Annotated in this window: 213 protein-coding genes and 8 pseudogenes (2 of these 221 only partly in view); 113 read left to right on the top strand and 108 right to left on the bottom strand. The window is 60.3% G+C overall.

Annotated features, from left to right (window positions below; translation table 11 throughout):
* The 3 genes from G7064_RS20330 to G7064_RS20340 all read right to left on the bottom strand — a co-directional run.
* Positions 1–141 carry the start of a DUF2231 domain-containing protein gene (locus tag G7064_RS20330; protein WP_133271123.1) on the bottom strand. Its footprint begins 978 nt before the window's first position, so only the first 141 of its 1,119 coding nucleotides appear in the window; its start codon is at positions 139–141; the stop codon falls past the left edge of the window.
* A 580-nt stretch (positions 142–721) separates the two neighbouring features.
* Positions 722–994, bottom strand: a complete 273-nt coding sequence (locus G7064_RS20335) for a glutaredoxin (RefSeq protein WP_133271125.1) — start codon at positions 992–994, stop codon at positions 722–724.
* A gap of 54 nt (positions 995–1,048) precedes the next feature.
* The gene (locus G7064_RS20340) at positions 1,049–1,441 is read right to left on the bottom strand and encodes a metal-sensing transcriptional repressor (RefSeq protein ID WP_133271126.1); all 393 of its coding nucleotides are present in this window, start codon (positions 1,439–1,441) and stop codon (positions 1,049–1,051) included.
* A 74-nt stretch (positions 1,442–1,515) separates the two neighbouring features.
* Between G7064_RS20340 and G7064_RS20345 the strand changes: the two genes are divergently transcribed.
* Positions 1,516–1,776, top strand: coding sequence for a hypothetical protein (locus tag G7064_RS20345; protein ID WP_133271127.1), 261 nt, complete (start codon positions 1,516–1,518; stop codon positions 1,774–1,776).
* Positions 1,777–1,856: 80 nt separating this feature from the next.
* Here the strand turns inward: G7064_RS20345 and G7064_RS20350 are convergent, their stop codons facing one another.
* From G7064_RS20350 to G7064_RS20410, 11 genes and pseudogenes are all read right to left on the bottom strand, one after another.
* Positions 1,857–2,063: a heavy-metal-associated domain-containing protein gene (locus tag G7064_RS20350; RefSeq protein WP_133271128.1), complete on the bottom strand. Its 207-nt coding sequence runs from the start codon at positions 2,061–2,063 to the stop codon at positions 1,857–1,859.
* A 191-nt stretch (positions 2,064–2,254) separates the two neighbouring features.
* The gene (locus G7064_RS20355; protein WP_261990499.1) at positions 2,255–2,953 is read right to left on the bottom strand and encodes a ceramidase; all 699 of its coding nucleotides are present in this window, start codon (positions 2,951–2,953) and stop codon (positions 2,255–2,257) included.
* Positions 2,954–3,009: 56 nt separating this feature from the next.
* Complete coding sequence (locus G7064_RS20360; RefSeq protein ID WP_166075250.1) at positions 3,010–4,023, bottom strand: efflux RND transporter periplasmic adaptor subunit; 1,014 nt, start codon at positions 4,021–4,023, stop codon at positions 3,010–3,012.
* 137 nt (positions 4,024–4,160) lie between these two features.
* Positions 4,161–5,417, bottom strand: a complete 1,257-nt coding sequence (locus tag G7064_RS20365; RefSeq protein ID WP_166075251.1) for an efflux RND transporter periplasmic adaptor subunit — start codon at positions 5,415–5,417, stop codon at positions 4,161–4,163.
* On the bottom strand, positions 5,401–6,672 hold the full coding sequence (locus tag G7064_RS20370; protein WP_166075253.1) for a TolC family protein: 1,272 nt from the start codon (positions 6,670–6,672) through the stop codon (positions 5,401–5,403). Before G7064_RS20370 ends, G7064_RS20365 begins: the two co-directional genes overlap by 17 nt.
* Positions 6,665–8,690: pseudogene (locus tag G7064_RS23360) on the bottom strand (efflux RND transporter permease subunit). The gene G7064_RS20370 and the pseudogene G7064_RS23360 overlap by 8 nt, the downstream one beginning before the upstream one ends.
* Entirely contained in the window at positions 8,690–9,979 is a 1,290-nt protein-coding gene (locus G7064_RS22825; RefSeq protein WP_133271136.1) for an efflux RND transporter permease subunit, read from the bottom strand. The pseudogene G7064_RS23360 and the gene G7064_RS22825 overlap by 1 nt, the downstream one beginning before the upstream one ends.
* A gap of 85 nt (positions 9,980–10,064) precedes the next feature.
* Entirely contained in the window at positions 10,065–10,655 is a 591-nt protein-coding gene (locus tag G7064_RS20395) for a hypothetical protein (protein ID WP_133271137.1), read from the bottom strand.
* 53 nt (positions 10,656–10,708) lie between these two features.
* On the bottom strand, positions 10,709–11,416 hold the full coding sequence (locus G7064_RS20400) for a class I SAM-dependent methyltransferase (protein WP_133271138.1): 708 nt from the start codon (positions 11,414–11,416) through the stop codon (positions 10,709–10,711).
* Positions 11,417–11,472: 56 nt separating this feature from the next.
* The gene (locus G7064_RS20405) at positions 11,473–11,811 is read right to left on the bottom strand and encodes a DUF6799 domain-containing protein (protein ID WP_133271139.1); all 339 of its coding nucleotides are present in this window, start codon (positions 11,809–11,811) and stop codon (positions 11,473–11,475) included.
* Positions 11,812–12,087: 276 nt separating this feature from the next.
* On the bottom strand, positions 12,088–12,732 hold the full coding sequence (locus tag G7064_RS20410) for a hypothetical protein (protein WP_222841501.1): 645 nt from the start codon (positions 12,730–12,732) through the stop codon (positions 12,088–12,090).
* Between the two features lie 23 nt (positions 12,733–12,755).
* Between G7064_RS20410 and G7064_RS20415 the strand changes: the two genes are divergently transcribed.
* Positions 12,756–12,896 carry a hypothetical protein gene (locus G7064_RS20415; protein WP_165963426.1) on the top strand — a complete coding sequence of 47 codons (141 nt, stop codon included), beginning with the start codon at positions 12,756–12,758 and terminating at the stop codon, positions 12,894–12,896.
* A 1-nt stretch (position 12,897) separates the two neighbouring features.
* Here G7064_RS20415 and G7064_RS20420 read toward each other — a convergent pair whose 3' ends face one another.
* The 10 genes from G7064_RS20420 to G7064_RS20460 all read right to left on the bottom strand — a co-directional run bounded on the left by G7064_RS20420 (position 12,898) and on the right by G7064_RS20460 (position 21,629).
* Positions 12,898–13,269 (bottom strand): four-helix bundle copper-binding protein, encoded by a 372-nt coding sequence (locus G7064_RS20420; RefSeq protein WP_394347193.1) that lies wholly within the window; start codon positions 13,267–13,269, stop codon positions 12,898–12,900.
* A 50-nt stretch (positions 13,270–13,319) separates the two neighbouring features.
* Entirely contained in the window at positions 13,320–13,913 is a 594-nt protein-coding gene (locus G7064_RS20425; protein ID WP_165963427.1) for a helix-turn-helix transcriptional regulator, read from the bottom strand.
* 48 nt (positions 13,914–13,961) lie between these two features.
* Positions 13,962–14,273 carry a DUF6122 family protein gene (locus G7064_RS20430; RefSeq protein WP_133271141.1) on the bottom strand — a complete coding sequence of 104 codons (312 nt, stop codon included), beginning with the start codon at positions 14,271–14,273 and terminating at the stop codon, positions 13,962–13,964.
* Between the two features lie 3 nt (positions 14,274–14,276).
* On the bottom strand, positions 14,277–17,498 hold the full coding sequence (locus tag G7064_RS20435; protein WP_166075256.1) for an efflux RND transporter permease subunit: 3,222 nt from the start codon (positions 17,496–17,498) through the stop codon (positions 14,277–14,279).
* Positions 17,499–17,600: 102 nt separating this feature from the next.
* The gene (locus G7064_RS20440) at positions 17,601–18,119 is read right to left on the bottom strand and encodes a YybH family protein (RefSeq protein WP_133271142.1); all 519 of its coding nucleotides are present in this window, start codon (positions 18,117–18,119) and stop codon (positions 17,601–17,603) included.
* Between the two features lie 38 nt (positions 18,120–18,157).
* Positions 18,158–19,150 (bottom strand): efflux RND transporter periplasmic adaptor subunit, encoded by a 993-nt coding sequence (locus G7064_RS20445; protein ID WP_166075257.1) that lies wholly within the window; start codon positions 19,148–19,150, stop codon positions 18,158–18,160.
* A gap of 135 nt (positions 19,151–19,285) precedes the next feature.
* On the bottom strand, positions 19,286–19,900 hold the full coding sequence (locus G7064_RS20450; RefSeq protein WP_133271144.1) for a hypothetical protein: 615 nt from the start codon (positions 19,898–19,900) through the stop codon (positions 19,286–19,288).
* Between the two features lies 1 nt (position 19,901).
* Positions 19,902–21,158 (bottom strand): TolC family protein, encoded by a 1,257-nt coding sequence (locus G7064_RS20455; protein ID WP_133271145.1) that lies wholly within the window; start codon positions 21,156–21,158, stop codon positions 19,902–19,904.
* Positions 21,159–21,258: 100 nt separating this feature from the next.
* On the bottom strand, positions 21,259–21,336 hold the full coding sequence (locus G7064_RS22590) for a heavy metal-binding domain-containing protein (protein ID WP_240935919.1): 78 nt from the start codon (positions 21,334–21,336) through the stop codon (positions 21,259–21,261).
* A 53-nt stretch (positions 21,337–21,389) separates the two neighbouring features.
* Positions 21,390–21,629, bottom strand: a complete 240-nt coding sequence (locus G7064_RS20460; RefSeq protein WP_166075258.1) for a hypothetical protein — start codon at positions 21,627–21,629, stop codon at positions 21,390–21,392.
* Between G7064_RS20460 and G7064_RS20465 the strand changes: the two genes are divergently transcribed.
* Positions 21,621–21,764: a hypothetical protein gene (locus G7064_RS20465; RefSeq protein ID WP_166075259.1), complete on the top strand. Its 144-nt coding sequence runs from the start codon at positions 21,621–21,623 to the stop codon at positions 21,762–21,764. The genes G7064_RS20460 and G7064_RS20465 overlap by 9 nt on opposite strands.
* Before the next feature lie 94 nt (positions 21,765–21,858).
* Here G7064_RS20465 and G7064_RS20470 read toward each other — a convergent pair whose 3' ends face one another.
* The 5 genes from G7064_RS20470 to G7064_RS20485 all read right to left on the bottom strand — a co-directional run bounded on the left by G7064_RS20470 (position 21,859) and on the right by G7064_RS20485 (position 25,679).
* The gene (locus tag G7064_RS20470) at positions 21,859–22,590 is read right to left on the bottom strand and encodes a DUF305 domain-containing protein (protein WP_166075260.1); all 732 of its coding nucleotides are present in this window, start codon (positions 22,588–22,590) and stop codon (positions 21,859–21,861) included.
* Between the two features lie 50 nt (positions 22,591–22,640).
* Entirely contained in the window at positions 22,641–23,600 is a 960-nt protein-coding gene (locus G7064_RS20475) for a heavy metal-binding domain-containing protein (protein WP_133271149.1), read from the bottom strand.
* 68 nt (positions 23,601–23,668) lie between these two features.
* Entirely contained in the window at positions 23,669–23,800 is a 132-nt protein-coding gene (locus G7064_RS22830) for a hypothetical protein (RefSeq protein ID WP_261990500.1), read from the bottom strand.
* 135 nt (positions 23,801–23,935) lie between these two features.
* Positions 23,936–24,418 carry a hypothetical protein gene (locus tag G7064_RS20480; protein ID WP_166075262.1) on the bottom strand — a complete coding sequence of 161 codons (483 nt, stop codon included), beginning with the start codon at positions 24,416–24,418 and terminating at the stop codon, positions 23,936–23,938.
* Positions 24,419–24,704: 286 nt separating this feature from the next.
* Complete coding sequence (locus tag G7064_RS20485; protein ID WP_240935915.1) at positions 24,705–25,679, bottom strand: DUF1259 domain-containing protein; 975 nt, start codon at positions 25,677–25,679, stop codon at positions 24,705–24,707.
* Positions 25,680–25,991: 312 nt separating this feature from the next.
* Between G7064_RS20485 and G7064_RS20490 the strand changes: the two genes are divergently transcribed.
* From G7064_RS20490 to G7064_RS20520, 7 genes are all read left to right on the top strand, one after another.
* Positions 25,992–28,265, top strand: a complete 2,274-nt coding sequence (locus G7064_RS20490) for a heavy metal translocating P-type ATPase (RefSeq protein WP_166075263.1) — start codon at positions 25,992–25,994, stop codon at positions 28,263–28,265.
* A gap of 40 nt (positions 28,266–28,305) precedes the next feature.
* On the top strand, positions 28,306–28,647 hold the full coding sequence (locus G7064_RS20495; protein WP_240935916.1) for a cupredoxin domain-containing protein: 342 nt from the start codon (positions 28,306–28,308) through the stop codon (positions 28,645–28,647).
* A gap of 27 nt (positions 28,648–28,674) precedes the next feature.
* A complete protein-coding gene (locus G7064_RS20500; protein ID WP_240935917.1) occupies positions 28,675–29,286 on the top strand; it encodes a helix-turn-helix domain-containing protein in 612 nt (203 codons plus the stop codon).
* Positions 29,287–29,386: 100 nt separating this feature from the next.
* The gene (locus G7064_RS20505) at positions 29,387–30,001 is read left to right on the top strand and encodes a DUF305 domain-containing protein (RefSeq protein WP_166075266.1); all 615 of its coding nucleotides are present in this window, start codon (positions 29,387–29,389) and stop codon (positions 29,999–30,001) included.
* 220 nt (positions 30,002–30,221) lie between these two features.
* Positions 30,222–30,857: a DUF305 domain-containing protein gene (locus G7064_RS20510; protein ID WP_166075268.1), complete on the top strand. Its 636-nt coding sequence runs from the start codon at positions 30,222–30,224 to the stop codon at positions 30,855–30,857.
* A gap of 73 nt (positions 30,858–30,930) precedes the next feature.
* Entirely contained in the window at positions 30,931–31,914 is a 984-nt protein-coding gene (locus G7064_RS20515) for a DUF4396 domain-containing protein (protein ID WP_133270988.1), read from the top strand.
* 501 nt (positions 31,915–32,415) lie between these two features.
* A complete protein-coding gene (locus tag G7064_RS20520; protein ID WP_165963409.1) occupies positions 32,416–34,626 on the top strand; it encodes a TonB-dependent receptor family protein in 2,211 nt (736 codons plus the stop codon).
* Positions 34,627–35,011: 385 nt separating this feature from the next.
* Here G7064_RS20520 and G7064_RS20525 read toward each other — a convergent pair whose 3' ends face one another.
* Complete coding sequence (locus G7064_RS20525) at positions 35,012–35,536, bottom strand: ferritin (protein WP_133270990.1); 525 nt, start codon at positions 35,534–35,536, stop codon at positions 35,012–35,014.
* A gap of 427 nt (positions 35,537–35,963) precedes the next feature.
* Between G7064_RS20525 and G7064_RS20530 the strand changes: the two genes are divergently transcribed.
* The 15 genes from G7064_RS20530 (at position 35,964) to G7064_RS20600 (ending at position 52,720) form a co-directional block, all read left to right on the top strand.
* Positions 35,964–37,163 carry a di-heme oxidoredictase family protein gene (locus tag G7064_RS20530; protein ID WP_166075269.1) on the top strand — a complete coding sequence of 400 codons (1,200 nt, stop codon included), beginning with the start codon at positions 35,964–35,966 and terminating at the stop codon, positions 37,161–37,163.
* A gap of 28 nt (positions 37,164–37,191) precedes the next feature.
* Positions 37,192–37,641, top strand: coding sequence for a Rieske (2Fe-2S) protein (locus tag G7064_RS20535; protein ID WP_133270991.1), 450 nt, complete (start codon positions 37,192–37,194; stop codon positions 37,639–37,641).
* On the top strand, positions 37,638–38,882 hold the full coding sequence (locus G7064_RS20540) for a hypothetical protein (protein WP_133270992.1): 1,245 nt from the start codon (positions 37,638–37,640) through the stop codon (positions 38,880–38,882). The genes G7064_RS20535 and G7064_RS20540 overlap by 4 nt, the downstream gene beginning before the upstream one ends.
* Positions 38,883–38,972: 90 nt before the next feature.
* Complete coding sequence (locus tag G7064_RS20545) at positions 38,973–39,560, top strand: hypothetical protein (RefSeq protein WP_133270993.1); 588 nt, start codon at positions 38,973–38,975, stop codon at positions 39,558–39,560.
* Positions 39,561–39,621: 61 nt separating this feature from the next.
* The gene (locus G7064_RS20550; RefSeq protein WP_133270994.1) at positions 39,622–39,948 is read left to right on the top strand and encodes a DUF6660 family protein; all 327 of its coding nucleotides are present in this window, start codon (positions 39,622–39,624) and stop codon (positions 39,946–39,948) included.
* A 161-nt stretch (positions 39,949–40,109) separates the two neighbouring features.
* Positions 40,110–44,513, top strand: coding sequence for a CusA/CzcA family heavy metal efflux RND transporter (locus tag G7064_RS20555; protein ID WP_133270995.1), 4,404 nt, complete (start codon positions 40,110–40,112; stop codon positions 44,511–44,513).
* Between the two features lie 22 nt (positions 44,514–44,535).
* On the top strand, positions 44,536–45,747 hold the full coding sequence (locus tag G7064_RS20560) for an efflux RND transporter periplasmic adaptor subunit (RefSeq protein WP_166075270.1): 1,212 nt from the start codon (positions 44,536–44,538) through the stop codon (positions 45,745–45,747).
* A gap of 45 nt (positions 45,748–45,792) precedes the next feature.
* The gene (locus G7064_RS20565; protein ID WP_133270997.1) at positions 45,793–46,122 is read left to right on the top strand and encodes a YnfA family protein; all 330 of its coding nucleotides are present in this window, start codon (positions 45,793–45,795) and stop codon (positions 46,120–46,122) included.
* Positions 46,123–46,214: 92 nt separating this feature from the next.
* Positions 46,215–46,649, top strand: a complete 435-nt coding sequence (locus G7064_RS20570; protein ID WP_133270998.1) for a Fur family transcriptional regulator — start codon at positions 46,215–46,217, stop codon at positions 46,647–46,649.
* Positions 46,650–46,730: 81 nt separating this feature from the next.
* Positions 46,731–47,345 (top strand): hypothetical protein, encoded by a 615-nt coding sequence (locus G7064_RS20575; RefSeq protein WP_166075271.1) that lies wholly within the window; start codon positions 46,731–46,733, stop codon positions 47,343–47,345.
* A gap of 49 nt (positions 47,346–47,394) precedes the next feature.
* A complete protein-coding gene (locus G7064_RS20580) occupies positions 47,395–49,641 on the top strand; it encodes a heavy metal translocating P-type ATPase (protein ID WP_133271000.1) in 2,247 nt (748 codons plus the stop codon).
* Positions 49,638–50,534, top strand: a complete 897-nt coding sequence (locus tag G7064_RS20585) for a cation diffusion facilitator family transporter (RefSeq protein WP_133271001.1) — start codon at positions 49,638–49,640, stop codon at positions 50,532–50,534. Before G7064_RS20580 ends, G7064_RS20585 begins: the two co-directional genes overlap by 4 nt.
* Before the next feature lie 53 nt (positions 50,535–50,587).
* A complete protein-coding gene (locus G7064_RS20590) occupies positions 50,588–51,487 on the top strand; it encodes a cation diffusion facilitator family transporter (protein ID WP_133271002.1) in 900 nt (299 codons plus the stop codon).
* A gap of 117 nt (positions 51,488–51,604) precedes the next feature.
* The gene (locus G7064_RS20595) at positions 51,605–52,339 is read left to right on the top strand and encodes a DUF305 domain-containing protein (protein WP_133271003.1); all 735 of its coding nucleotides are present in this window, start codon (positions 51,605–51,607) and stop codon (positions 52,337–52,339) included.
* A gap of 18 nt (positions 52,340–52,357) precedes the next feature.
* Positions 52,358–52,720 (top strand): DUF3703 domain-containing protein, encoded by a 363-nt coding sequence (locus G7064_RS20600; RefSeq protein WP_133271004.1) that lies wholly within the window; start codon positions 52,358–52,360, stop codon positions 52,718–52,720.
* A 15-nt stretch (positions 52,721–52,735) separates the two neighbouring features.
* Here G7064_RS20600 and G7064_RS20605 read toward each other — a convergent pair whose 3' ends face one another.
* The 10 genes from G7064_RS20605 to G7064_RS20650 form a co-directional block, all read right to left on the bottom strand.
* Positions 52,736–53,338, bottom strand: a complete 603-nt coding sequence (locus tag G7064_RS20605) for a cadmium resistance transporter (RefSeq protein WP_133271005.1) — start codon at positions 53,336–53,338, stop codon at positions 52,736–52,738.
* Positions 53,339–53,384: 46 nt separating this feature from the next.
* On the bottom strand, positions 53,385–53,633 hold the full coding sequence (locus tag G7064_RS20610) for a GDCCVxC domain-containing (seleno)protein (RefSeq protein WP_133271006.1): 249 nt from the start codon (positions 53,631–53,633) through the stop codon (positions 53,385–53,387).
* A gap of 11 nt (positions 53,634–53,644) precedes the next feature.
* A complete protein-coding gene (merTP, locus tag G7064_RS20615; RefSeq protein ID WP_133271007.1) occupies positions 53,645–54,274 on the bottom strand; it encodes a mercuric transport protein MerTP in 630 nt (209 codons plus the stop codon).
* On the bottom strand, positions 54,271–54,645 hold the full coding sequence (locus tag G7064_RS20620) for an ArsR/SmtB family transcription factor (protein WP_133271008.1): 375 nt from the start codon (positions 54,643–54,645) through the stop codon (positions 54,271–54,273). Before G7064_RS20620 ends, merTP begins: the two co-directional genes overlap by 4 nt.
* Positions 54,646–55,058: 413 nt before the next feature.
* Positions 55,059–56,453 (bottom strand): toprim domain-containing protein, encoded by a 1,395-nt coding sequence (locus G7064_RS20625; protein ID WP_166075272.1) that lies wholly within the window; start codon positions 56,451–56,453, stop codon positions 55,059–55,061.
* A gap of 139 nt (positions 56,454–56,592) precedes the next feature.
* The gene (locus G7064_RS20630) at positions 56,593–57,981 is read right to left on the bottom strand and encodes a DUF4099 domain-containing protein (protein WP_133271010.1); all 1,389 of its coding nucleotides are present in this window, start codon (positions 57,979–57,981) and stop codon (positions 56,593–56,595) included.
* Between the two features lie 146 nt (positions 57,982–58,127).
* Positions 58,128–58,493: a hypothetical protein gene (locus G7064_RS20635; RefSeq protein WP_166075273.1), complete on the bottom strand. Its 366-nt coding sequence runs from the start codon at positions 58,491–58,493 to the stop codon at positions 58,128–58,130.
* Entirely contained in the window at positions 58,490–60,508 is a 2,019-nt protein-coding gene (gene mobC / locus G7064_RS20640; protein WP_166075274.1) for a conjugal transfer protein MobC, read from the bottom strand. The genes G7064_RS20635 and mobC (G7064_RS20640) overlap by 4 nt, the downstream gene beginning before the upstream one ends.
* A 129-nt stretch (positions 60,509–60,637) precedes the next feature.
* Positions 60,638–61,594 (bottom strand): relaxase/mobilization nuclease domain-containing protein, encoded by a 957-nt coding sequence (locus tag G7064_RS20645; RefSeq protein ID WP_166075275.1) that lies wholly within the window; start codon positions 61,592–61,594, stop codon positions 60,638–60,640.
* Positions 61,591–61,923, bottom strand: coding sequence for a plasmid mobilization protein (locus G7064_RS20650; RefSeq protein ID WP_166075276.1), 333 nt, complete (start codon positions 61,921–61,923; stop codon positions 61,591–61,593). Before G7064_RS20650 ends, G7064_RS20645 begins: the two co-directional genes overlap by 4 nt.
* Before the next feature lie 603 nt (positions 61,924–62,526).
* On the opposite strand from G7064_RS20650, the gene G7064_RS20655 reads away from it, so the two are divergent.
* From G7064_RS20655 to G7064_RS22835, 15 genes are all read left to right on the top strand, one after another.
* Positions 62,527–63,294: a ParA family protein gene (locus G7064_RS20655; RefSeq protein WP_165963410.1), complete on the top strand. Its 768-nt coding sequence runs from the start codon at positions 62,527–62,529 to the stop codon at positions 63,292–63,294.
* 10 nt (positions 63,295–63,304) lie between these two features.
* Entirely contained in the window at positions 63,305–63,793 is a 489-nt protein-coding gene (locus G7064_RS20660) for a DUF3408 domain-containing protein (RefSeq protein WP_133271016.1), read from the top strand.
* Between the two features lie 100 nt (positions 63,794–63,893).
* Positions 63,894–64,628: a hypothetical protein gene (locus G7064_RS20665; protein WP_166075277.1), complete on the top strand. Its 735-nt coding sequence runs from the start codon at positions 63,894–63,896 to the stop codon at positions 64,626–64,628.
* A gap of 58 nt (positions 64,629–64,686) precedes the next feature.
* A complete protein-coding gene (locus G7064_RS20670) occupies positions 64,687–65,031 on the top strand; it encodes a DUF4134 domain-containing protein (protein WP_133271018.1) in 345 nt (114 codons plus the stop codon).
* 4 nt (positions 65,032–65,035) lie between these two features.
* Positions 65,036–65,353, top strand: coding sequence for a DUF4133 domain-containing protein (locus tag G7064_RS20675; RefSeq protein WP_133271019.1), 318 nt, complete (start codon positions 65,036–65,038; stop codon positions 65,351–65,353).
* Positions 65,350–67,818 carry a TraG family conjugative transposon ATPase gene (locus tag G7064_RS20680; RefSeq protein WP_133271020.1) on the top strand — a complete coding sequence of 823 codons (2,469 nt, stop codon included), beginning with the start codon at positions 65,350–65,352 and terminating at the stop codon, positions 67,816–67,818. Before G7064_RS20675 ends, G7064_RS20680 begins: the two co-directional genes overlap by 4 nt.
* A 45-nt stretch (positions 67,819–67,863) precedes the next feature.
* Positions 67,864–68,421, top strand: coding sequence for a hypothetical protein (locus G7064_RS20685; RefSeq protein WP_133271021.1), 558 nt, complete (start codon positions 67,864–67,866; stop codon positions 68,419–68,421).
* Positions 68,422–68,459: 38 nt separating this feature from the next.
* A complete protein-coding gene (locus G7064_RS20690) occupies positions 68,460–69,113 on the top strand; it encodes a hypothetical protein (protein ID WP_133271022.1) in 654 nt (217 codons plus the stop codon).
* Positions 69,114–69,115: 2 nt separating this feature from the next.
* Positions 69,116–69,766: a hypothetical protein gene (locus tag G7064_RS20695; protein ID WP_133271023.1), complete on the top strand. Its 651-nt coding sequence runs from the start codon at positions 69,116–69,118 to the stop codon at positions 69,764–69,766.
* 8 nt (positions 69,767–69,774) lie between these two features.
* Positions 69,775–70,851, top strand: a complete 1,077-nt coding sequence (gene traJ, locus G7064_RS20700; RefSeq protein WP_133271024.1) for a conjugative transposon protein TraJ — start codon at positions 69,775–69,777, stop codon at positions 70,849–70,851.
* A gap of 21 nt (positions 70,852–70,872) precedes the next feature.
* Positions 70,873–71,490 (top strand): conjugative transposon protein TraK, encoded by a 618-nt coding sequence (gene traK / locus G7064_RS20705; protein WP_133271025.1) that lies wholly within the window; start codon positions 70,873–70,875, stop codon positions 71,488–71,490.
* 12 nt (positions 71,491–71,502) lie between these two features.
* A complete protein-coding gene (gene traM / locus G7064_RS20710) occupies positions 71,503–72,708 on the top strand; it encodes a conjugative transposon protein TraM (RefSeq protein WP_133271026.1) in 1,206 nt (401 codons plus the stop codon).
* Entirely contained in the window at positions 72,708–73,601 is an 894-nt protein-coding gene (gene traN, locus G7064_RS20715; RefSeq protein WP_133271027.1) for a conjugative transposon protein TraN, read from the top strand. Before traM (G7064_RS20710) ends, traN (G7064_RS20715) begins: the two co-directional genes overlap by 1 nt.
* 75 nt (positions 73,602–73,676) lie before the next feature.
* Positions 73,677–73,847, top strand: a complete 171-nt coding sequence (locus G7064_RS20720; RefSeq protein WP_165963411.1) for a hypothetical protein — start codon at positions 73,677–73,679, stop codon at positions 73,845–73,847.
* A gap of 6 nt (positions 73,848–73,853) precedes the next feature.
* Positions 73,854–73,985, top strand: a complete 132-nt coding sequence (locus tag G7064_RS22835) for a hypothetical protein (protein ID WP_262712892.1) — start codon at positions 73,854–73,856, stop codon at positions 73,983–73,985.
* A gap of 90 nt (positions 73,986–74,075) precedes the next feature.
* On the opposite strand, the gene G7064_RS20725 is transcribed toward G7064_RS22835, so the two are convergent.
* The 5 genes from G7064_RS20725 to G7064_RS20745 all read right to left on the bottom strand — a co-directional run bounded on the left by G7064_RS20725 (position 74,076) and on the right by G7064_RS20745 (position 77,291).
* Positions 74,076–74,264: a hypothetical protein gene (locus G7064_RS20725; protein ID WP_133271028.1), complete on the bottom strand. Its 189-nt coding sequence runs from the start codon at positions 74,262–74,264 to the stop codon at positions 74,076–74,078.
* A gap of 415 nt (positions 74,265–74,679) precedes the next feature.
* Positions 74,680–75,207, bottom strand: coding sequence for a hypothetical protein (locus G7064_RS20730; protein WP_133271029.1), 528 nt, complete (start codon positions 75,205–75,207; stop codon positions 74,680–74,682).
* Positions 75,208–75,375: 168 nt separating this feature from the next.
* The gene (locus G7064_RS20735; protein ID WP_133271030.1) at positions 75,376–75,684 is read right to left on the bottom strand and encodes a hypothetical protein; all 309 of its coding nucleotides are present in this window, start codon (positions 75,682–75,684) and stop codon (positions 75,376–75,378) included.
* Between the two features lie 110 nt (positions 75,685–75,794).
* On the bottom strand, positions 75,795–76,649 hold the full coding sequence (locus G7064_RS20740; RefSeq protein ID WP_166075278.1) for a ParA family protein: 855 nt from the start codon (positions 76,647–76,649) through the stop codon (positions 75,795–75,797).
* A 276-nt stretch (positions 76,650–76,925) separates the two neighbouring features.
* On the bottom strand, positions 76,926–77,291 hold the full coding sequence (locus tag G7064_RS20745; RefSeq protein ID WP_133271033.1) for a hypothetical protein: 366 nt from the start codon (positions 77,289–77,291) through the stop codon (positions 76,926–76,928).
* A gap of 769 nt (positions 77,292–78,060) precedes the next feature.
* Between G7064_RS20745 and G7064_RS20750 the strand changes: the two genes are divergently transcribed.
* Positions 78,061–79,101: a replication initiation protein gene (locus G7064_RS20750; protein ID WP_166075279.1), complete on the top strand. Its 1,041-nt coding sequence runs from the start codon at positions 78,061–78,063 to the stop codon at positions 79,099–79,101.
* Between the two features lie 217 nt (positions 79,102–79,318).
* On the opposite strand, the gene G7064_RS20755 is transcribed toward G7064_RS20750, so the two are convergent.
* The 3 genes from G7064_RS20755 to G7064_RS20765 form a co-directional block, all read right to left on the bottom strand.
* The gene (locus tag G7064_RS20755; RefSeq protein WP_165963413.1) at positions 79,319–80,017 is read right to left on the bottom strand and encodes a DUF1016 N-terminal domain-containing protein; all 699 of its coding nucleotides are present in this window, start codon (positions 80,015–80,017) and stop codon (positions 79,319–79,321) included.
* Positions 80,002–80,826, bottom strand: a complete 825-nt coding sequence (locus G7064_RS20760; protein ID WP_133271036.1) for a YhcG family protein — start codon at positions 80,824–80,826, stop codon at positions 80,002–80,004. Before G7064_RS20760 ends, G7064_RS20755 begins: the two co-directional genes overlap by 16 nt.
* Before the next feature lie 229 nt (positions 80,827–81,055).
* The gene (locus G7064_RS20765; protein WP_166075280.1) at positions 81,056–81,316 is read right to left on the bottom strand and encodes a hypothetical protein; all 261 of its coding nucleotides are present in this window, start codon (positions 81,314–81,316) and stop codon (positions 81,056–81,058) included.
* A 118-nt stretch (positions 81,317–81,434) separates the two neighbouring features.
* On the opposite strand from G7064_RS20765, the gene G7064_RS20770 reads away from it, so the two are divergent.
* From G7064_RS20770 to G7064_RS20780, 3 genes are all read left to right on the top strand, one after another.
* Positions 81,435–84,275: a M16 family metallopeptidase gene (locus G7064_RS20770; protein ID WP_166075281.1), complete on the top strand. Its 2,841-nt coding sequence runs from the start codon at positions 81,435–81,437 to the stop codon at positions 84,273–84,275.
* Positions 84,276–84,548: 273 nt separating this feature from the next.
* Positions 84,549–84,896, top strand: coding sequence for a hypothetical protein (locus G7064_RS20775; RefSeq protein ID WP_133271037.1), 348 nt, complete (start codon positions 84,549–84,551; stop codon positions 84,894–84,896).
* A 335-nt stretch (positions 84,897–85,231) separates the two neighbouring features.
* Positions 85,232–86,392 (top strand): acyltransferase family protein, encoded by a 1,161-nt coding sequence (locus tag G7064_RS20780; protein WP_165963414.1) that lies wholly within the window; start codon positions 85,232–85,234, stop codon positions 86,390–86,392.
* Positions 86,393–86,696: 304 nt separating this feature from the next.
* Here G7064_RS20780 and G7064_RS20785 read toward each other — a convergent pair whose 3' ends face one another.
* The 5 genes from G7064_RS20785 to G7064_RS22840 form a co-directional block, all read right to left on the bottom strand.
* Entirely contained in the window at positions 86,697–87,566 is an 870-nt protein-coding gene (locus G7064_RS20785; RefSeq protein WP_133271039.1) for an NmrA family NAD(P)-binding protein, read from the bottom strand.
* A gap of 655 nt (positions 87,567–88,221) precedes the next feature.
* Complete coding sequence (locus G7064_RS20790) at positions 88,222–91,452, bottom strand: WD40/YVTN/BNR-like repeat-containing protein (protein ID WP_166075282.1); 3,231 nt, start codon at positions 91,450–91,452, stop codon at positions 88,222–88,224.
* 204 nt (positions 91,453–91,656) lie between these two features.
* Positions 91,657–92,829, bottom strand: a complete 1,173-nt coding sequence (locus G7064_RS20795) for an MFS transporter (RefSeq protein ID WP_166075283.1) — start codon at positions 92,827–92,829, stop codon at positions 91,657–91,659.
* A gap of 177 nt (positions 92,830–93,006) precedes the next feature.
* Positions 93,007–94,935 (bottom strand): TonB-dependent receptor plug domain-containing protein, encoded by a 1,929-nt coding sequence (locus tag G7064_RS20800; protein WP_165963415.1) that lies wholly within the window; start codon positions 94,933–94,935, stop codon positions 93,007–93,009.
* 1,030 nt (positions 94,936–95,965) lie between these two features.
* The gene (locus G7064_RS22840; protein ID WP_262888657.1) at positions 95,966–96,100 is read right to left on the bottom strand and encodes a hypothetical protein; all 135 of its coding nucleotides are present in this window, start codon (positions 96,098–96,100) and stop codon (positions 95,966–95,968) included.
* Between the two features lie 475 nt (positions 96,101–96,575).
* Here G7064_RS22840 and G7064_RS20810 point away from each other — a divergent pair, with 475 nt between their 5' ends.
* From G7064_RS20810 to ureG, 6 genes and pseudogenes are all read left to right on the top strand, one after another.
* On the top strand, positions 96,576–97,175 hold the full coding sequence (locus tag G7064_RS20810; protein WP_133271041.1) for an urease accessory protein: 600 nt from the start codon (positions 96,576–96,578) through the stop codon (positions 97,173–97,175).
* A gap of 52 nt (positions 97,176–97,227) precedes the next feature.
* Positions 97,228–97,965, top strand: a complete 738-nt coding sequence (locus G7064_RS20815) for an urease subunit beta (RefSeq protein ID WP_166075284.1) — start codon at positions 97,228–97,230, stop codon at positions 97,963–97,965.
* Between the two features lie 25 nt (positions 97,966–97,990).
* Positions 97,991–98,539: a hypothetical protein gene (locus tag G7064_RS20820; RefSeq protein ID WP_133271042.1), complete on the top strand. Its 549-nt coding sequence runs from the start codon at positions 97,991–97,993 to the stop codon at positions 98,537–98,539.
* A 15-nt stretch (positions 98,540–98,554) separates the two neighbouring features.
* Positions 98,555–100,268, top strand: a pseudogene (ureC, locus tag G7064_RS20825) (urease subunit alpha).
* 28 nt (positions 100,269–100,296) lie between these two features.
* Entirely contained in the window at positions 100,297–100,941 is a 645-nt protein-coding gene (locus G7064_RS20830; RefSeq protein ID WP_166075285.1) for an urease accessory protein UreF, read from the top strand.
* A gap of 15 nt (positions 100,942–100,956) precedes the next feature.
* Entirely contained in the window at positions 100,957–101,709 is a 753-nt protein-coding gene (gene ureG, locus G7064_RS20835; protein WP_133271044.1) for an urease accessory protein UreG, read from the top strand.
* Positions 101,710–101,719: 10 nt separating this feature from the next.
* Here the strand turns inward: ureG and G7064_RS20840 are convergent, their stop codons facing one another.
* Positions 101,720–102,535: an urease accessory protein UreD gene (locus G7064_RS20840; protein WP_317172865.1), complete on the bottom strand. Its 816-nt coding sequence runs from the start codon at positions 102,533–102,535 to the stop codon at positions 101,720–101,722.
* A 608-nt stretch (positions 102,536–103,143) separates the two neighbouring features.
* Between G7064_RS20840 and G7064_RS20845 the strand changes: the two genes are divergently transcribed.
* Positions 103,144–103,521: a GNAT family N-acetyltransferase gene (locus tag G7064_RS20845; protein WP_165963419.1), complete on the top strand. Its 378-nt coding sequence runs from the start codon at positions 103,144–103,146 to the stop codon at positions 103,519–103,521.
* Between the two features lie 107 nt (positions 103,522–103,628).
* Positions 103,629–105,473, top strand: coding sequence for a glycoside hydrolase family 13 protein (locus G7064_RS20850; protein ID WP_133271047.1), 1,845 nt, complete (start codon positions 103,629–103,631; stop codon positions 105,471–105,473).
* 412 nt (positions 105,474–105,885) lie between these two features.
* On the opposite strand, the gene G7064_RS20855 is transcribed toward G7064_RS20850, so the two are convergent.
* From G7064_RS20855 to G7064_RS20870, 5 genes and pseudogenes are all read right to left on the bottom strand, one after another.
* The gene (locus G7064_RS20855) at positions 105,886–106,767 is read right to left on the bottom strand and encodes a glycerophosphodiester phosphodiesterase family protein (protein ID WP_133271048.1); all 882 of its coding nucleotides are present in this window, start codon (positions 106,765–106,767) and stop codon (positions 105,886–105,888) included.
* A 122-nt stretch (positions 106,768–106,889) separates the two neighbouring features.
* Positions 106,890–108,392, bottom strand: coding sequence for a calcineurin-like phosphoesterase C-terminal domain-containing protein (locus G7064_RS20860; RefSeq protein WP_133271049.1), 1,503 nt, complete (start codon positions 108,390–108,392; stop codon positions 106,890–106,892).
* A 118-nt stretch (positions 108,393–108,510) separates the two neighbouring features.
* Positions 108,511–109,955 (bottom strand): annotated as a pseudogene (locus G7064_RS20865) (SusD/RagB family nutrient-binding outer membrane lipoprotein).
* Positions 109,956–109,998: 43 nt separating this feature from the next.
* Entirely contained in the window at positions 109,999–110,130 is a 132-nt protein-coding gene (locus G7064_RS22845) for a hypothetical protein (RefSeq protein ID WP_262888658.1), read from the bottom strand.
* 38 nt (positions 110,131–110,168) lie between these two features.
* The gene (locus G7064_RS20870; protein WP_240935906.1) at positions 110,169–113,186 is read right to left on the bottom strand and encodes a SusC/RagA family TonB-linked outer membrane protein; all 3,018 of its coding nucleotides are present in this window, start codon (positions 113,184–113,186) and stop codon (positions 110,169–110,171) included.
* 237 nt (positions 113,187–113,423) lie between these two features.
* Between G7064_RS20870 and G7064_RS20875 the strand changes: the two genes are divergently transcribed.
* From G7064_RS20875 to G7064_RS20890, 5 genes and pseudogenes are all read left to right on the top strand, one after another.
* Positions 113,424–113,624: a hypothetical protein gene (locus G7064_RS20875; protein ID WP_133271052.1), complete on the top strand. Its 201-nt coding sequence runs from the start codon at positions 113,424–113,426 to the stop codon at positions 113,622–113,624.
* Positions 113,621–113,809: a hypothetical protein gene (locus G7064_RS20880; protein WP_166075286.1), complete on the top strand. Its 189-nt coding sequence runs from the start codon at positions 113,621–113,623 to the stop codon at positions 113,807–113,809. The genes G7064_RS20875 and G7064_RS20880 overlap by 4 nt, the downstream gene beginning before the upstream one ends.
* A 230-nt stretch (positions 113,810–114,039) precedes the next feature.
* The gene (locus G7064_RS20885) at positions 114,040–114,465 is read left to right on the top strand and encodes a recombinase family protein (protein WP_317128354.1); all 426 of its coding nucleotides are present in this window, start codon (positions 114,040–114,042) and stop codon (positions 114,463–114,465) included.
* A 41-nt stretch (positions 114,466–114,506) separates the two neighbouring features.
* Positions 114,507–114,626: pseudogene (locus tag G7064_RS23165) on the top strand (hypothetical protein); the annotation flags it as partial.
* A gap of 121 nt (positions 114,627–114,747) precedes the next feature.
* On the top strand, positions 114,748–115,800 hold the full coding sequence (locus G7064_RS20890) for a YhcG family protein (protein ID WP_133271054.1): 1,053 nt from the start codon (positions 114,748–114,750) through the stop codon (positions 115,798–115,800).
* A 45-nt stretch (positions 115,801–115,845) separates the two neighbouring features.
* Here G7064_RS20890 and G7064_RS20895 read toward each other — a convergent pair whose 3' ends face one another.
* The 7 genes from G7064_RS20895 to G7064_RS20925 all read right to left on the bottom strand — a co-directional run bounded on the left by G7064_RS20895 (position 115,846) and on the right by G7064_RS20925 (position 125,472).
* On the bottom strand, positions 115,846–116,955 hold the full coding sequence (locus tag G7064_RS20895; RefSeq protein WP_166075378.1) for a VWA domain-containing protein: 1,110 nt from the start codon (positions 116,953–116,955) through the stop codon (positions 115,846–115,848).
* Positions 116,956–116,993: 38 nt separating this feature from the next.
* Entirely contained in the window at positions 116,994–119,288 is a 2,295-nt protein-coding gene (locus G7064_RS20900; protein WP_166075287.1) for a DUF5682 family protein, read from the bottom strand.
* 6 nt (positions 119,289–119,294) lie between these two features.
* Complete coding sequence (locus tag G7064_RS20905; RefSeq protein ID WP_133271059.1) at positions 119,295–119,906, bottom strand: hypothetical protein; 612 nt, start codon at positions 119,904–119,906, stop codon at positions 119,295–119,297.
* A gap of 43 nt (positions 119,907–119,949) precedes the next feature.
* Positions 119,950–121,047, bottom strand: coding sequence for an ATP-binding protein (locus G7064_RS20910; RefSeq protein ID WP_133271060.1), 1,098 nt, complete (start codon positions 121,045–121,047; stop codon positions 119,950–119,952).
* An 8-nt stretch (positions 121,048–121,055) separates the two neighbouring features.
* Positions 121,056–124,085: a DUF5691 domain-containing protein gene (locus G7064_RS20915; protein WP_166075288.1), complete on the bottom strand. Its 3,030-nt coding sequence runs from the start codon at positions 124,083–124,085 to the stop codon at positions 121,056–121,058.
* 430 nt (positions 124,086–124,515) lie between these two features.
* Positions 124,516–124,878 (bottom strand): DUF4406 domain-containing protein, encoded by a 363-nt coding sequence (locus G7064_RS20920; RefSeq protein ID WP_133271063.1) that lies wholly within the window; start codon positions 124,876–124,878, stop codon positions 124,516–124,518.
* A gap of 18 nt (positions 124,879–124,896) precedes the next feature.
* A complete protein-coding gene (locus G7064_RS20925; protein WP_133271064.1) occupies positions 124,897–125,472 on the bottom strand; it encodes an NUDIX domain-containing protein in 576 nt (191 codons plus the stop codon).
* A gap of 72 nt (positions 125,473–125,544) precedes the next feature.
* Between G7064_RS20925 and G7064_RS20930 the strand changes: the two genes are divergently transcribed.
* The 6 genes from G7064_RS20930 (at position 125,545) to G7064_RS20955 (ending at position 130,471) form a co-directional block, all read left to right on the top strand.
* Complete coding sequence (locus G7064_RS20930) at positions 125,545–126,297, top strand: DeoR/GlpR family DNA-binding transcription regulator (RefSeq protein ID WP_133271065.1); 753 nt, start codon at positions 125,545–125,547, stop codon at positions 126,295–126,297.
* 231 nt (positions 126,298–126,528) lie between these two features.
* On the top strand, positions 126,529–127,152 hold the full coding sequence (locus tag G7064_RS20935; protein WP_133271066.1) for a porin family protein: 624 nt from the start codon (positions 126,529–126,531) through the stop codon (positions 127,150–127,152).
* 599 nt (positions 127,153–127,751) lie between these two features.
* Complete coding sequence (locus G7064_RS20940; RefSeq protein WP_240731352.1) at positions 127,752–128,174, top strand: hypothetical protein; 423 nt, start codon at positions 127,752–127,754, stop codon at positions 128,172–128,174.
* 4 nt (positions 128,175–128,178) lie between these two features.
* The gene (locus tag G7064_RS20945; protein ID WP_133271068.1) at positions 128,179–128,709 is read left to right on the top strand and encodes a hypothetical protein; all 531 of its coding nucleotides are present in this window, start codon (positions 128,179–128,181) and stop codon (positions 128,707–128,709) included.
* Positions 128,687–129,409, top strand: a complete 723-nt coding sequence (locus G7064_RS20950) for a metallophosphoesterase (RefSeq protein ID WP_133271069.1) — start codon at positions 128,687–128,689, stop codon at positions 129,407–129,409. The genes G7064_RS20945 and G7064_RS20950 overlap by 23 nt, the downstream gene beginning before the upstream one ends.
* A gap of 21 nt (positions 129,410–129,430) precedes the next feature.
* A complete protein-coding gene (locus tag G7064_RS20955; RefSeq protein WP_205703386.1) occupies positions 129,431–130,471 on the top strand; it encodes a hypothetical protein in 1,041 nt (346 codons plus the stop codon).
* 53 nt (positions 130,472–130,524) lie between these two features.
* Here the strand turns inward: G7064_RS20955 and G7064_RS20960 are convergent, their stop codons facing one another.
* Entirely contained in the window at positions 130,525–131,553 is a 1,029-nt protein-coding gene (locus G7064_RS20960; RefSeq protein ID WP_133271070.1) for a hypothetical protein, read from the bottom strand.
* Positions 131,554–131,975: 422 nt separating this feature from the next.
* Here G7064_RS20960 and G7064_RS20965 point away from each other — a divergent pair, with 422 nt between their 5' ends.
* The 6 genes from G7064_RS20965 (at position 131,976) to G7064_RS20990 (ending at position 137,824) form a co-directional block, all read left to right on the top strand.
* Entirely contained in the window at positions 131,976–133,445 is a 1,470-nt protein-coding gene (locus G7064_RS20965) for a DUF2339 domain-containing protein (RefSeq protein WP_166075289.1), read from the top strand.
* A 265-nt stretch (positions 133,446–133,710) separates the two neighbouring features.
* A complete protein-coding gene (locus tag G7064_RS20970) occupies positions 133,711–135,372 on the top strand; it encodes a hypothetical protein (RefSeq protein WP_166075290.1) in 1,662 nt (553 codons plus the stop codon).
* Positions 135,354–136,034 carry a DUF2339 domain-containing protein gene (locus tag G7064_RS20975; RefSeq protein ID WP_166075291.1) on the top strand — a complete coding sequence of 227 codons (681 nt, stop codon included), beginning with the start codon at positions 135,354–135,356 and terminating at the stop codon, positions 136,032–136,034. The genes G7064_RS20970 and G7064_RS20975 overlap by 19 nt, the downstream gene beginning before the upstream one ends.
* A gap of 197 nt (positions 136,035–136,231) precedes the next feature.
* On the top strand, positions 136,232–136,546 hold the full coding sequence (locus G7064_RS20980) for a hypothetical protein (RefSeq protein ID WP_166075292.1): 315 nt from the start codon (positions 136,232–136,234) through the stop codon (positions 136,544–136,546).
* 50 nt (positions 136,547–136,596) lie between these two features.
* On the top strand, positions 136,597–137,046 hold the full coding sequence (locus G7064_RS20985; RefSeq protein ID WP_166075293.1) for a hypothetical protein: 450 nt from the start codon (positions 136,597–136,599) through the stop codon (positions 137,044–137,046).
* A gap of 214 nt (positions 137,047–137,260) precedes the next feature.
* Positions 137,261–137,824, top strand: coding sequence for a hypothetical protein (locus G7064_RS20990; protein ID WP_166075294.1), 564 nt, complete (start codon positions 137,261–137,263; stop codon positions 137,822–137,824).
* 526 nt (positions 137,825–138,350) lie between these two features.
* On the opposite strand, the gene G7064_RS20995 is transcribed toward G7064_RS20990, so the two are convergent.
* A complete protein-coding gene (locus G7064_RS20995; RefSeq protein WP_166075295.1) occupies positions 138,351–139,760 on the bottom strand; it encodes a hypothetical protein in 1,410 nt (469 codons plus the stop codon).
* A 591-nt stretch (positions 139,761–140,351) separates the two neighbouring features.
* Between G7064_RS20995 and G7064_RS21000 the strand changes: the two genes are divergently transcribed.
* On the top strand, positions 140,352–141,050 hold the full coding sequence (locus G7064_RS21000; protein WP_166075296.1) for a recombinase family protein: 699 nt from the start codon (positions 140,352–140,354) through the stop codon (positions 141,048–141,050).
* Between the two features lie 366 nt (positions 141,051–141,416).
* Here G7064_RS21000 and G7064_RS21005 read toward each other — a convergent pair whose 3' ends face one another.
* Together G7064_RS21005 and G7064_RS22850 are read right to left on the bottom strand one after the other, a co-directional pair.
* Complete coding sequence (locus G7064_RS21005; protein ID WP_166075297.1) at positions 141,417–144,578, bottom strand: SIR2 family protein; 3,162 nt, start codon at positions 144,576–144,578, stop codon at positions 141,417–141,419.
* A gap of 470 nt (positions 144,579–145,048) precedes the next feature.
* A complete protein-coding gene (locus G7064_RS22850) occupies positions 145,049–145,177 on the bottom strand; it encodes a hypothetical protein (protein WP_262888659.1) in 129 nt (42 codons plus the stop codon).
* 797 nt (positions 145,178–145,974) lie between these two features.
* Between G7064_RS22850 and G7064_RS21010 the strand changes: the two genes are divergently transcribed.
* Together G7064_RS21010 and G7064_RS22595 are read left to right on the top strand one after the other, a co-directional pair.
* Positions 145,975–150,804 carry a DUF3320 domain-containing protein gene (locus G7064_RS21010; RefSeq protein ID WP_166075298.1) on the top strand — a complete coding sequence of 1,610 codons (4,830 nt, stop codon included), beginning with the start codon at positions 145,975–145,977 and terminating at the stop codon, positions 150,802–150,804.
* 51 nt (positions 150,805–150,855) lie between these two features.
* Positions 150,856–151,308, top strand: coding sequence for a hypothetical protein (locus tag G7064_RS22595; RefSeq protein ID WP_240935908.1), 453 nt, complete (start codon positions 150,856–150,858; stop codon positions 151,306–151,308).
* Positions 151,309–151,421: 113 nt separating this feature from the next.
* Here G7064_RS22595 and G7064_RS21020 read toward each other — a convergent pair whose 3' ends face one another.
* A complete protein-coding gene (locus tag G7064_RS21020) occupies positions 151,422–151,583 on the bottom strand; it encodes a hypothetical protein (protein WP_166075299.1) in 162 nt (53 codons plus the stop codon).
* Here G7064_RS21020 and G7064_RS21025 point away from each other — a divergent pair.
* Together G7064_RS21025 and G7064_RS21030 are read left to right on the top strand one after the other, a co-directional pair.
* Positions 151,582–152,577, top strand: coding sequence for a DUF4236 domain-containing protein (locus G7064_RS21025; protein ID WP_166075300.1), 996 nt, complete (start codon positions 151,582–151,584; stop codon positions 152,575–152,577). The two genes, G7064_RS21020 and G7064_RS21025, sit on opposite strands and share 2 nt — an antisense overlap.
* Positions 152,578–152,685: 108 nt before the next feature.
* The gene (locus G7064_RS21030) at positions 152,686–153,477 is read left to right on the top strand and encodes an ion transporter (RefSeq protein WP_166075225.1); all 792 of its coding nucleotides are present in this window, start codon (positions 152,686–152,688) and stop codon (positions 153,475–153,477) included.
* 13 nt (positions 153,478–153,490) lie between these two features.
* Here G7064_RS21030 and G7064_RS21035 read toward each other — a convergent pair whose 3' ends face one another.
* Positions 153,491–154,324 carry an SH3 domain-containing protein gene (locus G7064_RS21035; RefSeq protein WP_166075226.1) on the bottom strand — a complete coding sequence of 278 codons (834 nt, stop codon included), beginning with the start codon at positions 154,322–154,324 and terminating at the stop codon, positions 153,491–153,493.
* Positions 154,325–154,494: 170 nt separating this feature from the next.
* On the opposite strand from G7064_RS21035, the gene G7064_RS21040 reads away from it, so the two are divergent.
* Complete coding sequence (locus G7064_RS21040; protein WP_166075301.1) at positions 154,495–154,872, top strand: hypothetical protein; 378 nt, start codon at positions 154,495–154,497, stop codon at positions 154,870–154,872.
* Positions 154,873–156,034: 1,162 nt separating this feature from the next.
* Here the strand turns inward: G7064_RS21040 and G7064_RS21045 are convergent.
* The 4 genes and pseudogenes from G7064_RS21045 to G7064_RS21060 form a co-directional block, all read right to left on the bottom strand.
* Complete coding sequence (locus tag G7064_RS21045) at positions 156,035–157,465, bottom strand: WGR domain-containing protein (RefSeq protein ID WP_166075302.1); 1,431 nt, start codon at positions 157,463–157,465, stop codon at positions 156,035–156,037.
* Between the two features lie 354 nt (positions 157,466–157,819).
* Positions 157,820–158,361: pseudogene (locus G7064_RS21050) on the bottom strand (recombinase family protein).
* 285 nt (positions 158,362–158,646) lie between these two features.
* Positions 158,647–166,203: an FG-GAP-like repeat-containing protein gene (locus G7064_RS21055; RefSeq protein WP_166075303.1), complete on the bottom strand. Its 7,557-nt coding sequence runs from the start codon at positions 166,201–166,203 to the stop codon at positions 158,647–158,649.
* 619 nt (positions 166,204–166,822) lie between these two features.
* Entirely contained in the window at positions 166,823–167,326 is a 504-nt protein-coding gene (locus tag G7064_RS21060) for a gliding motility-associated C-terminal domain-containing protein (protein WP_166075304.1), read from the bottom strand.
* Positions 167,327–167,468: 142 nt separating this feature from the next.
* Between G7064_RS21060 and G7064_RS21065 the strand changes: the two genes are divergently transcribed.
* Positions 167,469–168,206, top strand: coding sequence for a hypothetical protein (locus G7064_RS21065; protein WP_166075305.1), 738 nt, complete (start codon positions 167,469–167,471; stop codon positions 168,204–168,206).
* 266 nt (positions 168,207–168,472) lie between these two features.
* Here G7064_RS21065 and G7064_RS21070 read toward each other — a convergent pair whose 3' ends face one another.
* From G7064_RS21070 to G7064_RS21085, 4 genes are all read right to left on the bottom strand, one after another.
* Complete coding sequence (locus tag G7064_RS21070) at positions 168,473–168,697, bottom strand: hypothetical protein (RefSeq protein WP_166075234.1); 225 nt, start codon at positions 168,695–168,697, stop codon at positions 168,473–168,475.
* A 177-nt stretch (positions 168,698–168,874) separates the two neighbouring features.
* Positions 168,875–169,303: an IPT/TIG domain-containing protein gene (locus G7064_RS21075; protein ID WP_166075306.1), complete on the bottom strand. Its 429-nt coding sequence runs from the start codon at positions 169,301–169,303 to the stop codon at positions 168,875–168,877.
* Positions 169,297–169,821 (bottom strand): FG-GAP-like repeat-containing protein, encoded by a 525-nt coding sequence (locus G7064_RS21080; protein ID WP_166075308.1) that lies wholly within the window; start codon positions 169,819–169,821, stop codon positions 169,297–169,299. The genes G7064_RS21075 and G7064_RS21080 overlap by 7 nt, the downstream gene beginning before the upstream one ends.
* Complete coding sequence (locus G7064_RS21085; protein ID WP_166075309.1) at positions 169,761–172,400, bottom strand: FG-GAP-like repeat-containing protein; 2,640 nt, start codon at positions 172,398–172,400, stop codon at positions 169,761–169,763. Before G7064_RS21085 ends, G7064_RS21080 begins: the two co-directional genes overlap by 61 nt.
* 650 nt (positions 172,401–173,050) lie before the next feature.
* Here G7064_RS21085 and G7064_RS21090 point away from each other — a divergent pair.
* Positions 173,051–173,638 (top strand): annotated as a pseudogene (locus tag G7064_RS21090) (recombinase family protein); the annotation flags it as partial.
* On the opposite strand, the gene G7064_RS21095 reads toward G7064_RS21090, so the two are convergent.
* Positions 173,597–174,817, bottom strand: a complete 1,221-nt coding sequence (locus tag G7064_RS21095) for an FAD-dependent monooxygenase (RefSeq protein WP_166075311.1) — start codon at positions 174,815–174,817, stop codon at positions 173,597–173,599. The pseudogene G7064_RS21090 and the gene G7064_RS21095 overlap by 42 nt on opposite strands.
* A gap of 330 nt (positions 174,818–175,147) precedes the next feature.
* On the opposite strand from G7064_RS21095, the gene G7064_RS21100 reads away from it, so the two are divergent.
* The 6 genes and pseudogenes from G7064_RS21100 (at position 175,148) to G7064_RS21125 (ending at position 181,947) form a co-directional block, all read left to right on the top strand.
* Positions 175,148–175,504: a putative quinol monooxygenase gene (locus G7064_RS21100; RefSeq protein WP_240935909.1), complete on the top strand. Its 357-nt coding sequence runs from the start codon at positions 175,148–175,150 to the stop codon at positions 175,502–175,504.
* Between the two features lie 200 nt (positions 175,505–175,704).
* Positions 175,705–176,064: pseudogene (locus tag G7064_RS21105) on the top strand (restriction endonuclease); the annotation flags it as partial.
* Positions 176,065–176,729: 665 nt separating this feature from the next.
* Positions 176,730–177,479: a hypothetical protein gene (locus tag G7064_RS21110; protein ID WP_166075312.1), complete on the top strand. Its 750-nt coding sequence runs from the start codon at positions 176,730–176,732 to the stop codon at positions 177,477–177,479.
* A 276-nt stretch (positions 177,480–177,755) separates the two neighbouring features.
* Positions 177,756–178,250, top strand: coding sequence for a translesion error-prone DNA polymerase V autoproteolytic subunit (locus tag G7064_RS21115; RefSeq protein WP_317172867.1), 495 nt, complete (start codon positions 177,756–177,758; stop codon positions 178,248–178,250).
* 629 nt (positions 178,251–178,879) lie between these two features.
* Positions 178,880–180,595 (top strand): group II intron reverse transcriptase/maturase, encoded by a 1,716-nt coding sequence (gene ltrA, locus G7064_RS21120; protein ID WP_166075313.1) that lies wholly within the window; start codon positions 178,880–178,882, stop codon positions 180,593–180,595.
* A gap of 50 nt (positions 180,596–180,645) precedes the next feature.
* Positions 180,646–181,947 (top strand): Y-family DNA polymerase, encoded by a 1,302-nt coding sequence (locus tag G7064_RS21125; RefSeq protein WP_205711233.1) that lies wholly within the window; start codon positions 180,646–180,648, stop codon positions 181,945–181,947.
* 225 nt (positions 181,948–182,172) lie between these two features.
* Here the strand turns inward: G7064_RS21125 and G7064_RS21130 are convergent, their stop codons facing one another.
* The gene (locus tag G7064_RS21130; protein WP_166075315.1) at positions 182,173–183,327 is read right to left on the bottom strand and encodes a DUF3945 domain-containing protein; all 1,155 of its coding nucleotides are present in this window, start codon (positions 183,325–183,327) and stop codon (positions 182,173–182,175) included.
* On the opposite strand from G7064_RS21130, the gene G7064_RS21135 reads away from it, so the two are divergent.
* Entirely contained in the window at positions 183,319–183,588 is a 270-nt protein-coding gene (locus G7064_RS21135) for a hypothetical protein (protein ID WP_166075316.1), read from the top strand. The genes G7064_RS21130 and G7064_RS21135 overlap by 9 nt on opposite strands.
* Positions 183,589–183,632: 44 nt before the next feature.
* On the opposite strand, the gene G7064_RS21140 is transcribed toward G7064_RS21135, so the two are convergent.
* The 4 genes from G7064_RS21140 to G7064_RS21155 form a co-directional block, all read right to left on the bottom strand.
* Entirely contained in the window at positions 183,633–183,986 is a 354-nt protein-coding gene (locus G7064_RS21140) for a helix-turn-helix domain-containing protein (RefSeq protein ID WP_166075318.1), read from the bottom strand.
* Positions 183,983–186,016 carry a conjugal transfer protein MobC gene (gene mobC, locus G7064_RS21145; protein WP_166075319.1) on the bottom strand — a complete coding sequence of 678 codons (2,034 nt, stop codon included), beginning with the start codon at positions 186,014–186,016 and terminating at the stop codon, positions 183,983–183,985. The genes G7064_RS21140 and mobC (G7064_RS21145) overlap by 4 nt, the downstream gene beginning before the upstream one ends.
* A 140-nt stretch (positions 186,017–186,156) precedes the next feature.
* Positions 186,157–187,113, bottom strand: coding sequence for a relaxase/mobilization nuclease domain-containing protein (locus tag G7064_RS21150; RefSeq protein WP_166075320.1), 957 nt, complete (start codon positions 187,111–187,113; stop codon positions 186,157–186,159).
* Positions 187,110–187,430 (bottom strand): plasmid mobilization protein, encoded by a 321-nt coding sequence (locus G7064_RS21155; protein ID WP_166075321.1) that lies wholly within the window; start codon positions 187,428–187,430, stop codon positions 187,110–187,112. The genes G7064_RS21150 and G7064_RS21155 overlap by 4 nt, the downstream gene beginning before the upstream one ends.
* A 615-nt stretch (positions 187,431–188,045) precedes the next feature.
* Here G7064_RS21155 and G7064_RS21160 point away from each other — a divergent pair.
* The 17 genes from G7064_RS21160 to G7064_RS22855 all read left to right on the top strand — a co-directional run bounded on the left by G7064_RS21160 (position 188,046) and on the right by G7064_RS22855 (position 199,416).
* Positions 188,046–188,348, top strand: a complete 303-nt coding sequence (locus tag G7064_RS21160; RefSeq protein ID WP_166075322.1) for a ParA family protein — start codon at positions 188,046–188,048, stop codon at positions 188,346–188,348.
* Entirely contained in the window at positions 188,339–188,785 is a 447-nt protein-coding gene (locus G7064_RS21165; RefSeq protein ID WP_166075323.1) for a ParA family protein, read from the top strand. Before G7064_RS21160 ends, G7064_RS21165 begins: the two co-directional genes overlap by 10 nt.
* 33 nt (positions 188,786–188,818) lie before the next feature.
* Complete coding sequence (locus G7064_RS21170) at positions 188,819–189,313, top strand: DUF3408 domain-containing protein (protein ID WP_166075324.1); 495 nt, start codon at positions 188,819–188,821, stop codon at positions 189,311–189,313.
* A 103-nt stretch (positions 189,314–189,416) separates the two neighbouring features.
* Positions 189,417–189,992 (top strand): hypothetical protein, encoded by a 576-nt coding sequence (locus G7064_RS21175; RefSeq protein WP_166075325.1) that lies wholly within the window; start codon positions 189,417–189,419, stop codon positions 189,990–189,992.
* A gap of 44 nt (positions 189,993–190,036) precedes the next feature.
* Entirely contained in the window at positions 190,037–190,360 is a 324-nt protein-coding gene (locus tag G7064_RS21180) for a DUF4134 domain-containing protein (RefSeq protein WP_166075326.1), read from the top strand.
* A gap of 4 nt (positions 190,361–190,364) precedes the next feature.
* A complete protein-coding gene (locus tag G7064_RS21185; RefSeq protein WP_166075327.1) occupies positions 190,365–190,682 on the top strand; it encodes a DUF4133 domain-containing protein in 318 nt (105 codons plus the stop codon).
* Complete coding sequence (locus G7064_RS21190; RefSeq protein WP_166075328.1) at positions 190,679–193,150, top strand: TraG family conjugative transposon ATPase; 2,472 nt, start codon at positions 190,679–190,681, stop codon at positions 193,148–193,150. Before G7064_RS21185 ends, G7064_RS21190 begins: the two co-directional genes overlap by 4 nt.
* 84 nt (positions 193,151–193,234) lie before the next feature.
* Complete coding sequence (locus G7064_RS21195; RefSeq protein WP_166075329.1) at positions 193,235–193,792, top strand: hypothetical protein; 558 nt, start codon at positions 193,235–193,237, stop codon at positions 193,790–193,792.
* 36 nt (positions 193,793–193,828) lie between these two features.
* A complete protein-coding gene (locus tag G7064_RS21200; protein ID WP_166075330.1) occupies positions 193,829–194,482 on the top strand; it encodes a hypothetical protein in 654 nt (217 codons plus the stop codon).
* Positions 194,483–194,484: 2 nt separating this feature from the next.
* Positions 194,485–195,123, top strand: coding sequence for a hypothetical protein (locus G7064_RS21205; RefSeq protein ID WP_166075331.1), 639 nt, complete (start codon positions 194,485–194,487; stop codon positions 195,121–195,123).
* Positions 195,124–195,131: 8 nt separating this feature from the next.
* Positions 195,132–196,208: a conjugative transposon protein TraJ gene (gene traJ, locus G7064_RS21210; RefSeq protein ID WP_262888660.1), complete on the top strand. Its 1,077-nt coding sequence runs from the start codon at positions 195,132–195,134 to the stop codon at positions 196,206–196,208.
* A gap of 18 nt (positions 196,209–196,226) precedes the next feature.
* The gene (traK, locus tag G7064_RS21215; protein WP_166075333.1) at positions 196,227–196,844 is read left to right on the top strand and encodes a conjugative transposon protein TraK; all 618 of its coding nucleotides are present in this window, start codon (positions 196,227–196,229) and stop codon (positions 196,842–196,844) included.
* A 57-nt stretch (positions 196,845–196,901) separates the two neighbouring features.
* Positions 196,902–197,801 (top strand): hypothetical protein, encoded by a 900-nt coding sequence (locus tag G7064_RS22600; RefSeq protein ID WP_240935910.1) that lies wholly within the window; start codon positions 196,902–196,904, stop codon positions 197,799–197,801.
* Positions 197,701–198,105 (top strand): conjugative transposon protein TraM, encoded by a 405-nt coding sequence (traM, locus tag G7064_RS21220; protein ID WP_240935911.1) that lies wholly within the window; start codon positions 197,701–197,703, stop codon positions 198,103–198,105. Before G7064_RS22600 ends, traM (G7064_RS21220) begins: the two co-directional genes overlap by 101 nt.
* Position 198,106: 1 nt before the next feature.
* A complete protein-coding gene (gene traN / locus G7064_RS21225; protein ID WP_166075335.1) occupies positions 198,107–199,027 on the top strand; it encodes a conjugative transposon protein TraN in 921 nt (306 codons plus the stop codon).
* A gap of 77 nt (positions 199,028–199,104) precedes the next feature.
* Entirely contained in the window at positions 199,105–199,275 is a 171-nt protein-coding gene (locus G7064_RS21230; RefSeq protein ID WP_166075336.1) for a hypothetical protein, read from the top strand.
* 6 nt (positions 199,276–199,281) lie between these two features.
* The gene (locus tag G7064_RS22855; RefSeq protein WP_262888661.1) at positions 199,282–199,416 is read left to right on the top strand and encodes a hypothetical protein; all 135 of its coding nucleotides are present in this window, start codon (positions 199,282–199,284) and stop codon (positions 199,414–199,416) included.
* A 285-nt stretch (positions 199,417–199,701) separates the two neighbouring features.
* On the opposite strand, the gene G7064_RS21235 is transcribed toward G7064_RS22855, so the two are convergent.
* From G7064_RS21235 to G7064_RS21245, 3 genes are all read right to left on the bottom strand, one after another.
* Complete coding sequence (locus G7064_RS21235; protein WP_166075338.1) at positions 199,702–199,926, bottom strand: hypothetical protein; 225 nt, start codon at positions 199,924–199,926, stop codon at positions 199,702–199,704.
* Between the two features lie 237 nt (positions 199,927–200,163).
* On the bottom strand, positions 200,164–200,955 hold the full coding sequence (locus G7064_RS21240; protein WP_166075339.1) for a ParA family protein: 792 nt from the start codon (positions 200,953–200,955) through the stop codon (positions 200,164–200,166).
* A 771-nt stretch (positions 200,956–201,726) separates the two neighbouring features.
* Positions 201,727–202,956 (bottom strand): replication initiation protein, encoded by a 1,230-nt coding sequence (locus G7064_RS21245; protein ID WP_166075340.1) that lies wholly within the window; start codon positions 202,954–202,956, stop codon positions 201,727–201,729.
* Positions 202,957–204,347: 1,391 nt separating this feature from the next.
* On the opposite strand from G7064_RS21245, the gene G7064_RS21250 reads away from it, so the two are divergent.
* Positions 204,348–204,692 (top strand): hypothetical protein, encoded by a 345-nt coding sequence (locus tag G7064_RS21250; protein ID WP_205711234.1) that lies wholly within the window; start codon positions 204,348–204,350, stop codon positions 204,690–204,692.
* A 141-nt stretch (positions 204,693–204,833) separates the two neighbouring features.
* The gene (locus G7064_RS21255) at positions 204,834–205,169 is read left to right on the top strand and encodes a TfoX/Sxy family protein (protein ID WP_166075341.1); all 336 of its coding nucleotides are present in this window, start codon (positions 204,834–204,836) and stop codon (positions 205,167–205,169) included.
* Between the two features lie 120 nt (positions 205,170–205,289).
* Here the strand turns inward: G7064_RS21255 and G7064_RS21260 are convergent, their stop codons facing one another.
* Both G7064_RS21260 and G7064_RS21265 read right to left on the bottom strand, forming a co-directional pair.
* Complete coding sequence (locus G7064_RS21260) at positions 205,290–205,502, bottom strand: hypothetical protein (RefSeq protein WP_166075342.1); 213 nt, start codon at positions 205,500–205,502, stop codon at positions 205,290–205,292.
* A gap of 353 nt (positions 205,503–205,855) precedes the next feature.
* Positions 205,856–206,632, bottom strand: a complete 777-nt coding sequence (locus G7064_RS21265; RefSeq protein ID WP_166075343.1) for an HpcH/HpaI aldolase family protein — start codon at positions 206,630–206,632, stop codon at positions 205,856–205,858.
* A 410-nt stretch (positions 206,633–207,042) separates the two neighbouring features.
* Here G7064_RS21265 and bla point away from each other — a divergent pair.
* A pseudogene (bla, locus tag G7064_RS23365) lies at positions 207,043–207,764 on the top strand (subclass B1 metallo-beta-lactamase).
* A gap of 170 nt (positions 207,765–207,934) precedes the next feature.
* Here the strand turns inward: bla and G7064_RS21275 are convergent.
* From G7064_RS21275 to G7064_RS21295, 5 genes are all read right to left on the bottom strand, one after another.
* Positions 207,935–208,447, bottom strand: a complete 513-nt coding sequence (locus G7064_RS21275; protein ID WP_166075344.1) for a hypothetical protein — start codon at positions 208,445–208,447, stop codon at positions 207,935–207,937.
* Positions 208,448–208,572: 125 nt separating this feature from the next.
* The gene (locus G7064_RS21280; protein ID WP_166075345.1) at positions 208,573–209,058 is read right to left on the bottom strand and encodes a hypothetical protein; all 486 of its coding nucleotides are present in this window, start codon (positions 209,056–209,058) and stop codon (positions 208,573–208,575) included.
* A 178-nt stretch (positions 209,059–209,236) separates the two neighbouring features.
* On the bottom strand, positions 209,237–209,779 hold the full coding sequence (locus G7064_RS21285) for a hypothetical protein (protein ID WP_166075346.1): 543 nt from the start codon (positions 209,777–209,779) through the stop codon (positions 209,237–209,239).
* Between the two features lie 90 nt (positions 209,780–209,869).
* Complete coding sequence (locus tag G7064_RS21290; protein WP_166075347.1) at positions 209,870–210,139, bottom strand: hypothetical protein; 270 nt, start codon at positions 210,137–210,139, stop codon at positions 209,870–209,872.
* 170 nt (positions 210,140–210,309) lie between these two features.
* Complete coding sequence (locus G7064_RS21295; protein WP_166075348.1) at positions 210,310–210,990, bottom strand: hypothetical protein; 681 nt, start codon at positions 210,988–210,990, stop codon at positions 210,310–210,312.
* A gap of 668 nt (positions 210,991–211,658) precedes the next feature.
* Between G7064_RS21295 and G7064_RS21300 the strand changes: the two genes are divergently transcribed.
* From G7064_RS21300 to G7064_RS21315, 4 genes are all read left to right on the top strand, one after another.
* Positions 211,659–212,375 carry a hypothetical protein gene (locus G7064_RS21300; RefSeq protein WP_166075349.1) on the top strand — a complete coding sequence of 239 codons (717 nt, stop codon included), beginning with the start codon at positions 211,659–211,661 and terminating at the stop codon, positions 212,373–212,375.
* Positions 212,376–212,766: 391 nt separating this feature from the next.
* Positions 212,767–213,027 carry a hypothetical protein gene (locus G7064_RS21305; protein ID WP_166075350.1) on the top strand — a complete coding sequence of 87 codons (261 nt, stop codon included), beginning with the start codon at positions 212,767–212,769 and terminating at the stop codon, positions 213,025–213,027.
* A 152-nt stretch (positions 213,028–213,179) separates the two neighbouring features.
* The gene (locus tag G7064_RS21310; protein ID WP_166075351.1) at positions 213,180–213,635 is read left to right on the top strand and encodes a hypothetical protein; all 456 of its coding nucleotides are present in this window, start codon (positions 213,180–213,182) and stop codon (positions 213,633–213,635) included.
* Between the two features lie 515 nt (positions 213,636–214,150).
* Positions 214,151–214,627: a hypothetical protein gene (locus G7064_RS21315; protein ID WP_166075352.1), complete on the top strand. Its 477-nt coding sequence runs from the start codon at positions 214,151–214,153 to the stop codon at positions 214,625–214,627.
* A gap of 660 nt (positions 214,628–215,287) precedes the next feature.
* Here the strand turns inward: G7064_RS21315 and G7064_RS21320 are convergent.
* The 6 genes from G7064_RS21320 to G7064_RS21345 form a co-directional block, all read right to left on the bottom strand.
* Positions 215,288–215,629 carry a hypothetical protein gene (locus G7064_RS21320; RefSeq protein ID WP_166075353.1) on the bottom strand — a complete coding sequence of 114 codons (342 nt, stop codon included), beginning with the start codon at positions 215,627–215,629 and terminating at the stop codon, positions 215,288–215,290.
* A gap of 184 nt (positions 215,630–215,813) precedes the next feature.
* Positions 215,814–216,308 (bottom strand): hypothetical protein, encoded by a 495-nt coding sequence (locus G7064_RS21325; protein ID WP_166075354.1) that lies wholly within the window; start codon positions 216,306–216,308, stop codon positions 215,814–215,816.
* Positions 216,309–216,478: 170 nt separating this feature from the next.
* Positions 216,479–216,868, bottom strand: a complete 390-nt coding sequence (locus G7064_RS21330) for a hypothetical protein (RefSeq protein WP_166075355.1) — start codon at positions 216,866–216,868, stop codon at positions 216,479–216,481.
* A gap of 200 nt (positions 216,869–217,068) precedes the next feature.
* The gene (locus G7064_RS21335; RefSeq protein ID WP_166075356.1) at positions 217,069–217,383 is read right to left on the bottom strand and encodes a hypothetical protein; all 315 of its coding nucleotides are present in this window, start codon (positions 217,381–217,383) and stop codon (positions 217,069–217,071) included.
* A 415-nt stretch (positions 217,384–217,798) separates the two neighbouring features.
* The gene (locus G7064_RS21340) at positions 217,799–218,365 is read right to left on the bottom strand and encodes a hypothetical protein (protein ID WP_166075357.1); all 567 of its coding nucleotides are present in this window, start codon (positions 218,363–218,365) and stop codon (positions 217,799–217,801) included.
* Positions 218,366–218,483: 118 nt separating this feature from the next.
* Complete coding sequence (locus G7064_RS21345) at positions 218,484–219,185, bottom strand: hypothetical protein (protein ID WP_166075358.1); 702 nt, start codon at positions 219,183–219,185, stop codon at positions 218,484–218,486.
* 182 nt (positions 219,186–219,367) lie between these two features.
* On the opposite strand from G7064_RS21345, the gene G7064_RS21350 reads away from it, so the two are divergent.
* Complete coding sequence (locus G7064_RS21350; RefSeq protein WP_166075359.1) at positions 219,368–219,517, top strand: hypothetical protein; 150 nt, start codon at positions 219,368–219,370, stop codon at positions 219,515–219,517.
* A gap of 310 nt (positions 219,518–219,827) precedes the next feature.
* Here G7064_RS21350 and G7064_RS21355 read toward each other — a convergent pair whose 3' ends face one another.
* From G7064_RS21355 to G7064_RS21375, 5 genes are all read right to left on the bottom strand, one after another.
* On the bottom strand, positions 219,828–219,998 hold the full coding sequence (locus G7064_RS21355; protein ID WP_166075360.1) for a hypothetical protein: 171 nt from the start codon (positions 219,996–219,998) through the stop codon (positions 219,828–219,830).
* Positions 219,995–220,189: a hypothetical protein gene (locus G7064_RS21360; protein ID WP_166075361.1), complete on the bottom strand. Its 195-nt coding sequence runs from the start codon at positions 220,187–220,189 to the stop codon at positions 219,995–219,997. Before G7064_RS21360 ends, G7064_RS21355 begins: the two co-directional genes overlap by 4 nt.
* A gap of 176 nt (positions 220,190–220,365) precedes the next feature.
* Positions 220,366–221,088, bottom strand: coding sequence for a DUF4328 domain-containing protein (locus G7064_RS21365; protein ID WP_166075362.1), 723 nt, complete (start codon positions 221,086–221,088; stop codon positions 220,366–220,368).
* A gap of 115 nt (positions 221,089–221,203) precedes the next feature.
* A complete protein-coding gene (locus G7064_RS21370; protein WP_166075363.1) occupies positions 221,204–222,922 on the bottom strand; it encodes a T9SS type A sorting domain-containing protein in 1,719 nt (572 codons plus the stop codon).
* 87 nt (positions 222,923–223,009) lie between these two features.
* Positions 223,010–223,519, bottom strand: coding sequence for a hypothetical protein (locus tag G7064_RS21375; RefSeq protein WP_166075364.1), 510 nt, complete (start codon positions 223,517–223,519; stop codon positions 223,010–223,012).
* Positions 223,520–223,875: 356 nt separating this feature from the next.
* Here G7064_RS21375 and G7064_RS21380 point away from each other — a divergent pair, with 356 nt between their 5' ends.
* The gene (locus G7064_RS21380) at positions 223,876–224,349 is read left to right on the top strand and encodes a hypothetical protein (RefSeq protein WP_166075365.1); all 474 of its coding nucleotides are present in this window, start codon (positions 223,876–223,878) and stop codon (positions 224,347–224,349) included.
* 245 nt (positions 224,350–224,594) lie between these two features.
* Positions 224,595–225,086, top strand: a complete 492-nt coding sequence (locus G7064_RS21385; RefSeq protein WP_166075366.1) for a hypothetical protein — start codon at positions 224,595–224,597, stop codon at positions 225,084–225,086.
* A 474-nt stretch (positions 225,087–225,560) separates the two neighbouring features.
* Here the strand turns inward: G7064_RS21385 and G7064_RS21390 are convergent, their stop codons facing one another.
* Entirely contained in the window at positions 225,561–225,941 is a 381-nt protein-coding gene (locus G7064_RS21390; protein ID WP_166075367.1) for a DUF2750 domain-containing protein, read from the bottom strand.
* Between the two features lie 662 nt (positions 225,942–226,603).
* Between G7064_RS21390 and G7064_RS21395 the strand changes: the two genes are divergently transcribed.
* Positions 226,604–229,906, top strand: coding sequence for an RHS repeat domain-containing protein (locus G7064_RS21395; protein WP_166075368.1), 3,303 nt, complete (start codon positions 226,604–226,606; stop codon positions 229,904–229,906).
* Between the two features lie 47 nt (positions 229,907–229,953).
* Positions 229,954–230,686, top strand: the 5' end (the start) of a protein-coding gene (locus G7064_RS21400; RefSeq protein ID WP_166075369.1) for a DUF6443 domain-containing protein. Its footprint extends 5,216 nt past the window's final position; the window shows 733 of its 5,949 coding nt (coding positions 1–733); it begins with the start codon at positions 229,954–229,956; its stop codon lies off the right edge, out of view.

Below are 230,686 nucleotides of genomic sequence, written 5' to 3' on the forward strand. Positions count from 1 at the left end.
GGCCATGATACCCAGCGTTATCCAGCGCACCGGGGGCCAGTTGCGATACACCAGCAGGCCCTGCAGGGCGGCGGCCAGCATAATCAGAACGATGGGCACGTGCACCACCAAGGGGTGCAGATTGGGAAAATCTGAAAACATAGAGCCGAATGGGATAAGGCTGGTACACGAGAAAACCCCGGCTCACCGCAAGCAGCAGCGCGGGGGACCGTTCCCGGAGGGCGAGGGAGAGAAGCGCTGACCGCCAGTTCTAGCCAAGTGGTCGGTGCTTTTCCTTGTGCTTCCATACGTGGTCAGCTCGCCCCAATGTTTGCATACACAAGGTCGCCCGGTTGCATAATTTCAAGCGCGCCGGACTCGGCTTTGAGCGGCTTTGGTGGGCCGCTAAAAGAAAAACGCCCGGCACAGGGCCGGGCGTTTCATCCAAGCGTGGAGCCGCTTACTTGGCGGCACAGCAGGCGGGCACTCCAGCCAAGGTGCAAGCGGCTGTTCCTTTATCGGGACAGTTTTGCACCAGTGGGCACTCTGGGGTGCCTTTGAGCGGGCAGTCCGTCGTGTTGCTGGGGCTGGCAAAGCCGAACAGGGCCCGCCGGCCAGCAGAACCGCAGAGGTGAGCATCAACACTTTCTGTTTCATACAATAAAGGGTTTGAGTGAGCCGGCCGGATACGGCAGCCAGGCCGATGAGTAAACGCAGGCCGGGCCCTGCAAGGGTGAAGTGGCTAAGCCGCCTGGCCAATTCCAGCGGCCTCCAAGGCTTCCTTGGTGATGGCCCCGGTTTGGCAGCAGGCCAGCAGGGTACCGTTGACGGCCACGGCGGGCAGGCTTTGCACGCCCAGCAGGCGGGCGCGGCGCAGGGCCGGGTTGCCGGCTTCGGTCTCAGTCAGGTTGTGGGTGATGATGTCGCAGCTGCTGCAGGCGGTGCTTTTAACCAACTCGACCACGGGGCTGCACAAGGGGCACCCGGCGGTGAAAACTTCTATAATGCGTTTCATGGAAGGGCGTTGATAAGTAATAGTACAAAGCTCGGCCCGCTCCCCGGGTATCGGTCAAGCGTTACTTCCTGTTTTTTTCTCCCCCTTGGAATTGTGCTGCTCCAGCCGGCCGCCAATCTCGCGCAGCTCCTGCATTTTCTGCGTCAGCTCGGCATTCGTCAGGTTCGGGAACTGCTGCCGCAACTCCTCGATGCGCCCGGCGTCCTGGCAGTTGCCGGGGCAGGCGCTCACCACGTCCACGAGTTGCAGGGCTAAACTTTTGCGAAATACCTCGTCCAGCAGCAGGTGCTCGGCGCTGCCCAGCCCATTGGTCACGGCCTTAAACTGCACCAATATTTGCTCGGGCTCGGTGGCTTCCGCGTCCAGCATTTTGACAATGCCGTGCAGTTGGCCGGCCAGCATGTTCAGGCGGCTTTTCAGGTCGCGGGTGAGATCTTTAGGGAGCATAGTTCACGATTTTCAGCAATAACCACGCCCCTAGGGGTGTCCGTCAAGCAAAAAAAAGAATGCCCAATTCGTGTTTGGACATTCCTTCTCATTCATTAGCGCAGTCACGCTTTGGGTTCACTTACTTGGCGGCGCAACAGGCTGGGGCGCCCGCCATGCAGGCCGGGGTACCGGCCTGCACGCAGTTTTGTACCAGCGGGCAATCGGGGGTGCCCTTCAGTGGGCAGTCAGCCGCAGTGGATGCGGGGCTGGTGAAGCCAAATAGGGCTCCGCCGGAGAGCAGCGCCGCGGCGCCGACCAGCATCATCTTGCGTTTCATCGGTTCTAGTGGTTAAGATGGGCCCGCCGGTACGGCCGCGGGGTAGTTGAAGAAAAGCCACGGTCCGTACGTCGTGGGTAGCACTCAAAAGAGAGTTTAGGCCTTCTCGGCTTTAAAGCCGGCATCTTCCACCAGGGCCAGCACCTGCTCTTCGGTGATGTCGCCGGTCACGGTCAGCACCTTGTTGGGGTTGGCCGTATCGACCTGCCAGGAGGTGATGGCTTTCTCGCCGTTGAGGGTGGGCGTCACGGCTTTAATGCAGCCGCCGCAGTTGATGTTGGTGTTGAATTGGAGCGTTTTCATGGAAGGAATAAGGTAGCGCCCTAGGCGGGCGGGTTCGATATAAGAACACCCAAAACTAGCGCGGGGTGCGCCGGCAGGGGTACAGAATTAAGCTTGGGGCTTGCATGATTTGTAGCCCGCGTCGGACCACAGGTTAGGTTGAGGCTGTATTATGGTTGCTGTGCACCCCTGGCGCGGTTGGCAATTAACTCTTAAGGACGGCTGTCTTCAAATCGCAGGAGCTGGAATTGGGTGTACAACCGGTACACGCAGTACAGGGCCAGCGCGTCGAGCCAGTGCCAGAGGGCGTGGCCGGAAATCCAGTGGTTAGTGGGGTCGCACACCAGGTGCTGCACATCCAGCAGCCACAGCCCGTAGCCGAGCAGAAACGAGGCCCAAAAGGCTCCGAACCAGCGGTAGTCCGGCCGGACTTTCTGGGTGAAGAACAAGATGGCTTCCAGCACGACGCAGCAGGCAAAGCTCTGCAGGGCGTAGAACTGGCGGGACAGGTCCGGGTCGATGAGCAGCAGGGCAAAAGAGACCCCGAAAAAGAGCAGATACACGGCCCCGATGCGCCCTTTGCCCCAGCGCGTGAGCCGGCGGATGTTCATGGCAAACATGTAGGCCGAGCCCAGGTAGATGCCGGAAAAGTCGAGAATGGCCCCGAGCCGCGTTTCCGACGCGTGAAAAAAGGCCGAGGTCAGGCCCGTGACCACCGAAATGTAGGCCAGCAACACCAGGTGCGCGTGGCCGTGGCGCCGGGCGTGGCGGTAAATAAGCCAGCCCCCGAGTAGAAATCCCAGGTTGGAGACCGTGTTGCCGGGCTGCCGCACCCAACCGCACACCGACTCCTCGCAAAACGCAGCGGCGGTGAATTCGAGGCTGTGCCAGGGGCAGGCAGTGGAATCCATGGAGATAAGGGGGAGAATACTTACTAACGGTCAGGACTGCACGCCGGGCCGGTAGATTACATCTTCATACCGGCCATAGCCCCGCCGCCGCGCCGCAGCTCCCGCTCACTTTCCAGCAGGTACGCCCCGGAGGAAACGACCCGCTCGCCCGCCGTCACGCCACTCAAAATCTCGACGTTGCCGCCGGCCTGCAGGCCCGTGCGGACCATGCGCCGCTCGAAAACGGTGGGGGCCGTTTGCACCCACACCGTGGTCATGTTGCCGACGTTGAGGGCCGTCGCGGGAGCGGCGGTGGAGGAACGGGCCCGCTGGCCCACCAGTACCGTGGCCATCATGCCGGGGCGCAGTTGCCCGTCGGGGTTGGCCACCTGCAGCCGAACCAGGTTAATCTTGCGGTCTTCTTCCAGCACGGGCCGCTCGTCCACCAGCCGGGCCTCGAAGCGCTGGCCGGGGTAGGCCTCCACTTCCACCTGCAGGCGCCCCACCCGGCGCAGCACCTGCAGCTCCGAAGCGTAGAGCTGGGCCTCCACCCACACCGTGGCGGCGTTGGTAATGCGCAGCAGCGGCGTGCCGCGCGTCACGTACTGGCCCTCGCGCACCAGCAGCTCGCCCAGGTAGCCGCCGGCCGGGCTGTCGAAGCGCAGCGTGGCCGGCAGGGGGCCGGCGTTAAGGGCGGCAATCTGGGCGGCGCTGACCCCTTGCAGGCGGAGCTTGGCGGCGGCGGCTTTGCCTCCCGCCGAGGACGACGCACCGCCCATGCGCACGTATTCCTGCGCGTCACTCAGAAGCTGCTCGCTGTAGAGGCCGTAAAGGGGCTGGCCGCGCCGGATGAGCTGGCCCGGGGTATTGGCGTACAGGTGGTCGAGGCGGCCATCGACCCGGGCGCTGACCACCACGGTGCTGTTTTCGTCGGCCGCCACGGTGCCCAGTACCAGCAGCTCGGCGGGCAGGCTTGTCGTCGTTACCAAGCGGGTTTGCAGGCCCGCGCGCGCCTGCTGGCCCGCGTCGATGCCCAGCGTGTCCCGTGTCGTTTCAGATTTGCCGTGCTGCTGATGGGCATCCGTAGCCATCCCGGCGTGTTCCGGTGCTTGGGCATCCGGTGCTGTTTTGCGCGATCGGCAAGCCCCCAGCCCGCTGGTCAGGGCCAGGAGTAGCGCCAGCCACCGCAGGCCGCGTGGCATTCGAAAGTCGGCTTTTAGGTACGGGCTCATGGCGTTTGGGGGTCTAAAAAGCTTTCACTGTCGACCAGGTAGCCGGCTTCCCGCGCCACTTTTTCCTGGGGGCCGAGGCCCGCCAGAATGGCCACCATCGGCCCGCCCAACGGGCCGGTGGTGACGGTACGGGCCTCAAAAAGGCGGCGGCCGGCGGCGGTCGTGCCGCGGTGCACCCACACCAGGTGCCGCCGCCCGGTGTCGTATACGCTGGATGCTGGTAGCTGCAGCCCGCGCGGGGCCGGGGCTTCCAGCGTGCCGGTGAGCAGGGAGTTGACTTTGAGTTGGCCGGCGGCGTTGTCCAGGTACACGCGCACCTGCAGGAACTTCTGGTCCGGGGCGAAGGCGGGTTCAATGTAGGCTACCCGCGCTTCGATGAGCTGCCCGGGGTTCAGCTCGCTGCGGAGCCGGACCCGCTGGCCCGGCCGCACGCGGTCCACGTAGCGGGCTTCGACGGCCAGGATGCCCCACACCTGCCGCAGGTCGTTGATGGTAAAGAGCGGGTCGCCCACGGCTACGTAGCCGCCTTCGCGCAGCCCACTCCCCGCGGCGGGGGCGGTTGCGCCGGCGGCCGGCGCGGCCGGCGCGGAACCCATGCCATCGTCAGTGGCCGTAGCCCCCATGCCCCCGGCCGCCGCCGGCATGGCCGCCGCTGGGGCCACTTGGCTCGGCACGACGTAGCCGGCGTAGGGGCTGACAATGAGCAGCGTAGGAGTGGCGTTTTTAGAGTCACTGGCCAGTTGGCTGGCGGACACGCCCAGCAGCTGCAGTTTGGCGCGGCTGCGCTGCTGCAAATCCGCGTCCACGCCCTGGGCCACCAGGTACTGGTATTCGCGCAGGGCCGTGTTGAGTTCGGGGCTGTAGAGGTCGAGCAGCCGCTGGCCGGCCTGCACGCGCTGGTAGTTGTAGCGCACGTACAGGCGCTCCACGCGGCCGCCCGCGCGGGCGCTCACCTGCCGCTGCCGCCGGGGGTCGGGAGCCACGTAGCCGGTCAGGGCAATGGAGTCAGCCATGCCGGCCCCAACGGGTGCCACCAACGCTTGCGCGGATACCACTAGCCGGCTGGGTGACTGCAGCAGATGGTCAGCCGAGGCAGGCAGCCCCGACACCGTGACTGGTTCAGGCTTAGCACCGGAGGCAGCCAGTGGCTCATCCCGGCCGCAGCCAGCCAGGACGCTGACGCCCAGCACGAGGGCCGTGCGCCAGCCGGTGAGGTTGGCGGCCGAGAATAGCGAGTTATTGCTCGGTTTCATAGTCGTAGGCTGCTTGCAGGGCGAGGACCTGCCCGTAGGTGTCCCAATAGTCCATCTGCTTCATCAGCAGCATCTGCCAGGCATCGAGCAGCACGAACAGGTTGCCCGTGGTTTGGCCGTAGGCCAGGTTCTGCACCTCGAAAGCGCGGCGGTAGGCGGGCAGGATGGCGGTTTCGTAGTTGTGCAGCTGCTCGTGGCCGGCCCGGAGCTGGCTGCGCTTTTCGGCCACGGCCCGGTGGGCTTGTAGGCGCAGGGCCTGCTGCATGAGCTGTTGCTCGTCGAGCTGCAGGGCCACGGCCTGCTCTTCGGACCGGTACAGGCGGGCCGACCAGGGCGCGATGGGGACTGTGACCATACCCATCAGGGTGTAACGGTTGGCCATGCCCGGTGTCATCTGCATGTGCTCGAAGCGGACGCCAAAGTCGGGCTTGCGGCCTAGGCGGGCAATTTTCTGCTCTAGGCGCGTGGCTTCAATCATCCGCTCGCCGGCGGCCAGGTCGCTGCGGCGCGCCACCGTGGTGTCGGCGAAATCAGGGCGCAGCAGCTGGGCGGTGTCGAGGGCAAACGCCCGGTCGGTGGGCTGGCCCAGCAGGGTGTTGAGCACGATGCTGCCTTCGCGAATAAGCGAGAGCAGGGTGGCGTCGGTGTTGTCCAGCTCCTTGAGCTGGGCCTCGGCTTTGAACAGGGTACCCAGCGCGGCCTGGTTGTAGGTGTACCGGTCGCGGGTGAGGGCAACCACGCGCTGCAGGGTGCGCCGGCTTTGGCTTAGCACGCGCCGCTTGCGCTCGGCCACGAACCGCTGGTAATACGCCGCCTTGGCCCCGGCGCGCAGCTCGTTGAGCTGCCCGCGCTGCTCGGCCCGCACCACCTGCCCCTGCGCCCGCAGCAGGTCGCGCCGGGCGTTGAGCTTGGCGGGATTGGTCAGCATCTGCTCGACAGACACGACCATACCAGCCTGATTTTCGGGTGAGTCCATTTCCTTGAGGATGGCCGTGCGGTAGGGATATTGGGCTAGCCCGAAGCCCACCTGCGGCGGCATCTGGCTGCGGGCCCCCGCCGCCCGCGCATCCAGGGCCTGAATGCGGCGCTGGTAGGCCGTCAGCGAGGGGTAGCTGGCTTCCACCCCGGCCAGCACCTGAGCCAGGGAAAGCGTGGGCGCGGCGGGAGCTTGAACTTGGGCGCGGACCGGCGCGGGCCCGCTCAGGGCCGCCCCCAGCAGCAGGATACACAACAGACGAGGCATGGCGTTAATCATGGAGGGTGAGGTAAGTCAGCTGCCCGGTGCGGCGCCATTCCCATTCCTTCACCAGGGCAAAGAGGGCGGGCACCACCACGAGGGCGTACAGGGTGGCCGTGACCAGGCCGAACACGTAAGGCAGGGCCAGCGGCCGCATCAGGTCGCTGCCCACGCCGGTGGCAATGAGCACTGGAAACAGGCCCAGCATGTCCACCACTACCGTCATCAGCACCGGCCGAATGCGCAGCACGGCGCCGGCGTACACGGCCTTTTCAATGTCCTGCTGCGTGATCGGTGGCATTGGCGGCGCGGGGGCCACGACCCCCGCGGGCACTCCGGGCATTGCTGCATCGGGTGGTGGCGGGGCAGTGAGCGGCGGGGCCGCCCCATCTGGCAGAGCCGGTGGCTGGCGGGAGCGCACCAAGTCGCCCAGGGCCTGGTTGAGGTACACCACTACGAGCACCCCCGTTTCCATAGCCACGCCGAACAGAGCAATGAAGCCCACGGCCACGGACACCGAAAAGTTGACGTCGAACAGGTGCAGCGAGTACACGCCCCCAATCAAAGCCAGGGGATGCCCGAGAGGATGATAAGCACCTCCCGCATGGCCTTGAACGTAAAATAGAGAATGAAGCAGATGACGAGCAGCACCCCCGGAATGATGAGCTGGAGCCGCTTTTGGGCACTGACCTGGTTTTCGTACTGCCCGCTCCACTCGATATAGTAGCCCTGGGGCAGGCGGGGGAAGTGGGCCGCCACCCGTTCCTTGGCCTCGTTCACCACGCTGCCCATGTCGCGGCCGCGCACGTTGAAGAGTACCGTGCCCCGCAGCAGGGCGTTTTCCGAGTTGATCATGGCCGGCCCCTCGGTGATGCGCAGCTCGGCCACGGCCGAGAGCGGCACCGGGCCGTACTGGGCCGTTTGCACCGGCACGCGCCCCAGCTCCTGCAGGTTGTTGCGGAAGTCCTGGGCCAGGCGCACGTTGATGGTGAACCGCTCCCGCTTTTCCACCGTGGTGCCGATGCGGGCTCCGCCCAGGGCCGTTTCGATGAGCACGCCCACGTCGTCCACGTCCAGGCCGTAGCGGGCCAGCTCGTGGCGCCGCACGGCAATTTCCAGGTACTTGCCCCCGTGAGCGGCTCCACGTAGAGGTCGGCCAGGCCCTCAATGCCGCTGATGGCCTGCTTTACCTGCTGCGCCAGTACGTAGATGCTGTCCAGGTCGGCGCCGTAGATTTTCACGCCCACGTCGGTGCGGATGCCGGTAGAAAGCATGTTGATGCGGTTGATGATGGGCTGGGTCCAGCCCACGGCCACGCCCGGAATGCGCACCCGCTGATTCATTTCCGCAATCAGCTTTTCCGTGGTCATGCCGTCGCGCCACTGGTCGCGGGGCTTGAGCAGGATGATGGTTTCAATCATGCTCAGCGGGGCGTTGTCGGTGGCCGTGTTGGCCCGGCCGGCCTTGCCCAGCACGTTGGCCACCTCCGGGAAGCCCATCAGCAGCTTGTCCTGCACCTGCAAAATGCGCTTGGCCTCGGCGTAAGACACGTCGGGCAGCGTAGTGGGCATCATCAGCAGTGAGCCTTCGTCGAGCGGCGGCATGAACTCGGTGCCGGTGCTCAGCACCAGCGGAATGCTGCCCAGCACCAGGGCCAGCACCAGGGCCAGCACCGTCTTTTTCCAGCGCAGCGCCAGCCGCACCACCGGCCCGAACACCCCGGTGAAGAAGCGCGACACCGGGTTGCGGCTATTAGGAATCAGCTTGCCCTTGAGCAGCACCCGCAGGGCCATGGGCAGGATGAGCACGGCCACCAGGGCCGAGCCCACCAGACAAAAGCTCTTGGTGAGCACCAGGGGCGTAAACAGCTTTTTTTCCTGGCCCGTCAGCAGCAGGATGGGGGCAAATGAGACGAGCGTGATGAGAATGGACGACACCACGGCGCGGCCAATGGTGCGGGCCGACTGCTCGATGAGGCGGATGCGCTCGGCTTCGGGCAGCTCACGGGTGTGGCCAATGCGTTGTTTCTCCATCATCAGGTGGCGTCGTTGGGCTGGTCCGGCCCCACCACCCGGTCGGTGAGCTGGCGGTAGGCATTTTCCGCCATCACGATGCCCGAGTCCACCAGGTCGCCCACCGCCAGGGCCACGCCGCCGAGCGACATGAGGTTGGACGAGACCCCGAACAGCTTCATCAGGATGAAGCCGATAAGGATGGAGAGCGGAATGTTGACGATGGCCACCAGCCCCGAGCCGAAGTGAAACAGGAACACCAGCACCACAATGCACACCACAATCAGCTCCTCGGAAATGGTCTCCTTCAGCGTGCCGATGGCGGCCATAATCAGGTCGCTGCGGTCGTAGGCCACCTTGAATTTCACGCCGGGCGGCAGGCCCTTGGCCACGTCAGCGAGGCGGGTTTTCACCCGGTCAATGACCTCCTTAGCGTTTTCGCCGTAGCGCATCACCACGATGCCGCCTACCACCTCGCCCTCGCCGTTTTCGTCGGCGATTCCCAGGCGCAAGTCGGCGCTCATCTGCACCGTGGCCACGTCGCGGATACGCACGGGCACGGACTTGTACTGGCCCAGGGGAATGTTCTGGATGTCTTCGACGCTCTTGATGTAGCCCAGGCCCTTAACCAGGTAGCCGGCCCGGTTGCTCTCGAACAGGCTGCCGCCCACGTCGCGGTTGTTGCGGTTGATGGCGCTGATGACCTTGGTCAGGGGGATGTCGTAGTAGAGCAGCTTGTGGGGGTTGATGCTCACCTGGTACTGCTTCTGGAAGCCACCGAAGGAAGCCACTTCGCTTACGCCCTCCACGTTTTGCAGGGCAAACTTGACGTACCAGTCCTGCAGGGCGCGCAGCTCGCCCAGGTTGTAGTCGGGGGCCTGCAGCGTGTACCAGAACACGTGGCCTACGCCCGTGCCATCGGGCCCCAGGGAGGGCGTGATATTGGGCGGCAGGAACTTCTGCGCGTAGTTTAGCCGATCCAGCACCCGCGAGCGGGCCCAGTAGATGTCCACGTCGTCCTCAAATATCATAAAGACGAAGCTCATACCGAACATGGAAGCGGCGCGAATGGACTTAACCCGGGGCACGCCCTGCAGGTTGGACACCAGCGGGTAAGTCACCTGGTCCTCCATAATCTGCGGGTTGCGCCCCATCCACTCCGTGTAGATGATGACCTGGTTCTGCGACAAATCCGGTAGCGCGTCCACCGGCGTCGTGTAAATAGAATACACGCCGCCCGCCACCAGCAAGCCCGCAAGCAGACTGACCCAGAAGCGGTGGTTCACCGACCAGGAAATCAGGCGTTCTAACATGTAAGATTGAAGTGGTGATTCATAAAAAGTGGGCGCTGCGCTTTGCCAGCAGCAAGGGCCCGCCGCTGTGTCGTTGGATAGGCGCTCAGTGCGCCGCTCCCGTCCGGCTTTGCTGGAGCAGCCAGTTGATTTTGGTCATGCGGTGCATCTGGTCGTAGGCGGTGAGATTGCCGTGCGGAAGCTGCGCGTCGAGCAGGTCGTGAAAGCGGTGGTTGTTGGGGAAGGCCTTTTTGACAGCCAGCAGCGTCAGCGGCTGCAGGGGCGCTTCGGCGTTGGGGCTAAAAAACAGGCGCACAAAGCCGGGGCTCTTGCCCACGGTGGGCTGCTCCACCTTATAGAGTAGCAACTCCTCGCCGGGGTTTAGGATGGGATAGTGCTGATTATTGGAGGCAAACCGATAGTCGCGTCCGTCGCAGTCACGAAACCCAAATAGGCTGTCCTTGGCTACCTGATACGATCTGCCCCCGTGAATGACCGTCATGGTGGGCTTGCCGCTGAACTCATGTAGGCGCAGCTTGTGGGTTGCCGTTTTGCAGTCCACGCCCAGCGTGAGGCGGTGCTGGCGGAAGTCTTCGGCCGAGCGGTACAGTCCGCTGCCCAGCCGGGCGGTCTGCCCCCGGGCACTGGTGGCCACGGCCATCAGCAGGCTCAGCAGGGCAAAAAAGTAAGTTTGCATGACAGTGGACAAGAGGCTTGGAGGAGGAAAGGGCGGAAAGCAGCAGCCCCACCTTAGAGGCGGGCGACCACGACGTGGCCCCACCAGTTGAGGTAGCGGTACGGGCGGGGAAAGGCCTGAAAATCGAGCTGCCTAAAGCCCGCTTGCCGAAAGGCTTGGTGCAGCTCCGACTTGTCGTAGAGGTTGGCGTGCCACCACCGGCCGATAAACGGCACCATGTACGGGCTCTGCCGCGTGATAAACACCACGAGCGTGCCGGCCGGCCGCAGCCGGAGCCGCAGGCTCTCCAGCGCCGCCGCCAGATCGGCCTTGGGCAGGTATTCGAGCATGGCCGAGGAGATAATCAGGTCGTAGTCCCACCAGCCGGCCGGCAGCGTGCCTAAGTCCAGGGCATCGGCTACTTCCAGCTCAATGCCGACCACAGGGTGCTGGTCCAAGTGCCGGGCGAACCGGCGGAGCATGCGCGGCGTCACATCGAAGGCGTGAAACCGGGCCGGCAGCAAGTGGCGCCCCGCTAGGGCCGTGTGCAGGGCTATGGTGGCCGCCCCAGTGCCACAGCCCGCGTCGAGCACCTTCAGGTCGGGCCGCAGAAAGTCGGCCTGCGCAAAGTACCGGGTCAGCCCCTGCGGGTAGCGCAGCAGCCCGATCATGGTCTCGTAGAGACCGGGGCGGCTGGAATACAGGCGCCGGGTCGAGGTTGTGCGGGCCGAAGCGGTGGAAACGGACATCAGCAATAGCGTAGAAAGAGTGGTGGAACCCAACTACCCTACCGAAAACAGGCAGGGCAAGAGTCCGCAGGTGGCGGGCCGTGGAGGGCTCAGGCCCCGGCTTTCGCGCCTTTGCTCAAGAAGCGCGGGTTCTTCATGATTTTGCCATTCTTCATCATGTGCTCCCCTTCTTTCATCTGGATGACGGTGCCATCCTTGCGGGTGCAGCTACCATTAGTTCGGCAGACGGTGCCGTCGCGCATGGTCATGGGTTGGGTCATCGGCAGCAGCTGGCCGCCCTGAACGAACATCATCCGGCCGTCCTTCAGCACGCAGTAGTCGTGCAGCGGCAGGGCGGCCGCCGGGCCAGGGGGACTGGTCTGCGCGTGGGAGGCGCTGGCGAGCCCCAGCAGCAGGAAAACGAACAGCAGAAAGGGTAGCTTCTTCATAACGGGACGGCAGGGCGCACGCGGGAGAGCGTAATAAGAGCGAGCAAAATTCCGGCTTTGGGGAGGCCCTCCCCATGATCTTCGTGCCCGAAGCACATGACCTTTATCATAGTCTACCCAGCAGTGATGGCTTACCCCCTGCCGAAAGGCCCGGCACGAAAGCCCCGCCGGGCCGGTACTTTGAGGAGTGGAAATGGATATCTGGGAACCAGGGCAGTCGCCTAAGCGGCCCTGCTAGTGGCCCGCGCCACCCAGTCAGGCGTTAGCGGGCAGGCGCTAATGATGCCCCATGCCCCCACTTAACAGGTGTTTGAGGATAACCAACAGCAGGCCCGCCCCCAAAAGGATGAAGAGCACGTACCGCCCCCACGGCGTGGGCGCCGCCGAAGCGCGCCCAGCGGCTACCCGCTGGGTGTGTTCGCGTTGTTGCCGGCGCCACTGGCCGATCCGCCCCCAGGGCTTGTACACCGAAATAGCGGTGGCCGCCAGCAGCACCACCAGCGCGGCGGCGGCATCGGCCAGCAGTTGCAGGCGCAGTCCACGCAGATCGGTCGCGGAAAGATCCGTTTTAGCGGCCACTTCGGCCAGGTAGCTGATGGGCTGCATGTGGAGCAGCAGCAGCAGCGTAGCCCCCACCGTGAGCACCAGCTTCACCAGCACCCAATAGTGCTTGAAGAGCCCCCACGGCGTACCCAGGGCCTGCACCACGCCCGTGAGCAACGCCCCCAGGCTGGAGGGCACAATAATCAACCAGCCGCTGAGTCCCATGGCCAGGTACGCCGTGCGCACCAGCAAGGCATCCTCGCTGGTCAGCCCGGTGATGGCCAGGGCCAGGAACACGGCTACCGCCCCGAGCCAGCCCACGGAGAACGTGATATGGGCCGTGAGCATGAACTTGCGCAGGAGCGGGGATAAAGTCATCGACATGGAATTGAGAGACGGAGATGGCCCGCGAATTTACCGGCCCTGGGGTAGGCTACGCTACAGAAGTGCGCCAACCACCTGCCTGTTTTTTAGGCCCCGAAAAACAGCAGCAGCCAGCTGGTACGAATACCGGCTGGCTGCTGGAAAGTCAGGCGGGGTAAGCTAGGCGGCCATGCCCTGGCGGCAGGCTTGTTCGCAGCGGCGACAAGCCTCGGCGCACTCGCGGCAATGCGCGGAGTGGGCGCCGTGCTGCTCGCACTCATCGCCGCAGGCCTTGCAGATTTCGGCGCACTCTTTCAGCAAATGGGCGGCGTGCTCCGAGCCGCGGGCCACAAATCGGGCGGTGAGGGCACAGATGTCGGCGCAGTCGCGGTCGAGCAGGACGCAGCGGGCCATCATCTGCACGTTTTCTTCCTGCAGGCAGGCGGTGGCGCAGTGCTCGCAGGCGGCGATGCAGGCATTGAGGGCGTCGAGCAGAGATTGGTTTTGGGTATGCATAGGAAAGAGGGTTAGGTAAGGGAATAAGCAACCCAACCGGGCCGCTGTATAGGTATACCCCCCCCTTCTATCTGCGGTTTTACATATTATCCCCCTTCCCTTGCATCATTTAGGGCCTTTGTGGTCTTGGCCGGAAGCAACTCGGCGCCGAGCCGCCGGCGATACGTGGAAGGCGAACAGCGGGTCAGGCGCCGGAACTGGCCGGAGAAGTGCGCCAGGCTGCTGTACCCCAGCCGCCGGGCAATGAGGCCCACGCCGAGGGCTGAGGAGGCCAGCAGCTCCTGAGCATAAGCCAGGCGCTCACCGAGGAGGTAACCCGCCAGGGTTTGGCCGGTGCCCAGCCGGGCAAAGGCCGCGCTGAGCTGCGGATACGACAACCCCAGCTCCTGGGCAACCGCCTCCCCAAACGCTCGGTGCCGCAGCACCTCCCCCGGTTGACGCAGCCGCCGGTTTACCGCCTCGCTCACTCGCTCTACCAGCGTCTGGTGCCAGGTTTCGAGCAGCGCGAACCGGGCCGCGGCCAGCGTGGCCCGCACCCGGGGCCAGTCCACCGCTTCCGCCGGGCCGGCTACCGTAGCGGCGCCCAGCCGCACGTCGAGCACCTGCAGGCCCAGCCCTTCCAGCTCCCGGCGCACCACCCGAATACCGCGCGCGCAGACCATGTGCTTGATGAAGAGCACGGTGGTAGGCGAAGCAGCGTCGGGGTGAGGGGCCATCAGTACGCGGCGTTAAGGCAGGTAGATACCGCGTTGCCAGCACTCGGTGTAGTCCAGCACCATGTGCAGCAGAAAGCCCACGGCCCACACCCGGGTGCGGGCGGGCACGAGCAGCAGCCCGTAGGCGCCGATGGCCCAGTAGGTGTGGAAGGTGTGGAAGTTGATGCTGCACCGCTCCGCGTCGTAGAAGGGCGTGGCCCACAAATGATCCAGGTCGAGCAGCAACGCGGCGGCCAGCACCAGCCAGACCCGCCGCCAGTGGGGCCGGTAAAACCCCAGGGCGACGAGGCCGGGCACCGTGATATGGAGAAAAGCGTGCAGCATCCCTTAGCGCACGGGCAGCACCGGGTTGCGGTCCCCGGCCGGCGTCAGCGGCTGGGCATCCAGTTCCTGCGGGTGGTCGTCGAGGCCTACTTCCTGGTGGGAAGCGAAATACTGGGCCAGGGCTTTTTCGCCCACCAGCCAGAACACCACGGGCGTGACGATGATGTCCAGGAACGTGGAGGAGAGCAGGCCGCCCAGAATGACGGTAGCCACCGGGTACAGGATTTCCTTGCCCGGCGCGTCCTTGGCCAGCGTCAGCGGTACCAGGGCCAGGGCCGCCACCAGAGCGGTCATCAGCACGGGCACCAGGCGCTCCAGGGAGCCGCGCACAATCATGCGCCTACCGAATTTCTCCCCCTCGTGCTCCACCAGATGGATGTAGTGGGAAATCATCATGATGCCGTTGCGCGAGGCAATGCCCGTCAGGGTGATGAAGCCCACGAGCGAGGCGATGCTGAACGTGCCCCCGGTGAGCAGCACCGCCACCACCGAGCCAATCAGGGCCAGGGGAATGTTGAGCATGATCTGCCCGACCATGTAGGTGGACTTGAAGTGCGAGTAGAGCACCAGGAAAATGCCGGCCAGCGAAAACAAGCTCAGCCACAGAATCTTCTGGGAGGCCGACTGCTGGCTCTCGAACTGCCCCCCGTAGGTCAGGTAGTAGCCCGCGGGCAGCTTGACCTGCTGGCTGACTTTCTGCTGAATCTCCTTCACGGTGGAGCCCAGGTCACGCTCGGCCACGTTCAGGGAGATGGTGATGCGGCGCTGGGTATTTTCGTGGTTGACGGTGTTGGGGCCGGGCTCGTAGAGAATGTCGGCCACCTGGCTGACGGGGATTAGGGCCCCCGTGGGCGTTTCAATGCGGGTCTGGCCAATGGCGGTCAGGTCGTTGCGCTGGCTTTCGGGCAGCTTGACGATCAAGTCGAAGCGCTGCTGGCCGTTGAGCATCTGCGACACCACGGCGCCCTGAAAGAGGGTTTCCAGGTCCTGCACCACTTCGCCCCGCTCCATGCCGTAGGCGCGCAGGGCGTCCTCCCGGGGGCGGATGAGCAGCTGGGGGATCTGCACCTGCTTTTCCACCTGTAGGTCCACCACGCCCGGCACCGTGGCCGCGGCGGCGCGGACTTCGTTGGCGTAGCGGCGCAATTCGAGCAGGTCGTTGCCAAAAACCTTGATGGCGACCTGGGCCCGCACGCCCGAGAGCAGGTGGTCCAGGCGGTGGGAGATGGGCTGGCCAATGTTCACGTTCACGCCGGTGATCAGGCTGAGCTTGTCGCGCATGTCGGCCAGGATCTCATCCCGGCTGCGCATCTCGCGGCCCTCCTTTGCCAGCTCCTCTTCGGTTTTGAAGGCCACCTCGATTTCCGAGTTGTTGACGGACTCGGCGTGCTCGTCGAGCTCGGCGCGGCCCGTGCGGCGGGCGGTGTAGGCCACTTCCGGAATCTTGAGCATCTGCTCCTCGCCGATGGTGCCCAGGCGGTTGGACTCGGTGAGGGAGGTGCCGGCGGGGGCCGAGAAGTTCACCGTCAGCGAGCCCTCGTTAAAGGGCGGCAGAAACTCCGTGCCGAAGAAGGGCACCATGGCCGCCGCCATCACAAAGAGCAAGGCGGTGGAGGTGAGCACCAGCTTGGGATGCTGCAGCCCCCAGCCCAGCAGGCGGGTATCTTTTTTCTTGAGCCAGCGCACCAGGCCCCCGTCGGTTTCGGGGTGGTCCATCTGCTTCATCTTCGGCAGCAGGTAGTAGCACAGCACCGGCGTGATGGTGAGCGAGACAAACAGCGAGGCCACGATGCTGGTGATGTAGGCGATGCCCAGGGGCGCAAAAATGCGGCCTTCCATGCCCTCGAGCGCGAATAGAGGCAGGAACACGAGCACCACGATGATGGTGGCGTACACGATGGAGTTGCGCACCTCCGAGCTGGCGGCATAGATGACTTTCAGCACCGGCCGCGGCCTGGGCAGCTGCCGGTTTTCCCGTAGGCGCCGATACACGTTTTCCACGTCCACGATGGCATCATCCACGAGCTCGCCGATGGCAATGGCCAGCCCGCCCAGGGTCATGGTGTTGATGGAGATGCCCGCCGCGCGAAACACGAGCGCCGTCACCAGCAGCGAAAGCGGGATGGCCACCAGCGAGATGAAGGTGGTGCGCACGTTCAGCAGAAAGGCGAACAGCACGATGATCACCAGGATGGCGCCGTCGCGCAGGGCCTCCTCCACGTTGGTGATGGACGACTCAATAAACTCGGACTGCTTGAACAAGCGGGTGTTGACCTGCACGTCCTTGGGCAAAGAGGGCTTGAGCTCCACCAGCGCTTTTTCTACGGCCTCGGTGAGGCCCACGGTGGCCGCGCCCGGCTGCTTCTCGATGCTCAGAATTACGGCCGGCTTGCCGTTTACGCTGCCGTCCCCGCGCTTGAAGCGGGCGCCGAACTCCACGCGGGCGATGTCGACCACGCGCACGGGCGACTGCTCGCGGTAGCCCACGATGATGTTTTCGATGTCCGTGACCGAGCGCAGGCGGCCCAGGTTGCGGATGAGCACCTCCGAGCCGTTGCGGTCGAAGAAGTTGCCGGTGGTATTCAGGTTGGAGTTGCGCAGCGCGTCCTCCACCTGGTTAACGGTGATGCCCGTCGCGTTCAGGCGGGCCATATCCAGCAGCACCTGGTACTGCAGGTTGTCGCCGCCAATAGGGATGACCTGGGCCACACCCGGAATCGAGAGCAGGCGCTGGCGCACGGTGTAGTTGGCCAGGGTGCGCAAGTCGGCGGCGTTGGTTTCCTTGCCGCCCGACAGGCCTACGAGCATGATCTGGCCCATCACCGAGGAGATAGGACCCAGCACCGGGGTGATGCCCGTGGGCAGCTGCTCGCCCACGGTCTGCAGCTTTTCGCTGACGATCTGGCGGGCGGTGAAGATGTCCGTGCCGTAGTCGAACTCCACGAACACCATGCCCAGGCCGATGGCCGAGTTGGAGCGCACGGCCGACACGCCGGTGGCCCCGTTCAGGGCCGTCTCCACGGGCAGCGTCACCAGCGCCTCTACTTCCTCGGGGGCCATACCCGGGGATTCGAGGAAGACGGTCACGCGGGGGCGGTCCAGGTCAGGCAGCACGTCCACGGGCAGCTGCTGGGCCGTGTACGCCCCGGCCAAAAGCAGGCCTACGGCGAAGGCCAGCATGAGCAGGCGGTTCTGCAGGGCAAAGCGAATTATCTTATCAAGCATCGGTTGTTAGCGCAAAAGAGGAAGAAGTGAAGGCGGCCGGGTGGCACCTCCCCTCCCGAAATCGGCAGCGTCCTAGGCCGCAGTCCGGGCCCACCGGACAACTTATTTTTTGACGCGGGGCGTGCGGGCCGAGGAGTGGGTGGTCATGATTTGCCACTGGCCGGCGGCGTTTTTGCGCAGCACGGACGTGGCCACCCCGCGGCGGACGATGGGCGCCTTGGCTTCCTTCTCTTTGGGATCGGGTTTCAGGTTGATGGTATAGGTGTAGGTTTCCGTGGCGAAGGCGTAGGGGCCATCCACCTGCACCGCGGCTTGGTAGTCGCTGAAGGTGAAGGCCTTGAACTCCTTCAGCTCCGGCGCCAGGTGGTGGGCGGCGTAGTGCTGGTAGGTGCCTTCCACCCCCCCCGACTCGAACACCTGCGAGTTGGCCGTGAACAGGCGGTGGGTGCCCGTGGTGTCCAGCTTCTGCACGGCCTGTTGGTACTTGGTCAGCGTTGCTTTGACGGCGGCCTCGTCAGCCGCCGACCCGGGGGCAGCAGCCGGGGTGGTTTGGGCCTGCGCCGTGGGGGCGGCAACAGCAAGGGTAGCGGTCAGCGCCGCGAAGGCAAGAACATGTTTCATGGGAGGGGAAGAGAAGGCCCCCGGTGGGGGCGGGTGGGTTACTGGTTGAGGTAAATGGATTTGAGCTGGTAGGTGCCTGTGGTGACGACCCGGTCGTTTTCGTTGACCTCGCCCTGGGCTAGCACGGTCTGCTCGCCGTTGACGGCGCCGGGCTGCACGTACTGAATCTTAAAGCGCTCGGGCGCGGTGTGCACGAACACCACGGGCTTGCCGTTCAGGTCGGTGACGGCCGAGGTAGGCACCACCAGCTGGGGCTCGCTGCCGCCACTTTGGCCGACTACCTGCACGTTCACCGCCTGGCCCGCGCGGTAGGCACTGCCGGCCGCGCCGTCGAGTTCGAGCACCAGTTGCCGGGCTTGATTCACGGGGTTCACCACGTTGCTGAACACCACCAGGCGGGCCGCTACCCCGGCCTGGCCCTGCAGGCCTTCCACCCGGAACTTCGCCCCGGGCGACACCTTGGCCAGATCCTGGGCAAACACCTGGGCTTCGACGCGCAGCTTGCGGGGGTTGATGACGCGGAAGAGCTCATCCCCCTGGTTTACTTGCTGGCCTACGGCCAGCGAGAACACGTCCACCGTGCCGCTGATGGGCGAGAGGATGGACACGCGGCGGTTGCTGGCCTGGCCGTTATAGATGCTGGCGTTCTGCCGGGCCTGGCGCAGGCGCAGCTCGGCGGCCACTACGTCTTTGCGCGCGGCGATGTCGGCAATGCTTTGCAGGCGGGCGTACTCCTGCTGAGCCGCGCGCAGCTCGGCCTGGGCGTTGGCCCGCTCCGTGCTGAGCCCGATCTGCTCGGTCGCGGCCAAGGTTTGCTCGATGACGGCCAGCGTCTGCCCGGCCCGCACTTGCTGGCCTACCCGGGCGGGGAGGCTGACAATGCGGCCCGTTTGAGGCACCACAATCGGCCCTTCGCCGCCGGCGGCGGCCGAAACCGTGCCGTAGAGCGTGGCCCGGCTGTAGGTTTGGGAGTAGCTGGCCAGGCTGGTGCCCACCTTAAACAGGAACTGGCTTTCCTTGGGCAGCAGCACCTCATCGGTGAGGGCGACGCCGGGGCTCGCGGGGGCGGCGGCCCCGTGGTCTTCCCCCCGTGGCCGAGCACCGCAGCGGGTGGGGGCAGCAGCACGGTGAGCACCAGCGTAGTGGCGGCCGCGGCGGCGAGGAATTTATGCTTGGTTTTCATAGACTGCAGGGGTAGGCGTGGAAATGGACTCTTCCGCGCGGCGTGGGCGGCGGCGCAGCAGCAGGGCCGTCAGGCCAATGCCGAGGGCAAAGGCGCCCACCAGGGCCAGCACGGTCTTCCAGGAGGAAAACGGAGAGGCAGCTACCGGCGCGGCAGCGGCTACGGGCAGCTTTTGGCCGACCTTGATGCCTTCGAGCAGCAGCAGATCCGCTTGCTCCCCGGCCACGATGTTGGCCGTGAAGCTGTAGGTCTTGTTAGCCGGAAACTCCCCTTCCACCAGGTAAATGCCGGGTTCTTGCTCCGTCACGGCCCACTTTAGGTTCGCATCTTCCGGGTTGGTCAGGGTCAGCTTGGCGCCCTTGATGGGGGCGTTGGTGGCGTAGTCCGACAGGAACAGCCGCAGGTCGGCGGGCTGGCCGCCGTCCAGCGGCGCGTAGCGCAGCAGCACTTCGAACTGTTCGGACAGGGCCGCCACGGAAAAGGAGGTGGCCCCGGCGGGGGTGCCGGCTTGGGCTCCCTCGCCGTGGTCTTCGCCCCCGTGGGCGTGGGCGCGGCTCACGAGCAGCAAACCCAGCAGTAGCATCAGCAGTTGTTTCATCTTATTCGCCTCGCAGGTAGTTAAGCTCCACCAGCGCCTGCTGGTAGTCGCGGATGGTCGTCAGGTAAGTTTGTTGAATGGTGAAGGCCTGATTCAGACTTTGGATCAGGAACAGGTAGCTGATTTCGCCCGCCCGAAACAGGCGCTGGGACTGGCTGATGATGGCCTGGGCCTGGGGCACGCCGGTCTGCTCGTAGTACGCGAGGGAGGTCGAAAACTTGCGCGTGTCCGCCAGCGCCTGCTGGTACTGGCTGCCCAGCTCCAGGCGCTGGGTTTGCAGCTGGTAGTCGGCGGAGCGCGCGCGGGCCGTGGCCGCCTGCAGCTGGGAGCGGTAGGTCCAGAACCAGATCGGCACCGACACGCCAAATTGAAAGCGGTACTTGAGAGCCGAGTTTTCAAAGGCCTGATTCTGATAGCCTACCGTCAGCGCCGGCGTGCGCCGGGCCCGCACCAGGCTGATGCCGGACTGGCTCAGGGCCACGCCCTGGGTGGCGTAGGCCAGGGCCGGGCTGCGCAGCAGAGCGCTGCTGTCTTCCAGGGGCAAACTGCTAAGCAGGGCTGCTCCCGTTTGGGTGAGCGCCCGGCCCGTTTGGCGCAGGTCGGTGCTCGCCACCAGCGTCGCCGTGGGCTGGCCCAGCAGCAGCCCCAGGCGGCGCTGGGCGGCGCGCAGATCGTCGGTGGCCTGCTGCAGCTGCACGGTTATCTGCCGGGCCTCGGCGTCGGTGCTGATGCGCTGCAGGGAGGTGACTTCCCCGGCCGCGAACAGCCGGTCCGTGGCCAGGCGCAGGGCCCGATACAAGCTGTCCTGGGCCGTGAACTGCCGCACTTGCGCCGCGGCGAACTGCAGGTTCAGGTACGCCAGCCGGGTGTCGCGCAGCACGCTGGCGCGGCTGACCTCGCGGTTGCGCTCGGCCAGGGTGATGCCGGCCTGGGCCACTTGGCGCTGCCGCCGGTACACGTTGGGCAGGTCAATGGTTTGCACCACGCCCGGGGCCCACATCTCGCCCGTGGGCGCCGCCAACAGAAAGTCGGGGTTAGCGGGCGCGAAGGAGCCACGTTTGAGGGCGCGCTGCTCGGCGATTTCTTCGTCGGCCTGGCGCAGCCGCGGGTGGCGGCGCAGGGTCTGGGCCTCGGCGCTGTCCAGGCTAAGGACCGTTTGCGCCCGCGCTGGCCCGGTGCCGAAGCCCAGCAGCCCCAGCACGAGCCCGAGCAGGGGAAGCCTCCTCCAACCTATTCCTTTCATTTCAGGGTACTTCATACAATCAGGTTTTAACTCGCCTGCGCGCCGTCCCCTGCCAGCAGAGGACGGCGCGTGGCCCAAAGGCCGGGGTCAGGATGCTGTCCCCGGCCGACGTTGCTTAGCTCTTTTTAACCAGGGCCATGCCGCACTTGGGGCAGCTGCCGGGCTTGTCGCTGGCACTGCCTTCGCACTGCATGGGGCAGAGGTAGGCGGCCCCCACGGCCTTCGCCGGCGCGGCCGTGGTCGCGTTCAGCTTCTCAAACCGCGCCGACAGGGTCTTGCCCCCGCTTTCAGGTTGACGATGGCCGTGCGTAGGGCCGTGCCGGCGGGCAGCTTGGCCACCAGGTGGTCCCCGGTTGGGGTGAGCGCCACGGTGCTGGTTTTATTGGCCGTGGTCAGCAGCATAACCGAGCCGGTCGGCCGGGTGGTGGTAACCGTCGCCTCGTTGGCGTCGAGCAGGTACACGTGGAGCTCCGTGGGGTGCTGCACGAGTTCGATGTGCAGGGTGCCGGCCGTGCGTACGATGCCGCCGTGGGGGGACTTATGGGCGTGCGATTCGCCCGCGGCTTTGTGGCCGTGCGGCGCGGTGTTGGGCTTGTGGCTGTGCTGGGCCGACAGGGATAGGGGAGCGGCGAGCAGCGCGGCGGCTACCAGGAGGTGGGAGAATTTCATGGAGAGGGGGGTAAGAAAGGTAAAGAGAGGTGAGGGGCCGCAGGGCCTACATTTTGTCGCCGTTTTTGGCGTGCCAGTCCTTGAACTGCTGGATTTCTTTCTGCTGCGCGGCGATCATCTGCTGCGCCATTTCTTTGAGCTTGGTGTCCTTGCCGTGGGCCAGCTCGGCCTGGGCCATGTCCACGGCGCTCTGGTGGTGCACCGTCATCATCATGTTAAAGTTCATGTCCGGGTCAGCGACCGGCTTCTGCATGTTCTGCATCATGCCGTCCATCGACGCCTTCATCTTGCTGGTGAAGGGGTCCGTAGGATCAGTGGGCTTATAGTTGGTCGGGGCGTTATCGAGGCGGGTAGCTACGGCTTCGAGCTCAGCGATTTCCTTTTGCTGGTCAGCTTTAATTTTCTCCGCCATCTGGCGCATCGTCGCGTCTTTACCGTCGCGAAGCTCGATGTCGGCCATAGCCACGGCCCCACGGTGGTGCTCCAGCATATGGTGGGCAAAGTCGTGATCCGTGTTGCCCTTCATCGGAATGGCTTCCATCTTGCGCATCATCTCGTTCATGGACGCCATTAGGGGGGAAGTGCTGCCCGCGGCGGCGCTGCTATCATGCCCCATAGCTGAGTGGTCCATGCCGGCCATGTCCCCGGAAGCGGCGCCTTCCGTAGCCGTTGTTTCGGTCGTCGTGGCCGAAGAATCAGCCGCCTTGTCGCTGGTGCAGCTGGCGACCAGCAGGGTGCCTGAGCAGAGGGCGGCGAGGAAAAAGGTGGAGTGTTTCATACGGGTTGGTTGAGTGAGGTGAAAGGGAGCCCAGGACGAGCCGCGGCCCGTTAGCTGACGGCGGGGCCGCCGACGTTAATGGTGAAGTCGCCGGTGTGAATCTTGCCCCCGTGGTTGAACTGCAGGAAGACGCGGTAGAGGCCGGGCTTCTCGAAGTTGGTGTTGAAGCCGATGGTAGGGCCCTTGTCAGCCTGGTCGTTGGGGTGCACGTGCAGGTACTGCTCCGTGTCCTCGCTGATCACTACCACGTGGCCCAGGGCGCCGAGGTAGTTCTCCAGGTTCGTCACGGGCTGCCCGCCCCGGGTGATGTTGATTTTCATGCCCAGCAGCTGGCCCGTTTGCAGGGGCTTGTCAAAGGAGAGCGTGGCCTGGTAGCCGTCCTTGTCCCACTGCATGTCGTCGTTTTTAAACTTAACCGGCGTGTAGGCCGGGCCCTTGACCGTCAGGGGCTGACGACCCAGCTGGTGGCCAGCGCCCGTGGGCGTGTAGTCCTGAAACAGCACGTAGTCGCCGCCCTTGGGGAAGGTGTATTGTACCTTGTAGTCGCCCTCGGCGGTGTACTCGGGGTGCTCGTGGTAGAACTGGCCCAGGTCCTTGGAAACGATGATTAGGTGAATCTTCTTCTCGTGGACCACGGCCAGCGGCACGGGGGCCGACTCATTACCCGTTTCGCGGGGCGTGAACGCCAGCGTAGTGGGCTGCCCGGCGGTGACCTCCGTGGGGGTCGGCACGAGCTTCATCTCGTAGGCTTTACCATTGGCTACCTGATCGTTGTGCTCCAGGTTCATGCCGCACTTGGGGCACTTGTCCCCCTCCTTGGTGCTGGTCACCTCCGGGTGCATAGGGCAGGCGTAGGTGTGGCCGCCGCTGTGCTCGGCAGTACCTTCGGCCGGGCCGTTGGTGGGCGTAGTGACGGTGTTGGTGGCGCTGCTGGACGCGGATTCGGACGAGCAGCTGGCCGTGGTGAGCAGGCTGGCTACAGCCAGCAGGGAAAGCGGGTAGCGGTACATAAAGAGGGGATTGAGGGTTAAACAGGGGGCCACTTAGAAGGTAAGCAGCCCGGGGCTCCGCCGGGGCGTTAAGCCTGCCATTGCTGCCAGAGCACGAAGCCCAGCACGGCGGCCACCCCAGCGTAGAGCAGGTAGGAAAGTAGGCGGCGTACCGGCCCCCGGGGGGGAGGAGCGCCCGCTTCTTGGCAACAACTCTTCATTGTCGGGCGGGTAAACCAGGAAGAAAAGGGGAAGGTGGGGGAGCGCACGTAGGCGCTCGGAGGACACGCCAACGCAAAGGCTCGCCCCGGACATAGCATAGCTATCCCGGGGCGAGCCTTTGGCACGTCAAGGAATCAGACCGTCAGGGACTGAATGAAAATCCGGATATCGGGTATTTTGGGGGGCAGGTGCTCGCGGAGCACCAAAACGACCGCGTGGGTGCGGTCCCACTGGCCGGCGGCCGGCCGGAAAAAGAAGTCGGTGCTGGCCGGCAGCAGGGCCGGAGCGGACGATACTAGGTGCTTTTCACCGGGCGTCGCGAGCGCCTTGAGGATAGCGGCCGAGTTATCCTGGCAGCAGTCCTGCTGGTCGGAAGACTTGGTCGACTGGTGGTCGTGCGCGGGCTTGGCTTTCACCAGTACTTGCCCGGCCGCTGCCGGGTCGTGGCCGTGGCAGCCGGGGTGCGTGGGCTGCTTTGAAGCAGTAGCCTGGGTTTGTGGCGCGACGGGCCCCGGATTTATCGCTGCGCAGTAACACTGACCCACAAACACGTTGACGAAGACGAGCAGGAAGCTCGTCGCCAGCAAACGGCGGAACAGGAACAGGCTACGAAACATAACAGGTGCTAAGCAGCTGCAAAACTAGGCTTCTGCGCATAAAGTGCAGCACTACTCCTTTACTGTTATTTCCTGGGAAGAGTTCCAGCGCGGGCCGATCGCCCCCTGGATCCAAGGGTCAAATATGCTTTCTACAAGGCGTATGACAAGTTCCTGCCTATTGGATAATCCGCGAAGAGCGTGGGCGACCGCAAAATTATGCAAGCGTGAGACCCAATTATATAAATCGGTGTCGGCGAAGAAAGACCCCTTGCACCCCGTAACTCCCCGGCTGCAGCCCCTTTAATTAATGCTTCAGGGGCCCGCCGGCCGGTAGTTTCCCCTTGCCGAGTTGGTCCAGGGCGGCTCGGAACCCAGCCGCCAGTTGCGCCGCCGGGCCGCGACCGTAGTAGTGCAAAAACATCATCCGGGGCTGGTCGAAGAGCATGTGGTTGTGCACGGCCACCACTTCCAAGTTGTGGGCCCGCAGGACCTTAATGACGGGGTTCACCTCGTGCTCCAGCATAGCGATGTCGCCGGCAATGTGGCTATCGGCTTGCTTGCCGGCGAAGGCGGCCCAGGAGTTGAGCCCAATGGCGGCGGTCATCTCGGTGCCCATCATGATGGATTGCAGGTCGGCCCGGCCCACGGTGTACTTGTAGGTGGAACCGTTTACTACACCCGGGTAGCCCACGAGCTTATCGAGGGCCGGCAGCTCGAACAGCTCCTTGCCGGTGGGCGGACCGGCGCTGGGCGTGGCGTTGTTACCCGGCTGCGCGGGCGTGGCCGCCACGGTAGACTTCGGTTGATTGGCCGGCAGCAGCTTGGAGTCTTTCAGGGCCGCAGCAAACTTTCTGGCTAGCTCGGCGGGGCTGCCCATGCCGTGGATGTGCATGTAGAAGATGCGGGGCTCCTCGTAGAATAAGTGGTTGTGCACGGCCCCAATTTCCAGCCCCTGCGCCTGAGCCGCCGACATCAAGGGATTCACTTCCTCCTGCAGCAGCACCGTGTCGCTCATGAGCATGGCCGACTTGCCGTCGAGGGTGTGCTTAATGGCCACCCAGCCGCCAAAGCCAAACGAGATGGGCACGGGCTCGCCTTTGATGGTTACCTTCAAATCGTTACGCGGCAGTGGGGTGGTATGCGTGGCCTGGGCTTCCACGTAGGTGCCTTTCTTGCCCGGCGCGGCTTCAATGGCCGCTATTTCCGCGGCCGTGAGGGTCGGGGTTTTAGCGGCGACCGGGGCCGCTCCACTAGCCGGAGCTGGCAGGGAGCCCAGCAAGACCGGGGTGGTAGCCAGCGCGGCCGTCTTGAGCCAGGCACGGCGGGAAAAGCGGGAATCAGTTATATAGCAGGGCTAGAACAGCGTTACACGGCAGTTTATACTCAGCCTACGTAGAGCACCAGCAGACAGTACAGCGGATTGGCTTTAGCCCTACCCCTATCCACCGGAACAGCACTTCAAATTATGCAAGTTTGAGGAAGGATTTCGTACCAACTCCGGGCGTAACCCGCCGTTCCTTTGTAGGGTGTTTATGGGGCCCGTTCAGTTGCTACGTTGAACCTGTCCGGCACCCTTTGCCTCTACCCTCTTATGGAACCTACCACTAAAACCGAGACCCTCGACATTGAAGGCATGACCTGCGCCTCCTGCGCCTCCTTCGTCGAAAAGTCCCTGACCCGTACGCCCGGCGTGCAGCGGGCTGTAGTCAACTTTGCCACGGAGAAAGCCACCGTGGATTACGTGCCCACCCAGGCTACTCCCGCCACGCTGAAGGAAGCCGTCGTGAACGCCGGCTACGGCGTCACCGAGCGCGCCCCCGACACCTCGGCTGCTGACCGGCAGGCTGAAATCGACCAGCAGAAGGCGCTGGCCTACCAAAAGCTTAAGCGCCGCTTCTGGGTAGCGACCGCCTTGGCCGTCGTCATCATGCCCCTGAGTATGCTCATGCTGTGGCCGGCCCTGATGGCGCGCATCAACATGCAGTGGCTCAACTACGGCCTGCTCGTGCTCACCCTGCCCGTGCTCTTCTACAGCGGCCGCGAGTTCTTTACTTCGGCCTGGAACGGCTTCAAGCACCGGGCCGCCAATATGGATACCCTCATTGCCGTGGGTACGGGCGCGGCTTTTCTCTATAGCCTGGCGGCCACGGTAGCACCCGACTGGTTTATGCGCCGCGGGCTGATGCCCGAAGTGTACTACGACACCACCGCCACCATCATCGCCCTGATTCTGCTGGGCAAGGTGTTGGAGCTGCGCGCCAAAACCCAGACCTCGGCGGCCATCAAAGCCCTGATGGGGCTGCAGGCCAAAACCGCCCGCGTGGTGCGGCCTGGGGGCCAGGAAGTGGACGTGCCCATTGAGCAGGTTCAACTTGGCGACCTCGTCGTGGTGCGCCCGGGCGAGAAGGTGGCCACCGATGGCCTCATCGAGGAAGGCCACTCGGCCGTGGATGAGGCCATGCTCACCGGCGAGAGCCTGCCGGTGGAAAAGAAAACGGGGGACCCCGTCTTCGGGGCGACCCTCAACAAAACGGGTTCCTTCCGCTTCCGCGTCACCAAGGTGGGCGCCGACACCATGCTCGCGCAGATTGTGAAGCTGGTGGAGGATGCCCAGGGGAGCCGGGCGCCTATCCAGCGCCTGGCCGACAAGGTCAGCGCCATCTTCGTGCCCACGGTCGTGGTCATTGCCATCCTCACCTTTGTGCTCTGGTTTGATCTGGCGCCGGTAGAAGCCCGTCTGCCGCTGGCCCTGGTCAACTTCGTGGCCGTGCTCATCATTGCTTGTCCCTGCGCGCTGGGCCTGGCCACGCCCACAGCCATCATGGTCAGCACCGGCAAAGGGGCTGAACACGGCGTGCTGATTCGCAACGCTGAAGCACTGGAGAAGGCTTATAAAGTGAACACGGTGCTGCTCGATAAAACCGGCACCATCACCCGCGGGGAGCCGGCCGTCACGGACTTTGTGCCGGCGGATGGGCAGGACGCGGGCCAGCTCCTGCAGGTGGTAGCGGCCGTAGAGCGGCAGAGTGAGCACCCGCTGGCGGAAGCCGTGGTGCGCTACGCCGATGCCCAGCAGGCCACGGTGATTTCCGCCACGGGTTTCCAGGCCATCGAAGGCAAAGGGGCGCAGGCGTCCGTGAATGGGCAGGCGGTGCTCATCGGTAATGCGCGCCTACTCGCGGACGCTGACATTACCCTCTCTCCGGCCGTGCGTCGTCAGGCTGAGGAGTTGCTCACCCAGGCCAAGACTGTGTTATATGTCGCCATCAACAAGCAGGCCGTGGGTCTTATCGGCGTGGCCGACACCGTGCGCGAGTCGTCAGCGGTGGCCATCAAACGGCTGCAGGCGATGGGGATTGAGGTGGTGATGATGACGGGTGACAACCCCCAGACGGCGGCCCAGGTGGCCGGACAAGTCGGCATTAAGCGTTTCTTCGCCGAGGTGCTGCCCAGCGGCAAGGCCGGCAAAGTGAAAGAGTTGCAGGCCGAAGGGCGCACCGTGGCTATGGTCGGCGACGGCATCAACGACGCGCCCGCCCTGGCGCAGGCCGACATTGGCCTGGCCATGGGCGGGGGCACGGACGTGGCGATGGAAGCAGCCGGCATCACGCTCATGCGCTCCGACCTGAACGGCGTGGTCACGGCCATTGACCTGTCGCGGCAAACCATCCGTACCATCAAGCAGAACCTGTTTTTTGCCTTCATCTACAACACGCTGGGTATTCCCATCGCCGCCGGGCTGCTGTACCCCTTCTTTGGGCTGCTGCTCTCGCCTATGCTTGCCGCCGCCGCCATGGCGCTAAGCTCGGTGTCAGTGCTCACCAACTCGCTGCGCCTGCGCGGCTTCTCCCCCGTTAAAAACTAAGTTTATGGATATCGCCGAAATCATCGTGACCCTGACGGGCGTGGCCCTGTCCGGGTTTGTCATCTGGTACTTCTTCTTCTCTGCGCGCCAGACGGCCAGCGCCGTCTCTTCCTCCAGCGGGGTGCAGGAGGTGGACATCACCGTCAAGGGTGGCTACTCGCCCGACGTGATTGAAGTGGAGCGCGGCAAGCCCGTGCAGCTGAGCTTCTACCGGGATGAGGAAAACTCCTGCTCGGAGGAGCTGCTCATGCCCGACTTCAGCATCCGCCGCGACCTGCCCGCCTTCAAGACCACCCTGGTAGAACTGCTGCCCCAGCAGCCTGGCACCTTTCCCTTCACCTGCGGCATGGGCATGCTGCGCGGCAGTCTGGTCGTTAAATAAGTGCGTATTCCTGCCATGTCGCACCACGTGAACCCCTCGCACATGCTGCCAGCGCCCGGCACCCGGCGCTTGCTGATTAAAAACATGGTCTGCCCCCAGTGCATCCGCGTGGTGCGCGAGGACTTGAGTGCACTGGGTTTGCAGGTGCACCACGTGGCCCTGGGCGAGGCCGACGTGACCGTGCCCGGGGAGGCCGAGCCGGACTGGGACGCGATTCGCGCGACCCTGCTGGAAGCGGGCTTTGCCCTGCTGGAAGACCCCCGGGCGCAGCTGGTGGAACAAATTAAAACCCACCTGGTCACCCTCATTCACTACCCACCACCGGGCCCGCGCCTGCTCAACTACTCGGACTCCATCGTTGAGCAGCTGGGCCGCGACTACCACTACCTGTCCCACCTGTTTTCGGCGGAGGAAGGCCTCACTATTGAGAAGTTCATCATCCGCCAGAAGGTGGAGCGGGCCAAGGAGCTCATCGGCTACGGCGAGTTGACCATCGCCGAAGTGGCCCAGCAGCTGGGCTACAGCAGCCCGGCTCACCTCTCGCGGCAGTTTCGGCAGGTGACGGGCCTCACGCCCTCCGAATTTCAAAAGCTGGGACCGGCCAGCGCCGCCCGCCGCAGCCTGGACTCCTTGGTGTAGGTCGCTAAATTATGCAAGAGAAAAGGCCGATGGCATAAAAACCGGGGCAGTAAGCGGGGGGTTTGTATGGCTCACCCTTATCCCCCCCTTTCCCGTGAATATGTTCCGCCTTTTCCGATTGCCCTTGTTGTCACTGCTCGTTATTAGCGTCCTGTGCACGGCCTGTCAAAAGGGCCACGACATGGACGACATGGCTATGGACAGCGCCTACATGAACATCATGATGGACATGATGACGCAGATGGATGCGCAGGGTAAAACGCAGGACCCCGATCACGACTACGCTGCCCAGATGGTCCTGCACCACGAGGCCGCCATCTTGATGGCGGAAGAGCAGCTGCGGACGGGCACCAACCAGGAAATGAAAACCACGGCTCAAGCCATTATTACCAAGCAACGCGCCGAAATCGCACAGTTCAACGCCTTCCTGAACGGGCACCAGCCCATGCCGCCCTTAGTTTCGCAGTTCAACCAGCTGCAGAAAACCAACATGGACAAAATGATGGCCGCCAGCGACGCCCGCAGCATGACTGGTAAGCCCGACGTTGACTTTGCCCAGCTCATGGTCGACCACCACCAAGCAGCCATCGACAACTCCGAGGCCCTGCTGCAGTACGGGCGCAACTCCACCACTCGCGCCCTGGCCCAGGCCATTATTGCCGACCAGCGCCAGGAAATTGCGGCGCTCCAGAATTGGCTCACGCGCAATCGTTAGTCCCGGCTTACCCACCAACAAAGGCAGCTCCCAACGAGCTGCCTTTTTGCGTTTGGGGTGCTGGTAATGCCGCGAGCGTTGCGCCGCTCGGCCACAGCGACTGCGTAAGCGATTGATAGCCAGCGGGAAATTATGCAAGCAGAAGTGGGTAGAAAATAAATCCACGGCGCTGTAGGGCCGTTTTGGTAGGTATCTATGTCTCACTAATTTACTACCTGCTATGAATAAGTTTTTTCGCTTCCCCCTCCTCGCGCTGAGTTTACTGAGCGTCAGCCTCTCGATGGTCAGTTGCAGTAAAGATGAGGGGGGCTTGGTCCTCGTCACTCCCCACGATGCGAGCCCGTACATGCGTAACATGCACGAGGGGATGGCCCTGATGGAGTCAATGCAAAAAACCCAGGATCCGGACAACGATTATGCGAGCATGATGATTGTGCATCACCAGATCGCCATCAAAAACAGCCAGGAAGAGCTCCGCAGCGGCAAGGACAGCGAAATGAAGGCCATGGCGCAGATGATTATTGCCAAGCAGGAGGCGGAGATCGCCCAGTTTCAGGCTTTCCTGGCGGGCCACCCCGCGCACGCCCCGGCCGTGCCGGCGTTCAATATGCTGCAAATGATGAACATGACGCAGATGATGCAGGCCGTCGATCTGCGCCCGCTAACGGGTAATCCGGATTTTGACTTTGCCCAGCTCATGGTCGATCACCACCAGGCGGCCATTGAGAACTCGGATGCGCTGCTCAAATACGGCCGGGAAAATGCGACCAGGGCCCTGGCCGAGCAAATCATTGCCGACCAAAAAATGGAAATCAAGGAATTGCAGGAGTGGCTGCTGGCCAATAAGAAATATTAGGCCCACTTTCCTCCTTTTTCAACGGCAGCGGGCTTTATAGCTCGCTGCTTTTTTTCATGTTACCCTTCTGCCCATGAACACGCACAATACCCCGTGGGCCCCCGCCTGGGCGCTCTGGCTGTGGTTCGCGCTCACGCTGGTCTCCGTGCTGTATGTGGCCTGGGACCTGTTTACCCGGACCCCGGAGATGAAGGTGATGAAGTGGGGCTGGGTGCTGGTGACCCTTTATACGGGGCCGGTAGGCCTGCTTATCTATTGGTTTTCTTGCCGCGAGTCGTCGCCCGGCACGCACGAGGCGTTTGTGGCACCGCTCTGGAAGCAGGCCGTAGGCTCCACGATCCACTGTGCGGCGGGCGACGCGACGGGCATTATCGTGGCCGCCGCTATCACGGGCTACTTCGGCCTGAGCATGGGCGTGGACATTTGGATCGAGTATGCCGCCGGCTTTGCCTTCGGCTTGTTCATCTTCCAGGCGCTGTTTATGAAGGACATGATGGGCATGAGCTACGGGCAAGCCCTGCGCCACTCTTTTCTGCCGGAGTGGATGTCGATGAACGCCATGATGGCCGGCATGCTGCCTACCATGGTCATTCTGATGAGCCGCGACATGCGCGCCATGGAAGCTGCCTCGCCCTGGTTCTGGGCGGCCATGTCGGCGGCAACCCTGGTGGGCGTGGTGGTTTCTTACCCGGTCAACTACTGGCTCGTTAAAAATCAGCTCAAGCACGGCATGGGTACCGAGCGGGCGTTGGGCAAAGGCGGCACGGCGGAAGAAGAAGTCAGTTTGCCGGCGCATGCTGGCCATTCCATGGCCAGCATGTCGCCCGCCCTGCCCCCGGCCGCTGCGCACGCGGGGCACACCAGGGCCGCGCTGCCCATGGATATGGCGGGCGGCGCCCAGGTATCGGGCTTGCGCAAGGCGATTGTCACCTTGCTTACGCTGCTCATGCTCGCGGTCGGCTACTGGCTGGCGGCCCGCTACGGGGACCTGTCGATGCGCCCGGGGACGCCCATGGAGGCCATGCCGGGCATGGACATGCCGGGCCACCGAATGTAAATAGCCCGCGGCCTTCTTTCTGGATAGGCCCTCCCGATGTTGGGCGCCTCGGCCGAGCCGGCCGAAGGCTGGATGACGCCCCTGCGCTTACTAGTACCGAGCCTTACTGATCCCACCACACCTTGTCCCGCAGGCCATCCAACGAGCCCTGCTGGGTTACTTCCGGGCCGGTGGTGGCGCGTTCGGTTTTGGGGTAGAGCAACCACCGCCCGCCAAGTGCTGCTGATCAGGCTGGTCTTGATTTTCCTGTGTAGCCTGTACTACTTGTTTAACTGCGCCCTAAAGTGAGCCCTGCGCCATTCCACTACGCCTACGGCCTAAGCTGTTACAGTGAGCAGCTGGAAATTATGCAAGCCATAGTTAAACTTTCTTTATTTGTACAAATTCTAAATAAATCTACCTTTGTGCCATTATTACCCCTAAGGCACTCTAATGACCCGTTTCGCGTACCCTAACCCTGCCTTTATTCTCGGCAGTCTTGCGCTTTCCACCCTACTTTGTTTGCCGTCGGCCCTAGCGCAGCAAACCCCCGTCGCGGATACCACCCGCCACCAGACCCTCAGCGAAGTCACCGTGACTGGCGCGGCTACGCACTTTGCGCCCCCAGTCGATGGGACGACGCTGACCGCCGGCCGCCGCAACGAGCTCATCAAGCCCCGCGAGGTCAATGCCAACCTGGTGCAGAACAACATGCGTCAGGTGATGGCCCGCATTCCCGGGCTGATGGTGTGGGAAAACGACGGCTCGGGGCAGCAGATCAACGTCGCCACGCGGGGCCTGAGCCCCAACCGCAGCTGGGAGTTCAACACCCGCCAGAACGGCTACGACATGAGTGCTGACGCCTTTGGCTACCCCGAGGCCTACTACAACCCGCCCATGGAAGCGGTGGAGCGCATCCAGCTGCTGCGGGGCGGGGCGGGCCTGCAGTTCGGCCCCCAGTTCGGCGGCCTGCTCAACTATGAGCTCAAGCGCGGCGCCCGCGACAAAAAAGTCGAGTTGGAAAGTAGCAACACGGCCGGCGCCAACGGCTTGTTTAACTCCTACAACGCCGTGGGCGGCACCGTGGGGAAGGTGAACTATTATGCCTACTACCGCCACCGCCAGGGCGACGGCTGGCGCCCTCATAACCAGTTCACCGTGGACGATGTGCACGGCAACGTGCACGTGGCCCTCACCGAGCGCCTGACCCTGAACGCCGAGCTCACGTACCTGACCAACCGGCTGCAGCAGCCCGGGGGCTTGACCGACGCGCAGTTCGCCCAGGACAGCCGCCAGAGCACCCGCGCCCGCAACTGGCTCAGCACCCCCTGGCTGATTCCGGCCCTCACGCTGGATTACCAGGCCAGTGCGCGCACCCGCCTGAATTTGAAAACCTTTGGCCTGGTGGCCTCGCGCAACAGCGTCGGCTTCGTGGCCGGCCTGCCGGCCCCGGACAGCGTGAACCGCCGCACCCGGCAGGTGGCCGCCCGCCAAGTGGACCGCGACGACTACCGCAACCTGGGCGCGGAACTGCGCCTGCTCCAGGACGTGGACCTGCTGGGCCGTACCCACACGCTGGCCACGGGCCTGCGGGCCTACCGCGCTACCACCGGGCGCCGGCAGCGGGGTACCGGCACCACGGGCGCGGACTATGACCTGACGCTCACGGGCGACGGCCGCTTCACCAACGAATTTGACTTTACCACCACCAATGCCGCCGCCTTTGCTGAGCTGCTGCTACACGCCGGTTCCCGCCTGAGCTTCACGCCGGGCGTGCGCTACGACTACCTGCGCAACACCGGCACCGGCTACCTGGGGCGCGCTGCCAACGGCAGCGAAAACCGCATTGCTGATCAGTCCAGCCAGCGCAATGTGCTGCTTTACGGCCTGGGCAGCGAGTTTCAGGTGTCGCCCACGACCAACCTGTATGCCAACTATTCGCGCGCTTTCCGGCCCGTGCTCTTCGGCGATTTGGTGCCCCCGGCCACCGCGGACGTCATCGATCCCAACCTGAAGGATGCGCGCGGCTATACTGCCGAGATCGGCTACCGCGGCAACTATAAGAACTGGGTGCGCTTCGACGTAGGTTACTTCTTTCTCAACTACGAAGACCGCATTGGCACCGTGCGGCGGCCCGTGCCGGGCGGCACTGTGGGCCAGACCCAACAGTTCCGCACCAACCTGGGCCGCACCCAAACGCACGGCCTGGAAGCCTACGCCGAGCTGGACTTGATTCATTCGATTACGGGCAACTTCAACTTGCCCCACCTGGACCTGTTTGCCGCGCTCAGCCTGCTCGACGCCCGGTATGGTAACCTGCCCGTGACCACGCTCACCGGCACGGGCGCCAGCACCCAGATTGTGGAAAGCAATCTGGAAGGAAAGTACGTGGAAAATGCCCCCCGCCAGACCCTGCGCACGGGCCTCACCTTCGCCCACCAGGGCTTGTCGGTGACGGGGCAGTTCAGTTACGTGGGCAAAGTGTACGCCGATGCTAGTAACACGGAGGAGCCGACGGCCAATGCCCAGACCGGGGCCATCCCGGCTTACCAGGTCGCCGACTTCTCCGCTACCTGGAAGCTGGGTCAGGAGGGCCGCTACCGGCTCAGCGGTGGGGTCAACAACGTGTTCGATGCCCGCTACTTTACCCGCCGGGCCGGCGGCTACCCCGGCCCCGGCATCCTGCCCGCCGATGGCCGCACCTGGTTTGCCGGCCTCGGCCTGACGCTGTAGCCGTGCGGGCGAACAGCGCAATTAAGCCAGACGAGGTGGGGTGAGGCTGAATCCGCGGGGGGTAGGAAATGGCCTGGGATGGGACCGCACGGGAGAGCCTACCCAGAAGCTGCCAGATAGCGGTGATGCCCTTTTGTTGAACAACATTTATGGATGCCCTGCCTACTTACTTACCCAGAAAACGCTTATTCCTGTCTGGGAACCTTTGCCAGAGCAAGACAATCAAAGCGTTAGCCGCCGTCCTCTAGCGGTTTTTGGGACGACATAAGAACGAGGCTGCCTACCTCAGGAGCTAAACAGAACAGAGGACCAGCGCCCCCCGCTGGTCCTCTGTTCTGTTTAGTAGACCGGCAAGGAGTAAAATCGCCAACGAACGAATTTGCCCTTAGTTAGGGGCGTTGCCCTTGGCGGCGACATGCCCGCGAAAGAGCAGGATATCTTTGTCGAAGAGGTAAATGCCGCTTTTGTCGTCGCCCACCAGTTCGAGCTTGTCGTTTAGCGTGCGGGCCAGGGCTTCCTCCTCCAACTGCTCCGAGACGTACCACTGCAAGAAGTTATGGGTGGCGAAGTCGCGCTCCTGCAGCGTGAGGCCCACCAACTCGTTGATGCTGGCCGAGACGGCGATTTCGTGCTGTAAAAAGTCCTGAAAGACCCGCTGCAGGGATTGGAAGGTAATGACGGGTTGGGCCAGGGCGGGCACGATGGCAAAGCCACCCCGTTCATTGACGTAGCGGATGAGCTTGAGCATGTGCACCCGCTCCTCCTGGCTTTGCTGGTAAAAGAAGGTGGTCACCCCGTCCAGACCGGGCTGAATTTCGGCCCAGGAGGCCATGGCCAAGTAGGCCTGGGACGATTGCGCTTCCATGGCAATCTGTTGGTTGAGCGCGTCTTTGATAGGGGCAGGGAGCATGGTCAGGCGGAGGAAGAAGACGATGAAGGGGGTCCTACGGGCGGGTCACGAGCCGCCTTTTTATCCCTACGTAATTCGCGCTCAAAGGGCTTCGGGCCTGGTCCAGCGCAACTCCTACCCCACTATTAGGCCTGATCATATGTACGACGATGGTCGGGCGACGTCCTGCTGGATTTGGTTGCCCTAACCCATGAACTATACGTCCTTCGTCTGCCCATCCTTCTTAAACCACCCCCTTCCGCGTTTACTACCCCTTGTTCCACGCGGCCTTCGCCGAGCGTCGCGCATTCGAAAAATTACTCTGGCAGCAACTCCTCGGAAAGACACAGTTTAGCAAACCCGAAACAAATTTTTAGATTAGTCTAAAAATAATTGATAGCTTTGGGAGTATCTCGGCCGAACCCCTGCCTGATACCCTCTTTAGCGTATGCGCCAGACCCGTTCTCTCTTGATTTGGCTGGCCCCAGCCCTCGCGCTGCTGTCTTCCTGCGAAACCCTGATGACCGGCCCCCCACCCGAGGACTCCCTCCTCGACGGCCCGGTGGCGGGCCTCACCACCGAGCAGTCGGGGCAGTTTTTGCGCGGCGACGTAGCCTTCAACGATGAGGTGTTTACCAGTGCCAACGGCCTGGGGCCGCTGTTCGTGAGCAACAGCTGCGGCAGCTGCCACGCCGGCGACGGCAAGGGCCACCCTGCTACCACGCTCACCCGCTTCGGGCAGGTGGACAGCACGGGCAATCCCTTCGCCGGGCGCCAGGGCCCCCAGCTCCAGCACCGCGCCTTGCCCGGCTTAATGCCCGAGGTGCTGCCGGCCGGCGTGGTCCACAGCCGCTTTACCCCCCCGGCTAACACCGGCCTGGGCTTCCTCGACGCCGTGCCCGACGACGCCCTGCTGGCCCTGGCCGATCCCAACGACCGCGACGGCGACGGCATCAGCGGCCGGCCCAACTGGATAACCGTGCCCGACTACGCCACCCTGCGGCCGGACGCCCGGCCCCGGGCGGGCAAGTACATCGGCCGCTTCGGCAAAAAAGCCGCCGCCTACGATTTGCTGCACCAAACGGCCTCGGCCTACAACCAGGACATGGGGGTCATCTCCTTTTTTGAAGACCGCGACCCGAACACTCACAACGTGCTCGACCCGGAGGTGAGCAACCAGAAAGTGCAGGACGTAGTGGCCTACCTCAAGTTCCTGAAAGCCCCCCAGCCCCGAGAAACCGAGCAGGCAGCCGTGCTAGCCGGTGAGCAGCTGTTTGTGCAGGTGGGCTGCGGCAAGTGCCACACGCCCGAGCTGCGCACCGGCGACTCCCCGGTAGCGGCCCTGGCTAACCGGCCCGTGCGGGCCTACACCGATCTGTTGCTGCACGACATGGGTCCCGGCCTTAACGACGGCTATACCGAAGGCAGCGCCCAGCCGGCCGAGTGGCGCACCCCGCCGCTCTGGGGCCTGGGTCTCTCACCCAACTCGCAGGGAGGCAGCTATTTCCTCTTGCACGACGGCCGTGCCCGCAGCATCGAAGCCGCCATCGCGCAGCACGGCGGTGAGGCCACGGGCAGCCGCGACCGGCACGACCGGCTCAGCGCCGCCGAGCAGCGCCAGCTGGTAGACTTTCTGAAAAGCTTGTAATCGGGCTCCCTTAACTATCACCATCCTTATGAATCGTCGGCAATTTATTGGACGCGGCTGCGGGGCCTGCCTCGGGGCGGTGGCCCTGGGCACCGGGCTAAGCGGCTGCGCTACCACCCGCTACGCGGCCACCACGCTCACCGCGGACGGCGTCCGGGTGGCCCTGCGCGAGTTTGTCATTGAGGGCAGCTCGCCGGTGGCGTACCGCCCCTTCGTGGTGGTGCGCGATGAGGCCCTGCGCTTTCCTATCTGCGTGTTCCGCTTCGGCGAGACCGATTACTCGGCCCTGTGGATGCAGTGCGCCCACCAGGGAGCCGAGCTGCAGGCCAGCGGAACGGCCCTGCAGTGCCCGGCCCACGGCAGCGAGTTCGACAGCCGCGGCCAGGTCACCAACGGGCCGGCCGCCGCGCCGCTGCGCAGCTTTCCGGTCCGCGTGGCCGGCACTGACTTATTCCTGGACTTACGGGCCGCGTCATGAAGAAGCTCCTGACCCTGTTGCTGCTGGCCGTGACGGGCCCGGCCCTGGCGCAAATTGACCCTACGCTGCTGCGCGACCCCGGGCTGCTGCGCCGCGTGCCCACTGACACCACGGGTCGGCCCCAGCTCAATATGGACGCCGTCTACAACCGCCCGTTTCTGCAGGCCGGGCGCCTGCCCGTGGCCCTGGGCGGCTACGTGGAAGCAAACTATCAGAACGGCCGCACGGACGGCATCGGCGAGGGCCACCAGTTTCAGATGCGGCGCGTAACCCTGTTCGTGTCCTCGGCCATCAGCAAGCGGGTCAAGTTTCTGACTGAAATTGAGTTCGAGGACGGCACCAAGGAAATCAACATTGAGTTCGCCTCCGTCGACTTTGAGTTCAGCCCCCTGCTCAACGTGCGCGGCGGCATCGTGATGAACCCCATCGGGGCCTTCAACCAGAACCACGATGGCCCGAAGTGGGAGTTCGTGGATCGGCCGATTGCGGCCACCCAGCTGCTGCCCGCCACCTGGAGCAACGTGGGGGCCGGCTTCTTCGGCAAAAAGTACACTGACCGCTGGGTGTTTGCCTACGAAGCCTACCTGACCAACGGCTTCGACAACTCAGTCGTCGACAACGCCGAGAGCCGCACTTTTTTGCCGGCCAGCAAGGCCAACCCCGACCGCTTCGAGGAAAACTTCAACGGGCAGCTGCTGACCACCGCCAAGGTGGCTTTGCGGCGGCAGAAGGTGGGCGAGCTGGGGCTCTCGCACATGGGTCAGGTCTACAACAAGTTCGAGGATGACGGCCTGGTGCTGGATCAGAAGCGCCGGCTCGACGTGTGGGCCGTGGACGCCAACACCACCCTGCCCGGCTCCGGCACGGCCCTGACCGGGGAGTGGGCCTGGGTGCGGGTAAACGTGCCCGACAACTACGCCCCACAGTACGGGGGCCGCCAAATTGGCGGCTTCCTGGACCTGGTGCAGCCCGTGCGCAAGGGCCGGGTGTTCGGCTACGAACACGCGGTGCTCAATGCCGGCCTGCGCTTAGAATACGTGGACTGGAACCGGAACCGGTTCACGGAAACCGGCGGGGCCATCGGCGACGAGACCTGGGCCCTGGTGCCGGCCCTGAGTTGGCGGTCCTCCCCCTTGACGGTGGTGCGCCTGAACTACCGCCAGCAGTGGGCCCGCGACTTTCTGGGCAACCCCTCGGTTCGGTCGGCCACCGTGCAGTTGGGACTATCTTCTTATTTCTAATTCGGAACCGTCGCGGGGCCCGCGTCCATACAAGTACAATGTATGCATTAGTGTGAACGCTTACTTTACCATCCGTAAGTCTACCTGTCGTTGGCCACACGGTCTGGCCCAGACAATCTGGTGCGACTACTAACCAAACCTTATCGGGCTGGCACACGTGTTAATTACGACCAGCCGTTACTGATGCATGCCCTTTCCAACCTTTTTTTGCTAGCGGCCGCGCTGGTCTTGCCGGCGCTGGCGGTGCCCTTGTTGCTGGCCGGGGCGCCCGCGGGCGAACCAAGCCGGCCTTCCTCGGTTGAAGCTGACGTGCGGCAAACCCTGCTCGCGTATCGCCACGCTCGCCAAGTCGGCGACTCCGCGGCCGCCCTCGTGGCGTTTACCCTCTCAGCCTGGACGGTAGACCGGGCGGAACGCCCCGGGCACGCCCGCTTTGTGCGGCTGGCCGGCTGCCGCGGCTGGTGCCGCCCCGCCCTACCCCTGCAGGACTACCGGGTAAGGGTCCTGACCGATTCAACCCGCTCGCTGGCCGTGGAAACGTATTGCCTGTCCGAGCCTGTTTCTGCGGCAGCGCGGCGCCAGGTGCGGCGCTGCTACACGGCGGTCTCCGTGCTTACCTGCCAGCAAGGCCAGTGGCTGATTGATTCGCAAACCTTGTCCGGGCAGTTGCCAGATTAACCCCTGGTTGTATCCTTATTGGTGCGCATTTCGTAGGTTTGCACCATCCCGTCTTGCTTGCATGCGATTCCTCTCCATCTTTTTTGCCTGTTACCTAGCTGTGTTGGCTTGTCTGCCGTGCGTAGACCGGGAGCCAGTGCGCGCGGATAGCCTGCAGACGTTGGTCACCGCGGCCTCTCAGCAGGAGGCAGGTTCGCATGCGGGATTGGATTGGTGCACCCCCATGTGTCAGTGTCAGTGCTGCGCGAGTACCTCGCTGCCGCTTGCCCTGGGTGTTCCCTTGGTCGTGCAGCCCCGGACGTATTACGCGCCCAGTCGCTTTGCCCGGCTAGCGCCCCCCGGCCCCCGGCACCTGCCGGGCACCATCTGGCAGCCTCCGCAAGCCTAGTTTCCTCTTTCTTCCGGTCCCTTCTGGGAACGGGTGCCCTGTGGTGCCCGCTCCCCGTGACGCGTGCACCCGTTTCGCGGTGCTCGGACCCTGCCGTCGTTGAGCCTTCCGGTGCTCCGGCCGCCCTAAGTCAGGATTTCTAGCCTTTTTCCCCAGCCAGCATGTTTGACCGGCTCATTCATTTTTCCATCCACAATAAGCTCATCATTGGGATACTGACCCTGGCGCTCATCGCCTGGGGCGGCTACTCCCTGAGCCGGCTGCCGATTGATGCGGTGCCGGATATTACCACCAACCAGGTCGTCGTCTACACCGTGGCCCCTTCCCTGGCCGCTAGCGACATTGAGCGGCTGGTGTCCTTTCCCATCGAGCAAAGCCTGGCCACCATCCCGGACCGTGAGGAGGTGCGCTCCTTCTCCCGCTTTGGCCTCTCGGTGGTCACCATCGTCTTCGAGGACGGGGTCGACATCTACTGGGCCCGCCAGCAGGTGGCCGAGCGCCTGCGCGAAGCCGAAAGTCAGATCCCCGCAGGCATCGGCCGGCCCGAGCTGGCCCCGGTCACCACCGGCCTGGGCGAAATCTACCAATACCTGGTGCGGGCCAAGCCCGGCTACGAAAAGAAGTACGGTGCGCGCGAGCTGCGCACGATTCAGGACTGGATTGTGCGGCGCCAGCTGCTGGGCACGCCCGGCGTGGCCGACGTGGCCAGCTTCGGGGGGCTGCTCAAGCAGTACGAAATTGCCCTGGACCCCACGCGCCTGCGCTCCCTGAACGTGACCATCGAGCAGGTACACCAGGCCGTGGCCGCCAACAACCAGAACGCCGGCGGCGCCTACCTCGACCAGAAGCCCACGGCCTACTTTATCCGCACCGAAGGCCTGGCCGAGAACGCGGCCGACCTGGGTAACATCGTCGTGCGCAACACCCAGGGCGGCCTGCCCGTGCTGGTGCGCGACGTGGCCGACGTGCGCCTGGGCTCGGCCGTGCGCTACGGGGCCATGACCCGCAACGGGGAAGGCGAAGTCACCGGCGGCATTGTGCTCATGCTCAAGGGCGCCAACGCTAACGACGTCATTAAAGATGTGAAAGCGCGCATGGCCACGGTGGAGAAATCCTTGCCCGAGGGCGTGGCCATCGACGTGTATCTGGACCGCTCCGAGCTGGTGGGCCGGGCCATCGGCACCGTGAAAACCAATTTGATTGAGGGGGCCCTGATCGTGCTCTTCGTGCTCATCCTGTTCCTGGGCAACTGGCGGGCGGGCTTAGTCGTAGCCTCCGTCATTCCGCTGGCCATGCTCTTTGCCATTGCCATGATGCAGCTCTTCGGCGTGTCGGGCAACCTGCTCTCGCTCGGCGCCATCGACTTCGGGCTGGTCGTGGACGGGGCCGTCATCATCGTCGAAGCCATCGTGCACCGCCTGCACGGCGGGCAGCTGCAGGTGCCGGGTAACCGCCTGAGCAGCGACCAGATGAACGAGGAAACCTATACGGCCGCCGCCAAAATCCGCTCCTCGGCCGCCTTTGGCGAAATCATTATTCTCATCGTGTATTTGCCCCTGCTGGCGCTCGTCGGCATCGAGGGCAAGATGTTCCGGCCCATGGCCCAGACTGTGGCCTTCGCCATTATCGGCGCCTTTATCCTCTCGCTCACTTACGTGCCCATGATGGCGGCGCTGGCCCTTAGTCGCAACACCGCGCACCAACCGAACTTCTCGGACCGGATGATGCGCTGGCTCGAAGCCCGTTACCGCCCCCTGCTCGAGTGGGCCCTGCGCCGCAAGGCCGTGGTGCTCACGGCCGCCGTGGCTCTGTTTGCGGGATCCCTGCTGCTGTTCCGCACCCTGGGAGGCGAGTTTATTCCCCAGCTATCGGAAGGGGATTTTGCTGTGGAAATGCGTACGCTCACGGGCTCCTCGCTGAGCTACACCGTGGATAAAAGCCTGCAGGCGGGCGCCATTCTCAAAGAGCAGTTCCCCGAAGTCCAGGAGGTAGTCGCCAAAATTGGGGCCGCCGAGATTCCCACCGACCCCATGCCGGTGGAAGCGGCCGACGTGATGGTGATTCTGGAAAAAGACCCGGACAAGTGGACCTCCGCGGGCAACCGCGAGGAGCTGGCCGAAAAGATGGCCGAAGCGCTGAGCGTCATCCCGGGCGTCACCTTCGGCTTTCAGCAGCCCATTCAGATGCGTTTCAACGAATTGATTTCGGGGGCCAAGCAAGACGTGGTGCTCAAAATCTACGGCGAGGATCTGCAACAGCTGGCCTCCTACGCCGAGCAGGCTGCCCGCCTGGTGCGCCGGGTCGAAGGGGCCGAGGACGTGTACGTGGAGCAGGTCACGGGCCTGCCCCAGATTGTGGTCAAGCTGGACCGCAATCGCCTGGCCCGCTTCGGCCTGAATGCCGACGACGTGAACCGCACGGTGCAGACCGCCTTTGCCGGGCAGACCGCCGGCCTGCTCTTTGAGCAGGAACGCCGCTTCGACGTGGTGCTGCGCCTGGCTCCCGAGCTGCGTCAGAACATCAGCCAGGTGCGCCAATTGCTCATCGCCACCCCGGCGGGCGAGCAGGTTCCCCTGGAGCAGGTGGCCACGGTGGACCTGCAGGAGGGCCCCAACCAGATTCAGCGCGATGATGCCAAGCGCCGCATCTCCGTGGCCTTCAACGTGCGGGGCCGCGACGTGGAGAGTGTGGTCACGGAGTTACAGGGCCGGGTGGAGCAGCAAATCAAGTTCGCGCCCGGCTACTACACCACCTACGGCGGCCAGTTTGAGAACCTGCGCGAGGCCACCGAGCGGCTGAGCATCGCCGTGCCCGTGGCCCTGGGGCTCATTTTTACCCTGCTGTTCTTCACCTTTGGCTCCCTCAAGCAGTCAGTGCTCATCTTCACTGCCATTCCGCTCTCGGCCATCGGCGGGGTGCTAGCGTTGTGGCTGCGGGGCATGCCCTTTAGCATCTCGGCCGGCGTGGGATTCATTGCCCTGTTCGGCGTGGCCGTACTCAACGGCATCGTGCTCATTGGTTACTTTAATCAACTCAAGGACGAAGGCCACAGCGACCTTTACCAGCGCATTCTGGAAGGCACCCAGGTGCGTTTGCGGCCCGTGCTGATGACGGCTACTGTCGCCTCGCTGGGCTTCCTGCCCATGGCCCTGTCGCAGTCGGCGGGCGCGGAAGTGCAGCGCCCCCTAGCCACGGTAGTCATCGGGGGATTGGTTACGGCCACCCTGCTCACCCTGCTCGTGTTGCCCGTACTGTATGCTCTGTCCGAGCGCCAGTCGAAACCAAAGGGAGAAGAAAAGCGACACGCTACGGCCACTATCCCCGTGTCGGTGGTGCTGCTCGTGCTGGGTAGTTTGCTCACCGCGGCGCCCGCCCGGGCCCAAGGGCCGCTGACCGCCAACCAGGCGGTGGGCCAGGCCCTGCAGGCCAACGGCACGGTGCAGGCCGCCCAACGTTCCCTGGAAGCCCAGCAGGCCCTGCGCCGCACGGCTTTTGACGTGGGTCGCACCACCCTCCTGGGCAACTACGGGCAGGTGAACTCCCCGCTCGCCGACAACGTGCTCAGCATCGGTCAGTCGCTGGCCCTGCCGGGCTACTACAAGGCCCAGGCGGGCCTGAGCCAGGCGCAGATTGCCACCCGCGAGCAGCAGCTCCGGCAGGTACAGGCCCAGCTGCGCCGGCAAGTGCGGCTGACCTACGAGCAGGCCGTGCACGCCCGGCACCGCCTGCGCACCTTGCGCGGGCAGGACAGCATCTATACCGAGTTCTTGCGCGCCGCGAACCTGCGGTTTAAAACCGGGGAAGTAAACCGGCTGGAGCCGGCTAACGCCCTCATCCAGCAGGGGGAAACCCAAAACCTGCTGGCCCAAGTCCAGGCGGACCTGGTGGTGGCCCAGCGGCAGCTCCAGGCCCTGCTGCAAGCTCCCCAACCCGTGGCCGTGGCGGACAGCACGCTGCAGCGCCTCGCGGCCCCGGTAGCCTCGCCTGACTCCGCCCAGCTAACCGCCACGCCCCAGGCGCTGGCGCTGCGGCAGCAGCTGGCCGAGCGCCGGGCCGAAACCCGGGTGGAACGGGCCCAGGGCTTGCCCCAGGTAAACGTGGGCTACACCAACCAGACCTTGCGCGGCACCTACGAGGTGGACGGGCGCCCCCAGACCTACGGGACCGGCGACCGGTTCCAGAGCGTGCAGGCCGGCGTAGCCATCCCCCTGCTGCGCGGGGCCCAGAAGGCCCGGGTGCAGGCCGCCCAGCTGCAGGAGCAGGTGGCCACGGCCCAGTACCAGCGCTACCAAGCCGAGGCCGCGGCCCAGCTCGACGAGCTGCGCGTGCGCCTGCAGGAGCAGCAGCGGCGGGTGCAGTTTTACGAGCAGACGGGCTTGCCCCAGGCCACGACCATCGTGCGCCTGAGCCAGCTCTCTTACAAGGCCGGCGAAACCACCTACTCCGAACTACTCCTTAACCTGGAGCGCGCGCTGAGCGTGCGCACGGCCTATCTCGACGCCGTGCTTGAGCACAACCAAACTGTTATCGACCTGGACTACCTGCTCGGCACGGCGGTCCAGTAACCCTTCTCTCGACTTACTACTCATGAAGAACCTAGCATCCCTAGCGCTGTTGCTGGCCCTGACCTTGGTCGGCTGCAGCAAGGAAAACGAAACCGCCGACGCGGACCACGCCGAGGCCACCACCGCGGCCGGGGGTCATGCCGGGGAGGAAGGCGGGGAGGAAGCCCACGAGGGCGAGGAAGCCGCCGATGTGGTGACCCTTACCGCCGCCGAGCAACAGGCCGGCGGGCTGAAAACCGGCCCCCTGGCTTCCCGCCCTATGGGCACGGGCCTGGCCGTGACCGGCACGCTGGACGTGCCCCCGGAAAGCGCCGTGTCTATCACGGCTCCATTGGGCGGCTTCGTGGACCATACGGAACTACTGCAGGGCGCCCGGGTGCGCAAGGGCGAGGTGCTGGCCACCATCCGCAACCCCGAGTTTGTAACCCTGCAGCAGGACTACCTGGAAACCCGCGCCCGCCTGGAGTATGCCCGCACCGAGCTGGCCCGCCAGAAGGAGCTTTACGAGCAGGAAGTGGCCCCGCAGAAAAACTACCAGCGGGCCCAAGCCGACTACAACGCCCTGCAGGTCCAAACCAATGCCCAGGCGGCCCGGCTGCGGCTGGCTGGCCTGCCGGTAGGCGGAAAGATAGTCACCACGGCTAGCATCCGCGCCCCGCGGGCGGGCTTCGTGCGGGCCGTCAACGTGACGGTGGGCCAAGCCGTGACGGCCACCGATGCCCTGTTTGAAATTGTGGACCCCGAGCACCTGCACGTGGAGCTCACCGTGTTTGAGCGCGACGTAGCCCGGGTGCAGAACGGGCAGCTCATTCGCTTTACCCTGGCCAGCGACTCCACCGGTACCCGCCGCGAGCGCACGGCCCGGGTATACCTGGTGGGCAAAGCCATCGGCGCGGACCGCACCGTGCGCGTGCACGGCCACCTGGACGAGGAAAACGACCCGGCCCTGCTGCCCGGCCTCTACGTGCGGGCCCTGATTGAAACCGGCCGCAGCCAGGCCCCCACCCTGCCGGACGCGGCCCTGGTGCGCTTTGAGAGCCAGAACTACGTTTTTGCCGTGGAAGCCGCCGGGCGCTACCGCCTGGTGCCCGTGACGCTGAGCCGCAGCGAGGACGGCTATACCGAAGTTATCCTGCCCGAGACCGTGGCAGCCACCACCACTTTCGTCACGGACGGCGCCTACTCGCTGCTGGCCAAGCTGAAAAACGCCGAGGAGGAAGGCGAGGGCCATTGAGGCCTTCGCCCGCTTCCTCCAGCATTCCACCTTCTTCCCGGAACCATGCAGTACCTACAACCCTTGGCCGCCTTTATTCTGGCGGGACTCTGCGAAATCGGCGGGGGCTACCTGGTCTGGCAGTGGCTCAAGGCCGACCGACCCGGGTGGATGGGGCTCCTAGGCGCCATCCTGCTGGTGCTGTATGGCTGGGTGGCGACGTGGCAACCCACTGCCTTCGGCAAAACCTACGCCGTCTACGGGGGCATTTTCGTGGTTATGTCCATTGCCTGGGGGTGGTACTTCGATGGTTACCGGCCCGACCGATTCGACTTGCTGGGCGGGTCGATCGTGCTGCTCGGCATTGGCATCATGCTCTTCTGGCCCCGGTCCTAATTCCTTACTTGGCAATAGCTTAACCCCAGCGCTTTGCGGCTCGCTACAATGCAAAAGCGGTGGCTCCTCGCTACTCACATCCGTTCCATCGTATGGCTCATCCCCTCGAAGATACCCTGATCGCCAAGCAGATAACGCCCACGGCCATGCGCCTGCTGGTGCTCGACGTGCTGGTCCAGCACCCAGCGGCGCTAAGCCTAACCGACGTTGAGGCTTTGCTCCAGCCCGCCGACCGCATCACCGTGCACCGCACGCTGAAAACCTTCACCGACAAGGGCCTGGTGCACCGCATCGAGGACGGCAGCGGCGCCGTCAAGTTTGCGCTCTGCGAACCCAGCTGTACGCCTGAGCACCACCAGGACTTGCACGTGCATTTCTTCTGCACCCGCTGCCGGGAAACGGCCTGCCTGCCCACGGTGGCCGTGCCGGTCATTGCCCTGCCCGGCGCCTACCAGGTGCAGGAAACCAGCCTGGTGATGAAGGGCCTGTGCGCCCGCTGCGCGGACGCTACTTTACCCCCCGCCTAAACAATGCAATAGCATTGCATCGCCCCTAGCCCGAGGTTTGTCCTCGTAACCGGCGGTGCGCTTTTCCTGACCCCGCTTCCCATGTTTGAACTACTCACCGGTGCCTTTGTGCTGAGTCTACTCCACGCCGCCATTCCCAACCACTGGGCGCCCGTGCTGGCCGTAGCGCGGGCCGAAGGCTGGCCCCTGCGACGGGCGGTGGGGGTGACGCTGGTGGCCGGCCTCGCGCACGTGCTCAGCACCGTAGGCATCGGGCTGGCCCTGGGTTTGCTGGGTTGGCGCCTCTCGGCTCGCTTCGAGCAGTTTGCCGGCGGGGTAGCGCCGCTGCTGCTCATTGCCATTGGCCTGCTCTACGCCTTTTCCGGGCCCGGTCATACCCACCCTGACCTGCGGCCGCTCAGCCGGCGCCCGCCCCGCCGACGCGTGGTGCTAGGGCTGGCCGCGACGATGTTCCTGGCCCCGTGCCTGGAGATTCAGACCTTCTTTTTAGCTGCCGGCACCCACGGCCCGGCGGCCCTGGCCCTGCTTATGAGCGTGTACCTACTGGCTTCCGTGTCGGCTATGTGCGCCCTGGTGGCGCTGGCCCACCGCAGCCTGCAGGGCCTCAACGTCGACGGACTGGCCCGGCACGAACGGCAGCTGACGGGCGCGGTGCTCGTGCTGGTGGGCGTGGCCAGCTTTTTCGTGGACTGGTAGCCGCCGGCTGGCCGCTCCTGTATTTTTTTAACCAGACGCTTCTTTTCCTATGCCTGACCCAACCTCCTCCAACACCGACGAAGAGCTCAACACTGCCAAGCAGGTGCAGCTCGAAAACGTGGGCGCCCTCACCCGCGAGCAGCTCACGCCCGACGCGGCCGCCAATCCCGAAGGCCACGACGTGCCCGGTCACGACCACACGGGCCACAACCACCCCGTTGGTAAAAAGGTCGTCGACCTGGGTGGTCAGGCCACCGAGGCGCACGCCGGCCACGACCACGGCGATGGGGACCACGACCACGGCCCGGCCAGTGCCAACCCCTACCTGTGGCCCGGGGTGAGTTTGGCCCTGCTGCTGGGCGGCCTGGCCATGGACTATTTCGACGTGGCCTGGTTTGCTGACTACGTGCGCCTGGGCTGGTATGGCGTGGCCTTCCTGCTCGTGGGCTGGAAGGTTATCCGCTCGGCCCTGCAGAGCATCCCCTCGGGCAACATCTTCAACGAGTTTCTGCTCATGAGCCTGGCCACGCTCGGGGCCTTTGCCATCGGCGAGTACCCGGAAGGCGTGGCCGTGATGCTATTCTACACTGTGGGCGAGCTGTTTCAGGACGCGGCCGTGAACCGGGCCAAGCGCAGCATCCGAGCCCTGCTCGAAATCCAGGCCACCGAAGTCACCGTCATCCGCAACGGGCAAACGGTGGTCCTGGACCCCAAGCAGGTCGTGGTGGGGGATACCATCGAGGTCAAGCCCGGCGAGAAAGTAGCCCTGGACGGCACGCTGGCCAAAGGCCCGGCTTCGTTCAACACGGCGGCACTTACGGGGGAATCGGTGCCGCAGACCAAGCAGGCCGGCGAAGTGGTACTGGCCGGCATGGTCAACCTGGAGTCGCTGATTCAGGTGGCGGTTACGGCAAGTTATAAAGACACCAAGCTGGCCAAGATTCTGGCCATGGTGCAGGACGCGGTGGGGCGCAAGGCCAAAACCCAGCAGTTCATCACCAAGTTCGCCAAGGTCTACACGCCCATCGTGGTGGCCCTGGCCGTGCTGCTCATCGTGGTGCCCTACTTCGTGGTGGATGATTACGTGTTTCGCATCTGGCTCTACCGGGCCCTGGTGTTTCTGGTGATTTCCTGCCCCTGCGCGCTGGTCATCAGCATTCCGCTGGGCTACTTCGGCGGCATCGGGGCGGCGTCCAAAAACGGCATCCTGTTCAAGGGCTCCAACTTCCTGGATTTAATGCGCGAGCTCGACACGGTGGTCATGGACAAGACCGGCACGCTCACCCAGGGCGTGTTTGCCGTGCAGCAGGTGCAGCCAGCGGCCGGCCTCGACGCCCCGCAGCTGCTGCGCCTGGTGGGCGCGCTGGAAACCAAATCGACCCACCCCATCGCCAAGGCCGTGGTGCTCCACGTGGGCGCCGCCACGGCCGGGGTACCCGTCGAAAACGTGGAGGAAATCAGTGGCCACGGCATGCGCGGTCGGGTTGACGGGCGCGACGTGCTCGCGGGCAACACCAAGCTGCTCACCAAGTTTGGCGTGGCCTACCCGGCTGAAGTCGACCAAATCGTTGACAGCATCGTGGTAGCGGCCGTAGACGGGAAGTACGCCGGCTACCTGACCGTAGCCGACGCGCCCAAGGAAGATGCCGTCCGCACGGTGCAGGAGCTGCGGGCCGATGGCATCACCAAAATCGTGATGCTCTCCGGCGACAAGGACAGCATTACGCAGCGGGTGGCCAAGGAACTCGGCATTGACGAGGCCCACGGCGGGCTGCTGCCCGAAGACAAAGCCCACTACGTGCAGCAGTACAAGGATGCGGGCCGCAAGCTGGCCTTCGTGGGCGATGGGGTCAACGATGCGCCGGTGGTGGCCCTGGCCGACGTGGGCATTGCCATGGGGGGTCTGGGTTCGGACGCCACCATCGAAACGGCAGACGTCGTGATTCAAACCGACCACCCCAGCAAGATTGCCACCGCCCGGCGCATCGCCCGCGCCACCCACTCGGTGGTGTGGCAGAACATCTGGCTGGCCTTTGTTGTCAAGGGCATCGTGCTGGCCCTGGGCGCCGGGGGCCTGGCCACCATGTGGGAAGCGGTGTTTGCCGACGTGGGCGTGGCCCTGCTGGCTATTCTTAACGCCGTACGCATCCAGCGCATGGACTACGCCACGCCCGGGGTGGTAGCTAGTGGTCCGCCCGCGCTGGCTCCGCCCCCCGCCGCCGCGCCCTCGGTTATTGAGAAAATGCCCGCGGAGCTGCGGCAGGGCCCCCACCACCATAATGACTCGACTTTATGAGTGGCGCCCACGGGATGAGCGGCAGCGCCGCCGGGCGCAATAAGCGCCAGTTGACCATCGTCTTTTTTCTGACCCTGGCCTACCTGGTCGCCGAAGTCATCGGCGGCTACTTCACCGGCAGCCTAGCCCTGCTGGCTGACGCGGGCCACATGCTCACCGACGTGGCCGGCGTGGGCCTGGCCCTGCTAGCCATCCGCTTCGCCGAGAAGCCCGCCACCCCCGAGCGCACCTACGGCTACTACCGCTTTGAAATTTTGGCGGCCCTCACCAACGCGGTGGTGCTCATCCTGATTTCGCTCTACATCCTCTACGAGGCTTATTTCCGCTTTCTCAATCCGCCCAAGGTGGAGAGCACCACCATGCTGTGGGTCGCCAGCGTGGGGCTGATCATCAACCTGTACTGCATGTATTTGCTGCGCCAGGGCAAAAGTGAAAGTCTGAACATGAAAGGCGCCTACTTCGAGGTGCTCTCGGACATGCTCACCTCCATCGGTGTCATCGCGGCGGGCATCCTCATGCTCACCACCGGCTGGTACTATGCGGACCCGCTGCTCTCGGCCGGCATTGGCCTGTTCATCCTGCCCCGCACCTGGACCCTGCTCAAGGAAGCCGTGGCCGTGCTGCTGGAAGGCACCCCCACCGACGTGAACCTGGCAGCCCTACGCCAAGGCCTGCTGGCCGAGCCCGGGGTAGCCGGCGTGCACGACCTGCACGCCTGGGTGCTCACTTCCGGGGTCAACGCCTTTAGCGCCCACATCGTACTGGCCGAGGGCGCCCAGCACGACGAGGTGCTGGCCCGGGCCCACGCCTACGTGACGGGCCAGCACGCCGTGCAGCACGCTACCATTCAGGTGGAGCGCGGCGAGTTTGCCCAGCACGAAACCCACTTGTAAAGAGGCCTGCGCTACTTGCGGGCCGGCTGACCTACTCCTACGCGCCTAACCATATGACCCCAACTGCCTCTCCCACCAACCGTGAGCGCGCCGAGCGCGGCCAGGCCTCGACGCTGCTGGGCATTGGGGCCAACATGGCCCTGGTGCTGGGCAAGGGCACAGCCGGCGTGTTGGGCAACTCCTACGCCCTGATTGCCGATGCCATCGAGTCCGCCACCGATATTGTGAGCTCCGGCATTGTCTGGCTGGGGCTGCGCACGGCTGCCCGCGAGCCCGACGAAAATCACCCGTACGGGCACGGCAAAGCCGAGCCCCTGGCGGCCATTTTGGTCGCCACCGCCCTCGTGGGTGCGGCCGCTTTCATCGCCTACGAAAGCATTCAGCGCATTCAGACGCCCCACGCCCTGCCCGCGCGCTTTACGCTGGCCGTGCTGGCCGTCATCATTGCCCTCAAGGAAACCCTTTACCGCCGGGTAATGCGCGTGGGCCAGGAAGTAGACAGCGCCGCCGTCAAGGCTGATGCCTGGCACCACCGAGCCGACGCCATTACCTCGTGCACGGCCTTCGTGGGCATTAGCATTGCCCTGCTGGGTGGGGCGGGCTACGAGAGTGCCGACGACTGGGCCGCGCTGGTGGCCTGCGGCTTTATCGTCTACAACGCCTACCACATCTTCCGGCCTGCGTTCGGGGAAATTATGGACGAAGCCCCGGCCGGCCCCTGGGTCGCGGACGTACGCGCCCTGGCCGAAGCCGTGCCCGGGGTCGTGGGCACCGAGAAGTGCTTCGTGCGCAAGATGGGCTTTGAGTTTTTTGTGGACCTGCACGTGCTGGTGGACGGGGGCATCAGCGTGCGCCAAGGCCACGCCATTGCCGGGGCCGTGAAAGCGGCCATCAAGCAAGCCCGGCCGGCCGTGTACAACGTGCTGGTGCATATCGAGCCGGACCACAAGTAGGTCCACGTACCCCCTCAGGAATACCCTGTCTTTCCCCACCCCTTCTCTCCCTTTACCATGCCCCCCTACGACGTTCCCCTCATCGGATCCGGTATTAACCAATAACCGCGGCTTGCCATGCACCCCGACCTGCTTTCCACGCGCTGCACCCCGGCGCCCCGCCCCTACTTCCGTTCCGGCGGGGCGCTGCTGCTGGCGGCCCTACTCCTGGCCCTGGCCGTAAGCAGCTGTAGTTCCGAGACCGCTGATTCGGCGGCGCACGAAGCCAAAATACCCGGCGCGGCCAAGCCGGCTCCGGCCTCGGTGGCCGGGCTTCCGAATCTGGCCGACTCCCTGCAGCTGCTGGTGCGCCAATTGGACACGGTGCGCCGCATTGGCTGCTGGGACGAAGACTTTGCCCGCCTGATGGCCGTGCACCACGCCGGGGCCCAGCGCTTGGCGGCGGTCGAGATCTCCCATGGCTTGGACTCCACCCTACGCACCATGGCCCAGCACGTACTCAAGGGCCACCGACGGGACAAGCAGGTGCTGCTGCTGGCGCTGCGGCGGGATCCGCCCCAGGGCCAGGAGTACCGACCCGGCAACAACCGCGACCCGTTTGTGCGGCGGATAGCCGCGGCGCTGGCCCCGCTACGGCAGCTGCCGGTGTTACCCGGCACCGTTGACGCCGACTTTGCCACGCTCATGCAGGTGCACCACCGCAGTGGCGTGGCCCTGGCGCAGACTGAGCTGGCCTTTGGCCGGAACCCGGAGTTGAGGGCGGAGGCCCGCCGCATTGTGCAGGACCAACAGGTTGAAATCAACCAGTACCAGCGCTGGCTGCAGGCCCACACGGCACCTGCTATCGAGTAACCAATCCTTATCGAAACCATGCAAACCCTGTTACTTCCTCCCTCCCTGCGGCCCCATTTTCAGCAGGAGCTGCAAGCCGCCCGGGCCGCCTATGCCCGGCAGGATGCGGCCAGCGCGTTTCATCATCTGGAGCGGGCGCATGTGCTGGGGCAGCGCTGGGCCGTGTCCCACACGCACGTGCACCTGCTCATGCTGTGGCACGGCTGGCGTACCCGTAACGGGCGGGAAATTTTAGGTCAGCTTCCCCGTATTGTATTTGGGTTCCTCGGTTCGTTAGTCGGCCGGGTGCCGACGGGAAATACCGGGGGTGCCAACGTGAGAGCAGAGCAACCGATGCCCCTGCCGGCGGACCTGCAGCGTCTGCTCGACCAGCAAATGTAGCGCAACAGGCACCACCTAACGCAGCACCAAAGTGTAGGCTTGGGTCTCGAAAAGTATCCAGCCGCCCAGGGCGATGAGAAAGAAGGGTAAGATGATGTGGCCGTAGCGAGCCAGTACTTTGTGGACGCCCGGGTGCTGTACTAGGTAATAGCTTACCAGGCACCACAGGCCTACCAGTACGGCAAACACCCCGCAGTACAGCCCCACGGTCACCGCTGGCAGGGTGGCAAACAAGGGAATGTAAACGCTGAGGTTATCTGCCCCATTGGCAATGGTGATGGCGGCTACCTGCAGTAGAGTAGAGCCCACGTTTGGCTCCTTCAACTCTGCTATTTCAGCGGCCGCCGCTTTCCGCAGGCGCCACGCTGCCCGTAGCCCCAGCGCCAGGGGCACTAGGCCGAGCCAGCCCATCACCTGCGGATGGCCCCATTGGCCGAGCAGCAGCCCGAATAAGCTGACCCCCACCAGAAAACCAACCCCGAGGAACTGGCCAGCCACGACTGAGCGGGTCGGATAGCGGGGGTTGCTGAAAAATAAACCTAGTAAGAGCAAGTCATCGACGTTGGTAACGGCAAAGGTCAGCACGGCCAGGCCCACGTGGCCCACGAGTCCATCCATGGGGTTGAATTAACCAGCAAAAAGCAAAACGAAGCGGCGCGGGTAATTAGCAGCAGCCGCAGGCGCCTTTGCCCTGCTCCTGAATGGGCGGGCAGGGCACCGTACCATAGGAGCAAAACACGCAACAATCGCCGGCCAGCGGCTTGAGCACGGTATGGCAGCTGGGGCACTCGTAAAACCACTGGCAGGCATCAGTGGGCATCTGCTCGGCTTGCGCGTGCTGGCAGACCGGGCAGGTGAGCACCGAGGTCAGCGTGACGGCTGGCGTAGCAATAGCAGGCGTTAGGGGAATCATAACTTGGACACTTAACGGGAAGACGTGGGATTCAGTACCGAGTAGCCGGTACCATTGATGGCTTGCTCTACCTGGGCAGCAGGTGTCACGTTTGGGTTAAAGCGTACCTGGGCGGTGCCCTGGTCATAGGAGACCTGCACGCGCTGCACGCCCGGCAGCTGCTGCACGTCGTGCTCCACGTGGCGGGCACAGGCCTCGCAGGTCATGCCCCCGATGCGGTAGGAACTTGTCTGCCACACCGGCCCGGCGCTGGTGGCCACCACCGGTTTGGGTGCCGCCGACGGGTAGAAGCGGGCCCCGTAGTACGGAAAGGCTAGCAGCAGCGCGGCCCCCACCGTCACACTGGCCAGGAAGCCACGTGACTGCATCAGCGACGGCTTGGCCGGCACGGGGCAGCCGCAGTCATCGGCCGCTACGACTATGGGCCGGAGTTGCTGGTACCAGGCAAAGCCGAGCACCCCCACCGTCAAGGCCACCAAGTAGGGTCGCAGGGGCTCCAGCCACGAGAAGGTAGAGGCCACGCCACCCAGCCCACCGACCAGGGCCAGCAGGGGCGTGATACAGCACAGCGAAGCCGCCAGCGCCGCCAGCAGGCCCGTGCCGGCCAGGGACTTGGGTGAAGTGGTAGCAGGTTGGCTCATACAGCAGCGGTAGTGAGGGGGGTGGAAACGGACGCCAGCAGGGGCTGCACCAGGGGCCGCAGGGCGGGCGTCAGGGTGTAGAACACGGTCTGCCCGACCTTGCGCGCCTGCACCACGCCGCCGTCCTTGAGCTTGCGTAGGTGTTGGGAAATGGCCGACACATTCATCTGCAGCACGTCGGCCAGGTCGCACACGCAGAGTTGCTGCTGGTCTAGTAGCAGAAACAGCAGCTGCAGGCGCACTTCGTTGCCCGTCAGGGCTAGCACCGCGGCCAGCGTCTGCAACTGCGGTGCGGCGGCCTTCAGGCGCTGCTGGCTGGCCTCGATGTGGCCCGTATCGGCAAAGACCCGGATGCAGGAAGGGGAAGTCATAGGGCTATTTTCCCCAAAGCTACTGTTTTCGTATTTAAGCAACTACTTAAATAACTATTCGCCTTTACCTTGATTTCGTCCTTGCCTGGGTGAGCGGTCCGCATAGGTTGTGCAGGCTGCGTCTGACTGGACGATGTACCTAAAACTAGCTGGAACGGCAGGCTCAGAAAATCATCGGATTTGGGGCCTCCCTCCTCCCCTACCCCCTGACTACAAAAACGACTACCACAGGCCCCCAAGTCAGGCTCAGAAATCAAGCGGTGCTTTTCTTTCTGAGCCTGACTTGTTGACCCTTCTGCGCTGCTGCGATGACTACGCCCTCCGCTTCCCGGAGAGGAAAAAAGGTCGATGGGCGGTATACTGTTCGCAGTAATGCTATAGGCTGGCTACCCTTTCCTACCCCAACCTATGGCTTATCTACGCAAGCTTCGGCGGCGGTTCGCTTCCTCGGCCGCCAAGGCATCCGGTACCTGCGCGTTTGCTTTTTCCTTCAGGCTCTCTTTCAGCTGGTTGTTCCAGTCAGAAGCCCGCGACTTTTCCAAATCCATCTTCACGCTCATCGGGTAGCTTTGCAGCAGGGCCCGGTTGAAAAACGCGAGTGCCTCCACTCGTTTCGGGATGTGAAACTGATAGCGGTTGTCGGCTTCTTTGCCGGCCAGGATCAGCTCGCTTTGCAACGTGTGGGTGGGGGGCGCATGGCGGCCAGCCAACTGGAAATACCCTTCCGTTACCTGCTGATTATAGTTTTTCGTCTGCTCGTGTAGCTTCCGGAAATAAGACTCCTGATCCGAGTTGATGGTGACCGTTAGTTGGCCCGGCAAGCTGCGCTCGATATGCATCGGCGTGAGTACGTGCGCCAGGCCCGTAATCAGCTTAGTATCGAATACATGACCCGCCACCGTATGGTCGAAGGCGGGCTTCACCGTCTTCAGGTTCTGGTTGGTAATGAGCCGCCGGATTTCGACCACCTGGTTATCGGTCAGCGGGCCCGACGTGGAGGCGTACATCGTGTTGGTGGGTTGCTTGAGCTGATAGTGCGAGAGGGCGTCAATGGCGGTCTCCGTCACTAGGAGGGTGTTGGTCTTGGGCCCACTATTGGAGAGCCACAGGGCTGACGAATTCAGCGAATCAGCGGCCTGCCCTTGGAAGCCCTGGGCCTTGATTTCCAGCCCCACAATCTTGTCATTGTAGACCTGCGGAAAAGCCGTGTTCACAAACTTATACGGCTGGCCGGTCTTACTGACGCCCTCGTGCACTTGGTTTAGGATGCGCCCCTCAAAACAGCCGTTGCTTAGCGTCTCATTGCTCAACCCGCGCGCATTCAGGTGGCGCGTGTCCGTCAGGGGCATGGTCTGGCGCAGGAAGTCGGGCACGTACTGATCCCCCCGCTGTACCGGGATAATTAGCTGCTGCAACTGCGGGCTCGTCTTGCGCTGAGGCTCCGGCAGATTCAGAAAGCGCCGGGCATTATCCAGGACGCTGCCCCAGATACTTTTGCCCCTGCTGGCCTGAATTCCCGCAATGCGCGGGTTTTCCAGCCGGTTTTTCAGGAAGTCAATGACACTGCCCTTGTCGCGCTCGTCGGCCCGGTTGAAATACAGGTAGTCCCCAGAGGGGGCTTTGTAAATAATCACCTGATCCAACTTCGCCTTGCCGCGATAATTAAAGGTGTGGAACTTGCCCTGGTCGAGGGCGGGGCCGCTTTGCTGGCGGTTGTGCTCGTAGCCCAGCGTCAGGACTAAATCGACCAAGTTAATCGCCTGCTTGACCTGGTCGAACGTGAGTTCGGGCTCACGGGGCGTCTGCATGGACAACGAGAAAACGGGACTGCTGCATTATTGCGGTGTGTGTGTGCGTGGGTATTGGACTGGGGCGGGTACTCCTTACTGTAAGAAGAAAATCAGCTCCCGGAAGGCTCGGAAACTGATTTTCACAAAACTAGTAGATTTACCTTCGCATTTTGGGCCGGGGGGCTACCGCCTCATCCTTTTCCGTTAGCTGCTGCGCGACGTGCGGCTGGACGTCGCGGAAGCGGAGCGTTCGCTTGACGGGGTCGAGCACGACCGTCGCGTCGAACAACTGGCTTTTCTGGTTGGTCATCCCCGTTACTTTCGTCGGGTAGCCCCCCAGGAGCTGCTGGTTCTGCTGCGGGCTCAGCGGTACGCCCAGCAGCTCTTTGGGCACCGCGATACCCTCCCGGCGAACGGCGACCACCCGGTTCATTTCCTGATCGATGGCCACGTAGGCGGCAAACGTCTGGCCCTTGCCATCGCGGAAGCCTTCGCTCAGCGGTACTACCCCGTGCGTGGTCAGTTGCTCTTTCATGGCCGGCGTAATCTCCTTGCCTAGAATCTGCTCGGGAATGACTAGTTGCTGTTTGGGCAAATCAAACTGCAGGCTCGGCGCGCCCGCCGCGTCGCGCCGCAGCACCAGCTTGGCGGCAAAGGGGATTTCTTCCCCGTGCGCATTGCGTAGGGAGAAGGACGAGAGTAGATCGGTTTTCTGCCCACTCAGCAGCTTCTGCAACTGCCCGGACTGCTCCAGCTCGGCTACCTTCACCCCCATTTTCTCCAGCAGCGGCAGCGGCAAATCCTCCCTCGTGAAACCGGCCCTAATAGGAGCCATTCCTAGCTGGTTTTCCTGGTAGAGGGCCTTGGCTTTTTGCAGGACTTCCGGCGCGAGTAGCGAGGTAGGCTTTGCCGCCGCCGCAGGCGCTAGCGCCGGCGCGGCTGCCGGCTGCTCCCCGGCCGCGGGCTTAGCCGTTGGTGCCGGTATCTGAGCTGGGGCTGGCTGCTGCGCCCCAACTGCGGCAGTGAGAGAAGGCCGCACTAGGTTTACCTGGGGCCTCTCGCCGGGCTTCCCTACGGCTTTCTGGGCCTGGCTGAAGTTGTCGGCAAAGTTGCTGACGAAGCTCACGATTACGCCATCGCGAATGGTGATGTTGAGCAGCCCCGCCCCGTCCAGCGCCAGACCCGCCTTCCGCAGGTTCTGGGCCTGGGGCAGCTTCTGCAACGCAGGGTCTTTGTCAATAACGTCCCAGATATTCTGGAGTACCTGGCTTACTGATTCGCCCTTCAGGGCATCACCCGGGGTGGCCTGCCGCGGGGCCCCAACGGCTAGGGCAATCACGTGGGCGGCCTGCTCGAGTTGCGTGGCCTCGGCTTCTTTGCCCCGCTGGCGGAGGGCAGCGGCCACGGGCTGGGCGTTTTTGATGAATTCATCCCGCGTTTCCTCGACGTTGAGAACGGCGGGTTTCTTCGGGACCGCTGCTGGCCCTACGGCTTGGGGATTGGGCTGCTCTCCAGCACCGGACGTTGGTTCGGCTTGCTCAGTCATATCGCTGTTTGTTAATGAGTTACACCACCTGACGCCACCCTGGGGCCAGCCTTAGCAAATATAACAATTCACGCCTGCGATATTGGTATTTCAGGTATTCATTTCTAAAATAACTGATTATCTTACTAAAGCAAAGTTTCAGGCTGCTATGCCTCCAACGCTTTAAACGCCGTATCTATCTCTCTCTCAATCGCTTCTCGCATATACTGGAATTGATTTGCTACACTTCGCATATCAACGGTTTTAACATCCTCCTCCAAGCGCTTTTTGGAGACACTGGCATTATCGGGCAGGATGATCCAGTTGAGGTTATAGCCCCGTCGATAGAAGAAAAGCAGATACGAAATGAAGATTTCAATGCCGCCGGCCCCGCTACGCTCCATCTGGCCGACCATATTCTGGGTCAAACCGGTTTCCTCGGCCACCATCGCGATCGTCCACTTCCTTTCTCCTGGACCTGCGAGCTCGTCCCGCAGGGCCGCCAACCTTCTACCAATTAATTTTTTATTCATGCTTTTGCCTTCGCCTTTTTGGTGTGGAGTAAGTGCTGCAAGTTGGGTTCGCTGGCAATCCTTTCCAATTCCGTCTTCACAATGGCCGCAATATCGTCCTTGATGGCCTTATAATTCGCCCGGATAACCTGCTCCGTGGTATCCTCCCCCGTCGCCGGGTCGACGAAGCTAGTGATGTCGGGAATGTTGGCGTAGGCCGCTTCCTGTTGCTTCGTTTTCGCTACATCGACCAGAATTTTGGCGTGAAACACCTTCTGGTTTATCTCTTCGCCGAAATTGTCGGCCACGGCGCCCACGAAGGTGCCTTGGCTCAGGCCGGCAATCGTGCTGGCGGGAATCATGCTGTCGAGCTGGGTGGCCAGGGTGTAGCTCGTGTCTCGGCTGTTGCTGGTCAGCGACTGCCGCTGCTGCACGATACGGCCGAAACGCTTGCTCAGGGCCTCGGCACTCTCCCCCGTAACCTGGCCCGAGAGTACGTTCCCCATCGTGTTCTGAATCACGGTGGATTCGGCCTTGCCATAATCGCGGTCCAGCTGGCTCTTATCCTGAATGCCCAGGCAAGTAGAAACCTTGTTACTACGGGCCGTGGCGATCAGCTTATCCAATCCTTTGAAGTAGATGGTCGGCAGCTCGTCAATAATTAGGGAGGTTTTAAGCTTGCCCTTCTGGTTAACCAGCTTGACGAGGCGCGCATTATACAGCCCCAGGGCAGCGCCGTAAATGACTTCCCGGTTCGGGTTGTTGCCCACGCACAAGACCTTGGGCTCGGCGGGGTTGTTGATATCCAGGGTGAAATCGTTGCCGCTCATCACCCAGTAGAGCTGAGGCGAGGCTAGGCGCGAAAGCGGGATGCGCGCGGAGGCAATCTGGCCCTCCAACTGCTCCATCGCGTCGCCCTGGTAGGCACTGATAAACGGGCGCACGTAGTTTTCAATCTCGGGGTAGGAGGCCAGAATCGGGAACATTTCCTGGTACTCGCGGCCCAGAAACTCGATCACGTGGGGGAAGGTGCAGTACTTGCCATTTTCATAGAGCTTGAGAAACCAGATGATGGCCGCCACGAAGTTGATGGGTGACTCGACAAAGAACTCGCCCTGCTTCTCGATCCACTTTTTGTTTAGGTTGAGCATGATGGTGGCGGCACTCTCGTAGGCATCCACGATGTCGGTCATCATCGCGGGTAAGAGGGGATTGCAGCGGTGGCTTTTGCGCGGGTCATCGAAGTTGATCACGTAGAAGCGCACCGGGTTCTTGTACTTGTCCTGGTGCTTGAGCAGCTCGTTATACACGATGCGGCTCAGATCATCGAACTTAAAATCATACACGTACATGGTAAAGCCCTTGGCTAGGTGCTGCTTGATGAATTGGTTGATTATGGCGAAGGACTTCCCCGAGCCCGGCGTGCCATACACCACCGTCCCGCGAAACGGATTGACGATATTGACCCAGCCCTGGTGCTGCTTGCCCTTCAGTTGGTACGAGGTGGGCAGGTTCACGGAAAACTCGTTCTCCAGCTTCCTTTCTTCCTGGGGGAAGGTTTCGTTTTCCGAGTTGAAAATATCGCTCATCAGGTTCATCTTCAGTAGGCGACTAATCAAGTTGCCGGCACGAAGCAGCAGCAGAAAGCCGACGACCGTGGTGCTACTATACAGGGCCGTGAGCACGGCCGGTGAGTAGACCAGCTCCAAGAGCCGCCCACTCCCAAAGAATAGCGCCGCCCCCACCACCAGGCTACCCACAATGGGCGTCCAGGTTTGGCCCTCTTTGGGCCTGCCACGCGTACCCAGGCACGAAAGCGCTAAGAATACTGCGGCCGCCAGCTTCGTCACGTAGGGGGCGTGAAAAAGGGCCGTTTTCGTGCTGAACCGGGTCAGTAGCTGACCCGACCAGGTAGCCGTCAGGTGCTGCTCGGCAAAGAAGCCGTAGCAGTAGTAGTAGACGTGCAGCAGCACGAGCAGCACACTAATTAGGCGCATGAAGTCCATGATCTTCCGGAGTCCTTTTTCATCTTCCATGACCGGGGCTACTTAACTAGTGAGGGATGGGTTGCTTATGTGACGGCTAGGTAACTGGGGGCAACAAAGAATGGGCTGGGGCCCTGCTTTGGGCGCTTTCTTAGGTGACGGCTAGGTAACGGATGGGACTTAGAGCCTGGGCCGACGCCGGCGTCGGCGTCCCTCGTTCTCGTTGCGCTCGGCATCATCGAGGCCAGGGCTGAACCCAGCCGGCCTGCTCGCATCGCTCAGGCTAAGCAAGCTGCCTGGTGCCCCATCGTCGGCCCGGGCCAGTGCCGGCCCTGCGGCCCGGGTACTGCGGTGGCCGGGGGTGAGCTGATTGCTGGTGCGCAGGGCCTCGGGCCCAAAGGGGCGGAAGTGGTCGCGCAACTGCTGGGCCCGTACGCCCACGTCGGTGCCCTTCACGCTGGTTTGCTGATAGCGAAAGCTGGTGCCAACGAGTACCCCCTTGACGTCACGCTTGAGCACCACTTCTATCTGCTGCGCTTGGAGCCGGGCGATGAGCTGGTCGAGGAAGCGAATGCTGGCGTCCTGCAGGGCGGCCGTCAGCTGCTCGCGCACGTAGACGCGGGCTTCTTCCTTCCGTGGATCCACGTCTTTGGGAGTGACCCGGCGCTTGGGCAAGGGCTTCATACCCAGCTGCTCCCGGATCTGGCGGGTAGCCATCACATTGCGGGCGTAGTTTTGATCACTGCGCAGCGCGGGGCCCCCATCCAAGGGCACGCGGTTGAGGTAGATATGAATATGCGGATGGTCTTTATCCTTGTGCTCAAACACGGCCACTTGGTGGCGCTCCAGGCTGGCCCCCATCAGCTCGCAGTAGAGCTTGGCCGCCGCCACTTTCTGCGCCCGGCTTACCGTTTCGCCGGGGGCCCACGACAAGACGGTGTGCCACACGGGCAACTGAATCCGGCTGCTCATCTCGGCCACGGCCCGCATTTCCGCCGCCATGCCGGCCGCCTCCTGGCTACCCAGATTAGCCACGCTCAGTAGCTCGGCTTGCTTGTTGGTGCGGTCCGAACGCAAGCCCGCTCCGTACTCCAGGGCGCCGCTGAAGTCATTGCCGGTAACTGTTTTGGCGATCATTTCAGCGTTTCCAGTAACCGGGTGAGGAGTTCGTTCAACGTCTGGAGGCTGGCGCCACGGAGCTTACCCGCGTTGGCCAGGCGCGTGAGCTGATTCAGATTGCTGCCCGTCGCGGCCAGCATACGCCGAAATTCGGGCGGAATCTTGCCCGTAATCTGCCGGCCCAGCGCGGCGCGGCGCATGTACTCGCCGGTCTTCAAACCCGCCTGGGCCGCCTTTTCCTCGACTAGTTTCTTGTCCGTAGTGGAGATGCGCACGTTGATGTGCTGGTCCTTTTGGCTGTTATCGCTTCCCTCGGGAGCTAGCTCCGGTAGTGCTTCTACTTCCATTTCTGCTTCGGCTTAGGTGGGGTCTGGCAAGACAAGGGGAAATAGCTTGCGTCCATTTCGCCAGAGTCATTGGGGGCACTTACCCGCCGGGTTTGTGCGCACAAAGACATGGCTTGCTGACCAACATGAAACATATAGAAAAGCTAATTTTATAAGATAAGTCACTCTTGAAAAAACAATACTTTTCAACAAGCCTCACTCGTAGCCCACCCGCACTACTAAACCCAATTTCAACTGCCCGCCACCTTCCTTGATACTCTGATAGTCTGATAAATAGTTGGTTTGATAGGTTGATAAATAACTAGTCTGATAAGTCAATAGTCTGATAACTAACTAAGCTGATCATTAAACATTCATTCTGATAGCTATCCATCTACCTAGTGCTTTAACCCACTAGCAACCTATGCCTGTAGCTGCGCAACTATTGCCAACTCCAACAAATCGAATATACGATAAAATCGTTTTTTACAATTTTAAATTAATATTTGTTGGTTTATTCAACTACAATTATAAATTTGTAAACAGCGAAGGAGTTACATGCTTTCTTCGCTAAGTGCTGCCGGTTGTCGCGTCCCCTCTCGCCCCTACTCTTCCTTGTCTACCATGAGCACGACCAAGTTCATCTCGATCTCAGCCCAGAAGGGGGGCGTGGGCAAAACAACGGTCAACATCCTGGCCGCCTCCCTCTTTCACTTCTTGGGGAAGGAGAAAGTAGCCGTCATCGACTGCGACTATCCGCAGCATTCCCTGGAGGGGCTACGCGAGAAAGAGCTAGCCCAACTGCAGGCCGATCCAACGAAAGCTGCTGATTTTCAGGCCCTAGGTATTCAGGCCTACCCTATCGTGGGCTGTCAGGTACTTGAGGCCTTGGACGTGGCCAAAGAGATGGACGGACACTTCGACCTAGTGTTTATCGACACGCCAGGCACCATCAATGTCCCGGGCTTGCTGGCGCTGTGGCGGCAGCTGGACTACGTGTTCATGCCCTTGGAAGCCGACGTGTTGAGTGTCGAGGCTACCCTGCCTTTTGCCGCGGCCCTGGAGGTCTTCGCCAAAGGCCAGCCCGGCAGCCGGCTGAAGCAATACTATGCCTTCTGGAACAAGCATATCAAGAGCGAGCGGCAGGAATTCTACCGGCGCACGGAGGAGCTGTTTGCCCAGCAACAGATTCCCTTCCTGCAGAGTCGGTTAGAGCACAGCGTGAACTACAAGAAGGAGGCCATGCGCTCGACCATTTTTCCCTTATCTAGAGAGTTTATGCACCTGGGTATCAGTGGCCTGGTGCAGGAAATGGCGCAGATCATATTTGCCGACGAAGCATCGACTCCCGCGAAAGCCATCGTATCCACCGAGGCGGTCAAAGCCCGTTAATCCTTGACCTATGGCCGCCTTCAAGAATGCTCCCGACGTGAACGCCTTTATTAGCTCGTTTGCCCGCAACCGTCAACCCGCGTCCCCTGTGGTTGCCGCTGAAGCTGATTCCTCCTCTGAGTCCGAAACTGCTATGCAAGCACTACCCATCCTTGAAGCCGCTACTGAAACGGCTCCTGTCGCGCCTAGCCTGAAAGTAGAGCGCACGGAAGAGCCCGAACGAAAGGGAAGAAAAGAAACGGCCCCGGCGGAGCAAGGCGGCCGGGCTGACTACGCCGAAACCTTCCTCTATCGGGGGCGCGAGAAGAAGAATAAGGCAGTGTATATCACCGAGGATGCCCACCGTACCCTGAGCGCGATCATCCAGGCCAGCGATAATACCCCCCTGGCTGATTTGCTGGCCAATATCATCACCCACCACTTTGAAACCTTTGGTCCGGACATTCGCGCCTTCCTGGTCGAGCAGGAAAAGAAGAATAAGAAGCGCCTGCTGATCTAACCTCCCCCCTCGCCTATTGCTTAAGTTACTGATTTACAAACCCCTAAAACAGGGGTGCTAGCCACCGCTTTGCCCCTATTTATCCTATATCGCTACCGCTATGTTTAAAATGATCACGTGGCCCCAGTTCTTCGGGACAATGGCCGTCCTGCTCGTCATATACTACGCGTACGTGGCGCTGGTCTATTACCGGGCAGAAGTACTGGGCCTGCTGGCGGGCCAAAAGGGCAAAGCAGCTGGCGCCCAGGCCTCACCTACGCCCCCTACCTCGCTGCTCAACCGGGGGCCCTTGATTCCGAAAGCGCCCGTCGTGCTTCCCACTCCCGCTGACCTCGCTCCCGCCAACGAAGAGGCCCCACCAGCTACTGAAGCGGTCACCGATGAGCCAGGCGAAGTGTTGGGAGAAGAAACCGTGGAGAAGGTGTCGGCTCAGGCTCCCGACCAAGCCGATGATCAAGCTCAACGAGAGATCAACGAAGAACCCGACGAAGAACCCCAGCATAATCAAGGAAATGATTTTGGCAATAAAGAAAATTCTATTATTAGAAATTCCGTTAATCTTACGGAAGCTGAGTCTGGCGATTCAGCCCCTCCTGTGCCAGTAGGAGAGCAAGAGACGGTGGAAGAGTTTGAAGAGAATTTTACGGTCAGTGTGACCCAGCTCAACAACGTTTTTGAGCGCGCTGCGGCCGGCGAGATCACCCACCAGCAGCTGACGAAGGAAGTACCCGCGCTGGTGGGCACCCAGGTCCTCGAAGCTTTCTACCAACGGAGTAAAAAGAGCGCCCAGCAACTTACCGCTGCCACCTATCCCGAGGTGGCGGAGCCTGCTTAGAACTAACGTTTTTAGTAGCCTTTTTTCACTTTTTCTTTCACGCTATTCTCTTACCACTATGTTTACCAAACCCTCCCTCTTTCATTCTCGCCGTTCCCTCCTCACGAAAGTCCAGGCGCTCGGTACCGCGCTGCTTGTCCTGGCCACCGCTACCCGTTCGCTCGCCCAGGGCAACGGGGCCGCCGGCATTCAGGAGGCCACGGCCCAGGTGACCAGCTACTTCGAGCCCGCCACGACCCTGATCTACGCCATCGGCGCCGTCGTGGGCCTGGTGGGCGCCGTCAAGGTGTTCAGCAAGTGGAACTCGGGCGACCAGGATACGCAGAAGGTAGCTACCTCCTGGTTCGGCAGCTGCATCTTCCTGGTAGTGGTGGCCACCGTACTCCGCGCCTTCTTCCTCTAGGGCCATGAGCCACTACCCGCTGAACAAGGGCGTCAACAAGCCCGTCGAATTCCAGGGGCTGGTGGGCAGCCGCTACATTTTTCTGCTACTTGGCGGGCTCGGCGGCGTGTTTCTAAGCTTTATCGTCCTGCACGTGGCCGGCATTAATCCCTACTTCTTGGTATTCTTAGCGCTTGGCGCGGGCTTTCTCTGGGTAACCCGGGTGTTCGCCCTCAGCGCCAAGTTCGGGGAGCACGGGGCCATGAAGCAGCAGGCCAAAGGGCGACAGCCCAAGCGCCTGGTCAACCGATCTGCTCGCCTGTTTAGAGACCTAACCCGATGAGCCAACTACTACAATCAGCCGCGACACTGGAGGAAAAGCAGCCGATCTACCAGGTGGAACAGGGCTGCCTGATCAGCAAGAATGGCGACGTAACCGTCGCCTTCCGCCTGGAGCTGCCGGAAATCTACACCCTGGCCCAGCATGACTACGAGGCCCGGCATTCGGCAGTCGTAAAGGCGGTGCGCCTGCTGCTCAACCATACGGTGCTGCACAAGCAGGATTGGTTTGTGGAAGATAAGTATACGCCCTCCTTCGAGGAGGAGCGTTCCTTGCTCTCGCACGCCTATGAGCGGAACTTCTACGAGCGCCCCTTCCTGCATCACTCCTGCTACCTGTTTATCACAAAAACCGCCTCCAGCCGCGAGAACTGGACTAGTTTAAGCACGCTGCTTTCCCGTCCCAGGATCGTCCCCAAGGAGATGATGAATGAGGACCTACTGAGCGCCTTCTTCAACTCCGTCGGCCAATTCGTGCGCGTGCTCTCGGATGCTGGGATTGGGTTCAGCCAGCTGACGGATGAGGACCTATGCGGCACAGAAGTAAAGACGGGGCTACTGGAAAAGTACCTCTCGCTGAACCTAAGCGACACGGCCCCTATGACCGACCTGGATTTCACCCAGGGCCTGAAGGTGGGCAGCAAACTCTGCCAGTGCTTCTCGTTGGGCAACCTGGATGACTTGCCTGCGGCGCTGACAACCAGCGCCCGCCACGGTAACCTGAGCACGGACTACACGAACTTTTTTGTGGGCTTCACTGCCCCCGTCGGTCTTAGCCTCAACTGCAACCACATCTACAATCAGTACCTGTTTGTCGATGATCCGGCCAAGACGCTAAAGTCTTTCGAGAAGAAGCGCGACAACCTGAATGCCCTGGCGCTGTACTCGCGGCAGAATGCCATCAACAAGGAGTTCTACGACCGCTACTTGAATGAGGCACATTCCGAGCAGAAGCTGCCGGTGCGGGCCCACGCGAACGTGTTTGCCTGGACCGAACGCGAGGCGGACGTAAAGGAGCTCCGGGAGCAAACGGGGAGTGCCATTACGCAGATGGGCTGCAAAGTACGCCAGAACACGGTGGATATCGGAGCTTTGTTCTGGGCCGGCATTCCGGGCAACGCCGGCGACTTTCCCAGTGAGGAAACCTTCTATACCTTCGCCGAGCAGGCCTGCTGCCTGTGGAGCATGGAAACGAACTATCGCGACTCCTCTTCGCCCTTCGGCATCAAGCTCAGCGATCGCCTGACGGGCAAGCCCGTGCACGTAGACATCTCCGACGAGCCCCGCCAGAAAGGCATCATCGCCAACCGCAACAAGTTCGTGCTCGGTGGTTCGGGCTCGGGCAAGTCCTTCTTCACCAACGGGATGGTACGCCAGTACCACGAGCAAGGGTCGCACGTGCTGATTGTGGATACGGGCAACAGCTATAAGGGACTCTGTACGCTACGCAAAGGCGTGTACTTCACGTATGAGGAAAAGCAGCCCATCAGCTTCAACCCTTTTTTTGTCGTTGGTAGCCCGGACGTCGAGAAGCGCCTGAGTCTGCACAACCTGCTGGTGATGCTCTGGAAGCGGGAAAACGAAGCGGTTTCGCAGGCCGAGTACGTTTCTATTTCGACGGCGCTCACCCACTACTACCAGCATTTGGCGGCTGACTCCAGCATTCGGGCCAGCTTCAACACCTTCTACGAATTCCTGCAAGGGCCTTTCACAGCCTACCTGGCCACGGAGAAAGTGCGGGAGCAGGACTTCGATATGCACAATTTCCTCTACGTGCTCAAGCCCTACTATCGAGGCGGCGAGTACGACTACCTGCTCAACTCGGAAAAGCAGTTGGACCTCACGCGGGAAAGCTTCATTGTCTTTGAAATCGATAACATCAAGGATCATCCGATTCTGTTTCCGGTGGTGACGCTGGTCATCATGGATACCTTCCTGCAGAAGATGCGCCAGCTCAAGGGCGTGCGCAAGATGATCCTGATCGAGGAGGCCTGGAAAGCCATTGCCACCCCTGCGATGGCCGAGTACCTGAAGTACCTGTTCAAGACCGTACGCAAGTTTCAGGGCGAAGCTGTGGTCGTCACGCAGGAGGTGAAGGATATTCTGGATAATCCCGTGGTGAAGGATACCATTATCACCCAATCCGACTGCATGATCCTGCTGGATCTGCGCAAGTTCATGGGCCGCTTCAACGAAATTCAGGAAGTGTTAGCCCTGTCGGAAAAGCAAAAGGCGTTGGTGCTCAGTATCAACCAGGACCGGCGCCCGGGCGTGCGCTACAACGAGGTGTATATTGGCCTAGGCACCACCGTGGCCACGGTCTACGGGGTGGAAGTATCGGCGGAGGAGTACGTGACCTACACGACGGAGGAAGCCGAGAAGAAAGTTCTGTTCGACAAAATAGAGGTAGGTATGAGCATCGAAACGGCTATTCAGGCTTATGCTCGGGAGTTGCGCGAGGCCGGCTAACACCAGAGGAAAGACAAGACAATCACCACCCATTACCTCTCCACTATGAAAGCAACCTATCTGATCGCTCTATCCGGCTTACTGTTATTCCCCAGCTGCGGGCAAGACGCTGCTTCCAAGGAAGCGGAGGCCCGCGTCGTCGCCTCTATTCAGCAGACGCTGGGCACCACGAACGCTAGCTACGTGAACGAGGTGCATACCTGGTATAAGAGTGATGTGCCGAATCTGATCAAGCTCCATCCCAAGACGGAGACTATCTATCAGACGCATGCAGCCATTTTACAGGAAGTGGCCGCCAACGAACCCAAGCTAGTGAAGCATTCGATCCTGACGCCAGAGCAGGCGCAGGGGATCAGCGCCAAGTATCAGCAGCTGGTCGACGAAAGCGCAGCCCGGGTGCAGGAGCTCTCGGCGCTGGCCACCAGCAAAACTACGATGAGCGAGGCCGAGCAACTCAAGTTCGTATCGGACCTGGCCGACAAGCAAACCCACCATCTGGCCCTCGTGCGCTACTACACCAAGAAGACGGCTAACACACTGGCGCTGAAAGAGCAAGAGCAAAAAGGCCGGCAATATCGATTGGAAACCTTCGGCCACAATTAAGCGGCTCTAACCTACCTCTTACTAAACATTTTCAGGGTATGAAAAAGACACAGAAACTGCTGTGCGTGGCCGCGCTTTGCCTGTTGGGTACGCCCGCTGCCCAGGCCCAGGCCGTGATTTCCGCGCCCGTGTTGGAAGGCACCAACTTCATTCAGACGGGTTTGCAGGCCACGCTCAAAGCCTTGAGCACCCGAGCGAATACGCTGGTCAATAGCGGCGTGGTGGAGCAGGTGCTGACTAAGGGCTTCACCGAGAAGAATATGCTGCTGGCGAAGAACTGGTACGATGGCTTGATGCAGGTCAGTCAGACCGTGCGCACTTACCGCCGGGTCCAGCACATCTTCGAGCGGCAGACGGCCATCATCACTATCTACTCGAACTACATCGGGCGCTTCAAAGCGGATCAGAACCTGACGCCGGCCCAGGTAGCCGGCATGGTGCGGGGCTATACCACCTTGATTCAGGAGTCGGCCGGCTACCTGGATGAGCTGACGGCTATCGTCTCTCCTCTCGAGGCCAAGATGACGGATGCGGAGCGCCTAGAGCTGATTGATGCCCTTGATGACAAGGTGACCCATCAGTACGAGCTGGTCAGCTACTTCACGCGCCGCAATCTTGCCATTGCTCAACAGCAGGCCCAGGCGAAGCAGGACAGACAGACCATCAAGCAGCTCTACGGCCTAGCCAACTAGGGATGAAAAAACTACTTACTCTCCTCCTGCTCGGTCCGCTGCTCTTGGTGCCGGGCCTTACGCGGGCCCAGCTCGTGGCGACGCTTCCCATTGCCGAGGGGCAGGCTACAAAGCAGGCCAACCACCAAGGGTTTATCACCACGCTCCGGGGGATTGGCAATACCATTGTCGAAAAAGGCACCAGTACCCAGGCCGTCATCAAGCAGCTCACCGACCAGACAGCCGCGATGCACGAGGAATGGTACGACGGGTTATTCAAGATTAATTCCGTGGTGCGCGACTATCAGCGCGTGCAAACGATATGGTCCTATCAGAGTCGAATTCTGGACTTGTACACCCAGAACATGACCCAACTCCGGCAGAACCCTTACCTGACGCCCGTTCAACTTCAAGGGATTGCCAAGGGCTACACGGTGCTCATGACGGAGAACGTGGCGCTGCTCGATGATCTGACCGTCATTCTTACCCCCGACGCTGCGAAGATGACCGACGCGCAGCGCCTGAAGTTCATCAACAAGCTCTCGGATAAAGTAGTCCATCAGTACCAGCTCGTGGCCTACTTCACGGCCCGCAATCAGGCTATTGCTGCCCAGCAGAAACAAGCAGTTAATGACACGCAAGTACTTAAGAAGCTCTACGGGCTCCCCAACTAACAACGGCTATGCATTTACTTTCCCTCCCGCTTCAGGTATCGCTTCCGGTTGAATCGCTCAACCAGCTGCTCGACAACCTCTACAATGAAATGCTGCCCCTGTGTTCGGACCTCATCAACGTGGGCCGGGCCCTGGGGGGCTTGGGCGCCCTGGTCTTTATCGCCAGCAGGGTGTGGCGCAGCATGGCGGAGGCCGAGCCCATCGACGTGTTTCCCTTGCTGCGGCCCTTCGCCATCGGCCTCGTGATTACCTTTTTCCCCGCGATGCTGGGTGTACTCAACGGCGTGCTGGGCGGTATTTCGGGGGCTACCAGCGCGGTCGTGCGGGTGCAAAACCAAAGCATTATTCAGTTGCAGGAGCGCAAAGAAGCCCTGCTGGCCGCGCGGCCGGAGAATGCACCGTATGCCTCCGATGAGGCGTTCGAGAAAGAGCTGGGAGCCAAAGATATCCTTGACGTCGGCGGCAAGACGGCGCTGTATTTTAATCGAATCTCCTACGATGTGCAGAAGAACTTCCGCGAGTGGATGCGCAATGGTTTAGAGCTCCTGCATGACTCGGCGGCGCTGGTGATCAATACCATCCGCACCTTCTTTCTGATTATCCTCTCCATCATTGGGCCCATCAGCTTCGGCTTTTCGATCTGGCCCGGCTTTGAGGGCACCTTAACCAACTGGTTTTCCCGCTACATCAACACCTTTCTGTGGCTGCCGGTGGCCAACATCTTCGGGGCCATCACGGCCAAGATCCAGGTGATGATGCTCAACCTCGACATTACCCAAATTCAACAAGGCCGTGATCTGGAAGCGGCGGATGCCGGCTACATGATCTTTTTGGTGATCGCCATCTGTGGCTACCTCACGGTGCCCTCGGTAGCCAACTGGATTGTCGCCGCTAGTGGCATGGAGAGAATTACCCGTCTGGCAACCCGAGGGGGCAGCACGGCGGGCAGCATGGCCGCGAGTGTCGCTGGCGCAACGAGTGGGGCCGCCGTCGGTGGGGTGGTTGCTGTGGGGCGGGCCATGGGCACGGCGCCGGCAGGGCCTTCCATGAGTAACCCGACTGGCTACAAGAACACGACTGCCTAACCACCCTTAGCCTCTACGACTATGTTCCGTTCCCTGAAGAATATTGATTCCGCCTACCAGCAGGTCAAGACCCTGGCCCTGCTGTTCATGCTGCTCTGCTTTTCCGTGTCCGCTTATGCTATCTACGCCGCCCGGCAGACGGCCCGCGAAGCCCAGGGCCGCATCTACGTGCTCGACCAGGGCACCCTGCTGACCGCCGTTTCCCACAACGTCAAAGACAACCGCCCGGTCGAGGCGAAGGATCACGTCAAGCGTTTCCATGAGCTCTTTTTCACCCTTGACCCCGACCCCAAGGCCATCGAGTACAACGTCAAGCAAGCCCTGTTCCTGGCCGACGCGAGCGCCCAGCGCGCCTATGATAACCTGAAGGAGAACGGCTACTTCAATGACCTGATTCAGGCCAACATCAGCCAGGATATTCGGGTCGATAGTGTCGCCCTTAATACCGCCGTCTACCCCTACTATGCCCGCTGCTACGCCCAGCAGCGCATCATCCGAGCCTCCTCGGTCAGCACCCGCCGCATGGTATCGGAATGCTACCTGCGGGACGTCTCGCGCTCGGCCAATAATCCGCACGGCTTTCTGATGGAGCGCTGGCGGGCAATAGAAAATGTTGATCTGCGCACCGAGCGCCGCTAGCCTTTCTACCATATGGCTACCTCCCCCAATCTTTCGCCGGAACGCATCAAGCAGCGCCGCTTGCTGCTTTTCATTCCCCTGCCCAGCTTTATTTGCTTGACCGCGCTCTTTTACCTGAGCGGTGGGGGCCAAGGCGTGCCTACCGTAACAGCTGATACGGGGGCGAATGGCCTCAACCTCTCCCTGCCGGCGGCCGGCCCCAGCAGCCTGTATGAGGATAAGCTCGCGGCCGCGATGGCGCCCACGGACAGCAGTTACCGCCAGAGTCTGGCCTTCGCGCCGGGAGAGGAAGCAGCTGGTACCCCTGCCCCCGATGGCCTGAACTACGCCGTGCAGCCGGGCGACCCCGCGCAACGCTACGACCCAAACAATGACCCCAACGTAGCGGCCGTGCACAGTCGCCTGCAGCAGCTGCAACAGCAGACCACCCCGCCACCGCCTGCTACCGACAGGAACTACAGCCGTGGGGCGCCGGCTACCACGTATGCGCCCGGCCCCAGTTCCCAGGATGTGCAGATGGACCAGAGCTTACGCGAGCTAGCGCAGCTCAAACGCGAATACGAGCAGCGCTTACAGGCGATGAACACCCCCGCCACAACGGCACCCGCCGCGAAGGCTGCTCCAGCCAAAGCCAAACCCCAGCCGTCCGTTGTAGCGGCCGCCCCGGTCTCGGTAGTAAACCGGCTGGATAATAGCCAGCGGCCCGTCACACAAGGTAATAGCTTCCATAGCCTGGGGGGCAGCAGTGCTCGCTCTAGCACAGCAGCGGCGGTGAATACCGTGCCCGCCGTCGTGCATTCGGACCAGGTAGTTGTGCAGGGGCAAACGGTGAAGCTGCGGCTGCTCGCGGATGTACAGTTGGAGGGGCGCGTGATTCCCCAAAACACCGTGGTGTATGGCGTGTGCAATCTTAGTGGCCAGCGCCTGACGATCAAGGTGGCCTCCATCCAGGCGGAAAATAGTATTGTCCCCGTGAGCCTGTCGGCCTATGATCTGGACGGCGGGGAAGGGCTGAGCATTCCTGGCTCAGTCGAACGAGACGCGGCGCAGCAAGGCCTGGCAGCTGGTGCCAGCAGTGCCGACCTGCTGACCCTGTCGCCCAGCTTAGGGGCGCAGGCCGCGGGCATTGCCATTCAAACGGGTAAAGCCCTGACCAGCCGGAAACTCAAACAGGTCAAGATTACGCTAAAAGCGAACTATAAACTGCTCCTGCATTAATGAAAAAGCCCCTTGTTGCCCTCGCCCTGTTCGCTTCTCTTGGCTCATCTACCCTCACGCTGGCCCAGCTAAAACCGCTCACCTATCTGGCCATCGAATCCGAGCACCTGATTGCCTCTTATCATTTAGGGGTAGGTTTTCAGAAAACGACGCACCTGATCTTCCCGTCGGCCGTCACCTACGTGGATCTGGGTAGTGGCAGCATCATTGCCGAAAAGGCCCAGGGCGCGGAGAACATCGTGAAGGTGAAAGCCAATGCGGCCGGTTTCGCCCAGACCAACATGACCGTGCTCACCTCGGATGGCAAGCTCTACTCTTTCCTGGTGGACTACGAGAAAGACCCCAAGATTATCAATCTCAACCTCGCCGGCGTTGCGATCGGAGGTGGGGCGTCAGTCGTGCAAGCCAGTAAAGCGGTGCCGCGCAAAAACACCATCGAAGCCACCGCGGCCGAAGTGAGCAGCAAAAAGCGCACGCTGCGCCGCAAGGTCATGGCGAAGGATGATATGGTGCTCGGCTTGCACGGCTTGTATACAGTCGATGATCTGTTCTACTTCCAGCTAACGATGCGCAATAAGTCGAACATCGGCTACGACATTGACTTCCTCAAATTAACGGTGCGCGATAAGAAGCTGGTTAAGCGCACGGCCATCCAGGAATCGGAGCTAACCCCGCGCTACGTCTATAATGGTCAGAGCACGGCTATTGCCGGCACGAAGCAGTTGGAGCGCGTGTACGTGGTACCGAAGTTCACGATTCCGGATGATAAAGTACTGATCATGGAGCTATTTGAGAAAGGAGGCGGGCGGCACTTGTCGCTCAAGATCACCAATCAGGATATTCTGCGGGCGCGGGTGCTCCCCGCTTCGCCGGCAACCGTGGCCACGCAATAGCCCTACTCGGCATGGCGTTCTACTATTTGCCAAAAAACGCGTATGTTTAGTCAGACCTACTTCTCAGATGCAATCATGAGAAATTTTCTGTTCCTGCTGGCCCTGGCCATTTTTCTCTACAGCCCCTATGGCCCTAGCTGGGGACAGTTTGCGGTGAATATGAGCCTTATCGTCACCGTTGGCTCCTACCTCATGAAGAGTGTATCGAAGCGGCGCTACTACTACGATGACGAAGAGTATCGCTAAAAGCCTATGCTCTCTACCTTCGATCCGCTTGTTTTTGCCGGCATCACGGCCGGCTCCTTCGTGCTGAGCTACCTAGGGTGTACTATTCTGCAGCAGGTTTTTGGCTACCACATCGGCCGTCGTAAAGACAAAGAATAGCGCTGGTATTGTGCAGCTTGTTTACACAAAAGCCTCACTGCCTTGTGCGTTGGGGCTTTTTCGTTGCTTTACTACTCCCTCCAACCGGTGCTAGCTGCTTGTCAGCCACGTGCGGCAGCTCATGCACCGGGTGCACCACATCCGTAGCTCCGTGACGGTTTCCGATTTACGCAGCACTTCCTCGTGGGTGTGCAGGGTGGTATCGGCACAGCTTGCGCAGTCGAGCAGCTCGGCATTGTCCAGCATTTCTTCCCTAAAGGCGAGTTCGTCCGCATTCATGCCGGTACCGGGTTAGTTGTCATCTTGGGTGTCAAGATAAGAAGCGAGAGCTACGCCGCACTGTACGCGGCTATCTCCCCTATTCCGGGCTGTTCGACACCCCCCATCGATAAACGCAAATCCTGATGATGTAGCGCGGCCTTTTGCTCAGGGTCTACTTAACTACGCGTACGCCAGCGGTAAGCCCTGAGCGAAATTCATCCGTTGAGACTAGACAGCCCCACCCCAACATCACCCTTAAAACTATTCAATCCCAGTTATTGCCCAATTGGCACCCACACTTTTTGATGCTCTCCTAGGGTGGGGTTGCGTTAGTAACCGGACAAAGAATTACGGTAGAGCGGCCGTTTAACCTCTGTACCAAACCCGGTGGCTACTGAGTCGGAGGTCGTATCCTGGTTGGTTAAAAACCGGCCTATTTCAAGCGGACAATCGACTGTTGGAATTGCGCCCAGAGCTGGGCGTCTTGGTCTTTTGACAATGCCCTGCTGGGCGTATACTGAAACTCGTAGCTGACCTGGTGGAGCAGGACAATGCCCAGGTAGTGCGTGCCCTTGCCCGGCACATGGTAACGAGCACAGGCAGCCGTATAGGGGCCATGCAGGAGAATAGCTTCGGCCAGCAGCGTACCCCGCGTCTGGTGCATCGCGAGGTCGATCACGTCGCTGTAAAACGCATGATCGGCGTCTTTCGCGTAGCGCTTATCCCGGGGCTTCTCCAACCGCATCAGCGTGTACGTGCCGGCTAGGTCGGTATACCGGTACCCACGCGCCTGTTTGGGGGGTACATTCGGCGGCAGCGGGGTAACGGCTACCGGCTGCGGCTGGCCTAGCACGCGCAGCGTAACGGCCGCATCGACCGGAAAGCCCCCCCAGGGCAGAACCTGCGCCTGAGCGGCTACCAGGTAGAATAACGGGAATAGCATAGCGGCTAGTTTTTTCATGCCGGCCCCTTAGCAAAAGGCCCGCCAGGGCCGGGCCTAGCGTAATTTTACCCCCCGCTGCTACAAAAATGCCTGCATGAGCCAATCATCCGCTGCGTTTGCTACGGCGTATCTCCCTCCTATTGCCCAGTAAAAAAGCTATGAGGAGTGATACAGTTAGTAATCAGCTTAAAGCAGCTTCCGCCGCCGCTTCTCCTCGGCCGGCAGTTCGCGCTGGGACTCGGGATGTTGCGCAAAAAAGGCCAGGAGCGCCTGGTCAAATACCGTCGCCAGGTCTTTTCGCTCCCAGAAGGAATACTGGTGCAGCTGGCGCCACGTCTCCACCGGCAGCTGATTCGAGAACTTGATCTTAACCGCTTCCGCTTCGGGCGCTACGCTTGGGGCCGCGGCAGCCTTGGTCGCTTTGGGCTTCAACAAGAAATCGTCGGGGTTCGCGGGTAACAGCTGATCGAGGTCAAGTTTGGGTTTGGATGCCATGCTGGTTGGTCTTTATAATATTGACTTTCTTACTAACCATGATTATCTATCTTATCTTGACAGTCATGATTATCAAGATGAAATAGATAATCAGGCCAGGATTTCCTGCGTTAGGGCCTCATAATCCACGAGTGCATTCGAGTGGGGCGCGGTTTCGTGCAGGGACCGCCGTTGCACCTGCGCTTCGGGGATCGCCACGTTATCGCGGATGGTGGCTTGCATGACCAAGGCGCCAAACTGGTCCCGCATGCGCTTGACGAACTGGTGGTGGAGGCCCTTGCGGTAGGTGGCGGCATACTTGGTGAGAAAGATCCCCCGACTTCCAGCTCCGGGTTGTAGCTGTCCTGAATTTTCGCGACCAGCTCCAGCAAGCTATTCACCCCATCGAAGCTAAACAGCTCGGGCTGGGCCGGCACATACACTTTTGAGGAGGCCGTCAGGGCCGCCACCGTCAAGGGGGAATTGGGGCTGGGGGGACTATCGATCAGCACGTAATCGATATGCGCCGCCAGGTTTTTGAGGGCTTTCTTGAAGAGCAGTGGATAGGCCAGGTCCGCGCCGAGCCCCTTCTCGGCCACTACCAAGGATTCATCCGCCGCCACCAGCCACAGGTTGGGGCCCACGGGCTGCATCACGTCGAGCAGCGTGGCCTTGTGGTCGATGACCTGCGTTAGGTTCTTAGTGGGGGCCACGGCGGGCAGGCACCGCGTCAGATTCGCTTGGCTGTCGGCATCCACCAGGAGCACCCGATGGCCCGCCTGCGCCATGCAATGCCCCACGGCCCAGGCAGAAGTACTCTTGCCGGTTCCCCCCTTGCGTAGCGCGAACGTGTAAATTTCCATAGGATCTTGATTATATATTGGACAAAGAAGGTCTATATAAACTAGATTAACAAGAAATAGTTGACGTTCTGGTTTATCTTCTTTATCAAGATAATCAATATAAGCCCGAAGATCTGCGGCCATCCGGCCAGGCTTCCCAGCGTATAAAAGCGGGACTGGCCCCTTACCCCCAGCGGGAGCGCCCCGAGAAGAGGACCAGCTATACCAGGGGAGATGTTGGCTTGCCCTAGTTTTAGCACCTAAGCAATCAACCTTCGCTAGCCTGACTAGCTGGTATTGCTAAGCCTTTGCATAAAGAAAGCATTGTTTGTCAAGACAATCTTTCTTATAAATTTTATGTTGATTGTCTTGATAATCTTCACAAACAGGATAAGCTTACTGTGCTGGACTGCACTCCTACTACAAGGCGATGCGGTAAGCGGGGCTGCCCCCCGGCAGGGGAGGGGCCCCGGTACCGGTAAGCTGGTCGTCGAGGCTACGGGCGTTGCGCTCCTGCCCGTACGGCTCTCCTTGCTCCCGTCCGCGAGGAGCCTGGATTCGTTGAGTGCCAGCTGCGCGGCCCGGAACGCGAGCAGGAGCCCGGCCATGCGGCTCGGAGGTCTGCACCCGGGCGCCCGAGAGGGTAGGGCTGCCCTCTGCCCAGGGCAGAGCGTAGCGGCGGCGGTACGCTAACGCGCGCCGCCGAAGGGGGCAGGACATCAGGCGCCCCACGTCCCCGCTGCCTCCGGCTGGGGTGAGGACAACTTCTTCTGAGGGCGCAGGCAAGGCACCGCTGACAGGCTACCGGCAAGCCTAGCCGGGAAGCTGCTTACCCTTGTTAGCCTTGTCGGTAGCCTGTCAGCGGAGTTAGCGCTTCTAGGGAAGACAGGGCACCGCGCGGGGAGAAGGGAGGCCCCCGGGGCAGTGCCATTTTTCACGCAGATGATGCTCACCCCGCTTTCGGCACCCACCCCAGGCGGCGGGTGCCATTTTTCACGCAATTGCCCGGGGAGATAATACCCTCCGCGCCAACGGGTTCGCCCGCTTGGGCGGGGGCCGTTCCCGGGCGTCAGAACCGCCCTAAAAGCCTTCGTTGTCTCCTTTTAACCTTTTTCTGACCCTTACTGGAAAGTCACTTTCACTCAAAAAAAAGCCGAACCTCTTCTGTTTTCTAAAGCTATTCTTTACTATTCTATATTCAGGGCGCCCTAACCACTTGACAATCAGTAAGTAAGCCCCAATATCTGCGTGAAAAATGGCACTCTGCAGCGTGAAAAGTGGCACCCATGTGCGTGAAGGATGGCACCTTCTGCGCGAAAAACGGCACCTATTTGCGTGAAGAATGGCACCCCTACGTGAAAAATGGCACCTTCTGCGTGAAAAACGGCACTCGCGGCTCCGGCGAACCCCAATTACGTGAAAAATGGCACCTCTGGCGGTGCCCGCCGCTACCTGCGTGAAAAATGGCACCCGGGAGTCCGCTGCTGCGTGAACGGATTTTGCAGTCACGCATTTTCGCGTATCTTAGGGCTTTCCCGTTACTGCTGCGTTGCGTATGTTGCCCCCGCCCCCCCCGCCGCCTGCCCTCTACCCGCGTGCCTACCAGGCCAATGCCCTGGTGCGGGCCCCCCTGAAGCTCACCCACGTAGAGGCCCGCATCTTCGCCCTGGCCCTGGGCTGCATTCACCAGGACCAGACCGAGCTGCCCGGCATCTCCATCCCCCTGAGCCGGGTGATGACCCAAAAAAAGGGGGGCAGCGTGTACGAGACCATCCGCGACGCCTGCAAAAGCCTCATGTCCAAGGTGGTCAGCATTGAGTCCCAGACCGGCAACAAAAAGCGTTTTACGGCCTACTCCATCATCAGCTACATTGACCTGAACGAGGGCACGGGCTTTTTGACGGGCAACTTCGCCCCCGAGATCAAGCCCTTTCTGCTGCAGCTGGCCGAGCAGTACACCCACGTGGAGATTGAAACCCTGCTCACGCTTAAGTCCGCCCACGCCCACCGCCTGTACTGGCTGCTCAAGTCCTGGGACGACGTGGGCCTGTGGGAGGTGGACTTCGAGACCCTGCGCAAGCAGGTGCTGGGCGATGACAACGACGTGACCTACACCCTGTTCTACGACTTTAAGCGCTACGTGCTCGAGCCCGCCCTGCGCGAGCTCCACTCCCTGGGCTGGGTCGTGAGCTACCAGCCCCTGAAGGAAGGCAAAAAAGTGAAGGGCGTGCGCTTCACCATTCCGGGCCCCTTGGCTCAGCTGGGGGAGGACGCGCTGTCGGAGCCCGCCGCGCGGACCACCAACCGATCCCGGTCCGCGGACAAGCAGATGAGCTTGGCCCTGGCCGCCGAGCTGCCCACCCTGCAGCAGCGCATCGTCACCCGCCTGCAGAAGCTGAAAATGACGGCCGCCCAGATTCAGCATGTGCTCGAGTTCATGGGCGACGACGAGGCCCGCATTGCCCGGCTGATGAAAGCCACGCACCCCCTGCTGCGCGACTTTGAGGCCGGCAACAAGGTCTTCGATAACCTGGGCGGGGTAGCCACCAACCTGCTCAAGACCGAGTTCCCGGGCTTGTATCCCGTGCTCAAATAAGCGCCTGGTAAGCGCGGGCGGGTGGGGTATGATCCACCGGAGGACCCTCCCGGCTAGGAGGCGCTAGGTCTTGCTGGAGGGGATAGGGCTGCCCGGCCATAGCGAGGCCCTAGTATATAATTTTGCCAAGGAATAGACTACTTGAAAAAAGTAAAAAAATGCTGGTTCTCCGAGGAAATAAAGGTGTTCTTAAAAGTCTATTTTGGTATAAAAGGTGTTATAGTATTTGTGCTAAAATGTACTCTGATTGGCAACCGCGAATGTTTTTTGTGCTTTGATTCCGTAGAAAAAAGGGCTCAGCCCGACCAGCTTGGCCGCAGTAGATAGCGCGCGTACTTCGCAGGCTTCTGCAATAGAAGGAATAGTAGGTTTCCTCTCTTCCGCTTGAACCAGCGGAAAAGAGGGTAGCATAGGCCACCTGCAGGGGCTGGGCGCCCGAGTAGGCAGCTAGGACGGCGGCTTTGTCGGTGGAGAGGCCCGTGCGCTCGTACAAGGCCGAATCAATGGCGCGCTGGAGTGCGCGCACCGACCAGTAGTTTTTTATCGATTGCACCTCGTAGAAGGTGCGCTGAAGCGGGATGGTGAGTGCCAGCAGCTCAATGAAGTAGGAAAAGCTGAGACGGGTGAGTAGCAGGGGCAGGGCTACGCCGGGCCCGTCCGTAGCCAGATTAGATTGGTCAGACAGTGTCTGACCAATAGGAGGGAAAGCCAACCCGGCCGCTTGCAGGGTGGCTGCTTGGGCCACGAGCAGGGCGGGATAGGTCTGGTAAAACTGGCGACAGAGCTTGAGATTGGTCAGCGAGAGGCCGGTAACGCCCCGCGTGCGCAGGGTCTTAGCCAATTCGGCCAGTATGCGTTCCCCATAGTTTGCCCGGTCCTGACCGTGCTGCTCGTACTCAGTCAAGTAGAAACCCACCAGCCAGTTGCGGATAGGTAGAAGTTCATCTTGCCCGCGTATTCGGGCCGGAACTCGGTAATCTTGAGTTCGATGGCCACCAGGCATTGCAGGCCCCGGTGATAGAGCAGCAGGTCAATAAAGTACTCGTTGCCCGCCAGCTCCAGCCGGTACTGGTTGCCGATAAAGCTGAAGTCGCCGCCCATCTCCTGCAGAAAGCGGCGCACGTTGCCCAGCAGCGCCTGCTCTAACTCGTATTCGGAGTGTTCGCTGCTCAGTTCCAGGAAGCCGAAGGTGTACTCGTCCTTCAGGGCCAGGGCGGCCTGCTCCACGCGCGGGGTAGGCAGCGTCGTGGGAAAATTATGTTGAGCCAGGACCGTGCGCTGGTAGGTCTGCGCCTTCAGCTGCTGGGCCAGCACGGTTTTGGTCCAGCCGTGGCGCTGGGTCTGTACGGTATAGAAGTAGCGCTCCTGCGGGTCTTTGCAGCGGGCCATGATCAGCAGGTGCTTGGCCCAACTGATTTCTCCAACCAGCGGTTGGAGTAGTTCGCTAGCGCTGTACTCGAGATAGAACTGGCGCATGTACCACAGGTTCTGCACGGAAAAGCCACTCACGCCCGCAAACTCGCGCTGCAGGTCGCGGGCCAGGGTCTCGACCACGGCTTTGCCCCAGCCCTGCTGCTGCTGGCGCTCGGCAATGAGCTGGCCCAGGTCCCAGTAGAGCTGCATCTGTTCGCGGTTGACTTGTTGCAGGGCCCGGTACTGGGCCGCGCGCACCCGGTGGGTGAGGGCGGTGAGCAACTGGGCGTAGTCAGAGGGGAGCGAAGTCATACGCACAAGGGGGCAGGAGGAGGGAAGGCAAGGGGGCGCGGAGCCCGGGGGCAAAGAAAACGTAATCTGGGCAAAGGCCGACCGAGTACCCAGCTGGGGGGCGAAGAAGCAAGGCCGAACTCACCAGCGCACAGATCGCTTACTCTTTCCATTGCTGTCACATTTATTAAACGGTGCTTGACAAATGCTACAGGACTAATCGCTCAACCCTTTCGAAACCCACCTCAACTTACGTCCTCCTTCTGGGCGGCTTCGCTAGACCACTTCCGTAGGGGCGCCGGCTGAGGTGGTCGATGAGGTAGCGGATGGTGTCGGTGGGCGAGCCCGTACCCAGCCCGAGGCGGAAGCCGGCAACAGGTGGTGCTGCCCGCTGCTGGCACCGGCACAGCGCTGCCTCTGCGGGGCTTCGTGCCGGGCCTATGCCATGTGCGGATGCCGGCCGACGCCCCGCAGGTGGGCCAGCGACTGGTGATGGAGTAGGAGAGCGCAAACGGGCAGCACCACAGGGGGCAGACAACTTTTCTGCTCTATATTCGCTCGGAATACTAGGAATCTATTTCCTGAATTTGAAACGGCGCTGCTTTTTCTTCGCAGAACTTAACATAAGTATGAAAACCTCGAAATTTCATTTCGTTACCGTCGCTTGTCTTTTGTTTTCGGTGCTTTCCGTTTCGGCTCAGAAACCGACAGGTAAGCCCCTTTTCAAAGTCGAGTACGAGAAGTTCACGCTCCCAAATGGGTTGGAAGTGATTTTCCACGTCGACCGTTCCGACCCGGTCGTCGCCGTTAATCTTACTGCCCACGTTGGCTCGGCGCGCGAGAAAGCGGGACGAACCGGATTCGCGCATCTTTTCGAGCATCTTCTTTTTCTCGAATCAGAAAATTTAGGCAAAGGCGGACTTGATAAGATGACCGCCCGCATCGGCGGTTCGGGCGCGAACGGCTCGACGAGCCGCGACCGCACGAACTACTTGCAAACCGTGCCGAAAGACGCGCTCGAAAAAATGCTGTGGGCGGAAGCCGACAAGCTCGGCTGGTTTATCAACACGGTAACCGAGCCGGTGCTGGCCAAAGAAAAACAAGTTGTTAAAAACGAGAAGCGGCAGAGCGTCGACAATAATCCATACGGGCATACGTCTTACGTGATCGACAAGGCGCTGTATCCGGCCGACCATCCGTATAACTGGCAGGTCATCGGCTCGCTCGACGATTTGCAGAACGCGCAGCTGTTGGACGTTAAAGAATTTTTCCGCCGCTGGTATGTTCCGAATAACGTAACGCTCGTCGTCGCGGGCGATTTCGATACGGCGCAGGCGCGCAAATGGGTTGAAAAATATTTCGGCGAAATAAAACGCGGCGAAGTCGTAAAATCGCTGGCGAAGCGCCCGGGAACGCTAAAAGAAACCGTCAAATTTTATCACGAAGACAACTTTGCGAAATTGCCGGAATTGACCCTGACGCGTGTCGGCGTCGAGCAGCTTCATCCGGACTCCTACGCGCTGAATGTGTTAACGCAGTACCTCGCCGACGGCAAGAAAGCGCCGCTTTACCGCGTTCTGGTTGAAGATAAAAAATTGACTTCCGACATTTCGATGGTCAATTACAATTCGGAACTCGCCGGCCAAATAATGCTCGAAGTGCGCGCGTTCGCCGACAAAGATCTGGACGAAGTGATGATTGGCATCCAGGAGGCGTTCGCTCTTTTTGACCGAGAAGGCATTTCGGAAAAAGATTTGAGCCGCATCAAAGCCGGCCAGGAAACGAGATTTTACAATTCGTTGTCGAGCGTTCTCGGCAAAGGCACGCAGCTTGCGCAATACAATTATCTGACGGGCAATCCGGGATTTGTCGAAACGGATATAAAAAATATACTCGCCGTGACGGCCGCAGACGTGCGGCGCGTGTATCAGAAATACATCAAAAACAAGAAGTACGTAGCGACGAGTTTCGTGCCGAAAGGCAAATCGGCGCTCGCGCTTGACGGGTCAAAAAAGGCGGAAGTCACGGAAGAAAAAATCGTGCAAGGTGCCGAAGACGCCGTTGACCCGACCGCGGCCGCCACCTACGAAAAAACGCCTTCGACTTTTGACCGAAGCATGGAGCCGCCATACGGGGCGGTGCCCGAGGTCAACGTTCCGGCGATGTGGGAAGACAAGCTTACCAACGGCTTGCGCGTTCTGGGCATCGAAAACAGCGAAGTGCCACTCGCCCAGTTTGAAATCATCGTCGACGGTGGTTTGCTGCTCGAGGATATAAACCGAGTCGGCGTCGCCAATTTGATGGCGCGAATGATGACGCAGGGGACGCAAAAGAAAACCGCGCAGGAACTCGAAGAAGCAATTCAACAATTAGGGGCTTCCATAAATGTTGTAGCCGGAGCCGAAGACATCCGCATCTCGGTCAACACGCTCGCCAGAAATTACGAGCCGACGCTTCGGCTGGTCGAAGAAATTTTATTGGAGCCGCGTTGGGACGCCAAAGAATTCGACTTGATAAAACAATCCGTCGTCAGCCAAATTCGCCAGCAGGAGGCGAACCCGAACGCGGTCGCGCAACTAAATTTCAACCGTTTAATTTACGGTAAAGACAACATTCGTTCGCGCAATATTCTGGGAACGGCCGAATCGGTTGCGGCCATCACGCTCGACGATGTAAAGGCTTTTTACGGCAAAAGTATATCGCCGTCAGTCGCGCGAATGCACGTCGTCGGCGCGCTGAACAAAGCGGCGATTATGAAGCCTTTAAACGAAATCAATAAAAAATGGGCGAGCAGAACCGTTGCAATTCCCCCCTATACAACGCCGTCGGCACCGGCCAAATCGCAGATTTATTTCTACGACGTGCCGGACGCCAAACAATCGGTCATTCGTTTCGGCTATCCGGCTCTGGCACAAACCGACCAGGATTTTTATCCGGCGACCGTTATGAATTACATTCTCGGCGGCGGCGGTTTCGCCTCGCAGCTAACGCAGCAGCTGCGCGAAGGCAAAGGCTACACCTACGGCATCACTTCGGGTTTTTCCGGCACTAAAAGTCCGGGGGCCTTCGTCATCGGCAGCAGCGTTAGAACCAACGTAACGCTCGAATCGGCGAAGTTGATAAAAAGCATTTTGCAGGATTATCCGAAAAATTACTCGGAAAAAGAGTTGGAAACGACCAAAGGCTTTCTGATTAAGAGCAATGCCAGGGCGTTTGAAACGGCCGGCGCGAAACTGAATATGTTGGAGAACATCAGCAAATACGGCTGGAAATACGATTACGTCAAAGACAGAGAGCGAACGGTCAAAGCAATGACCGTCGCGCAGGTACAGGATTTGTCGCGTAAATATCTCGACACGGACAAAATGTTCTGGCTCGTCGTCGGCGACGCCAAAACGCAATTGCCGCGTCTGAAGGAACTCGGGTTCGGCGAGCCAGTATTAATCAACAACCGAACTTCCGAAAAGTAATCGGCAAGAACCAGCCGTTGCCCTTAGCCAGCTGCTCGCGGTTCGGTCTTTCTCCCGCAGGTGGCGCCGGGCGGCGCTGTCTTTTCTGCTTCCCTTCGGCGCGGCGGCGCATGCCCCGGCCTGGCAGGCGGCCCTGAGTTCTGACAGGCCCGGCGCCACTTACCGCAGCGCCACCTTGCCGGCGGCCGGCGGCGCAGGCACCGTGCTGAAGCTGACTGACACGGGCAGCGCCGCTCCGCTGGGCTAGGCGCCGCGCGGCGGCGAGGGCTGGCTATGGAGAAGAAACCGCGGCCTTCGCTGCCGCCCCCGGCAAGCACCGCATTTGCGGAGACCCCGGACGTAGTGCCCAGCCCGCGCCTTTCCTTTACGGTGTCGGTCGCCGTGAAGAAGGGAAGCTACTTCTATACGTTGACCGATATTGCCAACGAAGCCACGGACACGACTCATAGTCAATTGCCCGTTCGAGTGGAGGCCATCCTGCGCCTCACTAAGGCCATGCGGAAGTTGGACCCCACGAGTGAAAACCTACCCGACCTGTTGGCGTATTTGCCCGCGGTCCACGCCGAAATGCTGGCCGTCACGCAGCGCCTCGAAGCCGCTATGGTGGCGCCTACGAAATAGCCCGCCGCAGGAGCGAGTACGTGCCGGCTATGCTGTTTGCTAGCCCGTAGACCAGCCTGCTGAAGTTGTGTCCCCTTTCTTCAACGCTCCCTTGAGAAAAGTGACGAGTACCGGCTCTGGTTGAGGCTTACCTGGAATAAGCGGAGAACTGCGACTGCATGGGGTACAGGAGAAGACTGCAGGAGCGGGACCACATCGGGTGCTGGCGGGCGCGTCGGCAGTCGGCGCCCGCCTTCGCCCAGGGAAGTCGGGTAGCCAGGGCGGATTTTGTTATATTTAAGTATTGGAATATATTATTAAGTTTGGAGGATCGAACCCGCCCTCCTCCTCCTTGTATGCGCTACATTGCTCAACTCGATGCCCTGCGGGCCCTGGCTATCCTGTTTGTGTTGATCAATCATACGGTGCCGAAAAGCCACCCGCTCTTTACCCTTTCCGATAAAGTTTCCGGGCCCGATATCTTTTTTACCCTCAGCGGCTTCCTGATCACGGCCCTGCTGCTGAAGGACCGCGAGGCGGTGGCGCTCCAGCGCCTCACCAAGTTCCGCGTCTTCCTCCACTTCTTTGTCAAACGGGCCTTGCGCCTCTATCCTGCCTATGTGTTGCTGGTGGGGCTGGATTTTTTCTTGCGCGGCCTACCGGCCGCTAGTTATGGCCCCTATGTATCGTTCACCTCCAACCTGGTCATCTACCAGCAGCAGGACTGGGGGCCGCTGGCGCACCTGTGGACGATGGCGGTGGAACAACAGTTTTACCTGTTGTGGCCCTTTGTGCTGCTGCTGCTCCCGCGGCCGTGGTTGCCCTATGCGATAGCGTTCTTTGTCAGCGTGGGCCTCTACAGCCAGCACGCCGTCCCCGCCACCGACTTCAGTCATGTGCTGCCGCACACGTGTTTGGATGCCTTGGGTCTGGGCGCGTTGCTGGCCTGGGTAGTCCTCGAAAAACCCCAGTACCTGCCCCAACTATACCGCGGCCTGTGTGGGCTGGCCTTCGCCAGTATAGCCCTGATGGTGGCTCCGAGCGCGTTTGGGTTCGCGCCGCCGCTGCCGCAGCGCACGTTGGTGGCCGTGCTGGTCGTGTGGCTCATCAGCTACTTCGTAGTGCGGGGAGAGAAGGAAGGCGGGATGGTGAACGCCGTCTTGACGACGAAACCCTTACTGGTTATCGGCAAGCTGAGCTACGGCATTTACCTCTACCACCTGACGGTTCTGTCTTGCGCGTACCCCGTGCTCGACCGGCTGAACCGCTACCTGCCCTTTTATGAAAGTAGCGCGTATGGCTATTGGCTGGTCGAATCCCTGCTACTCATCGGGGCCGTGGCCTGGGGCTCGTGGAACTACGTGGAGCGGCCGCTTCAGGCCCGGAGTAAGCACTGGCTGAGGAAGAAGACAACCTCCCCCACGCGGTCCCCGCGGCGGCCTAACCGAGGGGAGGTGGTGGATTCACGGCGGGCCCTCTTCCCGTTCGCCGTTCCTGAAGGCGCTAGCGCGTCCTGACAGGATTGGGAAAACGGACCTACCACGGCGCCCACAAACCGCCCTTGTAGGAGCTACTGATAGCGACGTAAAGCCTCCCCTAAGGGTCCGTTTGACGGACCCTTTTACCCCCCCCGCCAAACCTCCGGTTAACGGACACTTTATCGATCCTTAAAATCTGCTCAGAAAGGCTGTTTCAGGCAGGTGTTTGCCTACCCATTTTCTGGACAGACTAAACCGACTAGGACGGGGACGTTTTTTGGGTCCAGATCAACGCCGCTTATCCTCCCTGTTGCTGGTTGACCAGACGCGAGGACGAAGGAGGCTAGCGCTCCGAGTGCTGATGAACGAGTTGGTGGAAGTAGGCGTGCAAGGTCGTGGTGCCCCGAATCGGGTGCGGGGGTAGCTCGTATTGCTGATCGAGCGTGATACCCGTCATGTGGGCCATCGATTCGGCCGCCGGCGCCGAGAAGCCCACCGCCTGCAAGGCCTGGGTCCACTCGGCCCGTGGGGTTACTTCCACCGTTACGGGCCGGTGCAGCACGTCCGTCAAGGCCGCGGCTACCTCCGCCGCGCAGTACCGCGCGGGGCCTTCCACGTAGTGCAACCCCGTCTGCGAGAGTGGTTCAGTCAACAAGCGGGCCGCGATGCGGGCGATGTCCACCGGAGCCACCATCGGCAGCTGAAAGTCGGCGGGATACAACGACGGCACTGTTCCTGCTTGCCGGGCGCTGGCCAGGGCCGGGTCCCAATTACTCATGTAATAGGCGGCGCGAATAATACTGGTGGGAATCGGCTGCGCGGCCAAGGCTTGCTCCATGGCGTAGAGCACCCCTAAATCCCCTGCCTGGGTGCCCGGCTGCGCCCCGTACGTGGATTCGGCCACTACCTTGTGCAGGCCCGAGTCGGGGAGGGCAGCGAGAATAGCGGCCAGGCTTTTCCGCTCTTCGGCGGCCGTGTCGGTGGCGGGTGGCGCCGGCGGGTTCAGCAGAAATAAGCGCTGACCCTGGCGAAATATAGCGTGGAGGGCGGACGTGTCGTGCACGTCCGCCACCACCGTCTGGGCGCCGTGCTGCTGCCAGTGCGGGGCGTGGTCCGGGGTGTGCAAGACGAGCGTAACGGGCTCGCCGCGCGCTAAGAGCAGGTGGGCGAGCGCCGACCCAATATGGCCCGTAGCACCCAAAATGATATGCATGGGAAAAAGACTAGGGTAGAAGAAATACCGGCAGCCCCCCGCTGCGCCGAAGCCAAGGGGAAGACCTGTAATTGTGTACGGAAAGAAACCAAGAGGTGGCTAGTCGTCTAGTTTTACCCAAGGGCTAGCATATGCGACAAGGCCTTATCCTAGCTGGTCAACGGGAAGAGGAGATGTTTGAAGTAGACCCTTTATTCGAACACGTTATGTACCCTCACGGCTGCCCGCGAAAGCACGGTTTTCGGGCGGCGTTTTTACCCCATAGAGGGATCCTTCCTTTTGAGCGGATTTACCCGCTAATTCCATGAGGACCTGTGTATGGCCCTCAACATGCAGAGATACCAAATGGAACAATAGGGGCCTTATAGGTCTTTAAATAAGGTCCGAAAAATCGGCGTTCCTAAACCTTGTTTTACCGCGCCCAACTAAGGATACGATGCAGTCTTTACCAGGCGAATCCATCCTCGCTGGAAGTGTCCGAGGATCTTCCTCACGACGGCAGGAAAGCAGGCGGCTATTCATTCGGGGGATAAAGTTTATCGCTTGACGAAGCTGTTAGCTGCCACATTAGCTTCTCCTCGGCAGCCACAAAAAGCCCAGACCGAACAGTCGATCTGGGCTTTTTACTACACACCTTGCTTTATAAACGTATTCCTTACAAGCTACTGGGAGCAGTGGGTGGGGCTGACGGAGGCAGCGTAATCGCATCCACACGCTTGTCGCGAATGAGCTTGTTCAGGGCCGGCAGATCCTGCTCCCGGATCATTTTGAACTGATTGAGCTGCTGATTAATCTGCTCCGTCACTTCCTTCTTGAAGGCCACGGCCTGCTCGGTGGGCCGGTAGTCGCCGGTGCTGGCCTGCCCGACCAGGGCCGCTAGTTTGTTGTTCAAGCGGATAGGAAAGTTCAGGGGGTCCTGGCCGCTCTTGTTCTTGGTTTGATAGAGCGCCTCCTCAATCTGGGTGATTTTCTTGTCAATGGCCGCGGCCGATTCCACGATATCCTTGGCATTGGCTTGATCCTTCAACGGGCCGGTAATGGCAGTAAGCTGCCCGCGCAGGGTACGGATATCGCGAATGGCATTGTGGGTTTCGGTGAGCTTCTGCTGCACTTCCTGCAGAAAGGTAAACTGCGCCTGCAGATCCTCCGGGGTGGCTTTACTGCGCGGGTCAGGCAATACTTTAAAGGTCGCTTCCTGCGTTTCCTGGTTGAGCGTCAGGCGGGCTGTGTAGGTGCCCGGCACGGCCCTAGGCCCCTGCGTGCCGCCCCCCCACAGAATAAGCCCTTCAAACTGGCTTGCATCGGGGTAGCTTAAATCCCAAACGTAGCGGTTCAGGCCCTTACGAGTAGGCAGCAGCTCCCGTTTTACCTTGGCTTTTTCGGCCTTCGTCAAATTTTTGCCCCCCAGCTCCCGCTCCGTGTTCGTGAACGTGCGAATACGCTTGCCGCTCGCATCCAGGATTTCCAGCTTCACCTGGCTGGTCGAATCCAGCTTTTGGGCGAAGTAATAGTGTAGCATGACCCCACCCGGATGGTTTTGGCCCGCAGTTTTAGGTATCGTGGGGGTGCCGCGTCCCTCCATCTTATAGCTCGCGGCCGGCGTGTAGAGATGAAACTTGCTGGCGGCCACCGGCGCACTCAGCTGGTGCAGGGGGGTAAGGTCGTCGAGCAGCCAGAACCCGCGGCCCTGCGTGGCGGCAATGAGGTTGTCGTTTTTAATCGTGAGGTCCGTGATGGAAACCGGGGGCAGATTGAGCTGCAACGGCTGCCACTGCTGCCCGTCAGTAAAGGAGACGTACAAGCCGTATTCGGTGCCCGCGTAAAGCAGCCCGGCGCGCTTGGGGTCGGCGCGCACCACGCGGGTGAAATGCGTGTCGGGAATGCCGGCGGTGATTTTTGTCCACGTCTTACCGTAGTCGGTGGTCTTGTACAGGTAAGGCCGAAAGTCGCCGGATTTGTACATAGTAGCCGCTACGTAGGCGGCGCCTTTCGTGGTGGGGTGGGCGTCGATGCTGTTAATCTGAATCCAATCGGGCATGCCTTTGGGCTGCACTTTCGTCCAGGTTTTGCCCTGGTCGCGAGTTATGTGCAACAGTCCGTCGTCGGAGCCTGTCCAAATTACGCCTTGCTCTATCGGCGATTCCGCGATGGCGAAGATGGTTCCGTAGTATTCCACGGCCGTATTGTCCTTGGTAATAGGTCCACCCGAGGGTCCCAGGGTTTTGGGGTCATTGCGGGTCAGATCCGGGCTGAGTATTTCCCACGACTGCCCTTGGTTGGTTGTGGCGTGCAAATGGTTGGAGCCCGCGTAAAGCTTTTTGGGGTCATGGGGGGAAAACAGCAGGGGAAAATTCCACTGGAACCGGTATTTCATGCCCTCCGCGCCGTGGCCCATGGGGTTATCGGGCCATACGTCAATGGTGCGTTCCTGCTGGGTGCTATGATCTACGCGGGAAAGAAAACCGTCGTAGCTGCCCCCGTACACGATATCAGGGTTGCGCGGGTCGACAGCGATGTGGGCGCTTTCGCCCCCGGCCGTCGGCTCCCAGTCGCGCTCCTCGATGCTGCGGCCCGCCGTGCGGTGCGGAATGCGTACGGTCGAGTTGTCCTGCTGGGCCCCGTAGATGCGGTAGGGGAAATGGTTGTCGGTAACCACGCGGTAAAACTGGCCCGTGGGCTGGTTGTGGTACGTGGTCCAGTTCAGGCCCCCGTCGGTGCTCACCTGGGCGCCGCCGTCGTCGGCCATGACCATGCGGTTAGGATTCTCGGGGGCAATCCACAGATCGTGGTGGTCGCCGTGGGGCGCATCCGCGGCCTGGAAGGTGCGCCCCCCGTCCTTGCTTTTGTGGTAGGACACGTTCAGCACGTACATCACGTCCGCGTCCTTGGGGTCGGCATAAATGCGGGTATAGTACCAGGCCCGCTGGCGCAGGTTGCGGTCATCGGAAAGCTTCTGCCAGTGCTTGCCCCCATCGTCGGAGCGAAATAAGCCCCCCTTTTCCGCTTCCACCAAGGCCCACACCCGGCTAGAGTTCACCGGCGACACGGCCACGCCGATGATGCCTAAGGTGCCCGTCGGCAAGCCTTCGCTGCGGGAGATATCCTGCCAGGTGTCGCCCCCATCGGTGCTTTTCCACAGGCCCGAGCCCGGCCCGCCCGAGGAGAAGCTGTAGGGGGTGCGCCGCACATTCCAGGTGCTGGCGTACAAAATGCGCGGGTTGCTAGGGTCCAGAATCAAGTCGACGGCGCCCGCGTCTGGGTTAGCAAACAGCACGCGCTCCCACTTCTTGCCGCCGTCTTGGGAGCGGTACACGCCGCGCATTTCGCTGGGCGCGTACAAATCGCCCATGGCTGCTACATACACCAGATCCGGGTTTTTGGGGTGAACGCGAATGCGGCCGATATGACGCGAATCCTTGAGGCCGACGTTCACCCAGGTCTGGCCCGCGTCCTGCGACTTCCACACCCCAAAGCCCGACGACACGTTGCCGCGCACCGTTTGCTCGCCCTCGCCGGCGTACAGCACGTTCGGGTCCGATTCGCTGACGGCTACGGCCCCGATGGAGCCGCCAAAGTAGCGGTCGGAGATGTTTTCCCAGGTGCCGCCGCCATCGGTGGTGCGCCACACGCCGCCCCCGGCCGTGCCCATGTAGTACAGGTTGGGGTTGCCGGGCACGCCCGTCGCCGTGCCCGCCCGTCCGCCGCGGTAGGGGCCAATGGAGCGCCACCGCAGTCCATTGTACAAGGTGGTGTCATAGACTGCGGTGGTGCCTTGGGGGGCTTTCTTTCGCTTGGCGCGCTGCTGGGCTTCGGCAGGGGCTGGGAGCAGCAGCAGACCAAACAACCCGCCAAGCAAAGCGGCATTCAGGGGTAGGGGAAGTTTCATAGGCAAAAGAAAAGAATAGCAAGGGGTGAGTACCGAGAGTCGACGCGCCAACCTGCCGGGGGAAGTTTCCATCCAGTCAACTGCCTCTAAGGTAATAAGCTTCGCTTCTAAATCAGCCGGGAAGGTGCCGGCCACTAGGACGCGCTGGTTCAAGGTCCGGGGGTACTCCTGCTTGCCCCCACGCCGGCGAACCGAGCGGAGGGGTTAGCTCCCTGCTTTTTCTACGCGAACCTGGGCTAGGTAAGCGGCCACGCCCACCGCCATGACCGCGGCCACGCCGAAAGGCAGCGCCACCCCGCCCCACTGCCAGAGCAGGCCCGCCCCGGCACTCGCGCCTAAGGCAGCCAGGCTGCTCAGCCCGCCCAACGTGCCCAGGGCCGCGCCGGTGTCCCGCGGGGCACACAGGGTGCTGACCCAGGCTTTACTCACCCCCTCGGTGGCGGCGGCGTACACGCCGTAGAGTACGAACAGGGCCCCAAACGTCCACCGGTCGTGGGCCAGCGCGACCCCGCCATACACCCCGGCAAACACCACGAAGCCCATCACCAGCAAGCGCCGCGGCCCCCACCGATCGGCCACATGGCCTAAGGGCCAGGCGCAGAGCGCGTAGGTGAGGTTGTAGAGAACATACAGCCCAATAACCGTGGGAGCGGGGAGGCCCCGCGCTTGCGCCACCAGCAATAAAAAGGCATCCGAGCTGTTGAATAGGGCAAATACCAGCAGCCCCCCGACGACGCGTCGATACGCGGGCGGGGCCTGCCGCCAGTAGCGGAACGCCACCCAAAAAGGCACGACCGGACGCCCCGAGGGCACGGCCCGTCCCTCGCGCAAGCCGAAAGCGAGAAGGACTGCCACTGCCCCCGGCAGGAGGGCCCACAGAAACAGCGACCGGTACTGCCCCGGATACGCCGCCAGCCACCCAAGGGCCGCCAGCGGCCCCAACACGGCGCCCACCGTATCCAGGGACCGGTGAAATCCGAACACCTTGCCCCGATTCGCGGGGGTGGCTTCGTGCGCGAGCAGGGCATCGCGGGCCCCGGTACGCAAGCCCTTCCCGAGCCGGTCCACGGTGCGGACCAGCAGCACCCCAGTCGGGGTAGTCAGCCACGCTAACAGGGGCTTTGACAGGGCGCTCAGGCCATAGCCCCACTGCACAAACGGCACCCGTCGGCCCAGGCGGTCGGACCACTGCCCGAAGTACCCTTTGCTCAGGCCGGCCACGGCTTCCGCCATGCCTTCGAGCAGCCCGATGTACAAGACCGAGAAGCCAATAGATTGCAAATACAAGGGCATCACGGGGTAGAGCATCTCACTGGCCAGGTCGGTGAACAGGCTGATAAGCGAGAGCAGCCAGACGGCGCGGGTCACGAATCGCATGGGGCAGCGGAGAAGGTCTAGATTAGAACCATAAGGTAAGCCGGATGGCAAGACTTTGGCTACCAGCGTTGGTAGCAGGAGTAGTGTTATCAGGGATTACCCACCCATAAACAACGCGCTAACCTTGAATAGGCGGCTAGCGCGCTTTCCAGGCGCAGGTTGGAAACCCTGACTAAACTACTGAGTGAAGCGCAGCGCCAGCACCAGGTTGCGGCCGGGAGCACTGATGCCGGAAGCGAACTGCCGGTAGCTCTGGTCCAGCAGATTCTCGACGGCCGCCTGCACCGTCCAGCGCGGGGTGAGGCGGTAGTCGGTGCGCACCGTTACCGTGTACCAGCCGAGCGCGCCCGCGGGCGTGGCCTGCTCCAGGTTGTCTTCGCCCGAGGGGCTAAACTCACTCGGGCGCTTGCGGCCATTACATAACACCGATGCTTCCCCCGTGAAAGCGCGGCGGCGGTAAATAATTGCCCCCCGGCCGTACAGGGGCGGAATGTGGTCGAGCGGAGCGCGCCGCGTGAGGTCGCGCCCTTTCGTGTACGTGAGGCTGCCTTGCATCGACCACCCGCCTAGCTGGGCCTGGGCACGGGCACTGAGTCCGTAGATACGCGCCCGACCCGTATTGGTCGTGGCGACGGTCGTGTAGGTCTGCCCGTTGAATTCCACGGTTGCGGCCCCGCTGGGGGTAGCGTAGGGCTGCACGGTCAGGGCGTCGTGCAGCTGGGTATAGAAACTCGTCAGGGCGACGTGCAATTGGTTCTCGAGCGTGTGCGACAGCTCTACTTCCGCCGTACGGACGCGCTCGGGCCGCAGGGCGGGGTTCGGCAGGAGCAAGGTGCCATTATTCTGCTCGAAGGTCTTCCCGGCGTCATCCACGTTGGGATTGCGAAAAGCGGTGCCGACCAGCCCGGTGGCGCGGAACCCTCCCCGCAACTGCGCCACCAGCCCTAGACTGCCATCAAGCGAGGCCGAGGACTGCCGGAGGTGGCGGACGGCGGTCTGAAAGAAGCGCGGATCGAACTCGCCGCGCAGCCGCACGGTGCTCACGCGCAGCCCCGTGGAAAGGCGGAAGATGGGCGTCAGCGGCCAGCGGTGCGTGGCATATACACCGGTGGTGGCGTAGGTAGCCCCGTGGGGGTAGCGCGTGACTATGGCCTGCCATTGCCCGGTGCTGACGTTCCGGCCGGTACCCGTGCTACGCACCCGGTTATGCGTAACCTCCGCCCCGTAACGCAACTGGTGGTGGCCCAGGGTTTTCTGCAGATCCCAGTTCGCTGACCATACCCGGACCTGCTCCCGGTTCTCCTGCCGCAGCTCCTGGCCAAAGTCGCGCACGAGGCGGCTTTCGGCCAGGAGTTGCAGGGCCGGCGTGAAAGTTAGCGCATCAAAAAAGCGCGTCGGGTGGCTGTATTGAACCTGATAGCTGGCCAGCAGCCGGCGCTGCGGGCCGTAGTTCCACTCCGCATAGCGTGGCAAGCCGTTGGCACGCACTACCTGGAGGCGGTCGTAGCGCGGCACAGTGGTGGTCGTCGAGTACTGCAGGTTCAGCAGATGCTGCTGCTGGGGGGTGGGCCGGAACACGACCTTCTGCAGCACGTCGAGTTGACTGTACCCCGAGTCGCGCTGCCGGTGAGGATCTGCGTTCACGAGTACACTATCCCGCTGGCCCAAGCGCCGCACGTAAAAAGGCTTGTCGCCAAAGCCCGGAAAGGAGGCGTAATCGCGGCGTCCCTTGCGCAGGTCGTCAAAGTCGGTGGCGGTCACGCTGGTCAGCAGCGCCAGGCGCTGCCAGCCCAGGCTTACATCCGCGTGCGCGGTCTTCTCCCGAGCGGCCGTAGCATATCGTAGTAGACTGGTGGTCCGCGCCACGGGCGCGGCGGCGCTGCTGTCCGCTAGCTGGGGCTGCTTGGTGTGCAGGCTGATGACCCCGCCCAAGGCATCGGACCCGTAGGGCACGGCCCCCGCGCCGCTGAGTATTTCCACCCGCTCGAGCACGTTGGCGTCAATGCCCAGCACATTTTGCAGGTGGCCGCCGCGAAAAATGGCATTGTTCAGCCGCACCCCATCGACGACCAGCAGCACCTTGTTGGCTTCAAAGCCTCGCAACACCGGGCTCCCCCCCCTAATTGGGATTTCTGTACATACACCCAGCCACTCTGCTGGAGCGCATCGGCCGTGGTGGGCGGGTTCAACAGCCGAATAGCCCGAGCGGACAATACGTCCACCTGCTGGGGCACGGTAACGCGCGATTCTGCCCCCGAGTGGCCGAGACAATGACGCCCTGTAAGCTGATAGGGCGGATACTATCCGGTACGGCTTGCTGGGCGCTGGCCGGCAGACAGCCAGTGACGAATAGTCCCGTGAACAGCCCACGTAAATAGAACACAACGATGGCAGGGTGAACGGGTGGCGAGTGAACGACTAATGTAGATAAAAAGCCTAAGTATGATAGCCGCAGGATGGAAAGTCGCTGCTATTCCTGAACGAAAATATTAGCTTGAACCAAACCGCGCCGCGCCCTTGCAACAGGCTCATTTGCAAACCGCTAGTCTCTAGGTATAGCGATGAATCGAGTTAAGGGCAAGGCCCAGCAAGTCATAGAATAAGGGCCCTACGGGGAGTGACCGGTGAAGTCGCCCCCTCCGCTCGCCCGCCTGGTCCCACAAGCCGGTTCAGAAATGAAAGCTCCCTGCGCTTTCGGGCCCTCGCTTGTTGACCCGCTTGCAGGAAAGACTCTTGCCTTCCTTCCCTCGTGCGCCGCGGTGCTCTAGTTGAGAGCACCAGCTTTACTTAGCGCACCTATCCAAGGGAGCCATGCACGGTCGGATGTGGTTACTAGCGGCAGGCGCTGCGGCAGGTTTGTCGCTCCGGATGGCCCGCCCGCCAGCAGGCCCCATTAATTAAAGTCCATTAGGCTAACGTATGGCCCCTACGTGATGCTCATCGTGACGGCCGCCATCTGAGCGCATCGGGTTGAAGGATCTTTGCACGCGCCGGGGCAACCGGTCGCAGGACTTCCTTCCTGCAACCGGTTGCCCCGGCCACGCTGCTTCCCTTGGCCCGACGAAGCCCCTCCGTTTCTACCCTCGCACCGCGGCGGCTTCGTGAGCAGGCCCTCCGGAACACGGCCCCACAGGGCTTATCTTATGGGCGCTGTTGCGGCCGACTGCGCCACGACTCGGCGCAGCTGCGCCTGGTGCTCATCGCCCCAGCGGCCCAGCGCCGTGAGCAGGGGCAGCAAGGATTCGCCCAAGCCCGTGAGGTGGTACTCCACCGTGAGGGGGCGCGGACACGGTTTGCTTGCGCAGGAGCTCGTGGGCCAGGAGCTGTCGCAGCTGCAGGTTGAGCATGCGGGGGCGGCGCCGGGCAGGCGCTGATGCAGTTGACTAGGCCGGCGCAGGCCCTGGCCAATGAAGTAGAGCAGGCTGATTTTCCACTTACCGGCCGTGACTTCCCGCAGCAGGTCGAGCCCTCCATCAGGACTGCTACCCCTTATTGCTTACGCTTAGCTCACGGGGTAGAAGATCTGACGGGACATGGCGTGGGGGGGCGCGCGCTCAGATTCGACCAAGGGCCCGTCGTTGCGGAGGAGCGACTTGGACTACCCCCGATGAAAAAAAACGCCTGAAACCAAAGCAGAACACAGGCGTTCCCTTAGCATGAGCAGAAATGAACATTTTGTGAGAAGCCTATCGAATGTATAGGCTAGTTATCTTACATTAGGGAATATTATGCTTAACCCCCTTTAAATGGAAGGCCTGTTGCCCTTAATTTTTGCTTCTGTAGCCGGAATGGGTCATGCGTTTGAACCCGACCATATTTTGGCTGTGGGCAACTTGATTTCGCGCCGGGATACCTTGGCGGAAGCCCTGCGCGAGGGGATTCTATGGGGGTTAGGTCACACCACTACCTTGGTCGTCGTGGGGGCCATCATCCTGCTGGGCAGGCTCACCATTCTTACGGGCGGCTACTTCGAGGCCACCGTAGGCCTGCTGCTGGTGCTCATGGGCCTCAGCCGGCTGCGGGAACAGCGCAAACCCGCGCCGCGGCCACCTACCGCAGCGGCGCCGGGCTGGGCCTTCGCCGTGGGCCTGCTCCACGGGCTGGCGGGCAGTGGGGCGCTGGTGCTGCTGGTGATGAGTGAGTTGCGGGATGTCAGCCTGAGCCTCCTGTATTTCCTGTTGTTTGGCGGGGGCTCCCTGGTGGGTATGTGCCTGGTGGCCGGCTTGTGTCACGTGCCCTTCACCCGGCGCATGCGCCTCAGCCGCCGCCTGCAGGCCGGCACCGTCACCTTGTCGTCCCTGCTTTGCGTGGGCTACGGCAGCTGGATGATGTATGTGAATCTGTGAGCATACCTTCCCCCATCCCTACCCGTTTCCCTACCGAAAACAAACGCCCGCCGTGCATCTCTCCCCCAAAGACCTTGATAAGCTCGTTCTCCACCAGGCCGGCTTCGTGGCCCAGAAGCGCTACGCCCGGGGCCTGCTCCTCAATTACCCCGAAGCCGTGGCCCTGCTGGCCACCCAACTGCTGGAATTTATTCGTGACGGCGAGCGGGTAGCCATCCTCATGGACAAAGGCAAGCAGCTGCTCGGCCTCGCTGACGTGCTGCCCGGCGTGGCCGAGCTGGTGGACGAAGTGCAGGTGGAAGGTACTTTCCCCGACGGCACCAAGCTCGTAACCGTGCATCACCCCATTTGCCGCGAGACCGGCAACCCAGACTTAGCACTTTACGGCTCCGGCCTCACCAAAAAAGCTCCCCAGTCCGCCCCGGACACCGACAGCGCCGCCCAACCCGGCGAGTACCTGCTGCTACCGACGGATCTGGTCCTCAACGAGGGCCGCGCAACGGTACAAATCGAGGTGGTGAACATGGGCGACCGGCCCGTGCAGGTCGGCTCGCACTATCCCTTCTTTGAAACCAATGCCGCGTTGCACTTCGACCGCGCCGCTGCCTACGGCTACCGCCTCAACATCCCGGCCGGCACCGCCGTCCGCTTCGAGCCCGGCGAGCGCAAGCGCGTGACGCTGGTGGCGCTGGGGGGGCAAAGAATCGTGTACGGCGGCAACGGGCTGATTGATGGGGAATTGGGAGAAGAGAATAAGCAGGCGGCACTAAATAAGCTTGCCAATAACTGACGAATGCTCTTGTCATCTGATTAATATGGTAACCCCAAAAAGCACTTGGTCTGACAGAATTCTGCGTGTAGTTGGAGTGATTATTCTGGCCTTTTTTGCCAAGTATTTAATTGGAATTGGCCTGCTATTAGGAGCCCTATTCGTTGCTATTGGAATTTTAGCGCTAATCGGTTTTCTAATCAGTTCATTTTTTTCAAACAAGAAATTTCAGGAGGAATACAAAGAGTTTTTGCACCGCGCAGATGGAAGTTGTTTTTTCTTCTACAACAGCCGGAAAAGTAGTGTTGAGTTCGCAAAACATGCTGTTGTTCCGCATCTTGATCCAACTACGAGAGTTGTTTTTGTGGATGGAGAAGAAATTGATTGTGGGCCTGATAGCAAATTTATTTCCCACATGCTTTATGGTGTAAAAGAGAAAAAAGGCTTTCCTTATTTAATTAAAGTAATTGATGAACAAGCGCTGGACTGCTCAGTCAATAATCTATTTTACAATACAATGACAGGTAAAAAGCCTTTGATTCCCTTACTGCAAAGAATCAATGCTTTTTATGAAGCACCTGCTACCTCTAAATGACTCTTGTGTCCTGATATGTCTTTTCCCCTCGACCGCCGCGCCTACGCTGAGATGTACGGCCCCACCACGGGCGACCGGGTGCGCCTGGGCGACACCGACCTGCTCATTCAAGTCGAGCACGACTTCGCCGTGTACGGGGAGGAGTGCAAGTTTGGCGGCGGCAAAGTCTTGCGCGACGGCATGGGCCAGGCGGCTGGCATAGCCGAAGCCGACGCGCTGGACTTGCTCATTACCAACGCCTTAATTATCGATTACACCGGCATCTACAAAGCTGACGTCGGCATCAAGCACGGGCGCATTGCCGCTATTGGCAAAGCCGGCAACCCGCATATCATGCCCGGCGTGACCGCGGGCATGATCGTGGGCGTGACCACCGAAGTCGTGGCCGGGGAAGGTCAGATTCTGACTGCCGGCGGTATCGACTGCCATATCCATTTCATCTGCCCCCAGCAGATTCCCGAGGCCCTGGCCTCCGGCGTGACTACCATGCTGGGGGCGGCACCGGTCCGGCCGCCGGCACCACGGCCACTACCTGCACGCCGGGGGCTTTTATCTGGCGATGATGCTCAAAGCCACCGAGGCCTATCCGCTGAACTTCGGCTTCCTGGCCAAGGGCAACTCCTCCAAGCCCGAGGGCCTGCGCGAGCAGGTGGAGGCGGGGGCGCTGGGCTTCAAGCTGCACGAGGACTGGGGCACCACCCCCGCCGCCATTGATATGTGCCTCAGCATCGCCGAGGAGTACGACGTGCAGGTGTGCATTCACACCGATACGCTGAATGAAAGCGGCTTTGTGGAAACCTCCACGGCCGCTTTTAAGGGGCGCACCATCCACGCCTACCACACCGAAGGCGCCGGCGGCGGCCACGCCCCCGACATCATCAAAATCTGCGGCTTGCCCAACGTCATTCCCTCCTCCACCAACCCCACCCGCCCCTTCACGGTCAACACCCTGGACGAGCACCTGGACATGCTCCTGGTCTGCCACCACCTGGATAAAAACATCCCCGAGGACGTGGCCTTCGCCGAAAGCCGCATTCGGGGCGAGACCATCGCGGCCGAGGACATCCTCCACGACATGGGCGCGCTCAGCATTATTTCCAGCGACTCCCAGGCCATGGGCCGGGTAGGGGAAGTCATTACCCGCACCTGGCAAACGGCCCACAAGATGAAAGCCCAGCGCGGGCCGCTGCCCGAGGATGCGGGCCGCGCGGCCGATAATTTCCGCGTGCGCCGCTACGTGGCCAAGTACACCATCAACCCGGCCCGCGCCCACGGCATTGCCCACGAAGTCGGCTCGGTGGAGGTGGGCAAGCTGGCCGATCTGGTCTTGTGGAAGCCCGCCTTTTTCGGGGTGCGGCCGGAGATGATTCTCAAGGGGGGCATACTTGTGCAGGCCCAGATGGGCGACGCCAACGCCTCCATTCCCACGCCCCAGCCGTCGTTCTCGCGCCCCATGTTCGGGGCCCTAGGCGGCGCCGTCGGGCCGGCCGCGGTGGCGTTCGTCTCGCAGGCGTCCCTGGCCCGGGTGCAGCAAACCTACGGCCTGCACAAGCGGGTGGTGGCGGTCCGGGGCTGCCGGGCGGTTTCCAAGCACGACATGGCGCTGAATGACTACCTGCCCAACATTGCGGTGGATCCGGAAACCTACCGGGTCACGGTGGACGGGGAGCACCTGACCTGCCCCCCGGCCGAGACCCTGCCCCTGGCCCAGCTCTATAACTTATTTTAATATGCACTTCGCCCGCCTCCTGCACCTGGTGGATTCGGCTATTCCGACCGGCTCGTTCGCGTACTCGTCCGGGCTGGAAAGCAGCATCGCGGGGGGACTCATTAGCTCGGCCGCCGACTTGCGCCAGTACCTGTACGCGTACCTGCAGCAGGCGGCAAGTGCCGAGTTGCCCTACCTCACCGCCAGCTTCCGGAGGGCGGACCTGGGGAAGGAGTTTGACCTGGTGGCCGCCGACTACCACGCCCAGCTGCTGGTGCCCAGCCTGGCAAAAGCCAGCGCCGGGCAGGGCCGCACCTGGCTGCGCCTGCTCACGTCTTTCTACCCCGAGGCGCCACTCCCCGAAATAGCCCTGTGGTTTGCCCACCGCCACCTGCCGACCCACTTCACGCTGGTATTTGCCCTGAGTTTGCAGCGCGTCGGGTTTGTCCTACTCGAGGTGCAGACCATGTTCTTGCACCTGCAGCTGCGCGACCAGCTCAGCGCCGCCATCCGCCTGGGGTTTTTGGGCCCGCTGGAAGGGCACCGCCTGCAGCACGACTTCTACGCCGTCTTCGACCAGCTGCTGGCCACCTCCACCGGCCTGGACTACCAGCAGGCCACGCGCACGGCCTTCTTGCTGGAGGCCGCCCAGGGCCTGCACGCCGACCTCTACTCGAAGCTATTCCAAAACTAACGCTATCGGTTTGCCATGGCCTTTGCCGAAAAACTTGCCCTGCTGCTCCACGGTCACCGCCACGAAGCGTACGAGTCGCCCGGCGACTTCACGGCCCGCGAAACGCGGCGCCTGCCGTCCTACCGCAACTTCCGCCGCCGCGCCTTCACCGTGGGCATCGGCGGGCCGGTGGGCACGGGCAAAACCGCCCTGCTCAAAGCCCTGTGTGAGCGGCTGCGCCACGAGTTTGCGCTGGGCGTCGTCACCAACGACATCTTTACCCGCGAAGACGCCGAGTTTCTCATCCGCCACAGCGCCCTGAGCGCCGACCGCATTGTGGGGGTGGAGACCGGCGGCTGCCCGCACGCGGCCATCCGCGAGGATATTTCCCTGAACATGGATGCCCTGGAAGGCCTGATGGCGCGCTTCGACTACGCCCTCGACTACCTGTTCGTGGAAAGCGGGGGCGACAACCTGGCCGCCCACTTCAGCCGCGAGCTGGTGGACTATTCCATCTACGTGATCGACGTGTCGGGGGGCGACAAAATCCCGCGCAAGGGCGGCCCCGGCATCACCCAGTCTGATTTGCTGGTCATCAACAAAATCGATTTGAAAGACCTGATCAAGGCCGACCTGGGGGTCATGGCCCGCGATTCGCAACAGATGCGCGGGGAGGGCCCCTTCCTGTTTGCCCGGGCCACCGACGGCCACGGCCTGGACGAGATCATCGCCCACATCCTCGCCGCAAAAGCCCGCGCATTGGCTGCCGTGCGGGAAGACCGGCGCTAATTTAGGAGGATTAATACTTTCGCTTGAGCGGATTATAGCCCAGCAGTTCCTCCGCTGCCAAGGCCGCTAGCAGTGCGTCGCACAGGGGCTGCAGCGCCGCCCGGCTGCGGGCAGCGGCGCGCAGCACATACACGTTATCCCGAGCCCGCACGACCGATACCAAGCACTCCACCGCGTCGACCCGGAAATGCGGCTGCTGGCTACCCGCCATTTTTTGATTTTCCAGCACGCGGCCTAGGTGGGCAAAGCGGCTATCGGCCGGGCTGCCGACCAGAAAGACCGACAAGAAGGTGTGATAGTCGGCGAAGTGGGCCGGCGACGGGGCGATGTGCTCCGCGGGGCGAAAGGAAAACCGATCCAGCACCACCAACTGCTGGTTGACGTGGACCCGCAGCTCCGTCTGCAGGGACGTGAAGGCAAACCGCTCCCCCTGCTCCAGGCGGCCGGCGTGAAACCAATCCAGCAGCAGCAGCAGGGAGTCCGGCTGCAGGTGCCAGTCCTGGGTTTGGCGGTAGCGGCTCTGGGCCTGCAACACCACCGGATCGGGAAACACCACGGCCAGCGCTCCCGCCCCCAACACCCCGGTGGTATGTTGCTCGGCCACGGCCCCGTCGGGGGACCGAAAGACGCGGGTGCTGGCCTGGGTGCTGAGAAAGAGCCGCGTGTGCACCTCCCCGGTGAGGTGGAGGCGCAGGCTGTCCCCGGCGACCAAGCCGCCCCCGTAGCTGGAGAGCACCACGTGGCAGGTCGGGGTAGGAGAGGCGGGGTTGAGCAGCTTGAGTGGTTGCTGGCTGAGGCTGACCACCAGGCGGCTTTGGCCGCGCACGACCCGGACCGTCAGCGCACTGACCCCCGGCTCCGGGAGGCGGGGAGCCGACGGAGCGCGGGCAAGGCGGGGGAGCGGAAAGGTTGCTGGTGGCTAGCATGTTGACTTGTATGTGCTTTTTGTTGACGGCAGTCCTATAGGTGAGCAGCTTCTTACCCCTTAGGAAAGCCTACCCTGCCGTTACCCCTCATATCGACAGGGGGGGAAGCAGCGGCACCACCGCAACCAGGATTGGGTAAGAGGATGAAGCCCCCGGGTGGGGTAGGAGGAAGGATGGCCCCTGAACTTAAGACGAAAATATAATTAAAGTCGAGTAGCGATTAAAAGTGAAGGGCAATCCTAGATTATTATGGTTTCATTGGTGTCAACGCCCTTGAAATATAGGCTATATTGTAGCAATTGTTGCTTTTTTTTGACATGCCGCCTTATATTTAACACTCGCTTACTAGTTGCTTTATGGCCTAGTCCCCCTGTGACCATCCTGCTGTGGTCGACGGATGAGAAAGGGTGGATATGTGTTTCTTCCCCGCATCCGTCCCGACCCGAACAGGCCGTGTAAACTGGTTGGGGAGATCTTTTTAAGCGGTAGAAATTCTTATCCTTCCTCCATGCAGCTCTATACCACGGATACGCACATCGATGGGGCACAAGCCGTGCGCTTTGTAGGTCTGCTCGATGACCACATTATTTCCTACGCTACCCTGGGCCTGACTCACTACCCCAACACGCCGCAGCAGGCCCTGTTAGCCGATGTTCATGTGCACCCGGCTTACCGCGGCCGGGGCTGGGGCAAGCTACTACTGCAGCGCGTGTTGCAAACGGCGTGGGAGCGCGAAAAAAAGGTGGTTGCCCTGCACGTGCGCTACAATAATTGGGTAGCCCGCGCCTTGTACCAGCGCCTGGGTTTTCACCGCTACGATGCCGTCACCCCGGATGGGCTGCTGAGCTATTACTATCAGCACCCAGCTCCTACGCCGGGTCGATGACCGCATCAGGTCTAGGCTCCGCGGTAGGTTGGGCGCTTTCGCGTATGTTTAGGGTACGGCCCCCGGGCGCCCTTTCCTTTTGCGGGCCTACCCCCCGCCTAGAAAATATGACAGTTCCAACGTTATTCCGCCGGCTGACCGCACCTTGTCTCGGGCTGCTGCTCGGCCTGGCGCTGAGCAGCCGGCCCCGGCCGGCGCAGGCCCAAGCCCAAGCCGATTTCACCCCCACCTGGAGCAAGGGCGTGGTCTGGTACCAGATTTTCCCCGAGCGCTTCCACAACGGCGACCCGAGCAACGATCCGCAGGCCGCCGACCAGAACGGGGCTTACCCCTTCGATGATTCGTCGGCCTTTCAGATTCACCCCTGGACGAGCGACTGGTACCGCCTGCAGCCCTACGAGCAGCAAAACGGCAAGGACATCTACTACAACCTGCAGCGCCGCCGCTACGGGGGCGACGTGCAGGGCATCCTCGACAAGCTCGACTACCTGCAGCAGCTCGGCGTGAACGCCCTGTACTTGACGCCCGTGTTTTGGTCGCCCTCCTCCCACAAGTACGACGCCTTGTGCTACCACCACGCGGACCCCACCTTCGGGCCCGACCCGGCGGGGGACAAAAAGCTGATGGCCACGGAAAACCCGCTGGACCCCCAGACCTGGGTCTGGACCAAAGCCGACTTGCTGGTGCTTAAACTTATTGACGAAGTGCACCGGCGGAACATGCACCTCATTTTCGACGGCGTCTTCAACCACCTGGGCGCCCAGAGCTTTGCCTTTCGGGACGTCGAAAAGAACCAGCAGGCCTCTCCCTACGCCGACTGGTTTATGGTCACCAGCTGGCGCAATGCGGCCACGGGCACCCCCTTTGCCTACAAGGGCTGGTTTGGGGTCAAGACCCTGCCCGAGCTAAAAGAAGACAGCACGGGCATTGTCGCCGGGCCCAAGCAGTACATTTTCCACGCCACCCAGCGCTGGATGAACCCCATGAATAAAGGCGCGGCCCATGGCATTGACGGCTGGCGCCTGGACGTGGCCTACGATGTGGGCCATCCCTTCTGGAAAAGCTGGCGGCAGTGGGTAAAGCGCCTGAACCCGCAGGCCTACCTGACGGCTGAGCTGGTGTTTCCGGTCGAGCAAACCCGGCCCTACCTGCGCGGGGATGAGTTTGATGCCACCATGAACTACAACTTCGCCTTCGCCGTGCACGACTTTTTCGTGCAGGAGGCCACCGCCTCCTCGGTCACCCAGCTGGACGCGCGCCTGCGGGCGCTGCGCGAGGCCTTCGGCCCCGGCGTGCCCCTGAATATGCAAAACCTGGTGGACAGCCACGACGCGACGCGCATCGGCAGCGCCGTGGCCAACCCCGACGGCAAGAAGTTCGGGGACTGGGGCGCCTATTTTTCGTGGAGCCAGAAGAGTAACAACAAAAGCTACAATGCCCGCAAGCCCACCCCGGCCCAGCGAAAAAAGCAACGGCTCATTGCCGCCTTCCAGCAGCTGTACGTGGGCTCCCCCATGCTTTTCTACGGGGACGAAGCGGGCATGTGGGGCGGCAACGACCCGGATTGCCGCAAGCCCATGGTCTGGGCTGACCAGCGCTACGAAGCCGAAACGTTTAATCCGGATCAGAGTACCCACGCCCCGGACCCCGTGGGGTTTGAGGCTGACCTGTTTGCCTGGTATCAGCGCTTCATTGCCCTGCGCCGCAGCTCGCCGGCCATTCAACGCGGCGCGTTTACCACCGTGGCCACCGACGATGCCCGGCAGCTGTACGCCTTCCGCCGCACGCTCGGGAAGGAAGACGTGCTGGTCGTGTTTAACCGTGGTCCCCGGCCGGCGGCCTTCACCCACGCCGTGCTCACCGAGCATACCTATCAGGATGCGTTCACGCGCCAACGGGTGACGCGTCTCACCGTACCGGCCATGGACGTGGTCGTGTTGCGCACCAAGTGAGGGCCTGGCCGCCGGCTGCTACATACCAATCCCTACGCCGCCCAATACCCTACCCGCTGCGGGCAGTCGCCGGCCGATAGAATTGTCCCAGGTGGGCAGCGACAAAGAACTAGGTAACCTTACTCGGAAGTTTAGGGAACGTGCCTAATCCTTACTTCTTACCAGCTAACCCTTCGCAATTGGCGGAGCGAGCTAGGATCGGTAGGGAGGTGGTAGCGGACCCTACACAGAGATTTTATTGTATCGTAGCGCAGGCTGGGCTTTCTGCTTAATCAAGGGCATGCAGAAGCTCATTCATCACCTCCGACACGATTAAGGAGAAGTAAGGGGGCTACTCTGGCTTCCAGCCATTGAACCCGGCCATCACATTTTTCTGTTGAAAGACGCTCCTAATCCATAGTAGGCAGGGTGTTCACCGCGCCGGGCGCAAATCCGGATAATCCGTAATAATGCCATCTACCTGCTGCTGGATGAGTTGCTCGATTGCCGCGGCCGCGTTCACCGTCCAGGGAATCACCTGGATCTGCTGGGCGTGGCAGGCCGCCACCAACTCAGCGGACACCAACCGGTAGGCGGGGCTATAGATGGTCGGGCGGAAGCTGAGCCGTTGCAGATTCTTGTCCACTCCCAGCAGATTATCCACGAGCAGGGCGGTCTGGATAGGAGGGGAGCGTTGGTGCACCTGCTCCAGGGCCCGTGGGTCGAAGGACTGAATCGTCGTCCGCTCCGCAATGCCTTTGGCCTGCACCACGGCCAGCAGCAGCTGCACGAACTCGGCGGGCGCGGGGTGCAGGGTGCCGTCGCCCGCCGGGGTCATTTTCGTTTCAATGTTGTAGCGCGGCGCGGGCCGCCCTTGCTGCTTGGCGTACGCTTCGGCCGAGTCGATGACTTCGGCCAGCAGGGGCTTGTAGGTGCGCAGCTTCTGCTGGCGCGCAAACTTGGGGTTACCCTGACTGCCTACGTCATAGCGCCGGATGTCGGCGTAGGGCATGGCGTACAGGCGCAGGCTTTTTTCTTGGGCTTTGCTGATGGGCTGCCCGTCCGGCGTGCGCACGAAATCGGCGTTCAAGTAAGGGTCGTGGGAGAGCAGCACCTGCCGGTCCTGGCTGATGGCGATATCCATTTCCAGGGTCGTCACGCCCAGATCCAGGGCCTTGCGCATGGCTGGAATCGTATTCTCGGGCATCAGGCCCCGGCAGCCCCGGTGGCCCTGCCAGTCCAGCGGGGGCCGCTGCGCCGCCGCGCTGAGCATAGTAAACGTAGTAGCCAGCAAGGCCAGGATAGGTCGTCGCATCAAGGTCAACATACGCAAATAAAAAAGCCCCCATGCCGTCGGCGGCGTTTACCCTGGGTGGACATAGCCAAAAAAGCCCCCCGCCCGCGGGTAGGCCCCAGCGAGCGGAGGGCCAAGCAATCTTACGCCGACAGCGTTTCCGAATATACCTGCCCAAACCGGTCAGTGACTTCCACCCGAATCTCCCGTGCCGACGCCGCGATGTTGGCGACAAACAGATGCTCGGTGAGGGTGGGGTCCACCCACTTGTGCTTGGCGGGCAGCGCCGGGCCGGCGTGCAGCTGCACCGACAGCGGATCGAGGCCGGTGTACTGCTCCATCTCGCCCCGGCGTACGCCGTCTTCCAGCCAGGTCACTTTCCAGGCGGGGTCCCAGTTCCAGACGTTCACGACCAGGGCGTCGGGGCGCTCGGGCAGGCTGCCTTTCGGGTACAGGCGAAACTGGTGGGTGCGCTCCTGCCCGATGGATTTGTAGTACCACCGGAGCTCACTGCCCCGCGCCTCGTACACGCCGTAGCCGGCGGGCGTGCCGTCGGTGCAGATGGGGCCCGTCCACCAGGCCCCGCAGATGGTGCCGTGCACGTGCTCCACCACGTTTTCCTCGGTCACGAGGGTTTCGTTGAAGTGGGTGTGGCCCGACATAATGTGGGCCTTGAAGGGCTTGAGCAAGCGGTACAGCTCGCGGCGGTTGGCCACCGTGCCGCCCATAGACTCCTCCTTTTCCTTGTTGCGCAGGTGCTGGCGGGTATAGGGCGGAATGTGTACACTCACCACCACGGTTGTGCCGGGCTTGACGTAGCTTAAGTCCTGCTCCAGCCAGGCCAGCTGCTGCTCGGTGAGGTAGCCGATGTACTTCTTGACGGCGCCGATGAAAAACACGTCATCCAGCACCACGTAGTGAATCTCGCCCCGGTTGAAGGAGTAATACGTGGGCCCGAACAGTTGGCGAAAAGTAGTGGCCGAGCCTTCGTCGGTGCGGGCCGTGAGGTCCATGTCGTGGTTGCCGATAACCTGAAAAAACGGGATGCCCGTAGCAGCTACGCCCTGCTGGTAGTCCTCGAACAGCTCGAAGTGGTCCCAGACCAGGTCGCCGCAGCCGATGCCGTGGAAGAGGGCGCCGGCGGGGTAGCTGGAAATGAGCTTCTGGGCGTCGGGCACGGCCGTGGCTTTGAACTCAGCAGCATCGGCCTTGGATATCATCTGCGGATCGGCCCACACCATAAAGTTGTGCTGGGTGTCATCCTGGCTGAGCTTGCGCAGCTCGAAGTCAGCCTTAAAGCGGCCGCGGACGGGCTCTTTGCGGCGGTAGAAGCGGGCCACGCCCTGCTCCTGCGGAAACTCGTAGCCGCGCGGCACGGAGATGTACACAAACTCGGTGGCGGCGCTGCTGTCCAGCTCATACTGCCCTTTGGCGTCGGTGAGCGTGACGGTGGTGCCATCCGTGACGGCGACGCCCGCCAAGCCTTGGCCGCCGGCGTGCACCTTGCCGCTAAGCGTGGTGACGCTTACCCCTTTGCTCGTGCGGGCGGGCGCTTTCGAGCGGGCCAAGCCCGTGCTTATGTCCAGGGTGGCACCCAGCCCAGCCAGGCCCACGGCTTTGAGAAACGTCCGGCGTTGTTGTGCCATAAAGCGAAAAGTTGAGGATTCTCGGTAAGGGTGATGCTAGGGTTTCAAGCTATCCGCTGGGGGGCTTTTTGGGGCAGGCGTGCTAGCTCCCGCCCCTGGTTTTCCGGAAGCCGGCAAGCTACTTTTCCCACCACACTTTGGTGTTCACGTCGTCGGGGCCCTGGGCCTGCACGGCGGCGCGGTAGTTGTCGCCGTTGTTGGTTTGCACGATAAGCGGGTACTTAAAGCGCACGGGCATCACGCCCCCGTTCTGCAGGTCCTGGCCGCGGGGTAGGCGGGGCAAGCCCGTGCGGCGGTACTCAAACCACTGCTGGTAGTCGTTGAAAAACAGGGCGTAGTACTTTTGCAGCAGGATGCGCTCGAGCGTGCCGTTGTAAGCGGCGGCCGCGTTCTGGAAGTAATCGGCGGGCAACACGGCCCCCACTGCTCCACGGCCGCCTTCACGCCCCGCTCGTAGTGCAGGCGAGCGTCGGCGGTGGTGTAGCCGCGCTGCGCGGCCTCCGCTTTGATAAACTCCACCTCCGCGTAGGTCATGATCACCAGGGGCATGGGCGCCGCCACGGTCGCCGTTACCAGAGCCACGTTGAAGTTGGATGGCTGGTAGGGAAACTGGGCGTCGCTGCCGGCGTAGGCGCTCGGAATGCCGCGGTAGCCAATCGTGGTGCGGCCGTCGCTGGACCGGGCCTGGGTATTGAGCCGGGCCAGGCGCGGGTCGTTGAGCATGTTCAGGTTATCGATAAAAAAGCCCCCCGCAGCCCGGAACGTGGTAAAATCGACGGCCCGGCCCCAGGGCGACACGCTGGGCGCGACGCCGGTGATCCGCAGAATAGCCGCTTCGCTGTTTTGGGTGAACACCGGATAGGTAGCGGGGTCATTAATCATGGCCGCCAGTTGGGCCGTAGCGTTAGTCTCAGTACGCTTGGAGATGCGCAGCAGCAGGCGCATCCGCAGGGAGTTGCAGAAGCGCCGCCAGGCGTCCACGTTGTTGTTGAAGAGAATGTCGCTGCCGTAGGGCATGGTGCGGGCTTTGTCGAACATCCCGTTGGCCGTTTCCAGGTCGGTGAGCAGCTGGGAATAAATCTCGGGCTGGGTGTCAAACTTGGGGTAGAGCACGCCTTCTTCGGCCCGCCCGGCGTCGGTCATGGGCACGTCGCCGAAGCAGTCGGTCAGATTGGCGTAGGCCCAGGCATTCAGGGTCATAGCAATGGCCTCGTAGTTGGGGTCCTGGGCGGCTTGGGCAGCGAGGCGCATCTCCCGGATGTTGGCCAGCAAGCGGTAATAAGTCGTCCAGGTGGAGTTGCCGGCGCTTTCGCTGACCACGTAGCGGTGCACGCCCCCCGACACGCTGGGAAACGGCAAGGCCACCTGCATGATATCGAAGGTAAACCCATCGGCCCGACTGGTATTAAACGCGGCCAACTCGTAGAGAATCGGGTTGAGTAGGGTGCCCGGGCTAATGCGCTCGATGCGGTTGGGGTCGAGGTTGAGCTCGTCAAAGTCCTTGGTACACGACACGAGGCTGCCACCCAACGTCAGCAACAGCAGGGTTAGATATTTTTTCATGGAAGACGGGAGGTCAGAAAGCGAAAGAAGGAGGGAGGCCGCGCTAGAACTGGAGGGTGAGGTTCACGCCCATGGTGCGGGTGCTGGGCAGCTGCCCGATTTCCACACCGGGCAGAATGGTGCCGCCGTTGAGGGCCGCCGTCTCGGGGTCGAACAGGGGGAACTTGGTCCACATGGCCAGGTCGCGGCCGTAGAGGCCGATGGTAGCGCCGGTCAACGCCTTGGTGCGGGCCAGCAGGGCGGGGGCAGGGTGTACTCGAGGCGCGTTTCGCGCAGCTTCAGAAAAGACGCATCGAAGGAGTTGGACTCGATGTTGGCGCGGCGGTAGTACTCGGCGTAGTAGGCGGCCGGAATCACGCTCACGGTGTTGGGTGAGTAGGTGCCGTCGGCGTTCAGCACCACGCCATCGCCCACGATTCCGTTCTCCGCGCGGCCCGGCAACGTGGATTTGAGCTTGCCCTGCTCCATCATTTTGTGGTGGGTTTGGGAGTAGATAATGCCCCCGTACTGTCCATCGACCAGCACACTCAGCCGGAAATTCTTGTAGCTGAACTCGTTTAAAAAGCCCCCCTTCCAGTCGGCAAAGGCCCGGCCGATGTATTTGATGTCGGCCGGCTGCACGGGCAACCCGTCCTTGTTGTAAATGATCTGCCCATCGGGGCTGCGGTCGAAGCCGAAGCCCCAGATGTCGCCGGTGGTGCCTCCCACGGTAGCCAGCAGCGTGGCCGTGCCGCCCGTCCCGATTACCTGCTGATCTTCCAGGCCGTCGGCCAAACTCAGCACGCGGTTGCGGTTGCGGGCCCAGGTAACGGTGTTGCGCCACTTAAAGGCGTTGTTGTCGATGGGCCGGGTGTTGAGCACCACTTCCACGCCCCGGTTGCGCACCTCGCCGGCGTTAAGCACGGCCCGGCCGTAGCCGGTGGTGGGGTCGAGGGGCACCTCCAGAATCTGATTGCGGGTGGTGTTCTGGTACACCGTCAGGTCGGCCCCAATGCGGCCCTGAAACATCAGATACTCCACGCCCGCCTCGAAGCTGGTCGTGATTTCGGGCTTGAAGTTGGTGTTGTAGAGGGTGGTGGGCAAGGAGCCGGCCCCGGCAAAGTCGCTGCGCCCGTAGTACTTGCGGGTGCGGTAGGGCTCGGTGTCGTTACCGACCTGGGCGGCCGAGAGGCGCAGCTTGGCCAGCGAAATCGAGTTAGGCATGGGCACCAGTTCGTTCAAAATAAAGCTGGTGCTGACCGCGGGGTAGAAAAACGAGTTGTTCTGGCTGGGCAGCGTGCTCGACCAGTCGTTGCGGCCGGTCAAATCCAGGAAGATCTTATCGTCGAAAGACCAGGAGGTGAGGGCGTACACGCTGTTGATGCGCCGATTGGTGGTGGTGGCCGTCAGCAGGGGGCTGCTCACGCCGTTGGTAAGCTTGTACACGCCCGGAATCACGAGGTCGCGCACCACCCCATCGATGCCTCGGAAGCGGCGGTCCATGCGGTTAGCCCCTATGGAGGCGCGCACGTTGAAGTGCTGGCCTAGGTCCTGGTGGTAGGTGAACAAAGCGTCGGTATTGACTTCGTAGTTGCTGATGTCCTGCTGCTTATAGTAGCCGCGCTGGAAGTTGGCCGTGCTGTAGGGGCGACGTTGCTCACGCTCCTCCTGGGTCATGGCAATACCCGAGCGCACCAGCAGATCGAACTTGGGCGAGAACTCATAAGTAGCCGACAGGTTGCCCACCGTGGTGCGCGTGTCCACTGAGTTAATCATCTCCTGGGCAATCAGATACGGATTGTCAATAAAGGAGCTGAACGGGTGCACCTGGTCGAGCTCCTCCTGGCCGTACTTCCAGATGGTGCGGTAGGCGTCGAGCGGCACGTTCGGGTTCTGGAAAATCATGAAGTAAGATACCGACTGGTTGTTGTAGCCGGTGGCGGGCAGGTTGTCACTGGTGCGGTTGGTGAAGTTCACTTTGCCCCCCAGCTTTAATTTCGGGGACACGGCGTGGTTTAAACTCAGGGCGGCGGTCAGGCGCTCGAAGCCCGTGTTGGGCATAATCCACTCGTTCTGGGAGTGGGTCACCGACGCCCGCGCCGAGGTCGTTTCGGTGCCGCCTTCCAGGGCCACACTGTTGGTGAGCGTGGAGCCAGTCCGAAAAAAGCCCGTCACGTTGTCCTTATAGGGCCGCCACGGCCGCCGCTCGGCCGATTGGGCCTGGGTAACCGGGTCGTACTGAAAGTACTCCTGCCCCTCGAAGCGGGGGCCGAAAGCACTGCTGGTGCCGCCCGTGCTGGCGCCGTCTTCGGAGGCCCCGTAGGAGTAATAAGGCTCGCCGGCCGCGTTGAAGGAGCGGCCCGTACCCTGGCCGTACTCGTACTGGAATTCAGGCCACTGAAGCACGGTGTTCACGCTGTAGTTGGAGTTGACCGTCACGCCCAGGCCTTTGGTTTTGCGGGCCCCGGTTTTGGTGGTGATAATGAGGGCGCCGTTGGCGGCCCGGCTACCGTAGAGGGCGGTGGCGCTGGCCCCCTTCAGCACCGTGATGCTGGCAATATCGTCGGGGTTGATGTCGGCGATGCCGTTGCCGAAGTCCACGGGCACGTCGTTGCCGGAGCCGGCCCCGTAGGCGCTGCTCACCCCCGAGCTGGTCAGGCCGCTGTTCATAGGCACGCCATCGAGCACGATGAGGGCGTTGTTGCCGTTGGGATTCAGGGAGTTGTCGCCCCGCAGGGAGATGCGGGTGGAGTTGACCGGTCCTGAGCCCGGCGAAATCAGATTGAGGCCCGCCACCTTGCCCGCTAAGGCCTGGGCGAAGTTGTTGGGCCGGGCTTCCAGCAACGCTTCCCCGCTAACGGTCTGGGTAGCGTAACCCAACGACTTTTGCTCGCGCTTGATGTTGAGCGCCGTCACGACTACCTCGTTTAGCTGCCGGCTGTCGGGCGCCAGGCGCATATTGAGCTCTGAGTTGCCGTCCACGCGCACTTCCTGGGCCAGAAAGCCGATGTAGGTGACTTGTAAAATGGCATCGGGCGCAACGCTGAGCGCAAATTTGCCCCCCACGTCGGTGGAGGTGCCGGTGGTGGTGCCTTTCACGACGACCGTGGCGCCGGGCAGCGCCCCGCCCTGGTCGTCGGTCACGGTGCCGGTAATGTTCTGACTCTGAGCGAAGACGCTACCGCCGTGCACCAGGATAAATGCCACGACAACGCTTAATTTAAGAAGCGAAGCCAAGTAGTTGTTTTTCATAGGTTTGCCTAATCGATTCGGCTGCAAAACTATGGGGGTGGCATTACCGGCAGGTTAAGCCAAGACTATGAAAATGTGTACAATAAAGAGCGTTATGCTGAGCCACAAAACCTGGGGGTAATAAATTCATTCTAAGAGAAATGCCCCTGCTTCAGGGAAATGGGTTTTGCTTTCTGCGGTGAATCGATTAATAAGCCCGAGCAAGTTGCCTTCGTAAATACTCCTGATCATTAACGCATGCACTACATTGTCAATCCCAGCAGGCTAAAAAATCTACTTCGACTCGACGCTCTGCTGGGCGGCACTACTGCCGTGGTGGGCTTAGCATTTTCCTCTGCTTTGGCTAAGCTGTTAGGCTTAAGTACCCTCGTGGTCATCATCGTAGCGGGCATCACGCTCCTCTACGCTGGGCTGGGTGGCTGGCCGTGCTACCCTTGACCTCTGTGCGGCTCACGCGCTGGCTCATTCAAGCCAATTGGCTGTGGACCTTCATCAGCTTGGGCTTATGGCTGGCGCACCTTCACACGGCCACAGGGTTGGGAGTGGTGTTTTTGCTGCTGCTGGTCATCGTTGTGGTTGGCCTAGCTTATCTGGAGGGACAGCAGTTATCGCGCGAGCCCTAATTGGCGTGGTGGCCACGTCACGGACGGCTCGGTCCGCGCAGGCTGGGCAAACCAGTTAGGACGTTCTTTTTTACGGAGCAAGCTATAATAACGACCGTATTGTGAGACGAGAAGCTGACCCATATGCGGCATGAGTTCTACCCAAAGAAGAGCGATAAAAGTCTAGAATTGTTGTCTCAGAAATCAATGCGTCAGTATCTTAAGACTTATTGACTTAGCGAGACGAACGGATGGTTTGGGGCTATGCGCAAGTATCGACTCAGCAACAACAGTTGCACCTACAGCTCGATGCCTTACGGGCCTACGGCTGCCAGGAAGTAATGAAAGAAAAGGCCTCCGCCCTGAAAGAGCGGCCGGCTTTGCGCGAATTGCTTGACCAAGTCCAGTCCGGCGATACGGTCGTCGTCTGGAAGCTGGACCGACTAGGCCGTTCCCTGAAACACCTAGTCGAATTAGTGCTTGGGTTTCAGGAGAAGCAGATCCAGTTTGTCAGTCTGCAGGACCATCTGGATACGACCACCGCCCAAGGTCGCTTGATGTTTAATCTGTTTGCTTCGTTGGCCGAGTTTGAGCGCGACCTGATCCGCGAACGCACCCAAGCGGGACTAGCGGCCGCGCGAGCCCGGGGCCGGCAGGGGGACGACCTCCGGGCCTAAGCAAAGAAGCCCAGCGGAAAGCCGAAGCGGTTAAAACCCTCTACTTGCAAAAGGACAAAACGGCGGAAGAGATTGGGCAGCTGCTCGGCATTGGCCGCTCCACTGTCTATCGCTCTTTGCGTTTGCTGGGGGTGCGCGGTAGTTCACGTGCTGCAACGTAAACTCCCCGTAACAGAGAAGCGCGATTAGCAGTAGGGGTGGGCAGCGTTGCTCGCTAGCTATTCCCCTAGGTTGTAGCTTCGCCGCCACCTTCTTGGCCGCTGCGACTTTCCCTCCCCGACTATGCCCCTTTCCGTTGATCCCGCTGCCTTCGGCTCCCTGCTCGACCACCTCAAGCGCGAAATCCACCGCGCCCAGCTGCGCGCTATCCGCGCCGCCAATGGGGAGCTGCTGGGCCTCTACTGGCGCCTGGGCCGGTTGATCCTGGACCAGCAAGCCCAACAGGGCTGGGGCGCCAAGGTCATCGACCAGCTGGCCAAGGCCCTGCAACAGGAGTTTCCCGCCATGAAAGGCTTGTCGGCGCGCAACCTCAAGTACATGCGCCGCTTTGCCCACACTTACCCCGACGCCGAATTCGTGCAAGCCACGCTTGCACAAATTCCCTGGTACCACCACCTGACCTTGCTCGAGAAGGTGCCGGACGCGGCCACCCGCCAGCTGTATGTGGGAGCCACCGCTCGCCACGGCTGGTCGCGCGACGTGCTGGTGCACCAAATTGAGAGTGGCTACCACCTGCGGCAAGGGCAGGCCGTCACCAATTTCGCCCGTACCCTGCCCGCCGCCCAGTCGGAGCTGGCCCAGCAGACCCTGAAAGATCCTTATTTATTCGACTTCCTCGGGCTCAGCGACGAGGTCAAAGAACGCGACCTGCAGCGGGGCCTGCTGGAGCACATCACCCAGTTCCTGCTCGAGTTGGGCCGCGGGTTTGCCTACGTCGGCCAGCAGGTACCCCTGGTCGTGGGCGGGCAGGACTACTACCTGGATCTGCTCTTTTATCACCTGCAGCTGCGCGCCTACGTGGTGGTGGAGCTCAAAATCACGGAGTTCAAGCCCGAGTACGCCGGTAAGCTCAACTTCTACCTGGCGGCCGTCGACGATTTGGTGCGCCACCCGCAGGATGGGCCCACCATCGGGCTGCTGCTCTGCAAGAGCCGCAACGACGTGGTGGCCGAGTACGCCTTGCGCGACGTGCACAAGCCCATTGGCATTGCTGAGTACCGGCTGACCGAAGCTTTGCCCGCCAGTTTACAGGCCGCACTGCCCAGCATCGAAGCGCTGGAAAACACCTTGCGCGCGCGCACGCCGCCCCCCAACAGCCCAGAGCAAGACGGGTAAGCTAGAGCGCAGCAGGGCCGCCTACAGGTTTTCCACCTCCTAGGGTTACGCCTCCAGCTTTTGCCCCTGAATCGCGGCGGCCATCAGGTCCGGAAACCGGGCCGGGGTACAGGCAAAACTAGGAATACTCAGGGCGGCCAGCTGCTCGGCTACCCGACGATCGAAGCTCGGAGCCCCGTCATCACTGAGGGCCAGCAGCACCACCAGGTTCACCCCCGAAGACTTGAGCGCCGCCGCCCGTTTGATCATCTCCCGCTCGTTCCCGCCTTCGTAGAGGTCGGTCACGAGCACCAGGATGGTATCCGTGGGCCGGGTGATGAGCTGCTGGCAGTAAGTGAGCGCCAAGTTAATGTCCGTGCCCCCGCCCAGCTGCACGCCGAAGAGCAAATCCACCGGGTCGCGCAGGTTGTCACTGAGGTTCACCACGGCGGTATCAAAAACGACCATGTGCGTTTTCACCGCTTTCAGCGAGGCCAGCACCGCCCCAAACACGCCGGCGTAGACCACCGAGGAGGCCATGGAGCCACTTTGGTCCACGCACAATACGATTTCCTTCAGGGCCTGCCCGCGTCGGCCGAAGCCCACCAGCCGCTCGGGAATCACGGTCTTGTGCGCCGCCTGATAGTGCCGCAGATTGGCCTTTATCGTGGCGCCCCAGTCGATCTCGTGGTAGCGGGGGCGGGGGTTGCGCACGGCCCGACTCAGCGCTCCCTGCACGGCCTGGCGCAAGGGGTTGGCCAGCTTCTTCTCCAAATCGCGCACCACTTTCGTCACCACTTCGCGAGCGGTGACTTTGGCCTTCTGCGGCATCACGCGGCTGAGGGAGAGCAGCGTGCCCACCAGGTGCACGTCGGCCTGCACCGTGCGCAGGATTTCGGGTTCAAGCAGCAGCTGGTTCAGGCCCAAGCGCGTCATGGCATCCTGCTGCATGACCGCCACCACGTCGGTGGGGAAGAACTCGCGGATGTCGCCCAGCCAGCGGCTCACCCGCGGGGCCGAGCCGCCCAGCCCCCCCGCCTTGCGCTCCGTCTTATCGCCATCATACAGGGCGGTGAGGACATCGTCCATGCGACCATAATCGGGCGGCAGAGGCACGGCATTATTCGCATCGGCGGCGCTGCCGAGGACAAGTTTCCAGCGGGCTTGGGTAGGCATAGTAGCTTGTGATTTAGTATTCAATCCGGCGCTGCTGGCTAGTTCGCAACGCCTAACAACGCGCGTAAACCCGGCAATACCCGCCGCCCGCGTTCCCAGTCAATGCCTAGTGTCTTCAAACTCCCCACCGGTGCCGCGGCGTCCCGTCCTGCCAGTTCCAACAGCTGCTGCCGCTCCGGCAGCGAAAAGTCAGTGAAGGCCCGGCGCAAGAGGGGCACGGTTTCGCGGAAAGTGTCTTCGTTCAAGCTGCCGAGCCAGGTATCGAGTAAGCCAAATAGCTCGCGGTGATGAATAAGCAGCAGGCCGCTGCCGCGCAGAAAGCCTTCTATCCAGGCCGTGGCGTAGTCCGTGGGCTGGGCGGGCGCCAGGGCCAGGCCGAGCACCGTGGCCGTATTGACTGCATCGGCCTGCTGGGCGTCGAAGAGCAGGCGGGCCGCCGCCCCGGCCAGCAGGCCGTTGCTGGCCCCGTTGCGCTGCACGGCCGCCAAGGCGGCGTACCAAGCAGCTTCGTGCTCGGGGTGTTGCAACAGCCGGATGGCCTGGTGGGTAGCTTCGATGCGGGTCAGCAGCGGACGTGCCGCGTCATAGTCGAGGCCCACGCCGGCCGCCGGTAGGCCAATGCAGAGGCGCGGCACGAGCTGGTTTACGACCTGCCCGACCTGGGCCGTATCGGTGCGGCGCACGTTGCCGTAGCGCAGCACCTGCACCAGCGGGGGCAGTGCGGCCAGCAGGTGGGTCACGTCGCGGGTAGCGGCTCCGATGGTCTCGAGCCGGCTGACCAGCGCCGGAATAGCCGGGCCGAGGTCGGCACGCAGGGCCTGTTCCAGCACCTGGCTGACGGCCTCTAGGCTCGTGGCTTCGGTGGCCCGGGCGGTGGCCCGCGCTGCGGCGGCCGTGAGCACCGTGTTGCCCCAGCGGCCAGCCTCGATGACCGAGAGCGCGAACTCCGGCTCCCAGCGCAGGCGCCAGAGTTCGTGGAAGGTGCCGCTCTTGCCCCCTACTTCCTCCGGTTCGCCCCAGGGAATGTCGAGCAGGCGCAGGCGGTGCAGCAGGTGGCTACGCTCGCGCTGGGCAGGCTGACGCAAATCCAGGTCCAGGGGCCTGAGCAGGGCCTCAGGCTTCAGGCGCAGCGATTTTTGCTGCTGGGTCAGGTCCTGCTGCAGGGGCGTGGCGGGCAGCCCGGCGGGCACTTCGCCCAGCTTCTCCCCAATCACGAGTTCTTGATGAATAAGAGCTAAAGGTTCGGCGTAGCCACCACCCAGGATGGCCACGGCGGCCTCCTGCAGCTCGTCGATGCCGGGCAGGGCCAGCCCGCGCACGGCCGCCAGGGCGGAGGCCAACCGCACCCCTTCGATGGCGTGGGCCGAGGAGGCATCCCCGTCCTGGCTGCGCAGCAGGCGCGTGGCCCGCACCATCCAGTGGGTGAGCACCTCGGCGCGGGGCTCAGCGAACAGCAGCTCGTACCAGGCTGGCGAGAGCACGCCCGCCCCGTAGCCCGAGCTAAAGGAGAGCCGCTCGTAAGTCCAGGGAATCCAAGTGGTTTCGGTGGGCACTTTTTTCAGGCCTTTGAGCCGGGCTTTATCTTCTTTTTTCAGCAGCTCGGCGCGCAGCACCGGCGCGTGCCAGGCCCCGCACACCACCGCCACCCGCTGGTAGCCCTGGGTGAGCGTAGCTCGTAGTGTTTCGCGCATGAAAGCCTCGCGCAACAGGGTCTCCTCGGTTTCGGGCCGGGCCAGCTCCTCGCGCAGGGCCGTCATCAGGTCCAGCACCACAGCAAACGTGTCGGCGTTGCCGGGTGCGTGCTCAAGGTGGGTTTCCCACCACTGCTCCGAATCAGTGTAGCCGGCCAGGCGGGCAATGTAGGCCACGGGGTCGGCGTCCATAGGGGGCGGGGCAGGTGGGGAATCAGCTAGCTCGCTCTCAGCAGGGGATTGGGTGTCAACTCCTTCCGGGCCGGGGTCGGGCTCATCTTCCCTGGCGACCGGTTCCACTTCTCCCATCTCCCGCATGCCAAACCGCAGGGCCATGGGGAGATCCATGCAGCGCACGTGGGCGTCGTTTCTGGCGCACCACTGCACCGCCTGCCACTCCGGCGAGAACGTGGCAAACGGGAGAAACGAAGCCTGGCCTTGCTGCTTGGGGTTATACACCAGCAGGGCCACCGGCGGCAGCAACTCCGGGTGCGTGGCCCTAGCTAGGGCCGCTTCGGCATCAGCGGGGCACTCCAGCAGCACGATGTCAGGCCGGAACGCCTCGAGCGCCGCCACGAGGCTGGCGGCGCTGCCGGGCCCATGGTGGCGAATGCCAAAAAGGCGCAGGTCAGGGGTGGGCATAAAGGGCTAAGAATTCTGGACGGCCAAATCGTTGCTATTTCGCTCCTGCAGGAGTTCACGGGCCGCGGTCACTGCCGCCGGAACCATCTTTTGCTCGGTCACGATCAGCCCGAGGGCCTCATCCGTTTTCCGGGCAAACGTCTGTTTGAATTGATCTACGCTCTCCCGCCAGCGAGCCGTGCGGTGAGCCGGCGACGGCTGAGGCAGGAGGGAGTGAAGATGCTTCCGGAGGAAGGAATCAGCCGCCGTCTTATGCAGGAAATAGTAGGCCAGCAGCACGACGAAGGATAGGGGGTCAAATCCGACGGTCGCTGACCCGAAGGTGAGCCCCACGCTCATCCTGAGCGGCATGAAATTCACTAGGTTGAATAAGCCTAGTAGAAGGGTTATAAGCAGGGCATACCAGAAGAAAGGCCGAAAGCAGAGATAGAGGACCACCGTTCCCAACAGGCAGGCAAACCCCAGATAGTGGGCAGCAGTCACACTAAAATAGGAGTACCGTCCCTCCGCCAGCAGTTGACTGATCAGGGGGCTGCTGATGGTGTAGGCGCTCAGGATCAGCAAGCCTACCACAGGAGCTAGATTGCGATGGGGGCGAAGGAGAGAGGGTGAAATCATAACGATATTTTTGGGCCGGTAGGACGTCCCCGTGAAGCGAACCTTAAGCTACGACCTCTCGACAAGCCCGGTATAAATCCTTCCACCCGTCGCGCTCCTTTACTACCGTTTCCAGGTACTCCAGCCACACCACTTGGTCCGGCCCTGGGTCCTTGATGACGGCCCCGGTTAGGCCCGCGGCCAGGTCGTGGGCGCGCAGGATGCCATCACCAAAGTAGGCGGCCAGGGCCAGGCCGGAGTTCATGACCGAAATGGCTTCGCCAGTGCTCAACGTGCCGGTGGGCGACTTGAGCTTGGTCTTGCCGTTTTCCGTTACGCCGGACCGCAACTCGCGGAAGATAGTGACCAGGCGGCTGATCTGCTCCAGCGCGGGCGCTTCCACGGGCAGCTGTAGCGCCTGGCCTTGCTTGGCCACGCGCGTTTGCACGATGTGTACTTCCTCGGCCAGCGTGGCCGGCAGAGGCAATACCACGGCGTTGAAGCGGCGGCGCAGGGCGCTGCTCAGCTCGTTTACGCCCCGGTCGCGGTCGTTGGCCGTGGCAATGACGTTGAAGCCCTGGGTGGCCTGGATTTCGGTGCTCAGCTCCGGAATGGGCAGCACCTTTTCCGAGAGCATGGTCAGCAGCGTGTCCTGCACGTCGGAGGGAATACGGGTGAGCTCCTCAATACGCACCAGCTGGCCCGTTTCCATGCCTTTGTAGAGGGGGCTGGGCACCAGGGCACCCAGGGAGGGGCCTTCGGCCAGCAGGCGGGCGTAGTTCCAGGAGTAGCGCAGGCTGTCCTCGGCGGTGCCAGCGGTACCCTGGACCAGCAGGTTGGTGTGCCCGCTGATGGCCGCCGTCAGGTGCTCCGACACCCAGCTCTTGGCCGTGCCGGGTACGCCCAGCAAGAGCAGGGCACGGTCCGTAGCCAAGGTAGCCACGGCAATTTCCATGAGCCGCCGCTGGCCAATGTACTTGGGCTCCACCGCGAAGCCACTGGCCAGCTGGCCGCCCAGCAGGTAGGTCACCACGGCCCAGGGCGAGAGCTGCCAGCCCGGCGGCTTGGGCCGATCGTCGGCGGCTTTCAGCGCCGCCAGCTCTTCGGCATATAGGTCTTCGGCATGGGGGCGGAGTAAATCAGTGGGTAGAGGAGCAGCCATACATTGGGTTAGGCAAGAGAAGCGGTGGAAGGTTCGGTGAGGCTGGCCGTGAGTTGCTGGCGGAACTGCAGCGAGTCCAGGAATTGCTCTAGGAGCGGAGCTACTAAGGGATATCTTTCGCCCACGGGGCGCAGCGCCGCAGTGCACTGCGGTGCCAAGGGCAGCGGCACGTAGCTCGCCAGGCGAGACAGCAGCGTGGAGAGGCGCTGGTACGGTTCCCCATAGGAGTTGGTCACCAGGGGCGCCAGCACCTTGGCACTGCACTCGAGGGCGGCGTTGACGATATCAGCGGGCCAGGGGAGGAAGATGCAGTTTAGAAAATCGGGCAGGATAAATGGTGAGCCCTTGTCCTTGAGCGGCAGCATTTCCCGGAGCAACGCGAGTTTTTCGTCCTCGCTCAGCACCCAGCTCAGGTGGGTGGTTAGTTGGTGAAACCAGCGGGTGGGTTGGGCGACATGACGCACTAGCAGGGGCGCCGCAAAGGCCTTGTCCTGGTGCAGATACGCCGCCCGGGACCAGGCCTGCAGCAGCAAGCGCGCCCACTCGGTGGCTTCGGCCAGCGTCAATAGCTCCTCGGCCGACACCTGCAGGTGCGCGGTCCACCGACTCGGCGGCAACAGCGTGAGCAGCTGGCCCAGCCAGCCGGCCCGCTCGCCGCCCTCAAACCGGTCGTCGCGCTGCTCGATGCCATCGGCCAGCCAGGTTTTGTCCCACCCTTCGGGCAGCGTCACTTCTAGCTTGTTGCGTCCGATCAGCGGGCGTTTCAGGGTAAGCAGGGACGCGGCCCGCTGCCAGAGCCGCTCCACTAGGACCGAGTGGGGCAGGCGCACGAGCAGCGGCACCACCGTTTGGCGCACCTCTTTGCTTTTGGCGGCGAGGTAGGTTTCCAGCAGCGGCTCGTCGGCCGCCGTTACGGTGTGTTCCAGCTCCCCGAGCAGCGCCGCTTGGGTAGCCGCCCGTTCCGTGGGCAGCGTGGCCGCCAGCAGCTCCCGGGCCTGTTCCGGGTCCGACTGGTGGAGCTGATGCAGGAAGAAACGGCGGTCGATCAGGGTGCCCGTTTCCCAGGTCGCTCGGTCCTGCAAGGGATGCACCTGGGCCAGCACTGGGTGCCACTCCGGGTTCTGCTGGGCCAGCCAGCGGCCCCGTTCTCCTAAAATAGCGGAGAGGGCACCCGGCAGGTGCCGCCGCAGGTCCGCGCTATTCAGTGCCGCCACCAGCAGGGCCGGGGGCACTAGGCGCTGGTGCTGCGCCATCTGCTCCCAGTAGGTGGTCCGGAAAGCCACGTAGCGGTTACTCGCCAGCAAGGCCCGAAAACACTCCGTGCCCCGGGGACCGAGGGGTTCACCGATTTCGGGGGGGGGCGGGGCCGGCGGGGCGACTGGTGTAGTCGGCGCCAGGAAGCCGGCTCTCTGCACCAGGGCCAGGGTGCCGGCCGCAAGCAGTAGTTGCTGTTCGGGGCCGTCGGCCGGGGTGAAGCCGGTAGGAATTGCCGGTACGGTTTCCCCACTTTGCCGCGTGCCCAGCAGCGCAATGCGCAGCAACTGGGCAGGGGACGGCAAGGGTACTTCTTGCGGATCGGCGGCTGGCGCTGTGCCCTGCGGCACCACCGCCGCTATTTCAGGATTGCGGAGGGCCGGCGCGGCGGCCGCCTCTTCCCCAGGCCAGTGGCTTAAGGGGCGGAACGCCCGGCCGTCCCACTCCCCGAACAGGGTAAGCGGGTGCCCGCCGGTGTCGGCCAGCAGTTGCCAGGGGGCATCATCAGTGGCAAAGCGCAGGGGCAGGGCCCCGTCCGTAGGGTGATGCAGCACCCAACGCCCATCGGGCTGCAGCATGGGCACGACCTGAGTCACAGCGGCGGGCCACTCGCGCAGCCAGGGTTGCCGGGCCAGGGCATCGGAGTAGTCGCTCAACAGCTCGCGGGACGGGCCGGCGGCCGGGGCGTCAGTAGCTGGAAAAGAGCCAGCATAGGTCAGCGCCACGGGCGCCGCGCGTAGGGGCAGGGGACCAGGGTAAAACAAGAGCGCGCCCTGGTAGCGCCCCTGCGGCACCAGGGGGGTGGCAAAGGGTTGGCTGCCAAAGGCGAACTCCAGCACCCGCGCGTACCGGCCCGTAGCCTCGCCTCGCAGCCAGCTGCGGCGGGCGCGCAGGCGGTCCTCGTCCCAGGTAAACTGGCCCAGCACCCGCCACACATCCGGCACCGGCGCGGCGTAAGCGGGCAATTCTTCCTGCTTGAGGGATACGCCGACCTGCTGCCATACTTCCTGGCGGGTGGCCAGGGGCAGCTGCTCCCGGTTCTGGAAGGCCCGCACCAGCCAGTACAGCTCGCCCAGCCGGGCCAGCAGGCGAGCGGGCCAGTCGGCATGGGCGTGGCGCAGGGTCGCCAACTCGCGCACCGTGCCCGCTAGGCCCGGCAGCTGGTTGTCCACCAGCCGGGCGGCCTGGCTTTCCCACAACTTGCTTGGCTGCTGGTCCAGGGTCGCCAGGCCATGGCGCACTAGGTCGAGCAGCCAGCGCTCCAGCTCGTCCACGCCCTGGGCCATGCGGGCCAATCGGGCAGCGGAAACCTCGCTGTTGGGGCCGCCAGCGGCAGTGGTTACCGCCGCCGATTCGGCTAACCCTTCGCCTAGGCTAACTGGCGTTGGTGTTCCAATCGCCGCTCCGGCCGCTTTCGCTACCGCCAGGACCACTTTATCCGTCTTTTTACCTTGGGTTTGCTGGCGCTTGGCTAGCCATTCTTCCAGCCAGGCCGGCGGAGTCGCCTGGGGAAATAGCGCCGGTTGACGCGCCAGCAGCAGGAGCAGACCGGCCCCATGCTTGCAGGGAAACACCCGACTAGGGCAGGAGCACTTGAAGGCCGGCTCAGTTAAGTCGATGCCCGTCAGGTAGGGCTTGGCCCCGCTGCCCGCGCACTCGCCCCAGGCCACCGTGTCGGTTTGGCCCAAGTTGCCCCACTTCGTCGGGGTGGCCAGTTCCTGGCCTCGTTTTAGGGTACCCGCATCCGTGACCAGCGCGCGGACCTGCTCTTCCGTCCAGGTCACGCGAGGATAATTTTAGCACTCAACTGTCTAGCTTATAATTTCCGGCAAAGTACAAGTTCAGCTAATAACGTGCTAATTTCCTCTCTCTCGTTTCCACTTTCCTTCAACTAGATGATCTTTCCCGATGGGAGGGTAAAAACGTAGTGCATACCCACCCGTTTAAGCCGAAAATCTTGCGTTAAGACCATAACTGCATACCAAGCTGGGAGCAGTCTCGCAAGGAGCCGTGGGAAGAGAGAATGTAGTCGACGGCTAGCTTATCGCCCCTGCTAATGGTCTATTATTACCGTCAGCAGGGGCATTTTAGCTAGGGGACGATTCCACGTAGCGAGAGTGAATAGCTGGGTTACATGCTTAGGAGGAACGTGCTCAAGACTTAATGTGCACTTGCGCCGGAAACGGTGAAAAGCTGCGCTCGCTCTGGGGAGGCTCACCCTGGCTCGCATCCCGGGATCTCCGCCACGTGGTAGTACACGGGTAAGCCCCGCTGCTGGGCCCGGCGCACCTCCTCATCGGCTCCTTGCGAGGCGCCGGGCAGCCGCAGCACCGCGTCGCACTTGGCCAGCAACCGGTGGGCGACGGGGTAGAGGATTTCCTCGTACGGGGCATCACCCGGCCGCGTGGAGCCGGCCCGCGCGAGCAAAGGCAAGGCGACCCATTCGCCAATCATGGGCAGGTGGCCAGCCCGGAACATGGGCAACGCGGCGGCTTCGAGCTGGTGTAGGTTGGCGGCCATGCGGGCCGGGTCGTCGTTGGTGCCGCTCCGGTAGGGGCCAGCAATGAGAATCATCATGAGAAGGGGAAAGGAGGGTTAAGCGGTCAGTTGTTGCAGGCGCAGGTGTTGGAGGAGCATGATGGTCTTACCGTCCTGAATCTCGCCCGTGGCCACCATCCCCAGGGCTTGGGAGAGCGGCAGCTCCAGCACCTCGATTTCTTCTTCGTCGATGCCCCCACCCCCGCGCCGCTCGGTGTCCGGGGAGTATTCGGCCAGATAGAAGAACAAGCGCTCAGTCACCGAGCCCGGGCTCATGTAGGCCTCCATGACTTTCTGCACCGTCGTCAGCCGGTAGCCCGTTTCCTCTTCCGTCTCGCGCCGGATGGCCGCATCGGGCTGCTCATCGTCCAGCAGCCCGGCACAGGTTTCAATCAGCATCCCGGTGGGATTGCCATTGATGAAGGTAGGCAGCCGAAACTGCCGGGTCAGAATAACGGTGTCGGCGGCCGGGCTGTGTAGCAAAATGGTGGCCCCGTTGCCCCGGTCGTAGGCTTCGCGCGACTGGGTTTCCCAGGTGCCATTGCGGCGCTGGTAAGCAAAGGTGAATTTGCGCAGCGTGTACCAGTTAGCGGACAGGATTTCGGGTACCTGCAGGCGGATACGTTCGTTCATACAAAAGTAATCGTTCGTTTGTGTTCGTTTCTGTTTCTTTGTGATTGGATAGCAGCAAGTAACACGAAACCCATGAATTCTCCTTTGCGCAAGCAGTATTTATTGTCGGCCCTGGCCCAGTACGGCAGCCTGGAAGTAACCGCTGCCGCCCAGCAGTTACGGACCACGCCCCTCACGATCCGGCGCGATTTAGCCCAGCTCGCGGCGGCGGGCTTGGTCGTGCGCACCCACGGCGGGGCCGTGCTGCCCGGCGCGGTGAAGAACCCGGTGGCCTTTGCCCGCAAATCCACGGCCCACGCGGCCGAGAAAGCGGCCCTCTGTCAGCTGGCCGCCACGCAGATCAGCGCCGGGGACACGATTTTCATCGACTGCGGCAGCACTACTTTCCCGCTCTGTCCGCTCATCCGCCACCTCCAGATTCGTGTGGTCACCAACTCGCTGCCCGTGCTCTTCGAATTAGTGGGCTCCGCCGTGCAAGTGGTGCTCGCCGGCGGAGAAGTAGACGCCGAGCGGCAAGCCTTGCACGGCACCGTGGCGGTCGAGCAGTTGAAGCGCTACCGCGTGGACAAAGCCTTTCTCGGCGTGGATGGACTTTCGCTACAGCGGGGCTTAAGCGCTAACAGCGAAGCCGAAGCCGCCATTAGCCTGGCGGTAGCCGGTGCCGCGAGCCACGTGTATCTACTGTGTGATGCGAGTAAACTCGAGCAGGACAAGTATTTCCAGTTCGCCCCCCTCTCCCTGCTTGATACCCTGATTACGGACGCCCGGGCATCGGCGGACCTGCTGGCGCAGTATCGGAAAGCGGGACTATCGATCCTGACCTAATCGGAGGGAAGTCTAGCAGTCAGTCCTCCTAGCTGACTGCAGGCAGCAAAACCACCGCTGCACGCTCCCGTCACATCTCTTAAACGGTGGCTAAGAAACGTGACACCGGTGTGGAGCGATGAGGAAGAACACGAGGCGCCAACACTCAAATTCGAAGAATAGGTACGATAAGTGTTCAGTGCGACCGCAGCTTGGAGGCTATAACTATCCTTCTATTTAGGTGAAGTGACGATGTATACGATTATAGGAAGTTGCCTGCTGCTCAGTGCCAGGCTTGCTTCGGCGGCCGCTGCTCAAGGGCTACCGCTGGGCCTAAAAGCCGGCATCGGCGAAGCCACGGTACACGGTCAGCGCCGCGCCGTGTTGCAGGAGCTTTACCAAACGGAGGTGACGGCTATTCACCAGGTGGTTGGGGGAGTCAGTCTCACCCTCCCTTTTCCGCACAGTCGCGCTTTCAGCTGGCAGCCGGAACTGCTCTATGTGCGCCGCGGCTTTCGCATTGCCCACCCGAGTCAACGCGCTACGCGGCGGGAGCGGTATGATTATCTCGAGGGGGCCTTCTTCGTCCGGTATACCCAGCAGGGCTTCTTCGCCGAAGCCGGACCCCAGCTTGGGTACTTACTGCACAACCGCACCGACGGGGCAGATGATTCGGGCTCGCGCCTCACGTCGCAGCGGCTGCGTTCGGAGTTTAGGTTCAGTCTGGGGGCCACCGCAGGCGTCGGCTACCAACTCGCGTCGGGTCCGCTGGTGGGAGCACGCTACACGGTCAGCTCGGCATATTCGGTCTGGAATGCGGTCACCCAACTCTATGTGGGCTATACCTTTGGCCAGCAGCACCGGCCACCAGGATAGGCCTGTCGCTGGGTGAGCCGACAGAGTAGTGTGTGACAAGCACCTGTACGATGCGTTGCTTACAGCCGCGAGCACTGGCTGGCGGTTTGCTGCTGGGCTTTGGCTGCGGCGGACGTCTATTTAAAATATAAGGTATGATAACCTTCACTCGTCATAACTTGACGCCGAAAGCTACCAGATCAGGTGGCTTTTTTCTATGCCCCGATAAGTAGCGATAAGATTTGCCTACCAGCGAGGTAAACATAGACGTCGTTATTTGTACATTAAAAGTACTTTGTATTGCAAAGCAAATAAAAGGAACCTACCTTGCACCCACTAAAATGTAGGTCGGCATCGGCAATAGGGTACTAGAAGCGCTAGTGGATGTCAACGTCGCCCACGATCAACTGTGAATTCGGATTACCTAGGGATTCAGCAGATTACGAGTGGGCTGTTGCAAGCCCTGGTAACATGTTCTCGCCTTGCGTTTTACCGATCATGTCCGTGTGTTTCGGCTGCTACCAGTATTTATCGATGATGCCTGCCCTACAGTCCTGCCGACCCTATGTTTCGTTGGTCCTGCTCTTTATTCCCCCTTATTATTCGGGGTCCTATTGCTCGTGTTTCGCGGCAGCGACCCCTTGCAACTGGCCGCTGAATGGCCCTACCTGCCGTGGCAGTTCCTGGTGATGGGCGTGGCGGGCAGTGTGGCCACCTTGGGCGGGGTACTGGATTGGCGCTACCACCGCAACCCCCTGAACATGAAGATTCCTAAAAAGGAGCGCGACGCGGAAGCCGCAGCGCTGGGGCTGGGGGGCGTACCCATGTTTGGGCTGATGTGGGGGGCCATGATGCATCCCCGGCCGACGGCGTGGTTAATTCCCATCCTGGTGGTGCTGATGTATACCGTGGTGGCCATCAGTTACGACGAGTTCGTGTTCCACCGCAAACGCTGCGGGCCCTTGGAAAACACGTATCATCGACTGCTGGTGGGGGGCAATGGCGTAGCCTGGCTGGCCTGGGTTCACTTTATTTACTGCTAAGCCCATGATAGTCCGGGCCTTGATCCGCCAAAGTGAACGGCAGTTTGACCAGCAGCCCCGCCAGGTGCAACCGGTCTTCTCTCCTCACCTTTTTACTTTGGGGGCGCGGTGGATGTTCAGCCAGCTGCCGGTAAAGGAGCCCACAACTGCATATAGGGTTGACGCTTCCCCTAACTTCGGCTGGTATGGCTGCTTCAAATATGGCCTGAGTTTGCTGGCCTTTGCCGCTTCAGGCTGGGCGCTGGGCCATATAAGCCTGCTGCTGACCCCGCTCGCGGTGCTGGGCTTCTACGTGATGGAGGTTCATTTCCTGTTTCTGTTTCCCCTGCTGCTGGATGGGGCGCAGAATCCGCTGCGCACCAGTATGAAAGCAACCTACCGAATCGGCCTGCTCAGCGCCCTGCTAGGGGTGCTGCCGATCGGCGGGTACATGCTTTCGGGGCTATTGAACCGGCAGCAGCCGTTTCGGCGCTGGCATATTGGCTGCTTGGCCGTACTCCTCTGGTATCAGGATGAAGTTAGAGATCGGCTATAATCACGCCTTCGAGGTGCGGCACGCCTGCTACGTCGCCCCCAGCGGGCTCGAGTTCACGGTGCTCTACCTCTCCGACTTGCACCTGAACCGGTTCAGTGGCCCTACCGTCCGACGGCTGGAGCAGACCATCGCGCGGTTGAACCCACGGGTGATCCTGCTAGGGGGCGACTACGTGGACAGCGCCCAGGGACTGCAGCACTTCACCCGCTTGGTGGAAGGTTTGGCGAAGCGCGAACATGTTTTCGCCATTGCGGGCAACCATGACTTGTTTTTTGGCGTGCAGAAAATACAGACGCTGATCGAAGCCCACCATCTGGTGTGGCTGGCGGACGAGCCCGTCGAGATTGGTATCGATGGCCGCCGGGTCCAGATCACGGGTAACATCGCCCGTGAGCGCGCCGCCGGCGTGGATTTCAGCATTTTATGCCTGCACCAGCCCGTAGACCTGACGGCGGTCCACCCCCATTTCGACCTCGCTTTTGCTGGCCATTTGCATGGCAGCCAAGTCGTGTTATGGCGTTCGGCCCAGGGCCTGTTCCCCGGCCGCCTATTCTACCGGTGGAATCGGCTCCAGGCCCGGGTGGGCCATTGTCTGTACCTGATCAGCAAAGGCCTGGGCGACACGCTGCCCCTGCGCTACAACTGCAAAAAAGACGTTGTGCTCGTCACCCTGACGGCGGCCCCTCATTCCCTTCGTTAAACTTACTTAGTTACCCACCCTATGAAGTCTCTATTGGCCATTGCGCTGGCCGCCGTGTACGGGTTACTCACTCGGCTCTTGTTTGGCTCCGCCAACGGCTTGCTGGAAATCATGAGTGTCACGTTCCTGTTTTTGGTGCCTGTACTCATTGGCTTTTTGACCATTATCCTGACGCCGGCCGCGAAAACCACCTCAGCTACCGCCGCCTTCTTCCGGCCTTGGCTGACCAGCTTGGTATTGCTGCTCGGCACGATCCTGTTCAAGATCGAGGGCACGATTTGTTGGGTCATGATTTTCCCGATTTTCGCGACCTGCGCCGGCATTGGCGGCCTGCTCGCCTTTGCGCTGCGCAAGGCCAGGACCGATGGACCAAACAGCGCGGACGCCCCTGGCTGGCAAAAGCCCACGGGCATGAAGGTGTCGCTGCTCGTGGTGGTGCCGCTGGCGCTGGGGCTACTCGAAGGCGAGAACGCGTTAGTCCGCCAGCAGCTGGTTATCCAACGGGCCGTGACGCTACCGGCGCCCCCCGCAGAAGTCTGGCAGGCGCTGATCGCCAGCAAGGTCGTACGCCCGCCCCAAAGCCCCACGTCGTTGTCCACCCTGCTGGGGTTTCCTAAACACGTGCGGACCACGCTAAATACCGCGGGGGTGGGCGGCAAACGAACGGCGTACTATGAAAAGGGCTTATCCTTTGAGGAAACGATTACCCAGTACCAGCCCGCGCGCTTGCTCGTGTTGCGCGTCGATGCAAATCCCGCTGCCATCCCGGCGGCGGTCATGGATGAGCATATTCTGATTGGGGGCAAACACCTCGATATTCTGGAGGACGTCTACGCCTTGCAAGCCTTGCCAGCGGGCGGCACGCGGCTCACCCTGTCGAGCCGGTTTACGATCAACACGCCCTTTAACTGGTATGCCCGTCTGTGGGCGCATTACCTGATGGCCGATATTCTGCAGGGCGAGCTAGACCTGCTGCAACAGGAGATACCCCACCGGGCGTCACGCCCGTGGGCGGTGATAAACGACGGGATGAAAGACGTGGAGGAAGGGAAAAGCTATTAAACAGCTGGACCACGTCTTCAGCGTGGTTAGTTTACCAGGCCACAGCACCCGCTTCAGGCGCTGCGCCGACGCGGCCAGCGCGAGCGCAACGGGTTGGGCAGGGGCTGGTTGCCCGTCCATTCCCTGCCCTCGGTGGACAGGTACTGCTGGTAACGCTCGGGCTCAATGCGGCGGCGGTCGACGAAGTACAGGCCACCGCGGAAGCCCCGCCGCCGCACCCAGCTGTTGATCAGGTAGGCGTGAAGGCGCTCGAGGGAATGAAAGTCGCGGGTCGGCACCCCGAAGTCCCCTTGGAAGTAGCTGCCGCCCATCACCGGCGGGCGCACAATGCCGGCCGCGTCGCCATGGCGCAGCCGGCTGATGTCCGCTACCCAGGCCCCATTGATAATGTTCACGGCCGGGTAGGGGGAGGGGTTGCCCCACATGACTTTGCGCCCCGCCCCGTTGACATTGGCAAACCAGGGGAGGTGGGACATAACAAAGGCGGAGAAATAAGCAAACTCCTGGGGGTCATAGTGCCGCTCGCGAAAGACGAGCGTGACCTCGCGGCGCTCGACGCGGATCAGGCGGCGCAGCTCCCGGCGAAAGCGCGGGTCCGCCAGGTACTGCATGGCTTCGGCAAAGGTGTTGAAGAGCAGCGTCAGGCCGTTATAGTGCACGGCGCCGTGCAGGTAGTTAATGGCATGGGGCATGCGGCGCTGCGGTCCATGGGGAATCTCGGGCGTCAGGATGGACTTACGCACCATGCTGGCCAGGAAACGGCCGACTTTGCCCACGATGGCCTCGTCTGGTTCGGGCACGTAGTCTGGCGTAGCCCAGAGGGTGCCCACCGGGGTTCGAAAGACGATGTTACGCGGCCATATCAATTCCTCTTCCTGCGGTATCAGGCCGGTCACCCAGGGGTGATCGGCGGTGAGCAGGCCGGCCGGCAGCTGGTGGATAGACAAGAGGCGGAGCACGTGAAAGGCCCCGCCCGTATTGTGAATCAGGTTGCCGCGCACGATGTTTTGCGTCATGAAAAAGGCTTCTTTCAGCCGGTCGCGCTTCCGGGCATTCACAGAAGAAGCTGTAATAGTCGGCATAGCGGGGGAAGAAATACGGGTAGCAGTTGACATGGCGGGGATGGGGGAGGAGGAGCAGACGGAGCTCAAGGTACGCATAACGGACAGGCGTGAGCAGCGGAAAAGCAACGAATGGCCACGCTGGCAATAAAGCTTCAAAAGTAACATTTATAATTTTTCATAATACTATATAAAGTTTTTTGTGTAAAATTATGGCATGGAAAACTTTTTCGTGCTGGTAGTACTCGTCGTAGCCGGTGTTGTTTACCAAAAATTCTCCGCTCGCTTGCTCGACCTCGAGCAACGCTTGCGCAGCCGGGAGGAGGAGTATACCCGCCTAAGAACGATGGTGGATAGCCTGCGCGAGCAACTCCAGAACCTACGCACGGCCGGGTCCTCTCGGGAGCCCGAACCGACTATTCCCACGCCACTTATACCCCCCGTTGCGCCACCTATCGTTTCCGTGGCTCCCCCCACCGCTCCGCGCGTGGTCCCCTCCGTGGAGCGGCCGCACCCAGCAGCAACCGCGCAACCAGCTTCCCCCGCCATTCCCGCGCCGACGCCAGCTCCGCGGCCAGTGGAGCCCCTGGCTTCCCCGCCGCCGCTCACATCTCCAACTTCCGTCCCGCCTCCGTCGCCCCGCGGCCCCTTACAGCACCCCAACCCAAACCACTACCTGTGCCCCAGCACCTCCCGCTGTACCACCCCCGCCCACGTGGTGGGACCGCACGGAGCAGCTGGTGCTCGACAACTGGACGGGAATTCTTGGGGCGATCGTGCTCGTCACCGGCGTGGGCTTTCTCGGGGTGTATACCGCCTTGCAGGTAGCTCCCCCCGTGCGCTTTGCGATGATTGGCAGCTTCGCCCTCGCTTTACTGGGGGTCCAGCACTACCTGCGTGCGAAACCCTTCGCCTACCGCCTCCACGTCTGGCTGCAGAGCAGCGCGGCAGCCATTTTCTTGTTTGCCTGCGTGGGCGCGGTGAGCGTCCCGGGCCTGCGCTGGGTGGAGCCGCCCTTTTCATACCTCGTGCTCCTGGTGGGCATTGCCGCTAACCTCTGGCTCGCCTGGGCTACCAGCCGCGAGGCGGTCGCTACCTTACATGGGGTGCTGAGCCTGGTGGCCCTGGCCGTGCTGCCTCCCACGCTGCTACCCCTGGGCGCCGCCGCCGGGGTCACGGCCTTTAGCATTGCCATTACGTACCGGCAGCGCTGGAAATTTCAACTGCTGCTCAGCATCCTGAGCTTTTTTGCCTTTCACCAGTTCTGGATCTTCCAGCAGCAGGCGCCGGTGCTGGGGGCCGCCCGCTGGGGCGCGATGGCGCTGGTACTACTCGTCGGCGCGGCCGCAGCGGTGGTGCAGTACCGCCGCGTGTACGCCCACCAGCAGTTTGATGCCCTGCTCTTCGCCGCCCACGTGCTGAACTGGACCGCCCTGGGCATCAACCTGTATAGCTACAGTACCGGCTCGCCCTGGAAGACAGTACCGCTGGGCCTGGGTGCCCTGCTTACCTTCTGGGTAGCGCGGCAGGCGCGGCAGCTAGGCATTCAGTGGCTGTTTCAGACCGACACCATCATCTCCCTGCTGCTGGCCTTAGCTACGGCCTTTTCCCTGCAGGGCTGGCACGCCACGGGCAGCATCATCCTGTTGTTTATGCTGCTGGAAACCCTGCTCGTGGCCTTTATCATGGCCCGGGAGGGGGAAACCCTGGTGTTTCAAGTAGCTTCCTGGGGGCGCTGGCCTGCGGGGCGCTGCTGCTGGGCCTCAACCTGTTCTACCTGCGCGACTACGCGGCGGCGGAGTTGCCCCGTAATGCGTGGCTGCTGGTGGGGGCGGGCCTGGCGGGAGCGGCCTATTTTCGGCTGGTTGCCCTGCCCGATAGGCTCACCGACGGGACCGAAGGAATGGGCGTGACAGGACAGGCGTTAGCCCGCCGCTTTGGCTGGATGGTCGGCGTCCTCTACGGGGGCGGGGCGCTCCTGCTCGCGCACGCCTTATTTGGCCGCGCGCACCCGCCGGTCGCGGGCTTACTAGGGGCCGCCGCCGCGGCCAGTGGGGCAATCTTTGGGGTGGCCTGGTGGCTGGGCCGCACCTGGCCCTGGTTTCGCCTCCTACACCTGCTGCTGGGGCAGACCATGCTGCTGGTCGTCCTGGTCGGGTTGCATAAAGCGGGCCTGAGTTGGCCGGCCACGGCCCTACTCGTGTACCTGGAAACGCTGCTGCTCACCGGGCTGCTGGCCCGCGGGCAGGAGCAGCCCGCCGCGTTGATCTACCTGAGTACTGCCCTGCTGACGGGCGGCTGGTTGATGCTGGTCAGCCTGCAGGACGTGGCCTTTTTACCTATCGAGTCTCTGGGCCGCAACGCCAGCCTGCTCGCGCTGGCCGGCGGCGTGACGACGCTCTTCGTGCCCTTCTGGAATCGCTTTTCCGGGGAACAGGAAGAGGAGGCCGTCCCCGGTGGTCCGTGGCCCCGCGGCTCTCGTACGCCACCGGCGGGCTGGCGGGGGGCCAATGGATCGGGTGTGCTGCCCTGTTGCTGCAAGGCTTGTTCGGCCTGGCTCACCCACCCGTAGCCGGGCTGATGGGGGGGGCAGCCCTGGCCGCGGGCTGCGTGTTTGGGTTGGCCTGGTGGTTGCGCACCACCACGGCCTGGCTGCGCGCCGAGCACCTGCTGGTGGGCCAACTACTGCTGACGGTCGCTCTTTTGGGCTTGCACGAGGCGGGCCTCAATTGGCCGTTGACGGTGACGCTGCTTTATGGAGAGGTACTGGGGATGTTGCTGCTGCTCGCCTGGCAGCGGGAATGGCTCGTGTACCGCGTGCTGCTCTACGGGTCGCTGGGGCTGGCTGGTCTGCTTCCCCTCCTCATTTACCGTGGCAGCCCGGGCCTGCTCAGCCCCGAACAGCGGGCGCTGCTCTTGGTGCTGGCGGCCGGCGCGACCACTGCGACCCAAGCACTGCTGCACCGGCAGGCGGCCCCGGCCTACGATGCGCTGCCCTTCTCGTATCTGCCGATTTACCGGCTGCGGCTGCTGGGCTTTGCTGGCGGCGGGCTGCTGCTGGCGGCGGGCGGCTTGGTCTACCAGCACACGTGGGCTAGTGGGCTGGCCGTGGCCCTGGGCGCGGGCGGGCTGCTGGTGCGGCGCAGCCGGCCGGTGCCGGGCTTATGGATGGGCCTGCTGGTGGCCGCCAGTGGCTATCATCTGCTGCAGTGGAGCTACGTGCTGGGGGGCGACGCCGCCGCGTGGCGCAGTGGGGCGCTGCTCGTTTACCTAGGGCCCCTCTTGGCCTTGCCCGGGGTGGGCCTAGCCTGTTCCTGGTGGGAGGCGCGCCAGCAGCACACTCGCTGGCCGTGGCTTTACCTGCTGGGCCTGCACGCCGCCGTCCTGGCGTGGGCTGCCCTCGCGCCTCACTCCCCGGCGCTGCCCGTGCTGGGCTGGCTGGGCCTCGCGGCCGGCGCGGCGGGAGCCGCCCACTGGCGGCGGCCGCGCGGGCTGGCGGCATCGCCGCTGCGGCCGGATGGTAGTCCCGATCGCTATTTACTGCACCTGACCTATGGCTTGATTGGCCTAGCGCTGGCCTATCACTTGGGGCGGCTGGTTCCCAGTCACGCCCTGCTGCTGCAGGTACCCGCGCGCCGCGTGACGGCCACCGCCCTGGTGGTCCTGCTCGCGGGCTTCGCGGCCCTGCGGCCGCCCGGCCCGGCCGCCCCTACCGGAGCTGGCGCCTGCTGCACCCCTTGCTGCCGGAGGTCACGCTGCTGCTGGCGTCTTTCACGTTCGGCTGGGAAGTGCGGGCGCCCTGGCAGCCGCTGCTGTGGAGTATGGCCGCGTTGCTCTTGACCCGCGGGGGGCGCCTGCTACCCCCGCGCCTGGCCCGGGTGCGGGTCTATGGGCTGCTGTTCTATGGAGCTGCGGTGCTGAGCAGTTGCTTTGTCTCCCTAACCTACCTGAGTCCCGGGCAATGGCTCCGGGTAGACTGGCTGGTGAGTGCGGCGGCCCAGATGGGGCTGTTTGCCTACGCGGCCCTGGCCCTGCTCGGCGCGAGCCCGCCCGCGGCCGCCGTGTGGTGGCCGGCGGGACTGCGGTCTCTGGAGCCCTTAGAGCAGCTGCAACGCCAGCCCCGGCGCTTAGTACCCGTGCTGCTCTACCCGGCCTTTGGCGCCCTCACCCTGCTGCTGGTGCAGTCCTTCGATCAGTCCATCCTGACCGTGTTGCTGATGCTAGAAGTGGTGGGCATCTTTGTCAGCAGCTTGCTGCTGCGCCGGCAGGACCTGCGTTACGTGGCTCTGGCTGGCATTGCCTTTTGCTTGGTGCGCTTGGTCTTCTTTGACCTGCGGCAGAGCGGCACGATCGCGCGGGCCGTCGTCTTTATCCTGATGGGCCTGTTGCTGCTGGGCATGAACGCGTTGTATGCCCGCTTTAAAGATCGCTTTGGGGCGGTCGCCCTCACGGCCGAGGTCGCCGCCGAGGAGCCTACCCTACCTCCAGAAGAAGAGGGATAAACTCCGTCACCACCGGCTCGTGGCGGCTGCCCTCCGCCCGCTGGTCATCGTCTACCTGCTTATCTTTCCCCATGCCTTTGCTTCCTAGTTCCGATTCCCCTCCGGCCGCCACCCTGGGCCTCCAACAACCAACTCCTGCCCCCGGGCACCCGGCTCATACCCCCTCGAGTCGGCGGGCCCAGGTGGGCGGAGCCGTCGTGGCGAAGCTCCTGCCGCTGCTGGCCCTGCTCGACACTATTCAGCCCGCCGTGGCCAGTGACTCGGTGTTCCGCGTGCGCCGTAAGAAGATCCAGGCCCACCTGGCGGAGGTCCGCGCCGAGCTGCACCAGCCCCGGCCCAAGCGCCAGGTGCTGAGCCATGCCGTGCAGGCCCTGACGGAGCTGGTGCGGGAGGAGGCGCGCGACATCAGTCCCGATGAAGTCAAGCAGGCGGCAAAGGAGGTGGTGCTGGCCACCCTGCTCAATGCCCCGACCCTGCTCAAGGCGGCCCACCAGGCCCGCCTGCTCTCCTAAGCAGGGTAAGCCTCGCGAACCTTAGGACGAACACGGCTTGCTACCTAAGCATGATCATTTTTTACCAAGCAGTATACTCCGTGTACCTGAACTTCCTCTTTTCCTTTCTGGCTGTCCTACTACTCAGCTGCGGGACGCGGTCGGTGGGTCCGGTCATCACGGCTCAGCAGATTGCTTGCCTGAATAAAGACAAAGCCTGGGTGCAGCAGTCGATTACCGCCCAGCAGCAAACCTTCGTGGGCAGGGAACAGGACGTGTATCTGTTTGCCACGCCGGAGGGGGCCGTGCTCGGCTACCTCTTCGAGCAGGGCGAGTGTTCAACCGTCATGACCCAGGTGCCGGCGGGCCGCTTGGCGCAGGCCGAAGCGTTTATCGCGGCCGAAGTCAAGAAAAACTTCGGACCCATGCTCATCAGCCCGGCCAACGTGCACTACAAGCTTTACACGGCCCCCATCTGGCAGGACACGGAAACTTACCTGGTCGCCCAAGCCCTCCATTAAGCCTATGACGCCACCCCAGCGTCCCACCAGCCCTTGCGAGATGGGCGGCTGGAACCAGCGCCACCCCAGTTCGGCTCCCCGCCCTTCACTGGGCCCACCTGCCCGCCTACGGGCCTGTATTACAAGAAAACATGTGCTCGGTTCACCTTGCCAAGATGCCTTTCGTTTCGCTGTTTCTTACGCCTCGGTTTCCGACGCCACACTACTCTCAGGCATGCATCCTTTCCTCCTGGAAGAGAATATGGTGTTTGTCTTTTGGGGCCACGTGGTGGCGGCTGGCGGGATCCTGCTCGGCATCCTGCTGCTGGTCCTCGCCATTAACCGGATCCAGCCCGACCCACCCGCCAAGGCCCTCGCGCTGGTGAGCACACTGGCGGAGGTGGCCGCGCGCCCGCACGGTCCCCGCACGCTACGAGCTTGGTTTCGCTACCAGTGTCAGTTGAATTTTCAGGCGGGTCTCACCCCTGCGAGCCTCGAAAAAGCGGGCGAACCGGGCAGCCACCGACTCGTGGAGATTACTCAAGCGCTGCAGCAGGCGGGCCACCAAGCCGTGCTGGTAGCCCTGCTGGGCGATGCGCTGTACTTCATCGATTTATGGGCCGCCCACCTGCTGCTCGCCCAGGCCCGGCCGAGCGAGCCCATCCGCGCGCAGTGCTTGGCCGTGATCCGGGCGTACGCAGCCTATCCGCAGCTCGCTGCGCTGGCCCGCGAACAGCAGGCGTGGCTAGCCCAGCAGGGGGAGGAGGTAGTAGCGAACTCCACGGTTCGAAGCGCCTAGCGGGGGGCGATCTTCCTGGTGGTGGGTACCAGTACCATTTACTTATCGGAACCTATCAACTCCCATCGCTAAGGACTGATAAAGCCCTATTATAATGCTGCTTTATCCTTTTCTTTAACGCATAAAAAAGCCCCAACCGCAAGGAAGGGGCTTTCTCTTTTAAATGTGACTTACTATGCCTCTTGCGGCCCTGGCTCCGCGTTTGTTTTCGCCTTAGTATTTTAGTTTCCGGCGTGGAAGCCTCAACAGAAGCGGTTTCTGGCGGATTCCCTGTAAAAAGGCCGCTATTGCGAACTGCGGCCTTTTTTTATGCTACTTCATGCATAGGGGCAGCCCTCGTTACTAAACGCTTGGTATATGAACTACTCTATCGTTTTCTATGCGCTTAGGCTTTGTACTTGGAGGTGTGATATGCCCACTGGATGCCTAAAAAGAGATAACGCAGCAAGATGCCACCGGCGATAAACCTAGATGTTACTGCCATGCTGGAAGGCCGGCGGCGTGTCCTGCTGCGGGGGCCTCGTAGTTAAGGGGCTGGTACCACCGCTAAGGCGACATCCGCGTGGAGGGCGGGCAGGCGAATAACTAGGTGTTGCTGGTCGGCTTGTAAGAGTAGCTGGCTGCTGAGGTGGCCATCCTTGGTGTCCCACACATACACGCGGTAACGACCCGGCGCAAGCCCCGGCAGGGTGAGTTGGACGGCCAACGGCTCGAGCGGCCGCGGACGGCCGGCCCGCGTCGTCAGGGCATCGGGACGGACGAGCCAGACGACGGCTTGGTGCGCATCACCACTAGCTATGCACTGGACGGCCGTCGTCGACAGCTGCACCGCAGGCGGCACAGTGCCCCGCTGAAACTGCGCCCAATTCAGCAGGTTAACAAAGCCGGCCAGGCTGCGCTGGGCCGCCCGCATGCCCTGAGTGAGCACGTGCGGGGAGCGGTAGGGCCAGCGCAGCCCGCCCCCTACTCCCCCGGCCGCCAGGTGGGCCCACTGCATGCAGCGGAAATACTCGTCGTCGAAGGCTTCGGGCAGCTGTCGGCCGCTTTTGAACGTGTCCAGGGGCCCGTGCTCGCTGTCGAGGAAAGGGCGGTTAGCGGGCAGTTGCGCGAGGGCCTGGTGCACGAGTGCCGCGGTCTGCAGGGCGGGGTCCAGCGCGTTTTTGGGCCGGCTGATGGTCGCCGCATCGTAGAAATGGGAAGTGGCAAAATCCAGATCGGGATGGCGAAACACGAGGTCGTCCAGGCCGGGGTGCGCCGCCAGCAGGGGGCCAAAGACGGAAACAGTTTGCAAGTGCGCCCGCCCAAAGCAGCGGGTTTCTACGGCCCGCAGGTGCTGGCTCACGTCGTGCATGAAGTCGGCCAACCCGGCCGCGTGGTGGGTGGCTCGGGCCGGGGGCAGCTCGTTCCACAGGTCCCAGGCAAAGAGGACCCCACTGCCGCCCCAGCGCTCCGCCGCGAAGGTGAGGCGATTCTTGATCGCGGCCCGCATGCGGGGGCAGCGCAGCCACTGCGTCCGGCTGGTACCCGGTCCCCCGTGCGCCTGATGGTAGGGATGGTGGCGCCAGCGCCGCCCCATCCAGTAGGTGTCGAAGGGCGTGAGCAGCACCCGCAGGCCAGCCTTCGCGCACAGGGCAAATAGGTCATCCCACAGCTGTACCATATGCGGTTGAAACCGGCCGACGGGTCGCTCCAGGTAGCGGTGCTCGGTTTGGCAGTACTCCAGCATCAGGCGCAGGCAGGTCACGCCGTGGGCGGCCAGCCAGGCGAAGTGCCCCTCCACGGCCGCCAGGTTGCGGCGTTGAAACAACCCCGCCAAATCGGGCCACGTGATGGCATCGTTCTGCCCAATGGGTGTCCACGGCTGACCCTCTTCCGTCAGAAAATAAGGGGCCGTAGGCGCCACCCGAATCCAGGGCAAAAAAGCATGTTCACTCATTTAAAAAAGCGGCCACTACAAAGCGGCTCAGGTGAGCGCGGCCCCGTGGTTCCGAGGAGGGCCCGGGTCAGGAGCGAAACTACGGAATGGTTGTTCAAGCAAGGGGGAGGAGTCGACGGCACAAAGAAACGATGAATGAAGAGTAAGGGGTAGCCTGTTCCCTGTTTATTTATGAGAGTGGTGGAGGGGAGGCAGGAGTTCCGGCAAGTGGATTGCACATTTCTTCAAAATATTGCACCAAATTATTAAGTAGCCAATTTGCACTCGAAAATATGCAATGCTATTAATTAATTAAACATTATTAAGATCTGTATCATTATTCCGACTAGTACAAAAGGGTGATTATATACTTTGCATTCAGCAAAGTTACTCTTGCATATTTCGGTTACCCTGTACAGTTGTTGAAGGAACGTTTAACAAGTGTACAGGACAATTACCTTTGGTGTATCTTTGCTCAATCCCAAATTCATAAGTACATATATATTAATCTATACTAACAAAATCCTGGGTTAGTCAGGGAGGAGCGTCTATCCTTTTTCCAAGTGTCCTCCTGTACATTCATTGTTCACCTTTACTCTATATATAATAGGGATGCGTAAATACGTCGCGTACTACCGGGTCAGCACCGCCCGCCAAGGGGCCTCAGGGCTCGGGCTGGAAGCGCAGCAAGCGGCCGTGCAGACCTTTGCGAAGGATGGCCTGATCCTGCAGGCGTTCACGGAGGTAGAAAGCGGCCAGCAGAACCAGCGGGTGCAGCTGCTCGACGCCATTGCCGTGGCCAAGGCCGCCCGGGCCACCTTGCTCATTGCCAAGCTGGATCGCTTGTCCCGCAACGCGGGCTTCATCTTCGCCCTGCGCGACAGCGGGGTGGACTTTACCTGCTGCGACATCCCCGATGCCAATTCCCTGACCGTGGGCTTGTTTGCCATCCTGGCCCAGCACGAGCGCGAGACCATTTCCACCCGCACCAAGGATGCGCTGCGGGCCAAGAAAGCCCGCGGGGCCACGCTGGGCACGCCGGCCAACCTGACCGAGGTGGCCCGGGCGCGCAGCATTCAGGTCCGGCAGCAGAAGCGCCAGCAGGAGCCCGCCCTGCGGCAGGCGTTGAGCTTGATCACGCTCCTGCACGCGCAGGGGGTGGCCTATGCCGCCATTGCCCGCCGGCTGAATGCGGCTGGCTTTACCACCCTCCAGGGCAAGCCTTACTCCCACGTGCAGGTCCAGCGCATGCTGCAGTACGCGCACGCCGACCAGGCCCGAGACCAAGGTACGATTACGCCGCCCGCCTAGCTATCTTATCCGGTGGCTGTCAAAGCACTGCCAAGACGGGCAAGGAAGACCACAGACATAATCCGCCGCTACACCCGCCTCGACAACGTGCGCCAGCAAAATCCCTCGCAGAAATTAAGCCTCTAATTAACAGTAGTTAAAAATGGAGCAGAAAACTAGCCTTTCTGGCCTAACTACATTATATACATTCATCTATCAGTATAAGTCTCACATAACCATTCGGCTTCCTATAATTTTAGTTCAACTATCTAAATCATAGGAAGCTGATAAACTAATTAAATAAATCAAGTATTGTCTCAGTAATATATGGCGTACAATTATACATGAATATGTATAATTGTACGCCATATATTATATAATATTTCATTAAACTAAAGCTTCATCAAACACTTCTGCTCTTATCCCATTAAATGAAAATAGAAGTTTGACTTTACATCGAATACCTTGCTCAAATTGAGAGGATTGACCTTTAACAAATGGAAACCTTTCTTGCAAAACAGGAATTTTAGCAAGCGGAAAGCCTTTATCAGTTCTATGGACGATAGCTTCAAATATTTCATCTTCGCCTGTTGTCGACTCTTTCCATGTATAGTGAAAATCAGGATTAATTTGCGCATAATTACCTTTAAGGCCTCTAAGGTATCTCTCAGCTTGTTTAAAATGTCTACTGTAGGAGTCTGCTATGAACATAAAGTAATCATATCTCAAAGTGTTATCATCAGCTAAACTACTATAATCTTTAGCTATTCGATAAAATTTAATTCTAATATTAATGTTATGCAGGTTCCGTCCATAGTATTTAAAGAGAAACTTTGTTACTTCTTCAATATATGAATATGCTTCAATTTCATCGATTAAGTTTTCAGCTTCTCCTTCTTTTCCATCACTAATAAGATAATTGAATTTTAAGATTAAAATGTACGGTCTAATCCTTTCATCTTCATATGCTTCATCTAAATATTGAAGATAACCTGATCTACTTTCGAACCCATAATATTGAATATATTCTTGTTTAACTTCAAAAACTTTATTTAAATTATCCGTAACCAGTTTTTCAGCTAGGTCTAGGAGGTCTTCGATTTGAACTTGAATTCTGACAAAATTTAGATCGGCTTCAGTTAGATGCCCTAGTTTCCACATTAACATCTTAATATAGTCTACGTAACTATAGGAGCTAAATTGGTCAATAACTTGTTTCAGCTTGAATAGTGCCTCAGCTTCTTCCAGGTAAGTTTCTACCTTATAATAATCTTCTTGCTCGTCGTATAGTAATTTTGCGATCTCAAAGTTAATTACTCCTCTCCTATGTAAGAATCTATGGTTACGCTTTACCAAAAGTGACTCAGCATATAGAAGAGTAGAGATTGCTTTTTTAAGGTTTTTTACATCTCTTCTATATTGTAAATTCATTGCATAATGTAAAAGAAAGTGGGGGTCATCAGATAAGGAATCATGACAGGTATCGTATAGATAATTTATTTTGCCAACCGGAAAAACCTGCTCTAACCTAAGACTTTTAAGCAGGTCAATGCTAAGTTTAGAAGATTTTTCGCCTGGAATGATATTAGAAAATATCTTTCGATACATGTCAAATCTTTCATCTTCACGACCCAAAAACTTTTGAACAACTTTTTGAGCAATTAAAGGATGTTTTGTTTTAAAGTATAAATCTGGGTCTAGACCAGTACTTTTTGCATCTACCTGAAGTAGTATTCCTTTGCAATCAGTTTTTAATACTTCTTTATTAAAAACTTCCCAATCTTTAGCAACTAATGATTTCAATAAGCTTACAGGCATATGAATCTTATATTGATGCACAAGACAAGTATAGAGGAATGCCTTCTGAGCAATAGGTGGTAAAGCCCGATACGCTTCATATAGATCATTTTCATGCGCCCCGCCTTGAATCAGGTTCATTAAAGCTAAAAATGTATCGCTTGAATATGACTTCTTTATTTTTTTTACTAGTTCTTCCTTTTCATCGGTATCTCGGAAATTAACTAAATCCGATCTTTTTAATTTATCTAATAAATTATTAATCTCATCATGTGATAGTTTAGAATCAACATTGACTTCGCAACTATTAGTAATTGTTTTATTAAACTTAAATCGCTCTAATACGTTTTCTCTAATGGGAGCAACTATTACAATATTAACTTCACTTAGCTGAACTGAGCTTAATTGAAAGCGTATTTCTTGCATTGAAATAAAAACACTATTTACTTCAACATTATTAAAAAATATAAAAACATACTTAGGATCTAATTTTTTAATTAATTCTACAATAGAATTGACCTCAATCTTTGTGTGATCGAGTACTTCAAAAGCAACAGCTTTTAAAGCTTTGTTTTGCATAAACTCATTAATTAATCTATATGCAAATGTCGATTTTCCGGTCCCAAATGATCCTTTTAAAAATACTACAGGAACTATCTCAGATTTGCCTTTATTAATAAATTCTAAAATTTCATTACAAGATTCGGATAATTTATCCCGTCTGATGACATCGAAGAACTTTAGGATTGTTTCGTATGATGGTTCCTCACCCTTATAAAATTCTTTTTCATCGACAAACTGACCACGATATTGCGCATTCAACTGCGTAATCGTATGTCCTATTTTAGCCTGGAGTTGGGCTGGTAAATAAACTTTTGATTCGTTGCTATCAGTATATTGGACTCTTAACGCTTTTGCAATATGTACACTATTTTGCTCAACCCATTCTTCATACATTTTGAAGAAAATGCTAAAAGAGGTTTTTATAACAATAATTTTATTTGATTTAAGAAAATCTAGTTGGCTATCATTTACATAGGGGTCGACACTATATAGATACCTTCTTTCTTTGTAATTATATTTATCAAACTCTTTTAAGAGTTGTTTAGCAAATGGATCAGAATATGAATAGCCTATGCTAATAAATTCGATCGCATCCGACATATTTTTTAATTCGCTTAACGCTAATTTATAAAACCTACGTGCTTTGTTAAAGTCGTCGGTAGAAAATACAAGAGGATATTCCTTTTTGTCTTGAATACAACCATTAAGCTTGATGTATTTGACTTCATTCTGCGCTGTATGATAATTATATGCAGAATGCTTCCTAACTGGCACAAGCTTATATTTTTCTTTTAATGTTCCAACTATAGCATCATATGCTTGCTCTACGAGCAAATCATAGTTGGTTGTGATTATATTCCTCCATGGAACGGATGCTAGTGTTTTATGCGCTTCAGTAATGCGTATTTTACGTAGTACGTCATCAACGATATTATCAAAGTCTCGTCTTGTAACACCTTGAGTTTGTTGTAAAATATCAACAAACTCAATTAAATCTCGTGTACCAAAATCTTTCTGTACTTTTGCTTCAAAAAGATCAATTAGTTGTGGACCTAAGTATTTACTTTCATCAGTAACTGATGCCCCTGCTCCTAAGAATAGAATTGTATTGCCCTCAGCCATTTTAGCAAATAGTCTATGTAACTGCTGTAGCTGCTCTCCTTCAAACTCTAAGATGTGGTTCTGCATTTAAATTTATTATATTAAAAGTTTAGCTGTGTTTAATCAAAAAAATTAGTACAGCTGTTAGTTAAACTCGCCCTTTCATTCTTATTAAGTTTACAAGATAACTAAATGCCTTGATGGTACTATCCTAGGTTAATAACTTTGATGATCATCATTGACCATCTCTTGGAGATGGATTCCGGTTTGAGTTAGTAATAAGTATCCGTATGAATCTTTCCTCGAACCACCTTTTCCTTTTCTAAATTGATCCCAAAAAGACTTATAACGAGGGCCCTTTTTCGTCTTGTATCCCTACATCAACGCACGTTCATTTGATGAAATATGTAAGGTACGATGGCCCACACGCCAATTGCTAAATTCAATACTCTACAGTACCTCTGTCCACCAGTTCTTAGCACCTACCTAATGACATACCCTAGCCCAGTAGCTTATAGGGCGTCTATGGTGCTGGTACGGGTCTGTCTCCCCTTATGCTAGGCAAATGCAGCCAGCAAATGAATTGTCAACTCGTCGGCGTAAGTAGTGTCCACGGTCTTGAACTTCACCCGTCTTTCCATCAGGGGGGCAATGAACCACCCGTTGCGCCCCAATCGGTCGAGCATGGCAGTGGTCAGAATGGCTTTATTCTTGTGCTATTAATTAAGCGCAGCCAGCAGTTGCTGACGTCTGTTTTTCCTGTCCCCCTCAATCTAGGGGTCAGGGGGTCAGAAGTCGTGACCCGATAGCCCGCTCCGCAAACAGACGAACCGCCTCCTGCCGGTCAGTCAAAACTCGGTAATAAGCGATAGCAGTTTTCAGGTTAACTAATTTTTTTATCTTTGATTTATTCCATTCAATAGCGAGAAGGCATTCTATTTCAAGGTCTTAAAAACAAGATTTAACCCTAAAAACCACTCCTTATCATGGCTATTAAACCTGGTCCAAAACCGAAAAAAGAAGATGGTACCCCTGACAAAAGAAGACGGGTTACTCCGGAAAGCCAACCGAAACACCCCGCTTTAAAGCCCCATAAGCATAAGCCAGGCGAGTAACTGGATTACGTAATTTGTTAAAGCCGTACCATAGGGATTTCACTTGCAATCCTTCTTGGTTGATTAATCAAGAACTCTCGCACCAACTCCTAGGAGTTGGTGCGAGAGTTCTTAGGTTTTGGAACCTTCGCCAGTGGCCGCGTTTGTCGGGCAGCCAAAGTGCAAGCCTCCGTTACTTACTTACCTTACTACTCGCTTCTTTTGTCAGAAATAAACAGTCGTGTGCTCTTGAGCTGCTGGCAGAGAAGATGCTATTGGACTTATTTCTTACTAATATTCTATTTTATTATGCTTTTGCTGAAGGTTGTGTAACCGGAGCCAGTGCACTACCTTGTCAGCCCGGCGTATATACCTTTCTATTGTTATTCGTGGAATTAGAATCTTTACCCTCTCCCCTAGCAGCCTCTTCCCTCTCCACGAAACTCGAAGCATCCCGCCAGGAGCTGCTCGACCTGGGCCTGCGCAACCCCCTGCTCAACTTTCGGCTGTCCAAAGCGCAAGGCGTGGCCATTGTCCAGGAAGAGGCCGCCCCCGCCTACGATGTACTGGTACGACAGGGCAAAACCATGTATTTCCAGGCCGCCCCGGAGCCCAAAAAACAGGGCGATAAAGCCCTGGCATTGGATGTATCAGTCGGCAACACTACGGAGGAGTTGGCACCGACTGATCCGAAAACCGTTAGCCCAGAAGCGAATCAGCGCACGGAAGCCGAGCGCCAAGCCTTGCTCACAGATACCAAGCTACAAACCGCCGAGCCGCTAGCCAAGCTGGAAAGTCGCCTCCTGGCTACCTACTACACGGCGCGCACCAGCCTGGAAGAACAGGGCGTGAACATTCTCTACCTGGCCTTGGGCATGCTGACCTGGTACGAGGCGGAAAGCAGTGAGGAGCCCCGCCAGGCCCCGCTCGTACTCGTGCCTGTGCTGCTGGAGCGCGGCACGGCCGCCGAGCGCTTCAAGCTGCGGCACACGGGCGCCGAAGTAGAAGGCAACCTCTCGCTGCAAGCCAAGCTCAAGGCCAGCTTTGGGATATCCTTACCCCTGCCGGAGCTGGACGAGGAAAGCAACCTGGCCGACTACTACGCCGCCGTCGCGGCCGCTATTCAAGGAATGCCGCGCTGGAAGGTTAACATCGATAGCCTGGCCCTAAGCTTCTTCTCCTTCGGCAAATTCATGCTCTACCGGGACCTGGACCCGGCTACCTGGCCCGCCCAGGCCAATATTCTGGATCACCCGGCTATTGGCGCCCTGCTGGGCGCGGACACCGGCTTTCGCGATGCGGCCCCCTCGGTCAGTGATACCGCCTTCCTGGATACGGAGAGCCCCGCTGCGGAGCTGCACCAAGTACTCGATGCCGATTCCTCCCAGCTGCTGGCGCTCTTGGCCGTGCACGAGGGTCGCAACCTGGTGATTCAGGGACCACCCGGTACGGGCAAGTCCCAGACCATTGCTAACCTGCTGGCCGAAGCCATCGGCGCGGGCAAGAAGGTGCTGTTCGTGGCCGAGAAGATGGCCGCTCTGGAAGTCGTGAAACGTCGCCTCGATGCCCTCGGCCTAGGGGTTGCCTGTCTGGAGCTGCATTCGCATAAGGCCAACAAGAAGGCCTTACATGATGAGCTCAAGGCCACCTTACAGCTGGGCCGCCCCGCCACGGCGACGGCCGTGGAAGACCAGATGGCCCAGCTGCCCCGCTACCGGGCGGCCCTCAACGACTACGCGCTGGCCGTCAATGCCCCGCTGGGCCGCAGCCGGCGCACGGCCCAGCAAGTGGCGGGCGAGCTGCTGCGGCTGCGCGAAGAGCGCGGAGCAGTAGAGCTACCGCGCCTGCCCTTTGCCCAGCTAACGAGTTGGACGGATGCGGACGCGGCCCACGCCGAAGCGCTGGCCACCCGCGTGCAAGCTACCCTGCGCAAAACAGGCGCGCCGAAAGAGCTTCTCTTCTGGGGCAGTGAACTTACCGTGCTGCTACCCGCCCAGCAGCAGGCGCTGATCCCCTTGCTCAGCGCCGCCACGAGCGCCGTCACCGCGCTCCAAGTGGCGGCCGAGGCCCTAGCTCAGCACCTAGGCTACCCCATGCCCCCGGACCGGGCGGCGGCGGAAGCATTGCTACCCTCCGCTCGGCACGCCCAGCTGGCACCGCCTTTGGCTGGCACGGCCGTCGCGGATCCGGCGTGGGGGCAGCAAACTGCCCACCTCACCGAAGTGCTCCAAACTGGGGAAGCCTACGCGGCCTTACACGCGCAGTACGAGGCCACCTTACTACCTGAGGCCTGGGAGAAGAATTTACTGCCAGAACGGGCCACGCTGCTGACCTACGGGGACAAATGGTGGAAATTCCTGAACGGAGAGTACCGCCGGGCGCGCAAAAACCTGCAAACGCTGTGGCGCGACCCGCTGCCCAAGGCGGCCGCGGACCTGATTCCGGTGCTGGATGCCATCCACGAAGCCACGCGCTACGAGCTGCTACTCACGGAAGCAACCCCACTACTGAGCCGCCTATATGGGGCGGCTTGGCAAGGAGTGCGCTCGGAGTGGAGCACCCTGCACCGAGTGAAAGAGTACGTCACCCTTACCCATCAGCGCATGCAGCGGCAGGAGTTGCCTAGTGCCTTACTCGCTTATCTCGGGGCGGCGGCCAGGACGGAGCCCGGCCAGGGTGCGCAGCTCACCGAGCTGCTCATCCGGCTGGAAGGGGCTCTTACCCAGCACCGGGGCACGGTGCAGGCCGTAGCCGATGCCCTCGAGATGAATGAAGTGCGCCGCTTTGGCGCTGAGGGCCGCTTGCAGTTTCAGTCCTTTGCCTATCAGGTAAAAACGTTAAATGCCTGGGCCGCCGACTTGCCGGCCCTGCGTCTGATGACCGAGTGGAACAACGTGGCGGCGACCATTGAGGCCGAGCAGCTACCTGAACTCCTGCTGCTGGCCGAGAGTTGGCCGGCAGCTGTGGACTTGCTCGGCGTCGCTGTGCGGCAGACCTGGCTAGAGTATTTGCAGAAGCTGGCCTACGAGCAGCACCCGGCGCTCCGGCAATTTGAGCGCGCTGGCCACGAGGAGCTAGCCACCCGGTTCCGCCAAGCTGATCGCGACAGCCTATATCACAATCGCATCCGGGCCATGCGCTACCACCACGAGCAGCTCCCCAATCCCTTCGCCGGGGGGCAGATGCTGCTGCTCAAAAATGAGTTTGCCCGCAAACGCGCCCACCTGCCCCTGCGCAAGCTCATGCAGCAGGCAGGCCACGCCGTGCAAGCTATTAAGCCCATCTTTATGATGTCTCCGCTGTCGGTGGCCAGCTATCTGCCGCCGGGGGCCGTGGAGTTTGACCTGGTCGTCTTCGACGAAGCCAGTCAGGTCAAGCCCGTTGATGCCCTGGGCGCCGTCGCCCGGGGCAAGCAATTAGTCGTCGTGGGCGACTCGAAACAGCTGCCCCCCACGTCCTTCTTTGACTCGCTGACGGGTGCCAGCGAGGCGGACGAGGAAAACGTGACCGCTGATATTCAAAGCATTCTGGAGCTGTGCAAGGCTCGCCAGATGCCCGAGCGCATGCTGCGCTGGCACTACCGCTCCCTGCATCAGTCCCTGATTGCTGCCTCCAATCACTTGTTCTACGAGGACAAGCTGGTGATTTTCCCCAGCCCCGGCGGCCAGGGGCAGTTGGGCCTGGTCTACCACCACCTGCCCACCACGTACTACGAGCGCGGCACGACCCGCACCAATCCCGCGGAAGCCGCGGCCGTGGCCGACGCCGTCCTGCACCACGCCCGCACCACGCCCAGGCTGACCTTGGGCGTAGTCGCCTTCAGCACGGCGCAGCGCCAGGCCATTCAGGATGCGCTGGAAGTGCGGCGCCGACAGCACCCCGAAACCGAGGCCTTCTTCAACCGCCACGCCCACGAGCCCTTCTTTGTCAAGAACCTGGAAAACGTGCAGGGCGATGAACGGGATGTTATCCTAATCAGCATTGGCTATGGCCGCACCAAGGATGGCTACCTGACCATGAGCTTCGGGCCCCTGAACGGGGAAGGCGGGGAGCGCCGCCTTAACGTGCTGATCACCCGCGCCAAGCAGCGCTGCGAGGTCTTTACTAACCTCACGGCCGATGACTTGGACCTGAATCGCACCCGCGCCAAGGGCGTGGCCGCGCTGAAAACCTTCCTCACCTTCGCTCAGCACGGCCGGCTGAACCAGAACGAGGAAACTGGCCGGGAGATGGAGTCCCCCTTCGAAGAAGCTGTGTACCGCGCTCTCATCGCGCAGGGCTACACGGTACGTCCCCAGATTGGCTCCCAGGGCTTTTACATTGACTTAGCGGTCGTTGATCCCGATCAGCCCGGCCGCTACGTGCTGGGCATCGAGTGCGACGGAGCCATGTATCATAGTGCCCGCTCCGCCCGCGATCGGGACCGGCTGCGCCAGCAGGTACTGGAAGCGGTCGGCTGGCGCCTGCACCGCATCTGGAGCACGGACTGGTTCCGGGATCCCGAGCGCGAGACGGCGCGCGTCGTGGCCGCCATCGAGGAAGCGCGCCGCCTTGCGGCCCAGGATGAGCCTGACGAGCCCGAGCTGGAAGTTACTGTAGAACCAGCAGCCTTGACCGGTTTGGCAAGAGAAGAACTGGTTGAACCTTCTGCGACCCTTGCTAGCCTCCCCTACCAGGTAGCGCAACTACCCGCCCTCGTGGGCCAGCAGGAGTTACATCTGCAGCCCATCGGGCGCCTGGCGGCCTGGGTGGCGGAAGTCGTGGCCGTGGAAAGCCCCGTGCATGTGGATGAGGTGACCCGCCGGCTGGCCTCGGCCGCTGGGGCCACGCAAGTAGGCTCGCGCATCCGCGCGACCGTCGCCGGGGCGATCCGGCTGGCGGGCAAACTGGGCAGCATCCGAGTTGAGCAGGACGACTTTCTGTGGACCCCCACCATGGGGCCGACTGCCGTGCCGCTGCGCGACCGATCAGGGTTGCCTGCGGTCTCCCGGAAGCTCGCTTTCGTGGCCGAGGAAGAACTGGCTGCGGCAGTCAAAATGGTCGTGCGGCAGAGCTTTGCCATTGAGCCGGACGCCGTTCTGCTGCCCGCTGCCCGCCTGCTGGGCTTTAGCCGAATAAGCGAGGAGCAGCGCCAACAGCTGCAGGCTATCACGCAGAATCTGGTGGCTAGTGGGCAATTGCTGGAAGTGAATGGGGTTCTCAAACCCCTGGACGCATAGCTTACTATCTGATTTATTCCCTCTCTATACTTTCCCCTTTCCACCCTTTCTATGCAAAGTACATTTTACAAAACGTGGTATCTCTTCTTTCTTTTGGTCGCCTTACTGGGTTGTAAAAAGGAAAGCGAAACGCAACCTACCCCCACCCCACCGGTGACCATGGTCACGATTGAGAATTATAATCTTATCACTGCGGGGATGACCTATACCCAAGTGGTCACGCTCTTAGGACCCGGGACCAATAGGGGTAGTAACGAGTATTCGTGGAGTGCTGACAACACCAACACGATCATCATCTATGTTGTCTTTGCCAATAACACGGTGCAAACCAAGCGGCAAACTGGCTTAGCCAGCGGCAGTAGCGGGGGCACTACTGGTGGTACCACGGGCGGCAGTACGACGGGCGGCTCGTGCCCGGCCACCTACAATGGTCGCATGGTCTACACGGGCCCCCGCGGTGGCTGTTACTATATAAACAGCAACGGCAATAAGACCTATATCTAGTCAAATACCAGCCGAGGCAGTAAGCCGGCAGGTGGTAGCGCTCACTTTCCTACCTGCCGGCCCACTGCCTCTTACCTATTCTCTTGCATCTATACCTTCCTATGAAAAAAATACTACTCCTTTTTGCCTTGATCGCATTCGGCGGCTGCGGTGGCGGTGAGGCGCCTAGCCCCAAAACCAGCCAGTGCGGCTGTAGCAAATACAACAAAGCCGACTGCCAAGCGCGAGGTACTTGTACCTGGACCGTCGGGAAAGGCTGCGGCTGCTAAGGCCATGGGCTTCCGGTTTCGCAAGAGTTTCAAAATAGCCCCGGGTCTCAAGCTGAATGTCAGCAAGAGCGGCTTCAGCACGACCATAGGTGGTCGCGGCGCCAGCGTGAACATCGGCAAGAAAGGGGCTTACCTGAATACGAGCATCCCTGGTACGGGTTTATCCAGTCGAAGTAAGATGGGGGGTGGTCGCTCGACGGCGCAGCGCAGTACGACTAGTGCGCCGGCTATCCCAGCTACCCCGCAGCCCGCTAGTACCCGTTGGTTTAGTTTTGGCGTCGCCTTTGCCGCGTTCGGGGTGTATACCTCCCTTCACAACTATGTTGACCCGCCCGCCACCCTGGCCAAACCAGTAGACGCGTTGTGGGGAGTTCCTATCTGGGTGGCCTTCGGCCTTATCTGGTGGTTTATCCGCAAGCAAAAACGCGCGGCTAAACAGGGGCGTTATGAGGCCTATGTCCAAAAGCAAGCAGCAGAGGAAGAAGCCCTGCGCTTAGCGATCGAAGGCCAAAAACAGCAACAGCAAGAGGTGGCTGAGATGGAACGGCAGCGCCAGCAGGCGCGCGACGCGGAAAAGGAGCAACAACGACTAGCAGAGTTTCGGCCCCATTTGGAAAAGGCCACTGCCTTATTTTCCGACGGGCTTATTGATGCCGCGCAACTAGCGGAGTGGCAAGCAGTGCCGGAGCGAAAATACAGCTCCGCTTTCTCCCTCGGCCTCGAAATTGATTCGGCTGATTACCGGCTTCGAGCCGAGCGGAAACGCAAAGAAAACATTCGCTCTAAATACGAGGAGGCCGTATCGGACAAGTTGATTGATCGCAAGATTGAGACTGGGATGACGCGGGAACAAGTCCTGGATTCGTTTGGGGAGCCCACCAAAACCGAGCGAGTGCTAACAAAGGCGGGAGAACGGGAAACGCTTATTTATGGCAGTAAATCAGCCGGCAGCTATTTTCATATTATGGACGGTGTAATTACAAAAGCCGTTGTTCGCTAAGGACTAGCTGCTTCTAGCTATGCAGCAGTCGCCATGGTGAGATACACTTTTCATCCTACGGTTCAGCCCACTTCAACTAATGATGGTACCGTCCTCTCTTGATCTTATATGAGCCACTCGCGGGCGTATGTCTACCAGCTATTCGATGCTCAGGATGGGGGCCGTGGCCTGGAACGAGTCTTCGACGGCGTTATTCTAGGACTGGTATTGCTCAACGGAGCTGCCGTGGTCTTAGGCTCAGTTAAAAGCCTCTCTACCGCTTACCGGCCCTTCTTTGTCGGCCTGGAAATCGTCTCCGTGTACGCTTTTACGATCGAGTACGGCTTACGCGTCTGGTCGAGCGTGGAAGATCGACGCTTCCGAGATCCGGTGCGCGGCCGGCTGCGCTTTATGTGCACGCCAATGGCGTTGATCGATCTGCTGGCTATCCTGCCCTTTTATCTCTCCCTGGCTGGGGTTGATTTGCGCATTCTGCGCTTGCTGCGCCTGTTTCGGCTCCTGAAGGTAGCGCGCTACGTTCGGGCGCTGGACGTGATCGGGCAGGTGGTGAGACGGAAGCGGCCGGAGTTACTAGTTACGACGGGGCTGATTGGCCTGCTGCTCGTCCTCGTCTCCAGCCTGATGTACTATGTGGAGAGTGCCGCTCAGCCCGACAAGTTTGGCAGCATCCCGGAAACCATGTGGTGGGGCGTGGCGACGCTGACCACGGTCGGCTACGGGGATGTGTATCCTATCACGGTGGCCGGCAAAGTGCTTAGTAGTGTGATTGCCGTTTTAGGGCTGGGTCTGTTTGCCTTGCCTACGGGAATACTGGCTGCCGGCTTTTCGGAGCAGTTGGCTCAGCAGCATAGGTCGGCGGAAACGCTTCCGTACTGTCCACATTGTGGTCACAAGCTATAAGCGTAGTTTTTGTCTACCGGCTTTTCTGTAACAGCGCAACCGCCACGTACCCTATCCGCCCATTGACTGCTACTTTACAATAGGGGCCCTGCGGCTCACCTAAGACATACACCGTGGCTGTCTTCGGGCAGGTATAGACTTCCTCCGCATTAATGTCAGGCGCGGCGCGCAGCGGTGGATCCATCGGAGAATTGAAGGTCGTTATTAACCGATAGTTCAATTCTTCCGCACTTGAACTTGGTTTCCAGGTCGGGGCAAGCGGTGGTTTATGGGCCGTGACTGGTTCAGTAGCGGGAGCCATGTAGGGAGCAGATGTACTCATGGTACTGGTTAGCAACCGCTTCGATAGGTAACCGGTGTGACCATTTACCAGCACTTTACAGTACGTTTCATTGGTGTCTTCCAACACGCTAACCGTCGCGTTGCGGGGGCACAAATACACTTCGCTGGCATCAATGTTAGGTTGAGCCCGCACAGAAACCGGCATCGTTGCATCTAGGCGGTAGACGCCAGGCAGCATCGCGTACGAATTTGCTACCGGTTGATCAGTCGCCTGCCCCCTTACCTCAGGGCTCCTATTGGCTGAACCATTGGCATTGGAAGACCCGCTGCCGCCTGAAGACGGGGTGCTGGAGGTGCCTGCTTTGTTGGGATTATAATTGCCTGGATAGCTATAGTTGTCCGTGACGGTATGATTGGGACGCGTCCTTTGATGGGGCTGCACATAGGTGCCGTTTTTTCGGTAATAGCCTCGAACACTGACTTGCGCAAAACAGGTTGACCCAGCTACAATCACGAAGGTAAAATAGAGCACGCACCGGCTCCAGAATGTAACGAGTCTTTCCATATAGATCGATAAGTATTGTGAGCTTACAATTTAATGATAAGCTGCTTGGCATACAGCTTTTGTATATTAATAAATAGAAGATTTAGGAATATACTGGGTTTGACTTTTGCCGTAAGTGCAATGGCACATTTATGGTCCTTAGGTAGGGTACCCTTTATTCTTGTTCTCCTATGAGCCTTACCCTTCACTCTGTTACCAATGCCTCAACCCCGGCTGCTGAAGGCGTCTGGTTGCGTGCTTCAACAGCTGTAAATGCCAAAGGGTATGCAGTGATTGATAGAACATTCAATGGCGATGGAACTCCTTCTAATGAGTTTCGCCACATTTATCTCTTTCCAGATGTTGTCATCGGCAAAGATGAATGGATCCGTTTAGTAACAGGCACCGGTACTTATCAAAAGGCAAAGCCAGATAAAAATGGTCAGGTGGTGCACTTGTTCTATTGGGGCTCTGGCACCTGTGTCTGGAATGACAAGGGGGGTGATACAGCTGCCTTAATTCAGTATACTACAGTCAATACTAAACCTGTACCTACTGAGCCAAAGTAGCTCATACTATTCATTCAAGTTTATCACTTGGTTTTTACGAACAAAGAGCCCCTCACATGAAGGGCTCTTTGGCTTTCAGCGACCCTGTTCGGTGTGCTGTTGGCAATGGTAACAAGGTCCTACTTCTGGCCTTCCATCAAACGGCACGGGTGAACTATGCGAACTGTGCTTAACGGCTCCGCATTGATCATTGAAATGATATACGCGGGAGTGCTCGGCAAGTATGGGCGGCTGAATAATAGATTTGACTTGGAACTCAGGAAACCATATTGGGTCAATTCGGGGCATACGCGTTTGATTTTAAATATGTGGTTGCGTATGAATAAACAGAAATTCCGCGATCTTTCAACAGAAGGGGGAAATTTACTCAACTATGATGCACCAGTTGCCCGAATGGCGCAACAGTTGAGTGAATTGTGCAATTGTTGCCACAGGTTGCGCAACTTTTCTTTCAAACTCGTATGTTTGTACAAGTCAGGACAGACAATCGGTCGGTCAACCCAAACGGCGGCCCGGGCCGAAGCCCGAACCGCCGCCATCCTACGGATGTCCGAGCCAGTGGCTAACCACCGCTCGAATGAATCCCCCTAGCGCGGCCTTGAACAGCTCTAGGGAAATGAGAAACCAACGGGCTTTGCCCCCCGGTTTCCCCTTCGCACGCACCTTTCTCATGAGTAAGAAGTCTAGGTGTTTGCCCACCTGCTTCTTGAAACCCCGGCTGGTACCAACAGTCCGGGGTTTCGCCATTTTCTGGCTCCCGTGTTGGCGAGGTGTTTACCGTACGCTTAAGCCAAAGGTAAGCCCAAAAACCCTGAATTTCTTGCGTTCTGACCGGTTTTAGCCACGCAGTGGCAAATAAAGCAGGGCTTTCACCTCTCGATTTTAGTGACTTGCTGCCCATAGCCAGCGCCCCCGTAGTGCCGCCAGTGGATTACCGAACAGCTTGCTGACGGTAGGGCGGGCGGCCCCTCGTTTCCTTGCTCCACAACGGTAACCACTGCTAATTCAGCTCGGATCAAGTCAAAGCGCACCAGCGGTCTTACTCCATTGGGGCACAACTAGTAATCTGGTCTGCCAGCTCGCACGAGACCTCTTGGCAGTCGGGTTTTCCATAGGTAGCGACGGGACATGAAACTGTAAGACCTACCGCGCGCGGTGCGGTCTACGTGGGGAGCATATAGATATTGCCCAAGATCCGGTAGAAGTGGCCGTGGGCCGCAGGCTCCACCTGCTCGACTAGGTAGCGTTGCCCCTCCTGGCGCAGGTTTTTGGGAAACTGCACGTACCAGTCCTGGTAGCCGGCCGAGGCCACGCGCACGCGCAGCTGGCTGCCCACGCGCACGCAGCGCAGCTGCACCCCGGCCAGGGCGGCGGGGGCGGACTCCAGCACGTGGCTGGGCACCGTAGCCACCCGCTCCTGGGGAGCCTTGGTGGCCGTGACCGGCGCGGTGAGCCCCTGCTCGGCCTCAGCCAAGGCCGCCGGGCTCACATCCAGGCAGGCAAAGGCGCCATTGCTGGTGACCAGGTACAACCGCTCCTCGACGTATTGCATCGAGCAGGCCGAGCCGCAGCCTGTGGCCAGCTTCCACAGGCGCTGACCATCCTCGGCAAAGCAGTACACCGTGGAGTAACTATCGCCGGCGAAGACGAAACGCCCGTCGGGCGAGGTGGCGCAGGAAAACACGGCGGCATCAGCCTGGTAGGTGCGCACCAGCTGCCCAGCTTGATCGAACTTAAGCACCTGGTGGTGGGCCGTGGCCGCGTAGACGTGCGCGCCGTCGAGCCACCCGAATAGAACCGGCTTGGTAGGCTGGTACCACACCAGGGTTTCCTGCTCCCAGCCGTAGTAGCAGCGCACGCCCTGCGAGTCGCCGTAGTATACCCGGCCCACCGCGTCGCAGCGCACCATCCAGGCACAGTTGCCCCCGGTTTTTACCGCCCACTGCTCCTCGTCCTCGTAGTTGACGGTCGTCAGCTGGCCCCCCGCGTCGGCCACGGCCAGCAGGCCGTTGGCAATGTCGAGCCAGTAGATGTCAATGTGGGGGTTAATCTCGTAGGCTAGACGCGGGGTTTTGCCAGACAGGTCGTAGACGTTGCCGTCGTCGCAGCCCACGTACAGCCACGCGCCGTCGGAGACGATACACTTGACGCCCTCACTGAGCTGAAACTCCAGCTCTAGCTCCCCCTCGTGGCTGAGACGGTACACGCGCCCGTCCTGATTGCCCATCCAGCAGCCGTGCGCGTCAACGAAGATGCCGAAGGCGGGCGAGCCGGTATTGAAGCGCCAGCGCGTGGGAGCCATTTTTTTGGTGGTGGCCGGGCGGCTTTCCACGAGCCGCCGTGTCATGGTGCGCTTCTGGCGCACGCCCGGGACGGCCTCGGCGTAGCCTTTGCGCTTTTTCTCGTTGACTTTCTTGAGAGCCAGGCTGGTGGCGGCCTCCGGCGAGGGGCAGTGTTGGGTACTGCTAGCGCCTGGCGTGCCGATGCGCCCGTAGCGGAGCGTCAGGGCCGCGCCATCCACAGTGGCTTCGTAGAATTTATGGGCCGTGCCAGTGACTTCGTCGTCGGAATATTCGAGGTAATAGGTCTGCATAAGGACGCAAAAAAGGAGGTCGCCTGCCCTGATTAAGGGAACGGGTGAAGGAGGGGGTAAACTACGCAAAGCACGGCAGCTACCAAAACCTAAGAACTGTATTTTTGCAGGATCCACACGCGGGTTATCCTAGGGAAGAGCGAGCCGTAGTACCCTGGAGATGCAATCGCTCGACCCATAAATGCTGTTTAAGGCAACAACCAACAGCGGCCTGGATAACCGGGTTTTCTTGCATTTACTTTAGGCTCCAAAGCCCCTTATAGCCGGCAGGGCTAGGGACGGTGAGCACTAGGCGGACGTTGCCATTACGATTACTCCTTCGCCCAGCATGGGGAGCGCAGAATGGCCTTCCGCTTAAGCGCCTTTGGTAACGCCCAGCAGGGTTAAATACCGATACACCGTGGAACGACCAATACCGAGTAGCTGGCCAATCTCCTCGGCTGTCTTGTCTTTTTGTAAATAGAGGGTTTTGACCGCTTCGGCTTTCCGCTGGGCTTCCTTGCTCAACCCGGGAGGCCTTCCCCCCTGCCGACCCCGGGCCCGCGCGGCCGCCAGTCCGGCCTGGGTACGTTCCCGGATCAGGTCGCGCTCAATCTCGGCCAGGGAAGCAAACATATTAAACATCAGGCGGCCCTGGGCGGTGGTCGTGTCCAGGTGGTCCTGCAGACTGACAAACTGGATCTGCTTTTCCTGAAAGCCGAGCACCAGCTCCACTAAGTGTTTGAGGGAGCGGCCCAGCCGGTCTAGCTTCCACACCACGACCGTATCGCCGGGCGCTCCTTCAAAGCCGACGCTTTTTCCTTGATCACCTCTTGACAGCCGTAGGCCCGCAGCGCATCGAGCTGTAGGTGCAGTTGCTGCTGCTGGGTAGACACCCGCGCATAGCCCCAAATCATCCGTTCGTCTAGCTAAGTCAATAAACCTTAAGTTACTGACTCATTGATTACTGAGACAACAATTCTAGACTTTATATTGTCCTTGGGAGCCATTTTAATGGACCCTATCCGAGCCCTAGACGAGTCCAAGAATACGGTGGTTTTTCAGGATACGTGACCGAAACTATGATGGGAACGAACTAGCCACTTGGCAGCATCCTGCAGCTTCTGTTTTAAAGCTGCAGGATGCCGCCAAGTGGCTAGAAAAATGGGGGTAAGCGTTCCTAGGCTCCTCGCTCTTGCTGTTTAGGGCCGATAAAAGCGCTCGGTGTAGTGCTCACCTTGGGTGGTCAGATGCACCACGTACCACCCCGTGGGCAAGATAGGTAAGACGACCTCGCCCGTCCGCAACGTAGAGCCCTGCTGGCGTAGCAGAAGTTGGCCTGTCGTGTTATACACAGCGAGCGTCACGTCCGCGGCGAACGTACCATCATAGTGGTAACGTAGATGGCCATCCGCCACGATGGTGGGATACACATGAAATTCTGGAGCGGCATGCATGACGCGCACGGAGCGCACGGGCAGCACCGTTTCCCGGCCATCGGTATCCACCTGGCGGAGGCGGTAGTAGATGACGGGAGCCGCATAGCGCGAAAGATTCTGATCCACGAACTGGTAGGCCGTAGCTTGGGTGCGCGTCCCCTGCCCGGTTTGCCGGCCGATTTCGCGAAACCGGCGTCCATCGACGCTACTTTCAATCACAAAGGCCGCGTTGTCTATTTCCTGCGCCGTGGTCCAGCGCAGCAGCGCATCGCTACCCTTGGCCTCGGCCGTAAAGCGCACCAGCTCCACGGGCAACGGATTTGTGCGCTGACTCAGGGTCCAAATGGAAAAATGCTCCACCCCGCTGGCCGTGACCGTATTGGCCGTGGTATTCTGGCTCAGCGAAGCAACGGCCTCCCAAGGCCCGGCCGGCCCCGTCGCCGAGCGCAGCAGGGTCAGGCCTTCTTCCGCCAAACCGTTGAGCTCCGAATCAAAATAGCCAAACTGCAGGACTACATCTAGGCCGCTATTGGTGGCGGCCTCAATGTTGTAAGAGCGCAGCACCGTGCTCCCGGTACCCTGCCCGGATAGGCTCGTTCCCGTCAGGCGGCGCACCGTCGTTGCCCCCGGCAAAATGGCCCCGCGAGGGGTGAGCACTAGGCCCAGATCCCCGAAGTCGTAGCTCCGGCCGGCCGTCGTTAACTGGGCGCTGCTGAGCGTAGTGCCCAGCACGTAGCTCTCCGGGCTTTCACGCAGCGTCGCGCCGGTCGTGGTTAGTTCATAGGTATTGGTCGCTAACGTTCCCGCGCTCATCGTTAACATATTGGTCACGACAGCTGCCCTTTCCAAGCTTAAGGCCCCCGAAGGTTTATTTACTTCCAGCGTGCCGAAACGAGTCAACGCGGTGCCGCCGACCGTTTGAACGCCGTCCCCCCGAAAGACCACGGCTCCGGGCAAGGTGGTCGCCCCATGGTTCTGCCAGTTTCCAAACACCTCCACGGTGGCCGCCGCCTGCAACGTAAACTGAGCTCCTGCCGCAATGGTGAGGCTGTGGACGGCAATGCTGCCCTGGTCCACGACGGGATAGGTCGTCAGACCCGCTGGAATCGAGGCGTCGTCGGAACGAGTAGGGACGGCATTGCCCTGCCAGTTACCGGCCGTATTCCAGTCGGAGCTGACGGTACCCGTCCACACGAACACTGAGGCCTTGTTTAAATATACATGGGCACCTAAAGATCCCGTAGTCACTAAATCAAGCGTGCCGTTGCCGTCTATGTCGGCTAAATCAAGGCCAGCTGGGGAGCCCTTCACAGGATGATTCCGGGCAAGCATAAAGGAGCCCTGTCCATTATTCAAGCAGATAGAGACGTTGTTCGACGCCTGGTTGCTGGAGACAAAATCAAGATCGCCATCGCCGTCCACATCCCCCAGCTTTACATCCACGGCTCGGGCTCCGACGGGGACTGCTGCAGAGTTGGTAAAGGCCCCGGTGCCGGAATTGAGCAGCACCGAAACCGTACTGCGGCCGGCGGACAACTCATAGTTGGCCACGACCATATCCAAGGCCGAGTCCCCATTTAGATCCCCGAGCGCCACGGCCACGGGGCTGCCCCCGACGGACACGGAGGAGCCCTCGGAAAAAGTGCCCGTGCCGTCGTTTAAGCGGATGACAACCGTATTCGTGAGCCGACTACAAGCAATGACGTCCAGATCCCCGTCCCCGTCGATGTCGCCTGCCGCCACACTCTCCGTGTGCCCGGTGGCGAGCGTCGTATAGGGTAAGAACCTGCCATTACCTTGCCCCAGCGAAACGGAAGTGCCAGCCCCCACACAAGCCACGAGCAAGTCGATGTTTCCGTCGCCGTTTAGATCCGCTGGCACAATGGTTCTCAAGCCACCCGTGGCAGTACTGCCGGCCACGGGTACGGGCAGCCAATCCCAGCGGTTGAAGTTACGGAAGAAGTTGATGTTACGAAAAAGTGTTATTTCATTCGCCGAACCGGAGGTCGCCACGACGTAATCGCGGTGGCCATCATTGTCCAAGTCGGCACTGGTTATAAACTTACTTGCGCCCGCCGCCCCGTTGATACTATTAAAGACGCTGCCATTGAAGTAGCTAACCTGCGTCCACGCCAGCGTCTCAAAGGAGTACGCTAGATCCATGAAGCCGTCACTATCCATGTCCGTGGCGTGGATGCCCGAAACAGCCTCGCTGGCTAAGGTGTAGGTATCCCCAGTGAATGTTGCCGGGGCCGGGGCAGTTGCGGCCGTGACCTGGTAAACAAACGGTTTGGCCAAGGAGGTGCCATCCCCTGCCTGGGCGGCCGTGGTCACGGATATGTGGGCGGTTTCGCCGGCCCGCAGGTCATAGGCCGGATTGTAGGTCACGGTTGCCGTGCCGCTGCCCGAGAATGTGCCCGCGCTCAGACGGCTTTGTTGCCGGCCGTGCATCCGTATTGCCTGCACGGAAGCGGCTGTAGCATTCATGGCACGGGAAAAGGTAAGATTGAAGTTGACACTGCCTGGTATCCCGACGGCATTGAGTTGTGGCGCGCGCGCCGTCAGGGTAGGGGGGACGGCAAACGGGTAGGCGTTGCTAAGTCCATCGATTGTTGTTACGCGCACCGTGCCGCTTACCGCGCCCGGGGGTACCATCACCTCCAGCTGGGTGGGGGAGAGAACCGTGTAACCCGGCGCCAACACCCCATTGAAGCTTACGCTCGTCACGTCCCTAAAGCTTGTGCCCACAACGGTTACCCGCGCGCCAACCGGAGCGCGGGCCGGTGTAATGCCAGTGATGGCGGGCAGCACCGTAAAGGGCAGCTCATTGCTGCTACCGAGCGGAACCAAGACCTGCACCATGCCGCTAGTGGCCCCCGCCGGCACGCGTACCGTCGCCGTGGTACCGGCCGCATTTATTGTGAACCCAGGGGCTGTCGTTCCCTGAAACGTGATACCCGTGCTGCCCAGCAAACCAGTTCCAGTCAACGTAATGCTCGCTCCTTCCGCGCCGGCACCAGGGGACAACGCCGTGAGGGTGGGCGCGGGCGGCAGAAAGGTCGTGCTGCTCGTCGCCGTTCCGCGGGGCGTAACGACTTTAATCAGACCCCGAGTAGCTCCTTGCGGTACCAAGGCTTCAATCCGGGAGGAGGAAATAATTGTAAACGTGTTCGCCACCACCCCATTAAATAGCACCTGCGTTGCCCCGTGCAAATCGGTGCCGATAATGGTGACACTCGTACCTATAGGCCCACTGTCGGGACTAAAGGTGGTAATCAAGGGTGCGGCCGTATACAAGACGCCATTGCTAGTACCGATTGGAGAGGTTACCAGGACGGGGCCCGTGGTGACGCCGACCGGGGCAGACACCGTGATAGCCATACCATCCGCGCTGACGGAATAGCCCGGCGCCGGCGTCCCGTTGAAAGCGACCGCGGTCGCGCCCAGGAAGTTTTGCCCCGTAATGGTCACGGGGGTGCCCGGACCGCCAAAAGCCGGGGTAAGGCGGGTGATGCTCGGGCCTACGGTAAAGGGTAGCCCATTGCTGACCCCATGGGGGGCGGTGACTACGACGGGGCCACTGGTCGTGCCGACCGGCACCGTGACACTCATACTAGTGCCCGCCGAGTTCATCGAAAAACCGCCCACACGGGTGCCATTGAAGGTCACCTCCGTAGCGCCCCGCAGACTAGTGCCGGTAATCGTTATTCTACTGCCAATAGCCCCCACGTTGGGACTGAGCGCTGTCAGCTCGGGCGCCGGAACGAGGAACGGGGTGGTGCTTGTGACTGTACCCCCGGGGGTAGTCACGTGCAGCGGCCCGCTGGTCGCACCATCGGGCACAAAGGCCGTTATCTGCGTGCTCGAGTTGACTGTAAAAGAGGGCACTGTCGTCGTGTTGAACACCACGCGGCTGGCCCCCCCGAACTCGGTGCCCGTGATCACGACAGCGGCACCAATAGAGCCACTGGTCGGCGTAAAGCTGAGCAGGGTGGGCGGTAACGTAAACGGTAAGCTGTTGCTGGCCCCATTGGCGGTATAAACTACCACGGGGCCCGTGGTGACGCCCTCGGGCGCCGCAACGGTGACGCTCGTGCCCTCGGCATTGACGCTAAAGCCAGGAGCCGGGAGGCCATTAAACGTCACTTGGGTCGCCTGCGCGAGCCCGCGGCCCGTGATGGTGACGACTGTGCCAGCGGTCCCACTCGTGGGGGTCAGGGAAACCAGCGTGGGGGCGCCGGTGTAGAGGACGCCATTGCTTTTGCCATTGCGGGTAGTGACCACGACGGGCCCCGTGGTGACGCCCTGGGGCGCGGGAACCGTGATGCTGGTTCCTTCGGCGTTCACGGTAAAGTCAGGCGCGACGAGGCCATTAAACGTGACGCTCGTCGTGCCCAGGAACCCCGTGCCGGTCAGCGTGACCACCGTGCCGGCAGGGCCAGTCGAAGGAGTGAGCGTGGAGAGCAGGGGTGCTGGGATAAGGAAATTGCTAGGGCTGGTGGCCGTTCCGGCGCCGGTCGTCACGCGCAGCCGCCCACTGGTAGCCAGCTCCGGCACCACGACGGTCAGCTGGGTCGCGGAGGCGACAGTAAAGGTTGGCGCCGCGACATTATTAAAACTAACTTGGGTGGCATCGGTAAAGTCTGTTCCCGTGACGGTGACCGTTGTGCCCACGGCACCACTGCCGGGGCTAAAGCTGGTGATCGTGGGCGTCGCGGTAAACAGCAGGCCATTGCTGGCGCCGGCTGGGGTCGTCACCACCACGGGACCCGATGTGACCCCCGTGGGCGCGTAGGCGACCAAGCTGGTGGGTGAACTCACGGAGAAAAAGGACGTGGCCACACCATTAAAAGTAACCCCCGTGGCGCCCGTGAAGGCGGTGCCCGTCAGGGTTACGGCGGTGAAGGCGCCGCCGCTACTGGGCGCGAGGGCTGTGAGCACGGGGAGCGCGACCTGAAAGCTCGTGGCTGAGGTGGCAGTGCCGCCCGGGGTTCGCACCTGCACGGGGCCGCTGACCGCGCCACTCGGCACGGTCACTGTCAGCCGGGTCGAGGAGTTTACCGTGAACGAAGGCGCGCTTACCCCGCCAAAGGTTACTTGGGTGGTCCCCGTGAAGTTGGTGCCGGTAATGACTACGGAGGTGCCGACGGCGCCTGCCTCGGGGGTAAAGCTGCTAATAACCGGGGCGGCTGTAAACCAGAGGCTATTGCTGACGCCATTGGGCGTCGTCACGAGTACCGGCCCCGTCGTCAGGGGCTGCGGCGCCGTGACGGTGAGTGACGTACCGTCGGCATTGGCCGTGCCATCGGTAGCCGGCGTCCCATTGAAGGTAATGCTAGTGAAGCCCAGCAGGCCCACCCCCGTGATCACGACCTGACTGCCCCCCGGCCCGAAGCTTGGGGAGAGACTAGTGAGTACAGGGGCGCCGGTATAGAGGACACCATTGCTCATGCCACTGGGCGTGGTCACGACCACCGGCCCCGTGGTAACGCCGGCAGGCGCGGCCACGCTAATCTGGGTCCCCTCCGCGTTGACGACAAATCCCGGGGCTGAGGTATTGTTAAACTGCACGAGGGTCGTGCCCGCGAAGCCCGTGCCTTCAACGGTGACGGCCGTGCCGGCGGGCCCACCCTCGGGGGAAAGACGGGTTATGGTGGGGGCGGGAATGGTAAAGGGGGTAGCGCTGGTGCCACTCACGCCGGGCTGGGTGGTGACCACGATAGGTCCCGTGGTTGCCCCAGCGGGCACCATAGCTGTCAGCTCCCCGGCGGCATTCACCGTGAAGCCGGGAGCGGGAATGCCGTTAAAGGTTACCTGAGTCGCCTGAGCCAACTGGCTGCCGGTGAGGATAACTTTTGTGCCGATCGGCCCGCTCGCGGGCGTAAACCCAGTGATGCGCGGGGAGGCGGTATTGAGGCGAACAGTGATTCCACCATTGCCCCCTAATACAAAGTAACTGGGGGCAATGACATCCAGGGTCCCATCGTTGTTAACATCCGCCAAGGCCGCATAATAGGCAGAGAAGGGGATACTCTCCCCGGCCGAAAAGATGCCCTGCCCATTATTGAGCCGCACATCCATCGTTGTTTGACCCGTAGCGAGCATATCTAAATCCCCGTCCCCGTCCACGTCGCCGAGCTTGACATCAGGCGGGCGGTTGCCGACGCGCACTGTGCTCCCGACCCGAAACGCACCTGTCCCGTTATTCTCGTTTAGTAAGACCGACACGCTGTGGGTTTCGACGCCCTGATTGGCAGTCACGATATCCAGGGCGCCGTCCCCATTAACGTCGCCTAGCGCGACGCTGTTGGGCTGCGAACCGACCGGCATGGTGGAGCCGCCGGAGAAAGTCCCTAGCCCATCATTGAGCCGAATATAGGCGCTATTCCCGCCCGCATTGGCCGTCACCATGTCTAGGTCGCCATCCCCATCTACATCCCCAGCCGCGATCCCAACTGGGACGGGCATAAACATAAACCTTGACCGAGTCATGGGGAAGGTGCCATCGCCCTGCCCAAAATAGATTCCCACTTCGCCCACGGCACTAGCTATCAGCAGGTCCAGATTCCCATCCCCATCCAGGTCCGCGGGCGCGATGGTGCGGGAGTCATTGCCTATTCTTCGCCCGGGCAGGGTGGTAAACGTGCCGGTACCATTGTTTTGCAGCACGTAGAGCATGCCGGCATTAGCCACCAAGATATCCAGGTCGTGGTCATTATCCAGATCGGCGGACGTTAGAAAATAAGCGGGCCCCATCACATAGTCGACGCTAGGGCTGAAGCGGCCATCGCCCTGCCCGAACCACACCTGGAGTTTGCTCGTGCTGCCCTGGCTGCAGGTTGCTAGGTCCAGGAAGCCATCGCCGTTGTAATCGGCCGTGGTGACTCCATACGTGTAGGAGGCCGACGGGAGCAGCACCCCGGGCGAGGCAAACGTGGCCGCGGAAGGCGCCGTCCGGGTGGTAAATTGGTAGCTATACGCCTGGCTCAACGCGGTGCCGCCAGCATCCTGGGCGGCTTTGGGTACCGTTACCTGGATTGTTTCCCCCGCCCGCAGCGCGCGCGCGGGGGTGAACCCCACAACGCTCGTGCCCGCGCCCGTATACGTGCCTTCGAGCAGGCCGCCGCGCTGGGCGCTATACACCCGCAACCCGGCCGCTGAGGCCGTCGGGGCCTGCATCGGCCGGGAAAAGGTGATGGCTAGATCGGTGCCCACCGCGACAGACGTCGCATTGCGGGTGGGGGTGACGCCAACGACTTGGGGCCCCGCGGGGAGTTGCGCCTGTGTGGCACCCGCTACATGCAGCAAGACCAGCAGCAAAAGCAGGCGCAGGGGAAGCGTAAAAAGACGAGGGAAGAAAAAAGAAGATAACGGTCGCGTAGTAGCTAAAAGAGATTGTAATAAAGCGTAATAAGGCATCATAGTAGCACGACATAGTTCAACTCAACCGGTAAAGCTACTAAACCAATTCGCACTTCGACTATCTTATATTCTAATAATTTGATATGCATAGGCGTCCCACGAGAATGGGCACCTAGGGGAGGCAAGGACTGTAAGCAAAAAACGCATCATCTACTCCAAAACAGAAGCATGGGCAGGAAAAGCAGGGGTATAAATACGAAGGGAACTCACTGGTTTAGGGGAGATGGCTCTAAGCTTATCCATACTAAAGTAGAGTGAGATAGGCAATAGCCAGAGGTCAACCACCTTAGGGATTTAAAAAATGTTCCTCTGTAAAATGCCAATAGATCAGTACTGATAAGTTAGGCCTGATCGGTACTAGGATCAGGTTCGCTACGAGCCGCTTCTGTTCGTCAACCGGTTGCTGGTTGCCCGCGCCGCTTGTTTACCTCCGTAGCCGGCTGCACTGATGGTGCTGGTTTTCCAGCAGACTACTCCTCAGCAGCCTGCTACCTCCTTTCCCGGGAAAGGGGATCGCTTACCGCACCACTTCCACCCACCCTTTGTACACCCTAGCGGCTTGCGGCGGGCGGAGGGTGTAATAATACAGCCCACCAATGGCCTCGGCGTCCCATTCGTGCTGGTAGTTGGCCGTGAAGTAGACTTGTTTACCCCACCGGTTGTACACGGCCAGCGTCCACCCCGTGCCGGCGACGCCCGCAATGTAAAACCGATCATTCTTGCCATCGCCGTTGGGGGTAATGATGGAGGGAATACGCAGGCTCAGCGGCACCGGGCCACAGGGCGGGCTGCTTTCGCGCACGAGGTGGGTGGCGCTGGCCTCCGCCCCATCGGCATAGGTAACGCGGACGGAGTAGGTGCCGCCGCGCGTAATGGTGACCGTGGCCGTCGTAGCGCCCGTATTCCAGGCATAGCGACTCACCGGCGCGGTGGCCGTCGCACTCAGTTGCCCGGCACGGCCCCCACACACCACCGAGTCGCCGGTAATGGCGACGGTGGGCACCGTGGGTACCGTCGGCACGGGGGCACCGTCGGCACGGGGGGCACAAACGAGCGCCCGAGCTTGACCACCCAGTAGTCCTGGCCCCCGCGGCTGGCCTCGGTTTTTTCGCCGCCACTGCCCGAGGTCGAACTACCGGCGAGGATGTAGCCGCCGTCGGGGGTTGGCTGCATCGCGGCCAGGTTGTCGAAGCCGCTCCCCCCAGGGCTATATCCCCCAGTTTCGTGCCATTGGCCGCGAGCTGAACCAACCAAAAATCATTGCCGCCCCGGCTCCTCTGGGTTCGGTCCCCACTGGGCCCCTGGTTGGAATAGCCGCCCACGAGGGTTTCGTCCGGGGCCCCGGACGCCAGCGCGTGGGCGGTGTCGCCGGAGCTGCCCCCGTAGGTTTTGTCCCATTGCTTGCCGCCGCTCCCATTGAGTTTCACCACCCAGAAGTCATACTCCCCACGGCTGGCTTCGCTCTTATCTCCCGTGGCCCCGGACAGGGAGGAGCCCAGCAACAGATAGCCCCCGTCCGGGGTCTGCTGGACCGCGCTCAGCTGTTCATAGGAACTCCCCCCCACGGTGGTATCCCACTGTTTGCCGCCGCTGGCCCCGAGCTTGACGACCCAATAATCATTCTGGCCCTGGCAGCCTTGCGTTTTGTCGCCGCTTGGCTCGGACGACGAATAGCCCGCGGCCAAGTAGCCCCCATCCGCAGTTTGCTGCAGCGCCTGCAACTCGTCAAACCCAGTTCCGCCCAGGGTTTTGTCCCACTGTTGGCTGCCTTGCGCATCCAGTTTGACGAGCCAGTAATCATAACTGCCGCGACTGGCTTCGGATTTCTCGCCCGAGATACCCGAGCTGGACGACCCGCCGATGAGGCACCCGCCGTCGCGGGTAGGCGTCATGGCCCATAAAATATCGTCGCCCGTGCCGCCCAGGGCTTTGTCCCATAGTTTGGTCCCATTCGCCGCCAGTTTCACGAGCCAGAAATCACTCCTGCCCCGGCTGGTCTGGGTTCGATCCCCACTCAGGCCGGATTCGGATTTACCGGCGAGCAAAAACCCGCCATCCGCACTTTGCTGCAAGCCATAGAGCCGCTCGCTCCCGTTCCCACCCAGCGTCCGGTCCCACTCGGGCAGGCCGCGCGCGTCGAGTTTGACAACCCAATAATCGTAATTGCCTACATGGGCTTGGGATTTAGTGCCGGACACACCCGAGTCGGAGTAGCCGCCGACCAAGTACCCGCCGTCACGCGTTGGCAGCACCGTCGTGACGAAATCGCTCTCTGTGCCCCGAGCGTCTTGTCCCACTGGACTGTCAAGGCTTGAGCCGGGACCAGCAAGGGCAGCAACAGCAGACTGAGCAGCACGAGGCCCGGCGGCAGGAGCCGAAAGAAAGAGACCATAGGAGAGGGATACTGGGGGAACAGAATACGAAAGCAAGGGGGCACCTACCTTGGTAGCTTCGGCTTTAGTAGGCTAACTGGCCTGGGCACGTTAGTGAATCAGCACTCGCTTGGTCACCACGCCGGTAGGCAGCTGCAGGCGCAGAGTATAGATTCCCGCCGCCAAATGAGCGGTTACTAGCACCCCTCGCGGGGGGAACCGCTGAGAGCCAGGTGGCCCGTGGCTACGACCTGTCCCAAGGCGTTGAGCAGGGTGAGCGCCGGGGCCGAGCCAGTCGGCGACACCCCATTCCAGCGTACGGTCACGGACTCCCGGGCAGGGGTCGGATACACCATCAGTTCGGCCGCGGCCGCGGGGGCAGAGGCGGCGGTTACGACCGCTACCTCAAAAGCCTGCGAAACGGCCCCGCCGCCCTCGACCAGGGTAAGGACGCGAATGGGGAAGGTGCCCGCCGTCGCCAGCTGCGGGGCGTCCACCGTGACGGTGAGTTGCGTAGCTGATACAACGGTTACGGGCAACGACGCCCCGCGGAAGGTGGCATACGTTTGGTTCGGGACGAAGTTTGTTCCCCAGATGGTCAGCCGCAGCGGCGGGCTGCCTACCACCCCACTACCCGGCGAGAAGCTTGTAATGGTGGGGGATTACCAAGGATAGTGAAGGGCAGGTCACTGCTGACCGTCCCCATCGGGGTAGTCAGGCTGATCAGGCCACTGGTGGCTCCCTCCGGCACGACAAAGGTCAGGCTTGTGCCGCTGCCCTGCGTAAAGGACGCTACGGGGTTGCCGTCGAGCAGCACGGCCGTGGTTCCCTCCAGCCGGGTGCCTGTCACGGTTACGAGCGTGCCCGCCCGCCCACTGGCGGGAGAGAAACGCGTGATATCCGGCCCGAGGCGGTTGAGCCGGATGCTAATGTCGCGTCCGTTGAATTGGCTGGCGAGCAAATCTAAATCGCCATCCCCATCAACATCGGCCAAGGCTACGGCCGCCGGGTGCGACAAGGAAGGCGCCACCCGTTGATCATACCCTGTATCAAAGATCCCTTGGCCAGTATTGAGGCGCACGCTCACCGCCCCGTCCTCTGAGGAGCCCCCCGTGAGCAGATCCAGGTCCCCGTCCCCATCCATATCGCCGGTAGCAATACCGCACCATCCCCAGCCCCCGCGATGGCCAGCGTGGAACCGGTACTGAATGTCCCGCTCCCGTTATTGAGCAGAATGACAACCCCCGTACCATTGGTAGTCAGCAGATCCAGGTCGCCATCCTGGTCTACATCGGCCCCCGTCAGTTCTCGCCCGTACGCCACCGTGACCTGGCTGCTTTCCTGGAAGCGGCCCTCCCCGTCATTGCGGTTGATACAAATCAGGGTGCCTTGCCACCCCGCCTGCGAAGTCACTAAGTCGAGGTCCCCATCGTTATCCACGTCATGAAGCTGCATCCGGAAGGGCGAACCGGTTATCTGGGCTATGATGGCGGGCGGAAAGGTGCCATCCCCGTTGTTTTTGTTGAAAGCCAGCCGGCCTGAGCCTGCGGCGGTGAGCACATCCAGGTCGCCATCGCCATCCACGTCGCCCGCGGCAATAGCCGAGGTCTGGTTACCTACGCTCAAGCTTGTGCCCCCCCCAAAATAGCCGGTGCCATTGTTCAGGCACACGGTTACCTTGCCCGTTTGGGCAGTGAAGCCTTGCAACCCGGCGCTCACGAGCACATCGATGTCGCCGTCCCCATCCACATCCGCGACAGTCATGTCGCTGATGTCCTTGTCAACGGTAAAGAAGCGGCGAGTCGGGAATGTGCCGTTGCCGCTATTCAAGCTTACTATTACTTCGTTGCTGACGTTAGAACAGCTGAGCAGGTCCTGATCCCCGTCGTTGTCTACATCGGCCGCGAGTAGGCGAAAGGTAAACTGATTAACACTTGTCACGCTGCCCCCACTAAAGGCCCCGGTGCCCCCGGCCACTGCCGTGGTAAACTGAGACACGTGGGTGGCCGACAGAATAGGGTCCCCCAATGGGTCAATGGGCGTGGCGCTGATTGATACCCGCTCCCCGGGCTGAAAGTTAGTAGCGGGAACAAAGGTAAGTCCGGCCTCCTGGCGGGTCACCGTCCCGGCCAACCGGCCGCGCTGGGCACTGAACACCTGCAGGTGCGCCGCCGGCACGGCTGGCGGCTGCAGGGCCTGATTATAGCCGATGACCACCGGGCTGGCCGGCGCCACATGTAGCTGATGACGGCCCGGCGTGAGCGTAGCGACTTGCAACGGGGTAACCGGGATAGACGCGGGCGGCGACCCATTCCAGCGTATGTGCACCACATGGCTGGCATCGGAGGATACTAGATCCAGGTCCCCATCCCCATCCACGTCGCCCGTCACGAAGCTGTCGGGGAGGGTCGCAAAGGGCACATCAACGCTGGCGCCAAAGAAGCCCCCAGCACCATCATTGTGGCGGATTTGGACGGCAGCAAGGGGCGGGTTTGTGAAGGCCGGGGGCAGGTTAACCATATCCAGATCGCCATCCCCATCCATATCGGTCAGCGTGCGCGGCTGGACGAGCAGCCGCCACTTGGACGTGAAGACGCCCTGCCCATTATTGGTGTAGAGCAAGGGCCCTTGGTTGCCGTTTGTCAGCAGATCTAGGTCCCCGTCCTGATCGATGTCGGCGACCGTAATGTAGTCGAAGGTGGCGCCCGTGTTGACCGTGGCCACCGGAGTAAACGTTGCTTTGCCATCATTGAGGCGCAGCGACAAGCCAAAGGAGCCAACGGTCAGCAGGTCCAAATCGCCGTCATTATCTAAGTCCCCCCAGGCCATATCCTTGGCGGTATCCGTGCCTGAGATAACGCTGGGCGTGAATTTCCCCAGCCCATTATTCATGAGCAGGGTTGCGTCGGTCCCCTGACTGTAGACCACGAGCAGATCCAGGTCTCCATCCCCGTCGCCGTCGCCGACGAGTAGATTGTTGGGCCCACGCCCCGGGGCGATGGGGTAGCTGTAGCCCTCCCGGAACACGCCCCGGCCCTCATTCATGTGTACGCGCAGCCTCGTGCCGGTGCTGGTGCTGAAACTGGCTATGAAGTCCAAGTCTCCATCCCCATCCACATCGAGCGGACGCAGCAGCTGCGCTTGCCCGGTCGCGACCGGGTTCAGCCCAGCGGTGAAATTCCCCTGTCCATCGTTGAACTGCAGACCTACAGCGCGGGCGGTGGGGGAATCAACGGTCGCCAGCAGGTCCAGGTCCCCGTCGCTATCCATGTCCACCAGCTTCATTTCCCCCACGTACATGGGTTGGTTTCGCCGCCCCAGGGCCACCGTCGTGGTGCTGGTGAAGGTGCTGGGCCCCGCGCTCGTGGCAGCCGTAAACTGGTACACCTGCGGAGCAGTTAAGGGGATGCCGGCGGCGCTGTGGATAGTGGTTGGTACCGTTACGTACACGACTTCCCCTGGCACAAAAGCCTGCGTGGGGGTAAAGATGAGCGTATTGCCGTTAACGCTATCGGCACCACTTAGGCGACCGCGGTGGTCGCTAAGGACACGTAGTGTGTTGGCTCCAGCCCCCAAGGGTTGAGAAAAAGTGAGCTGAATGGGACCCGTGCGGCCCACGGCGACGGCGTGGGGACGCGGGGTCACGGAGGTTACCGTCAGGGCTTGCGCCCACGTCCGGGAAAAGCCCAGGAACCCGAGCAGCAAGAAGAGAAGGTATTTCATGCCCAGTAGGCCAAAAAATAGAACGAATCAAACTTGAGCAAGGTACGGCCTAATAGCGTGTACTTGTACAGTTTCCATAAGTAAATCTATTTTCAGCTTTTGATGGGTTGTAAAATTGACTAATGTGCTTTCCCTAGGGTTTGATCTGATTAGACATATACTAGACTATTTTCAGAAAAGGCAGCAGTTGATAGGCCGGAAACGATAACTTTTATAGCGGTGCCAAAACCAGGCCTGAGTGAGGTGGTCCGGTTAAACCGGACACAAGTGGGACATGGTTTAGAATTTGGATTCGAAGTGATTGGGGGCTAAATAGCCGAGGGCGGAATGTCTGCGTTCGGCGATATAGTGGCTGATTTCAAACTAGGTTTCCTCGAGTTTAGGAAAGCTTTACTCAAGATTACTAACACACAATCATCTATCACCGAAAAAATAACAACTTTTTCCGGACGACACCATGGTCAACTTTTTTAGGACGACACAAGCAGGTTAGTTGTTCATTTAAACGAACGTATTTCTGTACAAGTCGGTCAACCGCCCGTGGCCTGGTGAAGCGAAGCCAAAACCAGCCGATTCGGTACAGAAAACTTGTTCAGCAATCAAAGTACAGAAAAGTGTATCTTCGTAACGGATAACCTGTACTTTACCCCATGAACATCGGCTACGCCCGCGTCTCGACCCGTGACCAGAACCTGGAACTGCAACTTGATGCCCTGACCAAGGCTGGCTGCGAAACCATCTACCAAGAAAAGGTGTCCGGGGCCAGCACCAGCCGCCCGGAACTCGAACGGCTGCTGACTCAGCTGCGCACCGGCGACACGGTCTACATCTACAAGCTCGACCGCCTGGGACGCTCGCTCAAGCACCTGCTGCAGGTGGTGGGCGACTTCCAGCAGCTGGGCGTGGGCTTGGTCTCGCTCACCGACGCCATCAACACGACCACCGCCCAGGGGCGGCTCGTGTTTAACCTGTTTGCCTCCCTGGCCGAGTTTGAGCGCGAACTGATTCGCGAACGCACCCACGCCGGGCTGACCGCGGCCCGCGCCCGGGGCCGGGTGGGCGGCCGCCAGCGGGGCCTCTCGGAGCAGGCCGAACGCACGGCCATCATCGCCGAGACGCTCTACCGCGAGCAGCAACTCGGCGTCAACGAGATTGCTCAGCGCTTGAACATCTCCAAGGTCACCCTTTATAAGTACTTACGCCACCGAAAGGTGGTCATCCACGCGCACCGCAAGACGGTTGCGGCCAAGACCACCGATTAACTTTTGTACCAAACTTTTAACCAAGGCCAAACATTGTCCCAACCCACTGCCGACCAGCTTAAACACCAGATTGAGGACTCGCACGCCCAGCCGGGAAGTGGGGTAGAGCAGCCGGGGAATGCCGGGTGGCAGGCGCTGAACGGCTTCCACGAAAGGCCGCAGCCGCGCCTCGTAGCGGGCAAATGCGGCCTCGTGGCTGGGCTGGGTGGCCAGCTCGCCGGCCAGCAGGTAGGCCCCGACCATGGCCAGCGTCGTGCCGCTGCCCGTCAGCGGCGAGGCGCAGTAGGCGGCGTCGCCCAGCATGGCCAGCCGCCCTACCCACCAGCGGGGTGCCTTCAGCTGCCCCACCCCGTCGAAGTACGGTACCTGGCCGGCATCCAGCGCCTCTAGCAGTCTGTCGGCTTCCCAGCCGGCACCCGTCAGTTTTTCGCGCAGCACCCGCCCGTAGTCGGCTGGGGTAAGGTGGGCGTAGGTGGCGGCGGGCAAGCGGAAATTGAAGCCGGCCCGGGTAGTGCCCTGTTGGTCAGGGCGCAGGTACAGCACCCGCCCGCCCGGGGCCGTGTAGTAGCGGGCCCAGGCCGAATCGGTAATCTGCCGGGGGATGGTCAGGTAGGCCGAGCACAGCCCCAGGTACTTAACGCGGGGCTCCTGGCCGAACATCAAGTGCCGGGTGGTGGAGCGGATGCCGTCGGCCGCCAGCACCACGTCGAAAGCTTCCACGCGTCCGCTGGCAAAGGTCACCTGCACCTCGGTAGCCGTTGGGGCCAGGGCCGTGATGAAGTCGCCGAAGCGGTACTCGGCCTGCTGGCAGGTGTGGTCGTAGAGCAGCTGCACCAGGTCGCCGCGCAGGATTTCCAATTCCTGGGTCAGGCCGTTGGGGTTGTCGGCAGCCAGGGTGGCCTGCACCCGGTTGGCCGCGTCAACGAACTGGGTGCCGGCTTCCCCCGTACCGCGGGCCCGGATGGCCTCCTCCAGGCCCATGCGTCGGGCCACCTCCCGCCCGGGGCCGTTGACGTCCACGTTTTGCCCGCCCAGGCGCAGGGTAGCGGCGCGCTCCACCACCACCACTTGCAGGCCGTAGTGCCCCAGCCAGTAAGCCAGCGTGGGCCCGGCAATGCTGGCCCCAGCAATCAGTACTCGGTGAACGGTTGGCATACAGGAATGGGGAAGAGCAGACAGTAACCCTGGACCGCCCGCCAGCACCCCGGGCGGCTGGCGGGGCCGCAAGGTAGCAGCGCCCACCCCGAAAGCCAGTTGGCTTCTGCTGGGTGCCGACCCGCTGCCGGGCCTGAAATACTATCAGCGTTTACTACTGGCTCCGAAAGACACACCTTTTGGAGCTAGGTGAACCGTGATAGGCTACCTCATTTAATGATTTGTAAAGGGCATGGTCTTTTTGTCCATCCACTGGTTGCGCCCGTCCATGTTAGTCCTTCAGGGAGGGAAGGACCTTTGTAGTGTCAATTCACCTAACCCCCCACTCCCATGAAGCATGTAGGATTGCTGGTCCGGCTCGAAGCCAAGCCCGGTAAAGAGCAGGCAGTACGCGATTTTTTGACGGGCGCTCTGCCTCTGGCTCAGCAAGAGCCAGCTACCACAACTTGGTATGCCCTTCAATTAGCGCCGGCCACCTTCGGTATTTTTGATACCTTTCCGGATGAAGCGGGTCGGCAGGCGCACCTTAACGGTCCCATTGCCGCTGCCTTGATGGCCCAGGCGGCTGACTTGCTGGCGGTGGAACCCGTCATCGAACAAGTAGCCATCTTGGGTGTTATTAAACAAATAGGGCAAAACCTCCGACTCGGCCTTACAGCTACGCTATTTTTCTGTTTAGCGTCTTGAAAGTCAGTATGCTACTAAAAGCATAGGTGAAAGTATAGTCTTAACGTTCGTTTTCACCATCGACTTTCGATGGCCTTAAGGGATGGGTAAGGCTACCGGTTTTCGCTGCTCTTATACCGCATTTGCACCTTATCACGGGTGACAGAGTGTTTCGAACACCGAGTCGGAGGTTTTGTCCTATTTGTTTAATAACACCCAATGTTGAAGTCACTGGTAAGTCAAATGACGGAGGGATTGACGGCAAGGGAATGCTGCGGCTGGGGGGTGTTCTCTCTTTCCATGTAATATTTCAAGCAAAGAGATACAAGGGCAGCGTTTCGCCTTCGATTGTTCGTGACTTTAGAGGCGCAATGGTCGGTAGAGCTGATAAAGGGCTGATAATTACAACGGGAACATTCACAAGAGAGGCTAAAAAAGAAGCTCAGCGGGACGGCGCTCCACCAATTGACCTGATGGACGGCAATGACCTTGCTGAAAAACTTAAAGAACTTAAACTTGGTGTTGATATCGAATTAGTCGAGAAAGTAAGTGTCAAAAAAGACTGGTTCAAAACTTTTTGATGCTCTCAAACAATGCCAAAACAGATGAATTCAGCAATATTGAGATTGAACCTGTTGCCCACGCGCTGGGTCAAATCTGGAAGTAGCGCTTAACCAAGCGTTGAGGGACATCACAGCAGCCAGCATAGCTGTTCTCCTATTAGTTGCTGCCATGAACTGCATGGTGTTCAAGACCGAAGGCTCTGAGACAGGATTGTATTGCTGGGCTCCTAGCCGATCGTCTACCCATGACGAGAAATGATTAGGTTTCATAACTGGTGCTCCATAAGTTTCCACCCAGCGGGCCTGCCAGCCGGAAAGCCGGAACAGCTCATAAACGCACAGCTCCGCGAACAGCGGTCGCCCGCCAAAATCAATCAGCGGCTTGCCCCAAACGTATGGGCGAATGGCGGACCTTCCCAGCGCCGCAGGGAGAGCTCCGCCTTGGGTATATTCAGAATCTGGTCAATTTACGTTCAGCGCCTCCGTTGTCGTTGGCCGCAGTAGGCTGGGGTAAGTTTGAAGCATTATTGATAGTAGATTGGAGGCGCAACGAGGATGCAGAATTCGTAGTAGGATAGTCCCTAGCCTGCTGTCCCCCAGGGCGGGTTCGGCAATTCTACCGCTGGTTGGGCCAGGACTGCAAATAACGAGGTCGTACCTCTTCATCCTAATGCCGATTTACCATGCCCAGATCCTATCAGCCGGAAGAAACGCCGCCGATGAAATCGGAGGACATGACGCGCGACCTGGTGAAGCTGCCGCTGGTGTTGCGCCGCCTTGCCGGGCAGCCTACCGAGTGGCAGCCGCTGGCGAAAGTCCTGCTGGCCGTTGACAGCGAAACAAGGGTACCAACAGGCAGGCAGCTGCAACAGGAACTGGGCATCCCTCCCTCCCGCTTTAGGCGCTGGCTGGAGACCCTTTACGCCGCTTACCTGAATCAGCTGGAAACCGATGCCGATGCAGTAGAATTTAAGCAAGTCGAGCACCAGCTCATCCTGACTGGCAGTCGGGCTTCGCAGGTGTTCAGCTGCCGGCTGCCCGTGACGCCCCGGGTGGGCGAGCAGCTGCAGCTGGATTTCCTGCGGGCCGTCACGGGGGAGTACATGTTCTACGTGGAGAGCATCACCCACGATTTCACCGACGGGCGCTACGTCGTGCTCGTGTACCTGAAACACGGGTATTACAACGCGTATCAGCACCAGCTGCGGGAGCGCTCCCGCTTTGAGGAAACCATCAGTCTTTCCGTTGGCTATCATGCGCCGGACTACCTGCTGGATGACATGCTGCGCGAACGCTACCCCCGCCGCCGGAGTCGTCCAGGGCGGAGGAGTTGCTTGATCAAGCCGAAGCCCGCTACGGAGGTCGTTCACCATTTGGAAGACGCCGTAGGTAAGGCCAACTGCGCGATTACGCAGTGGAGTATCTCAGAATAGCGGGTTATATAAGGTGGGTGTTCGTCCACAGAGCATTTACTTCCTCCTCTTTAGAAAGAAAAGTATGTCTGTTAACGAGTTGTCTTCCAATATTGTGAAGGCGCACGAGTTCAACTGAGACTTTACCTTGGAGATCAGCAAGTGTCCATGTTACTGCTGGGTAGGCATCGAGCGGCAGCCGTGTCCCACAATACGGTAAACAGGTTCTGCATTATATATCGTTGTTACTAATAATAGTAGGCAGCAATAACTAATATAATTAGTAATCACGTATACTTGCAGCCCACCTTTGCTGCCTGCTCGATGCGTGACGTTGACCTGATCCCGGTATTCGCGACCGATCTACCCTTTTTACTGCCCCTCTTTAGCTGCACGGTCCCCGCCGGCTTCCCCTCCCCGGCCTCGGACCACGTGGAGGAGACCTTTGATCTGAACCGCCTGCTGCTGCGCCACCCCGACGCGACCTACCTGCTGCGCGTGAGCGGGGAGAGCATGGCGGGCGCCGAGATTCACGCCGGCGATTTGCTGGCCGTCGACAAGCACCTGGAAGCGGACCACAATCACATCGTGGTGGCCGTGATCCACGGGGAGTGTACGGTCAAGCGCCTGGTGCGCGAGGGCCAGAAATGGTGGCTCAAGCCCGAAAATCCGGCCTACGAGCCCTACGAGATTACCGACACGGACGAGCTGCGCATCTGGGGCGTGGTGACCCACGTGGTGCATGAGCTACTGCCCGGCAAGCTGACGGCCTTACTTAAAAGCCAGGACTAGCGCTATGTTCGGATTACTAGATTGCAACAATTTCGTGCGACGTGAAAAGTCGTATGCTGAACTGTTTTGCCGGGGGAAGCCCCGGACAAAACCAGCCATTCCACTGGCTGTACGCTAGGAAGACGTGCGGACGGGTAACCGGCCGTGCCAAGCCTTCTGACAATGTACCGAAACCCACCCAACCCGCGAGGCAACGGTGGTTCCGCGAGCATCACGCGGAATAGGGCTAGCGTGGATGACAAGGCTAACACATGTGAACCTTCGCTAAACGCCGTTATGCAGACCAAGCCAAAGGATGCCGACAGGCTTGACCCAAAACGGGACCGTGGTCGGTGTTGGGGTTGAAATTTCCCCAACCGTGGACAAGAAGACCACCGGCGGAAAGAAGGAGCCTACCTCATTCCTTGTTCAACATAGGAAACACGGTAAGCCCGTCGTCTTCCCTTCGGGGTAGGCCGGCCGTAAGGCCGCCCGATGAGGCGGCGGGTAAAGGATGGTGGAGAAAGCGAAGGCCGGGCGGTAATGGCCCGGATAGGGGTTGCAACATCACCCCACGCGAAAGCGGGCCCACTTCCACCGGGTCTCACCTCACGAGAAAACTTGACTAACCTCTGAAGGAAACAAAGCAGATGACGGAAGAACAAACAAGTTCGACTGGTGCGGTTTCCGGCGTTGTGGCCGACTGGCATGCCTTGGACTGGCAGCACGTCAACCACCACGTCAGGCGGCTTCAAGCGCGTATCGTGAAGGCTACTCAGGCCGGCCGGTGGGGCAAGGTGAATGCCTTGCAACGCCTGCTGACCCGCTCGTTCAGTGCCAAAGCCTTGGCTGTGCGGCGAGTGACTGAAAACCAGGGCAACCGCACCAGCGGCGTGGACGGCCAACGATGGGCCACCCCCGCCCGCAAAGCGGCGGCCATTGGGGAACTGAGGCAACGGGGGTACCGCCCCCAGCCCCTCAGACGTATCTACATTCCCAAACGCAACGGCAAACCCCGCCCGCTGAGCATTCCCACCCTGAAAGACCGCGCCATGCAGGCCTTGTACCTGCTGGCGCTGCAACCCGTCGCCGAGACGACGGCCGACCGTTCCTCGTTCGGCTTTCGACCCGGCCGGCAGGTGGCCGACGCGGTGGAGAAATGCTTTTCGCTGCTCAGTAAACGCACCAGTCCGCAATGGGTGCTGGAGGCCGACATCGAAGCCTGTTTTGACCGCATTAGCCACGAGTGGCTGCTCCGTCACGTCCCGATGGAGAAAGCCATTTTAGGCCGGTGGCTGCAAGCCGGACACGTTGAAAAAGGCCATTGGCACCCGACCACCGAAGGCACGCCGCAAGGGGGCATCATCTCCCCCGTGCTGGCAAACCTGGCCCTGGATGGCCTGGCCCCGCTCTTACAAACCACCTTTGCCAAAAGCCGCCGCAAACCCAACCGGGGCTTTAATCCGAAGGTGCACCTGGTGCGCTACGCCGATGATCTCATCATCACCGGCTACAGCCGCGAGGTGCTGGAAGAGCAGGTCAAGCCCCTGGTCAGCGCCTTTCTGGCCGAGCGCGGACTGCGTCTGTCGGAGCAGAAAACCCGGGTTACTTCCCTCCCAGAGGGCTTTGACTTTTTGGGCAGCACTTTCCGGACCTACCACGGCAAGTTGCTGATTACGCCCGCCAAAGCGCGCTTGTTGGCTTTCTTACGGTCGATGCGCCAACGCATCGGCCAGCACAAAGCAACGGCCGCCGGCGAGCTGATTGCCTACCTAAATCCCCGTCTGAAGGGATGGGCCTACTTCTATCGCCACGTGTGCAGCGCCAAAACCTTTCACCGGGTGGACGCGGAGCTGTTCCGGACGCTCTGGAAATGGGCCGGGAGGCGGCATCCACGAAAAGGCAAGCGCTGGATTCGGCGGAAGTATTTCGCCCGCGTGGGTAGTCGAAACTGGGTCTTTAGCGGCGAGGCGGTCAAACAGGACGGCAGCATTATTCGCCCCCACCTGTTTGCCCTGTCGGACGTGAAAATCCGACGGCACATCCGCCTTAAAGAAGAAGCCAACCCGTTTGACGTCCAATGGGAACTGTATTTCGAGCAACGACTCACCCAGCAAATGCAACAGACCTTCCGAGGTCGGCGGCAGTTGGCGTATCTCTGGCAGCAGCAGCGCGGGCGCTGTCCCGTCTGCACCGAGCTACTCACGGAACAGACCGGGTGGCACAACCACCATCGGCAACCGCGAACGCTCGGCGGCCGAGACACGTCAGAAAACCGGGTGTTGTTGCACCCCGACTGTCATCGTAAGGTGCACAGTCAAGGTATTCAGCTAGAGAAACCGCGTCCGGTCAAAGCCGGGCGTTAGTGAGGCTTGAGCCGTATGAGGGGAAACTCTCACGTACGGTTCTTAGAGGGGTGGAGGGCAGCAATGCTCTCCGCCTACTCGACTACGTCTCCTGCGAGCGGGTCTTCCAGCCCAAGCTCGAAGGTCGGCCCGTGGTGGTGCTGAGCAACAACGACGGGTGCCTTATTTCACGCAGCAGCGAGGCCAAGGCCCTGGGCCTGCAGATGGGCGACCCCTACTTTCAGGTCAAGCCCCTGTTGCAGCAGCATGACGTAGCCGTGTTTTCCTCCAACTATGCCTTGTATGGGGACATGTCGCGGCGGGTGATGTGGTATCTAAGCCAGGTGGTGCCCGAGGTGGAGATCTACTCCATCGACGAGGCTTTCCTGGACCTGCACGGCCTAGAGCGCTTTGTGGTCGACAGCCTGGAGGCCTTCGCCCGCCAAGTACGTGCGGGCGTGCTGGCTCGTACGGGCATTCCCACCTGCGTGGGCGTGGCTCCCACCAGGACCCTGGCCAAGCTGGCCAACCGCCTGGCGAAAAAGAAACCGGAACTAGCAGGGGTGTGCTACCTAGATACGGACGAGCGCCGGCGCTGGGCCCTGGAGCAAGTGGCCGTCGAGGACGTCTGGGGCATCGGCCGCCAATACGCCACCAAGCTCCACCGCTTGGGCATCCCGACGGCGGCAGACTTGGCCCGCTGCTCCCCGGCCTTTGCCCGCCAGCACCTGGGCGGGGTCGTTGGCGAGCGCCTGGTCCGGGAGCTGCAGGGCTTCCCCTGTCAGGGCCTGGCCCCAAGTGAGGACGGCACGCTGGCGCGCCGCAGCTTGTGCTGCTCGCGCACCTTCGGCCGGCCCCTGACGGCCTTCCCCGACGTGCTGGGCGCGGTGAGCGCCTTTGCCGCCCGGGCCGCCGAGAAGCTGCGTCGCCAAGGCGATGCCGCGCATACGATGACTGTGTTTCTGAGCAAGAGCCGCTACGGCCTGGAACCTCCCCCCTACTCCTGCTCCACCCTCTTCACGCTGCCGGTGGCCACCAGCGACACGGGGGAGCTGGTCCGCTACGCCCGGGCCGCGCTGAAGAAGCTCTGGCAGCCGGGCACCCGCTACACCAAAGCGGGCGTCATCCTCGACGGGCTGGAGCCGGCCGGCCAGACCCAGCTGGGCTTGTTTGAGGCGGCACCCGTCTCGGAAAAACGCCTGCGCCTGATGGCTGAGTTGGACGCGTTAAACCGCCGCTTTGGCAAAGGCACGGTGCAGCTCGCGGCCACCGCCCTGCCAGCTGGTCAGCACGTCGCTCCCTGGGCAGGGCAAGCGCAGTGGCGCACGCCGCAGTACACCACCCGGCTAGAGGATTTGTTACTGGTTGGCTGAGCAGACAAAAGCCTCTAGCTGGGGTTCGCGGCGCTTGGGCGATGGCGCTTTTTACGTACCCGCTGCTTTCGGTGAGGTTGGATTAGGAAATTAGGTGGCTCGCCGACGAAGCCGACCAGCAGGGGAATGTTCAACCAGTTACGGTTTCCGACCATGAAGGAGCATAGCGGAAGGGGGATGACCGAGTAAGACGGGTTTGACGCTATCCTACCCGAGCCGATTGATTCAGAGGCGCATTCGGGGACGACTAGCGGGTGACTGCTCGACGGTCGCTTGCTGCCGTTGGGCTACGTGCGGCTGGACGTCGCGGAAAGTGAGCGTACGCTTCACGGGGTCGAGGACTACCGTGGCATCAAAAAGCTGCCCCTTGCGGTTGGTGAGGGCTTCCATCTGCGTCGGCCGGCCCTCCAGCAACTCTTTGTTCTGCTGCGGATTCAACGGGACCCCCAGTATTTCCTTCGGGAGGGCAATACCCTCCCGCCGCACGGCCACCACCCGGTTCATTTCCTGATCAATGGCCATGTAAGCGGCAAACGGCGGGCCCGGGCCATCGCGGAAGCCGTCGGCCAAGGGCACCACGCCGTGCCGGGTCAGCTGCTCTTTCATGGCCGGCGTAATTTCCTTGCCCAGGATCTGCTCGGGGATCACCAGCTGCTGCTGGGGCAAGTCAAACTGGAGGCTAGGCGCGCCGGCCTCGTCCCGGCGCAGCACCAGCTTGGCGGCAAAGGGAATCGTTTCGCCGTGCCCGTCGCGCAGGGAGAACGAAGAAATGAGGTCGGTCTTTTCTCCCCTTAGTAACTTGTCCAACTGGCCCGTTTTTTCCAGCTCGGCGAGGGGCACGCCCATCTTGGCGAGCAGCTCGCCCGGAATGTCCGCCCGGCGAAAGGCCCCCGCCGGGGGCGTGAGCCGTTGCTGATGCAACGCCCGGGCCTTCTCCAGCACCGCCGGACTGAGCAAGGAGGCGGGTATCGAAGCAGCCGGGGCGGGCTGCGCCAGGGGGGCTGGCGCAGCCATTGGCTGGGGCAGCGTAGGGGTTGGAAGCGGCGCCCGGGGTGGGGCCACCGTGGTTGTCCGGAAGGCGGCGCCCGTCGGCCTTGGCGGGAGGCCTTGCTGCGCGGCCGAAAAGTTGTCGACGAAGTTGCTGACAAAACTCACCACGACGCCATCGCGCACCGTGATCTGGAGCAGGCCTGCCCCCTCCAAGGCTTGGCCCGCCCGCCGCAGGCGCTGGGCCTGGGGCAGCTGCCGCAGCGCCGGATCCTGGTCGATCACGTCCCAGATATGGCGGAGCACCTGGCCGACGGGTTGACCCTGCAAGGCGTCGCCCGGGGCGGGCTGCAGCCGGGGCGGAGCGCCGAGGACCCCAATCACTTGGGCCACCTGCTCGAGCTGCGCGGCCTCCCCTTCCCGGCCGCTTTTGCGCAGGGCGTCGGCTACGGGCTGCGCATGGCGCAGGAACTCGTCCCGCGTTTCTTCGACGTTGATCGGGGCGGGCTTCTTCAGGGTCACTGCGGCTACCAGCGGGGGTGCGGGCGGCCCGGCCGGGCTAAGGTTCGGGTCGGTTTGCTCAGGCATATAGCGAAGGAGGTAGATGACGGCAGGGAGCTAGCTAGCTTCCCTAAGGTACCTATTGTCGATTGATTAAATCAACAAAATTCCTAAAATAATCACCTTATCAATTTCTCCTACGGTTTGCTTTCTTCCTCAACGCCTGATAAAAAGCCTTCTAACTGCTGCTTGATCGACATAATAAACGCCCGACTGCTGGTTGTTTCCGCTTTCTCGCCGATATAGAGCGGCTCGGCGGTATTGTCTTCCAGCAGCAGCCAGCGGATATTGAATCCCTTACTATGATAAAACAGCAGAACACAGAGGAAGGCATCAAACGTGCCGGCACCGGTGTGTTCTATCCGGGTAATCATGTTTTGCTTCAACCCCGTCTCTTCCGCTACCCTGGCTTGCGTCCAGTTGGTTTCAGGGTCGTCGGCGGAGAGCTGCTCGCGCACATAGGCTAAGCGTTTACCAATGGTGTGCTTCATCCAGGTTTGTTGCGTGTAGGTGTGGACTTCGGGCGGGGCGGGGGCGATGAGCTGCGCGCCAGGCGTTGCAGCTCAGCGTGCACAATATTCTGGATTTCCACTTTAATTCTGGTATAGTTGGCTTTAATAATCTCCTCTGCCCGGTCCTGCCCGGTCTGCGGGTCGGTGAAATTCGCCAGGTCCGGGATGTCCTGGTAGGCCGCTTCCTGCTGCGTGGTTTGGGGAATATCAACCACGATTTTAGCATGAAACACCTTCTGCTCGATCTCCTCCCCGACGTTGTCGGCCACGGCGCCCACGAAGGTGCCCTGCGTGAGACCCGCAATCGTGCTGGCCGGAATCATGCTGTCGAGCTGGGTGGACACGGTGTGGCTCGTGTCGCGGCTGTTGCTACTCATTGACTGGCGGCGCTGCACGAGGCGCCCGAAGCGCTTGCTCAGGGCTTCCGCGCTTTCCCCCGTTACTTGGCCCGCGAGTACGTTGCCCATCGTGTTCTGAATCACGGTGGATTCGGCCTTGCCGTAATCCCGGTCCAGTTGGCTCTTATCCTGAATGCCCAGGCAGGTACTCACCTGGTTGCCGCGGGCCGTGGCGAGGAGCTTATCCAAGCCTTTGAAATAGATGGTGGGCAGCTCATCCATAATCAAGGACGACTTGAGCTTACCCTTCTGGTTGACCAGCTTCACGAGGCGGGCGTTATACAGGCCCAGCGCGGCCCCGTAAATCACTTCCCGGTTAGGGTTGTTACCCACGCACAAGACCTTGGGCTCCGCCGGGTTGTTGATATCGAGGGTGAAGTCGTTGCCGCTCATCACCCAGTAGAGCTGGGGCGAGGCCAGGCGCGAAAGTGGAATGCGGGCCGAGGCAATCTGCCCCTCCAATTGCTCCATTGCCCCGCCCTGGTAGGCTGAGATAAACGGGCGCACGTAGTTCTCAATCTCGGGGTAAGAGCTCAGGATGGGGAACATCTCTTTATACTCGCGGCCCAGAAACTCGATCACGTGGGGGAAGGTACAGTACTTGCCTTTCACCCCCTCTTCCTCATAGGTGCGCAAAAACCAAATGATGGCGGCCACGAAGTTGATGGGCGACTCGACGAAAAACTCGCCCTGCCGGTCAATCCACTTCTTGTTCAGGTTGAGCATGATGGTGGCCGCCGATTCATAGGCGTCGACAATGTCGGTCATCATGGCGGGCAGCAAGGGGTTACAGCGGTGGCTTTTGCGCGGATTGTCGAAGTTGATCACGTAGAACCTGACGGGATTTTTATACTTGTCCTGGTGCTTGAGCAGCTCGTTGTAGACAATACGGCTTAGGTCCGGAAATTTAAAGTCGTAGACGTACAGGGCAAAGCCCTTCGCAAGGTGCTGCCGGATGAACTGGTTGATGATGGCGAAGGACTTGCCCGAGCCAGGGGTGCCATAGACCACCGTGCCGCGAAACGGATTCACGATGTTGACCCAGCCCCGGCGCCGCTTACCCCGCAACTGGTACGAGGTGGGCAGATTCACCGAGTACTCGTTCTCCAGCCTTCTTTCCTCCTGGGGGAAGGTTTCATTTTCGGCGTTGAACAGGTCGCCCATCAGATTTACCTGCAGCAAACGGGTCATCGAGGTGCCCGCCTTGAGCAGCAGCAGGAAGCCCAGGGCTGTTGTGCCAGCGTACAGGCCTGTCACCGGGGCGGGGGCGTAGGGCAGGTCCAGCAACCGTCCGTTGCCGAAGAACACTAGCGCGCCCAGCGCCAGATACCCCAGGATGGGCGGCCACGTCTGGGCCTGATTCGGTTGGCCGCGCGTGCCTAGGCAGGAAAGGGCCAGAAAGACCACGGCCGCCAGCTTCGTCACGTAGGGGGCCTGAAACAAGATGGTTTTGGTGCTGAAACGGGCCAGGACCCTCCCCGACCACGCCGCCGTTAGCTGCTGCTCGGCAAAGAAGCCGTAGCAGTAGTAGTAGAGGTGCAGCAGCACGAGTAGCACGCTGATCAGGCGCATAAAGTCCATGATCTTCCGAAAGCCTCTTTCGTCTTCCATGAGTGGAGCTAGTTAATGGTGGGGGCTTAGGTGATAGTTGCGGGGAGATGGGTTCCGGTGCTGGCTGGCTTCTTTTCCTGCTGCTCATATCTGAGCAGAACGCTCTATTTTTTGGGGGATAAGTAGCTAGCTGGGGCGCTTTAGAGCCTTGGCCGACGCCGGCGCCGGCGAACCTCGTTTTCGTTTTGCTCGGCGTCACCCCGCCCGGGGCTACTACCGGCCGGGCCGCTTTCGTCGCTCCCTCTGATCAGCCTACCTGGTGCTCCATTGCCGGTACTGACCGGCGCCGTGCCGGCAGCAATACCACGACTACTGCCAGGGTGATAATGAGGCGGAGTGCGCAGGCCTTCATAGCCAAAGGGGCGGAAGTGGTCGCGCAACTGCTGGGCCTTTATGCCCACGTCAGATCCCGTCACGCTGATGTGCTGATAGCGGAAACTAGTGCCCACCAGCACGCCCTTGCCATCGCGCTTGAGCTGCAGCGCTATCTGCTGTTCTTGCAGGCGGGCCACCAGCTGGTCGAAGGAGCGAATGCTTCCGTCCCGCAGGGCCGCCGTCAGGTGGGAGCGCACATAGCGGCGGGTGATTTCCGTATTTGGACTCAGGTCGTTCGTGCTTTGCCGGCGCGCGGGCAACGGGGTCATGCCCAGCTGCTCCCGAATCTGGCGCGTGACCCTCACATTGCGCGCATAGTTATGATCACTACGTAGGGCGGGGCCCCCATCCATGGGTACGCGGTTGATGTAGATGTGCAGGTGGGGGTGGTCCTTATCCTTGTGCTCGTACACGGCGACCTGGTGGCGCGCCAGGCTGGCCCCTATCAGCTCGCAATAGAGCGCCGCCGCCTGCAGCTTCTGCGCCCGGCTCACCTGCTCTCCGGGCGCCCACGACAAGACCGTGTGCCACACCGGCTGCTGAATCCGGCTGCTGAGGGCGGCCACGGCCTGCATTTCGTCGGCAATGCCGGCCGCGTCGTGGCTGCCCACATTCGCCACACTCAGGAGCTCCGCCTGCTTGTTGATGTGCTCCGTCCGCAGGCCCGCGCCGTACGCCAGGGCTCCTGCGAAGCTCGACCCGGTAATAGTTTTGGCGATCATTTCAGGGTCTGCAGCAGAAGCGTTAGGAGCTCATGCAAGCGGTCAGCCCGCACCGCGCTCAGCTGGCCGGCATTGGCCAGCCGGGTCAGCTGATTCAACTGGTGGCCGGCGACACTGATCTGGCGGCGCAACGCGGGCGGCACCAGCTCGACGAGGGGCTTATCCAGCGCGGCCCGCCGGCAGTATGCCGAGCACGAAAGACCGGCCCTGGCCGCCTTGGCTTCGATCTTATTCACTTCGTCCGCCGTGGCCCGAAACCGGATCACCTTCTCTTTCTTGGGCTTCGGCGCGGGGGCATTCTGCTCGATGTTTTCCATGAGTTTAGGGACTAGAGGCAAGGGCAGCTGGCAGTGGCAGCAAGGGCAGCTGGCAGTGGCAGCAAGCCATGTCTTTGTAGCTACAAAGACATGGCTTGCTGCCTAAATTCAGGGGCTACAGAAGCAGGTAGCGAAAGCAACGCTACCTGCTTCTTGGTTGTAAGGCAGTAACCTAGTAAGGCTGTAAACTTCAAGTGGTAAGGGATTTATAATCGGCACGGCGAAAGACCGATCGCCAATTGATAAAGCAGTAAGCCTCCTCTTTTACAAGGCAGTAACGGTAGAACTTTACTGCCCTGTAGGATTAGTAAAAAGTAAGATCGCAGGCTTATTGTATGATAAGGCAGTAAGCTTGCAGCGTAGTAATCCAGTGCGTTTGCAGCGTCATAAGGCAGTAGTCGGGCAAGACTGTAGGGTTACCAGACTATAAGCTTGCCCCGGCACGAAAGAGCTTAGCGGATAGTCTGCCCGACAGACGTCGACAGAGGCTACGCAATAATATCAATAATTTTAATAAAAGATTGATATTATCAATTGAGTGTGTTAGGTTTGTTAAGCGCCGCTGCAGCGCCCTTGGCTACTCCCTTTCACTCCGTGTTCTCCCCTCCCCCGCACATGAGGCAGACGAAGTACATCTCCATTTCTTCCCAGAAAGGGGGCGTGGGCAAATCCACGATCACGGCGTTGGTCGCCTCTTATCTGCACTTCACTACGGCGCTCACCGTGGCGGTGGTGGATTGCGACTATCCGCAGTGGACCGTGGAGAATTTTCGGCAGGACGAGCTGGAGCTCTTTAAAAAGACGCCCGAGAAAATGGCCGAGTTTAGGGCGTTGGGCAAGAAAGCCTATGCCATCCTCACGTGCCAGGTCAAGGAAGCGCGCGCACTCCTGGAAGAGCTGGAGGGGCCGTGGACCTAGTGCTGGTCGACACGCCCGGCACCCTGAATGTGGCGGGCCTCCCCGAGTTATGGCGAACCCTGGATTACATCTTTATTCCCATTGAACCCGACGCGGCCACCATTAACTCCACCCTGGCTTATACCGATGTGCTGGGCGCCTACACCAACAAGGCCGACAGTAAGCTGAAGGGGTTTTACTGTTTCTGGACCAAGTTTGTCAAGAGCGAAAAACAAACCTTTGTCCTGCAAACCGAAAAGATTTTCCTGGAGGAGGGCGTGCCCTTGCTGACGTCCCGCATCGAGCAAAGCGTGGCGTACCGCAAAGGGGAAGTGCGCTCGACGATGATGCCCATGCGCAAGGAGTTTCAGCACCTGGGTATTAGGAGCCTCCTGGACGAGATTCAAGCCATTGTGTTCCCGGTGACGGAAGCGGCGGCGGTAGCCCAACCCACGTAATCCATGTGTTGAACCCCCTTCCTGTCCGATGCCATGGCTACCAATGACGACGAACTGGTGGATGTGCTGCAAGCCGCCAGTAGAAGAAGACACCCTGGGGCGCTGCCCACGCCGGAGCCCGCTGCGCCCACGCCTCCCGTAGCAGCGCCGGGTGTTGCCCTGAGCGCCCCGTCGGCGGATGCAGCCTCGACAACCCACCGGCCTGAACTGACCCCCTCTGAGCGGCCGCCAGGAAAGCGGCCACATGCTGCCCCCCCGCCCCCACCAGCGGCCCCGACCCCGGCCGACTACCGCCGCCAGCTGCTCCAGGCTCATCGCCACAAGAAAGGCAAAACCATTCAACTGGATCCTGACAACCACCGGGCTCTGACGCACATTGCCAACACGATGGGCGGCATTACGATCGCGGACTTATTACACAATATCGTCTGCCTGCACTTCCAGGAATACGGGCCGACCCTGCAGCAGATGCTGCAGGATCAGGAAGCCCAGAATAAGAAAGAGAAATTACCGTTTCAGCGGCCCTAGCGCCGGCTGCCTCCCTTTTCCTTCCCCTCGCCGCCGGCCCTGAGTAGGCAGGCGCCAGCTACTGCTTTGCCTTTTTTCGTGCGACCAGTTACCCTGCTTTGTCATGTTCCACGCTATTTCCTGGAGCCAGTACGGACTCACGGTGCTCCTGCTGCTGCTGGCCTACTACGCGTACGTGGGGGCCGTCTATTACCGGTCTGAAGTACGCGCGTGGCTGGGCCGATCGGTGGAGGGAGCGGGCCGGCAGCCCACCGCCCCGGAGCGAACCGCGGCCACGGGGAGGCCTTCGCTGATCATTCCCTCCCTGGTCGCGGGGCTTTCACCCGAAAACGAGGCGAAGCCGGAAGCTGAAACGCCGGAAATCAGCCCGTCTGATGAAGCAGCGAAGGCGCTGTTGTTCGACGAAGGGGCTGCTGACGCGCAGCCTCGCACCGGAGGTGAGGCTGCGCCGACCGAGGAATCAGGACTGAGCCCAGCGCCCGAGCCGGCAGCCACCGAATCCCTCATTGAAGTCCAGCAGCTCAGTGAGTTCCTGAATAAAGTGGAAGCCGGTGAATTCACCGAAGAAAATGCGGAAGAAGTTCCGGCGGCCCTGGAAAACACGGCCCTGCTGCAAGACATTTTCGCCGCCGGCCTGGCGCGGCGCCGCGCGTCGCTGGCCGTTTTAGAAAGGTTATAGCCTACCTGTTCGTGCCTTTTCATCCATTTCTATTCTTCCCCGTCATGCGCAAACAACCCGCTTACTCCGTCCCAGTAAAACGTCTCTTTACCGCCGTGCTGCTGCTGGCCACCGCTACTAGCTCGCTCGCCCAGGGCAACGGGGCGGCCGGCATTCAGGAAGCCACAGCCCAGGTGACCAGCTACTTTGAGCCCGGCACCACCCTGATCTACGCCATCGGCGCCGTCGTGGGCCTGGTGGGCGCCGTCAAGGTGTTCAGCAAGTGGAACTCGGGCGACCAAGACACCCAGAAGGTGGCTACCTCCTGGTTCGGCAGCTGCATCTTCCTAGTGGTCGTGGCCACGGTGCTGCGCGCGTTCTTCCTCTAGAACCATGGGCCACTACCCGCTGAACAAGGGCGTCAACAAGCCCGTCGAATTCCAGGGGCTGGTGGGCAGCCGCTACCTCTTGCTGCTGCTGGCGGGGCTCGGCACCGTGTTTCTGGGCTTTATCGTCCTGCACGTGGCCGGCCTCCGTTCCTACCTGACCTTGCCCCTGACCCTGGGCGCCGGTTTCTGCTGGGTAACCCGGGTATTTTCCCTGAGTGCCAAATACGGGGAGCACGGGGCCATGAAGCAGCAAGCTAAACAGCGGCAGCCCCAACGCCTAGTCAACCGCACGCCCCGTCTGTTTAAAGACCTGACCCGATGAGCCAACTACTACAGCCAGCAGCGACCCTGGAGGAGAAGCAGCCGATCTACAAAGTGGAACAGGGCTGCCTGATCAGTAAGAATGCCGACGTGACGGTAGCGTATCGGCTGGAGCTGCCTGAAATCTTCACGCTGTCGACCGATAACTACGACTCCCTGCACGAGGCATTTAGTAGGATCGTACGGCTGATGCCCAACCATAGCGTCCTGCACAAGCTCGATGCGTTCGTGGAGGAGAAGTACGCGCCAGGCTTCGAGCCAGATTCCTCTGTGCTCACGCACGCCTACCAGCAGTACTTCCACGAGCGGCCGTTTCTAAACCACACCTGCTACCTGTTCCTGACCAAAACGGCTTCCAGCCGCGAGCACTGGAACAGCCTGCGCACGCTGCTCTCCCGCGCCAAGATTGTGCCCCAGGACATGCTGCAGGAGGAGTTGCTCACTGAGTTCTTCACCGCGGTCGGGCAAGTCGTGCGCGTACTTTTGGATGCCGGGATTGGGTGTACCCAGCTCACGGATGAGGACCTGTGCGGGACGGAAACCAGGAAGGGGTTGCTGGAGAAGTATCTGAGCCTGGACTTTCGCGACCAGGCACCGGCGGTTGATATCGACTTTACTGATGGCTTGAAAGTAGGCGCCAAGTCCTGCTGCTGCTTCTCGCTGGGCCGGTTGGATGATCTGCCGGCGGCGCTGCAAACCGACAACAAGTATGGGCCCCTGAGCAAGGACAACTCCCCGTTTTACGTCGGGTTTGCCGCGCCCCTGGCCCTGCTGCTGCCGGTCAACCATCTCTACCACCAGTACATCTTCCTAGATGATCATAAAAAGACGCTGAAGTCTTTTGAGAAGAAGCGCGACAACCTCAATGCCTTGGCGCTGTATTCGCGGCCCAATGCTATCCACAAGGAATTCTACGACCAGTTCCTGAACGAAGCCCACAGCCACCATAAGCGGTCGGTGCGGGCGCACGCGAACGTCTTGGCCTGGACGGAAAACCCGTATGAAGAGAAGGCCCTGCGTGAAACCGTGGGCTCGGCCCTCACGTCGCTCAACTGTCCTTCGGCCCGGCAGAACACGGTGGATATTGGGGCGCTGTTCTGGGCCGGCATTCCCGGTAACGCCGGCGACTTCCCCAGCGAGGAAACCTTCTACACCTTCGAGGATGTGGCCACCTGCCTGTGGAGCGTGGAAACCAACTACCGCGATTCTTCCAGCCCCTTCGGTATCAAGCTTTCCGACCGCATTAGTGGCAAGCCCGTGCACGTGGACTTGTCGGATGAGCCCCTGAAAAAAGGCCTCATCAAGAACCGCAACAAGTTCGTGCTCGGGCCCTCGGGCTCGGGCAAGTCCTTCTTCACCAACGGGATGGTGCGCCAGTACCACGAGCAGGGTACGCACGTGCTCTTGGTCGATACCGGCAACTCCTACAAGGGCCTGTGCGAGCTCAAGGGCGGGGTGTATTTCACGTATGAGGAAACCAAGCCCATCAGCTTCAACCCCTTTTATGTTGTGGGTAAGCCCGACGTGGAGAAGCGCCAGAGCCTGCACACGCTGATTCTAACCCTGTGGAAGTTTGCCGATGAAAAGGTCACCCAGTCCGAATCGGTGTCCATCTCCAACGCCATTGCGCAGTACTACGATCTACTGGCCACTGATGCCACCATTAAGCCCAGCTTTAACACGTTCTACGAATTTCTGCAAGGTCCTTACCGGGCGCACCTGGAGACGGTGAAGGTGCGGGAGCAAGATTTTGACCTGCACAACTTCCTTTACGTGCTCTCCCCCTACTACTGCGGCGGCGAGTACGATTACCTGCTCAATTCGGATAAGCAGCTCAACCTGACCCAGGAAAGCTTTATCGTCTTCGAGCTCGATAATATCAAGGATCACCCCATTCTCTTCCCGGTGGTGACTTTAATCATTATGGACACGTTCCTGCAGAAGATGCGGCAGCTAGGTGGCGTGCGCAAGATGATCCTGATCGAGGAGGCTTGGAAAGCCTTGGCGACGGCCAACATGGCCGAGTACATCAAGTACCTGTTCAAAACCGTGCGCAAGTTCTTTGGCGAGGCCGTGGTCGTGACCCAGGAAGTGGACGATATCATTGGCAATCCCATCGTCAAGGATACGATCATCAACAACGCGCACTGCAAGATCCTGCTGGATATGAGTGACTTTCTGAGTCGCTTCGAGGACATTCAGCGCCTACTGAGCTTGTCGGATAAGGAGAAGGGTCTGGTGCTTTCCATTAACCGCCACAACCGCCCTGGCCCGCGCTACAACGAGGTCTTTATCACGCTGGGCGGGCGCATTTCGAAGGTGTACGGGGTGGAGGTATCGACGGAAGAGTACGTGACCTATACCACCGAGCAAACGGAGAAAATGCGGCTCTTCCAGAAGATAGAACAGGGCATGGACATGGAAACGGCTATTCACACTTTCGCCCGGGAACTACGCGAGGCTGGCTAAAATCAAGAATAAAATAAGAACGGCGCTATTACCCTTTTGGCTTATAAACCAACATAACCATCCTGCCTCTACCATCCGATCCTTATGAAAACAGTCTCCCTATTTCTATTCACTGGGTCACTGCTGCTAAGCGGCTGTGGGCCGGATGCCGCGTCGAAAGAGGCGGAGGCCCGCGTCGTGGCTACCATTGAGCAGACGCTGGGCACCACCAATACCAGCTATGTCAACGAAGTACATACCTGGTACCAGAGTGATGTGCCCAACCTAATCAAGCTGCATCCTAAGACCGAAAGCGTTTACCAGACCCACGCGGCCATCCTGAAGGAAGTGGCCAGTAATGAGCCCCAGTTGCTGAAACATCCCGTCGTAACGCCGGAACAGGCGCAGGGAATCAGCGCCAAGTACCAGCAGCTGGTCGACGAAAGCGCGGCCCGGGTGCAGGAGCTGTCGGCGCTGGCCACCAGCAAAACCACGATGAGCGAGGCCGACCAACTAAAGTACGTATCGGACCTGGCCGACAAGCAAACCCGGCATCTGGCTTTGGTGCAGTACTACTCAAAAAGGACGGCCTCCATTCTGGCCCGCAAGCAACAGGAGGAAATCAACAAGCGCCTCACGCGCGACATGTGGGGGCATGACTAAGCCCTGTTTTTAACCGAGCTCACTCTTTTTTTAACGATGAAAAAGACACAGATACTCCTGTGCGTGGCCGCGCTTTGCCTGATGGGTACGCCCGCCGCGCACGCCCAGGCCGTGATTTCCGCGCCCGTGTTGGAGGGCACCAACTTCATTCAAACGGGCCTGCAAGCTACACTCAAAGCGTTGAGCACAAGAGCAAATACGCTGGTCAACAATGGCGTGGTGGAGCAGGTGCTGACCAAGGGCTTCACCGAGAAGAATATGCTGCTGGCTAAGAACTGGTATGATGGCCTGCTGCAGGTCAGCCAGACGGTGCGCACCTACCGGCGGGTGCAGCACATCTTCGAGCGGCAGACCGCTATTATCACCATCTACTCGGATTACATCGGCCGCTTCAAGGCGGATCCGAACCTAACGCCAGCCCAGGTGGCGGGCATGGTGCGGGGCTACACGGTGCTGATACAGGAGTCGGCTGGCTACCTGGATGAGCTGACGGCCATCGTTTCCCCCCTCCAGGCCAAGATGACGGATGCGGAGCGTCTGGAGCTCATTGATGCACTCGACAACAAGGTGACCCACCAGTACGAGCTGGTCAGCTACTTCACCCGGCGCAACCTGGCTATCTCCCTGCAACAGGGCAAGGCCCAACGGGATAGGCAGACCATTAAGCAACTCTACGGCGTGGCCAACTAGCGATGCGAAAGCTACTCCTTCTACTTCTGCTCCTATTGCCAGACCTCACGCGGGGTCAGCTCGTGGCGACGTTGCCCATTGCCGAGGGGCAGGCTACCAAGCAGGCCACCCACCAGGGATTTATCACCACGCTCCGCGGTATTGGCAATACCATTGTCCAGAAAGGCACCAGTACCCAAGCCGTCATCAAGCAGCTCACCGATCAGACCGCCGCCATGCACGAGGAATGGTACGATGGGTTGCTGAAGATCAACTCCGTGGTGCGCGACTATCAGCGCGTGCAAACTATCTGGTCCTATCAGGAGCGTATTTTGACACTCTACGCTCAGAATATGATCCAGCTGCGGCAGCATCCTTATCTGACGCCGGTGCAAGTGCAGGGTATGGTCAAGGGCTACACGGTGCTCATGAGCGAGAACGTGGCACTATTGGATGATCTGACAACGATTCTCACTCCCGATGCGGCCAAGATGACCGACGCGCAACGCCTGAAGTTTATCAACCGGATTTCAGATAAGGTGGTGCATCAGTATCAACTCGTCTCCTACTTCACCGCCCGCAACCAAGCGCTGGCCGCCCAGCAAACCCAAGCCGCCAAAGACAGGCAAGTACTCAAGAAGCTTTACGGGCTCTCCAACTAACGACGACGATGCATTTGCTTTCTCTCCTACTCCAAGTCTCTGTCCCGGTTGAATCCCTCAACCAGCTTTTGGACAACCTGTACGCCGAAATGCTACCGCTGTGTGCCGACCTGATCAACGTGGGCCGGGCGCTGGGGGGCCTAGGCGCTCTGGTCTTTATTGCCAGCAGGGTGTGGCGCAGCATGGCCGAGGCCGAGCCCATCGACGTGTTTCCCTTACTGCGGCCCTTCGCTATTGGTCTGGTAATTACCTTCTTTCCGACGATGCTGGGCACACTGAATGGGGTGCTGGGCGGTCTCTCGAACGCGACCAACGCGGTGGTGCGGGCGCAAAACCTAAATATCATTCAGTTGCAGGACCGCAAGAAAGCCCTTTTGGCGGCCCGGCCCGAAAATGCTCCCTATGAATCGGACGAAGCGTTCGAGAAAGAGTTAGGAGCCAAGGATGTGCTGGACTTCGGCGGCAAGGCAGCGCTGTACTTCGACCGCCTGTCCTACGATGTGCAGAAGAATTTCCGCGCGTGGATCCGCAATGTGCTGGAGCTGGCCCACGACTCGGCTGCGCTGGTGCTTAACACCATCCGCACCTTCTTTCTCATTATCCTCTCCATTATTGGGCCCATCAGCTTCGGCTTCGCCATCTGGCCCGGCTTCGAGGGCACCCTGACCAATTGGTTTTCCCGCTACATCAACACGTTTTTGTGGCTGCCGGTGGCCAACATCTTCGGGGCCATCATTGCCCGCATTCAGGTGATGATGCTCAACCTGGATATCCAACAGATTCAGTCGGGGGCGACGCTGGAAGCGGCCGATATGGGCTACATGATTTTCCTGGTGATTGCCATTGCTGGCTACTTCACCGTGCCCTCGGTGGCCAACTGGATTGTCGCCGCCTCAGGTATGACCAATATCACCCGCTTTGTTACGAACCGCAGTACGAGCATGGCCAGTGGGGCGGCCAGTGTAGCGGGTGGCGCTACGGGGCAGTTGGCTGGGCGGGCCGTGGCCGTCGGGCGGGTCATGGGCACAGCCCCTTCAGCTCCCTCCGTGGCCAATTCCACCGGCTATAAAAACACGAATGCCTAACCACTTTACTCTACGACTATGTTTCGCTCCCTGAAGAATATCGATTCGGCCTATCAGCAGATTAAGATGCTCGCCCTGCTGTTCATGCTGCTCTGCTTCTCCGTGTCGGCCTACGCCATCTACGCGGCCCGGCAGACGGCCCTGGAAGCCCAGGGCCGCATCTACGTGCTCGATCAGGGTAATCTACTGGCCGCCGTTTCCCACAACGTCAAAGAAAACCGGCCTGTCGAAGCGAAAGATCACGTCAAGCGCTTCCACGAACTCTTCTTCACCCTGGATCCCGACCCCAAGGCTATCGAGTACAATGTCAAGCAGGCCCTGTTCCTGGCCGATGGAAGCGCCCAGCGGGCCTACGACAACCTGCGGGAGAGCGGCTACTACAACCACCTGATCCAGGCCAACATCAGCCAGGATATCAAGGTCGATAGCGTAGCCCTGCAAACCAGTGTCTACCCCTACTACGTTCGCTGCTTCGCCCAGCAACGCATCATCCGCGCCTCGACCGTGACGACCCGCCGCTTCGTCTCGGAGTGTTACCTGCGCGACGTCTCGCGCTCAGCCAACAACCCCCACGGCTTTTTGATGGAGCGCTGGCGGGCCGTGGAAAACATCGACCTGCGCACCGAGCGCCGCTAATCCTACCGTTATGACAACCCCTCCCCGCTTACGCAGGACTTTATTAAAAAGCGCCAGTTGCTGCTCTTTGTTCCCCTGCCTACTCTCCTCTGCTTCACCCTGCTTTTCTACCTGGGCGGTGGGGGCCAAGGCGTACCCTCGGCCGCGGCAGAGACCGGCTCAGAAATCAGTGGTCTCAACCTGTCGTTGCCCACGGCTGGCCCTAGCACGCTATTCGAGGATAAGCTAGCGGCCGCAAAAGCGCCGCTGGACAGCAGCCGCCTGAGCCTGACCTTCCAGCCGGTGGAGGAAATAGCGGCCGCTGCCTCTGCCTCTGCCTCTGCCTCTGCCTCTGCTTCTCCGGATGGGCTGAACTACGCCCTAGAGACGGGTCAGTCCCCCCAGCGATACGATCCCAACCACGACCCGAACGTGACGGCCGTGCAAAGCCGGATGCAGCAACTCCAGCAGCAGACCGCCACGCAGCAAGGGTACGTTGCGCCGGCCAGGAGTAACGCGGAAACTACGCGCTCGGGGGGCGTGCCCAGCTATGCTACAGTAAGTCCGCAGGATGAGCACTTGGAGCGAAGCGTACGCGAGCTGGAGCAACTCAAGCGCGACTACGAGCAGCGCTTGCAGGCCCTGAATGCCCCTGCGACCCCACCGGCGTCGGGCACCAAGGCGGCCCCCAGCAAAGCCAAACCCCAGCCGTCCGTTGTCGCAGCGGCGCCGGTCTCGGTCGTCAACCGCCTGGATAACACCCCGCAGCCCCCAGCCAAGGCAACAGCTTCCATAGCCTGGGGGCACCGGTACCCACTCTGGCACAGCGGCGGCAGTCAATGCGGTGCCCGCCGTGGTGCATTCGGATCAGGTCGTCGTGCAGGGGCAAACCGTGAAGCTGCGGTTACTGGCCGATGTGCAGCTGGAGGGGCGGGTGATTCCGCACAACACCGTCGTGTATGGCGTCTGCCAGCTTAGTGGCCAGCGCCTGACCATCCAGGTGGCCTCGATCCAGCACGAAAACAGCTTGGTACCCGTGCGTCTGTCGGCCTACGATCTGGACGGAGGTGAAGGGCTGAATATTCCTGGCTCGGTGGAGCGGGATGCGGCCAAGCAGGGCTTGGCGGCGGGCGCCACCAGCGCTGATCTGCTCACCCTGTCGCCTAGCCTGGGGGCGCAAGCCGCGGGCATCGCCCTCCAAACGGGTAAGGCACTATCCAGCCAGAAGATCAGACTAGTCAAAATCAACTTGAAGGCGAACTATAAACTTTTGCTGCATTAACATGAAAAAACCCCTTGTTTCCCTCGGCCTGCTGGCGCTGCTCGGCTCGTCTACTCTGGCCGTAGCCCAGCAAAACCCTGCCGTCGCCCCACCAAAGCCGCTGCTGTATCTGGCTATTGAGTCCCAGCACCTGATTGCCTCCTATCACCTGGGCGTGGGTTTCCAGAAAACCACCCACCTGATCTTCCCTGCGGCCGTTAACTACGTCGATTTAGGGAGCGGCAATATCATTGCCGACAAGGCCCAGGGGGCGGAGAACATCGTTAAAGTCAAAGCCAACGCGGCGGGCTTCACCCAGACCAACATGACCGTGCTCACGACGGATGGCAAGCTCTACTCGTTTCTGGTGGACTATGAGAAGGACCCCAAGGTGATCAACCTCAACTTCGCGGGCGCCCCGGGCAATGGCGCCGGTGGGGCAGCCGTCGCCTTGGCCAGCCGGGCGGCCGCCCCTCGCCATTCGGTGGAAGCGATGGCAGCCGGCGTGAGCCGTAAAAAGCGGACGGTGCGCCGGCGCCGCAGGGCCAAGGACGATATTGTCCTGGGCCTGCACGGCCTGTATACGGCTGATGATCTGTTTTACTTCCAGCTACTGATGCGCAACAAGTCGAACATCGGCTATGATATCGACTTCCTTAAATTCACCGTGCGTGACAAGAAGCTGCTCAAGCGCACGGCCATTCAGGAAGCGGAGCTGACCCCGCGCTACGTGTACAACGGCCAAGTTAGCGCGATACCGGGCCACAAGCTCCTGGAGCGAGTATACGTGACTCCTAAGTTCACCATTCCCGATGACAAGGTCTTGATGGTGGAACTGTTCGAGAAAGGCGGCGGGCGGCACCTGGCGCTGAAGATCACCAACCAGGATATTCTGCGGGCGCGGGTGCTCCCCGCCTCGCCGGCGATCGTGGCCACGCGCTAGCCTATCCAATTGGTAGGTACGATCATATCCAACCAAACGCGTATATTCCGGTATTGCTACCTTCTCTACTTGCACCCATGAGAAAGTTTCTGTTTTTCCTCGCCCTGGCCATTTTCCTCTACAGCCCCTACGGCCCCAGCTGGGGGCAGTTCGTGGTGAATGGTATCATCGTGTTGAGCATCTTCGCCTTTTACAGCAAGGGGCACCCAAAGCGACGATACTACGACGAAGAGGAGCAGTACCACTAAGCGCCCATGCTCTCCACCTTCGACCCGCTGGTGTTTGCTAGTATCACGGCTGGCTCGTTCGTGCTAAGCTATTTGGGGTGCCTGGTGCTGAAGGAAGTCTTGGGCTACAACATCGGCCGTCGTAACGACAGAAAACAATAATATAATCGTGCATCTACGGTATATAAAAGCCCCCACACATAACGCATTGGGCCTTTTTCGTTGCTGTACTTCTGCATTAAACCAGTGCTAGCTGCTCTTCGGCCATGTGCGGCAGGTGGGGATAAGAGAGATTTGCGAAAAGGGCCTTTGCAGCCCGTTTACCAGCCACTGTCAGTAGAAGGCCAGCACTGACCGCACACGGATGGTTGTTGTGGACGCCTTCTCGTTCATTACAACAACCATCCTATATCGCGGACAGGCCCCACAGGCGGAGCCTTTCTACGCTTAGCCTCCCCGCTTTTTGTAGCCTTTTATTTTACCTTGATTGAGCACTTCCTGCAGGACCTTGGGCGGCAGCGGAGTATTAGCTCCCTCAAACTGATCCAGGTAGTAATTCAGGGCCTCGTCGGTTAAATCCTTGATTTTAACCCGGTCATAGAACTGGGCCTGCTTGATGCGCAGGTATGTATCAAATCGAATCTGCGAGTTAAAGGGGACCTGAGCGGGCACCTCCAGCGCGAGACTTGCTGGGGTTTCGGGTGCCGCCTCCCCTCCCCTAGTCGGCAATGCAGTTCCTACTGGGGTCGGCAGGGGAACGGCAACGGCCGGTGGCGGCTCGGGCAGCGTGTCGCGCAGTCCTTCAATGACGGGGACCGGGGGGGCGTGCCGGCCGGATTTTCGGACAGGGTGGGCCGGGGTTTGTTTTTGTAGCGGTCCAGGGCGGGCCGGGGCGTAGTCTTAGCAGGCTTAGTGGCCATTGTTCAGGTGCTGCAAAATTTCGTCGGTGAGGGATTCATAGTCTTCGGCGCCGGGGGAGTCGGGCGCGTAGTCGAACAAGCCAGCGCCGGCCATTTGGGCATTCGGGATGGCCGTGCTTTGGCGAATGGTAGTGGTAAAGACGGGTACGTCCTTGCCATAGTGGTCCTTAATCAGGTCCACGACATCGTGCCGCAGGCGCGCGCGATAAGTAGGTGAATACTTGGTGAAGAAGATACCCCCAACCCGTAGGCCGGGATTGATGCGGCGACGCAGGCGCGTACAGGTGTTGATCAGGTTGGTTAAGCCCTCAAAGCCATAAAACTCAGGATCCACTGGAATGTAGAGCACGTTGGTGGCCGCCAGGGCAATCCAGGTTAAGGTACCGATGCTGCCCTTGGTGTCAATAATGCAGTATTCGTACTCGGGAGCCACCAGTTCCAGAATATCCGCCAGGCGGGTGGAGTGCTCGGCATCCCAGCCCGGAAGCTGCGCCTCGTTGGCTTCCATCTCCGCGCTGGCCGGCAGTAGGTCCACGTTTTGGCCGACCGGGCGAATGACCGCGTGAATATCATCTAGGCTAAACTCCCCCTTGCGCATGAGCAGCAGGCCTACGTGCTCGGGGGCGTCCGCGCCCTCAAAGGAAATAGTCAGGCTGCGCTGCGGGTCACAGTCACAGAACAGCACCCGGTGACCGCGGCGGGCGAGTGCTAAACCGACGTTCAGGGCGGAAGTGGTCTTGCCGACCCCTCCTTTATTGTTGGAAAAGCAGAGTGTTTGCATGCACCATAGAGTTAAAGCGACGAGAAGCAAGGTAGTATATTTTACGCAGAGGCGTTACGACATCCAAATGTTGTTGCATTTCTACGTTCATACATTTTTACGTTTATACGTATAAACCCTTATTTCTCTGAGTGGATGAGTACTGGTAGTTAACCGGCTGAAAGGGGCAGAGCGATCACATTATCATAATGCCTTCGTATCTAGGCAGTATGATAGGGGCAAGATTTGAATTAATACGTACAAACATCTTTATGTATTAACGTTCTTACGTACAAATATACTAATACATATATACGTAAGAGCGTATAAAGGCATACTCAGAAGAGCAACCAGATTACTGCTGTCTCCAACAAGGCAGCACAGCCTGGCAAGCAATGAACATAGAAACGTATTTATGTATGTACGTTTTTTCGTGACTACGTATATATGTACTTAGACAGCCTGTCGGGGTGTAGTGGGCAGGACAGGTAAGGCTGAGCAAATAGCTAGGGGGGCAATAAGTTGTGAATTGCCCTCTAGCCCTTGCACCGACGAGATAGGTAGCGGGTCGCTGGGATCGGTCCTGCAGGCCCCCTGAGCGGGGCCCCGCGCAGAAATAGTCGACAATAGCGGACGAAAGCGCCTTTGGAAGTACTTTTTCAGCCCGGGATCATACGTCAGCTTGGTCCGGATTGCTTTACTCGGTAGGGGAGGAGCTGATAGCCTCCGTCCGGGGGCTAGCTCCCAGACGCGATGGGCAACCGTCAGGAGGCGTAGGCCGTCCAATTGAGGCTAAGCTTTAGGCTCTTCCTCTTTGACTAGCCAGTCCACCCCTACACTATCCTGCTCCTGCCGAAAGCCCTGGGATAGGTATACCAGCTGCAGGTGTTCCGCAAAGGTGGCACCCTTGGCCGTTTGCTTGCGCTGCATCAGCTCGAAGGCAGCTTGAGCCTCCTGCAGGCGATAACGGATCACGGGAGCAGGGCCACTTGCCGCTTTACGAGCCGCTGGTTTCTGCCGCTGCAACAGGGCCTTGCGGTATTCCTCCATGAGGTGACTTTTGGTGATGGCCGTAAAGACGGCCCCAGCCAGGCTCTTGATTTTGCCCTGGTTGCTTTTGCCCCGCTGCTGCTGTACCACGAACTGCACGTAGGCGGGTTCCACCTCCCCTTTGTCAATAAGCTCCCCGATGGTGGCAATGCTGCTGGCCGAGACACCGACTTCCAGCAGGGCTTTTTGCCACTCCGTGGTCGCCGGTAGCGAGGGCAGGAGCACCTCACTGGTGACGGGTGCGAAGCGGAAGCGGATCTCCTCCACGCTGTTGCCTTTGCCGCGAAGCAGGTCGTACTGAAAGGCCAGATTGGTTTGCGAGAGTTCGTGCTGGGCCCGGTCCAGCACGCGGAGTTTAAACAAGGGAAACTGCTTATACTGGCCTTCTAGATCCAGCACGCGCTTGAGATCGTCCACGCGTATGGTCCGCGTCCCGAAGCTGCCGTATTGCTTGAGCAGCCAGTAAATGCGGTAGGAGTGGGCGCTCTTGAGCTTAAGCAACTGCATGAGCTGGGCCTGGGTGAAGTTGCCGTCGTTGAGCTGCAGCAGGTGCTCGCGCACCCGGTCGTTGAAGCGCACGACCAGCGCCCGTTCCTCGCTGCTGTAATCGGCGTAGGCCATCAGGGGCGTGTTAGAGAAGGAGGGGGCTTCCTCCGTGAGTTTGCCCGCCCGCTTTTTCTTGTTCGGCCGCTCGATGTACAGCACCCGGGAAGCTAACAGGGCGCACATATCCTTGAGCTGCTGGTAGTCGTTACTGCTGGGCCGCCGGCCGGATACGGCCACAACCTCCGTCACGGGTATGCGCAGTTCGTGGAACTCCGTATCCTCCCGGTTGATGCGGGCCAGCATGGCCATGAACAAGCGCATCTCCAGGGTAGTCAGCGCAAAGCGGGCATTGACCAAGTCATTCCGCTGCACGACCAGCTTGCTGATAGATTCGGTGGTCTCGTGGGCGAACAGATCTCCTTGCATAACAAAAACGAATCGGCGGCTAACTAAGAGCAAAGTATTACAAAAAACATTTCTGTAATAGCCTTTCGTGCTTTTGGTAATAGGCCACTGCCTCGCTTTCGTGCTTTTAGTAAGGGGGAGTTCGTGCTTTTGGTAATACCCTTTCGTGCTTTTGGTAATAGGCCTTTCGTGCTTTTGGTAATAGACTTTGCTCATAACCTGTTGCAATCCAATAGGTTATGACACCTGTAATAGTAGGTAATATTACTAATAAGGAAAACGACCGTTTAAAGGGGACGTATTTTTTTTATAATTGTCTTGAAACGAGGAAGCTACCCTTCCTTTGCTAACCAAGCACTCGAAAGGTCGTTTACCGGGGGCGCGGGGCAAATTTCGTGCTTTTTGTAATAGACTTCTGAAGTTTATTAATTTATAACTATCTATTCTACAATGAATTAATGAATTTATGGGTTTATCTCATTAGAGATTGTACGGGGGAGTGCCTATTACAAAAAGCACGAAATTCGCCTTAACCGGTACAGGGGTGCTACCCTATTACAAAAAGCACGAAGCCACGAGGTACGACAAGGGATGCGCTTACTCTAATGACAGCGTGTGATTTCGTGCTTTTTGTAATAGGGCTATCGAGATAAGGGGGTGCCAGTAGGCCGTCGCCAGTGAACCATGAGTAACTGTTCAGCTTACCGCTGACATGCTAGGGTGGAGGCTGCTGTTTTCTGGGATGGATGTACGTGTGTTAAAGTTGGAATACCTACCCCTTTTTACTGGTCAAGGATAGTACTTAAACCTAATCAGCTAAAGTATAAAAATTTTGAGCCGGGAGAGAGAAAACGAAGAATTATTGATGGTATATTTTAGTATTAAATGGATATAAGCCTTTATGCTAAAATATACTCTGACAGGAAGTGATTCCGGTAGTTTGTGCTCTGATTTTGGAAGGGGATGGGCACCTGTCCGGGCGTTCATGCGCTTGGCTGAAGTGGTGGAGGAACTACGCCGCGTCCGCCAGAAATTGAACGAACGGTAGAGGTAAACGCGGCTGCGAGCCGACCCGCTTATGGCGCCTAGCAAGCAAGGGCTGCTTATTCCACTCCACTACGCCCAGGTACAGACAGAGCAGGTCTGGGGCGACCAGAACGACACGATCTGCGCTTGAAAATAGCGGACCAGCGCTCCTTGGCCATCCCCGCCTATTCTAGCAGACGGGGGAGAGGGGCAGTCCGTTTGGTTCAAAAAGAAAAGCACTTATTCAGTTCCGGTCCTACTTGTTAAGCCCCTGTTCTGCGTGTTTTGGACGCCGGCAGCAGGGGAGGAGGGAGGGGTCCGAAACCGATATCTTTTGGGGCCTAGCCATGTAAGCAGGTAAGACAAAAGTAAGCCGTGAAACGGTCTTGATTTCTCCGGCTACCTCCTCGCCCCCGCAGCACCGTCCGGGGCATGATTTTTTCCCTACATTTCCGCCGTTTTTCGCTTCCCCGATGGGCCAGAAAGTCAACCACGCCGTGTTCTACCTGGAATTTCCCGCCACCGATTTACCGACCACGAAGCCGTTCGATCAGCACGCGTTTGGCTGGACCTTTCAGGACTATGGCCCGGCCTACGTCGCGTTGGAAGAGGGGCCGCTGGCCGGTGGGGTTTACCCAGCGCGGGGGCCCAGCGCTTGGGGGCGTTGGTCGTGCTGGGGGCCGATGATGTGGCCGCCGCTCCAGGCGCCGTGGAGCACGCGGGCGGGGTGATTACCCCCCCCCTGTTCGCGTATCCGGGCGGCCGGCGGTTTCCTTTCCCCGACCCCAACGGCCATGAATGGGCGGGGTGGGGGAAGCCGAACGGGGTTATCTTCTCGTACAAGCCCGCGTTACACCCAGCTGATTCGCTCTATGGCCACGGACCCGAAGTTCGTCGATTTTATCCTCGACCAGTTGCAGGGTCTGGGGCCGATCATCGGCAAGAAAATGTTTGGCGAATACGGCCTGTACGCCGGGGACACGTTATTTGCGCTCGTCTGCGACAACAAGCTGTTCGTGAAACCAACCATAGCGGGCAGGGCCTTCCTCCAGCAGGTGGTGGAAGCCGCCCCCTATCCTGGCGCAAAACCCAGCTTTTTGATTGCGGAAGGCGTAGAGGACCGGCAATGGCTGCAACAACTGGTCCGGCTTACGGTGGCGGAACTACCGCCGCCCAAAGCGAAGAAACCGAAGCAGAAACCACTCTAACGCGGCGTTACGAGGGGGACGTAGGGTGCCGGGTGCATTTGCCCCTGAAGGGAGCGAGTGGGAGCCCCCAGCCGGCCCGCTCGTTTACCCTTTGTACCAACCGTTTACGCAAGGCCAACCTTACGCCCAGGCGGGCAGCACGCGCCGCTCGGGCGCAAAAGCGGAAGCCTCCACGTGGGTCAGCACCTGATCGAGCGTGAGCTCGCCCCGCTCAAAGCCCTCCAAAAGCAGGCGCTCATAGGGCTCGAGCGCGAGGTGGGGAAGGCGAGCCAGACGCAGGGCTAAGCCCAGGGCCTGGCGCTGGGCCGGGAGGAGCGAAGGAAGAGAGGCCATACCTAGGAAACGTTTTATTTGCTAGCGCAACTTTCTAGCCACACCTGCTTGTAACATCCTTGCTACGGTGTTCGTGTTGAATACGTTAAAGTAAAAACTGATCGGGCTATCGCCCGTTCACTGACTATCCATGATTCATACAACTTAAAATAGTATAAGTTATAGCCTGCCAACGTGCCGCGTCACCCCGGGCGCCGCGCCGTACAGGACTTTCTCCGGGCGACGCAGGCACCAGCTATGAACGGCGCCTACTCATCCCGTACCTTGGGGCGAGCAGACCAAGGACCAACTTGGCGGCCTGCTCGATGACCGCTGCTTTCGAAGTTCTATCCCTCTTTACCTCCTGATACGCCCTAAGGCGCTTCCCCCCGCACGTCGCGCACGAGCCGCTGGTAGGCGTGGATGAGCTCGATCGTGTCCATGCTCGTGGCCACGCTCGAGAAGCCTTGCTCCAGTCGCTGCCGGGCCCGGGTCCGGTCGGCATAGATAAAGCAGTACTTGCCCGCCGCCTGGCAGGCGGAGAGAATGCGACGCAATGCCGCCTGCATGACTTCGGCCTCAAACTGGGCCGGCACGCCCAAGGCGATGGACAAATCAAAGGGCCCAATGAAGAGACCATCCACCCCGGGCACCTGCACGATCTCCTCTACTTGTTCCAGGCACTCGCGGGTTTCGCACTGGGGCAAGAGCAGCGTCTCGCGATTGCAGCGCTCTAAATACTGCCCTAGGTCGTGCAGCGCCGGCGCGTAGGTGAAGGCCGAGGCCCGGGACGGGCCAAAGCCGCGCTCACCTAGGGGTGCGTACTTGCCATACTGGACCAGGCGGCGGACCTCCTCGACGGTTTTGATGGCCGGAATCACCAGCCCCTGCGCCCCCTGATCCAGCAGGTTCATGACGGAAGCGCGGGAGGCATCTTTGACCCGTACCAGCGGGGTCAGGCCGTGGCGTTCAGCGGCCAGGATCTGGGCGGCGGCCCCCGCCAGGCTGCCGGGACCATGCTCCAGATCCAGGACCACATAGTCGAGCCCGGCCAGGGCCAGGCATTCAATAATAGCCGGATCCCCCAGTTGCACGAAGGTGCCCAGCGTGGGGATGCCCTGCTGCAGGTGGGCGCGCAGGTGGTTGTGCATGCAGGTGAGGGGTTAGGTGAGGCGGCCGGTGGGGGCCGGCGTAAGATGGGGATTTTGCGCCAACCCGCGCGTCTCCCGCCCGCTGAAAGGTATCCGCCCCGTAGTCCATCCCGCCCGCGGAGCCACCGTCGGCTATCTTCCGCTGGTGGCTTTTGATAACCGTCGGGGTGTACAAGGGGAGCCGTTGGGAATACCCGCAATCGTCACGTTTCACAAGGGAGCATTTAAGAAAGGTGACACACGGCAACTCTCAGCGAGGGGTGATAGGTCAAACGAAGAGCCGTCATGCCGGTCGCGACTGGGCTAAAGAAGCACGGCTTCGGCGCAGACGTGTATTTTTGGTTTCCCGCCCGTCGGGGCCCACCGCTTTACCCTCCCGGATGATGTCCTTCGCCCACCGCCGCAACGCCCTGCGTCCCCTTGTTTTCCTGCTGCTGCTCCTCGTCGCCTGCCGGGCTGCCCCACCGGCCCCGCTGGCGTACCAGTCGGAAACGCTGCTCCTGCAGCAGGTCTCTCCGCATGTCTACCAGCATACCTCGTTTCTGGAAACTATTAGCTACGGCCGAGTAGCCTGCAACGGGATGGTGATTGTCCAGAACGGGGAAGCGATTGTCTTCGATACGCCCGCCACGGCCAGCGCTTCGCGCGAACTCTTAGAAGTGATCGAGCGACAGTGGAAAGCGCGGGTGACGGCGGTGGTGCCCACCCATTTTCATGACGACTGCTTGGGGGGCTACGGGAATTCCACCAACGCCGTATTCCCTCCTACGCCCATGCGCTCACCATCCAGCTGGCGGGGGCCCAAAACGCCGTGCTCCCCCAACAGGGTTTCACGGATCGGCTGGTGCTACGCGTGGGCCGGCAGGACGTGATTGCGCACTTCCTGGGCGAAGGCCATACCCGGGACAATATCGTGGCCTACTTTCCTGCCGAGCAGGTGCTGTTCGGCGGGTGCTTGATCAAGGAAGTGGGCGCGGCCAAGGGCAACCTGGACGATGCCAACGTGCCGGCCTGGCCGCAGACGGTGACCCGGCTCCGGCAAACCTACCCCGCGACCAAGGTGCTGATCCCCGGCCATGGCCAAGCCGGCGGGATGGAATTGAGTGACTATACTATCCACTTGTTTCAGTAGGAGTGGCTACCCTGCCCGCTGCGGGGCCGCGCCGTGTGACCGGCCTTAACACCTCCTGCCGGAAAGGCTAAGGTCCGATAAAAAGGGTCTTATCGAACCTTATTCTAGCGTCGTTCCCTTGGTTAGATAGCCCAGCAAAGAGGGTACAGCCCTGTTTAGGACTGCTTACTTTAGTGCTTCGCCAACCACGCGTTGAACATGGGCTGCCAGTCCGGCAGCGCCACGACCAACACGTCCTCAGCATTCGGGTCGTTGTGGTGATTCTCGTTCCACATCGCCCAACACTGGGTGTGCTCGGCTAGGAACCGCAAATCAGCCAGCTCTTCGGGGTCAATGAGGCGGTTCCATCTTCGCTGCAGGCCTCCTCCCAGGTCATCGCCCATCAGCAAGGCCCACAGTTCACATTCGATGGAGTCGTACCACCCGGCGGCATAGTACTCTTCGCTCATGTCGGCAATGTAGTCGACCAGAAGCTGTTGCAACTCGGCAGCGCTATAGTGAGCCTTCACGTCCATGGCACGGGCAATGGCAGTTTCAATCCGTTTGTGGCCCTTCGCCTTGGCCAGCTCCAAGGGCAATTGCCCGTTCGGGGTCAGTTGTGTGAGCAACTCCGGCTTCGTGTGAACGAACGCCCGCACCTGCCCTACGTGGGTGTGGAGAATAGCGCTGATAAGTTCATTCATGGGCCTAAGAACAGTCAGTGTTCCCGAGGATTGCCCAATCAAAGTGCCAATGCGGTTGTTCTAAAACCATCCTACGAATCAATACTTTCCCGACACTGCGCCTATAACGCCTCTTTCATTAAACCTTATCGGGGCTCGATGAGCTCACCACCCTCTACCAATATTCTCTCCGCCTCATAGCGGAACTTCATGAAGGCGGCAATCGCCGAGAGATAGGCAAGTTGCGTCGTGTCTGCGAGCCGGTGCCGATTCAGGTAAGCGGTATAATCAGCTAAGATGCTTTTTACGGAGCCATTGGCCAGAAAAGTAAGCGTGCCTTGCTGGTGAAGGAATAGTCGGCCCGGGTCGTGCGATCCCCAACTGAAGTAATAGAGGCCATCCCCAAATTGTTTCTGCTGTGGCTTGAGTACGTTGAACACGGGCAGGTAGGGATAGTCCTTTCCAATGGGTTGCTGCGAAACCTTATCGTGGGTTTCGACATAGTGGCGGATTTGCTTCAGGGGTACCTCGGGTACTTTGACCGCATCTTTACCCGCGAACTGAAAGTTTTGCGCCAGTACTCCGCAGCTGGTTAGCAGGAAAAACAGGAGACAGCCGATCAGACGGTGCATAGAGAGGGAAAGTAAGAGGCAGAACAGGAAGAGAAGGGCTAGGCTTAAAGGAGCGACTAGTTTATTTCACGAGCTTAAATCTACCCTCTTTCCAAGGTCTTGGGTATAGAGACACGTATTGGCACTTCCATAAGGTCCGATCAGAGCAGCTGATCGGACCTTATGGAAAAACTTACTTTTACTGTTTAGGTAAGTCGTATTCTATAGGTGAGCGAACATTAAGGACTAAACGCCAGCCTGCTTGCAAATGTGAGTAGGCCTGATGGCCGACGTAGAAAGTATCCACTCTAGTCTGCTTTTTGACTCTTCTCGCGAGGCTGCCAAACAGGGCAAGAGAGGCGTCATCCGTCGCGAGTGTACTCGCCCCACTGGCCACTAGTACGCCTGGCTGGAATATCCCCCCAAGCTTGAGTACAAACCCATAGGGATTCGCTAATTGGTCAATCATGTACCGCACGCCCCCTGCCAACTGGTCCACGGGGCGAATAACTAAGGGGATGTCCGAGGGCAGCACCAAGACACCCCTGGCATGTATCCAGTCACCATGGTGAACCGTACCCAAGTTGGGCACGTCCAGGAGAGAGTGGTACGTGGGAATGGTACTGCTGGCGAAAGAACCCGTCTCGAAGTACTGGCAGCCGGGGGCTAGTGCTTCAAAGGCGGAGATGAGTTGCCGTAAATCCTGTTCCTCGGCAAAGAAGTGTACTCTTTTTCCTCTCATGTATCGGGTTGATTGGCTTCCACTGGAACTCGCCTACCACGGGACGACGATAGGGGCCGCTATCAATGCTTTATCGGATCTTATCCATGTTTAGCGCATGATCTGGGCCGTGTTCCCAATAAGTTGCTGGCCAGGTAGTTCGTACCGGCTCGCCAAATGCGGGGACACCAGCAGGCCTGTTTTATGTACCCCTTGCTTGTTAATTGCCTCCACACTAGTTACTACGAGTGTTACTTCGGGTTCAAAGACGAGCCAATTACCCGGATCAACCTGTCCTGTTACCTCCCCTACGAGTACCCACCCGCGGCGAGTGAGGTGGAAGGCGTCTTCCACGGCGAATATGCCCACTGGATTGTGCATAGGAGCGAGGACTGGAGTTGTTAGGAGCCACACAAGGTAGTACCGAACCGTACAGGTCTAGTGCTGAAGAAGTCAACGGGGGCAGTCAAAGAAGGGTGGTATTGACAGGATGTAACAGGAGTTTCCCTTACGTAAACCACCATTTCAGTAAACGCAGCTACCGGAAAGGCTCACTTTCCGATAAAGGAAAAGTACCCCCTGTCCTGCTGTTGCGCCTGCTGCACGGGCTGTAACGCGGCCGCTTCCAGCGCCTGGCGGCAGCTAGCCTCTTGGGCGGCCGTGGCATTGGTACGAGCCAAGTTAACTGAGTGTACCTTCCCGGTCGGGCCGATACTAAACTCAAACTGGGCGTACTCCCCGGCCTGTAAGGGAACGACCGGTTGAGGCGGCACTACCCAGCGCCACCCGCTACGGGCCATACCCAGGGTATCGGTCAGTTGCGGGTGTAATCCCCCGGTAAAGAACGGCTCGGCGTAGAACCCGGCCGGGCCCGCGAACACGAAGCGCAGGCTCGTAGACGAGGACACAGCATGATCATTCTGCCGCACCAGCTGCCACCGCGGCATGGCTGCCACCACCCGGTCTAGGTTCAGCTGTTGGACCTGCGGGTGGGGCGAATCGGTATAGTTCTGCACACTCCGACAGCAGGGTACCCCCTCGTCGTCGATATCGATATGCACCAGCACCATACCGGTCAAGGCATTGGTTTGCGGCAACGGAAGCGCCTGCCGGAAGTAATCGGTAAGTCGGAGACTGCCTACTTGCACCGGTACCGCCGCGCACTCCAAGCAGGCCACGTCTTGATTGCAGACCGGATACCGAATGAACGAGGCTTCGATTTGCGCGATCACCGCCGGTGAAATGGGCTCAGGGGCGTGGCCTATCTTCCTGGTTTGGGCGGTGCTGACATGGACACTTACTGCACTGGCAAGAAAGAGTAAACAAAGACGAGGAAAGGACATGGACGCAAGAACAATAAAATGGGGTTGTGCGCTGCCGTCGAATGTAACAAGCCTTTTCTTACATGAGCGGTAGCTACCTGGCCTCCGCTACCTGGGCTGCCCGCACCGGTACAAGCAGCGCCAGAAATGCTATCTGTTCCAGAGAAGCCTTTTACGAAATCCCGTTGTAAAACGCCCGACATAAGGCCTGATAAGAGCAGCTTATCAGCACGGACTGTTGACGCTGTACAGAAGTTAACCGAGCGTTTAACAACTGTTCAGACTCCCGATAGGAACCGATACGACCCGGCTTATCGGTCCTTATCATCGGGCACTCTGCTATGGATTCGTTGAGGTGAACCCACAGTTGCAGCAAGAGGCCTATCGTCAGGTGGCGCAGCAGCGCGTGCGTCAGGCCGGGCAGCCGCACAGCAGAGGCGTCGGGGTCAGCAGGTAAAGCTCTCCCTTGCTTCAACCACCGTTTTCCTGCAACTTGAACTGGTTCCTGCCAGGACCGTGGCGTACGTTAAGGGAGGGACAAGAGGGCCTTAACCTAGGTTTGTGCAAAACCGGTAGTAATGAATACTTTATTCCATTCGATTGCGCTCGTACTGTTGTCAGTTGGGGCATCCCAGGCGCAATCCTTGGTGGCCAATGGGGGCTTTGAGCAACTAACCATCTGTCCCAAAGCCGTGGGTGACATTGATTGCGCGAAAGGGTGGAAAAACGGTGGGTTGACGCCCGACTTGTTTAGCACGTGCACCAACGGTACAGAAAACGGCCTGAATGTACCGGACAACTACGTGGGTTTCCAACACCCCGCGGTAGGGCGGTGTTACGCCGGTATAGCGCTCTTTACCGAACCTAAACACCTCAGCATGAGCAAATCGTTGGAGGTGACCGAGTCTATTTGGACGCCGCTCGCTACTCCGCTTCGCCCGGGGAAAACCTATCGGTTCAGCGTCTTGCTTGCGTTGGCCGATTCGTCTGTTTTTACCAGTCAGCACCTGACACCCCTGTTAAGGAAAGGGCCTTTTAACCGAATGGGAAAAAGAGAAACGAGTCAGGCCCTGCTCCTGGACATTGCGGCTGTGGACACTGCTTGGCGGGAAGTGTCAGTTACCTTCACCGCCACTGATCGGTGGGCCTACTTGTCCCTGGGCCTTTCGCGGGAGGTATTGACGCTCAAAGCCTATAAAGACAGGTTGACTCGTCGGCGCAACGCAGTGACGTACAAGGGCCAGGCCGCCGCCTACTATTACGTGGACGAAGTAGAACTGCTGGAGATGAAGTAACAAGATAATTCGCTCCTTTCCGTGCAGCCCTAGCAGCGAGCCGGCACCAGGTGCCCGTGAGCCCTGCAGCATGTGGGTGTTTACGAAACTCGTCTACAATTCAACGTTAACGAAACGCGCCGAGGGGATGCGTTTCGTTAACGTCCAACCCGGCACTCGGTCTCCTGCCAAAGTACCACGCCAGGCACAGCAGCTGGGCGGGCCGAAACCTACCCTTATTCCGAGACCCCGTGTATAACTGCGATTACGTTAAGCGACTTTTCCCTGAATCGAAGAGAAACAATGGTATTCCCTTACTGCCTCAAAAATCCTGTTTGCTGTGTCAATGAAATCGGCTAGCTAGGTGTAGGGCGAGTTTCTGTGGTTTGCTGAAAGAAGGGTTTCTTTGCACATGCCTAGTTGGAAAACAATTGTGCTCGTCAGCTCCGTCCTGTTGGTGGATATCGTGGCCTACCTTCTGCTGGCAATGCTGTCGATGAGCTATGGCGATGTTACCCACCTGCTTGAGGACGAAGCATATCAGCGGTTCGAGCGTAGCGTAACGGTGGGCTGGTGGCTTTGGTGGGGGATTAATGTAGGAACACTTGCTGTGCTGCTATACCGGTTATTTAAGCAGCATGCAGCGGCCCCGTCAGCACCTCCCATGGATTGATTAGGTGGTATCCCGTTGACGAAAACCAAACTGGTGAGAAGCGCTTACGGCTTATTGCTGTCTTAGAAGGTCGGTTATGTTAATTATAGACCTTAGATTGATCTAAAAAGTCCTTTATTATACTAGTCATGAACGAGATTACAGAGAGCGTTTTGGCCTATCGAGAATGTGTCCGACACCTCTGGAACAGCTATTTCCTTCGAGTTAATTGGGTTGAAAGCGAATGGGACTATCGAGAGTACTTCGACGACATCAGTCGCAGGCTCTTTGAGCAGACGGTTGTCAAACAAGTAAGCGAAGGGTCTTCCGTCGAGCAGACGTCCACGGGCTTCTATCCCACTATCCGAGTGGTGCCTTGCCTAGGTCCTCTAGGGCTAGAAGCCTTATGGGGGAAAGCCCAAGGGACGACGACGGAGTGGCAAGTAATTCAGTTAAAGTCTGCCGAGCACGAGTTTCACTTCATTGATTTCTTTGACTGGACGGTGGAGCGAACCATGGACCACCAGTACTGCCGCGTTCGCCTGACTAAATCACAAGAGCTAGCCGCGTATCTAGGCTGTGATTTTTTGCTGGAGTCACCTCACGTGCAGTTCTTTACCTCGTCCTAAATCCAACCAAGGAAAATGCTTATCCTTGTCGCTGTAGCCAGATGGCTTGTGCGAGAGGTGTCCTAGAATGGCCATTATGGTAAGCAACGAAACCAAGAAAGCAGTGGGAAAGATTGCACTTCCCTCTGCCCCCAAAATCTTGTTTGTGCAGGCCCGAGAAAGTACCTGGTTTTGAGTTTACGAAATGCCCCGAAGGGATGCGTATCGTAAACGAGGAATCGTAGACCAATTTCGTACACTCTCCCAGCTCGGCAGTAGCCCACGGGAAGTTGGTGCCGAGCAGCGGACGGTTACCGAAAGTAGCGTTTGCAAGCAATGGACGCTAAGGTTACACCATGCCCCAAAACCTCGCGTTAGAAGTCAAAGTCAGCAAACCGATTCAGCACGAAGAATAAGCGCGAACGGCATCTGCAATGTATGACCTCGAGCAATAACCGGAAGAAGTGTATTGCCATTCCCCGTTCAGCATAGGATAAGCAAAAGCACAAATTTGGTAAATTTCATTAAGTTAAGAGATGCTAAAAAAACACTTCTTTGGGTTTGTTCTTTTTGCAGGCTTAAGTGCCACCTGCACGCCAGGGGTGGAGTCAGAGTCCGTCGTCCGCTCCGTGCCCGTGGAGGGGATATGGGAAGGCCAGAGTTGCTACAGTGTGGAAACCAATGGTTCAGGACGCCAGGTGTCTACCCGAACGGACCTCTACGAGCCCGGGCGGGTGGTGTGCGAATTCACCCCCACCGAAGTGCTCCACTACCAAGGCGGGAAGGTGTTGGTAAGGGCTCGCTATACCCGCACGCCCACGGGGTTTCACCGCGAGCAAGGGCAAGGACTTGGCGCGGTAAGGATACCGGGCGACAGCGGGAACGTCACCATTGACTCGTTGACGACTACACGCTTGGTGGTACGACAGGCCCTGCCGTGGTCCGATACCACGACTCTCACCAGCATTATTACCTATTCTCGGGTGGCACGAACGACAGGTTCTAACCGCTAGACTATCAACCCGTAAATCTAGTTGGGGAGGTCGTTCTGAGGCGGCTAGTCCAAGTAGCATAAGCCCCGACTATGTTAGTCTAAGTTAATCCGAGAAGGTCGGTTATGTCAAATGACAAAGTGCAGGATCTGGTCGGGAAAGCGTGCTGTTCTGCTATTCCGTCGGATTCTGTTGCTGGTAGGCAATGGCGGCCGGATTGAGCTTGCTATACACTAGTTTCCCTGTGGGGTAATTCCAAAAGTCCATAAGGGAGGGAGCTGTTATACCCCTGCTGGGTTTCATACACGCAACAGCTCGACGCCACCAGGAAGAAACGGGCCGAGCCGGTTTGCAGCCGATAGGGCTGGTAGTCGGGCATCGGCTCCTTCACTTTCTGGCAGCGTCGGAGTAGACGTTCCTCCTCTTCCGCTGTGGGCGTTCCGATCACTAGTCCATCAAACCGATTGGGGATGTCCAAGTAGATCACCGCGGAAAAGAGGATGTCCACGGTAAAGGAGGAATCTGCCTCATGATGCCGGAGCAGCAAGGTGCTATGACTGACGGTATACTCCCACAGGCGAAAGCGTAACGGAGATTGAAAGCTGTCCATAGTTGTCTAAGCAGTTATATAAAACAGCTTCTCGTGGCATCAAGTACGCCCTTCCTTTTTCCTTCCTCCTCCTACCCTTCGATCTGCTCGCTCCTAGGACTCGGGGCCGCTATGCCCAACCAGATGCCGTCCCCCATATCGGGCAGGCGGTTCAAGCGGGAAAATAAGGCGGCAATCAGCTCGCTCACGCGGTCGGCACAGTGGGGTAAGGGCAATTCCGTGCTAGGATCAAACAAGTGGATCGGATGCTCCGCCATCCGGTCGAGGACTACGTGCTGGGTTACCGCTTGGAGCTCTGTCAACGAGGCATGCGGATAGAGCTTGTGAATTTCGGCCACCAGAAACCAGAGTTCGGTAGGATCATCTTCCAGAATACGGAGCACCACGTCTTTGGCAGTGTCAAAGGGACGCATGGGCCAGATCACGGAGATAGAGTTAAAAACAGAAGGGTCGCGTAGGGAGCTCGTTGCGAATGTACGGGCCGCGACGAAACACATTGCGTCCTAGAATGGCCATTATAAGTAAGAAGCACCATCAAGAGCTGATAGAAAGGTTATTTGTTCTAGTATAGCGGTATTATGGCTTGATGCTGCTTCCTTACCGAGAATGGTAGAGCCAGTTAGTACGCGTAGAACCATCGGAATAGCGTGACCTTTGCTCGACAATGAGGCGGTGTGGAGTCAGGGTGGTAATCAAAAGGGTATCGGGGCCAAAAATTACTTTGCCCACTTTGTCTGGGTGGATATAGTGCTGGTCCACTAAGTGACGATCCCCCACCCGGCTCACCAGCAGCGTATCTCCATGGCGGGTGTACACATGCTCCTCTCGCATGCTGCCCGCGTAGCGCCACTGCGCCGAGTCAATCAGCAGCACAGCCTTGGGTGGTATCGGATCTAAAAACGTATTCTCCACTCGCTGAGCAGCATCAGCGAGGGTTGTTCGACTAGAATCATAGCGCCAACGGCCCGCCAGCGGGAGCGACTGCGCCGCTCCGAGAGTAATGGGGTGGTCTACTGGTTCACAATAGCTCAGCAGGATAGCTCCCAGACTGATACCGGCCAAGAGGCAAGCGCGCGTGTACCCTTGTTGCATAGCGTGAAGATAGAGCAGACCAGGCGTTTGCTTTTTAGAAGAAGCCGCTAGTTAGACAAAAGGCAGAAAAGGGGCGCCTACCATTTTGGCGATTTTCTGAGAATCCTTTCTTAACATAAACGGTGTTAAAAGTCCAGCAGCAACGCCTCAAACTTGGTCGTTCCCCTCGCTTACTGCCGGGAAGAGGCTAACAACTGCAGCGACAGCAAATAGTCGGTTCCTATCTCTAGGATCTTAATCCGTTTAAACAGAAAGCTATCGTGTGCCAGCCACTGGCCTTGCGGGCTCAGCAGCAGTACCCGAAACGAGTGGCGATACACGGCTTGCACGACCCCCACCACACGGGAATCATCACGCACATAGAGCGCGAGCAACTGCTGACTGGCCCGGAAATACTCGAACAGATCCGCGTCATTACTTAGAGGAAAAAGGGGATGCTTGTGAGTTATTTGCCCTTTCAGTCCGATGACGGTTTCTATTTGCCGCTCCCATTCCGCCCGTTCGGTCCGGAGCACGGCCTCGTTGCGGACAAGTCGGTAGCCGTCCAAGACGTAATCCACGGGGATGCTGTAAAGCAACGTTCGAACTGTTCCCGCGGTAAGGACCAAGCCGGTAAAAGGCGTGTAGCTTCTTATCTTAAAGGAGTATACGTGCTTGTGCTCAATCATCTTACGGGGGGATAGTTGCCTTATTTGCCTGGGTAAGTGATCCACTCACCGGCCGTACGGTAATTAACTCTTCAACGAAAAAAACCGCCTTTTCACTTGGCTGCTCCACCCGGTACCCCAACCCGAGGCGCTACCTGCCCGACCCAGATCCAGCCCATCTGCACGACTACGTAGGGCTGCCCGTCTGCTGTTTCCTCGCGCCACTGGGGTTTGCGCACGGCCCGCTTGCCGAGCGTGGCCACGTCTTCCGGCCACAAGGCCTCCACGTGCGCATACGCCCGCCAGCATAGGTCCTGCACGCCCGGCAGCGTTCGGTACTCGGGCGGCAGGGCCCGCTCGTGGGCGACCCCAAACAGCCCGTCGTAATACGGCTGTTGGTCGGCCACGGCGGCGACCAACTGGGACATGCCAAATCGCGGCTCGAACAGCCACACCCCCAGATAGAAGTTCGGGTACTGCGCGGCGAGTTGCGCGTGCCAGCGGTGCAAATCCGTCACCAGCCGGCTCACCCACAACTGCCGGAACCGCCGCGGCGGCTGTTGGTGCGTGAACCAGGGCGCGAGGCCGAGCTTCACGTACTCCCGCTGGCAGCGGGCCAGGGCCGGCAGATGTAACTCCAGTGGGGGCGCAGCACGCTGCTGGTGACGGCGCCAGTGACGACGCAGGCCGCGAGGGGCTTTACGGCTCATACAACAAGGTAGAAATGGGTGGCGGAGCCGGTGAAGGTACGGCCTTAAACGCCGTTCAGGGAGCTTAGAAGGCCATAAGATAGGTTACGTTGGGAATGACCAACTGCCGTTACCTAAGGAAGCTTGTTTCGCTCTAGTAGCTACTTACCCTTCTCGCAACCCCGGCTAAATAGGCACTTAAGTCCTTGTTTTCCTTCGCTTGCGCCGTGATGGTAGCAAGTCCCTCGATAAAGGCGCGCGCATCACGGCTGGCTATATACCGCTCCACGAGCTTGTTCTTGTAGGGATAAAAGACTTTAAAGACGTGGTCGCGATAGGGTATGGTGGGTTTTTCTTTTCGGAAAGCCCCGATATAAGCAATGATGGTTGCATAGGAGCTAGGCGAGACCGCGTAGGGCATCACGAATTCTTCCCCAGTGGTGCACGCGTTGGTTTTGCCAATCAACAGGGTCAAGAACGGTTTGTCTGACTGCGCTCGAGCATCCTGAATGCTGATACAGTCTTGCCTGGGTTTGTCGGGGAATAAGCCGTCAGTAGCTGGACCGTTGTCCTGCTGAAGCAGGTAAGCACCCCGAGAAAGGGCTTTTATCGATCCATCGGTGCAGATGTCCTGGAGATCCGATGGTTGTCCGAATAATGGATAGGTTGCGCACAGGCTTATCCAGCTAACGCATACCACGGGCAGAGAGAGACCTTTCATAAGGACTGATAAATAGCCGAGGAAGGTACGCCGGTCAGGCGGACCTAAGCCGATGAATAAGCGTTACGGGAAAGGTCTAGTGGATTCGCCCTATCTGCTTGATAAAAAACGGACGCCGTTACCATTTAGGAACGGCATAGGTGGTATCGACAAACCCCTGGCAGAGGCGGGTAAAGGTCTTGTGCGGCGCGTCCAGCGCCCGCGCCTGCGCGGGCGTCACCACCCAGAGGGCAAACTGGGAGGTGGGCAGCAGGGTGTATTTGCTTACACTGGACACCACGTTCACTACCCGGTACGGCGACGCCTGATCCGCCAAGACCTGGTTGAAGATAGCGTAGAACGCATCTTGGTCGACGCTGTACTGCCGCCGCCCGTCCGGGCTTTCCTCCAGCCACACGGAACATCGGTGCGCATAGCGCTTACCCTGGACGCGGAAGCGCACGATCGGATCCCGATTGTCGGGACAGCCCCCGCGGCAGGGCCGAAAGTCCGGGGGAACCTCGACCCGATAGTGGAAGTCCGTGTACGCCACCTCGGGCAGCAGCCGGGCTACGTCGGCGTAGAGGCGCCGCAGATAAGGCCCCAGGGCCACCGGATAGGTTGGCCGCGCGAACAGCTGGGAGCGGGAAGTCAGGTACGGCAGAACCTGAACCGGATCCAGCACCTGTCCCGCGGCCAAGGCCTGCTCCAGCGCGGAGGCCCGCGCCGGCAGCAGCAGGCCGGCGCGGCGTAAGGCCGGCACCAGCGTGGAATCCGCCGCGATGGCCTGAGCCTCCTGTCCCAGGCCCGCCAGGGCCCAGAGCAGACGGGGCCGATCCATAAACGGGCGGTCCAAGGTCTGCGGCCCCACCAGCTGCTGCCAGGGGCTCGGTAACAAGCCGGCCTGGCGTAAGCGGCGGACCAGCTCCCGGACACGTGCTGCCTCTGGCGCCGGTTGCTGGTGGTGGTCCGGAGCCGCGGGGGTGGCGTAAACGAGATTGCGGTTTCCCGCGGGGGCGGCACATGCAGCGTATCCGGGATCCGGGCCGCGCGGGCGAGCTGGGCATACACTTCGGGCGGGGTCGGAAAATCGTTCTGCTCGGCCCGCCGGTAATAGCCCGCCAGCCAGGCCCAGACCTGCGGCAGGGTATGGCCGAGTTGATGCGTCGGTAGACGGGTGGTATCACCGAAGGTGAGCCAGGGCTGGTGCTCGGGGCCACCAGTCCTGACTGGGCCAGCACCGGCGCATAGGAAGCGTGTTGCGCGGGGTCGTCCCTCGTTGCCTTCGGCGGTAGTGGGTGCCTCGTTTGCGGCAGACAAGCTGCCCGCGCGCCGGCCAGCAGAAGGACACCACTCAGCAGCGGAAGTAAGCAAGCCATAGCCTGTATAAATAACGTGAGGAGAGATACGTAGCCCAGCAGCGTTACGACCACTATCCGTGGTGTCAAACGAATAACTACGAAGGTTCGTGTCGACGAAACGACTAGCCAGCCGAGGGGCTCATTCGGCCTTGTTGGGTAAGTCCTTCCAAGAGGGTCTCCAGCTCACTCGCAGCGTCGAACTGGTTGGTTCGGCCGGGATCAAATACCTCCAATAAGGCATTTACGGCCTCAGCCTTCCAGGGGTCCGGGGTCTGGGTGGCATAGTGACTCAATGTGGCGTAGGTGAGGGGGCGCCAATCTCGCGCTGCAGGGCCGCCACCAACTCGTCTACTTCCTGCAAGGCCGTGGGCCAATCGGTGAGGGCATTGAGGACAAACCCGGCCCGTACGGCGGCCGAGGCCTCGGCGACAGGATCCTGCGCGACGCGCTGCAGTTCCTCAACCGACAGATAACGGGGCATCATAACTTATAAGAGCGTGAAGCTAGGCCTTTGTCAAGTAGGGTAAAAGTAGCCTGCTGCGAACACAAATGCGTGACCGACTCGTTCACTTGCTTACTCTCGCGGCTGGCTTTGGCCTGACAGCCTTGGCGCGAGAACCTATGTGGTGATTACAAATTTTGCTAGTGGCATGGACGAGCTTATTCGATCCCTTTTGTAGTGCTCTCGCTGAGTTCCGAGGTGGCACGCAGGGCAGCGTGCGTAGCAGCGACGTTGTGCTCTAAGGGTACCATGGTTTTTAAGATGGCGAGCGTGACGACCGCACTCGCCATAATAAGTGCTTGATCGAGTAGAATAACTAGGGCAAAGCGATGCAGCGCGGCCAGGTTATCTACTGGCAATTTAGCCATGGAACGCACCACGGGGCCCAGAATGAAAATGCCAATGTGCAGAATACACCAACTTAGCAGGAGTGCTTTCCAGCGTGGGGTATGCGCCATAGCCGAGTTGGTGAACCGGCTGAAGTAGTGCCCGATCTCTTGCAGGATCAGGTAGGGATACCACAGGTTCAGGAGGGGAATGACCCAGCTCCAGCCCGCCATGCTCTCGCTATGCGCGGGGTCGGTCTGCGGCAGCCGGTGCACATTTTGGTAGGCCCGATAAAGCCACAGCGCGAAGGCCAGGAAGGCGAGCAAAACGATGACAAACTGCACGCCTTCCACGAGTTGGAAGCCTCCGTCAGCCCGAACCATTTCTTCGGGAGAAATTGCTTCTCCGAGCAGAATGCGGTGTAGGAGCCAGTAGTAATACCCAAAATAGACAGCGCCCAGCAGGGCCACCCCGAGGCGCAGCGATTGAGTCAGTTGCGCGGCGCGCCGGCGGGGCCGATTATCCAGTAGGGCGAGTTTAGTTTTGGCAGACAAAGGAAGGGTAGCGTTAACGTTCTCTAATTGGTCGGGTGAATAAGATGGGGTCTTGGCGTCGAATCGGACTAGAACCGAGTAGGGCGACGGTAGCGGACGTAATGTGTGTGCATTCTTACTCCACAATTAAGCGCCGCCAGGCCTGAGACGCGCCGGCTTTGATACTCACCGCATAGAGGCCCGGAGCCAGCCCACTTAAGGTAAGGGTATACCCGTCACCCTGCGGCGCGATCCGATAATGGTGACGCCGCACCAGCCGGCCCGTGGCGTCCCAGAGTGTCAGCTCCCCGGAAACCAGGCCCACACCCGCTGGAACGCGCACCAGCACCCGGTGCCGGGCCGGATTCGGGTACAGGGCCACGTCCGCGAGCGGGCCCGGCGCGCCCTGCGCCAGCACGGCTCCCTCCGTCAGGGCGGCCAGGAAGCCGGCCTCCCCACTGCCATCGGTGCGCAGGCTGTGCTCCCCAAAGCGGGCTTGCGGGCCGGTAAAGGCCCCCGCCACGTACACCCGAGTCCCGGCTATGGCCAGGGCCCGCGCGGCGTCCGGACCCGTGCCCCCGGCCTGCTGAGTCCACTGAACCGCGCCGCTGGAGCCGGCATCGGTCAGCTGGGCCACGTAGACCGCAGTCGGGTCCGCCCCGCTCGGGCCCCGCCCCACCTGCCCGGCCACGTAGAGATGGGGGCCGCGGACAGTCAGGGCCGTGGCCCCTTCCCCCAGCGGACCGCCCACGGCCTGCGCCCAGGCAAAGGCGCTGCTGGGCCCACTATCCGTGAGCTTGGCCACAAACACGTCGCCGGCGCCGGCACTGCGCAGCGTGGTCGCCCCAAAGCGGGCCGCCGACCCGGAAAATTCGCCCGCCACGTACAGGCTCTCCCCCTGCAGGGCCAGAGCCGAGGCATAGTCCTGGCCGGATCCGCCACCCCCCTGCGCCCAGGTAAAGCCGGCACTGGCCCCCCGATCGGTGAGCTTGACGACAAACACGTCAAAGGCCAACGGGCCGGGCCCCGTATTCACCAAGGTGGTCGTGCCAAAGGTGACCTGGGGACTCACAAAGTGCCCGGTGACGTACACGCTCGCGCCACTGACCACCAGGGCAGTACCGTACTCGTTGGCGTCGCCCCCGGCACTCTGGGTCCAGATGAAGGTGCTGCTCGGACCCGCGTCCGTGAGTTTGGTGACAAACAGGTCGTAGCCTACGCTGGTCAGGGTGCGCGCCCCGAAGCTGGCCGTGCCCACAAAATGGCCCGTCAGGTACACGTCCGTGCCCTGCACGGCCACACCCCGGGCCACCTCAAAATTGGTGCCCCCCGCCCGTTGGGCCCACGTAAAGCTGGCGCTCGGGCCCGCATCGGTGAGCTTGGCGACAAACACATCCGTGCTGCCCGCTCTCGTCAGGCTCGTCGCCCCAAAGTCGGCGAGGGGCCCTTCGAAGCCGCCGGTGATATACACACTCGCCCCACTCAGGGCCAGCGCTGTCGCTTCGTCATACTGCGTGCCCCCAGCCCGGTAGGCCCAGACAAACTGCTGGGTCGCGGTACTCCACTTGGCCACGAAGGCGTCGGCACTGCCCGCACTGGTCAGGGTCGTAGTGCCAAAGCGGACGGTGCCGGCAAACCGGCCGGCTAGGTAAACGTTGCCGCTGGCATCCGTGGCCGTGCTGGCCACACTGCTGCCGCCCCCGGCGCTGACTAGCCCGCTGGCCACGGCGAGCTGCCAGCTGGGCGCCTGGGCCTGGACGGAGGAAGCCAGCAATAGGCTCAGCAGGAGGCTGGCGCAAGCATACAGCAGGGGGTGGGTCAGCCGCCGTGCGCGAAGCAGGAAAAGCGTGGGCATGCGAAGATTGAAGGGCGCGGAAAACAAAAGGACTTAGAAAGACGCAGAAGCAAACCCGGCCCCAGGAGGGCGGGCGCGTCGTTCCCCTTACTGCAGCTGGAAGGGCAGGTTGAATTGGCCTTCGGTGGCCATCTTGCTGGCCTTGTTGGTCTGGGCCCCGAAGCCGGCGCACATCTTGCCGCTGAAGCGGCCACTCACGGTGCGGGCCGCCGCGTTGTAGGTGAGAATCTCGATCTCCCGGCCCACGGGATTACAGTCGCGGGAACTATAGTAGAGCCCGCCGGTGGGTAACTCACTCAAATCAATCACGCTCGTGGACTGGGAAGGCAGGGTAAACTTCTCGGGCCGTTGATGAAACTCGCTGAGCACCATCACCACCCGTGGGCCAGAGGGCTGACTGGTCTGTAAAATGACGGCCAACTCGCCCGTGGAGGCCGTCAGCTGTACTTTCGAGCGGCTGATATCCACGGGAAAGGCCACCCCGTCGATCTTAACGGACGCCGAGTTAGCCGGCACGGCGTTTTTGGGGGAGGCATTCTCCCCGCCGCAGCCGAGCAGCAAGAAGAACAGGGGAACGAGAAGAGCCGGTGAACGCATCAGAAGAGCAGGATAGGGGGAAGAAGACGGGCAAAGAAACCACCTATTTTTAATAAATAAAATTATTCATATATGTAATTCTCATATTATAAAATACCCAGGATTTCGAGGCGATCAAAGGCCCAATAATGTGCCATCCGAGTGTGCCAGGGTCCTTAGGATGTTGCCAAGAAAAGGCCTACCCTATTTTATGTTAAGAAAGGATTCCGCGAAACCCGCTAACCTAGCAGAACGCCGTTTTCTGTCTTTTGTCTAACTAGCGTACCTTTCGAAAAAGCAACTAAAGGATCGACTTTCCGGCTATACTCAACGGCTGACAGGGGACCTTTAATGACTTACTACCTGATCTACTTGTTATGCTGAAATGGCTTGCTATTGTGCTCTTGCTAGTCTCTTGTGCCAAGAAGCCTGCCCTACACTATGCCGTGCTGGACAATGCCACGGTGCAGCAGCACCTCACGGCGTATATCCAGCGCAATCCCATCGATCACACGAAAGTGTACTACCTCGAATTGACGGAACAGGGCGACAGCACGGAAGTGCGGATGACCTCCTTAAGCACTTTAGATGTCGTGGAGTTCGTATCGCCTTGTGATATGGTACAGATTGGGTCTCATCAGGTGTTACTGACCGCTCCTGCCTGTGCTCAGAACAAGCCCTTTGACTTGGAGGAGCTAAGCAAGCAGTATGCGCTTGCTCCCACTCTTGATCGTACGACTCGTTCTATCGCAGCCAATGGCGATACCATCATCTCCCATAATGTTACCTTATACTGTCCACCGACGCTTCGAATCAAGCTGTATCATAACCAGGTTGTACGAGTCAGATAGTGTTTAAGGAATAAGACAAGATTAGGCTGGGCATAGCTTATGTCTTGAGGTACGTTATAGGGAAGAAGCCCGACTAACTACCCAACACCGTTTCTTGAAAACGGTCCTTTACATAATGGCCATTCTAAGACACTATCTAAAAGACGTTGGTTGTTTAAATCACCCTATCGCTAAACTGGTGATCCAATTACACGCTATACCCAGTGAGTGGCAAACAGCTACTTTCGATGTTGACTCCCACCCCTATGGCTAAAAGCTCTCCGTATCCCCTAGACATAAAAGTGTATGGCGGCTGGGCCCTGTGTTGTTTTCTGTTATTAACAGTCGTTCCTGTGCTGCTGGACGCCACCCATCCGGGAGGCGAAGCGAAGGGCTTGACGTTTGCGTCCACCGTGATTGGCTACGCGCTATGTGGGTTTAGTGCCTTGAGTTGCTTTTTTCTGACGCAACGCCGCAAGTGGACACCTCCCTACCTACTGCGCCAAGTGCTCGTGCTGGGGTGCTCACTGTACCCACTCCTGTCCTTTTGGTACGAGTCTCACCACCGCCCACCACAATACGATTTTAGCAGCGACCTCACGATTACCGGGGTGGACACCTTGGAAACGCAGCTCGAATACTATAGCATGAACCCCGATACGCTGCGCAGCCGCACGGTCTTTCACCGGCACCAATCGGACACTGTCCGGACCATATACGACCGTAAAGGGCACATTATTAGCGCTAACCGGCCGTAAGCAACAGGCTCCAAAAGCGTTTCCTGTCTCACCAGGCAGACAATCTGGTCGCTACGACCAGTTGAATAACGCTTCTTTCGGTAAACGCTTGGCAGCTGATCGGCACCAGGTGCCAGTGGGCCCCTGCAGCACGTAGAGGGGTTTCCCAAGCGTGAGCAAACAGGATTTTAGGGGCAGTGGTGAAGTACAAATAGGGCAGTGCCCATCTAGGTTTAGTCGCTAAACATAAGATTAGTGGCTGTTGCAAAAGTCTGGCAGTAGGCTGACAACAGGCTATTCGAGCCCCACCCGCTGTCCACGAGTGGCGTTACAGGGGGGCTTTTAGCCTCTTCTCGTCGCCGATGCAACTTGGTAAATGCACTATTGGGAGTTTTGCAACAGCCACATTAGTTATAAGCACAGTCTAGAAAATAGCGTATTCTCCTGCGTCACCTATAGAATGAAGGATAGTAGTATTATTTCTGTAAAGATCGCTTATTCATACTGCTCTAATTCATGGAGCAAGTGACTTTTCATCTCCTGGGCCTCTACTACTACTCCCTGTAAATCTTCTTTTGGAAAAGCTGCGATGTGAATTCTCTCTTCTTGTAGTTCCTCTAACCAATCCAAGAAGTCTTCCAATCGCATTTCCTCTACTAGATAGCTCTCCCAGTCCCCGGTTATATGTTGTTCGGCAAATGCCTTTTCAGGCCATACGGGAAGGCACTGACTGCCTGAATCATCCCCCAGCATAACTACTCCCTCCTTATCTTTCACTAGCCACACCGCTTCGAAATCAACAGCCTTTCGGATAAAGTAGCCATAACGCTCTTGCGCAGGTAGATTTAAGATGTTTTGCAGCTTATGGGTATTCATGAGGACAATGGTCTAGGATCTGTTCGGCAAGCTACATAAAGGGCTTACACAGTAGGATGAACGCATTGTCAAATCTGTAAATAAGGTTCGATAAGCCTTCTGTTATCGGACCTTATAGGGACGCTGTACAGTTGTTGAACGCTCCTTTCACACCGGTACAGCGTTAACAGTCCCTGCTGATCAGGCCTTAGTTATCAATACTTCTCTTGAGCGCAAATCTACCTATTCTCACCGCTCGACTGAACTGAAAACACGCACCTTACCAGCTACTTGATGCCTCTTTCCGGCAAGGGGCGATACCTACGCAAAAAGTATCCACAAAATAATATTCTTTATTTTGTACTACTAAAATAAGTGCTTAACGTTGCGCCCGGAAATGCCTTGTCCTGGCTTTCCGTCCGCCGAGCCCTTCCTACTGCAACTTCTTGACTTGCCTACGCTCTCGTCGTTTTGACGGTAGCCCGGTTGTTTTGCGCCTTATTTTAGCTTGCCCTATCCCTATGGATGCTGCAACGCGGGCACGTGCCCACGTTGCGTCGCCCTACCTGTAGCTCGACAGGAAATTATGTTACTCGACCGCGACGCCATACGCCGCGACCCTATTCTCGTATTTGTGTATGAAGCACTCGCTACTCGCTTGCTTTGGTTTACTGGTTTGTGTTATGCTACCCCACCCAGGGCGGGGACAGGCCACCACGTTGAAGCCGGCTTTGCCGCTTGCCCCGGCCACGGCCGCCTTGGAGCGCTACGCCTTTAGCCCCGTCAGCGAACACACCGGCACGCCCCAGATTGCGATTCCCCTCCTCGACATTCAAAGCCGGCAGTTGCGCGTGCCAATCAGTTTGAGCTACCACGCTGCGGGGGTGCGCGTCACAGACGATGCGCCCTGGACCGGCCTGGGCTGGAGCCTCAACGCGGGGGGCGTCATTACTCGCTCCATGCGGGGGCGGCCCGACGAGGAACCTGATGGCTTTCTAGCCAATGGAGGTACTATCCCCTCGCCCCAAAGCGTAAACGAGGCTAATGTAGAGTACCTCAAATCCATTGCCGATGGCTACCGCGACTTTGAGCCGGACTTGTTTTCCTACAACTTGGGCGGCAGCACGGGCCAATTCATGTTCGATAAGGACGGCATGGCCCACACCATTCCCTACGCGCCTGTTCGCATCACCTCCAATTTTAGCAACGCCACGGGCGGCTTCTTCGAAATTACCAATCCGGCGGGGGAGCGCTACTTCTTTGACCAGACGGAGCAGTCCTCCGTGGACTTAAAAGGGCAGAATACGCCCGATTATACGTCCAGCTGGTACCTGTCCCGCATCGTGTCGGCGGACCAGACGGACACCATTTACTTCGACTATACGGCCTACACGCTGGTGGCCGGCGCCACCCAGTCCCAGCAGCAGTCCATGCTGATCAGCAAAACCAAGGATCAGCCCGACCCCCTACTCCCCACCATTGGGGTCCCCGACCCCCTGATCACCACCACGAGTGCCGTGCGCACCCAGGCCCGGCGGTTGCGGCGCATTCGCTTTGCCACTGGAGCCGTTGTATTAAAAGCGGACAGCACCACGACCACCGGCCGGCAGGACTTGCGCATGGACGCCCGCCTCACGGCCGTGATTCTATACCGCAAACGACCGGATCGCAGCCTGCAGGAAGTGCGGCGTTTTACGTTCACCCACTCCTATTTCACGACGGGCGCCGCTAGCGAGCCGACCACCTGGCGCCTGCGCCTGGATGCCGTCACGGAAAGCGGCGGGGGCAGTAGCAAGCCCCCCCACCGGTTCGAGTACGCCACCGCGACCCTGCCGCTCAAAACATCCTTTGCGCGAGATCACTGGGGCTACTATAACGGGCGCACTGCCAACGCTGATCTGCTGCCTACGCAGGAAGTGTCCACAGTCTATGGTATGCGCACCATTGGGCGGGCGGACCGGCGGCCGGACCCGGCGAGCGCGCAGGCGGGCCTGCTGCGCAAGATCGTGTACCCCACCGGAGGGCATACCACGTATGAGTTTGAAGGGAACACCATTGCGGAGCGCTACGAAGTGCCCCGTGTGCTGTTCCGTCACGAGCAACGCGTGCAGGGGGGCGCGGACGAGATTGGGCGCAAGGTGGAACAGGTAACCATCACCACCCCTTCGGTCGAGGGGACGCTCGTGCTCAGTGTTTCCCGCGGCGCTCCTACCGAGACAACGATTCCGCACCATGCCACGGGCTTTGCCGAATGCTACGAAATCCGGGCGGGCGTGCGCACCCGCGTGGCGTATCTGCCCCCCGGTCCCGCCTCAACCAGCTCCTTTGCGTCCCTCACTTTCGCGCTGCGGCTGCAAACCGGCGCGACCTACGAGTTCGTGACCCAATCCGGGGACTATAGCGTGCTGGTAACGGCCAAGCTGGAGTGGTCCGATGGCAGTCCCCCGACTTATGCCTTTCGTAATACGCCCGCCGGGGGCCTCCGGGTGAAGCAGACCACGCTCGTGCCGACGGCCCCCGCCCCGCCCCTCATCAAGCGCTACGAATACGACCAGTTGGAGCAGCCCGGGCGTTCGAGTGGCTACTGGACGAGCCTCCCCCCCACGTATTCGTATCAGCACCCCGTGGCCGTCGGCCTGCTGTTTACCCCCGAAGGGTTCCCCGCCCCTGAATGCGTCATTCAAGCAGCCGCTGGTACCAAGATCGTGGTTACGTCTGCTCCGATTGGCCAACTCAGTGCCCAATCCCAGCCCATTGGCTACTCAGCTGTGACGGTATATGAGGGCGAAGCGGGCCAGGCGACGGGCAAAACCGTGAGCCGCTACTCCGCCGAACAAGACTTTGGCAGCAACGACAAGCCCTTCCCACCCCCCTCCAGCAATGCTTGGCAGCGCGGCCAACTGCTGGACCAGTGGCTATACGCCTCCGAGCCGAACGTCTACAACGCGTATCGGCTCCTGCAGCACACCCGTAACCAGTACTCGCTGGACCCGGCTAAGGCCCTTGCCATCCGGGGCTTCAAAGTGGGCACGGGTACGGAGTACCAAGGGGAGCGGTGTCAGCCTGAAAACCCCATTTATTATGAGGGCTTGTATGCCTTTACCAGCACGTACCAATTCTCGCAGTGGCAACACCTCGATTCGACCATTGTCACGCGCTACCCTGCCACGGGCAATGGTCCAGCATGGGTGAGCCGCACGGGCTATCGCTACGAGAATCCCGCCCACGCCCAGCCTACGCAGAGCACCACCGTCACGGGTGCCGGCCAGGCGCTGATCACGCGCTACCGCTACCCGCTGGATTATACCAGTACAGGTCTCCTGCAAGGCCCAGCCCAGGGGGTCGCGGAACTGGTAGACCGGGGCGTCGTGACGGCCCTGATAGAGCAGCAGCAGTGGCGCCAGCGCGCCACCGGGGAGCTGGTGCTGGTTGAGGGCGCGCTGACAGAGTATGACGCCCTTCGTCCCCGGCGGGTGCTGACCGTGGAGACGCCCATCCCCGTACCGAGTAGCGCCTTCCAATCCTCCGCCATCCTGAACGGCACGCTGCGCCAGGATGCCCGCTATCGGGAACAGCAGGTCGTGGATGCCTACGACGCCTGGGGCAACATCGCCCAGCAGCATCGCCCGGGCGAGCCGACCACGGCCTATCTCTGGGGCTACCACGGCGCCCAGCTCGTGGCGACTATTGAACATGCCACCATCGCAGAAGTGCGCCAGCACCTGCAAGCCATGGGCATTACCCTGGCCACGCTGGAAACGGACGCGCAACACCGCGACGCGATGGCTCGGTTGCGCCAACGCCTGCCCCAGGCCCGCGTGACCAGCTTTACCCACCTTCCATTGGTAGGGATGAGCTCACAGACGGACGCGAGTGGCCGCACTAGTTTCTATGAGTACGACGCGTTGGGCCGCCTGCTGCGGGTGCGCGATGAGCAGGGGCGCATTCTCTCCCAGCAGGAATACCAGTACGCCGCCCAGCCCTAAGCCGGCCTTCTCTTTCTGCTATCCTTTTATTTGTTAGCCTCTCGCTTATGCCCCCTCTATACGGCCGTCGGCTCCTCCTATTCTGTATTTTACTGCTTACGTTTACTAAGGGCTGGGCCCAGACGCCGGGACCCGAAGGGCTGGTGCCCGACTCGACGGAAGCGCGGGTGCTACGCCAGTTATACGCCACTACCGGGGGCGATAACTGGACTAACCACGCGAACTGGAACCAGGGCACGACGGCCGCCGACCTGGCCACCTGGGCCGGCGTGGTCGTGGGCGAGGGGGATGTGCGGGGCCTATATTTGAACAGCACCAACCTGCAGGGGCCGTTACCGGCTTCACTCGGGCAGCTCACCCAATTGCGGGAGCTGTACCTGATCAACAACCAACTCACGGGTTCTTTGCCCGCCGCGTGGGCGAGCCTGACACAACTCCAGCAACTAGGTCTGAGTTATAATCGCCTGAGCGGCTCCTTACCTGCCTGGATAGGGCAACTCTCCCAGCTCCAAAATTTAAGCCTCGAACAGAACACCCTCACTGGTTCCTTGCCCGCTGCGCTCGGGCAACTCAGTCACTTGCGGGGGTTGAATGCGGCGTGGAACCAACTCAGCGGGGCCCTGCCCGCCGCGCTGGGAGAGTGTCGGCAGCTAACGGCCTTGCAGGTTGAGCAAAATCAGCTCAGCGGGCCCTTGCCGGCGGAGTTGAGTCAGTGCACGCAGCTACAGTTCCTAACCCTGGGCGGCAATCAGTTCACGGGCAGCCTGCCCGCCAGTTGGG

The organism is Hymenobacter sp. HDW8 (genome assembly GCF_011305775.1).
Classification (GTDB): Bacteria; Bacteroidota; Bacteroidia; order Cytophagales; family Hymenobacteraceae; genus Hymenobacter; species Hymenobacter radiodurans.

Coding starts and splice junctions, on each gene's coding strand:
- G7064_RS20850 (WP_133271047.1), top strand. CDS start 103,629: ATGACAGTTCCAACGTTATTCCGCCGGCTGACCGCACCTTGTCTCGGG.
- G7064_RS21190 (WP_166075328.1), top strand. CDS start 190,679: ATGAGCCAACTACTACAGCCAGCAGCGACCCTGGAGGAGAAGCAGCCG.
- G7064_RS20775 (WP_133271037.1), top strand. CDS start 84,549: ATGGAGAAGAAACCGCGGCCTTCGCTGCCGCCCCCGGCAAGCACCGCA.
- G7064_RS20560 (WP_166075270.1), top strand. CDS start 44,536: ATGAAGAACCTAGCATCCCTAGCGCTGTTGCTGGCCCTGACCTTGGTC.
- G7064_RS21110 (WP_166075312.1), top strand. CDS start 176,730: ATGCCCAGATCCTATCAGCCGGAAGAAACGCCGCCGATGAAATCGGAG.
- G7064_RS20685 (WP_133271021.1), top strand. CDS start 67,864: ATGAAAGCAACCTATCTGATCGCTCTATCCGGCTTACTGTTATTCCCC.
- G7064_RS20595 (WP_133271003.1), top strand. CDS start 51,605: ATGCACCCCGACCTGCTTTCCACGCGCTGCACCCCGGCGCCCCGCCCC.
- G7064_RS21095 (WP_166075311.1), bottom strand. CDS start 174,817: ATGCCAACCGTTCACCGAGTACTGATTGCTGGGGCCAGCATTGCCGGG.
- G7064_RS20610 (WP_133271006.1), bottom strand. CDS start 53,633: ATGATTCCCCTAACGCCTGCTATTGCTACGCCAGCCGTCACGCTGACC.
- traM (WP_133271026.1), top strand. CDS start 71,503: ATGGCTACCTCCCCCAATCTTTCGCCGGAACGCATCAAGCAGCGCCGC.
- merTP (WP_133271007.1), bottom strand. CDS start 54,274: ATGAGCCAACCTGCTACCACTTCACCCAAGTCCCTGGCCGGCACGGGC.
- G7064_RS20635 (WP_166075273.1), bottom strand. CDS start 58,493: ATGAATAAAAAATTAATTGGTAGAAGGTTGGCGGCCCTGCGGGACGAG.
- G7064_RS20430 (WP_133271141.1), bottom strand. CDS start 14,273: ATGCTGCACGCTTTTCTCCATATCACGGTGCCCGGCCTCGTCGCCCTG.
- G7064_RS20370 (WP_166075253.1), bottom strand. CDS start 6,672: ATGATTAACGCCATGCCTCGTCTGTTGTGTATCCTGCTGCTGGGGGCG.
- traK (WP_133271025.1), top strand. CDS start 70,873: ATGTTCCGTTCCCTGAAGAATATTGATTCCGCCTACCAGCAGGTCAAG.
- G7064_RS20905 (WP_133271059.1), bottom strand. CDS start 119,906: ATGATTTCACCCTCTCTCCTTCGCCCCCATCGCAATCTAGCTCCTGTG.
- G7064_RS20435 (WP_166075256.1), bottom strand. CDS start 17,498: ATGCTTGATAAGATAATTCGCTTTGCCCTGCAGAACCGCCTGCTCATG.
- G7064_RS21395 (WP_166075368.1), top strand. CDS start 226,604: ATGCTACCCCACCCAGGGCGGGGACAGGCCACCACGTTGAAGCCGGCT.
- G7064_RS20820 (WP_133271042.1), top strand. CDS start 97,991: ATGGTAACCCCAAAAAGCACTTGGTCTGACAGAATTCTGCGTGTAGTT.
- G7064_RS20785 (WP_133271039.1), bottom strand. CDS start 87,566: ATGCATATCATTTTGGGTGCTACGGGCCATATTGGGTCGGCGCTCGCC.
- G7064_RS20365 (WP_166075251.1), bottom strand. CDS start 5,417: ATGAAACCGAGCAATAACTCGCTATTCTCGGCCGCCAACCTCACCGGC.
- G7064_RS21005 (WP_166075297.1), bottom strand. CDS start 144,578: ATGCAGAACCACATCTTAGAGTTTGAAGGAGAGCAGCTACAGCAGTTA.
- G7064_RS20655 (WP_165963410.1), top strand. CDS start 62,527: ATGAGCACGACCAAGTTCATCTCGATCTCAGCCCAGAAGGGGGGCGTG.
- G7064_RS21000 (WP_166075296.1), top strand. CDS start 140,352: ATGCGTAAATACGTCGCGTACTACCGGGTCAGCACCGCCCGCCAAGGG.
- G7064_RS22590 (WP_240935919.1), bottom strand. CDS start 21,336: ATGCAGTGCGAAGGCAGTGCCAGCGACAAGCCCGGCAGCTGCCCCAAG.
- G7064_RS22835 (WP_262712892.1), top strand. CDS start 73,854: ATGCTCTCTACCTTCGATCCGCTTGTTTTTGCCGGCATCACGGCCGGC.
- G7064_RS20925 (WP_133271064.1), bottom strand. CDS start 125,472: ATGAACGAACGTATCCGCCTGCAGGTACCCGAAATCCTGTCCGCTAAC.
- G7064_RS21080 (WP_166075308.1), bottom strand. CDS start 169,821: ATGGATGGGGACGGGGACCTGGATCTGCTCACGGGGGGCTCCTCAGAG.
- G7064_RS20735 (WP_133271030.1), bottom strand. CDS start 75,684: ATGGCATCCAAACCCAAACTTGACCTCGATCAGCTGTTACCCGCGAAC.
- G7064_RS21285 (WP_166075346.1), bottom strand. CDS start 209,779: ATGAGAGGAAAAAGAGTACACTTCTTTGCCGAGGAACAGGATTTACGG.
- G7064_RS20450 (WP_133271144.1), bottom strand. CDS start 19,900: ATGAAACAACTGCTGATGCTACTGCTGGGTTTGCTGCTCGTGAGCCGC.
- G7064_RS20845 (WP_165963419.1), top strand. CDS start 103,144: ATGCAGCTCTATACCACGGATACGCACATCGATGGGGCACAAGCCGTG.
- G7064_RS21155 (WP_166075321.1), bottom strand. CDS start 187,430: ATGGAAAACATCGAGCAGAATGCCCCCGCGCCGAAGCCCAAGAAAGAG.
- G7064_RS20490 (WP_166075263.1), top strand. CDS start 25,992: ATGGAACCTACCACTAAAACCGAGACCCTCGACATTGAAGGCATGACC.
- G7064_RS20895 (WP_166075378.1), bottom strand. CDS start 116,955: ATGCCTACCCAAGCCCGCTGGAAACTTGTCCTCGGCAGCGCCGCCGAT.
- G7064_RS20810 (WP_133271041.1), top strand. CDS start 96,576: ATGGAAGGCCTGTTGCCCTTAATTTTTGCTTCTGTAGCCGGAATGGGT.
- G7064_RS21230 (WP_166075336.1), top strand. CDS start 199,105: ATGAGAAAGTTTCTGTTTTTCCTCGCCCTGGCCATTTTCCTCTACAGC.
- G7064_RS20670 (WP_133271018.1), top strand. CDS start 64,687: ATGTTTACCAAACCCTCCCTCTTTCATTCTCGCCGTTCCCTCCTCACG.
- G7064_RS20440 (WP_133271142.1), bottom strand. CDS start 18,119: ATGAAACATGTTCTTGCCTTCGCGGCGCTGACCGCTACCCTTGCTGTT.
- G7064_RS20875 (WP_133271052.1), top strand. CDS start 113,424: ATGCACTACATTGTCAATCCCAGCAGGCTAAAAAATCTACTTCGACTC.
- G7064_RS20770 (WP_166075281.1), top strand. CDS start 81,435: ATGAAAACCTCGAAATTTCATTTCGTTACCGTCGCTTGTCTTTTGTTT.
- G7064_RS20645 (WP_166075275.1), bottom strand. CDS start 61,594: ATGATCGCCAAAACAGTTACCGGCAATGACTTCAGCGGCGCCCTGGAG.
- G7064_RS22595 (WP_240935908.1), top strand. CDS start 150,856: ATGCAAAGTACATTTTACAAAACGTGGTATCTCTTCTTTCTTTTGGTC.
- G7064_RS20650 (WP_166075276.1), bottom strand. CDS start 61,923: ATGGAAGTAGAAGCACTACCGGAGCTAGCTCCCGAGGGAAGCGATAAC.
- G7064_RS21175 (WP_166075325.1), top strand. CDS start 189,417: ATGTTCCACGCTATTTCCTGGAGCCAGTACGGACTCACGGTGCTCCTG.
- G7064_RS21085 (WP_166075309.1), bottom strand. CDS start 172,400: ATGAAATACCTTCTCTTCTTGCTGCTCGGGTTCCTGGGCTTTTCCCGG.
- traN (WP_133271027.1), top strand. CDS start 72,708: ATGAAAAAGCCCCTTGTTGCCCTCGCCCTGTTCGCTTCTCTTGGCTCA.
- G7064_RS21170 (WP_166075324.1), top strand. CDS start 188,819: ATGGCTACCAATGACGACGAACTGGTGGATGTGCTGCAAGCCGCCAGT.
- G7064_RS21030 (WP_166075225.1), top strand. CDS start 152,686: ATGAGCCACTCGCGGGCGTATGTCTACCAGCTATTCGATGCTCAGGAT.
- G7064_RS20920 (WP_133271063.1), bottom strand. CDS start 124,878: ATGATGATTCTCATTGCTGGCCCCTACCGGAGCGGCACCAACGACGAC.
- G7064_RS22855 (WP_262888661.1), top strand. CDS start 199,282: ATGCTCTCCACCTTCGACCCGCTGGTGTTTGCTAGTATCACGGCTGGC.
- G7064_RS20555 (WP_133270995.1), top strand. CDS start 40,110: ATGTTTGACCGGCTCATTCATTTTTCCATCCACAATAAGCTCATCATT.
- G7064_RS20795 (WP_166075283.1), bottom strand. CDS start 92,829: ATGCGATTCGTGACCCGCGCCGTCTGGCTGCTCTCGCTTATCAGCCTG.
- G7064_RS21195 (WP_166075329.1), top strand. CDS start 193,235: ATGAAAACAGTCTCCCTATTTCTATTCACTGGGTCACTGCTGCTAAGC.
- G7064_RS20955 (WP_205703386.1), top strand. CDS start 129,431: ATGAAGTCTCTATTGGCCATTGCGCTGGCCGCCGTGTACGGGTTACTC.
- G7064_RS21375 (WP_166075364.1), bottom strand. CDS start 223,519: ATGCGTTCACCGGCTCTTCTCGTTCCCCTGTTCTTCTTGCTGCTCGGC.
- G7064_RS21035 (WP_166075226.1), bottom strand. CDS start 154,324: ATGGAAAGACTCGTTACATTCTGGAGCCGGTGCGTGCTCTATTTTACC.
- G7064_RS20885 (WP_317128354.1), top strand. CDS start 114,040: ATGGTTTGGGGCTATGCGCAAGTATCGACTCAGCAACAACAGTTGCAC.
- G7064_RS21100 (WP_240935909.1), top strand. CDS start 175,148: ATGAAGCATGTAGGATTGCTGGTCCGGCTCGAAGCCAAGCCCGGTAAA.
- G7064_RS20870 (WP_240935906.1), bottom strand. CDS start 113,186: ATGAAAAACAACTACTTGGCTTCGCTTCTTAAATTAAGCGTTGTCGTG.
- G7064_RS21200 (WP_166075330.1), top strand. CDS start 193,829: ATGAAAAAGACACAGATACTCCTGTGCGTGGCCGCGCTTTGCCTGATG.
- G7064_RS20910 (WP_133271060.1), bottom strand. CDS start 121,047: ATGGCTGCTCCTCTACCCACTGATTTACTCCGCCCCCATGCCGAAGAC.
- G7064_RS20340 (WP_133271126.1), bottom strand. CDS start 1,441: ATGCTCCCTAAAGATCTCACCCGCGACCTGAAAAGCCGCCTGAACATG.
- G7064_RS20680 (WP_133271020.1), top strand. CDS start 65,350: ATGAGCCAACTACTACAATCAGCCGCGACACTGGAGGAAAAGCAGCCG.
- G7064_RS20475 (WP_133271149.1), bottom strand. CDS start 23,600: ATGTACCGCTACCCGCTTTCCCTGCTGGCTGTAGCCAGCCTGCTCACC.
- G7064_RS21245 (WP_166075340.1), bottom strand. CDS start 202,956: ATGCAAGGAGATCTGTTCGCCCACGAGACCACCGAATCTATCAGCAAG.
- G7064_RS21360 (WP_166075361.1), bottom strand. CDS start 220,189: ATGATGCCCCGTTATCTGTCGGTTGAGGAACTGCAGCGCGTCGCGCAG.
- mobC (WP_166075319.1), bottom strand. CDS start 186,016: ATGGAAGACGAAAGAGGCTTTCGGAAGATCATGGACTTTATGCGCCTG.
- G7064_RS21185 (WP_166075327.1), top strand. CDS start 190,365: ATGGGCCACTACCCGCTGAACAAGGGCGTCAACAAGCCCGTCGAATTC.
- G7064_RS21390 (WP_166075367.1), bottom strand. CDS start 225,941: ATGAATACCCATAAGCTGCAAAACATCTTAAATCTACCTGCGCAAGAG.
- G7064_RS20990 (WP_166075294.1), top strand. CDS start 137,261: ATGCATCCTTTCCTCCTGGAAGAGAATATGGTGTTTGTCTTTTGGGGC.
- G7064_RS20930 (WP_133271065.1), top strand. CDS start 125,545: ATGAATTCTCCTTTGCGCAAGCAGTATTTATTGTCGGCCCTGGCCCAG.
- ureG (WP_133271044.1), top strand. CDS start 100,957: ATGGCCTTTGCCGAAAAACTTGCCCTGCTGCTCCACGGTCACCGCCAC.
- G7064_RS21160 (WP_166075322.1), top strand. CDS start 188,046: ATGAGGCAGACGAAGTACATCTCCATTTCTTCCCAGAAAGGGGGCGTG.
- G7064_RS21040 (WP_166075301.1), top strand. CDS start 154,495: ATGAGCCTTACCCTTCACTCTGTTACCAATGCCTCAACCCCGGCTGCT.
- G7064_RS21325 (WP_166075354.1), bottom strand. CDS start 216,308: ATGCAACAAGGGTACACGCGCGCTTGCCTCTTGGCCGGTATCAGTCTG.
- G7064_RS20975 (WP_166075291.1), top strand. CDS start 135,354: ATGGCCGCGTTGCTCTTGACCCGCGGGGGGCGCCTGCTACCCCCGCGC.
- G7064_RS20565 (WP_133270997.1), top strand. CDS start 45,793: ATGCAGTACCTACAACCCTTGGCCGCCTTTATTCTGGCGGGACTCTGC.
- G7064_RS20730 (WP_133271029.1), bottom strand. CDS start 75,207: ATGAAAAAACTAGCCGCTATGCTATTCCCGTTATTCTACCTGGTAGCC.
- G7064_RS20780 (WP_165963414.1), top strand. CDS start 85,232: ATGCGCTACATTGCTCAACTCGATGCCCTGCGGGCCCTGGCTATCCTG.
- G7064_RS21385 (WP_166075366.1), top strand. CDS start 224,595: ATGGCTAAAAGCTCTCCGTATCCCCTAGACATAAAAGTGTATGGCGGC.
- G7064_RS20410 (WP_222841501.1), bottom strand. CDS start 12,732: ATGACTTTATCCCCGCTCCTGCGCAAGTTCATGCTCACGGCCCATATC.
- G7064_RS20550 (WP_133270994.1), top strand. CDS start 39,622: ATGCGATTCCTCTCCATCTTTTTTGCCTGTTACCTAGCTGTGTTGGCT.
- G7064_RS20530 (WP_166075269.1), top strand. CDS start 35,964: ATGCGCCAGACCCGTTCTCTCTTGATTTGGCTGGCCCCAGCCCTCGCG.
- G7064_RS20625 (WP_166075272.1), bottom strand. CDS start 56,453: ATGCAGACGCCCCGTGAGCCCGAACTCACGTTCGACCAGGTCAAGCAG.
- G7064_RS20510 (WP_166075268.1), top strand. CDS start 30,222: ATGAATAAGTTTTTTCGCTTCCCCCTCCTCGCGCTGAGTTTACTGAGC.
- G7064_RS20585 (WP_133271001.1), top strand. CDS start 49,638: ATGAGTGGCGCCCACGGGATGAGCGGCAGCGCCGCCGGGCGCAATAAG.
- ltrA (WP_166075313.1), top strand. CDS start 178,880: ATGACGGAAGAACAAACAAGTTCGACTGGTGCGGTTTCCGGCGTTGTG.
- G7064_RS20505 (WP_166075266.1), top strand. CDS start 29,387: ATGTTCCGCCTTTTCCGATTGCCCTTGTTGTCACTGCTCGTTATTAGC.
- G7064_RS21260 (WP_166075342.1), bottom strand. CDS start 205,502: ATGGCCTCTCTTCCTTCGCTCCTCCCGGCCCAGCGCCAGGCCCTGGGC.
- G7064_RS20675 (WP_133271019.1), top strand. CDS start 65,036: ATGAGCCACTACCCGCTGAACAAGGGCGTCAACAAGCCCGTCGAATTC.
- G7064_RS21350 (WP_166075359.1), top strand. CDS start 219,368: ATGCAGCGTATCCGGGATCCGGGCCGCGCGGGCGAGCTGGGCATACAC.
- G7064_RS20600 (WP_133271004.1), top strand. CDS start 52,358: ATGCAAACCCTGTTACTTCCTCCCTCCCTGCGGCCCCATTTTCAGCAG.
- G7064_RS21340 (WP_166075357.1), bottom strand. CDS start 218,365: ATGAAAGGTCTCTCTCTGCCCGTGGTATGCGTTAGCTGGATAAGCCTG.
- G7064_RS20890 (WP_133271054.1), top strand. CDS start 114,748: ATGCCCCTTTCCGTTGATCCCGCTGCCTTCGGCTCCCTGCTCGACCAC.
- G7064_RS20360 (WP_166075250.1), bottom strand. CDS start 4,023: ATGGCTACGGATGCCCATCAGCAGCACGGCAAATCTGAAACGACACGG.
- mobC (WP_166075274.1), bottom strand. CDS start 60,508: ATGGAAGATGAAAAAGGACTCCGGAAGATCATGGACTTCATGCGCCTA.
- G7064_RS20750 (WP_166075279.1), top strand. CDS start 78,061: ATGTTGCCCCCGCCCCCCCCGCCGCCTGCCCTCTACCCGCGTGCCTAC.
- G7064_RS20525 (WP_133270990.1), bottom strand. CDS start 35,536: ATGCTCCCTGCCCCTATCAAAGACGCGCTCAACCAACAGATTGCCATG.
- G7064_RS20605 (WP_133271005.1), bottom strand. CDS start 53,338: ATGGATGGACTCGTGGGCCACGTGGGCCTGGCCGTGCTGACCTTTGCC.
- G7064_RS21280 (WP_166075345.1), bottom strand. CDS start 209,058: ATGCACCGTCTGATCGGCTGTCTCCTGTTTTTCCTGCTAACCAGCTGC.
- G7064_RS20725 (WP_133271028.1), bottom strand. CDS start 74,264: ATGAATGCGGACGAACTCGCCTTTAGGGAAGAAATGCTGGACAATGCC.
- G7064_RS20630 (WP_133271010.1), bottom strand. CDS start 57,981: ATGACTGAGCAAGCCGAACCAACGTCCGGTGCTGGAGAGCAGCCCAAT.
- G7064_RS21290 (WP_166075347.1), bottom strand. CDS start 210,139: ATGCACAATCCAGTGGGCATATTCGCCGTGGAAGACGCCTTCCACCTC.
- G7064_RS20720 (WP_165963411.1), top strand. CDS start 73,677: ATGAGAAATTTTCTGTTCCTGCTGGCCCTGGCCATTTTTCTCTACAGC.
- G7064_RS20355 (WP_261990499.1), bottom strand. CDS start 2,953: ATGGATTCCACTGCCTGCCCCTGGCACAGCCTCGAATTCACCGCCGCT.
- G7064_RS21380 (WP_166075365.1), top strand. CDS start 223,876: ATGCTGAAATGGCTTGCTATTGTGCTCTTGCTAGTCTCTTGTGCCAAG.
- G7064_RS21140 (WP_166075318.1), bottom strand. CDS start 183,986: ATGAAGCACACCATTGGTAAACGCTTAGCCTATGTGCGCGAGCAGCTC.
- G7064_RS22850 (WP_262888659.1), bottom strand. CDS start 145,177: ATGCTCGACCGATTGGGGCGCAACGGGTGGTTCATTGCCCCCCTGATG.
- G7064_RS20860 (WP_133271049.1), bottom strand. CDS start 108,392: ATGGCACAACAACGCCGGACGTTTCTCAAAGCCGTGGGCCTGGCTGGG.
- G7064_RS21335 (WP_166075356.1), bottom strand. CDS start 217,383: ATGTCCCAGTTGGTCGCCGCCGTGGCCGACCAACAGCCGTATTACGAC.
- G7064_RS21045 (WP_166075302.1), bottom strand. CDS start 157,465: ATGCAGACCTATTACCTCGAATATTCCGACGACGAAGTCACTGGCACG.
- G7064_RS20760 (WP_133271036.1), bottom strand. CDS start 80,826: ATGACTTCGCTCCCCTCTGACTACGCCCAGTTGCTCACCGCCCTCACC.
- G7064_RS21180 (WP_166075326.1), top strand. CDS start 190,037: ATGCGCAAACAACCCGCTTACTCCGTCCCAGTAAAACGTCTCTTTACC.
- G7064_RS20395 (WP_133271137.1), bottom strand. CDS start 10,655: ATGCAAACTTACTTTTTTGCCCTGCTGAGCCTGCTGATGGCCGTGGCC.
- G7064_RS20535 (WP_133270991.1), top strand. CDS start 37,192: ATGAATCGTCGGCAATTTATTGGACGCGGCTGCGGGGCCTGCCTCGGG.
- G7064_RS21345 (WP_166075358.1), bottom strand. CDS start 219,185: ATGGATCGGCCCCGTCTGCTCTGGGCCCTGGCGGGCCTGGGACAGGAG.
- G7064_RS21205 (WP_166075331.1), top strand. CDS start 194,485: ATGCGAAAGCTACTCCTTCTACTTCTGCTCCTATTGCCAGACCTCACG.
- G7064_RS20900 (WP_166075287.1), bottom strand. CDS start 119,288: ATGCCCACCCCTGACCTGCGCCTTTTTGGCATTCGCCACCATGGGCCC.
- G7064_RS21265 (WP_166075343.1), bottom strand. CDS start 206,632: ATGCACAACCACCTGCGCGCCCACCTGCAGCAGGGCATCCCCACGCTG.
- G7064_RS21320 (WP_166075353.1), bottom strand. CDS start 215,629: ATGCGTCCCTTTGACACTGCCAAAGACGTGGTGCTCCGTATTCTGGAA.
- G7064_RS20790 (WP_166075282.1), bottom strand. CDS start 91,452: ATGAAACTTCCCCTACCCCTGAATGCCGCTTTGCTTGGCGGGTTGTTT.
- traJ (WP_262888660.1), top strand. CDS start 195,132: ATGCATTTGCTTTCTCTCCTACTCCAAGTCTCTGTCCCGGTTGAATCC.
- G7064_RS20695 (WP_133271023.1), top strand. CDS start 69,116: ATGAAAAAACTACTTACTCTCCTCCTGCTCGGTCCGCTGCTCTTGGTG.
- G7064_RS20855 (WP_133271048.1), bottom strand. CDS start 106,767: ATGCGACGACCTATCCTGGCCTTGCTGGCTACTACGTTTACTATGCTC.
- G7064_RS22825 (WP_133271136.1), bottom strand. CDS start 9,979: ATGTTAGAACGCCTGATTTCCTGGTCGGTGAACCACCGCTTCTGGGTC.
- G7064_RS21275 (WP_166075344.1), bottom strand. CDS start 208,447: ATGAATGAACTTATCAGCGCTATTCTCCACACCCACGTAGGGCAGGTG.
- G7064_RS20455 (WP_133271145.1), bottom strand. CDS start 21,158: ATGAAGTACCCTGAAATGAAAGGAATAGGTTGGAGGAGGCTTCCCCTG.
- G7064_RS20985 (WP_166075293.1), top strand. CDS start 136,597: ATGATCATTTTTTACCAAGCAGTATACTCCGTGTACCTGAACTTCCTC.
- G7064_RS20960 (WP_133271070.1), bottom strand. CDS start 131,553: ATGCCGACTATTACAGCTTCTTCTGTGAATGCCCGGAAGCGCGACCGG.
- G7064_RS20740 (WP_166075278.1), bottom strand. CDS start 76,649: ATGGCCGCAGATCTTCGGGCTTATATTGATTATCTTGATAAAGAAGAT.
- G7064_RS20515 (WP_133270988.1), top strand. CDS start 30,931: ATGAACACGCACAATACCCCGTGGGCCCCCGCCTGGGCGCTCTGGCTG.
- G7064_RS22830 (WP_261990500.1), bottom strand. CDS start 23,800: ATGAAGAGTTGTTGCCAAGAAGCGGGCGCTCCTCCCCCCCGGGGGCCG.
- G7064_RS20405 (WP_133271139.1), bottom strand. CDS start 11,811: ATGAAGAAGCTACCCTTTCTGCTGTTCGTTTTCCTGCTGCTGGGGCTC.
- G7064_RS21315 (WP_166075352.1), top strand. CDS start 214,151: ATGCTAAAAAAACACTTCTTTGGGTTTGTTCTTTTTGCAGGCTTAAGT.
- traK (WP_166075333.1), top strand. CDS start 196,227: ATGTTTCGCTCCCTGAAGAATATCGATTCGGCCTATCAGCAGATTAAG.
- G7064_RS20995 (WP_166075295.1), bottom strand. CDS start 139,760: ATGAGTGAACATGCTTTTTTGCCCTGGATTCGGGTGGCGCCTACGGCC.
- G7064_RS21240 (WP_166075339.1), bottom strand. CDS start 200,955: ATGCAAACACTCTGCTTTTCCAACAATAAAGGAGGGGTCGGCAAGACC.
- G7064_RS21305 (WP_166075350.1), top strand. CDS start 212,767: ATGCCTAGTTGGAAAACAATTGTGCTCGTCAGCTCCGTCCTGTTGGTG.
- G7064_RS21025 (WP_166075300.1), top strand. CDS start 151,582: ATGGGCTTCCGGTTTCGCAAGAGTTTCAAAATAGCCCCGGGTCTCAAG.
- G7064_RS20935 (WP_133271066.1), top strand. CDS start 126,529: ATGTATACGATTATAGGAAGTTGCCTGCTGCTCAGTGCCAGGCTTGCT.
- G7064_RS21020 (WP_166075299.1), bottom strand. CDS start 151,583: ATGGCCTTAGCAGCCGCAGCCTTTCCCGACGGTCCAGGTACAAGTACC.
- G7064_RS20575 (WP_166075271.1), top strand. CDS start 46,731: ATGTTTGAACTACTCACCGGTGCCTTTGTGCTGAGTCTACTCCACGCC.
- G7064_RS20335 (WP_133271125.1), bottom strand. CDS start 994: ATGAAACGCATTATAGAAGTTTTCACCGCCGGGTGCCCCTTGTGCAGC.
- G7064_RS20570 (WP_133270998.1), top strand. CDS start 46,215: ATGGCTCATCCCCTCGAAGATACCCTGATCGCCAAGCAGATAACGCCC.
- G7064_RS20660 (WP_133271016.1), top strand. CDS start 63,305: ATGGCCGCCTTCAAGAATGCTCCCGACGTGAACGCCTTTATTAGCTCG.
- G7064_RS20945 (WP_133271068.1), top strand. CDS start 128,179: ATGATAGTCCGGGCCTTGATCCGCCAAAGTGAACGGCAGTTTGACCAG.
- G7064_RS20480 (WP_166075262.1), bottom strand. CDS start 24,418: ATGTTTCGTAGCCTGTTCCTGTTCCGCCGTTTGCTGGCGACGAGCTTC.
- G7064_RS21255 (WP_166075341.1), top strand. CDS start 204,834: ATGGCCACGGACCCGAAGTTCGTCGATTTTATCCTCGACCAGTTGCAG.
- G7064_RS20580 (WP_133271000.1), top strand. CDS start 47,395: ATGCCTGACCCAACCTCCTCCAACACCGACGAAGAGCTCAACACTGCC.
- G7064_RS20665 (WP_166075277.1), top strand. CDS start 63,894: ATGTTTAAAATGATCACGTGGCCCCAGTTCTTCGGGACAATGGCCGTC.
- G7064_RS21370 (WP_166075363.1), bottom strand. CDS start 222,922: ATGCCCACGCTTTTCCTGCTTCGCGCACGGCGGCTGACCCACCCCCTG.
- traN (WP_166075335.1), top strand. CDS start 198,107: ATGAAAAAACCCCTTGTTTCCCTCGGCCTGCTGGCGCTGCTCGGCTCG.
- G7064_RS20620 (WP_133271008.1), bottom strand. CDS start 54,645: ATGACTTCCCCTTCCTGCATCCGGGTCTTTGCCGATACGGGCCACATC.
- G7064_RS20350 (WP_133271128.1), bottom strand. CDS start 2,063: ATGAAAACGCTCCAATTCAACACCAACATCAACTGCGGCGGCTGCATT.
- G7064_RS20470 (WP_166075260.1), bottom strand. CDS start 22,590: ATGAAACACTCCACCTTTTTCCTCGCCGCCCTCTGCTCAGGCACCCTG.
- G7064_RS20950 (WP_133271069.1), top strand. CDS start 128,687: ATGAAGTTAGAGATCGGCTATAATCACGCCTTCGAGGTGCGGCACGCC.
- G7064_RS21300 (WP_166075349.1), top strand. CDS start 211,659: ATGAATACTTTATTCCATTCGATTGCGCTCGTACTGTTGTCAGTTGGG.
- G7064_RS20690 (WP_133271022.1), top strand. CDS start 68,460: ATGAAAAAGACACAGAAACTGCTGTGCGTGGCCGCGCTTTGCCTGTTG.
- G7064_RS21150 (WP_166075320.1), bottom strand. CDS start 187,113: ATGATCGCCAAAACTATTACCGGGTCGAGCTTCGCAGGAGCCCTGGCG.
- traJ (WP_133271024.1), top strand. CDS start 69,775: ATGCATTTACTTTCCCTCCCGCTTCAGGTATCGCTTCCGGTTGAATCG.
- G7064_RS20415 (WP_165963426.1), top strand. CDS start 12,756: ATGGCCCGCGAATTTACCGGCCCTGGGGTAGGCTACGCTACAGAAGTG.
- G7064_RS20540 (WP_133270992.1), top strand. CDS start 37,638: ATGAAGAAGCTCCTGACCCTGTTGCTGCTGGCCGTGACGGGCCCGGCC.
- G7064_RS22845 (WP_262888658.1), bottom strand. CDS start 110,130: ATGTGGACCAAGTTCCCCCTGTTCGACCCCGAGACGGCGGCCCTCAAC.
- G7064_RS21070 (WP_166075234.1), bottom strand. CDS start 168,697: ATGGTCTCTTTCTTTCGGCTCCTGCCGCCGGGCCTCGTGCTGCTCAGT.
- G7064_RS20590 (WP_133271002.1), top strand. CDS start 50,588: ATGACCCCAACTGCCTCTCCCACCAACCGTGAGCGCGCCGAGCGCGGC.